Source organism: Sandaracinaceae bacterium (assembly GCA_020633055.1).
Taxonomy (GTDB): Bacteria; Myxococcota_A; Polyangia; order Polyangiales; family Houyiibacteriaceae; genus JADJJE01.
Genome location: JACKEJ010000004.1, coordinates 1 through 230,686 on the forward strand (window position 1 = coordinate 1; position 230,686 = coordinate 230,686).

General features: G+C 70.7%; 173 protein-coding genes and 1 pseudogene (1 of these 174 cut by a window edge). 84 read left to right on the plus strand and 90 right to left on the minus strand.

All coding sequences use genetic code 11. The features are described from left to right. The 4 genes from H6726_00035 to H6726_00050 all read right to left on the minus strand — a co-directional run. Positions 1-1,060: IS21 family transposase (locus tag H6726_00035; protein MCB9656005.1), on the minus strand; the 1,060-nt coding region annotated here is incomplete at its 3' end. Beyond that, a complete protein-coding gene (locus H6726_00040; GenBank protein ID MCB9656006.1) occupies positions 1,057-1,443 on the minus strand; it encodes a hypothetical protein in 387 nt (128 codons plus the stop codon). The genes H6726_00035 and H6726_00040, both read right to left, overlap by 4 nt. 568 nt (positions 1,444-2,011) lie before the next feature. Further along, on the minus strand, positions 2,012-2,245 hold the full coding sequence (locus H6726_00045; protein MCB9656007.1) for a hypothetical protein: 234 nt from the start codon (positions 2,243-2,245) through the stop codon (positions 2,012-2,014). Positions 2,246-2,505: 260 nt separating this feature from the next. Continuing rightward, positions 2,506-3,123 (minus strand): hypothetical protein, encoded by a 618-nt coding sequence (locus H6726_00050; GenBank protein MCB9656008.1) that lies wholly within the window; start codon positions 3,121-3,123, stop codon positions 2,506-2,508. Positions 3,124-3,480: 357 nt separating this feature from the next. Between H6726_00050 and H6726_00055 the strand changes: the two genes are divergently transcribed. Beyond that, positions 3,481-3,978, plus strand: a complete 498-nt coding sequence (locus H6726_00055) for a hypothetical protein (GenBank protein MCB9656009.1) — start codon at positions 3,481-3,483, stop codon at positions 3,976-3,978. On the opposite strand, the gene H6726_00060 is transcribed toward H6726_00055, so the two are convergent. The 5 genes from H6726_00060 to H6726_00080 form a co-directional block, all read right to left on the minus strand. Continuing rightward, entirely contained in the window at positions 3,975-6,278 is a 2,304-nt protein-coding gene (locus H6726_00060; GenBank protein MCB9656010.1) for a 2OG-Fe(II) oxygenase, read from the minus strand. The genes H6726_00055 and H6726_00060 overlap by 4 nt on opposite strands. Positions 6,279-6,349: 71 nt before the next feature. Beyond that, a complete protein-coding gene (locus tag H6726_00065; GenBank protein ID MCB9656011.1) occupies positions 6,350-6,925 on the minus strand; it encodes a hypothetical protein in 576 nt (191 codons plus the stop codon). Further along, a complete protein-coding gene (locus H6726_00070; GenBank protein MCB9656012.1) occupies positions 6,922-7,179 on the minus strand; it encodes a hypothetical protein in 258 nt (85 codons plus the stop codon). Before H6726_00070 ends, H6726_00065 begins: the two co-directional genes overlap by 4 nt. 158 nt (positions 7,180-7,337) lie before the next feature. After that, positions 7,338-8,288 (minus strand): tetratricopeptide repeat protein, encoded by a 951-nt coding sequence (locus H6726_00075; GenBank protein MCB9656013.1) that lies wholly within the window; start codon positions 8,286-8,288, stop codon positions 7,338-7,340. 146 nt (positions 8,289-8,434) lie between these two features. After that, positions 8,435-9,478, minus strand: a complete 1,044-nt coding sequence (locus tag H6726_00080; protein MCB9656014.1) for an AraC family transcriptional regulator ligand-binding domain-containing protein — start codon at positions 9,476-9,478, stop codon at positions 8,435-8,437. 170 nt (positions 9,479-9,648) lie between these two features. Between H6726_00080 and H6726_00085 the strand changes: the two genes are divergently transcribed. Both H6726_00085 and H6726_00090 read left to right on the plus strand, forming a co-directional pair. Beyond that, entirely contained in the window at positions 9,649-10,488 is an 840-nt protein-coding gene (locus H6726_00085; protein ID MCB9656015.1) for a metal-dependent hydrolase, read from the plus strand. Positions 10,489-10,587: 99 nt separating this feature from the next. Further along, a complete protein-coding gene (locus H6726_00090) occupies positions 10,588-11,220 on the plus strand; it encodes a hypothetical protein (GenBank protein ID MCB9656016.1) in 633 nt (210 codons plus the stop codon). Here the strand turns inward: H6726_00090 and H6726_00095 are convergent, their stop codons facing one another. Then, positions 11,221-11,664, minus strand: a complete 444-nt coding sequence (locus tag H6726_00095; protein ID MCB9656017.1) for a hypothetical protein — start codon at positions 11,662-11,664, stop codon at positions 11,221-11,223. It lies immediately after the preceding gene. A gap of 252 nt (positions 11,665-11,916) precedes the next feature. On the opposite strand from H6726_00095, the gene H6726_00100 reads away from it, so the two are divergent. Further along, the gene (locus H6726_00100) at positions 11,917-12,918 is read left to right on the plus strand and encodes a GGDEF domain-containing protein (protein MCB9656018.1); all 1,002 of its coding nucleotides are present in this window, start codon (positions 11,917-11,919) and stop codon (positions 12,916-12,918) included. A 72-nt stretch (positions 12,919-12,990) separates the two neighbouring features. Here the strand turns inward: H6726_00100 and H6726_00105 are convergent, their stop codons facing one another. The 7 genes from H6726_00105 to H6726_00135 form a co-directional block, all read right to left on the minus strand. Beyond that, positions 12,991-14,412 carry a sulfatase gene (locus H6726_00105; protein ID MCB9656019.1) on the minus strand — a complete coding sequence of 474 codons (1,422 nt, stop codon included), beginning with the start codon at positions 14,410-14,412 and terminating at the stop codon, positions 12,991-12,993. 285 nt (positions 14,413-14,697) lie between these two features. Beyond that, the gene (locus H6726_00110) at positions 14,698-15,084 is read right to left on the minus strand and encodes a type II toxin-antitoxin system VapC family toxin (GenBank protein ID MCB9656020.1); all 387 of its coding nucleotides are present in this window, start codon (positions 15,082-15,084) and stop codon (positions 14,698-14,700) included. 385 nt (positions 15,085-15,469) lie between these two features. After that, entirely contained in the window at positions 15,470-17,071 is a 1,602-nt protein-coding gene (locus tag H6726_00115; protein MCB9656021.1) for a serine/threonine protein kinase, read from the minus strand. Between the two features lie 151 nt (positions 17,072-17,222). Further along, positions 17,223-17,651 (minus strand): hypothetical protein, encoded by a 429-nt coding sequence (locus tag H6726_00120; GenBank protein MCB9656022.1) that lies wholly within the window; start codon positions 17,649-17,651, stop codon positions 17,223-17,225. Continuing rightward, entirely contained in the window at positions 17,644-21,219 is a 3,576-nt protein-coding gene (locus H6726_00125; protein MCB9656023.1) for a DEAD/DEAH box helicase family protein, read from the minus strand. Before H6726_00125 ends, H6726_00120 begins: the two co-directional genes overlap by 8 nt. After that, entirely contained in the window at positions 21,216-23,285 is a 2,070-nt protein-coding gene (locus H6726_00130) for a hypothetical protein (GenBank protein MCB9656024.1), read from the minus strand. The genes H6726_00125 and H6726_00130 overlap by 4 nt, the downstream gene beginning before the upstream one ends. Next, the gene (locus tag H6726_00135) at positions 23,282-24,589 is read right to left on the minus strand and encodes a hypothetical protein (protein ID MCB9656025.1); all 1,308 of its coding nucleotides are present in this window, start codon (positions 24,587-24,589) and stop codon (positions 23,282-23,284) included. Before H6726_00135 ends, H6726_00130 begins: the two co-directional genes overlap by 4 nt. Positions 24,590-24,865: 276 nt before the next feature. Between H6726_00135 and H6726_00140 the strand changes: the two genes are divergently transcribed. Continuing rightward, a complete protein-coding gene (locus H6726_00140) occupies positions 24,866-25,438 on the plus strand; it encodes a hypothetical protein (protein ID MCB9656026.1) in 573 nt (190 codons plus the stop codon). 569 nt (positions 25,439-26,007) lie between these two features. Beyond that, positions 26,008-26,541: a hypothetical protein gene (locus H6726_00145; protein MCB9656027.1), complete on the plus strand. Its 534-nt coding sequence runs from the start codon at positions 26,008-26,010 to the stop codon at positions 26,539-26,541. 63 nt (positions 26,542-26,604) lie between these two features. Here the strand turns inward: H6726_00145 and H6726_00150 are convergent, their stop codons facing one another. Then, the gene (locus H6726_00150; GenBank protein ID MCB9656028.1) at positions 26,605-27,693 is read right to left on the minus strand and encodes a DUF2786 domain-containing protein; all 1,089 of its coding nucleotides are present in this window, start codon (positions 27,691-27,693) and stop codon (positions 26,605-26,607) included. A 99-nt stretch (positions 27,694-27,792) separates the two neighbouring features. On the opposite strand from H6726_00150, the gene H6726_00155 reads away from it, so the two are divergent. Then, complete coding sequence (locus H6726_00155) at positions 27,793-28,365, plus strand: suppressor of fused domain protein (protein ID MCB9656029.1); 573 nt, start codon at positions 27,793-27,795, stop codon at positions 28,363-28,365. A gap of 113 nt (positions 28,366-28,478) precedes the next feature. On the opposite strand, the gene H6726_00160 is transcribed toward H6726_00155, so the two are convergent. The 3 genes from H6726_00160 to H6726_00170 form a co-directional block, all read right to left on the minus strand. After that, entirely contained in the window at positions 28,479-29,042 is a 564-nt protein-coding gene (locus tag H6726_00160; protein ID MCB9656030.1) for a hypothetical protein, read from the minus strand. After that, the gene (locus H6726_00165; protein MCB9656031.1) at positions 29,039-29,296 is read right to left on the minus strand and encodes a hypothetical protein; all 258 of its coding nucleotides are present in this window, start codon (positions 29,294-29,296) and stop codon (positions 29,039-29,041) included. The genes H6726_00160 and H6726_00165 overlap by 4 nt, the downstream gene beginning before the upstream one ends. Before the next feature lie 244 nt (positions 29,297-29,540). Then, on the minus strand, positions 29,541-30,725 hold the full coding sequence (locus H6726_00170) for an FAD-dependent oxidoreductase (GenBank protein ID MCB9656032.1): 1,185 nt from the start codon (positions 30,723-30,725) through the stop codon (positions 29,541-29,543). Between the two features lie 174 nt (positions 30,726-30,899). Between H6726_00170 and H6726_00175 the strand changes: the two genes are divergently transcribed. Next, on the plus strand, positions 30,900-31,469 hold the full coding sequence (locus H6726_00175; protein ID MCB9656033.1) for a TetR family transcriptional regulator: 570 nt from the start codon (positions 30,900-30,902) through the stop codon (positions 31,467-31,469). Between the two features lie 72 nt (positions 31,470-31,541). On the opposite strand, the gene H6726_00180 is transcribed toward H6726_00175, so the two are convergent. The 6 genes from H6726_00180 to H6726_00205 form a co-directional block, all read right to left on the minus strand. After that, entirely contained in the window at positions 31,542-32,465 is a 924-nt protein-coding gene (locus H6726_00180; protein ID MCB9656034.1) for a hypothetical protein, read from the minus strand. Continuing rightward, positions 32,456-33,202: an NADAR family protein gene (locus H6726_00185; protein MCB9656035.1), complete on the minus strand. Its 747-nt coding sequence runs from the start codon at positions 33,200-33,202 to the stop codon at positions 32,456-32,458. The genes H6726_00180 and H6726_00185 overlap by 10 nt, the downstream gene beginning before the upstream one ends. 63 nt (positions 33,203-33,265) lie before the next feature. Further along, on the minus strand, positions 33,266-33,979 hold the full coding sequence (locus tag H6726_00190; GenBank protein ID MCB9656036.1) for an alpha/beta fold hydrolase: 714 nt from the start codon (positions 33,977-33,979) through the stop codon (positions 33,266-33,268). Between the two features lie 147 nt (positions 33,980-34,126). Next, on the minus strand, positions 34,127-35,203 hold the full coding sequence (gene ada / locus H6726_00195) for a bifunctional DNA-binding transcriptional regulator/O6-methylguanine-DNA methyltransferase Ada (GenBank protein MCB9656037.1): 1,077 nt from the start codon (positions 35,201-35,203) through the stop codon (positions 34,127-34,129). Between the two features lie 63 nt (positions 35,204-35,266). Next, the gene (locus tag H6726_00200) at positions 35,267-36,562 is read right to left on the minus strand and encodes a DUF2236 domain-containing protein (protein MCB9656038.1); all 1,296 of its coding nucleotides are present in this window, start codon (positions 36,560-36,562) and stop codon (positions 35,267-35,269) included. 111 nt (positions 36,563-36,673) lie between these two features. Continuing rightward, positions 36,674-37,351 (minus strand): TetR/AcrR family transcriptional regulator, encoded by a 678-nt coding sequence (locus H6726_00205; protein MCB9656039.1) that lies wholly within the window; start codon positions 37,349-37,351, stop codon positions 36,674-36,676. Positions 37,352-37,602: 251 nt separating this feature from the next. Between H6726_00205 and H6726_00210 the strand changes: the two genes are divergently transcribed. Then, positions 37,603-40,035 carry a hypothetical protein gene (locus H6726_00210; protein ID MCB9656040.1) on the plus strand — a complete coding sequence of 811 codons (2,433 nt, stop codon included), beginning with the start codon at positions 37,603-37,605 and terminating at the stop codon, positions 40,033-40,035. Between the two features lie 54 nt (positions 40,036-40,089). On the opposite strand, the gene H6726_00215 is transcribed toward H6726_00210, so the two are convergent. The 4 genes from H6726_00215 to H6726_00230 all read right to left on the minus strand — a co-directional run bounded on the left by H6726_00215 (position 40,090) and on the right by H6726_00230 (position 43,054). After that, positions 40,090-40,830, minus strand: a complete 741-nt coding sequence (locus H6726_00215) for a DUF1905 domain-containing protein (GenBank protein MCB9656041.1) — start codon at positions 40,828-40,830, stop codon at positions 40,090-40,092. A gap of 149 nt (positions 40,831-40,979) precedes the next feature. Then, complete coding sequence (locus H6726_00220; protein MCB9656042.1) at positions 40,980-41,423, minus strand: VOC family protein; 444 nt, start codon at positions 41,421-41,423, stop codon at positions 40,980-40,982. Between the two features lie 105 nt (positions 41,424-41,528). After that, a complete protein-coding gene (locus H6726_00225; protein ID MCB9656043.1) occupies positions 41,529-42,395 on the minus strand; it encodes an AraC family transcriptional regulator in 867 nt (288 codons plus the stop codon). Positions 42,396-42,442: 47 nt separating this feature from the next. Further along, entirely contained in the window at positions 42,443-43,054 is a 612-nt protein-coding gene (locus H6726_00230; protein ID MCB9656044.1) for a TetR/AcrR family transcriptional regulator, read from the minus strand. A gap of 100 nt (positions 43,055-43,154) precedes the next feature. Between H6726_00230 and H6726_00235 the strand changes: the two genes are divergently transcribed. The 3 genes from H6726_00235 to H6726_00245 all read left to right on the plus strand — a co-directional run bounded on the left by H6726_00235 (position 43,155) and on the right by H6726_00245 (position 45,370). Beyond that, the gene (locus H6726_00235; protein MCB9656045.1) at positions 43,155-43,943 is read left to right on the plus strand and encodes a sterol desaturase family protein; all 789 of its coding nucleotides are present in this window, start codon (positions 43,155-43,157) and stop codon (positions 43,941-43,943) included. 129 nt (positions 43,944-44,072) lie between these two features. Then, entirely contained in the window at positions 44,073-44,594 is a 522-nt protein-coding gene (locus H6726_00240; protein MCB9656046.1) for a hypothetical protein, read from the plus strand. Beyond that, positions 44,591-45,370: a DUF1275 domain-containing protein gene (locus H6726_00245; GenBank protein MCB9656047.1), complete on the plus strand. Its 780-nt coding sequence runs from the start codon at positions 44,591-44,593 to the stop codon at positions 45,368-45,370. Before H6726_00240 ends, H6726_00245 begins: the two co-directional genes overlap by 4 nt. A gap of 76 nt (positions 45,371-45,446) precedes the next feature. Here the strand turns inward: H6726_00245 and H6726_00250 are convergent, their stop codons facing one another. Then, complete coding sequence (locus H6726_00250; GenBank protein MCB9656048.1) at positions 45,447-46,895, minus strand: sigma-54-dependent Fis family transcriptional regulator; 1,449 nt, start codon at positions 46,893-46,895, stop codon at positions 45,447-45,449. Between the two features lie 11 nt (positions 46,896-46,906). Continuing rightward, positions 46,907-48,499, minus strand: coding sequence for a HAMP domain-containing histidine kinase (locus tag H6726_00255; protein ID MCB9656049.1), 1,593 nt, complete (start codon positions 48,497-48,499; stop codon positions 46,907-46,909). A 185-nt stretch (positions 48,500-48,684) separates the two neighbouring features. Here H6726_00255 and H6726_00260 point away from each other — a divergent pair, with 185 nt between their 5' ends. Beyond that, positions 48,685-49,077: a hypothetical protein gene (locus H6726_00260; GenBank protein ID MCB9656050.1), complete on the plus strand. Its 393-nt coding sequence runs from the start codon at positions 48,685-48,687 to the stop codon at positions 49,075-49,077. 22 nt (positions 49,078-49,099) lie between these two features. Here the strand turns inward: H6726_00260 and H6726_00265 are convergent, their stop codons facing one another. From H6726_00265 to H6726_00285, 5 genes are all read right to left on the minus strand, one after another. Next, complete coding sequence (locus H6726_00265; GenBank protein ID MCB9656051.1) at positions 49,100-50,938, minus strand: hypothetical protein; 1,839 nt, start codon at positions 50,936-50,938, stop codon at positions 49,100-49,102. A gap of 74 nt (positions 50,939-51,012) precedes the next feature. Continuing rightward, positions 51,013-52,455, minus strand: coding sequence for a putative porin (locus H6726_00270; GenBank protein MCB9656052.1), 1,443 nt, complete (start codon positions 52,453-52,455; stop codon positions 51,013-51,015). A 114-nt stretch (positions 52,456-52,569) separates the two neighbouring features. Beyond that, positions 52,570-55,782 carry a VCBS repeat-containing protein gene (locus tag H6726_00275; GenBank protein MCB9656053.1) on the minus strand — a complete coding sequence of 1,071 codons (3,213 nt, stop codon included), beginning with the start codon at positions 55,780-55,782 and terminating at the stop codon, positions 52,570-52,572. After that, entirely contained in the window at positions 55,779-56,843 is a 1,065-nt protein-coding gene (locus H6726_00280; protein ID MCB9656054.1) for a tetratricopeptide repeat protein, read from the minus strand. The genes H6726_00275 and H6726_00280 overlap by 4 nt, the downstream gene beginning before the upstream one ends. A gap of 109 nt (positions 56,844-56,952) precedes the next feature. Beyond that, complete coding sequence (locus H6726_00285; GenBank protein ID MCB9656055.1) at positions 56,953-59,358, minus strand: hypothetical protein; 2,406 nt, start codon at positions 59,356-59,358, stop codon at positions 56,953-56,955. A 134-nt stretch (positions 59,359-59,492) separates the two neighbouring features. Between H6726_00285 and H6726_00290 the strand changes: the two genes are divergently transcribed. From H6726_00290 to H6726_00300, 3 genes are all read left to right on the plus strand, one after another. Further along, positions 59,493-60,077: a hypothetical protein gene (locus tag H6726_00290; protein ID MCB9656056.1), complete on the plus strand. Its 585-nt coding sequence runs from the start codon at positions 59,493-59,495 to the stop codon at positions 60,075-60,077. A gap of 12 nt (positions 60,078-60,089) precedes the next feature. Then, positions 60,090-62,567 carry a tetratricopeptide repeat protein gene (locus tag H6726_00295; GenBank protein MCB9656057.1) on the plus strand — a complete coding sequence of 826 codons (2,478 nt, stop codon included), beginning with the start codon at positions 60,090-60,092 and terminating at the stop codon, positions 62,565-62,567. Between the two features lie 99 nt (positions 62,568-62,666). Then, positions 62,667-64,307 carry an alpha-D-glucose phosphate-specific phosphoglucomutase gene (locus H6726_00300; GenBank protein MCB9656058.1) on the plus strand — a complete coding sequence of 547 codons (1,641 nt, stop codon included), beginning with the start codon at positions 62,667-62,669 and terminating at the stop codon, positions 64,305-64,307. 93 nt (positions 64,308-64,400) lie between these two features. On the opposite strand, the gene H6726_00305 is transcribed toward H6726_00300, so the two are convergent. Both H6726_00305 and H6726_00310 read right to left on the minus strand, forming a co-directional pair. Continuing rightward, positions 64,401-64,991 (minus strand): response regulator transcription factor, encoded by a 591-nt coding sequence (locus H6726_00305; GenBank protein MCB9656059.1) that lies wholly within the window; start codon positions 64,989-64,991, stop codon positions 64,401-64,403. Then, positions 64,988-66,352, minus strand: coding sequence for a sensor histidine kinase (locus tag H6726_00310; protein MCB9656060.1), 1,365 nt, complete (start codon positions 66,350-66,352; stop codon positions 64,988-64,990). Before H6726_00310 ends, H6726_00305 begins: the two co-directional genes overlap by 4 nt. Before the next feature lie 340 nt (positions 66,353-66,692). On the opposite strand from H6726_00310, the gene H6726_00315 reads away from it, so the two are divergent. The 12 genes from H6726_00315 to H6726_00370 all read left to right on the plus strand — a co-directional run bounded on the left by H6726_00315 (position 66,693) and on the right by H6726_00370 (position 96,579). Then, a complete protein-coding gene (locus H6726_00315; protein MCB9656061.1) occupies positions 66,693-72,368 on the plus strand; it encodes a hypothetical protein in 5,676 nt (1,891 codons plus the stop codon). Between the two features lies 1 nt (position 72,369). Further along, a complete protein-coding gene (locus tag H6726_00320) occupies positions 72,370-76,011 on the plus strand; it encodes a hypothetical protein (protein ID MCB9656062.1) in 3,642 nt (1,213 codons plus the stop codon). Continuing rightward, positions 76,005-81,080, plus strand: coding sequence for a hypothetical protein (locus H6726_00325; GenBank protein MCB9656063.1), 5,076 nt, complete (start codon positions 76,005-76,007; stop codon positions 81,078-81,080). Before H6726_00320 ends, H6726_00325 begins: the two co-directional genes overlap by 7 nt. A 71-nt stretch (positions 81,081-81,151) precedes the next feature. Next, on the plus strand, positions 81,152-81,634 hold the full coding sequence (locus H6726_00330; protein ID MCB9656064.1) for a hypothetical protein: 483 nt from the start codon (positions 81,152-81,154) through the stop codon (positions 81,632-81,634). 12 nt (positions 81,635-81,646) lie between these two features. Further along, the gene (locus H6726_00335; protein MCB9656065.1) at positions 81,647-87,724 is read left to right on the plus strand and encodes a VCBS repeat-containing protein; all 6,078 of its coding nucleotides are present in this window, start codon (positions 81,647-81,649) and stop codon (positions 87,722-87,724) included. 98 nt (positions 87,725-87,822) lie between these two features. Further along, positions 87,823-88,065, plus strand: coding sequence for a TIGR02647 family protein (locus H6726_00340; GenBank protein MCB9656066.1), 243 nt, complete (start codon positions 87,823-87,825; stop codon positions 88,063-88,065). A 400-nt stretch (positions 88,066-88,465) separates the two neighbouring features. Further along, positions 88,466-90,433: a hypothetical protein gene (locus H6726_00345; protein ID MCB9656067.1), complete on the plus strand. Its 1,968-nt coding sequence runs from the start codon at positions 88,466-88,468 to the stop codon at positions 90,431-90,433. Between the two features lie 76 nt (positions 90,434-90,509). After that, positions 90,510-90,848 carry a hypothetical protein gene (locus H6726_00350; protein ID MCB9656068.1) on the plus strand — a complete coding sequence of 113 codons (339 nt, stop codon included), beginning with the start codon at positions 90,510-90,512 and terminating at the stop codon, positions 90,846-90,848. Between the two features lie 111 nt (positions 90,849-90,959). Next, positions 90,960-92,324, plus strand: a complete 1,365-nt coding sequence (locus tag H6726_00355; GenBank protein MCB9656069.1) for a TolC family protein — start codon at positions 90,960-90,962, stop codon at positions 92,322-92,324. Next, entirely contained in the window at positions 92,321-93,478 is a 1,158-nt protein-coding gene (locus H6726_00360; protein ID MCB9656070.1) for an efflux RND transporter periplasmic adaptor subunit, read from the plus strand. The genes H6726_00355 and H6726_00360 overlap by 4 nt, the downstream gene beginning before the upstream one ends. 13 nt (positions 93,479-93,491) lie before the next feature. Continuing rightward, complete coding sequence (locus H6726_00365) at positions 93,492-95,297, plus strand: efflux RND transporter permease subunit (protein MCB9656071.1); 1,806 nt, start codon at positions 93,492-93,494, stop codon at positions 95,295-95,297. A 757-nt stretch (positions 95,298-96,054) separates the two neighbouring features. Then, positions 96,055-96,579: an efflux RND transporter permease subunit gene (locus H6726_00370; GenBank protein ID MCB9656072.1), complete on the plus strand. Its 525-nt coding sequence runs from the start codon at positions 96,055-96,057 to the stop codon at positions 96,577-96,579. Between the two features lie 95 nt (positions 96,580-96,674). Here H6726_00370 and H6726_00375 read toward each other — a convergent pair whose 3' ends face one another. Beyond that, positions 96,675-96,992 carry a type II toxin-antitoxin system RelE/ParE family toxin gene (locus H6726_00375; protein MCB9656073.1) on the minus strand — a complete coding sequence of 106 codons (318 nt, stop codon included), beginning with the start codon at positions 96,990-96,992 and terminating at the stop codon, positions 96,675-96,677. After that, on the minus strand, positions 96,989-97,270 hold the full coding sequence (locus H6726_00380) for a prevent-host-death protein (protein MCB9656074.1): 282 nt from the start codon (positions 97,268-97,270) through the stop codon (positions 96,989-96,991). The genes H6726_00375 and H6726_00380 overlap by 4 nt, the downstream gene beginning before the upstream one ends. 604 nt (positions 97,271-97,874) lie before the next feature. On the opposite strand from H6726_00380, the gene H6726_00385 reads away from it, so the two are divergent. Together H6726_00385 and H6726_00390 are read left to right on the plus strand one after the other, a co-directional pair. Then, positions 97,875-98,957 (plus strand): VCBS repeat-containing protein, encoded by a 1,083-nt coding sequence (locus tag H6726_00385; protein MCB9656075.1) that lies wholly within the window; start codon positions 97,875-97,877, stop codon positions 98,955-98,957. A 187-nt stretch (positions 98,958-99,144) separates the two neighbouring features. Next, positions 99,145-99,321 (plus strand): hypothetical protein, encoded by a 177-nt coding sequence (locus H6726_00390; GenBank protein ID MCB9656076.1) that lies wholly within the window; start codon positions 99,145-99,147, stop codon positions 99,319-99,321. Positions 99,322-99,413: 92 nt separating this feature from the next. Here the strand turns inward: H6726_00390 and H6726_00395 are convergent, their stop codons facing one another. Beyond that, positions 99,414-101,309: a putative metal-binding motif-containing protein gene (locus tag H6726_00395; GenBank protein ID MCB9656077.1), complete on the minus strand. Its 1,896-nt coding sequence runs from the start codon at positions 101,307-101,309 to the stop codon at positions 99,414-99,416. Between the two features lie 133 nt (positions 101,310-101,442). Continuing rightward, on the minus strand, positions 101,443-102,630 hold the full coding sequence (locus H6726_00400; GenBank protein ID MCB9656078.1) for a hypothetical protein: 1,188 nt from the start codon (positions 102,628-102,630) through the stop codon (positions 101,443-101,445). A gap of 164 nt (positions 102,631-102,794) precedes the next feature. Here H6726_00400 and H6726_00405 point away from each other — a divergent pair, with 164 nt between their 5' ends. Together H6726_00405 and H6726_00410 are read left to right on the plus strand one after the other, a co-directional pair. Further along, entirely contained in the window at positions 102,795-103,241 is a 447-nt protein-coding gene (locus H6726_00405; protein MCB9656079.1) for a hypothetical protein, read from the plus strand. A gap of 128 nt (positions 103,242-103,369) precedes the next feature. Beyond that, positions 103,370-104,206 carry a 2,3,4,5-tetrahydropyridine-2,6-dicarboxylate N-succinyltransferase gene (locus tag H6726_00410; GenBank protein ID MCB9656080.1) on the plus strand — a complete coding sequence of 279 codons (837 nt, stop codon included), beginning with the start codon at positions 103,370-103,372 and terminating at the stop codon, positions 104,204-104,206. A 424-nt stretch (positions 104,207-104,630) separates the two neighbouring features. Here the strand turns inward: H6726_00410 and H6726_00415 are convergent, their stop codons facing one another. Together H6726_00415 and H6726_00420 are read right to left on the minus strand one after the other, a co-directional pair. Then, complete coding sequence (locus H6726_00415) at positions 104,631-107,372, minus strand: vanadium-dependent haloperoxidase (GenBank protein MCB9656081.1); 2,742 nt, start codon at positions 107,370-107,372, stop codon at positions 104,631-104,633. Positions 107,373-107,532: 160 nt separating this feature from the next. After that, complete coding sequence (locus tag H6726_00420) at positions 107,533-109,563, minus strand: NADPH-dependent 2,4-dienoyl-CoA reductase (GenBank protein MCB9656082.1); 2,031 nt, start codon at positions 109,561-109,563, stop codon at positions 107,533-107,535. An 88-nt stretch (positions 109,564-109,651) separates the two neighbouring features. Here H6726_00420 and H6726_00425 point away from each other — a divergent pair, with 88 nt between their 5' ends. After that, on the plus strand, positions 109,652-110,254 hold the full coding sequence (locus H6726_00425; GenBank protein ID MCB9656083.1) for a TetR/AcrR family transcriptional regulator: 603 nt from the start codon (positions 109,652-109,654) through the stop codon (positions 110,252-110,254). 22 nt (positions 110,255-110,276) lie between these two features. Here the strand turns inward: H6726_00425 and H6726_00430 are convergent, their stop codons facing one another. The 3 genes from H6726_00430 to glgB are packed head-to-tail and all read right to left on the minus strand — an operon-like array spanning position 110,277 to position 116,995. Then, entirely contained in the window at positions 110,277-111,932 is a 1,656-nt protein-coding gene (locus H6726_00430; protein MCB9656084.1) for a putative metal-binding motif-containing protein, read from the minus strand. A gap of 48 nt (positions 111,933-111,980) precedes the next feature. After that, on the minus strand, positions 111,981-113,171 hold the full coding sequence (locus H6726_00435) for an ROK family protein (GenBank protein ID MCB9656085.1): 1,191 nt from the start codon (positions 113,169-113,171) through the stop codon (positions 111,981-111,983). Then, positions 113,168-116,995, minus strand: coding sequence for a 1,4-alpha-glucan branching protein GlgB (glgB, locus tag H6726_00440; protein ID MCB9656086.1), 3,828 nt, complete (start codon positions 116,993-116,995; stop codon positions 113,168-113,170). Before glgB ends, H6726_00435 begins: the two co-directional genes overlap by 4 nt. A 74-nt stretch (positions 116,996-117,069) precedes the next feature. On the opposite strand from glgB, the gene glgX reads away from it, so the two are divergent. Further along, the gene (gene glgX, locus H6726_00445; GenBank protein MCB9656087.1) at positions 117,070-119,166 is read left to right on the plus strand and encodes a glycogen debranching protein GlgX; all 2,097 of its coding nucleotides are present in this window, start codon (positions 117,070-117,072) and stop codon (positions 119,164-119,166) included. 622 nt (positions 119,167-119,788) lie between these two features. On the opposite strand, the gene H6726_00450 is transcribed toward glgX, so the two are convergent. Then, entirely contained in the window at positions 119,789-120,322 is a 534-nt protein-coding gene (locus H6726_00450; protein MCB9656088.1) for a hypothetical protein, read from the minus strand. A gap of 68 nt (positions 120,323-120,390) precedes the next feature. Beyond that, a complete protein-coding gene (locus tag H6726_00455; GenBank protein ID MCB9656089.1) occupies positions 120,391-122,901 on the minus strand; it encodes a glycogen/starch/alpha-glucan phosphorylase in 2,511 nt (836 codons plus the stop codon). A gap of 122 nt (positions 122,902-123,023) precedes the next feature. Between H6726_00455 and glgC the strand changes: the two genes are divergently transcribed. The 4 genes from glgC (at position 123,024) to H6726_00475 (ending at position 129,645) form a co-directional block, all read left to right on the plus strand. Continuing rightward, positions 123,024-124,286, plus strand: coding sequence for a glucose-1-phosphate adenylyltransferase (glgC, locus tag H6726_00460; protein ID MCB9656090.1), 1,263 nt, complete (start codon positions 123,024-123,026; stop codon positions 124,284-124,286). A 172-nt stretch (positions 124,287-124,458) separates the two neighbouring features. Further along, positions 124,459-126,039: a CehA/McbA family metallohydrolase gene (locus H6726_00465; protein MCB9656091.1), complete on the plus strand. Its 1,581-nt coding sequence runs from the start codon at positions 124,459-124,461 to the stop codon at positions 126,037-126,039. Between the two features lie 4 nt (positions 126,040-126,043). Next, positions 126,044-127,546 carry a glycogen synthase GlgA gene (glgA, locus tag H6726_00470; GenBank protein ID MCB9656092.1) on the plus strand — a complete coding sequence of 501 codons (1,503 nt, stop codon included), beginning with the start codon at positions 126,044-126,046 and terminating at the stop codon, positions 127,544-127,546. Continuing rightward, entirely contained in the window at positions 127,543-129,645 is a 2,103-nt protein-coding gene (locus tag H6726_00475; GenBank protein ID MCB9656093.1) for a molybdopterin-dependent oxidoreductase, read from the plus strand. The genes glgA and H6726_00475 overlap by 4 nt, the downstream gene beginning before the upstream one ends. A gap of 76 nt (positions 129,646-129,721) precedes the next feature. Here the strand turns inward: H6726_00475 and H6726_00480 are convergent, their stop codons facing one another. The 7 genes from H6726_00480 to H6726_00510 all read right to left on the minus strand — a co-directional run bounded on the left by H6726_00480 (position 129,722) and on the right by H6726_00510 (position 137,006). Continuing rightward, positions 129,722-130,339: a TetR/AcrR family transcriptional regulator gene (locus tag H6726_00480; GenBank protein MCB9656094.1), complete on the minus strand. Its 618-nt coding sequence runs from the start codon at positions 130,337-130,339 to the stop codon at positions 129,722-129,724. Between the two features lie 115 nt (positions 130,340-130,454). Beyond that, positions 130,455-131,318, minus strand: coding sequence for a hypothetical protein (locus tag H6726_00485; protein MCB9656095.1), 864 nt, complete (start codon positions 131,316-131,318; stop codon positions 130,455-130,457). After that, positions 131,315-132,361 (minus strand): hypothetical protein, encoded by a 1,047-nt coding sequence (locus H6726_00490; protein MCB9656096.1) that lies wholly within the window; start codon positions 132,359-132,361, stop codon positions 131,315-131,317. The genes H6726_00485 and H6726_00490 overlap by 4 nt, the downstream gene beginning before the upstream one ends. Positions 132,362-132,406: 45 nt before the next feature. Then, positions 132,407-133,294, minus strand: coding sequence for a hypothetical protein (locus H6726_00495; protein MCB9656097.1), 888 nt, complete (start codon positions 133,292-133,294; stop codon positions 132,407-132,409). Beyond that, positions 133,291-135,927, minus strand: a complete 2,637-nt coding sequence (locus H6726_00500; protein ID MCB9656098.1) for a TonB family protein — start codon at positions 135,925-135,927, stop codon at positions 133,291-133,293. Before H6726_00500 ends, H6726_00495 begins: the two co-directional genes overlap by 4 nt. A gap of 241 nt (positions 135,928-136,168) precedes the next feature. Beyond that, the gene (locus H6726_00505; GenBank protein MCB9656099.1) at positions 136,169-136,702 is read right to left on the minus strand and encodes a hypothetical protein; all 534 of its coding nucleotides are present in this window, start codon (positions 136,700-136,702) and stop codon (positions 136,169-136,171) included. Positions 136,703-136,763: 61 nt separating this feature from the next. Continuing rightward, the gene (locus H6726_00510; protein ID MCB9656100.1) at positions 136,764-137,006 is read right to left on the minus strand and encodes a hypothetical protein; all 243 of its coding nucleotides are present in this window, start codon (positions 137,004-137,006) and stop codon (positions 136,764-136,766) included. 107 nt (positions 137,007-137,113) lie between these two features. On the opposite strand from H6726_00510, the gene H6726_00515 reads away from it, so the two are divergent. Both H6726_00515 and H6726_00520 read left to right on the plus strand, forming a co-directional pair. Continuing rightward, positions 137,114-138,547 carry a radical SAM protein gene (locus H6726_00515; GenBank protein MCB9656101.1) on the plus strand — a complete coding sequence of 478 codons (1,434 nt, stop codon included), beginning with the start codon at positions 137,114-137,116 and terminating at the stop codon, positions 138,545-138,547. Then, positions 138,544-139,242: a prolipoprotein diacylglyceryl transferase gene (locus H6726_00520; GenBank protein MCB9656102.1), complete on the plus strand. Its 699-nt coding sequence runs from the start codon at positions 138,544-138,546 to the stop codon at positions 139,240-139,242. The genes H6726_00515 and H6726_00520 overlap by 4 nt, the downstream gene beginning before the upstream one ends. 369 nt (positions 139,243-139,611) lie before the next feature. On the opposite strand, the gene H6726_00525 is transcribed toward H6726_00520, so the two are convergent. Beyond that, positions 139,612-140,733 (minus strand): hypothetical protein, encoded by a 1,122-nt coding sequence (locus H6726_00525; protein MCB9656103.1) that lies wholly within the window; start codon positions 140,731-140,733, stop codon positions 139,612-139,614. Between the two features lie 43 nt (positions 140,734-140,776). Continuing rightward, positions 140,777-142,954 carry a hypothetical protein gene (locus H6726_00530; protein MCB9656104.1) on the minus strand — a complete coding sequence of 726 codons (2,178 nt, stop codon included), beginning with the start codon at positions 142,952-142,954 and terminating at the stop codon, positions 140,777-140,779. 332 nt (positions 142,955-143,286) lie between these two features. Here H6726_00530 and H6726_00535 point away from each other — a divergent pair, with 332 nt between their 5' ends. Continuing rightward, a complete protein-coding gene (locus H6726_00535; protein MCB9656105.1) occupies positions 143,287-144,528 on the plus strand; it encodes a hypothetical protein in 1,242 nt (413 codons plus the stop codon). An 89-nt stretch (positions 144,529-144,617) separates the two neighbouring features. Here H6726_00535 and H6726_00540 read toward each other — a convergent pair whose 3' ends face one another. From H6726_00540 to H6726_00560, 5 genes are all read right to left on the minus strand, one after another. Beyond that, positions 144,618-145,970, minus strand: a complete 1,353-nt coding sequence (locus tag H6726_00540; GenBank protein MCB9656106.1) for a HAMP domain-containing histidine kinase — start codon at positions 145,968-145,970, stop codon at positions 144,618-144,620. After that, the gene (locus H6726_00545) at positions 145,967-146,656 is read right to left on the minus strand and encodes a response regulator transcription factor (protein MCB9656107.1); all 690 of its coding nucleotides are present in this window, start codon (positions 146,654-146,656) and stop codon (positions 145,967-145,969) included. The genes H6726_00540 and H6726_00545 overlap by 4 nt, the downstream gene beginning before the upstream one ends. Positions 146,657-146,688: 32 nt before the next feature. Further along, a complete protein-coding gene (locus tag H6726_00550; protein MCB9656108.1) occupies positions 146,689-149,790 on the minus strand; it encodes an efflux RND transporter permease subunit in 3,102 nt (1,033 codons plus the stop codon). Then, the gene (locus H6726_00555) at positions 149,787-150,695 is read right to left on the minus strand and encodes an efflux RND transporter periplasmic adaptor subunit (GenBank protein MCB9656109.1); all 909 of its coding nucleotides are present in this window, start codon (positions 150,693-150,695) and stop codon (positions 149,787-149,789) included. Before H6726_00555 ends, H6726_00550 begins: the two co-directional genes overlap by 4 nt. Positions 150,696-150,844: 149 nt before the next feature. Next, on the minus strand, positions 150,845-152,188 hold the full coding sequence (locus H6726_00560; protein MCB9656110.1) for a hypothetical protein: 1,344 nt from the start codon (positions 152,186-152,188) through the stop codon (positions 150,845-150,847). A 92-nt stretch (positions 152,189-152,280) separates the two neighbouring features. Here H6726_00560 and H6726_00565 point away from each other — a divergent pair, with 92 nt between their 5' ends. The 11 genes from H6726_00565 to H6726_00615 all read left to right on the plus strand — a co-directional run bounded on the left by H6726_00565 (position 152,281) and on the right by H6726_00615 (position 165,155). Next, on the plus strand, positions 152,281-153,045 hold the full coding sequence (locus tag H6726_00565; GenBank protein MCB9656111.1) for a crotonase/enoyl-CoA hydratase family protein: 765 nt from the start codon (positions 152,281-152,283) through the stop codon (positions 153,043-153,045). Continuing rightward, a complete protein-coding gene (locus H6726_00570; GenBank protein MCB9656112.1) occupies positions 153,042-153,374 on the plus strand; it encodes a thioredoxin in 333 nt (110 codons plus the stop codon). The genes H6726_00565 and H6726_00570 overlap by 4 nt, the downstream gene beginning before the upstream one ends. A 236-nt stretch (positions 153,375-153,610) precedes the next feature. Next, positions 153,611-154,180, plus strand: coding sequence for a hypothetical protein (locus H6726_00575; GenBank protein MCB9656113.1), 570 nt, complete (start codon positions 153,611-153,613; stop codon positions 154,178-154,180). Positions 154,181-154,228: 48 nt separating this feature from the next. Further along, positions 154,229-155,197: a hypothetical protein gene (locus H6726_00580; protein MCB9656114.1), complete on the plus strand. Its 969-nt coding sequence runs from the start codon at positions 154,229-154,231 to the stop codon at positions 155,195-155,197. A gap of 81 nt (positions 155,198-155,278) precedes the next feature. Next, positions 155,279-157,726, plus strand: a complete 2,448-nt coding sequence (locus H6726_00585) for a hypothetical protein (protein ID MCB9656115.1) — start codon at positions 155,279-155,281, stop codon at positions 157,724-157,726. A 468-nt stretch (positions 157,727-158,194) separates the two neighbouring features. Continuing rightward, positions 158,195-159,058: a bifunctional DNA-formamidopyrimidine glycosylase/DNA-(apurinic or apyrimidinic site) lyase gene (mutM, locus tag H6726_00590; protein MCB9656116.1), complete on the plus strand. Its 864-nt coding sequence runs from the start codon at positions 158,195-158,197 to the stop codon at positions 159,056-159,058. Further along, positions 159,055-159,720 carry a TVP38/TMEM64 family protein gene (locus H6726_00595; protein MCB9656117.1) on the plus strand — a complete coding sequence of 222 codons (666 nt, stop codon included), beginning with the start codon at positions 159,055-159,057 and terminating at the stop codon, positions 159,718-159,720. Before mutM ends, H6726_00595 begins: the two co-directional genes overlap by 4 nt. A 326-nt stretch (positions 159,721-160,046) precedes the next feature. Further along, entirely contained in the window at positions 160,047-160,916 is an 870-nt protein-coding gene (locus H6726_00600; protein MCB9656118.1) for a hypothetical protein, read from the plus strand. Next, entirely contained in the window at positions 160,913-162,565 is a 1,653-nt protein-coding gene (locus H6726_00605; protein MCB9656119.1) for a GH3 auxin-responsive promoter family protein, read from the plus strand. The genes H6726_00600 and H6726_00605 overlap by 4 nt, the downstream gene beginning before the upstream one ends. Further along, on the plus strand, positions 162,556-163,737 hold the full coding sequence (locus H6726_00610; protein MCB9656120.1) for a hypothetical protein: 1,182 nt from the start codon (positions 162,556-162,558) through the stop codon (positions 163,735-163,737). The genes H6726_00605 and H6726_00610 overlap by 10 nt, the downstream gene beginning before the upstream one ends. Further along, complete coding sequence (locus H6726_00615) at positions 163,725-165,155, plus strand: hypothetical protein (protein MCB9656121.1); 1,431 nt, start codon at positions 163,725-163,727, stop codon at positions 165,153-165,155. Before H6726_00610 ends, H6726_00615 begins: the two co-directional genes overlap by 13 nt. Positions 165,156-165,257: 102 nt before the next feature. On the opposite strand, the gene H6726_00620 is transcribed toward H6726_00615, so the two are convergent. Next, positions 165,258-165,923 carry a DUF615 domain-containing protein gene (locus H6726_00620; protein MCB9656122.1) on the minus strand — a complete coding sequence of 222 codons (666 nt, stop codon included), beginning with the start codon at positions 165,921-165,923 and terminating at the stop codon, positions 165,258-165,260. A gap of 74 nt (positions 165,924-165,997) precedes the next feature. Between H6726_00620 and H6726_00625 the strand changes: the two genes are divergently transcribed. Continuing rightward, positions 165,998-167,008 carry an LLM class flavin-dependent oxidoreductase gene (locus H6726_00625; protein MCB9656123.1) on the plus strand — a complete coding sequence of 337 codons (1,011 nt, stop codon included), beginning with the start codon at positions 165,998-166,000 and terminating at the stop codon, positions 167,006-167,008. A 914-nt stretch (positions 167,009-167,922) separates the two neighbouring features. Further along, entirely contained in the window at positions 167,923-168,294 is a 372-nt protein-coding gene (locus tag H6726_00630) for a hypothetical protein (protein ID MCB9656124.1), read from the plus strand. Positions 168,295-168,343: 49 nt separating this feature from the next. Here the strand turns inward: H6726_00630 and H6726_00635 are convergent, their stop codons facing one another. Continuing rightward, positions 168,344-169,543: a patatin-like phospholipase family protein gene (locus tag H6726_00635; protein MCB9656125.1), complete on the minus strand. Its 1,200-nt coding sequence runs from the start codon at positions 169,541-169,543 to the stop codon at positions 168,344-168,346. A 293-nt stretch (positions 169,544-169,836) separates the two neighbouring features. Here H6726_00635 and rpsD point away from each other — a divergent pair, with 293 nt between their 5' ends. After that, entirely contained in the window at positions 169,837-170,457 is a 621-nt protein-coding gene (gene rpsD, locus H6726_00640) for a 30S ribosomal protein S4 (protein MCB9656126.1), read from the plus strand. A 113-nt stretch (positions 170,458-170,570) separates the two neighbouring features. Here the strand turns inward: rpsD and H6726_00645 are convergent, their stop codons facing one another. Next, positions 170,571-171,506: a mechanosensitive ion channel gene (locus tag H6726_00645; protein MCB9656127.1), complete on the minus strand. Its 936-nt coding sequence runs from the start codon at positions 171,504-171,506 to the stop codon at positions 170,571-170,573. After that, positions 171,506-174,961, minus strand: coding sequence for an ATP-binding protein (locus H6726_00650; protein ID MCB9656128.1), 3,456 nt, complete (start codon positions 174,959-174,961; stop codon positions 171,506-171,508). The genes H6726_00645 and H6726_00650 overlap by 1 nt, the downstream gene beginning before the upstream one ends. A gap of 370 nt (positions 174,962-175,331) precedes the next feature. On the opposite strand from H6726_00650, the gene rlmKL reads away from it, so the two are divergent. Then, positions 175,332-177,752 (plus strand): bifunctional 23S rRNA (guanine(2069)-N(7))-methyltransferase RlmK/23S rRNA (guanine(2445)-N(2))-methyltransferase RlmL, encoded by a 2,421-nt coding sequence (gene rlmKL / locus H6726_00655; protein ID MCB9656129.1) that lies wholly within the window; start codon positions 175,332-175,334, stop codon positions 177,750-177,752. Positions 177,753-177,832: 80 nt separating this feature from the next. Here rlmKL and H6726_00660 read toward each other — a convergent pair whose 3' ends face one another. After that, complete coding sequence (locus tag H6726_00660; GenBank protein ID MCB9656130.1) at positions 177,833-178,042, minus strand: hypothetical protein; 210 nt, start codon at positions 178,040-178,042, stop codon at positions 177,833-177,835. Further along, a complete protein-coding gene (locus tag H6726_00665; GenBank protein ID MCB9656131.1) occupies positions 178,042-178,749 on the minus strand; it encodes a sulfite oxidase-like oxidoreductase in 708 nt (235 codons plus the stop codon). The genes H6726_00660 and H6726_00665 overlap by 1 nt, the downstream gene beginning before the upstream one ends. A 149-nt stretch (positions 178,750-178,898) precedes the next feature. Here H6726_00665 and H6726_00670 point away from each other — a divergent pair, with 149 nt between their 5' ends. The 3 genes from H6726_00670 to H6726_00680 all read left to right on the plus strand — a co-directional run bounded on the left by H6726_00670 (position 178,899) and on the right by H6726_00680 (position 182,823). Then, on the plus strand, positions 178,899-179,768 hold the full coding sequence (locus H6726_00670; GenBank protein MCB9656132.1) for a DUF4010 domain-containing protein: 870 nt from the start codon (positions 178,899-178,901) through the stop codon (positions 179,766-179,768). A gap of 158 nt (positions 179,769-179,926) precedes the next feature. Further along, positions 179,927-180,541, plus strand: coding sequence for a TetR/AcrR family transcriptional regulator (locus tag H6726_00675; protein ID MCB9656133.1), 615 nt, complete (start codon positions 179,927-179,929; stop codon positions 180,539-180,541). Beyond that, complete coding sequence (locus H6726_00680; GenBank protein ID MCB9656134.1) at positions 180,538-182,823, plus strand: molybdopterin-dependent oxidoreductase; 2,286 nt, start codon at positions 180,538-180,540, stop codon at positions 182,821-182,823. The genes H6726_00675 and H6726_00680 overlap by 4 nt, the downstream gene beginning before the upstream one ends. On the opposite strand, the gene H6726_00685 is transcribed toward H6726_00680, so the two are convergent. Then, entirely contained in the window at positions 182,813-183,208 is a 396-nt protein-coding gene (locus H6726_00685) for an MmcQ/YjbR family DNA-binding protein (protein ID MCB9656135.1), read from the minus strand. The two genes, H6726_00680 and H6726_00685, sit on opposite strands and share 11 nt — an antisense overlap. A gap of 67 nt (positions 183,209-183,275) precedes the next feature. On the opposite strand from H6726_00685, the gene H6726_00690 reads away from it, so the two are divergent. From H6726_00690 to H6726_00705, 4 genes and pseudogenes are all read left to right on the plus strand, one after another. After that, positions 183,276-183,980, plus strand: coding sequence for a hypothetical protein (locus tag H6726_00690; protein ID MCB9656136.1), 705 nt, complete (start codon positions 183,276-183,278; stop codon positions 183,978-183,980). Between the two features lie 120 nt (positions 183,981-184,100). Beyond that, positions 184,101-186,827, plus strand: a complete 2,727-nt coding sequence (locus tag H6726_00695; GenBank protein ID MCB9656137.1) for a TonB-dependent receptor — start codon at positions 184,101-184,103, stop codon at positions 186,825-186,827. A 60-nt stretch (positions 186,828-186,887) separates the two neighbouring features. Further along, entirely contained in the window at positions 186,888-187,703 is an 816-nt protein-coding gene (locus H6726_00700; GenBank protein ID MCB9656138.1) for an NAD-dependent protein deacetylase, read from the plus strand. A 43-nt stretch (positions 187,704-187,746) separates the two neighbouring features. Beyond that, positions 187,747-188,657 (plus strand): annotated as a pseudogene (locus H6726_00705) (alpha/beta hydrolase). Between the two features lie 32 nt (positions 188,658-188,689). On the opposite strand, the gene H6726_00710 reads toward H6726_00705, so the two are convergent. Further along, positions 188,690-189,190, minus strand: coding sequence for a hypothetical protein (locus H6726_00710; GenBank protein ID MCB9656139.1), 501 nt, complete (start codon positions 189,188-189,190; stop codon positions 188,690-188,692). A gap of 103 nt (positions 189,191-189,293) precedes the next feature. Between H6726_00710 and H6726_00715 the strand changes: the two genes are divergently transcribed. Then, positions 189,294-190,454 (plus strand): rhomboid family intramembrane serine protease, encoded by a 1,161-nt coding sequence (locus tag H6726_00715; GenBank protein ID MCB9656140.1) that lies wholly within the window; start codon positions 189,294-189,296, stop codon positions 190,452-190,454. Positions 190,455-190,577: 123 nt separating this feature from the next. Continuing rightward, on the plus strand, positions 190,578-191,132 hold the full coding sequence (locus tag H6726_00720) for a hypothetical protein (protein MCB9656141.1): 555 nt from the start codon (positions 190,578-190,580) through the stop codon (positions 191,130-191,132). Between the two features lie 50 nt (positions 191,133-191,182). Here the strand turns inward: H6726_00720 and H6726_00725 are convergent, their stop codons facing one another. The 4 genes from H6726_00725 to H6726_00740 form a co-directional block, all read right to left on the minus strand. After that, positions 191,183-192,052 carry a hypothetical protein gene (locus tag H6726_00725; GenBank protein ID MCB9656142.1) on the minus strand — a complete coding sequence of 290 codons (870 nt, stop codon included), beginning with the start codon at positions 192,050-192,052 and terminating at the stop codon, positions 191,183-191,185. Positions 192,053-192,171: 119 nt separating this feature from the next. Then, positions 192,172-192,561 (minus strand): hypothetical protein, encoded by a 390-nt coding sequence (locus tag H6726_00730; protein MCB9656143.1) that lies wholly within the window; start codon positions 192,559-192,561, stop codon positions 192,172-192,174. 91 nt (positions 192,562-192,652) lie between these two features. Beyond that, entirely contained in the window at positions 192,653-193,291 is a 639-nt protein-coding gene (locus H6726_00735) for a response regulator transcription factor (GenBank protein MCB9656144.1), read from the minus strand. After that, the gene (locus tag H6726_00740) at positions 193,288-195,042 is read right to left on the minus strand and encodes a hypothetical protein (GenBank protein MCB9656145.1); all 1,755 of its coding nucleotides are present in this window, start codon (positions 195,040-195,042) and stop codon (positions 193,288-193,290) included. Before H6726_00740 ends, H6726_00735 begins: the two co-directional genes overlap by 4 nt. 126 nt (positions 195,043-195,168) lie before the next feature. On the opposite strand from H6726_00740, the gene H6726_00745 reads away from it, so the two are divergent. Next, a complete protein-coding gene (locus tag H6726_00745; protein MCB9656146.1) occupies positions 195,169-196,689 on the plus strand; it encodes an SUMF1/EgtB/PvdO family nonheme iron enzyme in 1,521 nt (506 codons plus the stop codon). Between the two features lie 77 nt (positions 196,690-196,766). Here H6726_00745 and H6726_00750 read toward each other — a convergent pair whose 3' ends face one another. Next, positions 196,767-198,050: a hypothetical protein gene (locus tag H6726_00750; GenBank protein ID MCB9656147.1), complete on the minus strand. Its 1,284-nt coding sequence runs from the start codon at positions 198,048-198,050 to the stop codon at positions 196,767-196,769. A gap of 54 nt (positions 198,051-198,104) precedes the next feature. On the opposite strand from H6726_00750, the gene ccsA reads away from it, so the two are divergent. The 4 genes from ccsA to H6726_00770 all read left to right on the plus strand — a co-directional run bounded on the left by ccsA (position 198,105) and on the right by H6726_00770 (position 200,310). Further along, entirely contained in the window at positions 198,105-198,836 is a 732-nt protein-coding gene (gene ccsA / locus H6726_00755; protein MCB9656148.1) for a cytochrome c biogenesis protein CcsA, read from the plus strand. Continuing rightward, positions 198,833-199,228: a hypothetical protein gene (locus H6726_00760; protein MCB9656149.1), complete on the plus strand. Its 396-nt coding sequence runs from the start codon at positions 198,833-198,835 to the stop codon at positions 199,226-199,228. Before ccsA ends, H6726_00760 begins: the two co-directional genes overlap by 4 nt. Next, positions 199,225-199,365 (plus strand): hypothetical protein, encoded by a 141-nt coding sequence (locus H6726_00765; protein ID MCB9656150.1) that lies wholly within the window; start codon positions 199,225-199,227, stop codon positions 199,363-199,365. Before H6726_00760 ends, H6726_00765 begins: the two co-directional genes overlap by 4 nt. A gap of 75 nt (positions 199,366-199,440) precedes the next feature. Next, on the plus strand, positions 199,441-200,310 hold the full coding sequence (locus H6726_00770; protein ID MCB9656151.1) for a decaprenyl-phosphate phosphoribosyltransferase: 870 nt from the start codon (positions 199,441-199,443) through the stop codon (positions 200,308-200,310). Between the two features lie 68 nt (positions 200,311-200,378). Here H6726_00770 and H6726_00775 read toward each other — a convergent pair whose 3' ends face one another. Continuing rightward, the gene (locus H6726_00775) at positions 200,379-201,401 is read right to left on the minus strand and encodes a hypothetical protein (GenBank protein MCB9656152.1); all 1,023 of its coding nucleotides are present in this window, start codon (positions 201,399-201,401) and stop codon (positions 200,379-200,381) included. Between the two features lie 275 nt (positions 201,402-201,676). Between H6726_00775 and H6726_00780 the strand changes: the two genes are divergently transcribed. Next, positions 201,677-201,904 carry a hypothetical protein gene (locus H6726_00780; GenBank protein ID MCB9656153.1) on the plus strand — a complete coding sequence of 76 codons (228 nt, stop codon included), beginning with the start codon at positions 201,677-201,679 and terminating at the stop codon, positions 201,902-201,904. Between the two features lie 42 nt (positions 201,905-201,946). Here H6726_00780 and H6726_00785 read toward each other — a convergent pair whose 3' ends face one another. Beyond that, complete coding sequence (locus H6726_00785) at positions 201,947-202,219, minus strand: hypothetical protein (GenBank protein MCB9656154.1); 273 nt, start codon at positions 202,217-202,219, stop codon at positions 201,947-201,949. Positions 202,220-202,510: 291 nt separating this feature from the next. Further along, positions 202,511-203,902, minus strand: coding sequence for a hypothetical protein (locus tag H6726_00790; GenBank protein ID MCB9656155.1), 1,392 nt, complete (start codon positions 203,900-203,902; stop codon positions 202,511-202,513). A gap of 106 nt (positions 203,903-204,008) precedes the next feature. Here H6726_00790 and H6726_00795 point away from each other — a divergent pair, with 106 nt between their 5' ends. The 3 genes from H6726_00795 to H6726_00805 all read left to right on the plus strand — a co-directional run bounded on the left by H6726_00795 (position 204,009) and on the right by H6726_00805 (position 212,843). Beyond that, the gene (locus H6726_00795; protein ID MCB9656156.1) at positions 204,009-205,073 is read left to right on the plus strand and encodes a prolipoprotein diacylglyceryl transferase; all 1,065 of its coding nucleotides are present in this window, start codon (positions 204,009-204,011) and stop codon (positions 205,071-205,073) included. Positions 205,074-205,257: 184 nt separating this feature from the next. Then, complete coding sequence (locus H6726_00800) at positions 205,258-208,998, plus strand: DUF3857 domain-containing protein (protein MCB9656157.1); 3,741 nt, start codon at positions 205,258-205,260, stop codon at positions 208,996-208,998. After that, a complete protein-coding gene (locus H6726_00805; protein ID MCB9656158.1) occupies positions 208,995-212,843 on the plus strand; it encodes a DUF3857 domain-containing protein in 3,849 nt (1,282 codons plus the stop codon). Before H6726_00800 ends, H6726_00805 begins: the two co-directional genes overlap by 4 nt. 216 nt (positions 212,844-213,059) lie before the next feature. Here the strand turns inward: H6726_00805 and H6726_00810 are convergent, their stop codons facing one another. Next, a complete protein-coding gene (locus tag H6726_00810; protein ID MCB9656159.1) occupies positions 213,060-213,311 on the minus strand; it encodes a hypothetical protein in 252 nt (83 codons plus the stop codon). Positions 213,312-213,346: 35 nt separating this feature from the next. Then, positions 213,347-214,864, minus strand: a complete 1,518-nt coding sequence (locus tag H6726_00815; GenBank protein MCB9656160.1) for a YdiU family protein — start codon at positions 214,862-214,864, stop codon at positions 213,347-213,349. Positions 214,865-215,043: 179 nt separating this feature from the next. On the opposite strand from H6726_00815, the gene H6726_00820 reads away from it, so the two are divergent. Beyond that, the gene (locus H6726_00820) at positions 215,044-215,883 is read left to right on the plus strand and encodes an alpha/beta fold hydrolase (GenBank protein ID MCB9656161.1); all 840 of its coding nucleotides are present in this window, start codon (positions 215,044-215,046) and stop codon (positions 215,881-215,883) included. 14 nt (positions 215,884-215,897) lie between these two features. Here H6726_00820 and H6726_00825 read toward each other — a convergent pair whose 3' ends face one another. Further along, complete coding sequence (locus H6726_00825; GenBank protein ID MCB9656162.1) at positions 215,898-216,497, minus strand: TetR/AcrR family transcriptional regulator; 600 nt, start codon at positions 216,495-216,497, stop codon at positions 215,898-215,900. Between the two features lie 60 nt (positions 216,498-216,557). Between H6726_00825 and H6726_00830 the strand changes: the two genes are divergently transcribed. Both H6726_00830 and H6726_00835 read left to right on the plus strand, forming a co-directional pair. Beyond that, positions 216,558-217,985, plus strand: a complete 1,428-nt coding sequence (locus tag H6726_00830) for a cytochrome P450 (GenBank protein ID MCB9656163.1) — start codon at positions 216,558-216,560, stop codon at positions 217,983-217,985. 168 nt (positions 217,986-218,153) lie between these two features. Beyond that, positions 218,154-218,804 (plus strand): DUF1361 domain-containing protein, encoded by a 651-nt coding sequence (locus H6726_00835; protein ID MCB9656164.1) that lies wholly within the window; start codon positions 218,154-218,156, stop codon positions 218,802-218,804. A 66-nt stretch (positions 218,805-218,870) separates the two neighbouring features. On the opposite strand, the gene H6726_00840 is transcribed toward H6726_00835, so the two are convergent. From H6726_00840 to H6726_00850, 3 genes are all read right to left on the minus strand, one after another. After that, positions 218,871-219,977, minus strand: a complete 1,107-nt coding sequence (locus H6726_00840) for an NAD-dependent epimerase/dehydratase family protein (protein MCB9656165.1) — start codon at positions 219,975-219,977, stop codon at positions 218,871-218,873. Positions 219,978-220,122: 145 nt separating this feature from the next. Beyond that, on the minus strand, positions 220,123-220,704 hold the full coding sequence (locus H6726_00845) for a hypothetical protein (GenBank protein MCB9656166.1): 582 nt from the start codon (positions 220,702-220,704) through the stop codon (positions 220,123-220,125). 3 nt (positions 220,705-220,707) lie between these two features. Next, positions 220,708-221,391 carry a hypothetical protein gene (locus tag H6726_00850; GenBank protein MCB9656167.1) on the minus strand — a complete coding sequence of 228 codons (684 nt, stop codon included), beginning with the start codon at positions 221,389-221,391 and terminating at the stop codon, positions 220,708-220,710. Positions 221,392-221,470: 79 nt separating this feature from the next. Here H6726_00850 and H6726_00855 point away from each other — a divergent pair, with 79 nt between their 5' ends. From H6726_00855 to H6726_00875, 5 genes are all read left to right on the plus strand, one after another. Next, positions 221,471-222,610: a pyridoxal-phosphate dependent enzyme gene (locus H6726_00855; GenBank protein ID MCB9656168.1), complete on the plus strand. Its 1,140-nt coding sequence runs from the start codon at positions 221,471-221,473 to the stop codon at positions 222,608-222,610. Between the two features lie 55 nt (positions 222,611-222,665). Further along, on the plus strand, positions 222,666-223,064 hold the full coding sequence (locus H6726_00860) for a hypothetical protein (protein ID MCB9656169.1): 399 nt from the start codon (positions 222,666-222,668) through the stop codon (positions 223,062-223,064). Positions 223,065-223,136: 72 nt separating this feature from the next. After that, entirely contained in the window at positions 223,137-224,072 is a 936-nt protein-coding gene (locus H6726_00865; GenBank protein MCB9656170.1) for a hypothetical protein, read from the plus strand. Positions 224,073-224,110: 38 nt separating this feature from the next. Further along, the gene (locus H6726_00870) at positions 224,111-225,046 is read left to right on the plus strand and encodes a hypothetical protein (protein MCB9656171.1); all 936 of its coding nucleotides are present in this window, start codon (positions 224,111-224,113) and stop codon (positions 225,044-225,046) included. 59 nt (positions 225,047-225,105) lie between these two features. Further along, a complete protein-coding gene (locus tag H6726_00875; GenBank protein ID MCB9656172.1) occupies positions 225,106-225,843 on the plus strand; it encodes a hypothetical protein in 738 nt (245 codons plus the stop codon). Here the strand turns inward: H6726_00875 and H6726_00880 are convergent. The 3 genes from H6726_00880 to H6726_00890 all read right to left on the minus strand — a co-directional run bounded on the left by H6726_00880 (position 225,800) and on the right by H6726_00890 (position 228,683). After that, positions 225,800-227,335: an NAD(P)/FAD-dependent oxidoreductase gene (locus H6726_00880; GenBank protein MCB9656173.1), complete on the minus strand. Its 1,536-nt coding sequence runs from the start codon at positions 227,333-227,335 to the stop codon at positions 225,800-225,802. The two genes, H6726_00875 and H6726_00880, sit on opposite strands and share 44 nt — an antisense overlap. A 114-nt stretch (positions 227,336-227,449) precedes the next feature. Beyond that, a complete protein-coding gene (locus H6726_00885) occupies positions 227,450-227,848 on the minus strand; it encodes a hypothetical protein (protein ID MCB9656174.1) in 399 nt (132 codons plus the stop codon). Positions 227,849-227,954: 106 nt separating this feature from the next. Next, positions 227,955-228,683 carry an RHS repeat protein gene (locus tag H6726_00890; protein MCB9656175.1) on the minus strand — a complete coding sequence of 243 codons (729 nt, stop codon included), beginning with the start codon at positions 228,681-228,683 and terminating at the stop codon, positions 227,955-227,957. A gap of 304 nt (positions 228,684-228,987) precedes the next feature. On the opposite strand from H6726_00890, the gene H6726_00895 reads away from it, so the two are divergent. Together H6726_00895 and fghA are read left to right on the plus strand one after the other, a co-directional pair. Further along, positions 228,988-230,106, plus strand: a complete 1,119-nt coding sequence (locus tag H6726_00895; protein ID MCB9656176.1) for an S-(hydroxymethyl)glutathione dehydrogenase/class III alcohol dehydrogenase — start codon at positions 228,988-228,990, stop codon at positions 230,104-230,106. A gap of 22 nt (positions 230,107-230,128) precedes the next feature. Beyond that, on the plus strand, positions 230,129-230,686 hold the 5' portion of the coding sequence (fghA, locus tag H6726_00900; GenBank protein ID MCB9656177.1) for an S-formylglutathione hydrolase. The gene runs 273 nt beyond the window's last position; the window shows 558 of its 831 coding nt (coding positions 1-558); its start codon is at positions 230,129-230,131; the stop codon falls past the right edge of the window.

The following is a 230,686-nucleotide window of genomic DNA, read 5'->3' on the forward strand; positions in this document are numbered from 1 at the left end:
CGACGACGCTGACTCCGTCGAGCACGCGGACGCGCGTGTCACTCGCGGCGAGCGTGAGCGGCACGCGGACGAGCGTGTGGGGGATCGAGTAGTCGTTCCCGTCGAAGCGGACGTAGGGCTGCTTTCCGCTCCGGATGGGCTGGACGCGGTCCGTCGTGGGCTGGTGCGCCGGAAGCGGGAGCAGGCGCGCGCGCTCCTCCTCGAAGACCTCGCGGACCGTGCGTCGTTCTTCGTCGGTAGGGTGCACGCGTGCCATGGCATGCGTGTCGAGCCACTCACGGAACTGCGCGTTGAGGTCGTCGAGGCTGCTGAACTTGCGCCCCTCGAAGAAGCTTCCGCGGATGTACTGGATGGCGCGCTCGACCGTGCCCTTCTCCTCGGGGCAGTACGGGCGACACGGCCGCGGCATGTAGTGGTAGTGCCCCGCGAACTCGAGCAGGTCGTCGTGGAAGCGCACGTGGTCGCCGATACGTTCGAGGACGACGCTCTTGAGATTGTCGTACAGCATCACCCGGGGTGCCCCCTCGAACTCCTCGAAGGCGTGACCGTGGCCCCGCAGGAAGGCGTCCATCCGCTGGTCGTAGGTGAACTCGCCAGCGAGCGCCCGGCTGTACGGGAGCGCCATCAGGAAGAGCGAGAGCGACCGCTCGCCACCGCGGACGGAGACCTTGCCGAAGCTGCCCCAGTCGACCTGCCCGAACTCGCCCGGCATCGTGCGCGTACGCAAGTACGCCTTGCGACCACGTGGCGGGCGCACCTTGCTGACGTAGCGACGGACCTGCCGCACGCTGCCGAGGAACCCGCGTGCCACCAGCATGTCGTAGAGCCGCGTCGCCCGGAGACGCGGGTATTGCTCGAGCGTCATCGCCACCATGGGCTTGTACGGGTCCAACAAGGTGCTTCGGGCGTTGGCTCCATTGGAGACGAACGCGTCGGTGAGGATGGCGCGCTTGACGGTGTCGGCAGCGAGCTCCATCTCGGCGGCGATCGTGCCGACCTTCCAGTGCTCGGCGTAGAAGAGGCGACGGATCGTGGCGCGTTGTTCGGAAGAGATCGTCATCGCACACCTCCCCCGAGGCTCGCGTGCACGGCCGCTCGCGCAAGGTCGTCGTAGCCGCCCACGTCGGGCAATAGGTCACTGAGTGCGGGCCCCCCTGGGGGCTCGCGGCCCGCGAGATCCAGGCTGTACAGCACCCCGCCGTGGTCCATCCCGACCGCGTCCCAGAAAGCCCTCGCGTAGGTGGCGTCCGCGCCGCCCGCACACACGACACCGCGGACCGGGACCCCCTCCCACAGTGCGATTGCCTCCATCATCCACTGCACCGCGCGTGGGTGCGAGGGCGCCCGAGACAGACGTCCCTTCATCACGATCTCGTCGCCCACCGTCACGAGCATCCTCGTGTCCAGAGGCCCCAGAGACCACATCACCAAAGGCTGATTCATCGACTTGCTCCTGCGCCGCGGTCGCCTCGGACACTGCGTCCGAGCGCGCTGCGCGCGCGAGAGCGATGGGTCGCCCAGGGGTCAACTTAGTGGGACCTACATCCGTCACGCGGGCTCGCTGCCGCGCTCGATACGCGCGGTTGCGATCACGATGGTCATCCCGGCCCTCGGGGCTCAGCTGGTGCCGGCGCCCAGCCTCGCGACGCTGCCGCTGGGCTCGCGCGCTGCGGCACTCCGGGCTGCATACACGCTGCCCGCGGTCGCACCGACGACACACCTCAGCGCGCGCTCCACAGTGCGCGCACAGGTACATGCGGAAGCTTTCTGTAGGCGATGTCGACAGGGAACTTGGCCCCGCGCCACGCTCATGCCATCACTCTCTCGCAGGGTCCGCCTTGCCGCTGGCGTGTACCAGCCGGCGCGGGTCCTGATGGGCACACGCGCAAACGTGTGCCCGCTTCTATGTCGCGGGGGTGTCGAGCCTAGAACTCGATGCCCCCGCTTGTCCGGAAACCGGACCCAAACGGGAGGCCGGTCAGAAACCTTCAGATCCTCGCGGTCACCGACATCAGCGCTCGAGAATCGCCCGGATGCGCTGCTCGACGTGCTCATCGGAGTGTAGGACGGCGGTGCCATCCTGAACGCTCCTCACACGCCGGGCGATCTCGTCGTCCCACTCGCGGTCCACGTCCTCTCTGGCGACGTCCTCGTCGAGGCTGTCTAGCTCGGCGCGGACCAACGCGCGCTGCTCCTTGGGCAGCTTGTAGATCTCGTCGAGAATCTTTCGGACTGGCGAGGTCATGTTCGAAACGTACGTCCAGCTTTGGACAATGGCCAGAGGAAGGCACGCAGGACTACCTCTCGGGAAAGCTCGCTCAGATGCGGAACGAGCGGCTCTCGCGGCTGGTGCTCTGCATCGACGAGTCTCTGCAGGTCTCGGACAGCGATCTTCCACGCCACGCCCAGGTAGTTCGCTTTAAGAAGCGGGTCTCGGTGATGGAGGTCATCCAGGCGATCGAGCGGCTCTCGGAACACGACGCGACCGGGCAGCGCGGTCCTCGTTCATAGGGCGCACTCCGCTTCGAGGGGAGCGGCGAGCTTCGCCAGCAAGCCTTCGTGCGCTTGTTGCAGCTCGGCCACAGACACGCGCTCCTCCGGCGGAAGAATGCTGGTGGACAGCGACTGAGGCGCCCACGCTGCCATGTGCCGAGCACCCGCCATGGCACACTCGAGCGCCTTGCCTGCCATGAAGCGGCGCAGAGCGTCGGACTCGAGCCACAACGCTCCGAGCACGGCCGCGTAGAAGGATTGGTGGTGTACCACCCACACGGCGAGCTTGGGGTGGAGACCGGGATGGCCCACGAGCTGGCGAAGGGCGGCATGGCGCTCTTCAGGGGGCCGCGCCAGCAGCTCTTCGGCCCCGCGCGCACCGTGTTGCATGCGCGCAGCGTTGACCATGCCCGCTTCTACGGCTTGGTTGACGGCGAAGGCCCGCCGCAGGTCTCTGCGCACGTCCGGCAACGCGCTGACCATGACCAGTTCCAGCAAGAGCACCTGTGGGAGATGCGGTGCAGGCAGCTGGGCGGCAAGCTCGGCTACCTCCGCGGCGCGCTCGAACGCCTGCGTAGACACCGCGACCCAAGCAGACTCCATGTCGTAGTCGTCGTCAACGAGCGACATCGGGTGGAGGATGTCCAGCACTACCGCGCGGAGACGAGTCGCGATCGGATCCGCTGCCGCCACATCCGCGGTCGCGGCGGGCGGCACTGGCCAAGCCCACTCTGCAGTCTGCGCGTACATCATGAGGAGTATGTCGCTCGAAGCTCGACGTGGTCAACCGAGCGGCCGCTACACGGACTCGGAGTACGGCGCGCCTAGCGGGCAAGATGTAAGACCGCTCGCGTCGGAACGCAAGTGAGACGGCGCTGGTGCCCTGCGCCGGCGCGAACTCGAGACCCGCGGACGCTCTGCGTGGTCGACCCGAGCCCCTCATGGTCGTAGGTGACGTTGCGCGGGGTTCTCTTCTAGAGTCGAGTCATGAGCCGTCCTGACAAGCGCCCATTCGTGGCCTCTCCCGACCAAGTCCGCATCACCAGGGAGCCCGGTGGAGCCGTCATCGAGTACGCCGACTCGGCCGTGGGGTCCGTGAGCTTCCGCCTGGGCGACGAAACACCTGGGATGACCGACCAACAGATTCTCGACCGGTGGAACGACACGGTAGAGGCGATGGAGGCCAGTCGTCGAACCTACGAGCACGTCTGCCGCGAGATCCCGGTGGGGCGACCCCAGCTCAACTTCCACGAACGGTCTGGGGAGTGGTCACCGCGGGGCGACGTGGTGCGTGGCGTGATCAGTGAGAGCGCGGAGACCCCGCGTGAGCCGACCGTCTGGATCGACGGACGAGAGATGAACTGGCGCGACTTCGGCGCCGCTCTCCTCACGTTCGCCGGCTGGGGCTTTCGCCTGTACATGGTGCCCGACGACGCCATCTGCGACGAGCCGGTGGTGAAGGTGGAGGACTCCGAGGACGACTAGGCGCGGGCCAGACCGACAGCCTGCAGGGCACTCAACACGGCGCCTTGCCGTGCGCGGTGCGCCTTCTCGCGCTTGCGAATGGCGCCCGCGTCCTTCGTGAGCTGAAGCTTGTGGGGGCTTCCCTGCCTCAGGGTCACATGCGAGACGGGTAGCGCCCGTGAGTCGATGACACCATGGATGTGCTGACGTCGCGCCTTGGCCAGCGGCCAGTCGAGGCGTGCGTCCGTGGCCGACAAGAAGGCGTGCAGTTGCTTGCAGTCCGCGCAGGAGCAGCGGAGCATGACCTCGAGGGAGCAGTCGTCGGCCCTTCGCTCCGGCCCCCGACTCCCCGCGCGGGCCACGGACACCGCTCGCTTGACCAGGTCGCTCCCTTTGAGCGCCTTCCTGAGCGACGGGGCACGTGAATGCAAGAGCGCGCGCTCGATGATGGCCAGGTGAGCGAGCTCGGACAGCGCTGCGGCCTGCTCGAGCAGAGCTCGCTGAGTGTCGCGCCCCTCCAGCATCCCCGACGCCGCAAGCAAGCTCGCGAAGACCGCTGCGTGCTGCTGGTGCGCCTTGGGGGACAGCCACGCTTCGGGCGCCTGACGCGCCCGCTCGGACCACGCCGAGGCCTCTCGCGCGACCAGCTGCGTCGCGAAGGCCCGCACAGGACCGTCCGTCTCGGTCATGCTCGCCGTGAAGTCGTCGATGCCGAGGCACCACTCCGCCCGTGCGTGTTTCGGCACCCACCGTGTGTACAGCGCGAGCCCCCACCCGGCGCCGCGTTGCTCGACCAACGCCCGAAGCCCAGGGAACAGCGCCTTGTCGGTGAGCCCAGACACACCGATGCGCGCCAGCAAGTCCAGCGCGATGGCCGGGTCGTCGACCCGCTGCGCGACCTCCATCAGCCGCGCGCAGGACGCGGACGACAGCGCGCAGCTCCCGGTGTCGGGCACCGTCGGCCACCAGGCCAGCAGCGCGCGAGCCCTCCGGTTCAGCAAGTCTCCGTCCGAGCTGGGCAGCGCGGCGAGCATCTCCACAGCCCACGCGTGGTTCTCCTCCGCTCGCAGATCGAAGTCGTGCTCGGCCGGCCACAGCACGAGGGCGGCCCGGTGGTACCAACGCTCGACCGTGTTGCCGTAGTTGCCTTGCCACCCCTCGTGGTCGACATGAAACGGCGTCAGCTCGTCCGACGCCTTGTTGAAGCAGAGCTCATGCGAGCGAACGTGCCCTCCGCGCGCGTCACATGCGCGACCGTCTCGACCCAGCCAGCTGCGCAGCTCGACCGAGTCGTCGATGAGATCCGTCAGGGTGTACTCGTCGGCGGCCATCGCCGGCGGCGCGCGGCGGTAGCCATAGTCGTATCCATAGTCCTCGGGTTCGCACTGCCATGTCTCTTGGACGTGCGCGAGCGCCAGGCTGCAGTGGGCGCCCAGCTCGTCGGCCACCTGCATGACGGCGGTGGCAGCCCGGCGGTCAGCGGCCTTGAGACGTGACCACGACAAGCTGCGAGAGGAGTACTCGTGGTCCAGGAGGTACACCAGACGGCGTGGCGCCTCTTCGCGGCGGGAGACGGGCAGGCGGGTCTCGGTGGCGAAGTGCTGTCGGGCCAGACCGACGAGCTTCCTCAGGGATGCTTTGGGCACAGGCGTCGCTCCCAGCTCGGGCTCCCCCCGCAGCTCCAGATGGAACGTGACTGAGACGCGGTGTCCGGACTTCACGACGTCGATCTCGTGCTGGCAGTCCGCGTAGAAGGCGAGGAGCGCGAGCTCAGCGTCCTGCCGCTTCGACCGCTTGAAGGTGTGTGTCTCTCCCTTGTGGCTGACGCTGAGCGCGCCGCCGGTGTACTGCGACGGCAGCAACACCACCAGGGACGCCACCATGTCGTCACTGCGCTCCGAGTCCTGGTGCGCCCGGAAGAACTGCCCCCGCTCGTAGAGCAGCACCTTGTCGAGCGTGGGGACCAACTCGCACCCGGCGGGCAGACCGAGGCTCTCGCGAATCCGTGCGAGCGGCTCGCGCAGCGCCAGCTTCCATTGTCGCAGTGGGAGCTTCACGCGGCTTCGGGCGACCTCCCAGGTGTGGCGCACGCTGTCGTCATGGAGCGTTTGGTCGCGCCAACCAAACGGTGCGGGAACCGACACCTTCCGGATGGCTTCGGCGGTTGCCTCTGACACAGGCATGGTGATGGGACCCACACCGCGAATCTCGAGGGACAGCGAACCAGGCGACAGCCACTCGCGGGTCGCGAACTGCTCCCTGGCCACCTCGCCCGAAGCGGCAGCCAACACCTTCGCGAACCGTTCTCGCACGTCGTTCATGACCGGCTTGTAGCAGAGGGGTGCGACACTCGTCCCAGGGCGGACCCGCTCTCCCTGCGCCACGCCCAACGCTATCGCCGCGCGGCCTCGAGCGCCTGCGCGAGGCGGTCCTCGAGCTCCCACTCGCCCACCCACCTCTGGACGTAGGCCATGTCGGCTGGCGCACGGCCGAAGCGGATCAGCCTGTCAACGTCAGCGAGGTCCTGCGGGCGCGCCGCGATGAGCTTGTAGATGAGCAGGTCGTCGGCGCTCACGAGCCATGCGTCGACTCCAAGGACCTGTGCACGCTCCCGCCGAGCGAGCGCAGACCGCTCGAAGTCCGTGCCTCCGCAGAGCAGGTCGACCACCAGCCGTGGCTGGCCCTCGGGATGATACTGCCCGCGCACGACGCCCCCTTGGCGGGCGGTGGCCAGCTCGCCGCGAGCGATGCGTACACCTGCATCGCGCAGCAGCGTCTCGACAGCCCGCGCATCTTCGGGCAACAGAAGCGCGAGGTCGCAGTCTTTCGTTCCGCGTGGCTCCGTCCAAGCGCTGACCGCAAGGCCACCCACGACCATCCAAGGGACGTTGGCCTCGTCGAATCCCCGACCCAGGGTGCGCAGCAGCCCGCTGAATGCGGCCTCGAGCTCCGCGGCCGAGAGCTTCACTCGGACGCTCGCGCTGCGCGACGCGCCTGTAGCTCGCGCCAGCGGTGCGTGGGGCAACCCGGCGGGTCGCGGTCGAGCCTCGCCATGTAGTCGTCGGCATCTGCGGACCTGCGCGCGATGTCGACCAGCGAGAGGATGAACATCGCCGCCGCCTCATCGCAGCGCTCGTTCATCGTCAAGCGCTCCGCCCGCTGCCGAGCTTCGTCGAGCTCGGCGTTCTCCTCAAAGCTGTAGGGGAAGGCGCGGGGACTCATGGGGTCATCGTAACCTGGGCAGTATGGAAGTCGAGAGGCCAGGGACGGCGAAACTGTGTGTGCGGGCCCGCACCTCGACGCGGACACGGAGGATGCTTACCGATGCGTCGAGACGCCTCGAAGCGACGCCGAGCGGATGAGGGCTCGAGGCCGACACGTCAATCACCCAACAGCCGCGCCACGAACGGGCTCGGTCGTCGCATGTCCTCGGGCAGCGTGTCGTTGTCGTAGATGCACGTCTGCAGGTTCCTGCGAGTGACCGGATCGTACGGAGCGTACGTCAGCGCCTTCTCCCAGGCGCCTTTGGCGTCGCGGTGGCGATCCAGCCTGTAGTAGACGTTCGCGAGGTTGTTCCACGTCTCGTTGAGGTGATACTTGTCGGTGGCCGGATAGCACGCGATGGCCCGCTGGTATGCGACCACGGCAGCCTCGAGGCGCTCGTGCTCGGCGTGGTCGAGCCCCAGCAAATAGTGGGAGCGCGGGTGGTTCGGGTTCTTCTGGAGCGCGCGCTCGATGTACTCGTGGAACTTGGCGTCCGAGTCGTAGCTGTGAACGATCGCATAGCGACACAGGAGCTCGGCGGTGTCACCGACCTTGCTGCGTGCCTTGTCGAGCCACTTGAGCGCCACGGCGGGACGCCCCTCCTCTGCCGCGCACATGGCCTCGATGATGTGCTCGAAGATCGGCTTGCAGCAGAACTTGAACTTCTTGCCCGACGCACAGGTACATGGGTCGTAGCTGTCGGGCACCATCGAGCGCGCTTCCTGCTCCTCGGAAGCGGTTCGTGACGGAGCTGCGGTGCCCTGCGACCGGAAGGAGTCGTAGCTCGCTTGGAGCGGACGAACGAACTCCTCGAGGTACGTCACGGGGACGACCTCCATGGGGAACCCTCCCGCGTCGGCCTGTTCCTGGAAGGCCGGCAGCGCGGGGTCGAGCTTCGGCGCGATCAGCTTGGTCGGCCACTCACCCTTGGCGGAATACGCCTTCGCGAAGAGGGCCTGCGTCTCGTCAGGGGACGGCACCTCATCGAGGACCAAGAGATGGCCGAAGATGTAGGACGACGCCGCGTCGATGAGCACGTAGAGATCCACGGGGGCGGAAGCGACCATGTCGAAGGACTGAAGGCGACAGGCTATCCACGCCTCGTTGACTCGAAACTGACTGTGTTGAAGTTTCATGCGCTACTGCCCGACCTCTACGTGACGCGCCTGCGCCGACGTGTACTCGCCGGTCGTGCGCCCGTCGAGGTGGCGCGTCAACGCGAGGCGCGATGGGCCGTCGGGGTCCTTCCGGTCCACCGCTTGAAGGCCCGGGTGAAGTTCGCAGGGTTCTCGTAGCCGAGGAGCTCGGCCACGTCGCGAACCGACAGCGCCGGGTTGTCGAGCAAGCGCAGCGCGTCCCTCCGTCGCGCCGCTTCCATCAGCGCCGCGTAGCTCGTGCCCTCGCCCTCGAGACGCCTCCGGAGCGTTCGCGGCGACATGTGCGAGCGTCTCGCGATCTGCGGGAAGCTGGGATAGCCGTTCGCTTCGAGCCGGAGCTCGCTCTCTACCCGCGCGACGAGGTGCGTGCTCTCGAGGCCACGCTCTTTCTCCTCACGCGCACACCACTCGACCGCCTTCCGAAACCCAACCGGGTTCGCCATGATCAACGGCGTCGAGAGGCTCGCGGCCGGCATCATCGCCTTCGTGGTGGGCATGCCGTAGCGGACGACGCCGAGCCGCTCGCGAACGATCGCCGCGTGATCCGGCTCGTCGAAGTCGAACCACAGCTCGGTCTGACGCGTGTCGAGAGACCCGGGCGCCAGCGCCGTGACCCCACGCACGATGCTCGTCATCGTGCTCTCGAGCGCGCTCTTGCGCAGGCGCTCCGTGATGAACAAGCTCGCCCTCAGCTCGAGGTGCACGAGCCCGTCGTGGACGTCCGCCGTGAGGACCAACCCCTGACCCACGAGGTGCCAGAACCGCTGCAGGGTCGTGAGCGCGTCCCCCAGGGTCGGACTCGACAGGAGCGCATAGCCCAGGGTCCCGAGCGCGGTCGGAGGGAGGCGCCACCCCAGCTCGACCCCGACCGCCGCCTCCCCGAGCAAGTCCGCGACGCGCGTGAGGAGCGGCAGATGGGTGCCCAGCGTGAGCCCCGTCTCCGCGATCTCACGGGCGCTCACGCGGACGCCCGCCTGTCGCAGCAAGGCCTCCGGCTGGAGACCGCCGTCCTCCGCGATCTGCAGCAGCGTCATGGGATACACGGGCGGGACGAACCAACGCTCCCAGTCGCGCAGTACATCGTCGGCGTGGATGTTCATGTGCAGGGAACCGTAGCCACGGTGGCTCCGGATGACAAAGGGCCCGCGCCTACGCGTCGCTCGCTGGGCCGCCAATGGCGGGCGTCCCCGAGGCGCCGTGGCCGCGGATGACAAGCCATTTGTCCCCACCGCAACTCACGGGGCGCGCTGGAGTTCCCCAGGATCGAGAGATGAGACACGCAGAAGCTCACGCCACGCCCGAGCGCGCCCCCATCGCGAGTCGCCGGGTCGAGTTCGACTTCGACCGCATCGACGGCCCCTATTGGTACCGCGAGAACGTCGTCGCGACGGCGTTCCTCGGCGCGCTCTCGGCGGTCTTCCCGCCGGGCGAGAAGGAGTTCGTCCGGAGCGTGATGCACTACCGCGATCGCATCACCGACGACGCGCTGCGGTCGGACATCCGAGGCTTCGCGGCGCAGGAGGGCTCACACTCGAATCAGCATCGGCGGGCGAACGAATGGCTCGACCGCAACGGCTACGGCGCGTCGGCGATCACGGCGAAGGTCGAGGCGTTCAACGCGGACTTCGCGGAGCGCTTCCCCCCGCAGGTTCACCTCGCGGTGACGGTGGTGATGGAGCACATCACGGCGATCCTGGCGGAGTACGTGCTCACCCATCCGGAGCGCATGGCCGAGATGCCCCCGGCAGTGCGCGCGATGTTCGAGTGGCACGCGGCGGAAGAGATCGAGCACAAGGCGGTGGCCTTCGATGTCTACGACCAGGTTGTCGGAGACCGCGACCTGCTGCGGCTGGTCTGCCTCGTCGGGACGGCGTCGTTCGTCTACTACTCGCTGATGGACACGCGCACGGCGCTCCGAGGCGCCCCACGCGCCCCGACCCTGCGCGACCTGGTCGAGACCGGAGAGCTCCTGTTCGCGAGGAGAGGCATCTTGGCGAGCATCGGACGACGCTACCTCGACTTCTACCGGAGGGACTTCCATCCATGGATGCACGACAATCAGCACCTCGTTGCGCGATGGGCCGAAGGTGGGCACCCCGCCGCGGCGTGAGCCCCGTGAGCCCCGAGGTCCCATGAGGGCGACCATCGAGTCCCTGGGCGGCTGGCGTGCGCCGGTGTCTTCGGCCGCTGCGTGACAAGCAGGGCCTCGATGGGCATCATCCCGGCGACGTCATCGGACCACGTCCGGCCCAACTGGTCGAGCATCACGCGGTCCCATGGGGGTGCAAACCGGCATTGTTTCAGGAGAGACACCATGGTTCAGCGCTATGCCTTTCCGTTTTGGGGCGCCGGGTTCGACGGCGGCGAACGGGTACACACGTACGAAGTGCGCTTCGCCTCGTTCGAGCCCGGAGCGGACCCGCTTTCGTTGGCGCGCGCATTCGAGCAGGCCCTCGTCGACAGCTACGACGCCGACGTTGAGTGTGGGCTCGCGGCGCTCGAGTCGGCCTGGTGCGCTGACTGGATGGTGATTCGCTTGAAGCGAACCTCGAAGGGGACCGGGGAGGAATACCCCTTCAGCACCTGCGTGGAGAACCTGCTGCTCACGTTGCACAACGAAGCACCGCTGCGCGAGGCGGTCTCGCTCGACGCTCCGGCAGGATGGGCCTGGCCATGGCACGACGAAACGGTGGCCGCCCAAGCGCTCCCCTCCGACGCACCGACGTGGGACGGCCTCGCTCGATTGACGGGTGCATACGTGAACCGCCCTCGCTTCACGGCGCCCGTGTTGACGAGCGAGGCGTTCGACGCCGAACGCAAACGTCTCCGACCATTCCTCTGATCAGAGCGACGTGAAGAAGACGACGTCGAGCCCGTCCTCCTCCGCTTCGCTGGCAAGCGCGCAAAGGCCGCCGAGCACTTCGACGTGCGTGGCGGCCGTCCAGCCCAGCTCGGCGGCCGTCAGCTCCGCGAGCCGCTCCGCGAGCGCCACGCGCGCCGCCTCGTCGAGCGCCGCGAGCCGTGGGACCAGGTCGTCGGGCACCGTGAAGGCCCAACAGTCTGCGTCCTGCGACGAGGCGAGCTCGAACTCGCAGGACGCGTCGAGCACCTCGCCGCCGCCGCGCAGCGCGACGAGCAGCGCGCCCATCTGGAGTGTCGTCCAGCGCTTCAGGAACACCCGCTCCTCGCTCGGGAGATCGTCCACGCACGTCCCGCCGGACGCGCCGAACGCCTCCAGGAATTCCTCGGAGTCCTCCACCAGGCACAGCTCGCTGAACACACCCATCGTCACCTCCGTGGCGTCACCTGCGTCGAGGAGCGCCCGCGGGATCGTCGCACCACTCGAGGAGCGCGGGTAGCGCGATTTCTGGGGACGGGCGCACCGCACGAAGCAGATGCGATATACATGGCCCGTTGTCCGCGCCAGTGAACTCCCCCACGCCAGCTGCAGCGGCCCCCCCCAACCGTCGCTGCGGAGTACCCCGAGTGGTGCCTCGAGCGCCTGCGGCCTGCGCTGCTCGGCACGACCCTGGTGCTCATGGCGATGGTGGCGCTGTTCGCGGCGCGCGATTGGTTGGTGACCCCGCAGGTGGCTCCGCAGGTCGCGCCGTTCCGCGGGCTTGGCCTCGCCATCACGGTCGTCCTCTACGTGTATCTGCGGAACGCGTCGCCTTGGAAGAAGGTGTTCGCGACGGGTTTGGTCTGCTTGGTGCTCTTCGTGGCCTCGCAGTGTGTCGTGCTCATGCTCATCCCCTACGGGTTTCGCTATGGTCCGACGACGCTGCTGCTGGTGCCCCTGTGCATGTCCGTGCTCGTCACCCGCTTGCGCGAGCTCGTGGTGTGCCAAGTGGCCATCTTCGCCATGGTGCAGTCCGTGTACCTCTACCACCGCCCCGAGCCGAGCGACTGGGGCGGGGCCGAGGCGTGCCTGCTGTCGGTGTCGTTCGTGACCACCTACCTCGGGTGGTCTGCGTGTCGGGCCCGCCGAGAGCAGTTTCGGCTGGAGACGCAGCTCCGCGACGACGCCCACCGTGACGCGCTCACTCAGCTCGCCAACCGCAGGCAGCTCTTCGCCCAGGGCACTCTCGAGGTGCAGCGCGCGCGGCGCTACCACCGCCCGCTGAGCGTCATCCTGTTCGACATCGACCACTTCAAGCGCGTCAACGACGAGCACAGCCATGCCGTCGGCGACCTCGTCATTCAAGCCACCGCGGAGGCACTCGCCGCGGGCGTGCGAGACACCGACGTCCCAGCGCGCTTGGGCGGTGAGGAGTTCGTCGTGCTGCTGCCCGAGACCACCGGCGACGCGGCGACGACCTTGGCCGAGCGGCTGCGCGTGCAGATCTCGGAGACCCACGTCGTCGGCGTGGCCGGCGAGCTGCGCTGGACCGTGAGCGCCGGCGTCGCGTCGCTGTCCGCCGATGACGCGGACCTCGCCGACATCTTGAAGCGCGCCGACGCAGGGCTGTACGAGTCCAAGCGCGGCGGCCGCAACCGCGTGACTTCGGTTGGCGCCGACGTAGCGACACAGCGCACGTGAACGTCTGGGAATTGGTTGGCATGAGCCACGCTCTCCCCGCGCCACGGTTCCGCGCCACGGAAGACGTGGCGGCTACGTCACCACCTCGAACGGCTGGCCGAGGTAGGGGTCCGCAGTCGCCGTCATGTGCGCGTCCAAGCGCGCGCGCAGGTCCTCCAGCGCATCCGCGTGGGCCGCGTCGTCGACGAGGTTCGTCTGCTCCTGCGGGTCGGCGAGGACGTCATAGAGCTCCTCGGGCACGCGGGGCTGGCCCCAGGGGTACTCCGGCAGGTTCATGGCGCGGACCTCTTGCATCCACGCCATGTCGCTCGAGTCGTAGGAGTGGGGCCGGTCGTTGTAGTTGCGGATGTAGCGATAGCGGTCGGTGCGCACGCTGCGCGCGGGCACGGGGGCGCCCGAGTGGGCCGTCATCTCGGCGAAGATGGCGTCGCGCTCCCAGGTCGCGGCCGGGTCGAGCAGGAGCGCGCGGAGCGAGCTGCCCTGCACGTCGTCGGGGATGAGGACACCCGCAATGTCGAGGATGGTGGGCATGAGGTCCACCGAGCAGACGAGCTCGTCGCGCACGACGCCAGCCGGGAGACCAGCGGGCCAATGGAAGAAGAGCGGCGTCCCGGTGCCGCGGTCGTGCACCGTCTGTTTGTTGTGCGGAAAGGCAATGCCGTTGTCGCTGATGAACACGAAGAGCGTGTCGTCGAACACGCCCTGCGCCTCGACCGCCGCGATGAGCTCGCCGATCATCACGTCCATGCGGTCGACCTGGCTGTAGTAGGCGGCCAGTTCCTCTCGAAAGCCGGGGACGTCGGGCAGGTGGTAGTAGTCGGGGATGACGAGGGAGCCCGGGTCGACCGGGTGGTCTTCGTGCTGGTTGAAAGCGCCGAAGTAGTCCCGATGCGGGTTCATGTAGTTGATCTCGAAGTAGAACGGCTCGGCGCCGGACCCTTCGATGAACCGCTGCGTGCGCGAGGAGTCGAAGATCCACTGCAGGATGTAGCTGCGCAGCGACAGGTCGTACCCGTAGGGGATGGGCGACTCGGGGTACGCCACGTGCCACTTGCCCTCGATGACCGTGTGGTAGCCGGCGCCGCGCAGGTGTGTGGCCATCGTCGGCTGCTCGACGGGGAGCGACAGCTCGGGGTTGCGGTGGACCAGCGCGGTGACCCCGTGCGTGTGCGGATACTGGCCCGTCACGTAGGTGGTGCGGCTGGACGCACAGGTGGACGTCACGTCGAACGCTCGGCTGAACGAGACGCCGCCCCGCATGAGGCGGTCGAGGTTGGGCGTGGACACGTTGGGGTTGCCGAGGCCGGACGTGTCGCGCCACCCGAGGTCATCCCCCGTGATGAGGACGATGTTCCGCGGGCGCCTGGGCGCTGCGCTTCCCGAGCAGCTCACGCCAGTTCCGAAGAGGGCGGCGCTGGCTGCGCCGGCGGTGGCCTGCAGAAAGCCTCGGCGGCCGAGCGGAAGGAGCGGGGAGCTTGGGCGTCGCTTGGTCATCGGAAGCTCACAGTACCGTATTCCCAGCCACTAACGTTCGCACCCCGCTCGGGCGGGCCGTTCACGTACTCGATGCTCAAACGGTGGTTCCAGGAGGTACCACAGCGGCGGGTGTCCGTCGGCGTCCAGGGCGCTGGCATCGTGGCCCGCTTTCAGGAGGTCGAAGACCGCGTTCGCATCCCCGCGGCGAACCGCATCATGAAGGCTCGCCATCGTCGGCGGATCCTACCACGCGGTGCTCCGGACGCGCGCGCCGAGCAAGCGGATGACAGTCGCGGCGAGGGACTACGCGTCGTGCCAGTTCTGCACGCGAAGACCCGGCACGCGGGCGAACTCGCGCACGTTCCGAGTGACCAACTCGGACTGGTGCCGCAGCGCCGTCGCGGCGATCAACACGTCATGCGGACCGATGGGTGTGCCTGCGCTCTCGAGGTCGGCGCGGATGCGGGCCGCATGCTCCGCGCATTGCTCGTCGAAGGGCAGCCGGTGCATGGGGTGCAGCAGCTCTGTGAGCGCGGTCATGCGCGGCTGCATCGCATCGCGTGGTAGACGCAGCAGGCCGTAGCGCAGCTCGTACTCGACAATGGCTGGCACGCCGAGCTCCGCAGGACGCAGCGCGTGAAAACGTAGCGCCACGGCCGGGCTGATGGTGTTGCTGTCAAGGACCAGCACGAGGGCGTCTCAGAACCCCACGCGCGGTACGTCCGCCGACCCAGGTGCCGTGTCTACGTGCAGGGGGAAGTCGCCGAAGCGCCCGGCGAGCTCCACACAGCTCGTGGGCCACTCATTGGCTGCATGCGCGCGGACGGCCTCCGCAAGCCAGCAGCTCTTGGACAGACCACGGGCACGGGCGGCACGTTCCACAATCGCGTGTGTCTCGGGGTCTATGTCGAGCGTGCGTTGGGACATGGTTGGCGGTTCTCCGTGAAGCGAGCATACGTTGTCCGAGGGGAAGCGCGTCAATCCGGGAAGGCCAGCGTTCGCGACCGATCGGACAACGGACAACGTGCGGAAATCGACGACGGTGCGCGGCATGGACGCACCCAGCGCGCGTGGCCTACCGCCGGCGCATGTCGACGGTCACCTTGCCGCCCTCCAGCGTGGTGGTGTCGTACACCCTCGCCCGGTACTCACGCCGGCGCTCCGCGAACGCTTCCCACCAGACGGCGGCCAGCGCGTCGGTCCAGCTCGGAGCGGCCTCGATAGCATCCAGCGCCTCGCCCAGCGCCGCTGCGCTCTCGTAGCGCTCGGCCGGGTACTTCGCGAGGCAGCGCAGCAGCACGCGGTCGAAGGCCTCGGGCACGGGTTGGCTCGCGTGCTCGCTGGGGACGGGCGGATCTTTGTGCAGGTGCTGGGCGCAGACCTCGCGCACGGTGGTGCCCGTGAAGAGCTGCTTGCCAGTGACCAGGAAGTACCCCAGCGCGCCGAGCGAGTAGATGTCGGTCGGCGGCCCCAGCTGGTCGGGTTGGATGATGGCCTCCGGCGACAGATACGCCGGGGTCCCCTCGAGCACCACGTCCTCGGCCTGTGACGCGTCCCCTCCGGTGAACTCCCTCACCAGTCCGAAGTCCACGACCTTGGCGACGTCGCACCGATTCCCGATCTTGTTCACGATGACGTTGGCCGGCTTGATGTCGCGGTGGATGAGCCCGCGGTGGTGCGCGTCGTCGAGGGCAGCGCAGATCTGCTTCATGATGGGGATGACGCGCCCGACGGGCATGGGGCCATCGACGGTGACGAGGGTCTGCAGGTCCACCCCGGGCAGGTACTCCATGGCGTAGTAGAACTCGCCCTCGGGGCTGTGGCCGAAGTCGTAGATGGCCACGATGTTGGGGTGCGCCAGCTCGCTGGTGAGCTGCACCTCCTTCTCGAAGCGGGCCAAGTCTGCGGCGTGACTGGAGCCGCTGGTCAGCAGCTTGATGGCGGTGGGCCGGCGCAGCAGCGCGTGGCTGGCCTTGTAGACCACGCCCATCCCGCCCTGGCCCAGCTTCTCGCCCAGGGTGTACTGCCCCAGCTGCTTGGCCTTCTCTTGTTCGAGCTCGCGCTCCTGGTCGGCGATGACGCGCCGCAGGACGAAGTCGCGCGGCGTGGCGCTCTCGAACATGTACGTCGCCGACGCCATGATGCCGACCATGCCGATGGCGAACGCGCCCTGCAGCGGCGCGAGCGTCACGTCGGGGCTCGTCGCCATGAAGTACCCGCAGAGCAAGCAGTATGGGGTCACGGCGATGACGGCCATCACGAAGGGCAGGTTCGCCATGGTGAAGGCGAAGAGCACGACGAACATGGCGGCCAGGAGCCCGACCGACGAGAACACCCCGGCGTCCCACACGATGAGCTGCGCGGCCAAGCCGGCGGTGGTGTTGGACGCCGCCACGATGAGCTGCACCTGCCGAGCCGTGCGCGTGAAGCGCGACACCCACAGCGACGCCAGCAGGTAGCCGCACATCCCAATGGAGGCGAGCATGGTGGTGCGGCCCGACGACGAGACCAACGAGAGCAGCGGTCCGAGCCCCAGCCAGAGCGCGACCGAGCTCAGCAGAGAAGCACGCAGCTGACGCAACGCGCGCGGCCGGAACTTGGTCTGGAACTCGGCCTCGAGCGCAGGGTCACGGAAACGGAGCGTGACCGGGCCCTGCGACTCGTTGCTGGTGGTCATCTGCCGAGCCTACCCCAGACGAGCCCTGTCTCTACTCCTCTGCCGGGGCGCGCGTCCGAGTCCTCTTCCGACAGCGCACGACGTCCGTCAGCGCAGACGCGGCGTCGTCGCGGACAGGGAGCTCGCCGAGGCGCTGCGACCTGTCGCCCGCCTACCAGCGGTCGTGATCCGTCAAGAAGGACTCGAAGCGGTCCGACTCACGCGCAAGGGTGGCAGCGTAGTACAGCACGTCGTCGTCGAGCAGGGTGGACAGACGCGCCGTCGCGACGGCCTCCAAACGGTCGCGTTCGGTCAGGCGGAAGCACAGACTCTCCGTGTGTTGGTTCTGGACCAAGATGTCGTCACATAGACGGGCACGGAAGCTCGCGTAGGGCTGTGGCTGGGCGGCGGCGAGCTTCTCCAGCTGCCTCCGTGTGGCGATGGTCGTGCGCAGCACGATGTGCTCGCCGACGACGCGGTAGCGGACGAAGTGACGTCGGCCATACGGCAGAGACACGGTGAGCTTGCCTGACTCCCAGCTGATGCGGAGGTCCTCGAAGGCTCGGGACCGAGCACCGAGCAGCCGCCGAACCTCAGTCATGACGGGACCTCTTCAGAAGGTAGCTGCGAAAGCCGTCCAGCGGCGCGTCTTGGTCGACGAAGAGCTGCTGCTCGACGTCGTCGGCGACGACGGAAACGCGACGCACGAGGTCCAGCAGCTCGTCCAGCTGCGCGCTCTCTGAGTGAAAGTGCATGTCACTCTCCACCCCGACGACGAAGCGCCCGCGCTCGCCGGACGGTCGCTGACAGATGCGCGCCGCTTGGAACTCGAGCGGCAGCCGCGTCTGGATACCCACCAGCTCCTCTGCCCTGCCCATCTCCCTCGTCAAGAACCCCACCGGGCTGATCGCGTGGACGAGCATGGCCTGCGAAGTGCGCGAGCTGCGCAGGTGCAACGAGAAGGGCTGCTGGCGGGCTCGGTCTCGCAGCTCTGGGGGAGCGAGCTCGCCCGCGGACGTGACGAACACCGTGCCGAAGCGGGCGGTCAGCGGTTGACTCCCGTCCCACACGACGCGCACCCGCTCCCCGAGGCGGCGTGTGAGGCGCTCGAACTGACGGAGAGTGACCTCCGCCCGCCGCACGTGCACCGTCGTGTCGGCCGGCTCGCCCTCGAGATACTCGGGTCGGACCGGGAAGGCCGTCTCCAGCTCCCGGTCTGTAGGGATGCTCGATCCAGACGCAAGCATGGCCGTGGGCATATGGACGCTGGGGGAGTCCATCTCGGGCGCGAAGCCCCGGTGGGTGATCGCGACGAACCGATTCATGCGATCGAAGAGGCGCTCGACCTGCAGCTTCTCGACGGTGTCCGCCAGGTACGGGAACTGTACCTGCAACAAGTCCTCGCGCCCTGGCAGCGTGGTCATACCTGCCAACCGGCGGTGCACGAGGGAGTTGATGCGGTCGATGCGCCCGGTGCGCTGTTCCGTGGCCGACGGTGTCCACGCGATGCCATAGTGGACCACCCGCGAGCAGAACGTGTGCAGGTCCTCGCCCTCCTGCAACACGTCCGTGGTGATGAGCGCCAGCGGATAGCCTGGCATCCGAAACTGGCGAACCAAGCGGGGCGCCACACCTCCGTGCATGGCCGCCACTGGCGTCTGCTGGGCGAGTGCTTGACCGAAGTGACGCGCCAGCAGGTCCAGCGGCGCCTCCCGCTCGTCTGCGAAGTTCACCGTCATCAACAGATCGTGTTGCTCGCCCACGTAGGCGAGCTCGTGGAAGGCACCGAACGAGCCGCACGCCTCACGCTGCGACTCCAACAAGTCCAGGAAGTCGTGGATGAGATCCTCGGCGCGCGTCTCGGTGCGGTCCTGCGCACCCAGGTCCATTGTGCCAAGCCGGGTAACGACGAGGGCCCAGAGGTCGATGTAGGCGTGCCCCAGGCGCGCCACCGCCGACAGCATGGCCCGCCTCGTGTCGCGGTCGCGGAAATAGGCTTGGAAGTCGGTGTCTTCCCCACCGCGAGATGGCCAGAGCGTGTCTCGCAGACGGCCCCGACTGCGCAGCTCGGTGAAGAAGGTCCGCGTCTGGAGGTAGTCTCCCACCACAGGGAGCTCCTCGCCGCCTTGGTAGGGTTGCAGTTCGCCACGACCGAACAGGAGCTGTAGAACGGCCGCCGCCTTGCTGGAGAGCTCGGACGGGGACATGGCCAGCAAGTAGAGCGCCGCCTCCTGGTAGGCGCGATACACCCTGCGACGCGGCGGACGCTTGGCGTGCTGCTGAAACACGCGAAAGGCCGCCAGCGACCGCAGCGTGTCCGCGACATCGCGTGGTTCTCGCCCCAGGACCGCAGCCAGCGAGGCGAGCACGTCGTCCGGCTGGCCGAGGAGGTCCCACACGTAGTTGTCGTCGAAGAACGTGGAGTACGCCGAATTCTCGCTGCCGAGGCGGTTGCGCTGCAGGGCCGCGCCCGAGAGCACGCCCCCCGGACCCGCGCCGCGGAAGAACCACGCAAAGAAGCTGTCGTTGCCACCTTGGTCGTCCGCCTCAACATCCTCTCGTCCGTGAGCGACGCGTGCCTTGGGGGACGTCGCAACCTGCGAACGCCGCCGACGTGTCCGCTCACGCTCGTAGGCCGCCCACTGAGCGTCAAGCTGCGCCGCGAGCTCCGGGTGTTCCGCGAACATCCCGGCCAGCCTCGTCCGCAAGCGCGCGTCGTACTGTCGCAGGAGCTTGTCCGTCATCTCCATGACGGACCGCACCCGGCGCACGAACACCAGGGTCTTTCGCCCGGCGTCGAAGTCGCTCGCGACGCTCTCCACCACGTGGTCCATCTTGGGGTGAGGCATGGGCGTGCCAAACGTCCGTTGATAGGAGGCCGCGATGTCGTTGACTGCCGCGCTGTCGATGCCCTGCTTGGCGAGGACGTCGTCTGTCTGGTCACGACTGAAGAACGCCGGCTCGTGTCCCTGCGTACCGTCCTCGTCGTCGCCCGCTAGCGCGTCGTCGCTGGGAGTGGGCGCCCCGGCGACCTTGGCGGTCTCCATGAAGCTCTCGAAGGACGAGAGCATGCCCATCTGAAAGTTGGCGCCGAAGCGAGGATCGTGAAGCACCTCGGACACCTTCTTTTGGACGAGCGCCACGACCAGACGCTGACGGTCGGTCGGGATCTCGAGCGGCTGACCGTAGGCCACGACCCCCCCGCTGCGCCACTCGCTGCGGTACATGTTCTTGGTGAAGGTCGCCCCCGCGACGCGCAGCTGCGTCACGCGCCGCACGAGGACGCGCTGTGCCGCCTCTCGCTTGACTGCCTCCTCGCGATGTTCCCGCAGCGCGAGGAACGGCTGCCCATGACCCAAGAGATCCAGCTGGTGCCAGAGGTCGACGTAGTCGTACTCGATCGGGGTCGCAGAGAGCAGGAGCACTCGGTCCACCCGGCGTACAAGACCAGGTTCACCGCTCGTGCCCAACACGGTCGCCAGGATCTTGTTGCGCGCCGAAGCGCTCGCCCTCCCGTGCCTGAGGCAGTGCGCCTCGTCGATGACCACGAGGTCGTAGTGCGGGATGACGCGGTTGAGCGCCATCGCGTAGTCGGCCTTGAAACGCTCCTTGTCGCGATGCGTGAGCGGGATGTCCGCCTTTCCGAGCCGCGGGGAGACGTCGATGAGCGCGTCGCGTCGCGCGGCCCGGTCGGAGCTACTCGCGCTCAGCCCGAGGCTGAAGCAGCTCATGCGCAGGAAGGTGTCGGAGGAGCCGTCCCGCGACGACTTGACCGCCCACTCCAGCAAGCTGTCCGCCGAGACGGGGGCCCGCGTGGGTCGGTCGTCGAGACCGCGCACGCGTTGATCGCGGTGGCGCCAGTTGTTGGCCGTGAAGTTGCGCAGCTCCTTGACCCATTTGCGCTGGATGTTCTCGCGAGGCGCGACGAACAGGACGCGCATGGACGGGTTCACGAAGCGCATCAGCCCAATCGCGCCGAGCGCCACGTAGGTCTTCCCCATCCCGACCTCGTCTGCCAAGTACGCCACGCCGTCACGCGAAAGGATGTTGTGGATGGCGACAGCCCCCTCCAACTGCAGCTCGGGCATGCTCCCAGCCACGTGACCGTCCCCCGAGAAGTCGATCAGGGCGCGCGCGGTCGCGAGGTCGAGCGGACGGATGGTCTTCATGGTGCTCCGACCTTGCTCGCCGGACGCATGAACCACGTCTCGAACCACCTGACGAAGACGTCTGCGTCAGGTCCCAAGTCGAGCTCCCGGGCGAGCGAACGGCCCAGCGCGAAGCGCTCCTTCAGCTCCTTGTGCGCCGCCCTGTGCTGCTCGAACAGGTGCGCGGCGGCGGGTTCTCGAGCGAGCCGACACACGAGCGACTCGGCGCTCAGGACCGTCACATAGTCCATCAGAGGGTCACGCTTCACATCGGCCTCTGCCGCCTCGCCTGCTGCATTGCGTGGAGCGACCGCCTTCGAAAGCAACCCCGGGAGCGAGTCGTACTTCTGCCCGAACAGACGGTACACCACCTCGCGCGTCCGGCCCTCGGCCAACGCACGCCGCACGTGTCCCTCGAGGTGCTCGAACGCGTGGAAGACGCCCGCGAATCGATCGAACATGCTGACCTGAACCCTGGCGTCGGCCTCGTCTCTGGGCGGGGCGAGACCGCGCGCGACAAGCTCCTGGTTCAGCTTGCCCTCCAGGAACGCTTCGCGCTGCTCCATGGAGAGGAGCGACCAGTAGCGCAGGATCTCCTCCATCGTCATGCTGAACATGATGGAGGGCTTGTGGGCCATCCCGACCTCGGTGACGAGGATCGTCCCGCGCGGTTCGCCACCGACGCGCACGTCCAGGCTGGACGTGGAACGGAGGGTCTCGCTCAGTCGCTCCGCGCAGCTGCCCGACAAGCACAGCCACTGACTCGCTCGAGGCGCCTTGACCTCGGCAAGGAGCTCCCCCGCGGACCACAGCGCGAACGGCTCGGGGCGTTCATCCTCGCAAAAATACGAAGCCTCCTTGGTGGTCCAGTCGAATCGGATGGACAAGGGCGGTGGTGTCTCGCCGGAGCCCTCTCCGCTCTCGCCCGCCTCGCGAAACGCAACGGCGCCCGTGTCCACGGGGGTGAGCCACCAGTCCAGCTTTTTGGGCTGACTGACCTCGAACACCGCGGTGGCCTCGAAGTTCCTCCGAGTGGCGCCGGAATGCCCCGGCGTGGTCATGTTCGCGGAGCCCATGGCGAGGAACTCGCGACCCTCGGCCTTGCTCCACAGCCGATAGACCTTGGCGTGTACGCGCCTGAGCAAGTGCTTCTCCTCACCGCTCTTCCCGCGCTGACGCACGGCCCCCGTGAACGCGCTCCAGCTCAGGTCCGGCAGGCTGGCGATGCCTCGATACACGTCTGGGTCGCACTCCGTGCTGCCGTCGTCCGCTCTCGGCTCGTAGATGCGCGTGGCCTTCGGCTCGAGCTGCTCGATGAGCGCCGCGACCGCCTGCCCGTCGCCGTGCGCATCGAAGTAGGGCGACACCACCTCGAGATTGTAGACGCCTGCCGGGAGCGCGAGGGTATCCCGCAAGAACTCGTGAAACGGCGCTTGAGAGACCCATACACGTGGGTTGAGCGCGCGGTTGGTCGTCCGTTGCGGGTTGTCCGTCACTTCGTAGCGGAGGAACCTCCGGATGAGTTCGAGCGCGGGCTGTTCGGCGCCCGTCGCGTCGGCTCGACGGAGCCCACTGAGCAGGTCCATGAGGTCTCGCCGGATGCTGCTCCTGGACCCGGCCACGATGTCCTCGAACCAGGCGCACTCGACGTTCTCCCACCACCCCGCGCGCGTCAGATTGGCGGAGAGGACCCCCACGATCAAGCGCATTGGCGCCGCGACGGAGTCGTCGTCGGACCCTGTCGCGTCCTTTGCGAGGACCAGCACCAGCTTGGGGTGAAAGAGGCCGCGCGCGTGAGTGACCGCCACGCGCTGGATGTCGAGCGCCGCGGAGTCGCTCCCCGCCACGAGCCCACGGCGGTCGAAGTAGATGGCGAGGGGCCCGACGTCACGCAGTGTCTCCTCGAGCTGAACGAGTCGCACGCGTGGCGCCTGCGAGAAGCTCTGCTCGAACAGCGTTGGGACGATCTCCTGCTCGAAGAAGCCAGGCTCGAAGCTGAACGTCGTGAACACTGCGGCCTGCACCACGCGGCCCGCCACGCGCCGGTGGAGCACCTCGGAGAGCACGGCGGTCGGAGCGTTCGTCATCGGCGCCCCATGACCTCGGCGCCAAGCGCCTTCAGCGAGTTCAGGAAGTAGGTGTTCTCCCAGAGGTGCGGCAACTGGCTGACGCTCGGGAGCGCGACACGCTCCGAGCGAAGGCGCACGTGGAGCCTGCCCTTGCGGATCTCGACCCACGCTGCACCGCCTCTCGCGGCCATGACGAGCGCGTTCAGCCGCAGCGTCCGCTCCACGAAGCCCACGTAGTCACCTTGCGCGAGATCCAACGCCATCTGTGCCAAGAGATCCGCCGCGGAGCCGGACGATGCCCGGGCGATCTCGGTCCGCATCCCGAGCACACCCTCGTGGTCGACGACCGACAGACGGTCGCCCAGTGTGCGGGCGACAGCCTCCGCGACGTCCGCGACGCGGCCATCGACGTGCACCAAGACGAAGCCGAAGATGCGCGCGGCCAACACCAGCAGTGGCTCCATCACCGCGATGTGGGTGAGCGGGCGAAGGAGAGCGTCGTCTCCCTGCTGAGCACACACATCGCGGAGACGATCGAGTTCGTGCGCGGAGAACGGCGCGCCCCAGTCGCACCTCCCGGCCGCGTTGAGCGCGTCGATGCGTCCCCAGAGGCGTTCCTGACGCCCGCGGGTCGGGTCGTCGCCCCCTGCGCCCAGCACGAGGTGCCGAGCATAGAACGTACGCTCGAAACGCTGGAGGGTTGGCCCGAGGACCACGCCCAGCGCCCGTCCGAGACCGTCTCTCGGTCTGAACGTGCCACCCTTCACGACGTACCTGCGTATCTCGGCGAGCGCTGGTGAGTGCTCGGCGCGCAACGCGGGCAAGAGCCTGCCTTCGATGTGTTCGCGGCACGCCTGCGTGACACCGCGCGTCGTTGGGTCGAGCAGCCCGCTGGACATCCCCGCGCGTGAGTACAGGCCCCACAAGCCATAGACCTTCTGGTTGCTCATGATCTGCTCGTCGCCGCCAACGCCGATCGGAACGCCCTTGCCCGGGTGCAGCGCTCTCCGCACACGGGTGATCCCGAGGATCCGACCAGCCTCCTCGCCGTTGCTCCCCTGCGCGCGACTGTACGCCGCCAGTTGCTCGAAGCGCAGGAACGCGGACACCCGCTCCGCCTCGGGCACCCCCCCCGCGGCGACGAGCTCGTCTGCGAAGTAGAGGCCCAAGATGAGGGTGGTGAACCCTCGAACGGACGTGGTGACCGTAGTGAGGTTGCCGACGACCTCGCGCCCGAGCGCGCTCCAGATTGGCTGGAGGCCGAGGGGGTCTCGCGACCCCGCCACGGCCGCCCGCGGGTCGATCTCGGTCAGGAAATGCATGTCGGGCTCTCGCTCCCTCGCACCGCAGCTCGCATGGGCGGGATGGTACACGCGGAGTGTGTCGCTTGGGCGCCGTTCGGGACTCCCGGGTCCGAGCCCTGATAGCGAAGCGTTTCACGTGGGGCGTGTCGTCCGCTACGGTGCGGTGGGGACATCCATCTCGTGGTCCCCAGGGAGCCCCGCCTGGCGTCGACAGATCACAGCCCGAACGCCCACTCGACCCGCCGTGTTGCGGGGGCGCGGTGCTACGCGAGGCGGTGGATCCTCCTCGCGCTCGTGGGGCTTGCGCTCGGGTGTCGGCAGACCCCCGACACGCCGACAGCCTCGACGGTGAAGGCCGCGCTGAGGCCGGTCGCGTTGGTGCCTGCCGCACAGGGCGACCACGGCGCAGAGGACGCCATGCCCGCGCTTCCTTTGGGTGAAGCCCCACCGCCCCCAGGAACACACTTCGTGGATGTCGCGCATGCCACCACCCGCCTCCAGGCCACCTACTCGCCGAGCCAGTACCGCCTGCCGGTAGCCGCGTGGCCGCCCATGGCGTATCGGCACGAGCGCGAGATGCGGGTGCGTTGGTGGGCGCTGGCCTGGTGCAGCCACGATGAGTCCGCGCACGTTCGGCTGCACGAGGGCGTCATCTCGTTCGTGCGGCACATGGGGCCACCCATGCACTGCCCACCGCACCTCACGGCCTACGAGACGACGTTCCCGCCAGGCAACGACGCGGTGCGTGGGCTGCGTGGCCCCAGCGGCGGTGTTCAAGCGCTGCCGAGTGTGCTGCCCGCCGAAGCGCCGCGTCGTGCGCCACGGCGAGACTCCAGCTTGGCTGTGCCCGACATCTATTCCGAGTAGTACGGCAAGGACGTTGTCGATCGAGCAACTGGGGTGGTAGGACGGCTCGACATGTTCGCGAGGGTAGGAGAGGCAATACGGGGCGCGCACATCATCGCGACGGCGTCGCTCGTCGTCCTCATGGGGTCGGCCTCGGTCTCGGCTCAGACGCTCGAAGCAGACGTCCCGGTCCGCTTGGTGCGATGGGAAGCCGACATCGCGTGCGTCCCCGCGCGCCGACACGCTCTGCAGTGCAGCGGATGGAGCCGGTGGGTGCTCACCGCGGCGACCGACCGCGCGGGGACGTTGAGCGTGCGGGTGCCACGCGGACAGACGGGCTCGATCATGTTGGATCTCGTGTTTGGCGACATCGTGGACGCTCCTCCGACCATGCGCGTCAAGGTCGATGGCCGGTCTCTTCCTCCGGGCACCCGGCACGTGGACGTGCCCATCGAGCCGGGCGCGACGCATACGCTGGAGTCGTCCGTGACCGTTTGGGAGGAGGAGCGTCACGCATGTCACGATGCGCCGCGCGGTCGATGCACCGGCGGTGCCGTCCGACATTGGGTGACCGGGAACGGACACTACCGATGGTCCTACGCCTACTCGATCCCGCGTCTCCCGTCCGTCGCTGGCGCTACGCGCCGGTGCTCACCGTACGCTTGCCCGCAACCTACGAGCACGAGCCGTCCCGATCGCAACTGGATGAGCGCATCGACGGATACTTCGTGGCGCGCGAACGCCGCAGCGTGGAGCACGGGCCGTTCGTGGCGGTGGGCGGCATCGTCGGGCAGGGAGCGTTGGTCCAAGCCGGGTACGACATCTCATGGCCCCACGGCCGGGGGTCCTGGTCGACTGGCCTGGCTTTCGACGTGGCCCCGCAGGAGCGCGTGACGATCACGCCCGTGTTCGAGTTCGTAGCTCCGTTCAAGACCGGAATGTTCACCCCACCGTCGATCACAGCCGGGCTCGGCGTTCCGGTGGACGTGTGGCCGAGTCCGACCCCCGGCGTGCGGGTGCAGGTGTCCCTGTACGTGCCGTTCTTCAGCCTCGCGGCGTACGTCGACCTCATGCCCCTCACGCGTGACGCGCGCATCGCGGTCTTGGCGCGCCTCTCACTGTGAGCGCCCGAGACGCGACAAGGCTCTCGCGCGCGGCACGCTTCACGTCGGGGTCGCACGGCCGCGCTAGCCGCCAGACGGCAAGAGCCCACCGCCGCCGCTGCGGCCTGCCTCGACGGGGCGATGAAGCACCAGCTCCTGCCCCGCGGCCTGCCCGTGCGCGAACGCCGCGTCGCGCTCTCGACCGGCGCGGCGAATGGTGCGCGCCCGTGGGTAGCGCCGCTGGAAGTAGTCGGAGACGCCTGCGTCGCCCGTCCACACCAGGCCCTGAGCGGTGGACGCCCGCCGCTCACGCTCGAGCTTGTCGCGGAAGCCGCGCATCACGCCAACCAAGAACGAGCGGCGGTCGCGGTTGCCTGCGATGCCGTGCTCTGTGCGGTGGCGCTTCCACGCGGCCTCGCCTGCGTGCAGGAGGAAGCCGTGCACGTAGTCGGCCATGCGCACGTTCGCGGGTGTCCCGCAGATCTCGAGCACCGAGCCGCGGCGCCCCTCGAGCGGACGGAACGAGTTGACCCAGATGGCCTCGACGAAGAAGTGCCCCGTCAGGATCGACGCGAGCACGCGCTCGTGCTCGTCATGGCGCGCCTTGACGGGGCCGACGTGCGCGAAGGTGAAGTCCCGCTCGTCGGCGCGCGTGTCGCGCTCGCGGATGTTGTGCTCGAGCATGAGCCGCCGCGCCTGTTGCATCGCCGCGTCTGCCTCGTGCGGGTTGTCGCTCCCGGCCAGCGCCAAGAGGCGCCTTACCTTGTCGATGACCCTGCCCGCCGCCGTCGTGGCCACGTCGTCTCCGGGCGTGACGACGACGCCCGCCGCCCGAGCGTCGATGCCCCGCGCCTGACACACCCCGCGAAACACGGGCCCATGTGCAGACTCGGACACGCGGAGCACCTCCGCGACGAACTGGTGCGCCATCTCGTGCTTGAGGACCTCGAGGACTTCCATCCACGGGTGGTCGATCACGAGCTGCCGGGCGACCTCGATCGTCCGCGTCGCGGGCACGAAGCGCGCGAGGAACGACGTCGCGTCGCTGAGCGCCAGCACCGGCGGACGCATCCGCTCGCCGAAAAGCGCCCAGTTGTCGGCCTTCCAGCGCTCGCGCAGCTCCTCGAGGATCAACCGCTCGAGCTCGTCGTTCAGCGCGTCGGGGGCCGCCATGCCCGGGAGCTTTGCTGATGCGGGCCGGGATTCAAGGCTGGCGCGAGCGCGAGGACGTCGACCTGCGCGACGGTGGTGAACTGCAGTACGGTTCCGCGGATGCCCCACACCAGCGACCTGGAAACGGCCCTGCGCGAGCACCTCGGCGCGACGTTTGCGGGACACACGATCACCGCCCACGACCTCGACGACGTTGGGCGCCTGCGTGCGAGCGTGCCTGGGTTCCGCGTACTCGAGGTGCACCCGGGTCCAAAGGCGTCGACCTGGGCGTACGTCACCTGCGGCGCAGCGGGTATCGCGCACCCGAACTCCCCAACCATGGAGTTCCTGACGACATCAGGGGAGCGCTCGAAGCGGGTCGCGCACCTGCTTACGATGGTCGCGTCCTACCACGCGACCGAAGGCCTCGGGCTGCAGCACACCTTCGGCCTCGGCGAGCCCTGGGTCGACGGATGCAATCTGACGGCCGGCTACGTCTCGCTGCCATACCCATGGGGGCCGGCGCTGGAGCTCTTCGAGCACGACGGCCAGGTCACGCACATCTACTGGCTCATGCCCATCAGCGCCGCCGAGCGCGAGCTGGCAAGACGCGCTGGAACTGACGCACTCGAGGAGCGCTTCGAGGACGCGGACGTCGCCTACTGGGACCTTCGCCGGAGATCGGTGGTCTAGCCGAAGGGCGTGTCCTGAAGAACGTTCACGCACGCATGGGGCTCCGAGACGACCGCGTCTCGACCGCGCGGAGGGCGCTTGGCCGCAGCGCGCGTTCGTCGCTGCGGCACAGCTCATCCGTGTGCGTTCAAGGCGCGCCACTCATCCTCGAGCCGCAGCGCCTCCACCCACGTCTCGATGTACGTACGGTCCAGCTGGGGTCCGACCGCGGCGACGACGCCGGCCACGTCGTCCAACTGCCGCTGCGAGCCACCCGACTTCTGGCACCACTCGAGCTTGCTCACGATGACGTCCTCGGGCGTGGCGACGAACACCGACAGACCCAGCCAGTCCGCGCGCATGCGGCGCTCGAACTCGGCCACGCTGAAGGGTCGGGCCTTGCGAACGATCAGGTCCGCCTTCCACCCGGAGTCCATGTCGATGAGGTTGAACATGTCCCTGCTGAGGAGCGCCGCACGCGCCGTGAGTGCGTCGACGTAGACGTGCTCGGTGGGGACGCCAGCGAGGAACGCTCGCAGCGTCGCGTCCGTCGGGTCGATCACGATGTCGACATCCTGCGTCGAGCGCGGGCGGCCGTGCAGCGTGCTGGCGAACGAGCCCGCCACCATGTACGGGACGGCTGCGGCGTCCAGCCAGCTGGTCAAGGAGGCCATGAACGCGCGCAAGCTGTCGCTCACGCGTCCCACCTCGGCGCGTTGGGATATGCCTTCGTGTACAGCTCGTCACCGAGGCGCAGCCGGATCTCGGCCAGGCGCACCGCGTCTTCGTCGTACTCCGGGTGCCGCGCGCGGATACCCGCGCGGGTCAGGCTGACCAGCTCCTCGCTCATCGCAATCGCAGTCGCCAGCCGCCGCTCTGGCCCCATACGTCGCCACACCTCGAGCTGCACTGCCCAAGCTTCGGGGGTCGTATCGGCCGGTCGCGATGACATCGGCGAAGGTTAGCAGACTCCGACTCGCGGACCCGCAGCAGCTGGCGCGCGGGTCCGTGATTCGGCCACTCCGGTCGACGGGGGTGTTGTCGCTGGACCTGGACGCCGAGCGCCATGCGGCGTCGGTCGGTCGCGAGCTGCCCCGCGCCGCGCATGGGCGACCACAGGGCAGCCAGAAAGAGGCTGACTGCGGCGAGCCTCACCGCGCGGTCGGTCCAGCCGCCGCAACGTCGCCTGGAGCGCGTCATCGATAGACGAGCCCCGAGAGCCGAAGCGCAAAGCGGCGGCGGAACGCAGGGAGCTTGGCGACGCACCACAGCACCACGTTGCGCAGCCACCGCAGCCGCGGCCGCGTGGTGGCGAGCCGCGTGAGCACGTCGGCCATACGCACGATCTGGGCTGCGATGGGGCGCCGCTCCTCGCTGTAGCGGTCGAGCGCCACGTCGTCGCCCGCGAGGGAGCGCGCGAGGGCGTCGGCCAGGCTCATCGCGTCGAGGATGCCAGCGTTCATGCCCTGACCCCCGGCGGGGCTGTGCACGTGCGCCGCATCGCCCGCGAGCACGAGGCGCCCGGAACGATAGTGGTCGGCCACACGATGGTGGATGTGGAAGCGCGAGCTCCACACCAGCTCCTTCACCACGGCGCGCTTGCCTTCGGGTCCGCGCGTGTCGAGCAGCTGCTGCACCAGCGCCACGTCCGGGTTCTCGGGCGCTTCGTCGAGCGTCGCGACCACGCGGTGGTAGCCACCGGGCAAGGGCGCGACCACGACCATGCCGGCGGGCGAGAAGTACAGGATCACCTCGTCGCGCACGACCCCGCCTTCGAGGCGCACGTCGGCCAGCACGAAGGACTCGGCGTAGGCCCCGCCGGTGAACGGGATCTGCGCCTGCTCGCGCACCGTGCTGTGCATGCCATCGGCGCCCACCAGGTAGCGCGCGCGCACGCGGGACCCGTCGTCGAGCAGCGCGTCCACGCCGCCGGAGTCCTGCGTGACGCCCACGAGCATGCGGGGCCGCAGGACCTGGCCTCCGAGCGCCACGAGGCGGTCGTGCAGCACGCGCTCGGTGACGGCCTGCGAGACCATCAAAGAGTACGGGTAGCGCGTGGGCAGGTCGTCGAAGCGCAGGTCGACCAGCACGCGATCGCGGTCGCGGATGGTGAAGCGCGGGGCGGCGATGCCCAGCTCGTCGAGGCGCTCGGCGGCGCCGATGGTCTCGAGCACCTCCAGCGTGCGGGCGTGCACCACGGCGGCGCGCGACGTGTTGGAACCCTGCGGCTGTCGGTCGATGACGGTCACGGCCACGCCGCGCAGGCGGAGGGCAGCGGCGAGCGTGAGGCCGGTGGGGCCGGCCCCGACGATCAGCACGTCCGTGTGGGACGGGGGGACGGGGGACGACTTGGGGGCGGACGGGATGGATTGGCGGGTCATGGGGGAGCTCCTTCGGGGTCGAGCCTCTCGGCTTTTGTCAACACGCGTTGACTTTCGTTACCGATCACTAGCGCCGCCCGGCGCATATGTCAACGACTGTTGGCCAACATTCGTTGACTTTTGTAAGTAGCTGAATCCGTTGCATGCCAACGAACGTTGACTCATGCTCTGGGCATGGCCCCGCGCAACGCCCCCGCCCGACGTTCCGACGCCACCAAAGCCGCCATTCTCGAGGCGGCCCGGGAGCAGTTCGCCGCCAACGGCTACGGCGGCGCCACCATTCGCGCCATCGCCGCCGCCGCCGAGATCGACCCCGCCATGGTGATGCGCTACTTCGGCAACAAGGAGAAGCTGTTCGCGGCCGCCGCCGACTTCGACCTGCGCTTCCCCGACTTCGCCGACGTTCCCCGCGAGGCGGTCGGGGCCGCCGTGGTGGAACACTTCCTGTCCATCTGGGAGGGGGACGAGAGCTTCGTCGCCCTGCTCCGTACCTCCGTCACGCACGACGAGGTCGCGGACCGCATGCGCGGCATCTTCGCGAGCCAGGTGGTGCCCGCCATCGCGCGCCTGCGCGGCGAGCCACCTGCCGCCGTGGCGCTGCGCACGGGCCTGCTCACATCACAGATGCTGGGGCTGGCGCTGTGCCGCTACGTCCTGCGTGTACCCTCGGTCGCTGCTGCGGATCGCGCGGAACTGATCGAGCGCGTGGGCGCGAACGTGCAGGCGCTTCTGTTCGACAGGTGAGGCCCGCTCGCGGCCAGGGCGTTGGGAGCAGCCACCCGGCCTGCGCGCGAGACTGAAGTCGGGCACGGTCGGTCAGCTCATCCAAGTGACGTAGCCATCTACATAGCGCCATCGACCACGGACCCGCACGAGGACGTGCTCCTGTCCGTCGCCACAGAGAGATCCACAGAAGAACGCAGTAGCCACGACCGCGACAGCGTCATAGGGGAGTCGGACTCGGTCCAGGGCGCAACGGTCGTGCGCAGGGTCCGGCGCTCCCCACGTGGCCAGGCTCGACGGATCGACGTCCACGTCCACAGCAGCCTCACAACCCTGGGGTGTGCGGTCCTCTACCCAAGCCTCCAGCGTGGGAACACGTCGACCCTGTGTCGGCGGGTCGCGTAGGATCTCGAACGACCAACCGCGCGTCTGGAAGCGCTGGCACACCAAAGGCCCGTCCACGTACACGCGACGCCCCGTGTCACGCTGCGGACCATAGACGCGCCACATCACCGCCTCCAGGCGTTCGTCGCGCGCGACAGCGTCACACGACGTCGGCCAAGGGTCGTTCGTCATGGCGTGGGCGCGCACGTAGTCGAGCGGCGCCGGGTCTTCGACCCGTAGCTCCAGAGCCTGTATGGTCGCATCGAGCGCAGCTAGGAGCTCGGCTCGAGCGCGTCCTGCCGGGGTGTCGTCAGCGCAGCGCCCGGACTCGGCCTCCATGCGTTCGAGCTCGGCGAACCAGCGCACGGCCGAGCGGGCCAGCGCCATCCCGGTCGCGAGGTCGAGGAGCTCATCGCTCGTGGAAAGGAACCACCGGCGCTCTCGGATGGCTTCCATGGAGACGTCTGCGTCCAACGTGCTCGCCAGGTCGGGGTAGCGCGACGGTCCGTCCTCAGGTGGCGCTTCCAGGCAGCTCCGCGAGGTACGGCGCCCCGTGATGGGGTTGTGAGCGCAGCCGTCCACACCTGCCGCGAGGCCCACGACGAGCAGTACCGTCCATGGCCTCAGTACCACCCCGACCACCCACCCGTCGCTGGATGCACCAGCTCGATCTCGACGCGCTGCGCCGGTGTGAGCGCGCTCCAGCTCTCGCTGAGCGCGCGCATGTAGTCCTCCCCCGCGCCCATCCGCCAGAACGCCGAGTAGCGGTGTTCCTCGGGAAACCGAACCCACGGCGGGGGCAGTGCGCCGACCGGCATGCGCGGCGCTGGGAACTGTCGCAACCTGGCGCGCGCCTCGCCCAGCGCGAACCCGAGCAAGTTCTGCCCGCGCCACGTCTTCGGGCTGTGCGCTGCCGGGTCGTCCGCGCCGAGGCCAATGCCCCAGATGGCGTCACGTGGGCTGGCCTCGACCAGCACGACGTCGCCCGTGGTGTCGAGCCACGCGCCCAGCTCCGGGTTCTGCCGAAACTTGAGCACGTTGCCGGTCACGACGATGGCGTAGCGCGCGGCCTCCCAGGTCTCGTCGTCGAAGTCCTTCACGGCACGCCCGAGCGCCTTCGCCTTCCCGGGGCTGTCCGCCGCGAGGATGGCGGCTGCGCTCGCCGCGTCGTCGAACAGGAGCGCCTTCTGCGCCATCATCCAGTGCTCGGCCGTGCGATAGGTCATGCCCTCGAAGGTGAACGGCGCCGGATACCACTGGCTGAGCGCCCACGGTCCTGGGCCCGTCCCGGTGTGTCCCCAGAAGTACTTGAACTTCACCTTCTGGCCGTCGTCGATGCGACGGTTGAGCGCGTCGATGTGTGCGTTCACGTGACGTGCGTACCACGAACACGACCCACGCGGCTCGGTCTCGCGACGGGGGCGACGAGCGTGTCATCGGTCCACGGAGAGGATCGCGTCCACCAGCGCGTCGGGCTGCGAGAAGTATGCGGAGTGGCTCGCCTCGAGGCTCTCCACGCGCTCCACGCGCGCTGCGTCGATGAGGCGGTCTTGCAGTGCGGGTGACACGGCGCGGTCCTGGGTGAGGCGGATGTACGCGCGCGGCACGCGGCCATAGCGCGCATCCGTGAGCGCCAGGCGGGCGAGCGCGGGCAGGCTCGGCTCACGACACAGGAGCGACGACGCGAGCGCCACGTCGTCCGCCGCGCAGTCTGCGTAGAGCCCCTCGACGTAGGCCTCGGGGTCGAGCCAGTCGCACACCCCGGCCTTGCTCACGTGGACGTAGGGGCGCAGGTAGCAGCCCTCGTCCTTCGCGAAGTAGTCCGCCACACGCGCGTGGCTCGGCAGCATGTACGACGCCAGGTAGACTACGCGCCGGACGCGCTCCGGGTGGGCCTGGGCGAGCGCGCTGGCGAGGATGCCGTAGCGGCTGTGCGCAACGATGGTGGTCTGCACTTGATCGCTGAGCAGGGGCGCGGTGGCGCGCACCAAGTGCCCCAACGTCACGCGCGGAGCCCAGGCGGGGTCACGCCCACGCCCGGGCAAGTTGGGGACGAGCACCTCGCCGTGCTGGCGCAGACGCGGCGCGACCTTGTACCAGCACCACGCGCCGTGCCAGCTCCCATGGATGAGCAGAAAGCGTTTCATGCATGGAGCGTGACTCGCTCGCACACACGTCGCGCTCCGGTTCTTGTCGCGGAACTGAAGACGGCGCGCACCCGCCGCACGTGATGCGCACCCGCGTGCAACCGCGACACGCTGCGGCACACCCGCGCACCGCCGCTCCTCCGCGCCTCAGCGCAAACCCTCGCGCGCGATGAGCTCACGCTTGCGCTCGACGCCCCAGCGGTAGCCCGAGAGCGAGCCGTCCCGCCGCACCACGCGATGACAGGGGATGGCCACCGCGAGCGTGTTGGCCGCGCACGCACCCGCCACCGCCCGCGTGGCAGCCGGCGCGCCGAGCCGCTGCGCGATCTCCGAGTACGTCACGGTCTGCCCCGCGGGGACCTCGCGCAACGCACGCCACACGCGCTGCTGGAACGCCGTGCCGCGCACGTCGAGGGGCAGGCTGAGCCCCAGCCGCGGCGCCTCCACGAAGCCCACTACCGTAGCGACCACACGCTCGTACGCAGCGTCCCCGCCCACCAGCGTGGCGCGCGGGAAGCGGTCCTGCAGCTCGCGCACCAGCGCGTCCGGGTCGTCCCCCAGCGAGATGGCCGCGACGCCGCGCTCGCTGGACGCCACCAGCACGGCGCCCAGCGAGCACTGCCCCACCGCGAAGCGCAGCGTCTCTTGCGCGCCGCCGGCGCGATAGCGCCCCGGGGTCATGCCGAGCATGGCCGACGACTGCTCGTAGAAGCGGCCCTGCGAGCCGAAGCCCGCGGCGTAGAGCGCCTCGGTCACGGGCGCCCCACCCTCCAGCTCGTCGCGCACGCGCCGCGCCCGCTGCGCCGCCGCGTACTGCTTGGGTGTGAGCCCGGTGTGCGCCTTGAAGAGCCGGTGGAAGTAGCCCGGGCTCAGTTGCACGGCGTCGGCCAGCTGCGCCAGCGAGGGGCACGCCTCACGCTCCTCGAGGAGGCGGCAAGCCTGCTCCACCAGCGCCGTGTTCTCGGCCTCGGGCGAGGACCCGTCGGGGCTGCAGCGCTTGCACGGCCGGCAGCCCGTCGCGCGCGCGCTCGCGAGCGTGTCGTGCAGCGTGACGTTGGCCGGGTTGGCCGTGCGCGAAGGGCACGACGGTCGGCAGTAGATGCCCGTCGTGGCCACCGAGTACCAGAACGCACCGTCGGCGGTCTTGTCCCGTGCCAGCACGCGCGCCCAGCGGGGGTCGTGCAGCGTGTTCGTTCGGCGGGCGTGGGGTGAGATCTTGGTCATGACGGCTGGCTAGCGTGCCCCGCCATCATGCGCGCTCTGGTTCTTGCTTTCGAATCGGCACGCTCAGGCGGCCTTGGTCTTGTAGTTCGCCTCGTTGGTGCGGTACTCGGCTGCCCCGTCGACCCTCAGCTGGCGCTTCACCGTCCGCGTCGCGAAGCGGTCCACGGCGCGGCGCACGCCCGGCGCGCGCTTGGCCAGGGTGAGCGCCCCGAACCCGAGGCCCACGGGCGCGAACACGGAGGCGAAGGCCAGCGCGTCTGCCAGCTCTCGTTGGACACCCATGTCGTGGGCGGTCTTCTCCCCCACCAGCTGCGTGTAGAGGAAGCGCGTCGCGCCCTGGTCCATGCCGTGCAGCACGCGGTCGTGCCACTGCGCGGAGGTGCGGCGGTAGGCCTCGAGCGTCGCGCGGTTGAGGTCGCGCCCGCGCTCGTCGAACTTGTGGCGCAGCGTGGCCTGACACATCTGCCACGTCTCGACGATCTGCTGCGGGTCGTCGCTGAGGAACTGGTCGTGCATGCCCAGCAGCGAGGCCAGGTAGCGTCCCTGCTCCACCACGCCGCGCTCGGCCGTGGAGAACCCCCGCCCACGCGCGAGCGCACGCTGCGCGAGGCGGTAGTTGATGGTCAGCGCGGCGCCCATCTGGTCCACCTGCGGGATGGGCGTGCCGTAGACGCCGAAGTCCCACACCGTGGGGCGCCGCAAGAGGCTCGTGCGCACCATGGCGTGCATCACGCGCACCTTCACGGCCGACTGGTACGCCTCGCCCCCGCGCCGCAGCGCACCGGGCAACGTGGCGAGCTTGAACGTGCTGGTGGTCTCCTTCATGCGCTTCGCGGCGGAGTCGCTGGTGAGCGCGCCGGTGATGACCATCGGCAGGCCCTGGTAGCCGTTGACGTAGGTCATCATGAAGGCCACGCGCGTGAGCGCCTCACCGCCCAGCGCCGAGAACAGCCGGGCGTGCTCCGAGGCGCGCTCGATGGCGTCCCAGTCCACCCACGCGGGCACCGCCTCCATGGCGCGCAGCAGCGCCACCAGCTCGGGCGGTGCGTCGGGCACGCTGTCGATGCCGTGCGCGGCGGCCTGGTCCACCATCGCGCGCGCCTTCGGGTAGCCCAGCTCCGGGATGCGAGCGGCGAACGCGTCGGTCAGCGGGTCGCCCATCAGCGTGAGCTGCCGGAAGAACTCCACCTGCTCGGCGTCGTCCAGCAGCGCCTGCACGCGGGGCTTCCGACGCAGGATGCTGTTCTCGCCCAGGGCGGTGCGAAAGCGCTCGGGGGTGATGCCGAGGTCGAGGCCGCCATACACGGCGGGCGCGAGGGTCTGCTGCAGCTCGGTGACGTTGCGGGTGCTGTAGGTCATGGTCGTTTCGTTTTGGTGTGGGACCGCGGGTGGCGGCCTGGACGCGGGGTGCTCCGAGGCGGGTGACGCTCATGCCCGCGCACGCGCTGCGTCGTGTTCTTGCAAGACACGTCAGAGCCCCCTCGCCGTCAGCGCCGCGTCGATGGCGGCCGGCGTGTGCGGCACGGCGAGGTATGTGAGCAGCGAGCGCAGCAGCTCGCGCAGGAAGGCGCGCTCGTCGATGGCGTCGACCTCGAGCCGGGCCGCCTCGTGCCGCGCCGCGAGCATGGCCATGGCCTGGCTGAGCGCGAAGTCGATGGCGAGGGGCGGGTTGGGGTGCCCGATCTCCGTCGCGTGCTGCAGAAACTGGTCGCGGAGCATGGCGCGGATGTGCTGACGCAAGCGGCGCAGGCCCGTGGCGAACTCGTCGTCCGAGAGAGCGCGCACGTACGCAGACTGCAGCAGCGCCTGGTTCGCGCGGTAGAAGCTCATGACCACGACGGTCACCTCGGCGCTGAGGCCCACCATGTGCTTCCCGCGCGTGGGGGGTACCCGCAGGGGCGCCGCGCTCTCGAGCATCGCCAAGGTCTCGTCGACGAACACGCGGAACGCCTCGCTCACGAGCGTGCTCTTGTCGCCAAACCGCCGATTCACCGTGGCGGGCGCGACGCCAGCAGCGGCCGCGATGTCGGTCGTGGTGACGGCGTCCACCCCACGCTCGCGGAACAGGCGGAGCGCCGAGCGGATGAGCGCTTCCTCCGTGCGGCGGCTGCGGGCCTGAGTCGGGGTCGGTCGGGCGGCGGTGTTCATATGTAAAACGGAATTGCTTTTTACATAAGACGACACACGCGTCAATCCCTAGCGTGCAGCTGGGGGACCCTCGCGTTCCCGCGAACGACCCGCCAAGGCCAGTACGTTGCTCGTAGGATTCGGGAATGAACGACCCCAAGCGATCATTCTCGCGGCGTGGTGTTGCCGCAGGCGGGAAGCGGAGCGTGTGTTCACATGGTGTCGTCACACGCTGCTCGACGATGCCTGACGCGTCGGATGGGAGGGTCGCCATGAACGGTCGCAAGGACGCTGCGCTCGGTCTGCTGGGGCTCGTGCTGATGACGGGCTGCGGCGCCCCCAGCCAACACGAGCAGGTGGTGACCAGCGCACCCACAGCGGCCGCGAACGACGGCGCAGACCTCACCGACCTGCCTCCGGCTTGGGCCGACGCCGTCCACGCCGCGCGCGCCTACGTCGCTACGCCGCGCGACAGCCTTCAGGGGTTCATCGAGAGCGTGATGTCGGCCGGGTGGGCCACGGAGAGCGCTTCATCCGCACCCTCCGCGCCACCCGACGGAGGGGCTGAGACGGCGCTGACCCTGGCGCGACGGGCCTTGTCCGCCGGACCTCCGCCCGCGTCCATGAGCGACGTGGTCACGCTCGTGCTCGCCCTCGAGGCGCGCTGCACGACGGTTCCGCGCGACGCCGTGTGCCTCGGCCCCGAGGTGGGCACCATGCAGCTCGGCGTGCTCGTGGGCCTCGCGTCGTTCGGGGCTGACGTACGACTGGTGGTGCCCCGCGTGCCGCCCCTCGCGTGGTTCGACGGCGACGGCGACGACGACACCGCACCACCGCACGGCTACGCGGTCCCCGTGCCCCCTGGGTTCGAGGCGCTGCCGTGGGACCCGCGCCATGACGGCGTGCTGGCCCGTCGCTTCAGGGGCTCCGCCGGAAGCCCGTACGAGGGCGCGCAGGCGATGGCGCGCGCTCCCGAGGCGCTCCTCGGGGCGCGGGTGGAGGCTTCCGAGCGCCCGCTCGCGTGTGAGGCGCTCGACGCCTTGCTGGCCGGCCGCGCGGAGGACGAGCCGCTCGCGACGGAGCGCACCGGCGATGGCGCGGCCTCCTGCACGCGCGCCGGGGCGCGTCACCTGGCGTGGGTCGAGAGCAGCGAGCAGCCGCTCCTGTGGACGTTGGTCGTCACTGACCCAGCCCAGCTCCCTCGCGCGCGCATGGCGGCGGAGCTCGCATCGACGCGGGCGTGGCCGTGGTTCCAGGGACACCCATCTACCGGCGCGCAGCGCGGCACGGAGGAGACGGTCCGCGCGTTGGAGCACGGAGACCTGCTCCCTTCACTGCCCGAAGCGGACGGTTGGCACGAGGAGCACTGGGACACGGGACGACCGGGCGGCGAGCACACGGTGTTCGAGCGCACCGAGTGGATGGCGAGCGAACGCCCTGGCTGGGAGCTGAGCAGGGTGCGGACCGCGTTTCGACGTCCGAGCGGCGTGCTCGTCGGCGGCGGCGACCCCAATCCAAGAGGGCGCCCCGTGACGGTCATTCCCCAAGCGCAATACTTCGAGGAGCCCTCCCCGGGGGCATACGCTCGAGCCGTGGCGAGCATGCTCGAACGCTGCCCGCAGCTAGCCGCGCTGTCGGCACACACCATCTTGCCTTCACCAGCGTGCGACGAGGACGAAGACATCGACTGCCGCGTCAACGACTGGGGCACGGTGCGTGTGTTCGAACGGGGCTGGTCCGGGTCTGGCATGGATGGGGTCGGCGAGTGGACGCAGACTGCGGTGGACCTCGGGAGCTGCGAAGCGCGCGTGCTGCGTGCAAGCTATCAGCACCTCGACCCGTACTCCGGCTACGCCACCTGGGCGACCTCGGAGCGCGCCCCCCACCCGGCGCACTTTGCCGACTTCGACGCCATCCCATGGCCCGCCCACGCGAGGATACCGTTCCCCGGGGGACCGACGTTCACGGGGCGCCCGCGCGAGCAAGACGGGGCGCGCGTCTGTCGCCCCGAGCTCACGTTCACGCGGCAACGACTGCAGGCGGGCCCTTGGATCGACGGTGTCCCCGACCGTGTCCCCGCACGGCGCGTCCAGCGCGGTCGCGTGGGGGCTGTCCCCCGTGAGCTCGGGGGCACCGCCCGCGAGAACGGCACGCTCCACGTGCGCCTGCGCTTCGAGCCGCGGCTGCGGCACGGCGAGCTGGTGTTCTACACCTCGGCGCGGCACCGGTACGGGGGTGAGCGCCTGGCGGTGTACGACGCCGGACGCAACCAGCACCGCATGCTGCTCGACAGCACGGTGCCTGGCGTGCGCGGCAACATCCAGGTGCACGACGTGGTCGGCGACGAGCTGATCCTCAGCGTCACCCCCGACCCACGCCCCGACTTCGTCCAGCTCCCGGTCTACATCGTGCTCAACCTCGAGAGCGGTGTCGGTAGGACGCTGGACGCCACGTATCTCCGCAGCACGCCGTCCCCCGAAGCCGCGCCCAACGCGTCGTCCGCCCCTGACGACGACGCCTTCGTCGAGTCGATGGATGAAGCACAGCCCGGCGAGTACGAGGCTCCCTGGCTGGGCGACTCGTTTGTGAGGACCACCGACGGAACCCCAGAGGTCGTCGTGAGCGAAGACCTGTACGACGCCGAAGACCACCGTCGCGCGTGCATCCGCGGCACACCGCTCGCAACGCTCGTGTCCCGCCGCTAGAGCTGCTAGCGCCCGAGTCAAAGTCGCGCTCCCGCCGAGCCGCGCGGCGATCGCTCAGCGCAGCGCCAGCTTGCCGCTCTTGGCCAGCTCCGGGTCCGTGCACGACGCCAGATTGAAGCAGCAGGGCCGGCGCTTGCCCTTGCGGAGCTTGTCGATGCTCACCTCCACGCGCTTCTGCCGGGTCCCAGCGTTCTTGGTCTCGTTGACCCAGCGCACCCACTCCCAGCGGGCCATGGGGGTGATCACGCGCCACAGGTCCTGGATGTCGGCGGAGGCGTCGGTCAGCGCATCCCGCAAGTCACCAGGCACGTCGGGCTCGGGCCATTCGCCGCTGGGCACCACCTCGACCGCCACCGTGTCACCCGGCGCCAGACCCGTCGCCCTTCGCAGCGCGTCGTCGACGTTCATGAAGTGACCGAAGTCTCCGTCGGGCTCGAGCACGGTCTGGAATGCGTGCCCCTTCACGGTGGCGTCGACGGCGACCTGCCCACGCGAAGGGAGCTGCTTGCTAGCGGCGTCGGGCAGCCGGACGATGACGCGTCCGAGCTCGTTCGCCAGCAGGGGCCCCGCAAAGCTCACCGGCGTGCCCTTGGCCGCCTTCGCGGGCTTCGGCTTCGCCGCGGTCACCTTCGACGCGGCCTTGTTCGCGGCGGACCCCTTGGCTGCGCTCGTCTTTGGAGCCGCCTTCGACGTAGGCTTCTTGGCAGCGGTCGACTTCGGAGCGCTGGCCTTCGACGCCAGCTTCGCCTTCTTGGCGGTGGGCTGCTGAGCGCTGGTCTTCTTCTTGGCGGCCATGCGGCGTCCTCCGTACGTCGGAGGCGGAGGGCCGACGTCGCCTCGGGATACGAGCCCACCTCACGCTTGTCAACGACGGCTGCGGGCCGGTTGCGCTGCGAGGGCACCCGAGCGACACGAACCGTGTCCGCTCCCCTGCCCGCGCCGCGTCAGTCGAAGAGCGCCGTGTATCGGCGCTGCATCTCCTCCGGCGTGACCTCCTCGAGCGCGTGCCCGATGAGCCACTCGTGCCCGAACGGGCAACGCACGGCGCCGGAGCGCTCGCCGTAGAACTGGTCCTGCGCCGCGCGCAGCAGCGTCGCGCCCTCGGCGAGCGCCTTGGCGATGACGGCGTCGGCGTCCTCCACGTGGAGGTGGATGGAGAGCGGCGCGCGCGTCTCGGGGGCCGTGGGTGGTGCCAAGAGCCCCATCTCGGGGAAGGGGTCCGACAGCATCAGCACGGTGCCATCGAAGTCGAGCTCGGCGTGACCGACGCGGCCGCTGGGCTCCACCAACCGGTAGAGCTCCCGCGCGCCGAACACGCGGGAGTAGAAGTCGATGGCGGCGACGCAGTCGCGGACGCGCATGTAGGGGTACAGGGCTTGAGTGCTCATGCGGTCACTGTGCCGCGGGCCCCCACATCGCGTCTTGAACGAAATTGAACTCCGCTCCGCAGGCCCGCACAGCGCCCGGTCAGACCCCGTGTGCAGCGCGCACGTTCAAGGCGCGGGGAGCGGCAGGTGGTACAGCTGGTGCGGCTCGGCCAGCTGATAGCGCGCGGGCGTGATGCCCGTGTGCGCGCGGAACTCGCGCGTGAGGTGCGCTTGGTCGGCATAGCCCAGCTGAGAAGCCAGCGCGGCGAGGCGCACCCCTTCCTTCTCCACGCGCCCCAGGCCCGCGCCGCCCGCACCCCGCTGCAGCGCCGCCAGCGTGGCGCGGAAGCGGACCACCCGCGCGAAGCGCTTGGGCGTCACCCCCGTGCTCTCCTCGAACAGGTCGAGGAAGCGCCGGTGGCTGTAGCCCGACTCGCTCACCAGCGCCTGGACGCTCACCGCGGCGAGCGGGTCCGACAGGCGCGCAATCCCGTGCTGCACCACCGCGTGCGGCGCGTGGTCCGACAGGCGCTCCGTCAGCAGCGCCTGGAAGCGCAGGAGGCGCGCCCGGGCGGAGGGCAGCGCGTGCAGCTCGTCGCACCACGACTCGCTCACGGGCCCGAGCACCTCGTCGAGAGGCACGTGCACGCCGGCCAGCGCGCGCCCGGGCACACCGAGCAGCGCACGCGTGGCGCCCACGCTCAGCTGAGCCCCCACGGTCTCGGCCCCCCGCGCCGCCTCCTTGGCATAGGCCGACGTGCGCGGCCCGCCCACGACCGCGCGGCGGATGACCTGCGGCGAACGCGACGTGTCCGCCGCGAGCAGCCGCAGCGACGGCCCCGTCAGGCGAAGCACCACGTGGGCGCGTCCGCTCGGCAGCATGCGTTCCCAGGGCAGCGCGCCACCCTGCGCAGCGGGCCCCACGCTCGGCTCACTCGCCCACAGCACGTGGACGAAGGGGCGCAGCGCAGGGCTCGGTCCGCGGACCAACATGGACGACAGCGTGCCCTGCGCGCGCCCTCGGCACCACCCCGCGGACCTCAAGCGGCGGGGAGGTGCGCCTCGAAGACCTCCACGGCGTGGGCCACCAGCGCCTTCTGACGCGCGCGGTGGTCGCGCGGGACCACGCCCAGCAGCGCCCGCTCGTGGTGCAGGCCGCGCACCATGCCCAAGAACAGCTCCGCGTCGAGCGCGGGCTCGCGGGCGCCGAGCGCGGCCAGCTCCCGCGTGACCACGTCGCGCGCGGCGTCCGTGAAGCACGTGGCGAAGCGCGCCCCGAGGCCCCGGTCTTGGTCCGCGAACGCGATGCGCTGGAGCGCGAGCGACGCGGGCTCCAGCAAGCCGCCCAGGTAGTTGTGCGCCAGGCGCTCGAGGCGCGCGCGCCGCGTGTCGGTCGTGTCCAGCCCCTCCAGCAGCAGCGGCCCCACACGCTGCCCCACGTGCTCGAGCGCGGCGGCCAGCAGCCCGGACTTGTCGCCGAAGTGCCGGTAGAGCGTCTCCTTCGACGCCTGCGCGGAGCGCGCGACGGAGGACATGCTGAAGCCCTCGAGGCCGTCGCGCAGCAGCACGCCGAGCGTGTGGGTGAGCAGGTGGTCGCGCAGGTCTTCGCGGGGCGGGCGCCCACGTGGGCGGGTGGGGTCTTGACGGGCCATCGGATTAACCGTACCGTACGGTTCGGTTCGCTACAAGCGCGAACTGCACGGCACCACGCGCACCGCGAACACCCACGCATCGAAGGAGCTCAGCACACCCATGTTCGACGACCCGACGCTCACCCAGCCCCTGTGGGACGCGCTGCTGCACACGCTCGGCCCGCGCTTCCTCAGCTCCCCCGCCTTCATCCTCTCGGCGGTCATCGCTGGCGTGTACGTGCCCGGCGTCGTGTTCTCGTTCGTGGACGTGTTCGTCTCGAAGCGCCTCACGCTGCGCGAGGCCCTCGCCGTGCACAACCGCGCGATGAAGGTCTACGCCCCCACGTATGTGGTCGTCATGGTCGCGCTCGCGCTGGTCGACCTCCCCGCCGCGCTCCAGCTCACCCTCCCCGCCCGCACACCGACGCTGGCGGAGCTGCTGCGCGACCTGCTGCTCTACTTCCTCATCGGCGACGTCGCGTCCTACGCGTGGCATCGCATCGAGCACGCGCACGGCGTCTACGCGCGCAAGGTGCACTACGTGCACCACACCGACCGCCCTCCGCTCAGCATCTGGACGGCCATGGTGGTGCACCCGGTCGAGGGCGTGACGGTGTTCGCGTGCTTCCACCTCTACGGCCTGCTCGCGCCCATCCACCCGCTCACCTTCGCCATCGCGGCGTTCTCGATGACGGCCGTCACCATGGTCACGCACTGCGGCTACCGCCTCCCGGGCTACGACCTCTTCTTCGCGACGTCGCGCGGACACGACCTGCACCACTCGCAGCGCGAGCCCGTGAACGTGTCGGTGGTACTCACGCTGTGCGACCGCCTGTGCGGGACATACCGGCGCCCCCCTACCCCGCTCGGGGTGTCGGGGATCCCCGACAGTGGCGTCGGAGCGGGCTGACACGCCGCGTCCACGCGCGACGAACACGGCGGGCGATCCGCGTTATCGCTCGCGTTTTCGAGGCTCTGGGCTCCTGGGCACGGAGCTTGCTGTCGAACCCCGTGAATGCGTACCCCCACCCATCGCGTCATGGCGCTCCTCGCCCTGGTGCCCCTGTCCCTGCTGACCGCCGGCTGCGGTGAGCACCCTGAAGAGGCCCTGCTCGGCTGCTGGGCCGAGACCCGGTGGACCTACGAGCGCGCGGACGAGCTGCTGCGCGAGACGCAGCCCGAAGGCGCTCCCCGCTGGAACGACGGAATCCGCTCGCGCGAGTACCCAGAGGCCCGCTGGCCACGCCACGAGGCCGAGCTGTGGTGGTTCCACTCACGCGGCGAGCTGGCCATCGCGGGGATGGATGGCACGCTCGCGGGCGCACGGTGGCGCCTGAAGGGTCGCGGCCACGTGCTGACGATCCGCAGCGGTGAAGATGGCCACGAGCACTTCGAGGCGTACGACATCAAGGAGCTACGCGACGACCTGCTGGTGCTGAACGTCGACGTCGGCATGGAAGTGCGCGGCATCGCGCGGCTGGAGTTCGAGCGCACGGACTGTGTCGGCGCACTCCGCGAGGGCCGCATCAAGGAGCTGCGGGCGACCGGGGGTGCCTCGTGATCGCGCTGAGTCGTCCGCATCGGCGCACGCCACGCCACGACCTCTGGCTCGGTGGTCTCACGGCCGGGGTGGCCGGGCTCGTCAATGTCTGCTGCGTCATCGCGTTCTTCGCGTTCGCCTCCAACGTCACGGGCCACGTGGCTGTCTTCGTCGAGGAGCTCGTCAAGGGGCACTGGCACCAGGTGGGCATCGTCGGCGTGTGGTTCGGCATGTTCGTGTTGGGCGCGTTCCATGCGCACTCGAGCGTCAGCCTGTTGGAGCGTCGCGCACCGCTCGTGGGCCGCGCCATCCCGCTGTTGACGGTCACGTTCCTGCTGGCGTCCGTCGGCTACTACGGCGATGCGCACTACGCCGAGACGCTGTCGGAGACCGAGAGACTGGTGGCCATCCTGCTGTTCTCGATGGGCACCCTCAACAGCCTCGTGGCCACGGTGTCGGGTGGAGCCGTGAAGACCACGCACCTGACTGGGCTGTCCACGGACCTCGGCATGGAGCTCTCGATGCTGGTGCAAGGGCAGCTCCGCGGGAACCGAGCGCTGCAACACAAGCTGGTCCTGCACCTGCTCATCCTCGGGTCGTACGTGGTGGGCGGCGCCGCAGGTGGGGTCGTGTTCCTGCAGACGGGCTTTGCGGCCTTCTACCTGGGCAGCGTGGGGCTCATCCTCATCCTCGTGCACGACCTGAGCGTAGCCTACAGCGAGCGCGCCGGGCTCGGCGAGACCGAGAGCAGCGCCACACCCGACACCGGCTCGCGCGCCCAAAGCTCACACGGGTAACCCCCCCCGTGGGTCCGTGTGCGGCGGAAGCCCGGCGCCACCCGAGGGCGGCGCACGCGCGGAAAATGTGTCCTGATCACCCGCGGAAGGCCGCTACGTCCACGTCGTAGCGGCGGAGCAGCTCGTAGAAATCCGTGCGGTTGCGGCCAGCGATGCGCGCCGCCGCCGTGACGTTTCCGTCCGCGCGACGAAGGGCCTCCTCGAGGTAGGCGCGGTCGAAGGCCTCACGGGCCTCACGCAGAGGCGGGAGCTCCTCGTCCGGCGCGAGCCCACGCAGAGCGTGCCCGACGAGCGCGCTCGGAGCGGCCTCCTCCACGCCAGGCGTGGCGTGATCACGACGCGGTAGAACCGCGAGCACGTGCGCCGCGCGCAGCACACCGTCCGCCGCGAACAGCGCCGCCCCCTCCACCACGTTCGCCAACTCGCGCACGTTGCCCGGCCAGTCGTGTTGTTTCAGGACCTGCAGGGCATCGCGTCCCAGGTGCGCCCCCTCGAGCCCGTGCCGCGCTGCCGCGCGCGTGAGGAACACCTCCGCCAACAGGGGGATGTCCTCCGCACGCTCACGCAGCGGAGGCATGGACAGGGGCACGACGTGCAAGCGGTAGAAGAGGTCTTCACGGAAGCGCCCAGCCTGCATGTCGGTTCGTAGGTCGCGGTTGGTCGCCGCCACGATGCGCACGTCGGCCCCCACCGGTTCGGTTCCGCCCACGGGCTGGTAGACACGCTCTTGCAGCACGCGCAGGAGCTTGATCTGCACCGGCAACGGGGCGTCCCCGATCTCGTCCAAGAACAACGTACCTCCAGCCGCGGCCGCGAACAGACCCGGCTTGTCCTTGACCGCCCCCGTGAACGCGCCTCGCTTGTGCCCGAACAGCTCACTCTCGAGCAGCTCCGATGGCAGCGCACCGCAGTTGATGGCGACGAACGGCCCCGAGGCGCGCGGCGAGAGCGCATGGATGGAGCGCGCGGCCAGCTCCTTGCCCGTGCCCGACTCCCCGAGGATGAGCACGCTCGCGTCAGCGCCGGCGACCCGCGGGAGGAGGTCGCGCACCGCGCTGATGGCCGCGCTGGTGCCCAGCAGGCGATCCGCTTCGGTCGGGTCACCCACCACCCGGCGCAGCCCCGCCACCTCGCGACGCAGACGTACCCGCTCGACCGCCTGGCGCAGCTTCTGGACGAGCTCGCGGTCGTCGAAGGGCTTGGTGAGGAAGCCGTAGGCGCCGCGCTCCATCGCCAGAACGGCCGTGTCGATGGTGCCGTGCGCCGTCAGGATGATGACCGGCAGGTCCAGCGAACGCTTCTGGACCTCGTCCAGCAGGTCGAGGCCGTTCTCATTCTCGAGGCGCAGGTCGAGCAGCACGGCGTCCACCACCTCGCGCTCCAGGATCTCGAGCCCGCCGCGGCAGGTCTGCTCCGAGCTCACGCGGAAGCCGTGGTGTTCGAGACGTAGCGCGATGAGCTCACACAGGTCTTCCTCGTCGTCGATGACCGCTACGTGGGGTCGATAGTGCGTCGGCTCGTTCATGTCCGTCGACCCTAGCTCGTCGCTGGCGAGAAACCGAGCAGACCATGGGGAGGGTTTGGCTCGGGGGGTGTCCCTTCATCCAAGGGAAGCCACAGGGCAAAGCAGGCACCCACCTGACGCTCGGACGCCCCCTCGTCCCCCGCCTCGGTGAGCGTGAGTGTGCCACCGTGCGCCTGCACGACCTCGCGGGCGAGCGCGAGCCCGATACCCACCCCGATGGCCTTCCCGGAGGATGGCACCTCGTGAGTGACGAAGACGTCGAAGATGGTGGCCCGGATGGCTGGCGGCACACCGGGCCCCTCGTCGGCGACCGTCACGCACAGTCCGTCGCGGCCCTCGTGCCCGGCGGCACGGACCACTCGCACGTCCACGCGCTGGCCACGACGGGACACCGACACCGCGTTCCGCACCAGGTTCGCCACGGCGCGCTCCATCAGGACGGGGTCGAGGCGGCAGCGGTCACTGTCCGCCGCGACGGTCAGCTCGATGTGGACTCCGCGCGCCGTCGCCTCGGCGCCCTCGTCGGCCACGGCGCTCTGCACCACCGCGATGAGCGAACCCCCGTTGGCCAGCCTCAAGGGGCTCCCCGCGCGCAGACGCGACAGGTCCAGCAGCGTGGTCACCATGCGGATCTCGCGCTCGCACGCCGTGCGCGCGATCTGCACCACCCGCACCTGCCGCGGCTCGAGCTCGCCCACCGCGCCGTCCGAGAGCAGCGCGAGGGCCTCGCGGATCTTGGACAGCGGCGTGCGCAGCTCGTGCGAGACCGACGCGAGGAAACCCTGCTTCAGCATCTCCAGCTGCTGGAGCTGCGCCCGCATCCGTTCGAGCTCATCGGCGAGGGCCACGAGCTCGGGCGGCCCCTCCACGCTGACCGGGCTCCCGAAGTCGCCACGGCCGACGCGCCGCGCCATGCCGGACAACGTCGCGAGGGGGCGCTTGAAGTCCCTCGCCAGATGCGCAGCCAGCAGCATGGCGAGCGCGAACGAGAGCGCCGCCAGCGGGATGCCGATCCAGATGGCCGTCACCGCGTCCTGTCGGGCCTGCTCGTCCTTCTGACCCATCGCCGTGTGCAGCTCGGCCAACCGCAGCACCCACACGTCCGTCATCTGCTCGTCCAACGCCCAGCGTCGGCGCTGGATGGAGCGCGTCACGAACGCCTGGCATGCATCCCCCGCGATCATCTCGTCGGCGATGGCGAGATACCCCCGTGCCACCTCGCGCATGGTCTGGCTGACGGCCGCCGCCTCGCTCAGCCGCGCCTCGAGCGTATCCGCGCTGCGACTGATGCGTGGCTCCACCTGCGAGGCGCCCTCGCCCTGGGCACACGCGGACTCTGCGCGGCGCAGCTGCACGTCCAGCTCCCAAGCCGCGCGGTGGACCGTGCCCTCGTCCCGGAGCGTCAGCAGCTCGGTCGTGCTGAGCGTGGTGAGGACGGTGCGGATGCGCACGACGGCGACCAGCACCAGGCTGAACGCGAGCGTGACGACGAGCACGGGAGCGGCGTGCGAGAGGAGGAGGCGGGTGAGCAGGCGCATGGTCTTGGTCGATCGCGAAGTGCGGCCATGCACGTCGCGTTCCGAGTCGCTGGGTCCTGTCGCCATGCGCCCAGGGTAGCGTCTCCAAAGAGCGACGGGTGTCCGTCAGGCTGCGCTGACGTCGGAGCACGCCGACGGACCGCGTCGTCGAGCGTCGGGGCCGACCGACACCAGTTGCCACAGGCGCGATGAATCGTCGGAGAATGCCGGCGTCGGCGCTGCTGGCACGGCCCGTGAAACGCCGCTCGTGCATGTCGGACGAGACAGGGTCGATCGGTGAGGCTCCACCCGGGGAGGCCTCACGCGACGAGGTTCCACCCGGGGAGGCGCTCAGCGCGTACGTCGAGGCCCTCGCCGGGACCGATGACGCGGTGGCCACCACGCAGCAGTTCCTGGTGAGGTGCGCCTGCGCCACGCTACTGCTGGTTGCTGGCGCGGCGCTGCTGCACCGCAACAGCGCGAGTGGCGACGTGTGGACGGGACTGGGTGCGTGGGCGCTGGTCGTCCTCAGCGTCGGCGTGTTCGTCCACGCGCGCGTGACCGGGCTGCGCCAGCTGACCGCCAGCTACGCCGCAGCCGGGCTCCCTCTCGCCGTGGCGCAGCGGTGCGCGGCGCGCACGCTCGTGGGCGCACTGCCGAAGTAGCGCACTCGCGCGGGAGCCCTCGTCAGAGCGCCATCAGGAAGCGCACCACCGCGCGCTGCTGGGCGTCCGTCAGCGCGTGCCACTTCTCCATCACGTTGCGCGCCTCCGAGCGAAACGCGCTGTCTCGCGAGCACACGTCACGCGCGTCTGGCACGGGGGGGCAGACGTCGTAGTCAGGGACGCCGTTCAGGTCGAAGTCGGGCGGCTGCGGGAGATCATGCAGCTCGATGGCCGCCTGGAATGCTTGCTCCAGCGTGACGATGGGCACCCGCCGGTCCACGAGCGCGATGCCCGCTTCGTCGGCGGTGCGGCTCCCATAGTAGAAGAACGCGGGCTCGTCGGGGTTGAGGAACACGCGCCCGTCGTGCAGGAAGGGTGGCCCGATGCGGCCGATCCCCATCATGGGCGCCGTGCGCCACTCGGGACCTTGGGCGAGACCCTGTCCGGGGAGCGCGAAGTCCGCGAGGTTGCGGTCGATGCCCTCGAACGCGGGCGTCCACGCGGCGAGCTCGTCGGCGCCGAGGTCTGCGGGCACACGCCCCATGTCATGGATGAGCAGATCCGAGAAGACTGGTGCCCAGCGATGGCTCAGCTCGTCGGCACCGATGCTCGCAGGCGAGGCCCCGGTGCGCTGCACGGGCGTGTGGCAGCTGACGCAGCCGAGCCCGCGGTCGGCGGCGATGCCGTGCTCCGCGTCCTCGCTCAGCCCAGCCGGGGCCATGCCGGGTGTCATGCGGGTACGGAACGCGTCCAGGTCCAGCCCGAACAGCCGCGCGCCCTCGCGCACTTCCAGGGCGCGCGGGTCACTGTCGGGAGAGGCCAGCAGCGCGGGGTCGAAGTCGGGCACGCCGATCAGCCGGATCATGGCGCGCAGGGCGAGGATCCGCGGGACCGTCAGCTCGGGGTCGGGCGACGTATCGCAGCGCAACCCGACGTTGACCGGGTTGGACGGCTCCTGCGGGCTGAGCGGGCTGGTCATGCCGAGCTCCCCCTGTGAGCCACCCACCATGAACTGCACCAGGGTCGGGCCTGCCGCGCGTAGCCCGAAGCGTGAGAGGCGGGTGACGGTGTCGCCCCCTTGAATGGCATTGCTGGCTCGGTTCTGGTTGATGCGGCCCGTGATGCAGTCGCCGCGGCAGTCGGGACCCGGCGGGGGGGCGAGCGAGGACGCGAAGGTGTCCGCGTCCTCGGCATCCTGTAGCGCGCGGATGTCCTCCTCGTAGATCGCCTCGATCACGCCGCGACCCAGGTAGGGCGGGCCCGCGCGCTCGGCCACGGCGCGCACGCGATTCGGAGACGCCAGGAAGGGGTCCGCCGACTCGGGCAGGATGCCGTCGATCTGACACTCGCCCGTGGCCTGGACGTGACGCACGGGCCCGCCGAACGCCTGCAGCCCGAAGAACTCGCCCGTGGCCGTGTCGAAGTCGCCAAAGAGCGTGAACGCAGCCGTGGGCGGCGGGTTGGAGACGGACACCGCGTCGTGGTCCGTGACCCCCGTGCGGCCCGCACGCGACGCGGGCGTGCTCACCGTCGTGACACCCGTCGAGTCGCCCAGCGCGTCGGCCAGGTCGTCCGAGTTCTGATGGCAGCCCAGGCAGCGAGCCTGGTTGAAGACGGGCCCGAGTCCGTCGCGGGGCGTCTGCTCGGTGTTGAAGAACGAGAGCGGGCTGCCGCGGTCATCCATGTCGAACAGCGCGCGCCCCTCGCGTCCCAGCGTCGAGAACGTGAGCGCGTCGGCCGTGTTGGCGCTGCCGAAGACGTCGCGCGGGATGCGCTCGAGGGGCTGCAGGCGACTGGGATCCGAGGGCCCCGCGATGCCCGAGAGGTCGCGGACCGAAGCGCTCTCGAGGGTGTCGGTCACGGGAGCGTTCCAGCACCCGAGGGCGCCGAGCGCGAGGCAGAGAGCTGCTGCGCGGGAGGGATGGGGGTGCCGCATCAGTAGCTCCAGATGAGGTCGAAGAAGACACGCTGCACGCGCTCCACCATGCCGGGAGCGCGTCTGAAGTCGAAGTACGAAGCCAGCAAGCGCACCTGCTCGTGGGCGTACATCGCGACGCCCAGCTCCACGCCGTGATAGTCCGTCCCGCCCCCGAGGTCCGCGTCGGCGAACATGGCCAGCGTGGCGTCAGCCTGGACGCGGCGGTAGGTGGCCCACACGTCGAGCGGAGGCATCGTGCCGGCGCGAAAGGCGCCGAGGCGCGCGCCCATGGTGGCGGACACGGCGGTGTGCTCGCGCTCGGTGGTCAGGTTCCGCACGTACTCCAGCATCGCGTAGAAGCGCATGGGGCCAACCAGCGGGCGCCCCTCGAAGTCGAGCTGGAGCTGCGCCAGCAGGTGCACCACGTCCCAGTCATCGTCGATGAAGCCATCCGCGTTCGGGCCGTAGTTGACCCGGTTGTTGGTGCTCTGGAGACCGCCGCCACGCAGCAGGAACGCGTTCGTGCCCGGCATGAAGTCGGCGCCGTCACCCGGAACCACCCCGGGCGCGTGCAGGCCCGCGTTGAGGTTGCTGTAGCGGTAGTAGCTGGCAGCCGCGGCGACGAAGGGCAGTTCCAGCAGCAGCTGACTGGTGGTGAGCGCGATCGTCCCCGTCTTGCCGCTGAAGCGGACGTTCTCGATGTCCTGGACCACGAAGTAGCCGGACGTGCTCGTGAGACGTAGCCCTTCACGATCGACGAGGCGGGCGGACAACGCGAGGCCGGACGGCATGATGTCCTGGTCGAACACCACCTCGCTGCGGAAGCCCACGTCGGTCCAGCCCGTGAAGAACGGGTTGGGCATCTTGCCGGCCGTCAGCGTCACGCGCTGCCGGTCGCGCAGTGGTCGAACGGACACGTAGTATTGGTCGAGGCCGATGCCCGTGGTGCGCGCCACGTCCCCGATGGGAACGAAGGAGGCCGCCGGGTTCGGGTTCTCGCCCACCACGAGGCGGACGCCGCCATGCACGGGGCTGTCGGCGGGGTCGTACACGGCGCCGAGGCGCACGCGCGTGCGGAAGCCGCCCACGTAGTCAGGGCCTCCCACGAAGTCGAGCGGATCGCCGAGGATGAACGAGTCGTAGCGCAGCGTGACGCTGGCGGTGACGCGCAGCGGGATGCGGGGAGGCTCGGGCGCAGGGGTAGTGGCAGGCTCGGACGGTGCGCCAGCCGGCTCGGCGGGGGCAGCGACGAGGCCCTCCGCAGCACTCGACGCGGGCGGCGCGATGGGTGTCCCTCCGGGCGCGGGCGCGATGGGTGTCCCTCCGGGCGCGGGCGCGATGGGCTGTGGAGTGAGCGCGTCCTGGGCGCGCGCCGGCGCGACGACGCACGCCGACATGGCCACGAGCGCCGGCAGCGCGACGGCCAGCGCGCGAGAGGGGTTTCTTCGAGTGGACAGCATGGAGAACACCGTGGGGGCGGCAAAGACAAGATGTGCGCAGGTCGAACACCCACGCGTGTGGCGGCGACGAGCCCCGAGCGGCACGTGGTGTGTCCAGGTGCCGCCCGAGGTCGCTCAGTGCCCCCACCATGGGTTGGGGCTCGAGCGGTATGCGATGACGTTCCGCTGCTCGGCGTACGACACGGCGAAGTCCTGATAGCGGTCACCGGACACGTCGAGCGGAACGAGCGCGACGGCCCGACCGCTCACGGATGCTTGGATGACCCCTGGCACGAAGCGCAGCGGGTCCAGCGTGAGGAGCTGGAGGTAGATCAGCGGGCTCCCGGTCGCGAGCCCCGCGACGATCAGGTCGAGGTCTCCGTCAGCGTCTAGGTCCGTCCCCGTCACGAGCGCGCCCGACGGCGACTGGACGTCGGCGGGGACGAGCGTGGGTGGATCGCCGAACGACCCACCACGGGAGAGGTCGACGCGCACCGACGCGAGATCGGCGCGGTAGGACACCACATCCGCCGCGCCGTCGCGATCCATGTCGAAGAGCGCCACCGAGGACGCGTTCGCGCCACCGGATCCGTCGAAGACGGGTACCACCTCGAAGGCCCCACCCATCTGTCCGGGGTTACGCAGCACCACGACACCGTCCGTGCCGCAGGAGAGCGCCACGTCGAGGTCGCCGTCGTCGTCCACGTCGCCCAGCGCGATGGCGGTGCACGCGGCGGTGGTGGTGTCCACCACGGTACGCGAGAAGCTCGCCCCCCCCGACTCGCGCGCGTACACCGCCAGCCGCCCCTCGCTGCCACCGTTGGCGGCGACCAGGATCTCGTCGAGACCATCGCCGTCGAGGTCCCCCATGGCCACGGCCCGCGCACCGTCGAACGGCGCCAGCGCCTGCCGTGGCGCGTAGGTCAGGTCGCCAATGCCGCGAATGTAGCCGACCAGTCCGGCGCCCTCGGAGACGACCGCGAAGTCCGCGCGCTCGTCACCCGTGACGTCTCCGGCAGCCAGCCCCGAGATGACCTCGCCACCGTCCGCGCGTCCGACCACCAGCTCTTCGAGCATGGAGAAATCGCGCGAGCGCGCCCGCCACAGGACGATCTCGCCCCCCGCGAGGCTGGAGGCGCCGATCAGGTCTGTGGCGCCGTCGGCGTCCACGTCGTAGGCCACGGTCGACCCCACGTCCACCGAGCGGTCGACGAAGCGGCTGCTCGAGAAGCCCATGTTCGAGACGAAGTAGGACTGATAGCGCACCACCTGCTGGAAGGTCGGCGAGTAGGCCGCGACGTCGACGTCGACGTCGCCGTCGAAGTCACCGGCCGCGACGTTGGTCACGCCCGCGAGGTCCGCGACGAAGACGTGCTGCGCGAACAATCCGCTGCCGATCTCGTCGATGTAGCCCACCGAGTCACGGTCGGTCACGGCGTAGACGATCTCCGCAGAGCCATCGCTGCCCATGTCCCGGACGTCGATGTCGCTCGCGACGATGTCCCCCAGCGCCAGGCTCTCGCCGTTGGGCAGCACGCCGACCGGCATCCCCACGTAGGCGCCATCGCGGCGCGCCAACAGCCCGAGCCCCATGGAGCCAGACACGACGATGTCCATGTCTCCATCGCCGCCGCCCTCGACGTCGCCCACGGCGACCTCACGCGGGTTGCCCACACCAGGCAGCAGCGCAGCCAGATCCAGGTTCTGGCGCATCCCGAAGCCTCCAGTCGCGGTGCCCGGGTAGATGCGCAGCGTCGCCGAGCTCGCGCCGTAGGCCAGCAGGTCGGGACGCGTATCGCCATCGACGTCGGTCAGCAGGAGCCCTGTCAGCCCAGCCCCGGCAGCGTCCACGGTCGTGGCGCTCCCCGCCACGGCGTCGGCGTCGAGCGGACGGGAGACGAGCGCGCCTCCCTCGACCGCGATCACCACCGGCGCAGCTGCACCAGCGAGCTCACCGACGGCCAGCGCCGTGCCGCCCACGGTGATGCCCATGGGCTGCTTGACGGTGAGCGTGGGGTTCGAACCGGGTCCCACGTCGTAGGCCATGACAGCGCCCGCGCCGCTGAGCGTGACCACCTCGAGCTCGGGGTCGTCGTCGGCTTGCGCCGCGAAGATGGCTACCGTCCCGCCGACGGCGTCACAGGTGTTGACCTGCCCGTTGAGCGAGCTGTTGAGGCTCTGGAACGAGTGATACAGGTAGATCCTCCCGCCCATGGCGCAGCCCACGTCGTCCCGCACGAACACCAGCTCCTCGAAGCCGTTGCCGTTGAAGTCGGCGGACACCATCGCTCCCAGTGACACGACCGAGGACGCCACCTGCGCTTCCGAGCTGGGCAAGCAGAACGTGCTGAAGCGGTCAAAGGCCGCGTTGATGCACTCGATGTCCACCACGGGGTTCACGCAGCTCGCGTTGCCCGCATACTTGCCGTCACCGTCCGGGTCCTCGACGGGGCGCATGAAGGCCCCGTTGCGCCGCTCGTTGCAGTTGTTGATGAGTCCGTCGCAGGTCTCCTGCGCAGCCGGGTATGTGTTGGGGTCGAGGTCGTCGCAGTCCGAGTTGGGCAGGCCGCCCGGGAGGTCGGGGTCGCAGGACAGGCTCGAGGGGGACGCGAAGCCATCACCGTCGACGTCCTCGCCCAGGTCGGGTCCCACACCCGTGGGGCTCTCGCAGTCGTTGTGGCGTCCGTCGCAGACGTCGGGCGCGCCCGGATACACGTTCGGGTCGAGGTCGTCGCAGTCCGTGTGCGGGATCGAGAGCAGCTCTCCGTCGTCGCTCATCACGTCCACGCAGACGCTCGGGTCCAGGTCGATGGGCGCGAAGCGATCGCCGTCGAAGTCCTCGACGGTGCGGCGCAGCGGCGGGGTCGCGTCGGTGCAGGTGGAGACCACGCCGTCGCAGGCCTCCACGGTGGCGCCGGGATAGGCCGTGGCGCGGGTGTCGTCGCAGTCCTCCGGCAGGCCGTCGCCGCAGCCGCGCGCGACGAAGCCGTCGCCGTCGAGGTCCGCGTTCGGATACGCGCTCGCATCGGCGTCGTCGCAGTCCACGCCGAAGGGAGCGAACTCGGGGCGCACGCCTGCACACGCCGTGTCGCGGTAGCCGTCGCCGTCCGAGTCTCGCGCCTGCAGGTCCACGACGCAGCGCTCGGCGCTCACGTCGCACGAGCGCACCGCCACCAAGCAGGGGTCGTTGCGCAGCGAGGGGTCCACCGTGAAGCGCACGGAGGCGCAGTCGGCGTCCACGCGACACGAGCGCTCCTCGATCTCGACCTGGGGGGCGTCCCACAGGCCGGCGAGGGTGCAACCGGGCAGGAGCGAGAGCCCCGCGACGATCAGGATCGCGCGCTTCATCGGGTCCACCTCGCCGACACGAGGGCGCCGCCCTGCAGTGGGGAGATGCCCGCGGTGACCAGTGGCTCGGAGGGAGGCTCGTCGTCCGCCCCGGACCCACGCCAATTGGTCAGCAAGCCGATGACGACGGTGGTGACGAGCAGGCCACCCGTCACGCCCAGCGCCACGTTGGAGCGTGAGGCGACGTCGCGGGCATCGTCGCGGTCGAAGTTGGTGCGGCCAGGCGTGTCGTTGTACCGCCGCGCCCGGACGAGGGTGGTGGTGGCCATGGCGCCCCACACGACGGCGCCGGCGCCGGTGAGCCCGACCGCCGTGTAGAACACGGGTCGTGGGAAGCGGAAGGGCTCGTGCGCGACATGCACCGCCGCCACGGGCGCGGGCTCGAGCTCGAACGTCACGGTGCGCTCCGTGCCACCCGCGATCGTGATGGTGGCCGTCTGCGGCTGGTAGCCGTCGGCGCGCACCTCCATCACGTGCCGACCAGTGGACAGACGGAAGTCCCCGGGCGCCGAGCCTTGTGGCTCACCGTCCACGCTCACGACGGCCTCGACGTTCACGTCCACGTGCACGATCGCGAGGAGCCCCCGCAGCTCTTCGATGCGCAGCTCGGCGTCTTCGCGCCGCAGGTCCCCCTCGGGCGCTGCGTCGATGTAGCGCTGGTAGGTCTCGATCGCGCGGTTGACCTCCGACAGCCCTTCGTAGGCCTGTCCCAGCGCGTACAGGATGGTGGGGTTGGGCCAGAGGGAGTAGGCCTCGCTGAACTCGGCGATGGCCTCGGCATAGCGCGCGCGGCGGTAGAACTCGGACCCCTGGGCGTACCTGCGCCGCGCCTCGGTCACGGCAGCCTCGGAGGGCTCGCTCGGGTCACCGCTGGAGTCCTCGGCGGCGGAGGCTCCCTCACCGTCCGCGGCGCCTTCGGCGGGGCCGGCCGCTCCCGGGTCGACGGGTTCACCCGCTGGGGAGTCGGTTTGTTCGGGTTGGGCGTGCGCACGCCCGACAGCCAAGAGGCAAACGCACAGTGAGAGCGCAACACGGAGGGCGCAGACGGGTCCTTGCGACATGCGCGGACCATACACGACGAAGCGCGCGCTACGGAAGTCCCGCGGCGCGCGCTCATCGGTGTCTCGGCGCGCGCCGACGCATGGCGTCGGCGCAGCGCGTCCTCGGCCGTCAGGGGATGGGCGGGACCACCCCCTCGGGGCAGAAGCGCTGGTCGGCGGGCACGGCGATGGTCGGCGTGCTGTCGTCGATGGAGCGCAGGAAGGCCGCCAGGTTGGCGATGTCCGTGGCGCTGGGCGTGAAGACCTGATTGCCCGCGCGCAGGTGGGTGGCGAACTCGCCGTTGGGGTCGAGCAGCTCCTCGAGGGTCTCGGCGCCGCCGTTGTGCAGATAGGGCGCGCCCAGGCCGATGTTGAGCAGCGAGGGCACGTTGAAGCCGTCCACGCCCTGCGCCGCCCCGCCGTTCTGGCGCACCTCGGCCGCGCCGCGACCGCTCGCGCCCGCGTCGAAGGTGCCCACGTCGCGGACCACGCAGGTGTGCCGCTGAGGCGCGCCGTTCGCGTCGTTCTGCAGCACGTTCATAGCGGACGTGTCGGTCGTCACGACCTGGTCCGCGCGGACGGCGCCGATGGAAGCCACACCAGCGGCGGCGAGCGTCAGCGTGCGCAGGTCCCCATTGAAGACGGGCTGGAAGTAGCGCTCGCTGAGCGTCCACAGGGCGCCACCGTGACAGTTCTGGCAGTTGGCCGCCATGAACACGGCGCGGCCCGCGACGACGTCACCGCCACGCGAGTCGGCCACGGGCGTGCGCAGCGTGCGGATGTAGGCCTCGATTGCGTCCCAGTCGTCCGGGGTCGCGCCCGTCGCCGCGACGGCCGCCGCCGAGCCCACGTTGAAGCCGTTGGCCGGGTTGGGGATGCCGCCTGGGCCCACGAAGTCGATGCGGTTGGCCACGTCGAGCGCCGCGTCACTGACGATGGCGCCCACGCCGCCCGCCACGGCCCGCGTGTTGAGCTCGAAGTCGTGCACCTCGTCGAAGATGGCGGTCCAGTTGAGGATGCGCTGGATGCCACCCGTCGTGTCGAACGTGGCGCTGGTGTCCACCGTCTGGCGGGGGCCGGCCGGGAACACCCAGGTCACGTTGTCGGTGGTGCCGCCCGGGTGGCAGGATACGCAGGACACCCACCCGTTCGAGGACCAGCGGCCGAGACCCGTCGTGAAGAAGCGCTGCCCACGCAGCTCCTCCTGCTCGGCGGGCGTCACGGGCTGCGGCGCCGACGCGATCGACATGTCGGGCGTGGTCTGCGACGCGAGGTCGATGCGCGAGAACGAGCGACTGACCTCGTTGTACACGAACGCCGTGGCACCCGAGATGGCGATGCCCGTGGGCATCTGGGCGGTGGGCAGGAAGGTCGCGCCCGAGGGCGAACCCGCGCGCGGGGGGCTCTGTCCGTAGTCCACGCGGATGACCGCGTCCGACGTCATCGAAGCGATGTACGCGAACTCGGTGCCGGCCACGAACTCGATGCTGACCGGGACGGGCGCGAAGCGCTTGGGCGCGGCGAGCGCCGTGACCAGCTCGCTCAGGTTGATGGTGCGCGAGGTGACCTCGGTGTTGGTGCTGAGCGACACCGCGTGGACCAGACCGTGCACGTTCTGATGGAAGTCGGTCCCGCCCTCGAACGCCGCAGGCGAGGCGCCCACGGCCGTGACGTACAGGTGCTGACCCGAGATGGCACACGCGTAGAGCTGGTTCGGGAACGCCTGCGTGTTGGCAGCGTCCACGGCGGGCAGCACGCCCGTCACCGCGACGGGCGAGAGGGTCACCTCGCCGAGGCTGTTGCCGTCCGCGTCCAGGCGGAAGACGCGTCCCGTGCGCGAGCCATCCGTACCCTCGCGACCGGTGCCCGGCTGTGAGTAGAAGTCGGTCACGTAGACGGTCTCGTCGACGTCCTCTTGGTCTCCGTCATTGGTCACGCACACCGCATAGGGGGCACCGCCGAGGTCGACGCTCGTCACGTCGCGCGTGGTGGTGTCGAGGATGTGCAGCGCGCCACCCGTCCAGCTGGACACGTAGAGGAAACGTCCCGTGGGGGAGAGGGCCGCGCCCATCGGCTCGGGGCCCACGTCGTGGGTGCGGACCACGCGCGCGCCGGCGGTACGAGCCCCTGTGATCTCGCTGACGGTGCCGTCCGCCGCGTTGAGCACGAACACGCGGTTCCCATCGGGATGGAAGACGAGCGCGTTGGGCTCGTCGCCGACCGCCACGCGGGCTCGCTCGGTCCGCGTGCTCATGTCGAAGAAGGTCACGTCGTCCGTGCCACGGTTGGCGACGGCGATGGTGGTCGCGCCGTCGTCGACGGCGATGGAGGCGCTGCGTCCGGGCCGCTGGGCGACGGTGACCGGGGTCATGCCTGCGTCGTCGTCGTTGCCGAGGTCGGTGGTGCCCATGTCGTCGACCACGCCTTGGTCGCCGAGGCCCATGTCCGGGTCGGGTGGGGGGCCGTTCCCTCCGCCGCAGGCCGGCAGCAAGAAGGCGAGAGAGCAAGCTAGGGACTTGAGTGTGGCGCGCGTCATGGAGAGCATCATGCGCAGCCCCGCACGACGCGACGGTTATTTGGCGCTTAACTGGGTCTTAATGCGCGCCGAGAGGGGCCCCCACGAGGCCGTGGCTGTTGCGGGTCCCGACGCGGCTGAGTACGTTCCATCCCATGCTTCACTTGCGGATTCGTGCCTCTCTCCTGTTGCTCGCCGCGCTGCTGTCCGCGTGTGCCAGCGAACCCAACGCCAGCCAGTCTGTGTTCGTCGGGAGCACCAGCGACGGCGACGTGCTGGTCGCCTCGGTGTGGGAAGAAGACCGCGTCATCGTCTACTCGTGCGGCGTGGGCGACACCCTCGACACGGACACCGCGTGGCTGGTCACGACGCCCGTGAACCGCAGCATCGAGGCCACCGAAGGCAGCTTCTCGGTCGTGGCCACGCGCGAGGCGAACATGGTGCGAGGGACGTTCGAGAGCCAGACGGGAACGGGCGCGTTGGATCTGCGCGCAGTCACGTCCCTCGAGGACGCGGGCTTCTTCGTGACCAACGAGGGCAGCTGCCGCACGGCCGCGGTCGCCTTTCGCCGTGATGGCGTGATGTTGGTGCAGGGCGCGCACTTCTGCGACGCCGAGGGGCCTTTCTCGCAGGTCACGCCCGTCCTCCCCCCCGAGCTTCTGGGGAATAGCCTGTTGGTGCAATTCGACACTGGCAGCGGCCTGCGCCAGCTAGCGCTCGAACGCGTGAATGGAATCTGAGACACTCCCGGCGTGAGTCCAAGTCACGCCAGCTTCGTCGGCCGCAAGCAAGAGCTCGCTCAGGTCGAGACGTGGTTGAACGAGCGACGCATCACGACCATCGTGGGCCCCGCTGGCATCGGCAAGAGCCGCCTCGCCGACCAGGCCTCTGCGGGCTGGCGTGGTGAGCGCTACCACGTGGATCTCAGCCACGAGGTGGACTCCGAGAGCTGCGCGGCCGCCGTCGCCCGCGCGCTGGGGCTGCCGGCCACCGCGACGGCCCCCGACGTGGGACGCGCGCTGGCGGCGCGTGCCGAGCCGCTGCTGCTGCTGGACGACGCGGACCGCGTCCTGGACCCGATCGCCACGCTGCTGGGCGAGTGGCTGACGGCTGCGCCGGAGACGCGCGTGTTGATCACCAGCCGCGAGCGCCTTCGGATCCGCTCCGAGGGCACGATCGAGCTCGGTCCGCTGTCCCTTGTGGGGGGTAGCGCGAGCGAGGCCACCCAGCTCTTCGTGGAACGCATGAAGCAAGCCTGGCCCAGCGCCACCATCGAGCCCGAGGAGCTGGTCACGTGGTGCGACTGGCTCGAAGGCACCCCGCTCGCCATCGAGCTCGCGGCGGCCCGCGCGCCGTTCTTCGGCGAAGTGGACGGGCAGCGGCGGCTGGACCTGCTGCGCGGGGGCTTCCGCGACGGCCACGAGCGCCACTCGACGCTCAGCCGGGCCATTGCGTGGTCCTGGGCCATGTTGGACGAGGCCGAGCAGCGCTGCTTGGCCGAGGCGGCCGTGTTCACGGGCGCCTTCCACGTGGGCGCCACGGCGCGCGTGCTGAGCCAGCCCGACGGGGAGCGCAGCGCCCTCGACCTGCTGCGCTCCCTGGCCGACAAGTCGTTCCTGCGGCTGCTGCCGGACGGTCGACTGCGGCTCTATGACGCCGTGCGCGAGTACGCGAGCGAGGAACGCAAGGGCGTGTACGACGCCGCCGCGGGCCGCCTCGACACGTACCTGGCAGCGCAAGCGGAGCGCGACGGGGCCGGCGTGGACCTGCTGCGCAACGACGTGATCGCCGCCGCCGAGCGCGTGGTGCAGCGGGCGTCGTCGCTCGACACGAACGCGGGGGCTTGGGTGGTCATCCAAGCGGGCCGCCTGTTGCTGTCGGAGGGCCCCGCGTCACGCGTTCAGGAGCTGATGGAGGCTGCCCTGCGCGTGCTGGCAGAGGCCGACGTGGAGCTGCGCACGCACCTGCGACTGGCCCTGGCTGGCGGCCTTCGCATGCAGGGGCGCTTGGACGAAGCCGAGGACGCCGCCAGCGCAGGCCTGAGTGACGAGCACCGGCTCTCGGGTGAGCTGCGTGTGCAGCTGTTGACCGAAGTCGGCCTCGCCCGCCACGCGCGGCGCAACCTGGAGGGCGCCGCCGAGTGCTATGCGCGGGCGCTCACGCTCTCCCCCTCGCGACGCGCCGAGGGACGCCTGCAGGCCAACCTCGGGGCCATCGCCCACGACCGCGGCGACCTGGACACCGCCGAGGGGGCGTACCGTGACGCGCTGGTGGCGCTGGGGATCACCCAGGACCGCCGGCTGCTGGGCGTGGTGCGCAGCAACTTGGGGCTCCTGTACCAAGAGCGCGGTGACCTGGTGCTGGCCCGTGAGACCCTGGAGCTGGCGCTGCGCGATCTGGACGAGGGGAGCGAGCAATACCTGGGCGCCATCCATCGGGGCAACCTGGGGCAGCTGTTCCTCGAGCTCGCCGACCCCACGCGCGCCGTCACGCTGCACGAGGAGGCGCTGTCGCTGCTGCGGCGCATCGGTGACGAGCGCTCGACCGTCATCTCGCTGTGTCGCCTCGCCGCCGCCCGAGCGCTGACGGGCGACATCGTGCGCGCCGCGCGCGAGCTGGAGGAGGCGTCCAGTCGGGCGCACGGCCTTCGCGACCCTCTGCTCGGCGCGGTGATCGGGCTGCACCAGGCGTTCGTGCCGCTGGCGCGCGCGGAAAACAGCGCGGAACCAGAGCGCGGCCAGCGACTGATCGAGTGCCAGCGCCAGCTGCACGCCGTGACGCAGGCCGACGACGCGAGCTGGCGCCTCTCGGACGACGCGCGCTCGGCGCGGCGCATCCTCGAGGCACGCCTTGGAGCGCTGGGAGCACAAGACGTCGCGCTCCCGACGGACGGCCTGGTGGTCTGCATCGAGTCGCGCTTCTTCCGCCTGTACGAAGACGAATGGCAGGACCTGCGACGCGATACCCCCGCACGACGCATCCTCGAGTGTCTGGTGGAGAACCGAGAGGGCATGACGCTGCCCGATCTCCAGGCTGCCGCCTGGCCTGGAGAGCGTATCCGCAAGGACGCCGCGAAGAACCGCGTCCACGTCGCCCTCTCGCGTCTGCGCAGCCGAGGGCTGAAGGCGTTCATCTTGCGTGTGGACGAGCGCTACCTGCTCTCGCAGGACCTGCCGGTCGTACGCCTCGCGCGCATCGACCCGCCCAACTCGGAGGTCGCCGCCGACTGACGCGCCGAGACGCAGATGTCTCGGCGTGTCTCGGCGCGAACGCGATGATCCAGAGCGCGTCGCGCGTGACGGTACGACGTGGAGTGCCATGCTACGCGCATGTCGAACCCACCCGCCGTTCAGGTCGCACCCGCGTCGGTGGACGTCCCGCGCCTGGTCTCTTCCTATTACACGACCCGCCCAGACGCGGAGGATCCGGCACAGCGCGTGTCGTTCGGGACCTCCGGGCATCGAGGCTCGGCGCTGCGTGGGTCGTTCAACGAGGCGCACATCGTCGCGATCGCGGCGGCCATCGTCGAGCACCGCGCGGCCGAAGGCATCGACGGGCCACTCTTCCTGGGGATGGACACGCACGCGCTGTCGACACCGGCGACACACACCGCGCTGGAGGTGTTCGCGGCCGCGGGAGTCCAGGTGTGCGTGGACGCGGCGGGCGGCTACACACCGACGCCCGCCGTGTCGTTCGCCATCCTCGAGCACAACCGCGTCCACGGTGGGCGGGGACTGGCGGACGGCGTGGTGGTGACGCCGTCGCACAACCCTCCGGACGATGGGGGCTTCAAGTACAATCCGCCCGACGGCGGACCAGCCGGGGGCGAGATCACCAAGCGCATCGAGCAACGCGCGAACGAGCTGTTGTGTGAAGGGGTCGCGCGCGTGCCACGGGTGAGCGTCGCGCGGGCCATCGTGGCCGAGACGACCACGCCGCACGACTACGTGACGCCCTACGTGGACGCGCTGGGCGAGATCCTCGACATGCGGGCCATCGCGGCCAGCGGCCTGCGCATCGGCGTGGACCCGATGGGCGGCTCGGGCATCGCGTACTGGGAGCCCATCGCTGCGCGCTACGGGCTGGACGTGACGGTGGTGAACCCGCGCGTCGACCCGACCTTCGCGTTCATGCCGCCGGACAAGGACGGCAAGATCCGCATGGACTGCTCCTCGCCCTACGCCATGGCCAACCTGGTGGCGCTCAAGGATCAGTACGACGTCGCGTTCGGCAACGACACGGACTACGACCGGCACGGCATCGTCACACCCAGCGCGGGCCTGATGAACCCGAACCACTATCTGTCGGTGGCCATCGACTACCTGTTCCAGCACCGCCCGGCGTGGCGCAGCGCTCAGAAACGCGTGGGGAAGACGCTGGTGTCCAGCGGCATGATCGACCGCGTGGCGGTGTCGCTGGGCGTCGGGCTGTACGAGGTGCCCGTGGGCTTCAAGTGGTTCGTGGCGGGGCTGCGCTCGGGCGAGCTGGGCTTCGGCGGGGAGGAGAGCGCGGGGGCGTCGTTCGCGCGCCACGACGGGAGCGTGTGGACCACGGACAAGGACGGCATCATCCTTGGCCTGCTCGCGGCCGAGATCACGGCCAAGACGGGCCGCGACCCCGGGCTGCACTACCGCGACCTCGAGGCGCGGCACGGCGCGCCGGTGTACGAGCGTCTGGATGCCCCCGCCGACCGCGAACAGCGGGCGAAGCTGGGGCGGCTGTCGGCCGAGCAGGTCCGCGCCGAGGAGCTCGCGGGGGAAACCATCGTCGCCAAGCTGACGCACGCGCCGGGCAACGGTGCGGCCATCGGAGGGCTGAAGGTGGTCACCGAGAACGGCTGGTTCGCGGCGCGCCCCTCGGGCACCGAGGACGTCTACAAGATCTACGCCGAGAGCTTTCGTGGTCGAGAGCACCTGCGGGTGATCCAGGAAGAGGCGCAAGCCTTGGTCGACGCGGCGCTGCGCGGGTAGTCACGGCCATACCGCGCAGCAGTCGCGACCGTGGGCGCGCTGCGCGCTCGATGCCAAGTGCCTCGGCACGCTTCGCCGCGCGTGCCTCTCGGTTCAGCCCTCGTCGAGGCCCACGCGGGCTGCGAAGCGGACGATGTCCGGGATGGTCTCGACGCCGAGCTTCATCCGAATGCGGCGAGCGTAGGTGTGAACCGTGCTGCTCGAGAGCCCGAGCTCGATGGCGATCACCTTGAGAGGCTTGCCGGCGACGATGCCCCGAAAGATCTCGCGCTCGCGCTGGCTGAAGCCCAGTGAGCCGCGGGTCGGCGCGGCGCTGGTGAACGTGCCGCCCGCCGCGACGGATCGGATGGCCTCCGCCAAGCTGGCGAGGTCCTGCGACTTCCCGACCACGGCGCGCGCCCCGGCCCCTGCGAGCTCCCCCAGCACGCTAGTCTCGGAGTACAGCGTGAAGACGACGATCGGGATACCGCGCGCCGCGAGCTCGGTGATGGTGCGTATGCCGTCGACCCCGGGCATGCGCAGGTCCAGCACCAGCACGTCCGCGCGCGACGCTGCGTAGACCTCGGCCAAGCCGTCGGCGCTGGTCGCGCGTCCGGCCACCTCGAGGCCGTCCTCGCTGGCGAGGTAGCGCGCGACGCCCTCGATCACGACGGGGTGATCGTCCGCGAGGAAGACCCGGATCATGCGCTCACCTCCGGCGCTTCCGCAGGGGGCGCGCTCTGCCGCGGAAGGACGGCCACCACGCGCGTGCCACCACCGGGCGCCCCCTCGACCAGGAGCGTCCCGCCCTGCTCTTCCACGCGCTCCCGCATCCCCGCGAGCCCGAAGCCTCGTTGCCCACCGTCGGCGGGGATGCCCCGACCGTCGTCCTGGATGACGGCCGTGAGCGTGGTCAGCTCGCGGCGGACCGACACCCGCGCGGTGCGCGCCTCGGCGTGCTTCATGATGTTGGTGAGGCTCTCCTGCACGACGCGCAGACACATCTCGCGCACGGCGAGGGGCGGCTCCCAGCCTCGCATGTCGAGCTCGATCTCGATCTCGACGCGCCCGAGGGAGCGGAACATCTCGACCAGATCCTCAACGGCCACCTCGAACGGGAGATCGCTCTCGCGCAGGGCGCCGACCACGCTACGCGCCGAGCGCTCGATGTCCTCGACGATGAAGCGCAGGCTGGCGAGGTCGCGGATGTCGACCGAGGAGCCGACGGTGCGCTCCAGGTTCTGGAGCCCGGCGCGCGCCGAGACGATGAGCTGACCCATGTCGTCGTGCAGCATGCGCGCGAGCTGACGACGCTCTTCGGCGCGCACCGACTCGGCGCGGTCGATCACCGCCACCACGCTCTCGGCCTGCAGCTTGACCTCCTGCGCGAGGCCCGCGTTGTCGCGCGAGAGCAGCTCGCTCTGAGCCTGTGCCTCGCTGCGCAGCACGAAGAGCTCACGCGAGGCGCGCTGCAGGCGGTCCCCGAAGTACGTGAGCACGACCGTTACGAGGATGAGATGAAGGATGCCGATGTAGGCGTACTGGAACCCGAGGTGGCTCGGGTGGAAGCCGAAGAACATCACGAGGAACGGCAGCAGCAGACAGAGCGTGAAGGCGACGCGGTCACGCAGCGACGCGGGCAGGCCGAGGCCGACGCAGGGCGCCAGGTACGTGATGTAGAAGAAGGGGCCGTCCATGCCGCCCAGGAAGCCGAGGGAGTAGCCCACCAACCCCATCAGGGCCCCCCCCATCAGACAACAGACCAGATGCGGATGACGTTTGGCCGGAGCCCAGTAGGCCAAGAGCAGCGCCCCAGACGCGCAGGTCACGATCTGCAGTGGGAGCGCGAAGCGCACGCGGGCGTAGGACTCGGTGTGACCGATGAACCACGTGTCCAGCACCAGGCCCACCATCATCGCGACGGTCAACACGGCCCCGATGCCGACCAGCATGCGCCGCGCCTCCTCGCGCATGTGTTCTTCCCACGGCGCCTGCATCGCGATGGGGAGCTCGCGCGTAGGCTGTTGGGAGGCCCCGCTTAGCCAATGGGGTCTGCCGTGAGTCACCGGGCGATGGTGCGTGGGGCGTCACCGAAAATGAAGCGCAAAGGGCGCGTGAGCACACAATTTCGTACCCCGTCGTGGGACACGCGAGACACTCGCCAGGGCTACGACCGCCCGCTGAGTGGGGTCGTGTGGGTGTAAAGCTTCCTCCACATGTCGGTGGATGTCGCTTCCGATACCCTTGGTGCTGTAGAAATATTCCCGCGTGACGCGATGACTTCGGTCATGTGTCGCACATCACCGCCGCGTCGTCGGACCTCACGTCCCGGCGCAGCACGGCGCTTCTCCCGATGCAGCTTCACAGGCTGCACGGGGTCTCGTATTCGGCCTGGAGCCAGCGACCATGACGCGTTCCCGTTCCCCCTTCGTGTTCGTTCTGACCGTGGCCGTTGGCCTGACCGTGGCGGCGCTGGGCTGCGACTCCGGCTCCATGATGGACGGCGAGGGCGACCCTTCGTGCCCCACCGGGACCCTCGAGTGTCCCTGCTCGTCGACGGGAGGCTGCGGCCTCGACGCGGAGGGCGAGCTGCTCCAGTGCGTCGCGGGGGTGTGCCTCTTGCCGACCTGTCCCGTGGGAACCATCGGATGCGAGTGTACGCTGGCCGGGCGCTGCACCTCCTCCGGGGCGCAGTGCAGCGACGGGCTGTGCGTGAACGCCAACTGCACGCCCGGTGAGGAGGGCTGCGCCTGCGCCAATGGCATCTCGTGCGGCGTAGGGCTCTTCTGCCGCGCGGGCACCGTGTGCGTGGACCAGACGGGCTTCGAGGGCGGGGAGTGCTTGGCCAACATGACGTGCAACCCGGGCGCGCGCTGCGATCCCGCGCAAGAGCGCTGCATCTACTGCGACCGGGGCACGGAGGGCTGCCACTGCACGGAGCTGGGCGTGTGCGACGCGGGGCTCTCCTGCGCGGCTGGTATGTGCGTCTCGCGCAACAACCTGCCGCCCGCCGACCCCGCCTGCTACACGCCCTGCCGTCGTGATCTGGGCGAGGGGGCGAGCCGGCGCGTGTGCGACGCGGACGGTCTCCTCGCAGGTTGCATCGACGACCAGACGTGTGACCGCGGCAGCTGCGTCCAGCCTGGGCAGACGAAGCCCACCTGCACCAGCGACGTGGACTGCCCCTTCTTCCAGGCGTGCCTGGGTGGCGGCTGCTACTCCAACTGCGAGACCAACCTCGACTGCCCCGGCGGGCGCGCGTGTTACCAGCGCGTCTGCCGCGTGCCCTGCTCGCTCACGACGGGCAGCGCGCGGTGCCCGCTGAACGAGAGCTGCGACTCGCGCGACGGACAGACGGGCTACTGCGTGCCGGTGGCCCCGCCCCCCGACGAACCGATCGAGCTTCCGTCCGGGGGCGCGCTCTCGATCGACATCGGCCGGGGCACCGAGTTCACCAGCCTGCGGACCTCGGGGAACGTGGTGCTGCGCAACGCGGGCGAGGCGCAGACCGTCACCATCCGCAAGCTCAGCCACACCATCACCATGCCCAACGGCGCGACCGAGACCGTCGAGCTCGCGCCCGACCGGGCGACGGGCGCACCCCTGCCGTGCGGGGGAGCCTCGGTGGATTGCCCGCTCTGGTGGCTCGAGCTGGGCACGGGGAGCTCGACCACGCGCATGGGCAGCTTCGACGTCGAGGTGCCGGGCAACTGCGACAACGACTGCCCGAGCATCAGCATCGGCAACACTCAGGGCTCGCCGGGCGTGCGCTACGAAGGGCGCATCCTCGTCTCGGGTCCAGGCGGCTCGCAGGAGTTCACGCTGCGCTACGCGGAGGACGCCTCGGGGCGCTGGGAGGGGCAGGTGCACTACTTCACCGACTTCCACGACGAGGGGCTCGACGAGTGGCTCGAGCGCGACGACCGCAGCGACGTGACCGACGTGGAGAACGCGCTCATCCAACGCTGGGGCGCGTTCCGGCGCGGCAACCTCGAGAGCTGGGACGAGTTCCAGGCGGTCCTGACCGCGACCCGCACGGGCTCGTGGCAACAGCCTCGTGTGCAGGAGCTGTGCGACGCCGTCACGGGCGGGAGCGCCAACGCGGTGTGCTACCCCTACTCCAACCGCGCGGGCGTGCGCGTGTACGTGCAGGACGCGAACGCGGCGCGCGTCCCCAGCGCCACGACGGAGCTGCCCATGGCGCTCCACCTGCGCAGTGGCGGCACGACGTCCACCATCCTGTCGGGACGCGTGGACTCGGAGACCGCGCTGCACTACCCGAACAACCCGGCCGTCTCGATCCGCCTCACCACGGATCCGGCGGGCGTAGGCGCCTGTGACCCCGCGGTCCCCGGGGCATGTGTGGTCTACGTGCAGGACCTGAACATTGCGGCCACGGTCGGTGGACGGTACGTGTCGGACGACGGGTCCTGCGCGGCGGGCTATCTGGCCAAGACGGTACCGTGGCTGATCCCTGGCTTCACCACCGGGGTGAGCCTGGGCGGCCCGTCGCCGCGGCGCACGGAGTGCCGTGAGAGCACCCTGCCGTTCTTGGACGACATGGCGGCCAACGTCGACTTTGCCGGGGCCAACCCGGTGCCGGACGGGCTCACGCGTCAGCGGCGCGTGGAGTTCCTGGACGGAGCGCTGGTCAATCAGCGCGACCTGTTCCTGCTCATCCGCGAGACCTTCGACGGCTTCCTCCCGAGCGAGCCACCGGTCTCCACTTACGCGTTCGCCGTGCTGCGCCGCGCTCCGCAGGCGCTCGATGAAGAGGACTACGTCGGGAACGAGGTGACCGTGCCGACCCGTAACCCTCCCGCCGCCGGCTTCACGTGCAGCGCGGACCTCACCGCCGGGTGGCCCCCCTCGGTCGTCAACGACCCCGACAGGTTCGTGAGGACGCTGATCGAAGGCTCCGCCGCCGCTTCGACCGAGTTCGGACTGCAGGAGATCCCGCAGGCAGACACGCCAGCGCAGATTCACTACCTGTGCGACGGGCTCTTCGACGGTGGCGGCGCACTCGAGGTGGTGAGCGAGAACCCGAACGGCCCGACCGCCCCGGACGGGAACGGCTACTTCGCGATCAACGGCGGCGCGGGAGGCTACAACCAGCACCTGCCCGTCGCCTGCTCCCCGGGCGCCGAGGTGACCTTCTTCTACACGGGCACGGCCATGTCGGAGTTCGCGGTCATCAACCACGGCTGCCAGGCGACCGCCTCGTGTGACGAAACGCTCGCCGCTTGGACCGGCACCGTCGCGCGGGAGCTGGACCCCACGTTCTTGTGCATCAACCCGAACCAGGTGCGCTGCGACGACGACATCACCGACCTGCGCGATGGGAAGCGCTTCTTCCGGCGCACCGCGTCCTCGACGGGGGGCTTCTCGCTGCAGAGCCTGGCCTCCGTGGTGAACGAGGCCTTCCGCTACAAGACGCGCTTCCAGAGCGACCTGAACGTGGGGACCGAGGTGGGGTTCGCGCCGGCAGTCTGCGGGCCGAACGCCAACCAGACGCCCTACTGCTACGACCCCGCGGAGATCGAGCACGCCCGCGCGCGCATCGACTGCCTGCTGAGCATCTACACGAACCGCATCGGAGAGCTCTCCCCCACGGTGCGCACGCAGCTCGAGCGGTTCCTACGCGCGAACCACGCGCAGAGTGCCAGCGGAGACGACGGCTTCGAGCGCCTCTACGCCGAGCTGTTGGTCATGTTGGGCGACGAGGAGCTGACACAGGCGTTCGCGTCGCGCTTCGACCTCGCCGCGGTCAACACGCGGGACTTCGAGGGGGCCGAGTTCGAGACCGACGGAATCAACCTGTCCGGCGTGGCGGGCGCGGAGATGTCCCGGCTCTACGCCGCGGTCCAGTACTACCAGTTCGCGCTCGACCGCCTGTACGAGTCGGGCCCGCACCTGGACGTCGCGCTGCGACGGGCGAACACCGCGACGGAGACCAACTTCGTGTCGCCCCAGACCGTGACGCTGTACCTCAGCCGTCTGGTGCGCGCGAGCGCGCAGAAGGCGCTGGCCTGGAGCGAGATCGCGAAGCGCTACCGCGACTTCAACAACCCCACCCTGGCGCGACGCGTCCTCGAGCGCGCGTACGCTCAGACGTACCTGGAGTCGGCGCTGCTCTCGCGACTGATGCTCGCCATCGCGGAGCAGACCGGGCTCTCGTTCGTCGGGCAGATCCAGGCGGAGCTGCAGCAGGTGCAGCGCACGTATCGCATCGCCATGCTCGACATGCGCGAAGTGTTCGAGGACATCGTCCGCGGCGCCACGTTCTTCGGCTATCCCCCCGAGTACGTGCCATTCCCGGCGCTGGACCCCAACTCCAGCGAGAACGGCTTCGAGTCGCTCCTCAACATCGCGCGGCAGCGCCTCCAGATCGCGAAGGAGCGCGAGGTCATCGCCTTCGAGTCGCTGCTGAGCGGGGCGGTGGACTCGGCGCAATTCCAGTCCGAGCTGACGCGGGTGCGCAACACGTACGAGGACCAACTGGCCACGGCGTGCGGCACCTTCCGCGGCAGCGACGGCGTCACCTACCCTGCGATCGCCCGCTACGCGGACCGCAACGAGCTCGCGGTGATCACGGGTGACCCATGCGGCACGTTCCCGAACGGCACCATCTACGAACAGATGCTGGAGGTGGACGCCGCGTCGGCGGCACTCGAGGCCGTGACCACGCGGTACCGCAACACCGTCGCCGAGATCGAAGACGAGATCACGAGGGTGTCGGCGCAGTGCGGCTTGATCCGGGAACAGGCCGAGTTCGAATACAACGCCGGCCAGCAGACCCGCACCCTGACCCGCGACCTCGAGACGGCCCGCGTCGTGATGGGCGGGGTGGTGCGCGCGCTCAACACCGTCAAGGACGCCCTCGACTCGTACTCGGGCTGCCTCGCCGCCACGTTGCCCGACGGCAAGATCAGCTGCGGCGCGCTCGCCACCGTGGCGGGCGTGCTCGGAGGTGTCGCGGCCGCGACCGAGACCGGCGCTGAGATCGCCGCGGCGGCCGTCGAGGACGAGATCGCCGGGAAGCGGCTGGAGACGGCGCGCGTGCTCTCCGAGCGGGCGTGCGAGGTGCAGGAGATCGACTCCGCGCCGCGCACGGCGAACCTGGTGCGCAGCCTGGACGAGATCACCCTCGAGGCGCTGCGCGCGCAGGTGCAGCTCGAGCTGCAGATCGCCCAGGTGCAGCGTTCCTACAGCGAGGCCCAGCGCCTCCAGGAGCGTCAGCGCGAGGCTACGCAGCAGCTCATCGACGTGGAGGCGGCGCGGAACGACCCGAACGTCCGCATCTTCCGCAACGAGTCGATCATCAACGCGGACATCGCGTTCGACGACGCCATGCGAGCGGCGTACCGCGCGACGCGCATGTTCGAGTACTACACCAGCACGAGCTACGCGCGGCTCGACGAGCTGTTCCTCATCCGCCTCGCGGCGCGCGGGCGCCCGAACCTCGAGAACTACCTGACCGACCTCGAGAACGCCTTCCAAGACTTCGAGGAGGACCTGGGCCTACCCGACAACCGCGTTGCGGTCCTCTCGTTGCTGGACGACATTCTCCAGATCCCGTTCGCGGACGAGGCTGGCGATCCCATCGCACAGAACGAGCGCATTCGGATGATGCAGGACATCCTCGCCGACCCCGGCAGGCTGGACGCGAACGGCTACATCACCATCCCGTTCGGGACCGACTTCAGCCAGCTGTCCCCGCTCACACGCAACCACAAGATCCGCTACATCGAGGCCAACGTGGTGGCCACGGACGTCGGGGACCAGCTCGGCCGCATCTATCTGCGGCAGCGCGGCACGTCGATCATCCGGACGATCGACGACCAGACCTCGTACTTCGTGTTCCCGGTCCGAACGGCCGTAGTGGACGCGATCTTCAATGGGAGCCGCGTGTTCGCCGCCGACGTCTACCCGAACTACCGCCACAGAGACCGCCCCTACGCCCACACGATGTGGGAGCTGGTGATCAACCAGCGCGACGAGCAGGTGAACCGCGACATCAACCTGCGGTCGCTCTCCGACATTCAGCTCTTCATCCACTACACGGACTTCACGGTGTTCTGAGATGGCCCACACGCGCTTCAACTCAATCTGGGCCGCCGTCACGTGCGTCGGTCTCCTGGTCGCAACGGCGGCGTTCGCGACGGGCTGTGACGGCGGAGGACCCCGCCTCGACGCCGGCACCGGCGACGGAGCGTGCTCCGCCGCCCAGCTGGGCTGTGAGTGCGGCCGCGACGCGCGCTGCGACCGTGGTCAGTGCGTCGCGGGCACTTGCCGCCTGTGCACGCGGGGCGAGGAGGAGTGCCTGTGCCGCGTGGACGGCTCCTGCCAAGAAGAGCTGCTGTGCGACGGAGACGTGTGCCGGGCGTGCCCGGACGGGCAAGAGGGCTGCGCCTGTCGCGGTGACCAGTGCGACGAAGGTCTCACGTGCGAGAGCGGCACGTGCGCGCCCATCGCGTGCCCGCCTGGCACCGTGGACTGCGCGTGCCGCCGCCAGTCTTCGCCGGAGTGCGACTACTCCACCTGCCTCGGTGACGGCTTCTGCCGCGAGTGCGACGCCGACCGTGCTGGCTGTCCATGCGTGGACGACACATGTGCCACCGGGCTGCTGTGTGAAGCCGGCGCATGCCGCACCCCGCGCACCTGCGAGGACATGCTGGTGGAGGGGTTCTGTGTCGAACACCAGCGCTGCACGGAGACGGGCGACGTGGACGCGCAGTGCGAGGCCGAGAGCTGCGAAGACGGCTATGTCTGGGAGCGCGGGCGCTGCGTGCCCGGGTTGCCGAACTGCTCGCCCAACACCCCGGGGAGCCTGCTGGCCCCATGCACGGGGCAGCTACGTCAGTGCGTGGAGGGCGCTGGCACGGCCAGCTGCGGCGAGTGCCTCGGAGGCAGCCTCGAGCTGCAGGGCGTATGCGTGGGGCGGCTGGCCTGCGGCGACACGAGCTGCCTCGATGGCGAATACTGCGACTCGTCCGAGGCGACCCCTGTGTGCCGGCCGCTGCCCTGCCCCGCGGGACAAGCCAAGCCACTGGGCGGCAGCTGCAGCCCGTGCTCGTTCTCGTGCGCCGGGGTCGGGCTGACGGGGCGCGTGTGGCCCTTCCGCACCGTCACCGACACCTGCGTGTGCGAGACGCTGCCCGGCTACTTCATGCCCCCCGGTGGCGACACGCAGGCCGAGGTCTGCGACCAGGACAACGACGGCTGGGTGCGTGAGGAGGTCCGGGACAGCTCGCTGACCATCGACCCCACGCTGGTCCAGAACGCGCGCTGCGGCCTGTTCGACGTGACCAGCGTCGTGCTGCGCGACGAGCACGGCCAGGACGCGGAGGTCGCCTCGTGCATCGAAGGCCTGATCCTGAACCCGGGGCCGACGGACTGCTCGGCCCGCATCCCGCTGCCGCTGGTGGAGTCGCTGCGCAACGACACGCCCGGCGAGCTGCTCGACGTGGCCACGCCCCCGTACGGCAGCGCTGGTCGACGGCTGCGCGCGCAGGAGGTCAACGGGCTCAGCAAGGCCTGCGTATCCGCGCTGGGCGACTTCGACGACAACGGCGTGGAGGACTACCTGCAGGTACAGCAGGCTCCCGCGACGCTCACGGACGACCCCGCCGAGCGCCTACGCAGCTTCGCGTACTTCATGGAGACGCACCGCGCCTACGTGGAGGTGCGCACCGGGCAGCCGCGGCTGGTGATCGAAGAGCGCTTCCGCTGCGACCCGCGTGACTTTCCGCTCCGCTACGACCCGTCGGTCAACCCCGCCGCGCCCACGGACGGCTACGTGGACGGCGTGGGGGCGCGCTACTGGCGCTCGTGCCAGCGCGGCGTGCGACCAGGCTTCGACCCCACCGCCGACCCCCCCTTGCCCGGCTACGACTTCGCTCAGTGGTCCTGCCCGAACGGGACCGCGAACTGTGACGGCATCCCCGTGGCGGCCCCGCACCCCACGCGTGACCTGCGGACCCCGATCGCGTTCGGGACGGCGTTCCCGACGAACGCGACGCTGTGCGAAATGAACGCGCGCTTCCCGGCCGACGGGGTCTGGCGAGGCATGAACCACCACAGCCAGTTCCGCTGCGTAGGAGTAGGCTCCGGACCGGGACAGCAGGACGCGGCCGAGTTCGGACCGGGCGGAGGCTTCGTCATGAACCGCTGCGAGGCCGTGAGCTGCGCCCCGTCGGATCCCGACTGCGTCGAGGCGCGCGGGGTGGTCGCGAGCTCGCAGGCCGAGGAGCCCGAGCTGCACTGCCGAGCGCTGTCGTCGGTCACCGCGGCCGACTTCGGCTTCGCGGCGCAGCGCTACGTCCCGTATGGCATTGGCTTCGCCGAGCCGGAGTACCAGGGAGGCTGTGTGAGCGAGGACGAGGAGTACCACCCGAACGTGTGCCCCACGCCCGTGTTCTCGGTCATGCCCACCGACACCGCGTTCGGCGCGCAGACCTGTTACTTGGCGGACTGCCCCATCGGCCAGGCCAACTGCGATGGCAACGACCTGAACGGGTGCGAGCTGGTCGCGCGAGACAACGTCAACTGCAGCGGCTGCGGCACGGCCTGCGCGCCGAACCACGCGACGGGCAACTGCAGCACGGGCTTCTGCGTCGTCAGCCAGTGTGACCCGGGCTGGGGCAACTGCGACGGGAACATGGCCAACGGCTGCGAGCAGCGCCTCAACACGCTCAACCACTGTGGCGGCTGCAACGTGCTGTGCGACATCCCGAGCAGCGGAGAGTCGTGCGTCACGGGCACCTGTCAGGCGGGCGCCTGCGCTCCGGGCACGGGCAACTGCGACGGGAACCCGGGGAACGGGTGCGAGACGACCACCAACACCAACACGCACTGCGGCGGCTGCAACTCACCGTGCAACCCGACCAACGGCACGGGCCAGTGCAACTCCTCGGGGGTGTGCATCATCACGGGTTGCGCACCCGGCTGGGGCAACTGCGACAACAACTCCGCCAACGGGTGCGAGACGCGCACGGACACCACCAGCAACTGTGGTGCGTGTGGCGCCAGCTGCAGCCTGCCGAACGCCGCGCCCGAGTGCACTGGCGGGGCGGTGTGCACTGTGGACACGTGTAGCGCGGGCTGGGATGACTGCACGGCCGCACCCGGGTGCGAGACGAACATCCGGACGAACTCCAACTGCGGCGACTGCGGAGTCGCGTGCGCTCCGGCCAACGCGTCGGGGACCTGCTCCACGGGCTCGTGCCGCGTGACCGCGTGCAACTCGGGCTACGCCAACTGTGACGGGGACCACTCGACGGGGTGCAACGTCCGCCTGAACAGCAACCCCAGCTGCGGCGCGGCCATGTCGATGGGTGAAAAGGCCGCCGACTCGGAGTGCGGCGCGTTCTGCACCGTGACGACGGCATGGTCCCAGTTCAACTCCACCAGCGGGAGCGGCGAAGCGTACTTCCGTGCGCGAGCCGTGGATGCGCTCGGCGTGTGCAGCGAGGACCTGATCCACCGCGTGACCATGACCGTGCCGGCCGGGATGGACTACGACCTCTACGTCTACGACGCGTGTGGCGGCAACCTGCTGGGTTCCTCCACGAATGGCGTAAGCGCGAGCGAGACCGTCACCATTCGCCGTGAGGACGGAACGACCAACGACCGCTCATTCGACTACTGGGTCGAGGTCCGGTGGTTCAGCGGGTCGAGCTGCGCGGAGTGGACCCTCAAGTTCGAAGGACGCCAGACATGCTGACCACGCGACGAACGCACGGACGCGGGCCCCTCTGGTCCACGCTCATGACCACGGTGCTCACGGTCCACTCGGCTGGCTGCGCAACCTCGCACCCGAGCGCTGGCCAGGAGCCGACCGCGCGCCGCGACGCGGCCACTGCAGAAGCTCCCACCCCGGAGGGGTGGCGCGCTGCAGGCGTCGCGCTGGAGCGAAGTGCGGTCCACCCTTCACTGGGCGGCCGGACCACGTTGCGAGCCTATGACCGAGGCCTCGAGGTGGTCGCGCGCGAGTTCCGCGTGCACGTCGGGCTGCGCAGCCTGGGACGCTCAGGGACGGCGGCCGACGGGAGCTCTGCGTCGACGTCCGTCGAGGCCTCGGCGACGGCTCCGTCGATCGCTTCGGTGCCCAGCGTAGGTGCGGACGCCGTGGTGTACGCCCGTGGCGCGCACGACGAGTTCTTCCGCGTGGCCGCAGGCGGCATCGAGCACGGCGTCGTGGTGCACGCCGCCCCTGCGGGCGAGGGATTCCTGCGTGCCGAGGTCGGCTTCGACGGCTTGCGCCCGACGTTGCGAGAGGGGCGCGTATGGCTCCTCGACGAGGCTGGCGTCGAGCGCGCCGCCTATGACGGCCTGCACGCGTTCGACGCATCCGGTGCTGCGCTTGGAACGCTCTTGTCGGTCACCGACGACGGCTTGGTCGCCCTCGACGTGGACGACGTGGGCGCCCGCTACCCGATCACCATCGATCCCATCCTGTGGGGAACCGAGACCATCACCGGGTCCGTGGCGGGCTGCTCCGCCGCGTCCAGCGGCTTCGGCGCAGCGGTGACGGTGGTCGGTGCACAGCTAGCCGTCGGGGCCCCGAGCGCCTGCGCGGACGGCGCAAGCACCGGCGCGGTGGTGGTGTTCGACCGCCCTGGTTCGACGTGGTTGGAGAGCGCCGTGCTCTTCCGTCCCGGCTCCGCGGGCGGGGATGCGTTCGGCGCGCGGATCACGCTGACGACGGACGCGCTGATCGCCAGCGCGCCCGGAGCCAACGCGGGTGCTGGGGCCATCGAGGTCTTCGTGCGCCTCGGCCGTCGCTTTCACGCCGTAACCACGCTCGCGCTGCCGCCCGCACTCGACACTACGCCGGGTGCCGCGCTGGGCATGGCCCTGGCCGCAGACGAGGAGACGATCATCGCGGGAGCGCCGGGAGCGAACGGTGGCGCGGGCGGCGTCGCCATCTACCAGCGCGACCAGGCAGGCAGCTGGTCCACGCTGCAGACCCTTTCGGTCGAAGGCACCACGGGTTTCGGCCAGGCGCTGGCGTTGGCTCCCTCGTTCCTCTTGGTGGTCGCGGACGATAGCGTCGAGGTGTTCGACAGGCGCGGCCCCCGCGACCCGTTCGGGTCCAGCACGTCGCTCGCACTCGACGGCGTGGCGGACGTCGCGGCGAGCGAGCAGGGCTTCGTCGCCGCGCGCGGCTCCTCGCTGCGCTTCATCGACTACGACCCCACCCTCGCGACGTGGGGCCTGGGCGCCACCGTCGCCGTGGCCGACGCCAGCGACACGCAGTTCGTCGCCACACAGGACAGCGGGCTGGCCGTCGCGGGCAGCGCCGGGGCCGCGTTCTACCTCGGCGCGATGGACACCTACGAGACGGACGGGACCATCGCGGGGTCCACCACCGACAGCGTCGCGCTCGCGCTCGACGGTCAGAGTCTCTACGTGGGCGACGCGGGCGACCGCGTGCTGGTCCACCGGCGCGTGGCATCCAACGGTGAGGCCTGCACCGCGGGCGCTCAGTGCGATAGCGGGTTCTGCGTCGATGGCGTGTGCTGCAACGCGGCCTGCGGACTGGGCGAGGTCGACTGCCTCGCGTGCAGCGTGAGCGCGGGCAGCGCGGCGGACGGGCAGTGCATGACGGCACGCGCAGGATCCGTCTGCAGGCCTGCCGTGGGCAACTGCGACGCGGCCGAGCTCTGCGATGGGTCGAGCACGCAGTGCCGGACCGACCGCTTGCTCCCGTCGGGCACGACATGCCGGGAGAGCGCCGGTCCTTGTGACGTGGCGGAGTCGTGCGGCGGGCAGAGCCCGTTCTGTCCCACGGACGAATTCCGCAGCGTCGGAGCCGTCTGCCGCGCGAAGGCCGGGGACTGCGACGTCGCCGAGGCGTGCAACGGCTTCGAGGCCGAGTGCCCGAGCGACCGTGTCGCTTTGGCGGGCCGCGTCTGCCGCCCGCGCGACGGTGCGTGCGACGTGGAGGAGGCCTGCGATGGCGTGGAGCCAGCCTGCCCGCGCGACGGCTACAAGCGCTTCGGCAGCGTGTGCCGCCCGCCCTCGAACAGCTGCGACGCGCCCGAGCGCTGCACGGGCACCAGCAACGCATGCCCGGTGAACGAGGCCCAGCCCGATGGAACGGCCTGCGCGGACGGGGACGCGTGCACCGAGGGTGACATGTGCATGGCGGGTCAGTGCATCTCGGGGCCGCGCATGTGCATGGCGCCGACGCCGACGCCACCCATGCGGAGCTCGTCCGGCTGCGCCGTGGCCCAGGGCGACTCGGGCGCGCCCGGCGTGTGGGGTGCCCTGCTGTTGGCGCTGGTCGCACTCGGACGCCGCCGGGGGAAGCCGCTGCGCGCGACCCGTCGGCGGCAGGCAGCCGCGTGCGCGGCGCTGACCATCGCCTTGCTGGCGAGCTCCGGTGCGCGGGCGCAGGACTCCGACAACGACGGCGTGCCCGATGCGATGGACGTGTGCCCGGGGGGCGATGACCGGATCGACTTCGACGTGGACGGAACGCCAGCGTTCTGCGACTGCGACGACGGACGCGCGAGCACGCGTCCGGGGGCCCCCGAGCTGTGCAACGGCCAGGACAACGACTGCGACGGCTACGTCGACGCCACGTTCCTGTCCGGGGGTACGCCCGCGGAGCTGGTCGCCAACGTCGGGACGCGTGCGGTGAGCAGCGCGACGACGATGATAGGCAGCGAAGTGCGCTGGACCACCAACTACTTCCAGTCCGGCGTGGTGCGCTACAGCGAGATGCTCGAGCACGCGCCCCCGGGCACGGCGCAGTCGCTCTCGCTGATCGTGCAGCCCAGCGTGCTGCCCACGGCGAGCCTGTACGGGTTCTTCGGCGGGGGCCGCTTCATCGGGGTCATCGTGCTGTTCACGCCAGGGCAGCCCACGGCGGTGGCCATCGCCCAGGGATCGGCCACGGACGCGCCGTCGGGAGGCATCTTCGGTTACCCGCTAGGACGCTTTCAGGGCTCGATCCCGGCCTACAGCCACTTCCTCCCCACGGGTCCCATTCGCCTCACGCTGCACGTGGCAGCGGATGGAACACAGTCGCTCTCCCTGACGGGCGCGAACGGCAATGGCGTCGACGTCCCGCTCCCTGCGACGTCGTATCTGAGCGTCGCGGCGAGCTGGCGGCTTTGGATCGCCTCCTCCACTGGAGCGAGTGCGGTGCAGAGCGCGGGGGTCGCCGTGCACGCCACCCTGGACGACGAAGACCACGACACCGTCTGCGATGCGCGCGATGTGTGTGCGGACGGCAGCGACCTCATGGACGGAGACGGCGACGGAATACCCGACACGTGCGACGCCTGCGTCGGCGCGGACGGCGCAGACAACGACAGCGACGGTTACCCGTCCCCGTGCGACTGCGACGACAGCGACCCGGCGATCCATCCGGGCGCCGCCGACGTGTGTGACGGCGTCGACAACGACTGCGACGGCACCTCCGACGTCGGCACGCTCATGTCGGCCGTGGGCAACGACCTGCTCTACCGCCTGGCCTCGGGTCAGGCGTCGGGCATCGCGGTGAGCGGCACGCTGCCCACCTTCACCAGCTTCGACGGCGGCGGCGCAGTGCGTGCCGCGTTCCCGTCGGCGGCCGGCGCCTGGACGGTCTACTACCGCGAGGACCTCACGCGGAACCCGACCGCGGGGGACCCTAACCGCGTGCGCGTCGTCGTGGACCGCGACACCCGCACCGGTGACCACGACTTCATCGTGGGCCTGAGCGACGGCAACCGCGTCTTCGGGCTGCAGCTGGGGGACGTCGGGGGCAACGGGATCAGCTACACGGCAGCGCCCTTCGTGGGCGTCGACGGAGACACGAACATCACCACACCGACGTTCCCGGACGCAGAGCGCGTGGACTCACGCTTCGCGTTCAGCGACGCCTCGCCCTACACGCTGGACTTCGTGTTCGGCGCGGACCCGCGCATCGAGATCCGCACCGCCGACGGCGCGCGCGGCCTCGTGCGGATGACGGCGGGCGAGGTGGGGGCCGTGAACCTCGACAACCTCTCCCTCTTCCTGTCCGCCAACCAGACCAACGAGACCTTCGTCATCCGCAGCATCCACGCCTCGCAAGCGCACGTGGACAGCGACGAGGACACGGTGTGTGACGCCCTCGACCGCTGCCCTGGGCTGGACGACACCGGGCCCGACCAGGACTCGGACGGCATCCCCGACGCGTGTGACATCTGCACGGGGGGGCCGGACGGCCTCGACGACGACGGGGACGGGGTGCCGAACGCCTGCGACGCGTGCCCGAGCTTCCCGGACCAGCAGGACCGCGACGACGACGGTCTCCCCGACGGCTGCGACGTGTGCCCAGACGACGCGGCGAACGACTTCGACCGCGACGGCGTGTGCGACATGTCCGACCTGTGCCTGCTCGGTCCGGACAGCGCCGACGCGGATGGCGATGGGATCCCCGACGCCTGCGACCCGTGCCCCGTGGACGGGATGGGCGACAGCGACGAAGACGGAACGTGCGACGCAGGGGACGTGTGCCTCGGCGACGACCGCCGCGGCGACCGCGACGGCGACGGCTTCTGCGCCGACATCGACTGCGACGACACCCGCGCCAGCATCCACCCGGGTGCCGACGAGGTGTGCGACGGATACGACTCGAACTGCGACGGGGTGCTGCCGCAGCGCGAGCTCGACAACAACGGCAACCAGCGCATCGACTGCCGCGAGGGCTCGGGCTGCGTCGCCGACCCGACTGGGGCGAGCACCACGCCGTGGTGGTTCGTCGCGCTCTTCGCGACGCTCACCCTGGGGCGCCGCCGCCGCGCTCCCCGCTGAACGCACCTCACCGAATTCTCCACGCGCTTTGAACCCACGGCGCGTCCCCAACCTCACGAGGCCTGTACGTCATGCTCTTCAAGTCTTCCTCCATGTTCAGTGGGGTCCTGTTGGCCCTGCTCCTGGCCCCCGGGTGCGGGGGCGGCAACGACCGTCCCCCCACGTGCGCTGGCGACCCTGGGACCCTGGGCTGCGCCTGCGTCGACGGAACCACCTGCGACGACGGCCTGGTGTGCAGCGAGAGCCTGTGCGCGTCACCCGACCTGCGTGAGCTGAGCGTCGGCTCGCCCGAGGTGCGTGGCTGCGAGGTCCTCGTGACCGAGAGCGACGGCGTCGTGGCGAACGTCACCTTCGCGAGCAGCCTCGAGGGCACGTTCATTCGCCAGGCGCCGCGCGCCGCGATCAGCTTCGTCACCCAAGCGGACTCGGCCGTCCCGGGAGGCGCCATCCAGGTCGCCGTCACGGGCGCGAGCTCTGGTGTCGTGCTCACCACCGCCAACTGCGTGGACGCCGCGGGCGCCCCCGTCACCAACGCCAACGTTTCCCTGCGCTGAATGGAGATGACCATGAAGACCTTCTTCTCGACATGGCGACCGGCCCTCGGCGCGGCGCTGCTCCTCCAGCTGGCGCACGGCGCCCTCCCCCACGCGGCCACGGCGCAGACTGGCGTGTCCGACGAGCGCGTCTCTCTCCCTGACGGCCCCGGGAGCATCGGCGGCGTCGGTGAGAACGCCGACGTGGACCCCAACATGGGGTCCATGTCCTACAGCGTTCCGATCGAGGTCCCCGAGGGCGAGACCACGGCGATGACGCCGTCGCTGTCGCTCCAGTACAGCTCGAACTCCGGCATGGGGCTGCTCGGCATCGGCTGGACGCTGCTGACTCCGAGCATCGAGCGCACCACGTCCCGTGGCCTACCCACGTACACGACGTCGGACATCTTCGCCGCGGACGGTGGGTCCCAGCTGGTCTACGTCGGTGACGAGGGGGGCGCGCGCGTCTACCGGGCCCGCTACGAGGGCGCGTTCGTGCGCTACAAGTGGTTCAACGCGGGCAACGCGGGGTATTGGGTGGCCGAGCTCCCCGACGGGCGCGTCGCCACCTACGGCGCCACGGCCGCGGGGGTGATCGTGCCGACCGCGCGCATCCAGAACGGCAGCGGCGACACCTTCCGCTACGAGCTGGTGGAGATGGTCGACCCGTCGGGTCGCCGGATGGTGCAGACGTGGACCAAGGACGCCTCGGGCATGCCGCTCTTGGACGAGGTGCGCTACGCGTTCGGCACGGGCGCCACGCCGCGCTTCTCGGTGCGGCTCGGATACGAGGCGCGTCCCGACACGGTCAGTGACGCGGTGTCCGGCGAGGAGGTGCTCATGAACCGCCGTGTGAGCGAGGTGCGCGTGCTCTCCAACACGACCACCATCCGTCGCTACGTGCTCACGTACGAGAACGTGACCACGAGCGGCGGCGCGTCACGGCTCGCGGGCGTCACACAGTTCGGTCGCGACGGGGGGCAGCACGGGATCGCGTTCAGCTTCGAGTACTCCCGGACGTTGGGCGGGACGTGCGCCTCGGGCTGCGAGCAGCCCTTCATGGTGGACATGGGCAGCATCGGCGTCGACCTGGCCACCGGCAACGCGACGCTGATCGACATCAACGGCGACTCGCTACCCGACGTGCTCACGACGGACCCCGGCGACGGTTCGCACCGCTTCTTCATCGCACGCCTGGACGTGAACGGTCGCCCCACGTTCAGCGCAGGCTCGGTGACGAGCAACGGGCTGGGCGGCAACAGCACCATGATCCTGAGCGCGCCCGGCGTGCAGGTCCTCGACGTGAACGGCGACGGCTTCGCCGACCTGGTCAACGCGGCCAACGAGTCGCTGCTGTGCAACGACGGCTCGGGAGACTGGAACGGGACCGCCTGCTCCGGCACGGACGACGGCTTCCCGGCGCTGACCGCGGACGCCGACCCCGAGGTGGAGCCCAACCCGCTCAACGTGCGCTTCTTCGACTACGACAACGACAAGCGCATCGACATGATCCGCACGGTCGACGGGTCCACCGTGCAGGTGCACCGCAACACGGGCAACGGCTTCAACACCATCCTCCTGTCGAGCGGGCTGGACGGAGTGTTCGACCCGGTGTCCGGTCAGGGCCTGGAGCTCGCGGACATGAACGGGGACGGACTGCAGGACGTGGTGCAGCTCCTGCCGAGCACGCAGCAGCTGCGCTACCGCATCCACCTGGGCTTCGGCGTGTTCGCCGACTGGATCACGGTGAACCTCGACGCGACGCAGGCCCAGCTCACCGGCGCCGACCTCGAGGACATCGACGGCGACGGCCTGACGGACATCGTCAGCGTCCAGGGCAGCACCCTGCAGTACTGGTTGAATCGCAACGGCGGCGCGTTCGACGCGCGAGCCACCGTGACCTCGGCGGACGTGGACGGGACGATCCCGGACGTGACCAACCAGACGGTGCTCTTCGCGGACATGAACGGCAACGGGACGCACGACATCGTGTGGGTCAACAGCTCCGGTCTGGTGCGCTTCCTGGAGCTCTTCCCGGTGCGCCCGAACCTGCTCAGCCGCATCGAGAACGGCATCGGCTCCGTGCAGGTGATCGCGTACGGCACCAGCGCGGCCGAGCGCGCTCGTGACGAGGCGACGGCGCCGTGGCTCTACACGCAGCCGAACGCGATGAACGTGGTCACGCGCACGGACACGTGGGTCACGCTGACCGGCGACGAGAACGGCGTGGGCCTGCACCAGGTGCGCACGCTGGAGTACCGCGACGGCTACTACGACGGTGACGAGAAGGACTTCCGCGGGTTCGAGACGGTCCGCAGGCGCCTGCTGGCCGACGCGGCGACCGACTCGCAGGAGCCCGCGCTCGAGGTGCTGCGCTACGACGTGGGCCAGACCGACGACTACATGCAGGGCAAGCTGCTGGTGACGCAGGTCTTCGGTGGGCCGGACACGGACGTCCCCCTGCGCGAGGTCCGCAACACGTACACCACCTGCGCGGTCGACGAGGTGGGCACGCCCGACCCCGAGTTCCCCGTGCGCTTCGTGTGCCCGGAGACGGTCACCACCATCCTGCAAGAGGGCGCCGCTTCGACCGCGTGGGTGACCACGCAGACGAGCTACGAGCACGACGGCTACGGTAACGTCTCCCTCGAGACCCAGGCCGGCGTGGTGCACCGGGGCCCGCCCGAGGCGCCGACGGCGTGCGCCGCCTGCGGCGCGAACGTGTACGGCGCGTGTGGCGCCCAGTGCATCGGTGACGAGCTGATGACCGAGACCACGTACGCGGTGCACGGCGCGGACACGAGCGGCGCGTGGATCGTGAGCGCACCCGTGCGCGTGGAGAGCTACGGCTCGGCCACGGGCCCGCGCTCGGAGCAGGTGACCTACTACGACGGCGCCGACTTCATGGGGCTCCCCGAGGGGCAGCTCACGAGCGGGCTGGTGAGCCGCGTCACGGACCGCGTGTCCGCGACCGAGGTCGTCGCCACGCAGCGCAACCGCTACGACGCGAACGGAAACGTGATCGAGGCGCTCGACCCGTTATCGGCGGGCGGCGGCGCGGGGCCGCACCGCCGGACGTACACGATGGACGCCCTGGGCATCCGGGTCGCGCGGGTGGACATCCACCTCGAGGACAACGCGGGGACCGCCTACACGCTGACGCAGTCCGTGCTGTACGAGGCGGACTTCCTGGAGCCCTCGGACTCCACCTCCTACCAGGTGATGCGCGGGAGCACCGAGCTGACCCCACGCAACTCGTCGCAGTACCGGTACGACGAGTTCGGTCGCGTGAACCAGATCATCCGCCCGGGCGACAGCGCGGCCACGCCGACGGAGACCTTCACGTACGAGCTGGCCGATCCCGTCACGCGCATCGCAGTGCGCTCGCGCCGGACGGTGGGCGGTGCGCTCGACACCGAGAACTACGTCTGCCTCGACGGCCTCGGGCGCACGGTCCAGACGCGCACGCGGGTGGCCGCCGGTCGCTACCTGGTGGACGGCTTCGTGGCGCACAACGCGCAGGGCACGGTGGTCCGCGAGTACCAGCCCTACGAGTCCACGAGCGCAAACTGCGAAGAGACCCCTCCGAGCGGGGTCGCCTTCACGGCCTACCGCTTCGACGCTATCGCGCGCGAGGTGGCTAGCACGGAGCCCGACACGGGGCTCTACGGTAGCGCGTCGTCCTACACCACGGTGTACGGGCCGCTCACCACGACGCTGCGCGACCCGCTCGACAACGACGCGACGCACCCCCACGCCAACACACCCGTCGTCCAGACGACCGACGGCCTGGGGCGCATCGTCAGCATCGAGCGCGTCCTCGCGGCGGGCACGGCGGGCCCGCGCTACGGGCTGCGCTACGACTCGCTCGGGCGTGTGGTCTCGGTCTTCGACCCCGAGGGCAACGAACAGCAGCAGACCTTCGACCTCCTCAACCGTCCGGTGACGTCCACCAACCCCAACTCGGGCACGAGCACCTTCACCTACGACGCGGGCAGCAACGTCGTGCGTCTCGAGGACGGGCGCGGCAGGGTGACGGAGCGCACCTACGACGGCCTGAACCGCGTCCTCGCCGAGTGGGATTCGGCCGACCGAAGCGGCACGGAGACGACGCGCGCATACGACTACCTGGCCGACTGCAGCAGCTGCACCAACGGCGCGGGCAACATCGTCCGCTCGACGTTCCCCATCCCTGGAGACACCAGCGGGGGTGCGGAGGAGAACGGCTACGACGCCCGCGGTCGTCGTGTCCACCTCGGGCGCACGCTGGAGGGCGTGAGCTTCGTCACGAGCTTCCAGTTCGATGGTGCAGGGTCGCTCGTCGGCGCCCAGTTCCCCGATGGGCAGACCCTCGCCTTCACGCTCGACGACGCTGGCCGCCCGACGGGCATCGACGGGTTGGTGACGAGCGCCAGCTACGACGCGCGCGGCACGCTCAGCACCGTCCAGTTCGAGAACGGCGTCTCGTCGACGTTCGAGTACGACGCCCTCGAGCGCCTCTCGCGCATCCAACACGGCGCGTCGGGCGCCCGCTTCTTCGACGTGACGCTCACCCGCGACCGCGACAACAACGTCACGGCGCTCGCGGACGGCGCGACCGAGAGCGCCATCTCCCGCGACGAGACCTACGCCTACGACGCGTGGCGCCGCGTGGTCGAGGCGCAGCTGGGCGGGATGGACGCTGGGGCGGAGACGCTCACCTTCGCGTACGACGACCTCGACAACCTCACCTCGCGTACCTCGAGCCTCGGCAGCAGCAGCCTGGCGCACGTGGGTGCGCTGGCCTACGCCAGCAGTCGTCCGAACGCGGTGACTCAAGTGGGCGGCATGACGCTGAGCTACGACGCGGCGGGGCAGGTGTCCCAGCGTGGCGGCGCGGCGATGATCTGGAGCCACGTCGGGCGACTGCTCTCGTCCGACGTGGCCACCGACACACGCGAAGCGACCGAGTTCGTGTACAGCGCGCTGGGCGACCGCGTGATGAAGTTCGAGGAGGGGGGCGTGGTGTACTACCCCGCGCCCGACTTCGAGGTGCGCGACGGTGTCTCGCAGCTGTACGCGCGGCTCGACAGCAAGCGCGTGGCGCGCCTGCGCGGGACCACGCTCGGCACGGAGGTGCTGGCCGACGCGAACGGCGACAGTCGCATCGACATCGCGGACGCGACGCTCAGCGCCGGGGGCGAGGGCGCGAGCAACCGCATGCGACTCTTGCGGGCCAGCGCACGCCGCCTGTTGGCGGGCGCTGTGGACGACGTCACCTACCTGCACACGGACGCCGTGGGCAGCATCGTGGCGGCGACCGACAGCAGCGGCGACTTGGTGGCGGAGCGGGCCTACTACCCGTTCGGCATGCTGCGCACGAGCACCGGCTACGTGGACGAGCACGGCTTCACGGGCCAGGAGGAGGACGCGACCACCGGGCTCTTGTACTTCCGCGAGCGCTATCTGGACCCGTTTGCGGGCCGTTGGACGGCGGTGGACCCGCTCTTCGGCGTGCTCGATGGGTCGAACGTCGCGCGCCTCGGTGAGAGCACCACGGGCTACGCCTACGTGGCCAACAACCCCGTCAACACGGTGGACCCCGATGGCCTCGCCGGTCGCTCGCTGGTCAAGCGCGCGAAGGCAGCACGCCGGAAGGCGCACAAGGCGAGGCGCAGGGCCGTCGCGCGTGGCGAGCAGCGCGGCGTGACCTTCGGCGAGGGGACGGTCAACAACGCGCGCACGGGCTCGACGCCGAACGTCACGCGGGTGGCACCGCCCAACCCGAAGCGCACGTACCTGAGGCGGGAGACCCGTGATCCCCGCATCCGAGACAACCCCAACCACATCCCTCCGCGGCCCATCTTCGACGGGCGCAACCCCCAGACGCAGCGCAGCGAGCGCTCGGGGGGCGGCGGGCTCGACAGGTTGATCTTCCCACATCGCCGCCGTGGCAGGGACGGCAAGGGCGGTGGTACGGGCATCTTGACGATCGTGACCGGGATCGTCTTCTTGGCCGTGACGGTTGGCGGCGGCATCGCAGGAGGGTTCGCCGTGGGCGCGAGCAGCGAAGAGGAAGAGGAAGGGGACTCGGGCGGCGGCGGTGGCCTGAGCGGCATCTTCGGGGGCTGACCGCAGTCCAGACGAGACGCATGGCGCGCCGGGTTCCTTCGTGGGGCTCGGCGCGCAAGCCTATGGACAGCGCGGCCCAACCCATTTATCGGTGAAGGATGTCCTTCACCAGCGAGCACATGCACGAGCTGAACCTGTTGGCGCAGTTCCAGGCGGGGGATCCCACCATCGGGATCAAGGTCCACTCCACGGCGTCCAGCGACTCCATCTCGGCGGCCGCGCGGCTGCACAAGAAGGGCCTCACCACGCAGGTGGACGGCGGCTACCTGACCCCGCTGGGCCAGGACGCCGCGCAGCAAGCGCAGACGCTGCTGCGGGTGCTGAGCTACGAAGACCACTGAGCGCGGCGGCTCGTCCCAGCGACGACGCGGGACTCGGCGCGTGGACAGACGGCGGACCCTCGGCGCCCTCGTGCCCCGGCGTCGCCGTGCGGCGCGGCGGAAACGTAGTCGCCGACGTGTCGCTTTCTGCGACGACGGCCGTCCACGACGATTGCGCCCGCACCGCCAACCGTGATAGCCAGGGGCAATGCAGGGAATACGGAACAGGGACTGGTTCTGACGCTGGCGAAGGCAGGCCGCAGCGTGACGCCGGGAATCCGCCCGGGAACGGCACCACCCCGTGCGCGACGGCCGGGTTGAAGTCCAGCGCGCTCACGGTTCGTGTCAGCCCCCTGAGGAGGACATGGCGATGAAGCCCAACGCGACAGGCAGGAGAGGACTTTGGGGGATCGTCGCGGCGTTGACGTTGGCCGCGGTGCCTGGCTGTCACTGCGGGAGCCGTCATGGTGGCGGCGATGGTGGGCCATCGGACGCGGCCGCGCTCGACCAGTCCGACCGACCCGACCAGCCCCGCGATGACGGCGGCGTCGACCCCGACCCCTGCACCCTCAGCGGCCGCAACTTCGTGGTCAGGCTCGACCAGGTGGACGACATCGACCTGCTGTTCATGATGGACGACTCGCCGTCGATGCGGCAGGAGCAGGCCGCGATCGTGCAGGAGATCCCGCGGTTGGTGGAGGTGCTCGCCAGCGGTGACCGGGACGGTGACGGGACCGAGGACTTCCGTCCTCTCGCCACCATCCAGCTGGGCGTGATCACGAGCAACATGGGGGTCGGAGGCGTTCGGTTGCCGGCCACCGCACGGTGCGCCTCCGCGCTGGGTGATGACGGGGTCCTGCTGACCAGGCCCCGCGGCACCGACAGCTCGTGCGCCGACAGCTACCCGCCGTTCTTGTCGTTCGCGAGCGAGACCGACGACCCCGCGGAGTTCGCCGCAGCGGCTGGATGCTTGGCGGTGACGGGCCAGGAGGGGTGCGCGTTCGAGCAGCAGCTCGAGGCTGTCCTCAAGGCTCTGACCCCCGCCGAGTCGACGGTGCGCTTCGAGCACGAACGAGGCGGCGTGCTCGTGCGCTCGACTCAGGGGCACGGTGGCTCGGGGCTGAACCACGGCTTCCTGCGTGACACCTCTCTCCTCGCAGTCGTGATGATCACGGACGAGGATGACTGCTCGAGCCGCGATCTGGATCTGTACGACCTGACCCCACCCTCCCAGGGCACGGCCCAATACCCCGTGCCGACCGACGCGAACGGGAACATCGCGCCCAACCTGCAGTGTTCCACGTATCGCAACGTGCAGTACGACGTCCTCAAGCGGCACGTCGCGGGGCTGCTGGCCCTGCGTCCCGACGCAGCCGACCTCCTCGTGTTCGCCGTCATCGCGGGTGTCGACCCCGACGCGCTGGCGGCGCACACGAGCATCGTCGATGCGGACGGGCACGTCGAGCGGAGCGTCGATTTCGCCGCGCTGTTGAGCGATCCGACCATGCAGGAGGTCGTCAACGTGGCGCAGAGGGATATTCTGCCGGGCTGCACCCGTCCAGACCCGGACGCGCCCGACGATCCGCTGCTGACCAACATCGCCAGTCCGCCCCGTCGCCTGGTCAGCGTCGCAGCCGGGCTCGACCAGCAGGGCGCGCACGGCGTCGTGGCCTCCATCTGCCAATCACGCGACCCGCTGGCTGGAGACCACACCGCAGATTTCACGCCAGCCTTCGACGACATCCTCCTGGCCGTCGCGAATGCGCTGCCGCCGGGGTGCATCGACGAGGAGCTGGCGCGGAGTCCGACCGGCGAGGTGAGCTGCGTGGTCCTCGAGACCCTGCCTCCGGGGCTCACGTGCGCCTCTCAGCAGGGTCGCGGGCGGGAGCCGACTCCGGTTCGAGTCGAGGGCAACGGGGCGGGCGCGCGCGAGACGTGCCGTGTCGCACAGGTCGCCCCCACTCCGGCGGATGTGGCCGAGGGTCGGGATCCCAGCGGCACGGGATGGTTCTACGACGACTACACGACCCAACGGGCAACGCGTTGCTCGCCCGGCCGACAAGCGGTCGTGTTCAGCGCCGGAGCGGGCCCCACGGTGGACGCAGAGGTCGTAATGGAGTGCTATGGCGCTGCTCCCGCCACCGACGGGCGAGCCGACGTGGGGACGGGCTGCGTGGTCGATCCCACGGCATGCGACCTGAGCGGTACGGACCTGGCCAGCTTGCGGGCGCAGTACCGTCGTCCCGACGCCACGCTCGTGTGCGCAGGGGAGGGCAACTGCCACCTGTCTTGCGCGACCGACGGCGACTGTCCAGGCCTGCAGGTGTGCACCGAGGAGGACGGGGGGAGCGTGTGTCGGGACGCCTCCTGCTCGCTGTCCGGCCCTTGAGGCTCGGACCATCGGGATGGCGGCGGCCTCCAAGGCTTGCAGGGAACCCCTACCGCGCGCTAGCGTGGTGACGCTCATGAGGCTGTTGCTGCGCTACCTCCTGCTGCTGCTCGTGACCGTGTCCCTGTCTCCGGGGCTCGGCGAGGCGCTGCACGACGGGGCACATCAGCTGCTCGAGGCAGGGCAGCCGGAGGGCGCCGAGGCCGCCCACGCGGACGAGGACTGCCCCGAGCACGGCTGCACACCCATGGCCCACCGCTGCAGCTGCTGCGCGTCCATGCACGCCATGCAGAGCGCCACCCAGCCGCAGCCCGCGTGGCACGCGCTCGCCCGTACGCTCGTCCACGGCGATGGCGCGAACACGCGCTACGCCGAGGGCATCGACTGCGAGCTGCAGCGGCCTCCTCGCGCCTGAGGGAGCGGCGCGCCGGGAGTAGTCCGTCCGCATCACGGGAGGACGCGCGCCGCCAACGTGGGCCCCGAGCCGGGGTCCATCCGTCTGGCCCTTCCTGCGTGAGGTACCCCCATGAAGACTGCTCTCGCGGTGCTCGGCACCGTCTCCTGCCTGTGCGTGGCGCATCCGGTCGCCGCGCAGCCCAGCGTCCCCGACGTTCCCCCAGACCGTGCGCGTGAGGCCGCGGCCGCCATCCACGCGCCCCTCGCGCGGCCCACCGTCTCGATAGGCGGGGTCCCCACCGCCCTCGACGCGCTCCTGCGGCGCGCCGACGAGCATGGCCCCGCAGTGCGCGTCGCCAGCGCCGAGGTGGAGCTCGCGCGCGCCGAGCAGGGCGCCGCCACGCCCCTGCTGCCCGACAACGCCACCCTGCAGCTCGGCCTGGGCCAGCGCCGCGCCACTTCGGGGGGCACCGCCGTCGACGCCGAGGTGCAGCTGCTGCAGCCCATCGAGATCGGGGGTCAGCGCCGCCTGCGTCGCGAGGTGGCCGCGGCCGCGCGGCTGTCCCGAGAGCGCTCCCTCGAGCGCGTGCGGTGGGAGCTGCACCAGCGCGTGCACGCCACCTACCGCCTGGCCATCGCGACGCGCGAGCGCGCCGCGCTGACGCAGCAGCTGGCGCAGGTGGCGGAGCAGCTGCTCGACATCGCGCGCAGGCGCGCCCGGGCGAACGACGTGGCGCCACTCGTGGTGCGCATCGCCGAGGCCGAGGCCGCGCAGGCGCGCCAGCGCGCGGTGGCGGCGCTCCAGGACTACCGCAGCGTATGCCTGCAGCTCGCCGAGCTCTCTGGGTGGGAGGGAGTCCAGCCGCCCGAGCCCGTGGGCGACCTGCCCTCCCCCCAGCACGCGCCATCGCTGCAGCAGCTGATGGACGTCGCCCTCGAGCACAACGTCGACCTGCGCCAGCTGCGCGCGGAGAACGACGAGGCTCTCTCTCGCGCGCGCCTGGCCGCCCGCGACGCCTACCCCGACCCGGCCATCGGCGTGCAGTACGGCTACGAGGGGGCCACCCAGGCCGGCGGCGCGCAGCACATCGTCATGGGCGTGCTGCAGCTCCCCATCCCGTCGTTCGCGCTGAACCAAGAGGGGCGCGCTCGGGCTGACGCGCAGCAGGGCGTCGCCGAAGCCCAGCGGGACGCGCGCGCGGCGGTGCTGGTGGCGCGCATCGAGCGGCTCCGCACGAGCGTGGACGCGGCGGCCGAGCGGGTGGAGGCCTTCGGCTCCGACGTGCTGCCGCGCTTCTCCGAGAACCTCAGCATGGTGCGCGAGGCGTTCGCGCTGGGGGAGTACGACATCCTGCGCGTTTCGGTGGCGCTGGAGCGCTTCCTGGCCGTGCAGCAGCAGGCCCTCGACGCGTACGTGGACTACTTCAACGCCGTGGCCGAGCTGGAGCTGCAGCTAGGACGCGAGATCTGGCCCGACGAGGAGGTGGCGTCGTGATCCGCTCACTCACGCTGCTGTCGCTGCTGCTGCTCCTCGGCTGTGATGGGTTCACGTCGCGCGGCGAGCCCGCCGAGTCGGAGCACGAGGGCGAAGACGAGCATGGGCACGCCGACGGCGAGTCCGACGAGCGCGTGGTCCACCTGAGCCCCGCGGCCATCACCACCAACGACATCGAGGTGGGGGCCGTGGAGGAGCGCGCCCTGAGCGGCGGCGCGGGGCTGCCCGCCGAGCTGAGCTTCGACCCGCTCAGCGTGGCGCACGTGTCGCCGCTCGCGAGCGGGCGCTTCATCAGCGTGGAGGTCGAGCTGGGGCAGCGGGTCACGCCGGGAATGTTGCTGGCCGTGGTGGCCTCCGAGACCGCGTCCGAGGCCAGCTCACGACTCACGGAGGCACGCGCGCAGCTCACCGCGGCGGAGACCGCGCTGGCGCGCCAGCGGCAGCTGGTGGGTGAGGGCATCGGCGCGCACTCGGCGCTCGTGGACGCGGAGGCTGTGGTGGCGGGCCTGCGCGCGCGCAGCACGGGTCTGTCGCGTCAGCTCGGCGTGCTGGGCTCGGGCCGCTCGGGGCAGCTGCGCTTGGTGGCCCCCATCGAGGGCGTCGTCATTCAGCTGCACGCGACGCCCGGCGAGACGTCCAGCACCGACGAGCCCGCCTTCACCATCGCCAACCCGGACGCCATCAGCGTCTACGTGCAGGTGCCGGAGCTGGCCATCGGCACGGTACGACTCGGGCAGCGCGCCCTGTTCCGTCCGCACGCTTTCCCGGACCTCGCGCTGCCAGGGGTGGTCAACTACATCGCGCCCACCATCGACCCCGACACACGCAGCCTCAGCATGCGCGTCGCGCTGGACGCGATGACGCCCAACCTGCTGAGCGGCATGTACGGCAGCCTCGAGATCGTGGGCGACCAGCGCCGCTCGCTCGCCGTGCCCTGCAACGCGGTGGTCACGCTGGGCGGCGCGACCCAGGCGTTCGTGCCCGGCGACGCGGAGGGCGAGTTCAGGCCCGTCGCCGTGCGCGTCGGACGGCGCGCGGGCGCGTACTGCGAGCTCCTCGAGGGGCTCGAGACCGGCGACCCCGTGGTCACCCGTGGGGCCTTCACGCTCAAGAGCGCGCTCTCCCAGGGCGAGCTCGCCGAGCACGAGCACTGAGCAAGAGGACCTCATGAAAGCCATCCTCGAGCTCTGCCTCAAGTGGCGTGTGCTGGTCTTCTCGTTCGTGGCCATGGTCGTGGCCCTCGGCGTGAGGAGCGCGCTCGTCCTGCCCATCGACGCCGTCCCGGACATCACCAACGTCCAGGTCCAGGTCCTGACCAACGCGCCCTCGCTCGGCCCGGTCGACATCGAGCGCACCGTGACCTTCCCCATCGAGTCCGCCATGAGCGGCCTGCCCGACGTCGAGGAGATCCGCAGCGTGTCGCGCTTCGGGCTCTCGGCCGTGACCATCGTGTTCGACGAGGGCACCGACCTCCTGCGCGCGCGGCAGCTGGTGGGCGAGCGCCTGTCGAGCGTCACCGAGGCGCTGCCCGCGGGCGTGCGGCCAGAGCTGGGCCCGCTGAGCTCGGGCCTCGGCGAGGTGCTCCAGTTCGAGGTGCGCAGCGAGCGGCACACGCCCATGGAGCTGCGCGCGCTGCTGGACTGGTTCATCGCGGTGGAGCTGCGCGGGGTGCCCGGCGTGGTGGAGGTGAACAGCTTCGGCGGGGAGCTGAAGACCTACGAGGTGGAGGTCATCCCCGACCGCCTGCGCGCGCTGAACGTGTCGCTGTCGCAGCTGTACCAGGCCCTCGAGGAGAACAACGGGACCGTCGGGGGCGGCTACCTCGTGCGCGCGGGCGAGCAGCTGGTGGTGCGGGGCGAGGGGCGCGCGCAGAGCCTCGACGACATCGCCGAGACGGTCATCGACACGCGCGACGAGACCGGTGTGCCCGTGCGCGTCCGCGACGTGGCGCGCGTGCACTTCGCGCCGATGCTGCGGCAGGGCGCCGTCACCCGCGACGCGCGCGGCGAGGTGGTGACGGGCGTGGTGATGATGCTGATCGGCGCGAACGGCCGGGAGGTGGTCGAGGCCGCCAAGGAGCGCCTGGCGCGCCTCGCTCCGGCGCTCCCCGAGGGCGTCAGCGTGGACATCTTCTACGACCGCTCGGAGCTGGTGGACCGCACCATCCGCACGGTCGCGACCAACCTCGCGGAGGGCGCGCTGATCGTCGTGGCCGTGCTGTTCCTCTTGCTGGGGAGCTTGCGCGGCGGGCTCATCGTGGCGGCCGCGATCCCCTTCGCCATGCTGGTGGCCTTCACCGCCATGGAGCTGGCCGGGCTGAGCGGCAACTTGATGAGCCTCGGGGCCATCGACTTCGGCATCGTGGTGGACGGCTCCATCATCGTGGTGGAGAACGCGGTGGTGCACCTGGCCGCCGCTGCGCGCGGCAAGGAGCGCCCGCTGACCTACGCCGAGGCGTCCGAGGTGGTGCTGGGCTCGACGCTCAGCGTGCGGCGCGCGGCCCTGTTCGGCGAGGCCATCATCGTGCTGGTGTACGTGCCGCTGCTCACGCTCGGTGGGGTCGAGGGCAAGATGTTCAAGCCCATGGCGCTGACGGTGCTGTTCGCGCTGGGCGGCGCCTTCATCGCGTCGCTGACTTTCGTGCCCGTGCTCGTGGCCACGTTCATGCGCACCCACACGGAGGAGCGGGAGCCCTTCTTGGTGCGACTGCTGCACCGCGTGTACCCCGCGCTTCTCGGGCGCGCGCTGCGTCACCCACGGATCATCGCCACGCTCTGTCTCGTCACGCTCGTCGGGACGGCGGTCGGCGCGAGCCAGATGGGCGCCGAGTTCATCCCGCGCCTGGACGAGGGAGCGCTGGCCGTCCAGGTGATGCGCCTGCCCAGCGTGTCGCTGGAGGAGAGCGTCGAGGGCAGCCGCCGCGTGGAGAGCGTGCTGCGCGAGTTCGACGAGGTGCGCTCGGTCAATCTCTGAAGACGGGCGCGCTGAGGTCGCGACCGACCTGATGGGCGTCGAGATCTCGGAGTCATCGTCACCCTGCACCCGCGCGCGAGCGCTGGACCTGACGCACCCGCGACGAGCTGGTCGCGGCGTGATGTCGGCGCAGCTCGAGAGCGCTTCCGCCCGGGATGGGCTTCGTTCTCGCAGCCGATCGAGCCGCGGCTGCCGAGCTTCATTAGCGCGGCAGCTGCCCGACGTGGGCCATATCACAGCTCTATGGCGGAGACCCCTGACGAGCTGGAGCGGCTGAGCGGTGCCGTGCAGGCCGCCGTGCGGACGCGTGCCCGGGGCCAGCGACGTACGCGGGTGAGCAGCTGGCCGACTGCCGATGGAGGTCACCGTCGACTGTGGCGGCCGCACGCTACGGCGGGTGGCGCGCGACGCGCTGACGCCATCGAGGCGATCGGTGGACGCGCCGTGGGCGAGGGGTGTACGAGGGCAGGTGCGTTTACTGGATGCAGGTGCCTGCCGGCGACGCTGCGGGACGACTCTGGAGCAGCTGCGGCTCGTTCGTCAGCGGCGCAGCGCGGCGCCTGGTCCCGCTCGGGCAGGGCGGCGAGCCTCGAGCTGGTCGACTCCCGGCGAGCATCAGCCGCGAGGCCGTGCAATGGCGACCATCGTCGAGGTGGCCAACGTGCGCGGCCGTGACCTGGCCAGCTCGTGCGCGAGGCGCAGGGCGCGCGGAGCGGAGTAATAGCGCACCCTGGCACTATCATCGCGTAAGGCTAGCATGAGAACCCGCTGCCGCCACTGGCGCCTGCTGGTCGCGGTGCTGTCGGCGCTGCTGATTCGTGTTGCTCTACGTCGCCTTCTCATGATGCGAAGACGGGCCGCGCTGATCTACCTCAACGCCCTTCTGCGGCGGTCGGCGGCGGTGCTGCTGGCGCTGCGTGAGGCCTGCCCTTTTCTCCATCAGGCGCGGCCGTGGGGCTTCATCGCCCTGTTCGGCATCGCGGTGCTGAACGGGGTGGTGCTGCCGGACCACCATCAAGAACTCATGCGTCACGGCGAGCGTAAGGAGGCGGCCCGTGCCGGGGCCGAGAGCCGCCTGCGCGCGGTGGTCATGACCGGGGCGGTGGCGGCGCTGGGCTTCCTCCCCATGGCGCTGTCGAACGGCGCAGGCGCGGAGGTGCAGCGCCCGCTCGCGACCGTGGTGATCGGGGGGCTCGTGAGCGCCACGTTCCTCACGCTGTTCGTGCTGCCCAGCCTGTACGCGTGGCTGTTCGCGGATGGGTCAAAGGAGGCTCCTTCCTGAGGTCACGCCGATGTGTTCGGGGCGACCAGCCTCGATGCTCACGTGCGGCTGCAGCACATCCGTTCACATAGCCATCGAGCGTGCACCCCGCTGCGTCAGTGGTAATCGTCTTCGAGCTGGTGGCGGACGGCGACGACCACCACCTCCGTCACCGACTCGATGTCGATCAGCGCGACGTAGCCCGTTCGCCCAAAGGGGATGATCAGCTCGCGCAGGAACGGACTCTGTCCGGCCTTGCGGCACGTGAACGGCGATGTTTTGAGGGTCACGAAGCCGGCGCGGATCGCAGCCACAGCCTGCTCCGCCAGCATCAGATCACCTCCATCCCGCTCCAGCTCGCGTTGCAGGACGAAATCGAAGAGGCGGTCGAGGTCGGCCTCCGCACCGCGGGTCAGTCGAACCCTGAAGGTCACTTGCGGGTCTTGGCGAGGCGAGCACGCGCGGTGTCGAGCTTGCCTTGTAGCGCAGCGACAACATCGTCGGCGTCGACGTAGTCACCGGTGCGCTTGGCCTCGTCGCGCGAGCGCAGGCCACGGGCAACGAACTCGGCTTGGAGGAGTCGCCGCTGGACGCTGGCGCGCACGGAAGCCTCGACGAACTCCGAGAGGGTCTCGCCCTCGGCCAGGACCGACTCCACTTCGGCCCGGAACTCGGGCTCGACGCGCACGGAAGGGATGGTGGCCGACTTCATGGGCACAATGTATCGCAATTGCACCACACAGCCCAGCATGGCCGTGCGCCATCGCAGCCACGCTCTACCACGCGTGCCGAAGCGGTGGCGTTGCCGAGTGCGGCCTTTACGCGAGCGAGGGTGAGGACGCGGACGTGACTGGTGGAGACAAGGCCGGCGTGACGCAACAGGTCCTGCTCCATTCGGTCTCGTACTTCGCCCATCGCTCGCCTCCATGACTTGGCCACGTCCCCGATGGACGGGCTCAATCCACAGCGTCGTTCCGATGAAGCAGCCATGCCCCTGAACGTCGCGATGTCCCTCACCCACGCGACATCAAGCCTGCCGCAGAGCCGCTTCGTTCGATGAATTGTCTGCGAAGTAAGCCGTAGGTCAGCCAGCCCAGCGCCACCCCGCGTCAGCCCCGCAGCCACCAAAGCGGTGCGGCCTAGAAGGACGACCAGGTCGCCGACATCTCTGCCAGCTGCCCGCGTTCAGCAGACTTGAGGGACACCCGCGGAGTCTGCCGGCACAGCTCCCTGTGTGGTACTCTCGTGGCATGCGTACGTGGCCGTCGATGGTGGTTCTCATCCTCATCGGCTGTGGTGAGAACTCCGCGGTCCCCGTGATTCCGTTCTCGGGTCCCGCACAAGCCGACCTACCTCCCGGCTACGTGATTGCGCTTGGCGATGTGGACGGGGACGGCGACCTCGACCTGCTGCTTCATGGTTGGGAATCGGGTCTGCCCGGGAACCTGCCCACCGGGGTGACCACGCTTCTCTCGTGGGATGCACAGGCTGGGCGATACGAGCCGTCTGCATTCCCTTCCGGGGAAGACGAAGGCATCGAGGCCGAGGCCGAGTGGGCGCAGTTCGGGGATGTGGACGGTGACGGCGATCTCGACCTGGTGACGGACGATCGGTTTCGGCCAGTGTGGATCAACGATGGCACGGGGGTCTTCAGCGCCGTCGTGGACAGCGCTCTGGCTGGCCCTGATGATGGCCCCTCTGTCGTGCGGGCACGGGCGATGTCGGACTTGGACGACGACGGTGATCTCGACGTGGTCTACGTGGGCAGCGGGCCCGGTCACGTGTGGTTGAACGACGGCGCCGGGCACTTCACCGACTCTGGTCAGGCACTGAGTGGCGACCGCGGTCAGTCGGTGGCGCTCGGGGATGTTGACGGTGACGGTGACACGGACATGCTCGTGTTCAATTTCGCGTCCAGGTCGGGACAAGGCGCCGAGCCAGATCGCGTGTGGCTCAACGACGGGACGGGCCACTTCGACGACTCGGGACAGCGGCTGAGTGGCAGTGTCCTCAGCACCCACGGCGCCCTCGGCGATGTCGACGGTGACGGAGACCTGGACGCTGTTGTCGGCGGCTTTGGCGGCGGTCTCGTCTGGCTCAACGACGGGGCGGGCACTTTTCGGGATAGCGGGCAGCGCCTAGACATCCTCGATGCGCGCGCGCTCAGCCTGGGTGACCTCGACGGAGACGGCGACATCGATGTGTTTATGACCGGTTTCGGCGAGGGGGTGCGGCTTTGGGCCAACGATAGCCGTGGCCGCTTCATCTCGGTGGATGGCATTCCTGACGCGTGGGAGCAGTTCGGTGTCGGGGCACAAGCGGATATTGACGGCGATGGCATCGCTGATCTGATCTTGGCGTTCTACCACCACACAGAGTTGTGGCTGGGGGGTGAGTAGTTGCTACTGGGGCTGAGGGGGCTGCGCACGGAACTGAATCGAAGCCGCCCACGCCAAGACCGCTGCGCTCGAGGTCGCGTTCTCGGCGGCCCTAGCAGGCCCTGCGCCCGAGGCCGCGCCAGCCTCACCCCTCCCGACGGGCAGTCCGTCGTCCATCGAGAGCGAGCGATAGCTCCGCCTGCGCATCATGGAGCTCGAGCGGGAGATCGCGACGCGCTTGGAACTTGAACGTGAGGAGGCGCTCGCCAAGGTGCGTGGGGAGCGCGACCTCGCCCTCCAGGCCGCGGGTCTCGCCCAGCTGCGGGCCGACAACCTCCGGCTCGAGGAGAAGCTCAGAGAGGAGCGCCGCAGGCGAGAGTCCTGACGGCGCGACGACGTGCCCGCGACGCGGGTGGCGCGCGGCGATCGCAGCGCCGTTGAGGAACGGATGCCCACGTCGATGGGCTCAGGCCGAGTTCAGCCTCCTGTGTGACAGGCGCCTGATGTGAAGCCTGAATACAAGAAGAAGCGCTGCTCGCATTCGTCGCATCGGCACGCGTCACACGCGGCCCCAGGGCTGGCACATGCAGCCGCGCAGGCGCCCGTCGAGCGCACGACGTCGCGTCGGCAGAGCACGAAGCTGGCGTAGCCAATCACACACGCTTCGGACACCGGGACCGCTGTGGCCGCATCCGCACAGGCGCCACCGCACATGCGCAGGCAGTCGAGGTCGCTCAACCCGCAGGTGTCGAAGCACCCATCCAAGCAGTCCTCGATGGGGGGGCCAGTAGGACTCTGCAAGGCCGATGCCTCGGCCGCAGTACAATCCGGGGTCCGCGCCGCGAGAGGTTCGGAGCCACTACACGCATCAAAGGCGGGCACGCAGTTGGTCTGCAAACAGGCGTCACACTCGAACGCGCCGTGGTCCGCGCAAGCGGCTGCGCAGGACAGCAACTCGCACGCCTGGAGTTCCGACACGCAGTCCTTGCACCACGACTCCGTGGGAGCGGCGCACATGGGGACGCAGGCTGCGTCCGAGCACGTGGTGTCTGCACAGTAGGGATAGCGAAAGTACGCGTGACCGCATGAAGGAGTTGTACAGCCCGGCGCCACTATCCCCGTGCAGCGGAGCAGGTCCGACCCACACAGGCATTCGCCGCTGGTGGGATCCGTGAGGCAGTCGTCATTGCCCAACAACCCGCCATAGAGAACCTCGGCACAGACCGCGCACTGCGTCGACACCGCCCCCGCATAGGCAGCTTGAACGCAGGCCTGCATGCACGTGTCGCTCTGGTCCGCACAGGCGGAGGCGCACCCATCCAAGGTCTCTGACAGAAACACCGAGTCAACGATGGTGCCGTCGGTCACTGGGTCGCAGTGGCCCGAGCATTCCTCGTCAATGCGGCTGTCGCAATCGTTGTCGCGCCCGTCGCACGCTTCGCGGATGAACGCCGGAGACACGAAGGGCGTGAAGTCATCGCAGTCGGTCTGCGGCACCCCCGCGGTGCACTCGGCACCCATCGCGGCGAAGCCGTCCCCGTCGCGGTCGTCCCCCGGCGGCAGCACTCCGTTGCAGTCATTGTCACGTCCGTCGCACAGCTCGGGGGCGCCTGGGTATACGGTGGGCACCTGGTCATCGCAGTCCCGCAGCGCCACGGGAAGGTCCATGCAGTCCGCGTAGCCGTCATCGTCATCGTCCTCACCGGGGAAGCTGAGCGACCCGGAGCAGTTGTTGTCCAGACCGTCGCAGATCTCCGGCGCGCCAGGCGCGACGTTGGGGTTCTGGTCGTCGCAGTCGGTGCCGCACAGGAGCGTCCCGCTCGACTGGAGGTTGCAGCAGCCCTCGAGGATGTCCCCATCGTTGTCCATGTCGGGCCCCAGGGTGGTAGGGTCGCAATCTTCATCGACCCCCTCGGCGTCGCAGACCTCGGCGGCGCCCGGAAAGCGTCGCGCGTCTCCGTCGTCGCAGTCGTCGCCACCACAAGCGATCGAGTCTGCCCCGTCGCTGTCGTTGTCCCGTGTTCCGGAGCAGGTACACATGCGCGTGTCCTCGTTGCAGATGTCGGCACCCGTGCAGGGCGCGCCGCCTGTGACGCAACCTCGGGCGTCCGCGCGCGCGTCGCTCGGGAGACAACGTTCGACCCCAGTGCAATAGCGCCCGTCGTCGCACACCCCGTCGGTCTCACACACAGCGACGCTCCCTGCGTCGTTGGACCCCGAGTTCCCGCCGCCGCAGCCGAGCGCGCCGGCGCACGCGCTGACCGCAAAGAAGAACACGAGGCACCTGTTGCGTCCCGTGACGGATTCACTCACCTGTCGTATGTGCATCGAAACCCCAGCCACGATGCTGCCACAGGCGGACGCGACAGGCATCAGCCACGTGCGAAGCGATTCGAGGTTCGCCGCATGCGCTTCCGCCGACCTGATGGAAGCGATCGCTACATGCGTCGAACGCCTCGCCGAGCACGGCGACAACGCGCTGGCGGAGGGTGCCTCCGGCGTCGAGTCAGCGCTCGTGTTGGTAGATCTCGAGCCACGCTGTGCGTGGGTTCGAGGTGTATTGGCTGATCACGACGAAGCGGCCGTCGTGCGACCACAGGGGCTCGTGGGGGGTCTTGCCTCGACGGTCGTGCCATGCATTCCCGTAGCGCACGACCTCACCGTCGGTGAGACGGCGGACGTAGGCGTGGCGGTACTCGCCCTCGAACGTGAGCGCGAACGCTCCGTCCGGTGAGAGGGCGAGGCCGATGCAGTAGTCGCGCAGCGGAATCAGCCGCGGCGGCGCGTCGCTCGTCGTGTCCCACACTTCGAGAGCTCGGTCGCCGCTCGCGACGAGCACGCGGCCGTCGGCGCTCAGCCGCGGGAAGTCACACACGGGTAGCTCGCGAAGGACCATGCCCGCGCCGTCCGTCAATGCGACGGTCTCGCCGGAGCCGAAGACGACGCGACGTGCTCCGTCGAGGCTCGCCGTCGTCCAGAGGTGGCCCTCGAGCTCGCGCTGGGGCTTCCACTCGCCGAGCGCGACGGCGCGGTCGAGGGGCTCGCCCGTGCGCGCGTCGATCGCACGCTCGCCTGCGGAGGAGACGAGGTACGTGGTCGCGGGCACGAAGCGCACGTCCGATGCGCGCTCGAGCTCGCGGAGCTCGCGGACCTTCTCCCAAGACGTAGTATCGAAGACCGTCACTGAGGGCCCGTCGCCGAGCACCGCGAGCAGCCTGCCGTCGAAGCACACGTCGAGAGCGAGAACCTCGGGCGTGTCGAGGTCGAGGCGGAGGTAGCGGCGAAGCTGCGGGATGCGCGCGTTCTCCTCCTCCGTGACCTCGTCCGGCCACGTGCTGTAGTCGGCGGTGTCGAACGCCATTCCGGGCGCGAGCCCGTCGAGCCACGCAGGATCGGTGACGGTGACCTCGTACTCGCGATCGTCGCCCGTCTCGCCCGGCACCTCGGTATAGCCCGCGATGAAGCGCCACGTGCTCGTGTCGATGAAGGCATCGTCGAGCTCCTTGCCCTCGAGCGCCGCATCGATCGCACTGCTCCCGCCGATCTCGAGCGCGAGCGAAGCGAACATGCGCACGAAGAAGCTGCGGTTCAGCGGGAGGTTCGCGTCCTCGTGGCAGCGCCTGACCCGAACGCGCAGTCGACGCGAGCTCGCGTCGACCCCCAAGACCTTCACGCTGACCGTAGACGTGCCCATGTCGGCGCATGGTCCCAGTAGGGGCGCATGATGTCACCCCGCCGAAACGGGTACGTTCCTCAGCTCGCCGTTCGACGTGTGGGTGGGATTGGGAACGTCAACGACGTGATTGTCCAGCTCCTCCGCCTCTTGCCAGGGCGCGCACCGCGGACGACGCTGTAGCCATGCACGCCGTCCGCCAACTGCTGCTTTCCCTCATGCTGTCCACCGTCGCGCTCACGGGCATCGTGCTGCTGGCGCCGTCCGTGGCCGACGCGTGCTCCTGCGCGTGGTACGACGTGCCGAGCGCGCGCCAGCAGGCCACGCACGTGTTCGAGGGGGTCCTGGTGCGCGTCCTGCCGGCGAGCGGCAACACCCCCGAGCGCGCCGAGTTCCACGTCGACCGCGTGTGGAAGGGCACGGTCACGCGGGTGTTCGCCGTGCAGGCCACGGTCGGGCTGACCATGTGCCCACCGCACCTCGAGGTGGGTCAGCGCTACATCCTGTACACCTCGGGGCCGGCCGACGCGCCCCAAGTGGCCCGGTGTTCGCGCTTCGCGGCCGGACCATCCCTCGTCACCGAACGGCGCGAGCTGGGCGCCCCCCTGCAGACCCTGACGCCGCGCCCGTGAACCTCATGCCGCGCTGAAGCGCCCCCGTGCGGCCCAGCTGCGCCTGCCCCTGAACGTGCACGGGCGGCGCACAAGGGGGGCCAGCACCGGCGTTCGCGTGCCTATCCCATCGCTGCTATAGGCGACCGATGAGCGATCAGACCTCCGTGCTGCAGCCCCTCGTCGAGGCTGCTTTCCAGGACCGTAAGCTGCTCGTGGACGCGGCGCACCGTGACGCCGTGCTGGCCACCGTGGAGCTCGTCGACAAGGGCAAGCTGCGCGTCGCCACGCCCCCCACCACCGAGGGCGGCGAGTGGACCGTGAACGCGTGGATCAAGCAGTCCATCCTGCTGTACTTCGGCGTGCGGGCCATGGAGACGATGGAGGTCGGCCCCTTCGAGTTCCACGACAAGATCCCGCTCAAGACCGACCTCGCGTCCCAGGGCGTGCGCGTCGTCCCGCCGGGCACTGTGCGCTACGGCGCCCACATGGAGCCCACCTCCATCCTCATGCCGGGGTACGTCAACATCGGCGCCTACGTGGGGGCCGGCACCATGGTGGACACCTGGGCCACCGTCGGCAGCTGCGCGCAGATCGGCAAGCACGTGCACCTCTCGGGCGGCGTCGGCATCGGCGGCGTGCTCGAGCCCCCCGGCGCCACCCCCGTCATCATCGAGGACGGCGCGTTCATCGGCTCGCGCGCCATCGTGGTCGAGGGCTGCCGCATCGGCGCCGAGGCCGTTCTGGGCGCCAACGTGGTCATCACCTCGAGCACCAAGATCATCGACGTGACCGGGCCCGAGCCCGTCGAGCACCACAAGTTCGTCCCGCCCCGCTCGGTGGTCATCCCCGGCACGCGCGTGAAGAAGTTCCCCGCCGGCGAGTTCGGCGTGCCCTGCGCGCTCATCATCGGTCAGCGCAAGGCCAGCACCGACACCAAGGTCTCGCTCAACGACGCGTTGCGCGACTTCGGCGTGAGCGTCTGACGAGGCGCAGGCGACTGAAGGTCTGAGACAGGAGCTGATCGGCGCTCGGCGGAGGCGGCACCCCCGACCGTGGACGCTGTCTCGAGGAGGGGCTAGCTCTCGGTGGTGATGGGGGGCACCAGGCTGAAGCCTGGTGCCCGAAGGCTGCAGTGTGACCTGCAAGTCCGCCCCACTGCGGGGGCGGACTACCTGATCGCGAGCGATGCAGGGTCGGACACGCGGTGGGCCGACCCCGAGTACGCCTAACAGGTCCGTGGACTCGACACCGGGGCCAGGGATGGGATGCGGCGACCATCGCTGGGCGACGACCACCTAGTCCGCCCCCGCAGTGGGGCGGACTTTCAGCGCGATTGCGGCTCCGAGGCACCAGGCTTCAGCCTGGTGCCTCCCATCATCGCCATCTGCATCGCACCACCCCGCTCCGTCAGGGGATGGTGCCCTCGAGGTACTGCTGCACCTTCGCGCTAGTAGTCATGCCCACCGCCGCGCCGTTGATCCGTCCCACGTAGTCGTCCGCGAAGATGTGGATGCCCCCGTAGAGGCGCGACTGGCCGGCCTGGTCCGCCGCGTCCGCGTAGCGCGCCCACTGCAGGTGCACGTCCACGCTGGGCCCGTCCTCGAACACCAAGTACTGGTTGGCGCGCGCCACGTACTCGTGGATGCCGTTGGGGAAGTACGGGCTGTTGGTGTAGGCCGTGAGCGCCTCGGCGGCGGCGCGGCTGAACGTGCTGTGCCCCGACACGTACCCCGGGAACGCGGGCGTGACGAACGTGCGCCGCTGATAGGGAATCCACTCGAGCGCGCGCATCCACCCCACGGGGGTGTAGCCGTTGGCCCGGTCACCCGGCTCGCCGCGCCACGCGCGCACGGCCAGCTCGCCCTGGTACCAGCGGAGGTGGTAGTGACGCTCCCCCGGCGCGGAGCTCTCGGGCGTGATGAGCTCGATCAGGTCGTCGATCAGCGGCAGGCCGCCTTCGTTGTAGCTGGGCAGGCTCATGTCGGTGCGCTGCCCGAGCTGCGCCATGTAGCGAATGAGCGTGATGGGGCGCGGCCCGAGGCTGTCGCGCTTCATGGCCCACGCCACGACCGCCGCGTCATGCGTGGCCGCGGTCACGGCGAGGTAGATGCCCACGTCCCACGCCAGCCGGTCCGCCGGGGCAGCCGCGCCGAAGGGCCGCAGGTCGGCCGGGGCCATGTCGTCACTGACCTCGTTGGCCAGCACCATCCAGTGTCCGGGCGGGGTCTCGGAGGACGGACCGTCCGCCCAGAACTCGGCCAGCACGCGCGCGAAGTCGCCGCGCGGCACCACGTTCGGCGCGTAGGTCCCGCCCGTGACCGGGTTGGTCGGATAGCCCGTGCCGTCGTCCGCGCCCAGGGAGTTGTTGCCCAGCGAGCCGGGTCCGATGTCGATCATGACGCCATCGTCGATGTCCAGCTGCGCGGTGCGCCGGATGACCTGCACCACCCAGTCCACCATGTCGGGGTGGTCGATGGTCGGGTACCCGCTCACGGGATCACCATAGCGCCCGGTCATCGCGTCGGGCTCCACAGCGAAGGGCTCCACATCGCGCCAGTGCGCGCCGATGTAGGGCTGCACGCTGGTCTCGAGGACAATGCCGTTCTGCGTCTCCGCAGTGGCCAAGTTGAGCTGCTGCCACACGTCGATGTTGGTCACGTTGGTGCCGAGGCGGTCGACGATCATCGGCGGGTTCTCGGGAGTCCAGCTCGTGGTGTCGGCGTAGTTGTTCGCCTCGTTCGCGCCGTCGTCCGCGAAGCGCGCGACGACCGCGTTGCCGATGCGGTTGCCGATGGCGATCGGCGTGTCGCCGACCGCGGTCTCGTCGTCCGGGTCGAGCCCGAGCACGTCCATGAAGCGCGCGTAGCAGTCCAGCGACATGGCGCCGCCCACCGCGGTCGTGTAGCGGTGCTGCAGCACGCGCAGGGCCGCGTACGAGATGGCCGTGTCCACGTCGGAGGGCATGGTGGCCGTGTGCGTCTCGTCGACCACCACGCCCACGGCGGTGGCGTCGAACGCGGCCCACGCGTCGTACATGGCGATGCTCACGTGCAGCAGGTTGCGCGCGTGCTTGGGCGGGTGCGGGATGTCGCGACGGATGGAGTTGAGCAGCTGCTCGCTCCAGCGGCGCGCGATGGTGCCGCTCGGGAACACGTCCACGGCCGCGGCGGGGCAGGTGGTGCTGGGCGGGGTCACGGGCTCGGGCGCCCACACCTCGGGCACCGTCGCCGAGGTGCGCACGACGCCCTGGTTCAGCGCCGGTGTGAGCACGCTGCCGCCCACCGCCCACACGGGGCCGTCCGTCGCGCCGAAGAGCGCGTGCACCGACTCGGGCGGCGTCGCACCGAAGCCGAGGTCCACGTCCTCCCAGCGACCCACACGGCGGCTGCGCGCGGCGTACCCGCCCTCGCCGGCCACCCACAGCGTTCCATCGGCCACGAAGGTGACGGCCTGCAGCAAGGGCGCGGTCGCGGGCGCGTCGTCCGTGAACCCGTCGAGCCCGCCGCGCAGCACCACGCCCTGGCTGCGCCCGCCGACGATGACCACCTCACGCGCGTTGCCCGTCACGGTGAAGAGGGACGCCGTGGTGCCTGAGGGGACCACCGAGAGCGCGTCGCCGTCCCAGTGCAGGACGGTGCCTTCGCTGCCGACCATCCATACGTCGTCGGCCGCGCGGCCCCACACCTTGAAGAGCGCGGGCAGCTCGCCGGTCGCCGTGCGCGGCACGTCGGCGGGCAGCGGCACCTCGGAGAACGTGGTGCCATTGAAGCGCCATACGAAGCCGTCGCGGCCCGCGAAGCCGCCCACGGCCCACACGTCGGTCGGGCTGGCGCCCCACACACCGAACACGGTGTTGCCGAAGAACGGGGGCGTGGGCAGCCGCTCGGCCACGCCGTCCACCACGCGCAGCACGCTGGCGCCGCCGCCCGAGAGGAACACGGGGCCGCCAGGGAACGCGTGCACCCACCAGAGGTCGTGGCGGATGCCGGTGTCCACGGTGGTCCACTCGCTGCCGTCGAAGCGCAGCGCCACGGGCGGGAGGCCCGGCGCGGGCTGGGCGCCGACGACCCACACGTCGTCCGTGGCGGTCGCGGCCACCGAGAGGAAGGCGGCGTTGTCGTGCGCGGCGGCGGCGTTGAAGGTCGGCACGGGATCGACCCCACCTCCGCCACCGCAGCCCGCCGAGGCCAGGACCCCGAGACACGCCAACGCAATTATCCCCCGCTGGGGCGACCAAGCTACACGTCCAATCATCGGGGCATGGTGCCAGGGGGTTCCGCCGCGTCAATGGTCCCGGCGCGGCAGACTCTCAAAGGCTCGCCGCCAGCTCCGCCCCTTGTGCGATCGCACGCTTCGCGTCCAGCTCGGCGGCCACGTCGGCCCCGCCGATGACGTGCACCCCGCCGCGCTTCGGCTTGCCACGCTTCCCCGCCGCCTCGGGCACCAGGTCACGCACGGAGACCTGCCCCGCGCACAGGATGATGTGGTCCACCTCGAGCAGCTCGGCCTTGCCCTCACGCCGGATGTGCAGCCCCTGATCGTCGATGCGCTCGTAGGTCACCCCGTCCAGCATGCGGACCCCGCCGCGCTGGAGCGCCAGCTTGTGCACCCAGCCCGTGGTCCGGCCGGGGCCCGTGCCCATCTTCTTCGCGCCCTCACTGCGCTGCAGCATCGTGATGGTGCGCCGCGGCCGCTCGACGTGCGGCTCGCGCAAGCCCCCGGCCGAGGTGCCGCTCGGGTCCACGCCCCACTCGGCACACCAGGCCTCGAGGCTCATGTCCGGGTCCTGCAGGAGGTACTCGCACACGTCCACGCCGATGCCGCCCGAGCCGATGACGGCCACGCGCTGCCCGACGGGCTTCTTGTCGCGCAGTACGTCCGTGTAGCGCAGCACCTTCGGGTGCTCGATGCCCGGGATGCTGGGCACGCGCGGCACCACGCCCGTCGCGACGATGACGTCGTCGTAGCCGGCGAGCTCGCCCTGGCTCACGCGCGTGCCGAGGCGCAGCGTGACGCCGGTGCGCGCGACCTCGTTCTCGAAGTAGCGCAGGGTCTCGCGGAACTCTTCCTTGCCGGGTACGGCCGCAGCCATGCGGAACTGCCCACCGATGGCGTCGGCCGCCTCGAAGAGCGTGACCTGGTGTCCGCGCTCGGCCGCGACGGTGGCCGCCGAGAGCCCCGCCATGCCCGCGCCCACGACAGCGACGCGGCGCGGTGAAGTGACGCGCGTGTACTTCAGCTCGGTCTCGCGCGCGGCGCGTGGGTTGACCATGCACGTGGCCCGCTTGAGCGAGAACGTGTGGTCCAGGCAGGCCTGGTTGCACGCGATGCACGTGTTGATGGCCTCGGGGCGACCGGCCGCGGCCTTGTGCACGAAGTCCGGGTCGGCCAGCAACGGGCGCGCCATGGACACCAGGTCGGCGTCCCCGGCGGCGAGGATGGACTCGGCCACGTCCGGCGTGTTGATGCGGTTGGACGCGATGACCGGCACCGGCACAGCGCGCTTGAGCCGCGCGGTGACCTCGCGGAAGGCCGCGCGCGGCACGGAGGTGACGATGGTGGGCACGCGCGCCTCGTGCCAGCCGATGCCCGTGTTGAGCAGCGTGATGCCCGCCTCCGCGAGGGCGAGCGCCATGGTCTCGACCTCTTCGTAGGTGTTGCCGCCCTCGACCAGGTCCAGGATGGAGAGGCGATACATGACGATGAAGTCGGGCCCCACCTCGCGCCGCACGGCGCGCACGATCTCCACCGGGAAGCGCATGCGGCCGTGGATGTCGCCGCCCCAGCGGTCCGTGCGCTCGTTCACGCGCCGGCACGCGAACTGGTTCAGCAGGTAGCCCTCGCTGCCCATGATCTCGACCCCGTCGTAGCCCGCGCGGCGCGCGATGGCGGCGCTGCGCGCGAAGTCGTCGATGGTGGAGAGGATCTGCGCCTCGCTCATGGCGCGCGGCTTGAACGGGTTGATGGGCGACTTCTTGGCGCTGGCCGAGACCGACCAGGGGTGGTGCGCGTAGCGCCCCGTGTGGATGAGCTGGAGTGCGATCTTGCCGCCGTGCTCGTGCACCGCGCGTGTCACTTGCTGGTGCGGCAGCACGTCGCCCGGGCTGTTGACCACGCCGGAGCCCGGGTAGAACCACGCGCGCCGGTTGACGCTGAGGCCGCCCGTGACCATCAGGCCCACGCCGCCCTTGGCGCGCTCCGCGAAGTAGGCCGCGAGCTTGGGGTAGTTCCAGAAGCGGTCCTCGAGGCCGGTGTGCATGGAGCCCATGACGACGCGGTTGCGCAGCGTGGTGAAGCCCAGCGGGAGCGGCGAGAGCAGGTGCGGGAAAGGCTGTTCCATGATGGTTCTCCTGTGCCCAGGCGCTCGGCCCGGAATCTGTACACCGTTCAGATGACATCAAGTCTGAACGCTGTCAAGATTCCCCGCGATGCCGCGCAAGGTCCCCCGCCCCTACCACCACGGCGATCTCCGCCCCACGCTGCTGCGCGAGGCACAGGCCATGGTGCGCGAGGTGGGCCTCGAGGGGCTCTCGCTGCGGCAGCTCGGTCTGCGCGCGGGGGTCAGCGCGTCGGCCCTGTACCACCACTTCGACAACAAGAACGCGCTGCTGTGCGCGCTGGCCGAGGAGGGCTTCGCCACGCTCGACCAGGTGCTCCAGGAAGCCGCGAGCGACGTGTCCGGCAACCTGCGCGAGCAGACCCTGCGCTTCGTGCGGGCCTACGTGGGCTACGCCGCCGCGCACCCCGAGATCTACGACCTCATGTTCGGGCGCGCGCTGTGGAAGGCGGGCGAGCCCACCGAGAGCCTGCGCACCTTCGCGTTCTCCACGTTCCGCCGCTACGTGGACTACGTCAGCGCCACCGACCCACGCGTGGGCGGCGGGAAGGCGGGGCTGCGGCACGCGCAGGCGCGCTGGGCGACGGTCCACGGGCTGTGCCGGCTGGTGATCGACGGCGTGTACACGGACGGCGCGGACCTTTTGGGGATGACGGCGGCGGCGGCGGACCTGCTGGTGGGCCGCAGCGACTGAGCGGGCAGACGGCCGCCGACGCTCAGCGGCATAGAAGCGTGTCGAACATGCTGCCCTGCACCGTGCAGCCCGTCGTCCCGAGGCACCGGCAGCTGTAGAACACCACCTCCATGCCGCAGTTGGCGGGCTTCGCGTCGAAGGGGCGCGGGCCGAGGTCCTCGGCGCAGGTGGTGGTGCACATGGCCCCCGGGTTCACGCAACCGGTCCCGGCAGGCACCGGCTCGGTCACGCCGTTGCAGTCGAAGTCCGCGATGCGCTCGGACGGGGCGCAGCCCGGCATGGACTCTGGGCAGAAGGTGTAGTCGTAGTAGGCGGTCTGCCCGGGGTGCACATCCTCCGCCCCGTCGTGGCAGTCGTCCTTGGGCAGCGGACCGCCGGAGCACCCGGCGAACCCCATCCGCGTGTGGCCGTCGTCGTCCGCGTCCTCGGCCACCACCACGCCGCCGCCGCTCGAGCAGTTGTTGTCGCGCCGGTCGCACAGCTCGGGGGCGCCTGGGTAGAAGTCCTCCCCGTCGCCCACGAGGTCGTTGCAGTCGATCATGCCCCCCACGGGCTGCTGGTCGGTGTAGCCGGGCGGGCACGCGGCGCAGGTCTCGATCTCCGGCGCCCCGGCCAGAGCGAAGCCGTCGTGATCGCTGTCGAGCCAGCAGGTGCGGCCGCCGAGGCCCTCGTCCACCATGCCGTTGCAGTTGTCGTCGCTGCCATTGCAGACCTCCATCGAGGGAGTCACCGAGCACGTCCCCCACACGCCCGTGAGCGCGTTGCAGGTCTCGATGCCGCCGGCGCACACGCCGAGCGCCGGGCAGCCGCGCGTCTCCGAGCCGGTACACGAGCACTCCGTCTGGACCACGCCGTCGCAGTTCTCGTCCACACAACCGGTCCCGTCGGGCATGCAGCCGGGGTCGCAGATCTCCGAGCGCAGGGGGCCCACGTCGGCCGTGCTGTCGTCGCAGTCGAGCGCGTTCTCGACGGAGTCGGGCGGAGGCGTGCAGGCCGTGATGGGCGTGGCGTTCATGTCGCCCGCCAGGTCGTGGTCCAGGTCGGGATAGAACGTGCGCAGCACCTCCTCGTCGATGAGCTCGTCGCAGTCGTTGTCGCGACCGTCGCAGCTCTCGGCCTCGTCCGGGTGCACGGAGGGGTTCAGGTCGTTGCAGTCGGTGCCGCAGACGTCCCCGTTGCAGCAGGCCACGTCTGGGTAGTTGTCCATGTCCTGGTCGCGGAAGCCGAACGTGCGGGGGTCGCAGTCCTCGTCGTGGTTGGCCACGTCGCACACCTCGACGTTGGACGGGAAGCGGTTGGGGTCGGCGTCGTCGCAGTCGTCACCGCCGCACGCGACGTCGCGGTGTCCGTCGAAGTCGGCGTCCACGCACGTGCTCTGGCAGATGCCGCTGGCCTCGACGCACGTCCCGCCCGTGCAGGGTGGCTCTCCGGCTTCGCACCCCATGGCGCCGCACACCTCGACCCCGTTGCAGAACACACCGTCGTCGCAGTCGGACGCCATCTGACACGGCCGCCCAGCGTCGTCGGAGGGCGTGGGACTGGTCTGGCCGGCACAGCCGAAGACGCACGCGCTCGCCAGCAGCGCGACGAGTGCGCTCGCGGCGCCCTGCGCAGCAGCGGGGGATGAAGTGTGCGCACGAGAGCGCGGGTGAGCCGGAGAGCGGCGCAGCGAGGCCATGCGCGACGCTACATCGCGAGCAGCGCGTGGACAATCGGGGCCGGAGAATTAGGTCGAGCCGTGGCCCGCCACGCTGCGCGCCACTTCCAGGGCTCCGCGCAGGCCGGTGTCGGGGGCGAGCGCGACGGCGAGCCAGAGGGGCTCGAGGGCTGGGCGCAGGCGACCCTTGTCGAGGAAAGCGGGCAGGAAGTGCTCGCGCAGCGCGGGCACCAGCGCGGCCGTCACGCCCCCGGTGATGTACACGCCACCCGTGGGCAGGAGCGCGAGCGCGGCGTCGCCCGTGTGCGCCCCATAGAGCGAGGCAAAGCGCTGCACGGCCAGCACGCAGGCCGGGTCTCCGTCGCGCGCAGCAGCCCGCGTGCCGATGGCTCGGGCTCCTTCGCGCGCTACCGCCGCGTGCACCGAGTCGCTGGTGACCGCGTGGCCCGACTCGACGAGGTAAGTGTAGAGGTCCACCAGGCCCGGTCCAGAGAGCACACGCTCGACGCTCACGCGTCCATGGCGCGCGCGCAGCCAAACCAGCAGGCCGTCCTCGAGCCCGTCGCGCGGCGCGAAGCTCTTGTGCCCGCCCTCGGAGGCGAAGACGCGCAGCGGGTGCGCGGAGCTGCTCGGGTGTGTTGCGGTGGCCCCGTCAGCGACGGATCTCGGCGCGGACACACCTGCGGGAACCAACCAGGCGTGCCCCAGCCCCGTGCCCGCGCCGATCACCAGGCACGCACCGCTCGGGTCTCGTCGCCCGGCTTGCAACACCTCGAGCTCGTCGTCGCGCAGAACCTGCGTGCCGCGCGCCATGGCCTCGAAGTCGTTGATCACGCGAACGTGCGCTGCGCCGGTCGCCCGACTCAGTGTGTCCTCGCGGATGACCCACGGCAGGTTCGTGATGCGGCACTCGCCGTCGCGTACCGGGCCGGCGCAGGCCAACGCCACCGCGGCGGGCGCCCCGCACCCGCTGTGCGCCAAGAACAACGCCACCGCGTCCTCCAGCGTGCCCTGCGCCGCCAGGCGCGGGCTCTCGAGATCCACGTGCGCCACGCGCGCGCCCGCGCCGTCGAAGAGCGCCAGGCGTGTGTGCGTCCCGCCGATGTCTCCGGCCAGCAACGTTCTACCCTCGGGCGACGCGCCGACCGTGCCCCAACCATCGCGCGCGCCCGCGCTGGCGCCCGGTGCGGCGCCCCCAGCCTCGTCGTTCCCCGCGCCCGTCACGCCACCCGCGCCCCCGTCGTGCCCCGCGCCCGTCATGCTGGGGACCTCAGGTAGAGCGCACCCAGCGGCGGCAGACGCAGCGCGAGCGAGTGCGGGCGCTCCTGCGCGCCCTGGGAGTCGCTGTGCACCGCCCCTTCGTTGCCCACCCCGGATCCGGCGAACACGTCGGCGTCGGTGTTCAGCAGCTCGCGCCACAGCCCGGGCTGACGCACGCCCACGCGGTACCCCTCGCGCGGCACGGGCGTGAAGTTGAACACGCACAGCACACGCGCGCCGTCGCGGGCCACGCGCTCGAAGGCCAGCACGCTCCACTCGGGGTTGCGCGTCTCCACCCACTCGAAGCCCTCGGGCACGAAGTCCAGCTCGTGCAGCGCCGGCTCCGCGCGGTACAGCGCGTTGAGCGCCCCCAGCAGCTCGAACACCCCACGATGCGTCGCGTACCCGAGAAGCCCCAGGTCGAGCGCGCCGTCGTGCGCCCACTCGGTGTAGGGCGCCAGCTCCGCGCCCTGGAACAGCAGCTTGTGCCCCGGCTGCGCGAACATGAACGCGTACAGCAGGCGCAGGTTCGCGAACTGCTGCCACGTGTCGCCGGGCATCTTGGCCAGCAGCGAGCCCTTCCCGTGCACCACCTCGTCGTGCGAGAGGGGCAGCACGAAGTTCTCGCTGCACGCGTACATGGAGCGGAACGTCAGCTGCTCTTGGTGGAAGCGGCGGTGCACCGGGTCGCGCCCGAAGTAGCGCAGCACGTCGTTCATCCAGCCGAGGTCCCACTTGAAGCCGAAGCCGAGGCCCCCGACCCACACGGGGCGCGAGACCATCGGCCACGAGGTGGACTCCTCGGCCGTGGTCTGCGCGTCCGGGAAGCGCTTGTAGACGGCCTCGTTCAGCCGCCGCAGGAAGGCGATGGCCTCGAGGTTCTCGCGCCCGCCGTGCTCGTTGGGCAGCCACTCGCCCGCGCGCCGCGAGTAGTCGAGGTAGAGCATGGACGCGACGCCATCCACGCGCAGTCCGTCGGCGTGGAACTGCTCCAGCCAGAAGACCGCGCTGGACACCAAGAACGCCTGCACCTCGCGCCGGCCGTAGTTGAAGATCAGGCTCTTCCAGTCGGGGTGCACGCCACGCCGCGGGTCCTCGTGTTCGTACAGGCAGGTTCCGTCGAAGCGCGCGAGCGCGAACGCGTCGGACGGGAAGTGGCCCGGCACCCAGTCGAGGATCACGCCGATGCCCGCGCGGTGCAGCGCGTCGATCAGCCCCATCAGCTCTTCGGGCGCGCCGTAGCGCGCGGAGGCCGCGAAGAAGCCCGTCACCTGGTAGCCCCACGAGGGATAGAAGGGGTGCTCCATGACGGGCAGCAGCTCCACGTGCGTGAAGCCGAGGCGCGTGACGTGCTCCACCAGGCGCGGGGCCAGCTCGGTGTAGCTCAGCCAGCTCCCGTCGGGGCGGCGCGCGAACGAGCCCAGGTGCAGCTCGTAGATGGACACCGGCTGGCCCACGCGCTGGCGCTCACCGCGCGCGCGCATCCACGCGTCGTCGCCCCACGCGAACCCGTGCGCGTGCACGATCGAAGCCGTCTGCGGAGGTGCCTCCGAGCGCCGCGCGAAGGGGTCCGCCTTGTCGAGGTGCGCGCCGCTCTCCGTGACGATGCGGTACTTGTAGAGGTCCCCCGCCTGCGCACCCGGGACGAAGCCGGACCACACGCCCGAGCTCTGCAGCGGGAAGAGCGGCTGGTGCTCGGGGTTCCAGCCGTTGAAGCTGGAGATCACGGCGACGGAACGCGCGTTGGGCGCCCAGACGGCGAAGTACACGCCGGACTCTCCCTCGTGCTCGCCGGGGTGCGCACCGAGGAAGTCGAACAGGCGCTCGTGGGTGCCCTCGTTGAACAGGTAGAGGTCCTGCTCGCTGGCGCGCGCGGCGGGGCGCGAGCGGCCTACCACGGCGTCGGGACGCCGCCCCACGGGAGCACCTGCACGGGCGAGCGCGCGCACCCCCGCGAGCACGCGCGCATCCTGCTCGAGCGTGGGCAGGTCGAGGGCAAAGCGCGCGCGCCAATTGGGCGCCTCGGGCCCCGTGCCCGGGACGTTCTGCGGGCGCGTCTCGAACCACAGGTCTTCGAGCGTCACCAGCACGCGCCGCGCGGCCGAGGCCCCCAGCCCGCGCAGCTGCGCGCGGAGCGCGGCGTCGAGCCCGCTGTGGCTGCCTCCGCTGGCCAGGTAGTGCGCCGCAAAGGGCGGCATGTCGTGGGTGTTCAGGCTGGCCACGCAGTTCTCGGGCAGGGACCCGCTGCGCGCCGTGCCCGCCTCGTACTGCGCCACGTGCAGCCGCCCGATGCCGTGCCGGGCCATGGCCGCGCGCACCTCGTCGGGCACCGTGCCGAGATCCTCGCCCACGACGTAGGTGCGGTGCCGGTGCGACTCGATGGTGAGCACGGCGTACAGCTCCTCGGCGGGCTGCCGCACGTAGACGCCCTCGCGCGCGCCGAGACCGTGCGGGACGCAGTAGCTTCGGTGGAGCCCCATCACGTGGTCCACGCGCAGCACCTCGGCGTGCTGCATCAGGCGCCCCACGGAGGCACGGAAATAGGCGTGCGCCGTGTGACGCGAGCGCTGCGGGTGAAGCGGCGCGAAGCCCCAGTCCTGGCCGCCGTCGAAGAGCGTGTCGGGGGGCGCGCCCTGAGAGCAGCCCGTCAGCAAGGCGTCAGCGAAGCGGTACGCGTCGTAGCCAAGCGGGTGCGCGCCGAGCGGCATGTCGAGGTACAGACCGACCCCGTCGCCACGCGCGCGCTCGGCCAGCTGGTCGAGCTGCTCGTGCAGACGCCACTGCACGTACAGCTCGTGCCGCACGCGGGGGTCGTCTGCGGGCAGCCAGTCGGCCTCGTCCACGCGCTGCGCGAACGAGCGTCCTGGGGCCTCGTGTGTTGCGACGAAGCGGGCATAGTCCACCTCGCCCGGGTGCTCCGCGGCCCAGGTGGAGAGCGCCTCGCGCGTGGGCTCGTGCTGCTCGGCCACCGCGTGCAGGCGCTCCGTCAGCGCGCGCTTGCGCTGCGCTACCCGCGCGTAGTCCACCTGCTGGGGGTCATCCTCCGCCGCCTCACGCTGCGCATCCGCGAGCACCTCGCGTAACTCGGCCGGCGCGAGCGGCACCTCCGGCAACGCGTCCACGGCCAGGAACACCGCGGAGAGGTGCAGCCTGCTGATGGGCGCGTAGGGGCTGGGGTCGAAGGGCTCGCGCAAGAATGTGGCGGTCAGCGGCAGCGTCGCGACCGTGGCCCCACCCTGCCGGCCCACCCAGGCCGCGAGCCGAGACAGATCCTCCACGTCGCCGATGCCCAGGCTGCGCTGGGAGCGCAGCGCGTACGTCGGCGCGAACACCCCCCAGGTGCGCTCCTCGCGCCCCTGCCACACCTCGCGCGGCGCGGCGAAGAGGGCGCCGTGGTGCACGTCGGGCCCGTCGTGCAGGGCGACGGCGTGGTAGCCGAAGGGCAGCGTGTGGGGGAGCAGCCAGCGCCGCGCGCCTCCCGGCGCGTCCGGGTCCACGGGTGGCAACGAGCTGACGCGCCGCGTCTCCTCGAACCCCTCGCCGCTCTCCAGCGTGACGTGCAGGGTGAGGGCGCGGTCCTCCGCCAACGCGTCGGCGTCGAGCGCGACGTGCAGCACACCCACGCCGTCCCAGAAGACGGTCACGGGTGGGATCACAGGAGCCCCATCCCCCGCAGGCCGACCCGGAGCAGCGCCCTCGAGCGCGGTCACGACCGCGTGAAGCGCGTCCTCAGACGCTTCGTGCAACGTGCCGTCGATGTCGTAGTAGCTCGTCTCGACGCCGAGCACGCTCGCTCTCTCACGTAGGGCCTTGATGTCTGACATGCGTCCTCGGCGGGGCGCGGCGAGCCTTGCGACCGCGCGGGGTGCACTGTAGCCTCCCGCACAGGCGGTTCGACATGATTGTGAGGCCTGGAGTCCCCTATCCGCTCGGCGCGTGCTTCGACGGCTCGGGGACCAACTTCGCGGTCTTCTCGGAGGTGGCGAGCACCATCGAGCTGTGCCTCTTCGACGAGGCGGGCGCGGAGCAGCGCGTCCCGCTGACGCAACGCAGCGGCCCCGTGTTCCACGGCTATCTCGAAGGGGTCGCGCCAGGGCAGCGCTACGGCTTCCGCGCGCACGCACCGTACGACCCCACGCGCGGGCTGCGCGGGGACCCCAGCAAGCTCCTGCTGGACCCGTACGCCCGGGCCATCGAGGGCCGCGTCCAGTGGAGCGAGAGCGTCTTCTCCCAACCGCTGAGCGTGGGGCGCACCAGCGGGGACAGCGCGCCCTTCGTCCCCCGCTCGCTGGTGGTGGACCCGTCGTTCGACTGGGGCGACGACCGTCCCCCGCGCACCCGCTGGGACGACACGGTCCTGTACGAAGCCCACGTGCGCGGCCTGACCAAGCTGCATCCGGACGTGCCGGAGGCCCTGCGCGGCACCTACGCCGGGCTCGCGCACCCCGCCATGCTGGCGCACTACGCGGCGCTGGGCGTGACCGCCATCGAGCTACTGCCGGTGCACCACTTCGTGCACGACCACCGGCTGGTGCAGCTCGGGCTGCGCAACTACTGGGGCTACAACACGGTGGGCTACTTCGCGCCCCACGGCGAGTACAGCAGCGCCGGCGACGGGGGCGCGCAGGTGCACGAGTTCAAGGCCATGGTGCGCAACCTGCACGCGGCGGGCATCGAGGTCATCCTCGACGTGGTCTACAACCACACGGGGGAGAGCGACGACCTGGGCCCCACCTTGTGCTTTCGCGGCCTCGACAACGCGGCCTACTACCGTCTGGCCGCGACCCCCGAGCGCTACGCGGACTACACGGGCTGCGGCAACAGCCTGAACACGCGGCACTCCTACGCGCTGCAGCTGGTGATGGACTCGCTGCGCTACTGGGTGGAGGAGATGCACGTGGACGGCTTCCGCTTCGACCTCGCGTCCACACTGGCCCGCGGACAGCACGAGGTGGAGCCACACGCGGCGTTCTTCGCGCTGGTCCAGCAGGACCCGGTGCTGCGCCACGTGAAGCTCATCGCGGAGCCGTGGGACGTGGGCGAGGGCGGGTACCAAGTGGGCAACTTCCCCGCCATCTGGTCCGAGTGGAACGGCCCCTACCGCGACGCGGTGCGCGACTTCTGGCGCGGGGCCGAGCAGACGCTTGGGGAGTTCGCCTTCCGCTTCACGGGCAGCAGCGACCTCTACGCGCGGAGCGGCCGACGCCCGAGCGCCAGCATCAACTTCGTCACGTGCCATGACGGCTTCACGCTGCGCGACCTGGTGAGCTACCAAGAGAAGCACAACCTCGCGAACCGGGAGCACAACCGCGACGGCGAGTCCCACAACCGCTCGTGGCACTGCGGCGTGGAGGGGGAGACCGACGACCCGCAGGTGCTCGCGCTGCGCGCGCAGCAAGTGCGCAACCTGCTGACCACGTTGCTGCTCTCCCAGGGTGTGCCGATGCTGCTGGCGGGCGACGAGCTGGGGCGGACGCAGCTGGGCAACAACAACGCCTACTGTCAGGACAACGAGGTCTCGTGGGTGAGCTGGGCGGCCCCCGACGAGGGGCTATCGGCCTTCTGCCGCGACCTGCTGCGCCTACGTCGGCAGCACCCCGTGTTCCGCCGCGGCGACTGGTTCGAGGGCGCCAAGGAGCACGAAGCGCACCTCTCCGACATCGGCTGGTTCAAGCTCGACGGTGAGCCGATGAGCGACCACGACTGGCACGTGCCCTTCGCGCGCTCGCTGGGCGTGTTCCTCAACGGCGAGGCCCTCCCTACGGCGGAGCCCTACGCCGACCCGGCACGCGACGACAGCTTCTACCTGTTCTTCAACGCAGGCGACGCGCCCGTCAACTACGTCATCCCGGCGGAGCTGGGCGAGGTGCCGTGGCAGCTGCGCATTGACACGGAGCGGGGCTTCGTCGAGGGTTCGACGACGACCGTCGGTGTACCGCTGACCATCGCCGCCCACACGCTGCATGTGCACCAGCGGCCCGTGGCGAAGCCGTAGGACTCGGAGGGGGTCTCGAGAGAGCTCCGGGCCTGCCGCCGGGCACCTCGGCGTTCGTGAGGCCATCGCAAGTAGGGCTAGCATCTCGGTGATGCTGGGGGGCACCAGGCTGAAGCCAGGTGCCCCGAGGCTGCAGCGTGGCCTGCAAGTCCGCCCCACTGCGGGGGCGGACTGCCTAGCCGTGAGCCATGGAAGGCCAGAGACATGGTGGCGCAGCCTCGACTGTGCCGGAAGGAACGTGGACTCGACCGTGGGGCCACGGTTGCGACACGGCGACCATCGCCTGGGTCCTGCCAACCCATCGAGCTCCCACTCCGCCTAGAGCGCAGATCAGGATCGCCGCAAGATGCTGGCGCCGGACGAAGGTTCGCAGGCAAGGCGCGACGACGAGTCGATGCGTGCATCGGCGAGGAGGAGCAACGCCGCCTGCGGGCCTTCGGACAAGCCAGGGCTTGCGCCGAACCTGCATCGCGCTCTAGATCGGAGGCCAACGACCACGTAGTCCGCCCCCGCAGTGGGGCGGACTTTCGACGCGGACTGCAGCTCCGAGGCACCTGGCTTCAGCCTGGTGCCTCCCATCATCACCATCCGCCTCGCCCCTCGCCATGACAGGCCAAGCCCACTACCGCAGCGCGGCCGGGATGGACGAGCGCGAGCGACGGTGCGCCGACGCGATCAGCGCCTCGAACGCGGCGCCCAAGACCGGGGCGTCCTCCAGCGGCCTGCCGGCCCGCTCGAGCACCCAGGGGAGCGAGGCGGCGGGAGAGTCGAACACGGCGCGTGGGTGCAGCGGCGTGCTCACCAGCTCGATGGTGTGCAGCACCGCGCGCGCCATGCGGGCCCACATGGGGTGACCGCTCACGATGATGCACTCCCCTCGCAAGCGGGACGTGGCCTCGCGCCCGATCTTGGCCGCGTAGGCCCGCGCGTCCGAGCGAGGCATGGGCGCGCCCGCCCTCAGCACCCCCAACGTGACGGTGCCCGCGGGGTATTCCTCCAGCAGCGCCATGTTGGCGCCGTGCACCGCGGCCAGCGCGCGCACCGAGACCCGCTCGGGGAAGTACGACAGCAGAATGTTGTGCCACGCGCTCACGGCGTGTTCGTCCGAGACGCTGAACAGCCGGTGGTTGGTAGGGTCGTCGAAGGGCGCGAGCACGCCCTCGTTGTAAGCCCTGCGAAGCGCCGCTGTCGAATGGACGCCACCGAATTGCCGGTGACAGCCTGTCAGCCAGGGTCCGCGCCCAGGCGCACGTGCACGGGCGACACCCCCCAGATCTCGTTGGCGTAGCGTCGGATGGTCTCGTCGCTGGAGAAGCCTCCCATGCGCGCGATGTTCGCGAGGCACATGGCCTGCCAGCGCGACGTGTCGCGGTACACCTGTGTCACCTCGTCGTGGCAGCGCAGGTAGTCGTCGAAGTCGGCGCACACCATGTACTCGTCGTGGTGGCGGAGGTCCCCAACGATGTCCAGGTAGCGCTCGGGGTCCTCGGGCGAGAAGCAGCCCCCCTCCAGCAGCCCGATGGCCGCCGCCAGCGCGGGGCTACGATCGATGAAGTGCTGAGGCGCGTAGCCGGCGGCGCGGCGACGCTCCACCGCGTCCGTGTCCATGCCGAAGAGGAAGAAGTTCTCGGCGCCCACCGCGTCGCGGATCTCGATGTTGGCGCCGTCGAGCGTGCCCACCGTCAGGGCCCCGTTCATCGCCAGCTTCATGTTGCCCGTGCCTGAAGCTTCGGTGCCCGCCAGCGAGATCTGCAGCGACACGTCGGAGGCCGGGATGATGTGCTCGGCCAGCGTGACCGAGTAGTTGGGCGCGAACACCACGCGCAGGCGGTCCCGCGTGACCGGGTCCTCGTTCACGATGGAGGCGATGTCGTGGATGAGGTGGATCAGGTGCTTGGCGCGCAGGTACCCGGGGGCGGCCTTGCCTGCGACGAGGAAGGTGCGCGCAGGATGATCGCCGTCGGGGTCCGCCTTGAGGCGCTGATACAGCGCGATGATGTGGAGGGCGTTCAGCAGCTGACGCTTGTACTCGTGGATGCGCTTGATCTGCGCCACCAGCATGGCCTCGGGGTCGAAGGTCAGCCCCACCGTGCGCTCCAGGTACTCCGCCAGGGCGCGCTTGTGGCCCAGCTTGATGGCGGCCAGCTCCGCGAGCAGCCCCTCCCGGTCGGGCAGGCCCTCGAGCTCGCGCAGGCGGTGCAGGTCGGCGGACCACGCTGGGCCGACCCGCTCGTCGAAGAGGGCACACAGGGCTGGGTTGGGCACCATCAGCCAGCGCCGGGGGGACACGCCGTTGGTCTTGTTGTTGAAGCGCTCGGGCCACAGCCGCGCGAAATCGGGCAGCAAGCGCGTGCGCACCAGCTCCGAGTGCAGCGCCGCGACGCCGTTCACGCTGTGGCTCCCGACGACGGCCAGGTGGGCCATGCGCACCTGCCGCTCCGGGTGCTCTTCGATGAGCGACATGCGCGCACGCAGCGCCCCGTCCGTGGGGTCGTGCAGGTGCACACGCCGCAGCATGCGCTGGTTGATCTCGTAGATGATCTCGAGGTGCCGGGGCAGCAGCCGCTCGAACATCGCCACGGGCCACTTCTCGAGCGCCTCCGGCATGAGCGTGTGGTTGGTGTAGGCGAACGTGCGCTCGGTGATGTCCCACGCCACGTCCCAGTCCAGGTGCTCGCGGTCGATCAAGAGGCGCATCAGCTCCGCGATGGCGATCGACGGGTGCGTGTCGTTCAGCTGGATGGCGGCCTTGTCCGGCAGGCCGCGCAGGTCGCTGTGGACCTCCTTGTAGCGCCGCAGGATGTCGTGGATGGCGCAGGCGCAGAAGAAGTACTGCTGCTTGAGGCGCAGCTCGCGCCCCTCGGGTGAGCGGTCGGCCGGGTAGAGCACGCGGCTGATGGCCTCGGACAGGGCCTTCTCCTCGACGGCCCGCCGGAAGTCACCCGCGTTGAAGACCTCGAGGTTGAACTCGTTCGAGGCGCGCGCCGACCACAAGCGAAGCGTGTTCACCGTGTCGTTGCCGTAGCCCGCGATGGGCAGGTCGTAGGGCACCCCCACCACGGTCTGCGTGTCCACCCAGCGGCGCTGGTCGCGCCCCTCGTCGTCACGATGATGCTCCACGCGCCCGTAGAAGTTCACGGCCAGCGCCAGCTCGTGACGGGGCACCTCCCACGGGTTCCCCTCGCGCAGCCAGGAGTCGGCGCGCTCCACCTGCCGTCCGCCCACGATGCGCTGCTCGAAGATGCCGTACTCGTAGCGGATGCCGTAGCCGAAGCCGGGCAGCTCGAGCGCCGCCAGCGAGTCCAGGAAGCAGGCCGCGAGCCGCCCCAGACCCCCGTTGCCGAGCCCGGGGTCGGGCTCCTCCTCGAGGATGTCGGCCAGCGACACACCAACGTCACTCAGCATGCGCTCGGCCGTGTCGTATAGCCCCAGGTTGAGCAGGTTCTGGGCCATCGCGCGGCCCAGCAGGAACTCCGCCGAGAGGTAGTAGGCGCGCTTCGCGTCCTGGGCGCGGTAAGTGTGCCGGGTAGCCAGCCAGCGGTGCAGCAGGCGGTCGCGCATGGCGTGCGCCATCGCCATGTAGAGGTCGTGGTCGGTGGCCGAGGCACGGTCCTTGGCGCAGGTGTAGTAGAGGTGGTCCAGCACCGCCCGCTGCAGGGCGTCGGGCTCCATCCCGGTGCGCGAGGTTTCGGCGGCGTCGAGGGGAGCGACGGAGGAGCGCAGACGAGGCGTCATGGCGGGACTCTCCAAAGGGTGGCGAAGGACGGTCGAAGGGGACTATATCTGCGCCGAGACCAAAGTCCCCCCGAAACCCCCGAGCCGCCCCCTCGGACCCACGCCGCAGAAGGACCCGCTGGATGACACAGAACGCAGAACACCGCCGCCTCGCGTCACGTTCGGTCGCGCTCGTGCTCGCGGGGGGCCGCGGCTCGCGCCTGAAGCAGCTCACGGACCGGCGCGCCAAGCCCGCGGTGCACTTCGGAGGCAAGTACCGCATCGTCGACTTCGCGCTGTCCAACTGCCTCAACTCGGGGCTGCGCCGCATCTACGTCCTGACGCAGTACAAGTCGCACAGCCTCTTGCGACACATCCAGCGCGGGTGGTCTTTCTTGCGGGCAGACGTGAACGAGTTCGTCGACCTGCTGCCCGCGCAGCAGCGCGTGGACGAGTCCATGTGGTACCGCGGCACGGCCGACGCCGTGTGGCAGAACCTCGACATCCTGCGCGCGGAGGGCCCGGAGTACGTGGTCATCCTCGCGGGCGACCACATCTACAAGATGGACTACGCGGCCATGCTGGAGGAGCACGTGGCGCGCGGCGCCGACTGCTCGGTGGCCTGTGTGGAGGTGCCGCGGGACCAGGCGCGCGAGTTCGGCGTGATGGACACGGACGCGAGCGGCCGCATCATCAGCTTCCTCGAGAAGCCCGCCGAGCCACCGTGCGTGCCAGGCAAGCCCGAGGTGTCCCTGGCCAGCATGGGCATCTACGTTTGCAACGCCGAGTTCCTGTACGACTCGCTGGTGCGCGACGCCAAGGACGAGGGCTCCACGCACGACTTCGGGCGCGACTTCATCCCCTCGTTCGTGAGCAGCGCGAAGCTGTACGCGCACGACTTCTCGAAGAGCTGCCAGCGCAGCGGCAACGAGCACGGCAACTACTGGCGCGACGTGGGGACGCTCGACGCGTACTGGGAGGCCAGCCTGGACCTCACCAGCGTCACCCCCGAGCTGGACCTCTACGACCCCAACTGGCGCATCTTCACGCACAGCTCGCAGCTGGCGCCCGCCAAGTTCGTGTTCGACGACGCCGGCCGGCGCGGGACGGCCATGGACAGCGTCGTGTCCGAGGGGGTCATCGTGTCGGGCGCGGAGGTGCGGCGGTCGCTGCTGTCCACGCAGGCGCGCGTCAACTCGTACGCGTCGCTGCAGCAGGCCGTCATCCTGCCCGAGGTCAACATCGGCCGGCACGCGCGCCTGAACAAGGTCATCGTCGACCGGGGCGTGAACATCCCCGAGGGCCTGGTGGTGGGCGAGGACCCGGTGTTGGACGCGCAGCGCTTCGAACGCACGCCAGGCGGGGTGTGCCTGATCAGCGCGGAGATGATCGCCGCGCTGGGCTGAGCCGCGCGGCCAGGCCAGGCGCGGCGAGGCGAGGCGAGCTCGAGTCGGGACGGGGCGCAGCTCGTGCGAGCCCGGCGCGGCCGAGTCCTCGGAGCCAGGGTCATCCGAGCCGCGAGCCCAGGTCATCAGACCGTCGCTCGACGGGCGTGGAGCGCGCATGCACGATGGGGGCGTGCACACGACTCGCCTGCTCTCCCCCGTCGCGCTCGGGCTGCTGCTCGCGCTCCCCCAGACCGCCCGCGCGGAGACCGTCTTGGACCTGGACGGGACGGCCCCCGACGGCGACGAGACGCACTTCTTCGTGACCTTCGAGGTGCCCGCGGACATCGCCGAGATCGAGGTGCGCCACAGCTCGGTGGCGAGCGACAACATCCTCGACTTCGGCCTCGAGGACCCGAACGGCTTCCGTGGCTGGGGCGGGGGCAACACCGAGCCCGCCGTGGTGGGGCTCGACCGCGCGTCGCGCAGCTACGTGCCGGGGCCCATCCCGGCGGGCACCTGGCGCGTGGTGGTGGGCAAGGCGCAGGTGAACGTGCTGCCCGCGCAGTACACCCTGCAGGTCATCCTGCGCACCGCGGCGGAGACCACGCTCGCCGCGCAGCCCGAGCGCGCTCCCTATGAAGACCCGGGCGCCCTCGCGGTGGGCCGGCGCTTCTACGCGGGGGACTTCCACGTGCACTCGCGCGAGAGCGGCGACGCGCACCCCACCCTCGACGAGATCGCCACCGTGGCGCGCGCGAACGGGCTCGATTTCGTGGTCATCACCGACCACAACACACACACGGCCCTCGACTTCCTGAACGACGCGCAGGCGCGACACCCGGACCTGCTGTTCATCCCGGGCGTGGAGTTCACCACCTACGCCGGGCACGCCAACGCCATCGGCGCGACCACCTGGGTCAACCACCGCGTCGGCGTGGACACCACCATCGACGACGCGGCCGCGGCCTACCGAGCCCAGGGCGCGCTGTTCTCCATCAACCACCCCGCGCTCAGCCTGGGCGACCTGTGCATCGGCTGCGCCTGGAACCACGATCTGCCGGACGAGGCCATCGACGGTATCGAGATCATGACCGGCGCGACCACCGTCGCCCAGATGGCGTTCCTTCGGCCCAGCGTCGCGCTGTGGGATGGGCTGTGCGCCCGCGGACGCCACGTGGCCGCGCTGGGGGGCAGTGACGACCACCGCGCCGGCGAGGGGACCGGCACGCTCGATTCACCGATCGGGTCCCCCACGACCATGGTGGAGGCGGACGAGCTCTCCGTGGCCGCGATCCTCGAGGGCATCCGGCAGAGACGCACCGTGGTGCGCATCACGGGCATGGCGGCCCCGATGGTCGAGCTCGGCGCGCGGGAAGGGCTGGTGGGTGACACCGTCACGGCGCGGCGCGCGCACCTCGAGGTGCGCGTCACGGGAGGCCAGGGCCGCACGCTCCAGCTGCTGAAGAACGGCGAGCCGCAAGGCGACGCCGTGGCGGTCGACGCCGACCCCTTCACGTTGTCGCTCGAGGTGCTGGCGCCTGCGGAAGGCGAGGACCGCTACCGCGCCGAGGTGGTGGAGTCCCGCCGGCAGGTCACGCTCACCAGCCACGTGTACGTGCGCGCCCCCGTCGGCGGAGGGGGCTGCAGCGTGGGTATGAACCAGAGCGAGCCAGCCCACGGCGCGCTGCGCTGGGCGGCGCTCGCGCTCGCTGCGGCCTTGGCGCTCCGCGTTCGCCGTCGCCGCACCGGAGCTCGAGGCCCGCACACGTAGGGGCCTGCTGGCCTCTAGGCGGCGCCCGCGCTATCCGCCTCATGCCGTGCGCGTCCTCCACGTCCTCTCGGAGCTCTATCCCCTGGTCAAGACGGGCGGCCTCGCCGACGTCGGCGGCGCGCTGACGCTGGCCCTGCTCGACCGAGGCGTCGCGGTCCACGTGCTGCTGCCGGGCTATCCGGCGGTGATGCGCGCCCTGGGCGCGAGCCGCGTGCTGTTCGAGGACCAGAACTTCTTCGGGGGTGGCCCCGCCCGCATCTTGTGCGGCGAGCTGGTCCCGCCGCACCTGCCCGCGTACGTGCTGGACTGTCCGGGGCTCTACCTGCGTGACGGGGGGCCCTACGCCGATCCGCAGGGGCGCGACTGGCCCGACAACCACCGACGCTTCGCGGCCCTGTCGTGGGCCGGGCGCATGCTGGCCGAGGGGCTCGACCGCGGCGACCGACCCGACGTGGTGCACACCCACGACTGGCAGACGGGGCTGGTGCCGGCCTACCTGCACTTCTCGGACGTTCGCGGGCCGCGTCCCCGCACGGTGCACACCATCCACAACCTCGCGTACAGCGGCAGCTTCGACGCCTCGCTGCTGCCCGAGCTGGCGCTGCCGAGCGAGGCCTACACGCTCGAAGGGGTGGAGTTCTACGGGCGTGTGTCGGTGATGAAGGCAGGCCTCGTGTACGCCGACCGCATCACGACGGTGAGTCGCACCTACGCGCAGGAGATCCAAGCGAGCGAGCACGGGTGTGGCTTCGAGGGCCTGCTCCGCGTACGCGCCGAGGTCCTCCAAGGCATCGTGAACGGCATCGACGAGCGCGAGTGGGACCCCGCCCGCGACCCGCACCTGCCGGCGAACTACGCGCGGGTCGACATGAGCGGCAAGGCCGCGTGCAAGGCCGCGCTCCAGCGGCGCATGGGGCTCACGGTGGACCCGGACGCGCCGCTGCTCGGCGTGGTCAGCCGCCTGGCCTGGCTGAAGGGCCTCGACCTGCTGCCGGAGGCCGTGCTGCCCGCGCTTGCACAAGGCGCCCAGCTGCTCGTGCTGGGCACGGGCGACCCCGAGCTCGAGGCCGCGTTCCGCGCGCTCGCCGCCGCCCACCCCGGACGCGTCGCGGTGCGCATCGGCTTCGACGAGTCGCTGGCGCACCTGATCGAGGCGGGTAGCGACGCGCTGTTGGTGCCTTCGCGGGTGGAGCCCTGCGGGCTGACGCAGCTGTACGCGCTGCGCTACGGGACGGTCCCGGTGGTGCGTCGTACGGGAGGCCTGGCGGACACGGTGACCGACGCGACACCTGCCGCGCTGGCGGACGGTACGGCCACGGGCGTGGTGTTCGACGAGGCGAGCGTGCCGGCCCTCACGCAGGCTCTCGCGCGCACCCTCGCGCTCTACGCCGACGCCGAGGCGTTCCAAGCGCTGCGCGAGAACGGGATGCAGCGCGCGCTGGGCTGGGACACCGTCGCGGTCGAGTACGAGGCGCTGTACCAGGCCCTCCTTCGGAGCCCGTCATGACCACCCCCATCCCGACCTTCTGCCGTGTCTGCGAACCCTCGTGCGGTCTGCGCGCCGAGGTCGTGGACGGACGCGTGGAGCGCCTCCTGCCGGACGCCTCGCACCCCGTCTCCGCGGGCTTCGCGTGCCAGAAGGGCATGAACTACGTCGGGATCCACCGCGACCCCGACCGCCTGGACACGCCACTGCGACGCGCGCCCGATGGGTCCTTCGAGGCGACCACGTGGGACGCGGCCATTGCCGACATCGCGGGCACCCTCGCGCGCATCCGCGACGAGCACGGCAGCGACGCCATCGCGGGCTACATCGGCAACCCGACGGCTTTCAACGCGCTCGCCTCGCAGGCCATCACGGAGTTCTTCGGGGGGCTCGGGACCCGCAGCGTGTTCAGCTCGGGCACGCAGGACTGCTCCAACAAGTTCGCGGGGGCCGAGGCCGTCTTCGGCACCAGCACCCTGCACCCGCTGCCGGACATCGCGCGCACCGACTGCCTGCTCGTCTTCGGAGAGAACCCGCGCGTCTCGCACATGAGCTTCATCTCCATCGCGGACCCCATGGCCAAGCTCCGCGCGGCCTGCGAGCGCGGCGCGCGCGTGGTGTACATCAACCCGCGGCACATCGAGTCGGCCAGCCCGACCTCGGGCGAGGTGCTGCAGATCCTCCCGGACACCGACCTCTACCTGATGGCCGCGCTGCTGCACGAGATCGACGCGCAGGGCGGGTTCCGTGAGGGCGTCATCGCGGCGCACGGCAAGCACATCGAGGGCCTGCGCGCGTTCATCGCGCCCTACTCCGCTGCCGCCGTGGCCGACGTCGTGGGCGTGCCCGCCGAGACCATCCGCGAGCTGGCACACGCCTTCAGCTCGGCCGAACGCGCCGCGGTGCACATGTCCACCGGGGTGAACATGGGGCGGCAGGGCACGCTCTGTTACTGGCTGCTGCAGATGCTCAGCTTCGTCACGGGCAACCTCGACGCGCCAGGCGGCAACTTCTACGGCGAGGGCTTCTACCCGGCCGCGAAGGCTGGACGCGTGCAGCAGGAGCAGCCGTTCTTCGACTCGCCGTTCGGAGAGCTGCGCCACGTGCGCGGCGCCCTGCCCGGCAACTTGTTCCCCGACATGGTGCTGGACGCGGAGCGCCCGCTGCGCGCGCTGATCGTCCTGGCCGGGAACCCCGTGCTCAGCGCGGGTGGTGAGCCGCGTTGGCGTGAAGCCCTGTCTCAGCTGGAGCTGCTGGTGGTGATCGACCTGGTGCGCAACGCGACCGGCGAGCACGCGCACTACCTGCTGCCGTCCACCGACATGCTGGAGCGCGCGGACATCAACATCTGCGGCCTGGGCATGCAGTACGAGCCCTACGTGCAGTACACACCCGCCGTGGTACCCCCTGCGGGTGAGCGCCGTGAGGAGTGGTGGATCCTCGCGCGCCTCCAGCACGCCATGGGGATGCCATCCCTGCTCGACGCCGAGCCGCCCGCGCCGTTCGCGCGCCTCGACCGCATGCTCGCGCGCAGCGGGCTCTCCATCGCCGAGCTCGCCGCGCGGCCCGACGGAGTGGCCGTGCTGCCGCCCCCAGCGCAGGGGCGCTTCTACACGGAGCTCGTGCAGACCCCCGACCGGCGCGTCGACTGCTGCCCACCGCTCTTCGCCGAGGCCCTCTCGCAGGCGCGCGCGATCTTCGACGAGCTGCGGGCGGCGCCACCTCGCTTTCGTCTCATCAACTTGCGCACGCCGTTCATGCAGAACAGCTGGTACCACAACATCCCGAAGCTCAAGCGCGGCCGGCACGCGCACAACCCGCTGCACTTGAGCCCCGAAGACATGGCGGCGCTGGGGCTCGCCGAAGGAGACCCCGTGCATGTAGAGAGCGCCCACGGTCGGCTGCTGGCTTCGGCGCACGGGGACCGCAGCCTGCGGCCCGGCGTAGTGGCCATGACGCACGGCTGGGGCAACGCCGGGAGCACTGGACTACGCGTGGCGCGCGCGCACCCCGGGGTGAACGTCAACGCGCTCTTGCCGACGGGGCCGGGCAGCTACGAGAAGCTGAGCAACCAGGCGTTCATGACGGGCGTGCCCGTGTCGGTTTCGGCAGCGAACTGAACGTTCGGCGCGGGCGCAACCATGCGTGGAAGGCCCGCGGTGACGACTGGCGCCCTGACGTACGGCGGGGTCGAGATCAGGCGGGCGGCGCGTCCCAGAGCACCATCGGGACCAGGTGCCGGCGCGCGAAGGCGCGGGCCTCCTCGTCATCCTCGACGGGCAGCGACGTGCGCGGCGTGAGCAGCATGGACAGCGACATGCGCGCGAAGATCTCCGCGACCGGGTCCAGGTTGACGTCGGGCAGGCCCATCTCGGCGCGCCCCTCGCGCAGCTTGTTGGCAACGTAGGTGCGCGCGAACGCCAGGCCCAAGCTGGCCTTGACGGTGAGCAGCGGCAGGATGGTCTCGGGCTCGGTGCGCAGCAGCGCCAGCAGCAGCGGGTGCGAGCGCACCTCCTGCATGGCGGCCACGAAGGACTCCGCCATGCGGTCCTCTACCTTGGCCGGCTGCGACGTGCGCTCGTCCACGCGGGCCACCGCGCGCTGCGTCTCACGCAGCAGCAGCGTCTGCACCAGGCGGTCCTTGTTCTCGAAGCGCCGGTAGATGGTCACGCGCCCCACGCCCGCGCGCTTGGCGATGTCGTCCATCGAGCTACGACGGATGCCGAGCAGGCGAAACTGCTCGTACGCGGCGTCCAAGATCTTCTCGGCCAGTGGGTCGGGGCCGTCCTCGGGGGTGCTCCCGCCGAACAGCATCGCCAAGGGGGCCAGCGGGGCTGGGGTCATGCTCCTGCCTCGATACCACGCGCGGCCCTGCTGTCAAAACTCGTGACGCGCAGGAGCGTGGCGTAGAGCGTGGGTCCGAAGCGGTTCAACGCTCGAAGTGCACGCGGACGAGGGCGGTCGCGCGGACTGGCTGACCAGCGCCGTCGCGCGCGGGGTGGAAGCGCTCGCGGCGGGCGCAGGCGGCCGCGGCGGGGCCGAAGCCGAAGCCGGGGTCGCGGGCCGTGGCGCGCTCGACGGCCCCGTCCGCGCCGACCTGAACGCGCACCGTGACGTTCTGCTGGTAGAGGTCGGCCGCGATGGCGGCGCCCGGCCAGGGGCAGCTCCAGTCGCTGTTCACGGCGCGCGGCGCCTGCGCCGGCTGGGCGTTCACGGCAGCGCCGCCCGTCCCCGTGGCGCCCGCAGGACCGCTGCCCGCGCCCGTGCCCCCCGCGACACCGCTGCCTGCGTGGCCACGACCGAGAGCCCCGGAGACCGCGCCCACCACCGCGCGGCTGGACGCCATGGCGTACGACGTCGCGCCCTGGAACGCGCCCGCGAGGCTGGTGAAGTCGGCGGGCTCGGTAGGCGCGCTGGGTGCCGGCGTGGGCTGTGGCGCGGGGCTCGGCGAAGGGGCCGCCGCGCGCGCCGTCGCGATCCGCGGGGCAGCGGCCGGCGCGTCTGGCTCGGGCTCGGGGGCTGCCGGCTCGGGCAGCGTCTCGAGTGGGATGACCACGGCGGCCGGGTCCAACTCGGCCCGCAGCCGAGGCCCGTGGGAGAAGCCGCAGGGCAGGCCGCTCGTGGCCAGGAACGCGAGGCCGTGCAGCCCCAGCGCCAGCCCGAGCGCGACAGCGGTGCGCGCGGCCGACGACCACGGGCGCACGCCCCCCACACGCTGTGCAGGCTCCGCCCGTCCGACCGGGGTGGTCCCGACGGGGGTGTCGTGTGTCAGCGCTGCGTGCGTCGAGGTCATCCGTCGTGCGTGTGGCCCACCCCGTCGACGGGGCACTCGCCCTCGCCCTGGAAGTGGCCCTGGGTCTTCAGCTGGGCGCGGAAGTACGTGTACATAGACATAGTGTCCAGCGGCGTGATGGGCGAGCCGCCGAGCTGGAAGCGTTCGTCGATCTCCGGTAGCTGGGCCGGCATGATGGCCTGAAGCTCCGCTGCCGTGACCGTTCCGTCAAGATCGAGGTCACAGTCGGCGAGCCACTGCGCGAGCCGCGTGACCCCGCCCTCGGACCCCTCGGGGAAGCCGTTGAAGAAGATGTGGTCGCCGTGCAGCGTCATCGCCACCGTCGTCGTGCCGTTGGCCGTCACCGCGAAGCCCGGCACCTCGTCCACCTTGCAGGGGCCGTAGTGGGTGTCCGCGTTGGCGCCCACCACGAAGCTCACGGCGGGGGCGTCGTAGCAGGGGTTGCCGCCCGACAGGTTGCCGTTGGGCGTGGCCGCGCCGGGCGTCGCGAGGGCTGCGGGCGGGCACGACTGGCCGGACGCGCTCTCGAGCGTGCCCTCGATGAGGTACGTCCAGTCGTTGGCCACCATCTCGTCGAAGTCCGCCTGGCTCACCGACGCGTGGCGCTGGGCACCCTCGGCGGCGCTCTCGGTCGCGTAGTTGAACTCCCAGCGGCCTGCGCGCAGGTCGTCCAGCTGCCACAGGGCGAGGCCCGCGGCGGGCACCTGCACCAGGTCCACCGCGAACGAGTCGGGGGCCTCGGCGTCGACGGACGCGTTGGACGAGCGGTGCAGGTCGAGCGCGCCGACCACGGCGATGTAGCGGCTGAACGAGACCGACCACCCATCGCGGATGTTCTCCGGCCCCTGCCCGGCCTCGATGCCGTCCGTGATGACGTCCTCGGCCTCGATCAGCGCCGTGAGCGAGCCCGTGCCGGTCTCACCGCCGCAGCCCAGCGTGAGCAGGCCCGCGCACGCACAGGTGCAGGTGCAAAGCAGGCCAGCGCGAGCGTGGGGGCGAGAGGGGGACGCGGGGTTCCGGGGGCGTTCGAAGGTCTGTGTCATGGGGTTCTCGTGGAGGTCCTAGAGGCGCACCAGCTGTGGCCAGCCTCAGTCGTTCTCGATGAAGGTGAACGTAGGGCGCTGCCCCGCGACCAGGGCGTTGCGCAGCGCGCGGAAGGGCTCGCTGCCGGGCGCGAGCTCCACCTGGTCCACGCAGCCCGCGCCGGGCGCGCACACCTGGCCGAGCGCGCCGCAGTCGCGGCTCGTGTTCGTGCCGGCGTCGCAGGTCCACTCCACGACCCCGTCGCAGCGCAGCGCGGTCTCGTCCGGCGCGCAGGTCTCGAAGGTCACGAGCGAGCGGAGGTCCACGCCTGCCAGCCACGCGGCCGGATCGAAGCGCACCTGCAGCGCGCGCTCCGCGCCGTCGACGTCCTCGCGGAACACGTCGCTGCTGCTCTTGCGCACCACGGGCACGCCCAGCTCGGTGGCGTCGGTCTGCTGCACGGGCACGCGCGCGACGAAGGGCACGGTGATGCCGCTCACCTCGGCGCTGCCCTCGAGCACCAGCGAGGCCCCGTCGAGGGCCTCGGCGGCGTCCAGCACGAAGGGCTCGTCGCGCGTGAGCTGGGCGCTGATGCCCAGGTCGAACATCCACGACTGCACCACGCCCGACACCCCGTAGAGCGTGCCGGCCTCCTGGGCGGTCGGGTCGAGCGCGTCCACCACCACCGTGTCGAGCCACTCGAGGCGCGCGGTCTCGCACAGCTCGCCAGCCTGAGCACCTGCGCAGAGGTAGAGCGGACCGAAAGCCAGATCCGCCCGGGTGAGCGTCACGGGCACCGCGCCCAGCGCCATGCGGGGACCGGCGGATGCCGTGCCTTGCACCTCGAGCGGCACCTGCACACGCGTCTGGCTGCTCTCGGCGCAGCCCAACACGAGCAGCACGCAGAAAGGCGCGAGGGCCGTGAGCACACGGGTGAGCGTGGACGAGCTCACAGCGTCACCCCCAGCGTCACCATGAACGAGAGCGGCGCGCCCGCGGCGATGTGCCGTGCCGGGGTGCGCGAGCGGACGCCGTCGTCGGGGTCCCAGTCGGACGCGAAGTTGTACTCCACCGCGGCGTAGCGCGCGTTGAGCGCGTTGTTCAGCTGCAGCCCCAGGTCGAGGGCGCGCCACTTCAGGTTGGCGCCCACGTCGAGCAGCGTGAAAGGCGCGGCGGACTCGTCGAACGGCAGCGGACGCGCGGACAGATACGAGAGCCCGACCCCCGCGCGCCCCATCAGCGGGTGTCCCCCGAGGCGCGCCAGCTCGTGGCTGGCCCCCAGCTCGGCGCGCACCACCACGGGAGGCACGAACGGCAGGCGCTGGCCGCGCGCGTACGGCGGGAAGGGCTCCTCCGCGCTGGCCGGTGGTGGCGAGCGCAGCGTCGCGCCGACGACCGTCACCGAGAGCGACGCCACCAACCACTCGAGCGGCCGGGCCACCGCGTTGAGCACGGCACCCACGCGCTGAGTCGCGCCGATGCGCTCGAGGCGCCCCTCGGAGGCCGCAAACGCGACGTCGTCGGACAGGCGCGTGAAGTAGCCGCCGAGGCTCAGCTCGAGCAGGTCGTCATGCGTGATGCGCACCCCCAGGTCGGCCGAGCGCACCTTCGAAAAGGGCGCGGGCTCGCCGTCGGCCAGCAGGCGCGCCTGGGGCGAGCGGTAGCCCTCCCCGTAGGCCGCGAGGATCTCGAGGAACGACGTCGCCCGCACACGCAGGCTCGCGCGGGGGCCGAAGGTGCTCCCCAATGCGCTACGCCGGAAGCCCTCGATGAACGCGTCGTCCGGGCGCACCACCGGCACGAAGTTGCCGAGGCGGTCGTCGATCTCGTACGACAGCACCGCCCCGCGCACACCGGCGCGCACGTCGACGCGCTCGCCCAGGTGCCAGTCGAGGTCGGCCCAGAAGCCCACGTCCACGCCGCGCACGCTCGCGTCCACGCGCTGGTCCCAGGTCTGGTTGCGCACGGCCGCGTCGAGCAGGTTCTGCGCCTGGGTGATGCCGTCCATGCGGCCCTCGACGCCGAGCTCGAGCGTGCCGCGCGCCCACGTGGCGGGGCGCAGCGGCGCGGTGCGGTAGCGGCCCACCAGCCCCACGGAGCGCGTGCGGTTCTGCTGCTCGATCAGGTCGCCGCGGCCGGCCACGCGCTCGAGCGTCTGCGAGCGCTGGATGAAGCCCGTGAAGTTCTCCTGGATGCGGAAGCTGTCGTAGCCGAGCCACACGCCCAGCTGCCCGCTGTCGCCGCGCTCGCCGCGATAGTCCGCGAACAGACCCAGCATGACGCGGCTGGCGAGCGCGTTCTGCCCGCGTGCGGTGGGCTCGTCGTACACACAGGTGAAGCACACGCGCCCCGCGTCGATGTCTTCGCGCCGCAAGACGCCCGCGAGGTCGGAGCGGGCGGTGTGCAGCACGCCGACGGCGCGCAGCGTGAACGCGCCCACCTCGAAGCCGTGCTGCAGGATGGCGCTCGCGGCCTGCCCGGCGCGGTTCTGGCCGAAGCCGTCCGTGCGCGTGTACTGCAGCGCACCGAAGCTCTGGTCGGAGAGCCCGCGCGGCGCGAACAGCAGCAGCTGCCGCGACGTGCGGAACGAGCCGTAGCTCGACGCCACGCGTACGCCACGCTCGTCGCCCTCGACCCCGAGCGAGATGTCGATCGAGCCCGCCACGGCGAAGTCCCCCTGACGAGGATCGGACACGCCAGCGCTGACGTGCATGCCGCTCACCACCTCGGCGATGAGGAAGCCGAGGTCGGCGTAGCCCTGCCCGTGGATGTGCGAGGGGAGGTTGATGGGCAGCCCGCCCACCCGGAACGCGATGTCTTGTCCGTGCTCGGCGTCGAAGCCGCGCAGCATGTAGTTGTGGGCCACCGCCGGCCCCTCGGAGCGGCCAATGTAGAGCCCCGGCGCCGAGCGCAGCACCTCGGCCCCTTCGGAGCGCGGGGCGGCGCGCAGCTGCTGGCGGTCGAGCTGGAAGTCGCTCACCGAGCGGTCCTCGGCGCGCAGCTCGCGCTCACCGCGCACGGTCACGTCGATGATCTCGTCTTCGGCGAATTCGTCATCGGCACCCAACGAGTCGTCCGTGTCTGGCGGCGGCGTGGCGCCGCCCAGAGCCGGCGCACCGCTGGGCCGAGCGGGCGTGGGCGCGTCAGTCCCGCTGCCTGGTCCCGGAGCGGCGTCGTGGGTCGCCGGCCGGGTCGTGCCCTCCCCGGTCGGCGCGACGCCATCGGGTGCGGGGGATGGCGCATTCGGAGGAGTCGGTGTGGTTGGCGTGGTCGGCGTGGTTGGCGTGCCCGACGCATCGGCGGGCTCTGGCTCAGGCTCGGGCAAGAGGAAGTCGAACGGCACACGGATGCGAGCCGGGATAGGCACACCGTCGCGCGTGGCGGGTTCGAAGCGCCACGCGCGCACCGCCGCGAGCGCCGCGGCGTCGAAGTCCTCCGCGGCGGAGACGAGCACCCGCGCGTCCTCGACGCGTCCGTCCGCCCCCACCAGCACGCCGAGCTCCACGTGGCCCTCCCGACCGGCCTCGAGCGCGGCCGTCGGGTACGCGGCTGGGGGTCCATCCAGCACGCGCGGTGGCTGGAGCACCGGCTCGGTGGGCGCTGGCTGCGCGTGAACCACATGCGCACAGGCACACACCGCGCACAAGAGCGCCACGCCGCGCGCCCTCGCGAGACTCCCGCACGCACCCGGAGCGGCACTGAAGGCGCCGCGAGACTGTATGGAGGGCTGCGTGGGGAGCATGGCCCCGAGATATCACACTCAGCTACTTATGCAAACGATTTGCAACTAAGTGCGAGTCGCAAGTGCAGAGGGCTTGCGACGGGGCTCAGCGCCGCACCTCGAGGCGCCCCTCGATGTGGAAGACGCGCTCGGTGTTGTTCAGCTGGGTCGGCGACGCATCGAACGCAAAGTGCATCACGATGCGGTCGGCGGTGACGGTGGACACGGTCAACGACGCCCCGGGCCGCTCCCGCAGCGAGAAGGCCTCGTTGCCCGCGCTGTCGGAGAAGCCGTGCACGACCAGGTTGATGTCGAACCCGTCTTGGTCGACCGCGCCGGCGCCGTCGAGGCGCACCGTCATCGTCATGACACCGAGCTCGTAGCCCCCCTGCGCACTCGGGATCCCGAGCCCATTGCCGGCCAGCAGGGTGATGTCGTCCGAGACGAACTCCGAGACCGACTCGGTGGTGCCCTCGAAGCGCAGGGGGCTCGTGAGCACGTCGCCGCTGAGCTCGAGGGAGACGAAGGTCTCCCCCTCGGCCAGCGCGGGCGTCGCGTCCTCTTCGCAGCCGAGCAGGACGCACGCGACGAGGAACACGGACAAGGGGAAGGTGATGGGAAGGCGGTGGTGATGGTGCATGCCGCTTCGTTAGCGACACGACGCCGCACGCACTACCTCCCGCGGGGGGTAGTGCGCTGGGTCAGTGCATCGGCGCGGCCATACCGGCGCAGTACACCGCGCCGAGGCTGAGCACGAGACAGGCGCACCCCAGCAACCCTGCGCAGCCTCCCATCAGCCCGAGGCCGCCTGTCACGACGGCGCTCTTCTGCTCCCCTTGCGAGTTGCGCACGGCGGCGGTGAAAAACGCGGCCGCAGCGGCGAACAGGCCCAGGCCCGCGACGACCGGCACGAGCACCACGACGACGATGGAGAGTTCGTCCACGCGGTGAGTGTCACCCAGAAGGGACACGCCGAGCAACCGTCGCGCTCACCCGACGGTCCTTCGAACACGAGGCGCATTTCCCGCGCGGATGACCTACCTTCCGCGCTGTGGACCGCCGCACCCGCCCGTACTTGTTCTACTCCGCCACGCGCGCCCTGTGCGACGTGTGCCTGGCCGTCGTCGACGCCAAGGAGCTGATCGAAGGCGACCGGGTGGTGCTCGTCAAGCGCTGCCCCGAGCACGGTGTGCGGCGCGTGCTGCTCAGCGACGACGCCGCGTACTTCCGTCGCGGTCGCGAGGCGTTCCTGAAGCCCGGCGAGCAGGTGCTGCGCCACAACACGGGGCACTACTGGGGCTGTCCGTACGACTGCGGCATCTGCCCGGACCACGAGCAGCACGGCTGCGTGTCCATCCTCGAGGTGACCGACCGCTGCAACCTCCAGTGCCCCACGTGCTACGCGGGCAGCGGGCCGCAGGTGGGCGACCACCGGTCGCTCGCGCAGCTGGAGCGCATGCTGGACCGCATCGTGGCCAACGAGGGGCACCCCGACGTGCTGCAGGTGTCGGGTGGTGAGCCCACCATCCACCCCGAGTTCTTCGCCATCCTGGACGCGTGTCGGCAGAGGCCCATCCGGCACCTGATGGTGAACACCAACGGCCTGCGCATCGCGCGCGAGCCGGGCTTCGCGGAGCGCCTCGCCGAGTACATGCCGCGCTTCGAGCTGTACCTGCAGTTCGACTCGCTGCAGCGAGACGCGCTGCTGACCCTGCGCGGCGCCGACCTGCGCGCGGTGCGCGAGGAGGCCCTCGACCGCCTGGATGCGCTCGACGTCTCGACTACCCTCGTGGTGACGCTGCGCAAGGGCGTGAACGACCACGAGGTGGGCGACATCCTCGCGTACGCGGCGCGGCGTAAGTGCGTGCGGGGGGTGACCTTTCAGCCGGAGCAGCATGCGGGGCGCAACGAGGGCTTCGACCCCGAGCATCACCGCCTGACGCTGAGCGAGGTGCGGCGCCGCATCTACGAGCAGTTCCCGACGTTCACGCCCGACGACCTGCTGCCCGTGCCGTGTCACCCGGACAACCTCGCGATGGCCTACGCGCTCAAGCCGCGTGACGGGGGCCCGCTCGTCCCACTCAGCCGCCACATCGACCCCGCGCAGCTCATCGCGGGCACCAGCAACACCATTGTGTTCGAGGGCGACCCCGGCATGCAGGCAGCCTTCCGCGCCAAGCTCGGCTCGGCCCTCAGCACGGGGCACGGTCCAGAGGGCGCGGCCGAGTCGCTGCGCGACCTGCTCTGCTGCCTGCCGCGCGTCGAGGGCGCGCTCGACCTGCACTACCGCGACGTGTTCCGCGTGGTGATCATGCAGTTCCTCGACCGGCACAGCATGGACCTGCGCAGCGTGCGCAAGAGCTGCGTGCACATCGCCCACCCGGACGGCGAGCGCGTGATGCCCTTCGACACCTACAACCTCTTCTACCGTGGCGCGCTCGAGGAGACGGTGCTCACGCCGCTGCGCCGCCGCGTGCGCGCGTGATCTACACAGCGTTCGTCGCGCTGGGCGTCGTGCTGGGGTTCGGCATCACGCGGAACCTGGGGCCCGAGGTCGCGCTGCGTTCACCCGCGAAGGTCACGTATGCGGCGCTCGGCGGTGCGGTCGTGGGCGCGTTCCTGCTGCAGCTCCCGGCGGACGCGCTGGGGTGGTCGCCCGAAGCAGAGACGGTGACCCGCTGGGGCGGCCGCACGGTGCTCGGCGGCCTGCTCGGCGGGTGGCTGAGCGTCGAGCTGATGAAGCGACACATCGGGCACGTGGCGCCCACCGGCGACGCGTTCGCGGTGGGGCTCCCGCTCTCGCTCGGCATGGGTCGACTGGGCTGCGTGTTCGCGGGCTGCTGTCCGGGCGTGCCGCTCGACGCGAGCAGCCCCTGGGCGCGCGTGTCCCTCGCGCTGCACGACGAGCCGCGCTTCCCCGCGACGCTGCTCGAGGCCTACTTCCACATCGCGGCCGCGGTGGTGCTGTTTGCGCTCACGCGCCGCGACGTTGGCGCGGGGTTGCGTCTGGTGGGCTACTTCGCCGCTTACGGCGCGTTCCGCTTCGCGGTCGAGTTCGGGCGCGACGTGCCGCGGCCGCTGCTCGGGCTGAGCTACTATCAGGTGTTGGCTGGGGTGCTGGGTGTCGCGGGGATTGTCACACTCGTTCGCCGGACGAAGGACCATTGGTCCCAAATCTAGGCCACTGCGGACGAGAGAGGCTGTCTCAGAATTATCCGCGAATAGGGGCACCCCGGACTAAAGTCCGGGGCAGCGATCTCAGGTGATCGCGCGCTCGAAGTCCGCCCCCTGCGGAGGCGGACTGCGCCTCGTGGACTGGTGTCGGGTGTTCGGCGGGTCGGTCGCACTCTTGTGTCCGCGGTGGCGCCGAGCAAGACAGTCCTCCCCCTTGTGGGGAGGACTTTGGAGAGTGCCCGGCGGCAGCCGGGGACTCGGAAGGATGCTGCCCCGGACTTCAGTCCGGGGTGCCCCTAATTCGGGACGACGGGCCCTTCTGAGACAGTCCCTTTCAGTCCGCGGTGCTGTTAGAGCGGGATAGCAAGCCCTTCCTCAGTACCCCAGCCGCCGCGTGATCGTGTCGAGGTCCACGCGCAGCCCGCTCTGGCTGGTGGACACGTGCCAGCGCGCCGGCGGGGTGGCTGGCGCGCCGCGCTCGAGGAACGGCGTGGCGGCGCCGAGACCGCTGGCCGAGCGCTCGGGCGACGCGAGACACTGCTCGAGGCAGTAGAGCGCACCGGCGGGGGTGTTGGCCTGGTCTGCGCGGTCGCAGCGCGCGCCCGTGTCGTTGGCCTCCGCGCGGGCGCTCATGCGCACCAGCACGTCCACGCGGCGTGAGCTCGCGCAGCGACCGATGCTGGGGTCGTCGCGCTCGGGGTTGCTGGGCGAGGGGCACTCGCCGGGGACCTCCAGCTCGGGGTCGGGCGCGCGGTAGCGCGGCGTCATCCAGCTGGTGGCCGCGCCGGCCGCGACCAGGCGCACGCTGCCGTCGCGGCGCCCGATGCCGGTGGCGATGGCGCTCGCTGCGCGCGCCGCGCGGCACCAGGCCAGGCGGTCGTTGGCGGCGTCGCGGGCCGCCTCGCCACGCAGCGCGGGGCGGTCGGTCCAGGGGGGCTGACCCCAGCCTTCGCGCACGAGGTCCGGGCAGTCCAGGCGCGCCGAGGGCCGCGTGAAGTCCACGTGCCCCACCGTCGCGATGTCCACGTTCTCGGCGTGCGGCAGCATGGCGCGCAAGGCGAGCCCCAAGCACTCGAAGCCGTTCTGGCCGCGCGCGCCGCCCACCGTGCACGGCGTGGTCGACGCCAGCGTATGCTCGCCCGACGCGAAGAAGTCGTCGCTGCCGCAGCTGACGCGCCACTGGAGCGGCGAGTTGCCCACCAGCTCGATGGTGCACAGCTGGCCGATGGCCACCTGCGCCACGGTCAGCGCGTTGGCCGCTTGCTGGAAGGTCTCTGCGGAGAAGCGCTGGCGGCACTGCGCCTCGAGCGCGCGCACCGCAGCGACGTCCACCTCGCTCTCGGGCAGCGTGGCGGGCACGAGCACGGGCGCCTCGGGGCTCTCTACGCCGGTCGCGTGCGTGGACGCGCACCCCACGAACGCGAGCGCGAGCAGCGCGTGAGGGAGCATGCGCATGACTGGGCGGACGTGGCGCGAGAGCGGGGAGACGTGGCGCACGGCCGGAACGTGGCGCCCGCCGAGCCTGATGGAGCCCGGCACGTCAGCGCCCCCCGATGAGCTCGTAGAGCCCACCCAGGTTGAGTCCGAAGAAGAAGCTGTACGCCTGGTCGTCGGGGTGCGGCCAGTTGGGGTGCACCAAGAAGCCCACGGTGAACAGGTTCTGCGCGCGGCTGGGCAGGCCCCAGTCGAGCCCGACCATGAACGCTGGCCCGATGCGGCTGGCGTGACCGTCGGCCGCGATGCTCGCGATGAAGGGCACCGAGAACTCGAGATCGAAGCCGTGGTTGAACTGCATGTCGAAGTGCACCAGCGGCACCACCAGACCCACGGCCCACGGGTCGGGCTTGCTGAAGAACACGCCGAGCCGCGGGTCACCGAGGATGCCGAGGCGCCCGTGCCAGCGCTCGCTGCCCACCGCGTGCGCGACGACGCGCGCCTGCCACACGCGCAGCGCTGCGCGCGCCACGCACCGGGAGCGGCCCGCCTCACGCAAGACGAGGTGGGCGTAGATCTTCTGGTCCACCCGCAGCTCGGCCGCAGACTCGATCAGCGCGCCCGAGCGCACCTGCCCCTCCTCGTCGACGGGGCAACGCCCACCCGAGGTCACCGCGACCGCGAAGGCCGAGACCCCGGCGTGCCCGTAGTCGCCCGTCTCGACCCCCACCAGCGGCGCCTGGTCGGAGAGCACGCTCTGACGTCCGCTGCGCGGGTCGTTCCACGAGCTGGCGATGCCCTCGGGGACGGCGATACGGAAGCGCAGGTCGTCCTCGTGGTGGCGGAACGCGAACGTGGCTGGGTCGTCGCGCCGCACGCCGCGCCAGCCGGGCACGGCGTCACCGGTCTCGCCGTCTGGGTCACGCGTGAGCCCCACCGGCGCCCAGTCCTGCGCGGGGTCGAGCACCGCGATGCGCCCTGCGGACAGCCCGCTCGCGCCGCGGCATCCCCCGCTGGACGCCAGGCGCAGCTCGTAGAAGCCGCGCTGGAGCGTGATGGGCGCGGGGCCCTGCGAGTCCTCGCCATGGCAGAGCAGCACCTCCGCGGGCAGCTCGGACAGGGTCGCACCCGCGAGGGTGACCAGGGTCGCGCCGTCCCCCGTGGTGAAGCACTGCGAGCTGCGGTCCAGCTCCTGCACGCCGTCCGGCCGCAGGCTCACGCGCGGCTCGTCCACGCACACCCGCGCGGCCGGCGTGGCGCGCGCGATCAGCTCGAGCGCCGTGAGCGAACCCAGGGCCTTGGCGTGCATGGTGGCGCGGTGCACGCCGTGCGAGGACACCATGCAGACGCTCACGTCGCCGAGCAGCGCCATCCACTCCGTCGCGGCAGGCACCAGGCTCGCGCCCTCCTGCCCGTAGCGCTCGGTCATGAAGCGGGCCATCGGCCCCGAGTCGAGCTCGATGCGGTCGGTCAGGGCCGTCGCGCCGATGCGCTGCCCCACCTCGCACACGTTGGGGCCGCTGCCCCGCACGAAGCGCAGCGAGCCCGCCGCCACCGCGAGCTGCAGCTCGGCCCACAGCTCGTCCTCGGCGTCCGCGCCGCGCCGCAGCGACAGCCCGCGCTCACTGCGCGAGAAGTCGGGCACCAGCAGCTCGCGCTGGGCCGCGTCACTGGCGAAGTAGTCCAGCAGCGCCGTGGGGCGACCCGAGCGGACGTCGCCCAGGGGGTAGCTGGTGGTCCCCTCCACGCGCGCCACCACGTTCCACACGCCAGCACACTCGGGCAGGGTGACGCTGGACTGGCTGCGTGAGAGCGCCTGCCGGTCGCCACCTGCGCTGCACGCAAACTCGAGCTCCATCTGCGGAGCCCCACAGGCGCTGGACGCGCGCCGCACGGACAGGCGCCGCGCGTTGGGGTCGGGCTGCACCGCGAAGGCGCCCTGCGCCTCCATCACGAAGTCGGTGCAGTGCGCGAGGATCAGCGACGAGGCCGGTGTCGCCGTCTGGTCGCGCGGCCGCCCATACAGGACGGGCAGCTGCGGGGTGCGCCAGCCGAGGCGACCGAGCGCCGCGAGGAACGTGGTGGCCCCGCCACTCAGGGCGCGGAAACCGCTGCTCCGGTTCAGGCTGTACTCGCAGGTCTCGCGCGGCGTGAAGGTGGTCCCGAGGAACGCCGCGGCGCTGCCGCTCGCGGCCGAGCCGAAGCACTCGGGCAGGTTGCTCTCCTGGGCGTACGCGGAGCTCGGGCCGAAGCCGACGGCGGACGCGGCCAGGAGCGCCCCCACGAGCACGGTCGAGCGCGCCCCTGGGTGTGCGGACCGCGCGGAGCGCGCGTGGGGGAGACGGGCAGACGAACGATGGGACACAGAGACACTCCTCTCGAGGGATCGGGGTCGAAGGCGAACGAGCCGGGGCCCGTTGCGCTTCCCGGCGCATACTCGCACCCTCGCGCCCGAATCGCACGCCTCACGCGGGCCTGGGGCGGAGCGCGTCGTCGCGGCGTCGCCGCCGTGGTGCCATGGCGAGTTCGCAGACGGTCCCGCTCCGACCATCACCGTCCGAGACGCCGTGGACGCACCCCTTGAGTGCTCCCCGCCTGTGGTGGATAGTGCGCGACATGATCAGGGCATCGTGGTCGGGGTCGGTCACTTCGTGGCTGTTGGTGGTAGCGCTCGCGGGTTGTTCCGGGGGCGACGACGGCGGAGGCCAGGCGGGCGCGGGGGCGCAGGCGGGCGCGGGCGGCGGGGCTCCCGCGGCGGAGCCAGCGAGCGCGGGCCAAGGGGAGCCTGCTGCTGCTCCCGAACCCACGCCCGAGCCCGAAGCGCCAGCCGAGGCCGCTCCGACCGTGACGGAGCTGTCGGCGCAGAACGCGCCCGCCGATCACGGGAGCTGGGTGGACCTGCTCCACACGGTGCGCACCACGGTCGCGGGCACGGCGTTCCGCGACGACCCCGCCCAGCTCGCGCACATGTACGATGGCGATCTGCTGACGGCGTGGAACTCCGCCACGCTGCCTGCTGGGGACGACGCCCCGCGCAGCCTGGGGGTGCGACTGCCCGCGGGCGTGCGGGTGCACGCGATCGACCTGACTGCGGGCTTCACGAAGCTGCGTCCACAGGGCGATCTCTTCACGCAGAACCTGCGCATCCGCCGGCTGCGCGTGCGGCACCCGGGGGGCGAGGTGTTGGTCACGCTGGACCCGGAGTCGCGCGAGCTGCAGCGCATCCCCGTAGAGGGCGCGGGCGGCGACTGGCAGCTGGAGCTCTTGGAGTGGGTGCCGGGCAGCAACGCCAACTGGCGAGAGCTGTGCATCTCGGAGCTCCGCGTGTGGGGCGAAGCCGATGCCGCCGCACCCCGAGCGAGCGCGCCGATCGCGGTGGTGGGCACGCTACCGAGCGAGGCCGTGACGCAGGCGCTGGCAGCCGCGGATGCCGCCGGAGGAGACAACGCGGACGACCTCGGCGGGGAGGACGACTCGGACGCGCTCGCGCCTGCTCCAGCCGCCGTACTGACGCAGCGCGAGGGGCTCCACGCGACGCGCATGGAGCTGGCCCCCGAGATGGATGGTCGCACCCCCCTCGACCCGCGCACCACCTACTCGAGGACGGCCGACCACCAAGTGTACTGCTACTTCGAGCTGGCCAACCCGGAGCAGACGCCCACGACGGTCACGCTCGCCTGGGAGGACGTGAACGGTCAGGGCCGCGGGGCGCCGACGCAGATCCAGGTGCCCGGCAACCGCCGCTTCATCAACTACCGCTACACGTCGGTCGAGTGGCGACGCCCTGGGACCTACTTCTGCGTCGTGCGCCACGAGGACACGGAGCTGGCGCGCATCGCCATGACCGTGACGCCCTGAGCACCCCGCGCGCGATTCATGTGTACGCGGTGTGGCCAGCAGCCCTGAACGCTCTCGCGAGATGGGTCGTGTCCCGCGGCTCGGCGTGTTCACGCGAGCGGCACGACGATCTCCAGGCAGGCGCCCTCGTCCGAGGGCACGACGCGCGCCTCACCACCGTGCCTCTCGGCGATGGCCCGCACGAGGGCGAGGCCGAGGCCCGCACCCTCTCCCGCACGGGCCTCGCGATGGAAGGGCACGAAGACGCTCTCCTCGGCGCCTGCCGGGATGCCGCGTCCCTGGTCCTGGACGCGCACGCTGGCGCGGCCTTCGCTGGCGACCAGCGACACGAGCACACGGGTGCCACGTGGCGTGTGCTGTAGCGCGTTGCGCAGCAGGTTGTCGACGGCGCGCCCCAGCATCTCGGGCTCGACCTCGGCGCGCACGGCGTCGGGCGCACGCAGCACGAGCGTCACCTCGGCGAGCGTGGCGACGTCCGTGAAACGACGGATGGAGTCCCGCACGAGCTCGCGCAGGTCGGTCGGCAGGGGCGCGCGCGGCGCGGCTCGAGCGGCGCCCATCCCGAGCAACTCCTGCGCCATCGTCTCCAGGCGCGTCACCTCCGCCCCAACCTCTTCGAGCGCCTCGCGCAGCTCCGCATCGCCGCGCGGTCGGCGCAGCGTGACGTCCACCGTGGCGCGCAGCGTCGCCAGGGGGGTGCGCAGCTCGTGGGCGGCCCCGGCCAACATCCGCTCGCGCGCTGCTCGGTCTTCGCGCATGCGCACCGTGGCGCGGCTGACCGCAGCGCGCAGCTCGCCCACGACGTCGGGCAGGTCGTCCCCGGGAGGGTCCTGGTCGAGCTGCCCCTCACCCAACGCCTGCACATGCTGCGCGATGCCCTCGATGCGCCGCGCCAGCCACCCGGCGTGTCGCCGCTGCGCCACGAACAGCGCGAGCGCCACCAGCAACAACCCGAAGCCGCTCGAGCGCCAGTAGGTCGCGATGGCGCGCTCCGTGGGCTCGAGGCTGGTGGAGAGCCACAGCGCGTGCGGACGTCCGTCGGGGCTGGGGACGCGCAGCACGAGCACTCGGGCACCCTGCTCCGTGCGCAGCTGCGGCTCGTCGCCCGCGGGTGGTGGCAGGCGCTCCGGCATGCGCGGGGAGACGCGGGTGGCGAGCAGCCGCGCGCCATCGGGCCCGTAGATGGCCGCGGCCGCAGCGTCGAGCGACCCCGTGCTCAAGAGAGCCTCGCGCACCGGAGAGTCGTCGGCGTGGAGATGTGGAAACGCCCCGGGGCGGTCGAACAGGCTCACCGACTCGGCGGCCGCCTGCGCGCGCAGAGACTGGTCCACCGCGGAGAGCAGCGAGCGCTCGAACACGAGCCCGACGCCCACCCCCGCCAGCGCCATCAACGTCAGGGGCAACGCAACCCCATACGCGAGCAAGCGCCGGTCGAGCCTCATGCGCCGTCTCCCTCCGAGGGTCGCAGCATGCGGAAGCCGACACCCCGCACCGCGGTGATGCGCGGTCCGCCGGGCCCGAGGGCGTCCAGCTTGCGGCGCAGGTAACCGACGTAGACGTCGAGGATGTTGGGGTCGCCCTCGAAGCCCCAGCCCCACACCGCGTTGAGCAAGTGACTGCGCGTCAACACGTCACCCGCGTGAGCGAAGAACTCGACGGCCAGCGAGAGCTCGCGCGGCGACAACGACACCTCCAGCTCGCCGCGACGGAGGTGGTGGCGCCGGGCATCGAGCTCCACGTCGCCGAGGCGGAGCGTGCTGCTGGCGCCGACGGCCCGCCGCTGCAGCGCCTCCAGGCGCGCGACCAGCTCAGCAAACGCAAATGGCTTCACCAGGTAGTCGTCAGCCCCAGCCCGCAGACCCGTGACGCGCTCCCCGATCTCGCCACGTGCGGTGAGCATCAGCACTGGGATGCGCAGCCCCTCGGCGCGCCAGCCGCGCAGCACGCTCGGTCCATCCACGTCGGGCAGCATCCAGTCGAGCACCACCACGTCGTAGACCACGTCGAGGACCTGCCGACGCGCGTCGGCGGCGGTACCGCACACATCGACGAGGTGTCCCTCTTCGCGCAGACCGCGGGCCACCTTGGTGGCGAGCTTGGCTTCGTCTTCGACCAGCAACACGCGCATGGGTACGTCCTACTCCGTTGGCGGACGGGCGGCTAGAGCGCGTCGGAGGTGGGCGGGGAGGCAGCGCGCGCCCCGACGCGGACGCGGCCGAACCACCGCACCAGGGTCGGGTAGAGCACGGGCAGCAGCAGCAAGCTGACGGCGGTCGATGTGACCAGCCCCCCGACGACGACCGTCGCGAGTGGACGTTGCACCTCGGCCCCAGCCCCCGTCGCCAGCATCATGGGCACGAACCCGAGCGACGCGACGAGCGCCGTGGTGGAGACCGGTCGGAGGCGTGCCTTGGCCGCATCGAGAGCCGCCTGCGCTGGGGACTTCCCGTCCGCGACCTCCACTTCGATGCGGGCCATGAGCACGACGCCGTTGAGCACTGCGATGCCGGAGAGCGCGATGAAGCCGATGGCCGCCGAGATGGAGATGGGGAGGTCGCGCAGCACGAGCATCACCACGCCTCCGACGGCGGCGAAGGGGATGTGCATGGCGATGATGAGCACGGGCTGCAGGCGCCGGAAGAGCAACGTCAGGACCGCGAGGATACCCACCAGGACGAGCGGCACCACCCACGTGAGGCGTCGCTTGGCGGCCTCGAAGGCCTCGTACTGACCGCCCCAGTCGAGGCGGTAGCCCGCCGGCACGTGCAAGCCGACGAGCCGTCGTTGAGCCTCCGCGGCGACGGTCCCCAGGTCGCGCCCGCGGACGTTGAAGCCCACTGCGATGCGTCGCTCCGAGCGTGCGTGGTGGATCACGCTCGGAGTCTCGAGCCGCCGCACGCGGGCGACGTCGGCGAGCGCGACCAGCCCCTCGCTCGTCGGGACCAGCGCGCTCTCGAGCCCTTGCGCGGTGGGAGAGGAGAGGCGCACGCGGATAGGGATGCGCAGCACGTCTTCGTACGTTGCGCCCGCGCCGAGCCCCACCTGGAACGCCTGCACCGCGTCGAGCACGTCGCCCACACGCAGCCCGTGGCGCGCCGCTCGGAGGGGGTCGGGCACGACGTCCATCAACGGCACGCCGGGGGGCGCGAGGAGGCGCAGGTCTTCGGCCCCTTCGAGACCGGTAAGTCGCTGCTCGATGTCCTCGGCCACGGCGCGCGCTGCGCCGAGGTCCACTCCCACCACGCTCACGCTCACGTCGGTGACGTCGCCTCCCAAGAGCTCGTTGAAGCGCATCTGGATAGGCTGCGTGAAGGCGACTTCGTCCCCTGGCGAGGTCGCCTCGATGCGCTCCCCCAGCTCCTCCAGCAGCCGGTCGCGCGTCACCCCCGGGCGCCACTCGGTCGTTGGGCGCAGGCGCAGGAACACGTCGGACTGCTCGAGGCCCATGACGTCGGTGGCCACCGCCGGGCTCCCGATGCGGGAGTACACCGCCGCGACCTCTGGCACGTCCAACGCGGCGACCTCGAGCGCCGACCCCAGCTGTGCGGCCCCCTCGATGGCGATGTCCGGGCGGCGCGTGACCTGGACCACCAGATCGCCCTCGTCGAGCTGTGGCACGAAGGCGGTCCCAGCGCGCCCAAAGAGCACCGCGCCCGCCGCCAACGTCGCGACCGCGACCCCGCCCACGACGAAGGGGTGCCGACTGGCCGCCGCGAGGAGAGGCGTGTGCAAACGCTCGAGCGCGCGCACGAGGCGCGGCGAGTTGGTTGGCATGTGCTCGCGTCGAACCGCGAGGGCCGTCATCGCCGGCGTGAAGGTGAACGTCAGCAGCAGCGCCGCCGCCAGCGCCAGCACGACGGTGATCGCCATGGGACGGAACATCTTACCGTCCACCCCCTGGAGCGCGAGGATGGGCACGTAGACCATCAGGATGACGGCCACCGAGTAGGCGACCGGGCGGGCCACCTCGGTCACGGCACGCTGCAGGCCTACCGACGAGTCCTCGTCCGGATGCGACGCCCAGCGATGGAAGATGGCCTCCACCAACACCACCGCGCCATCCACGAGCAGGCCGAAGTCGATGGCGCCAAGGCTCATCAGGTTTCCAGGCACGTCGAGCGCCACCATGCCCACCAGCGCCCCGAGCATCGCCAGCGGGATGGTCGCCGCGACGACGAGCGCCGCCCGGGCGCTGCCGAGCATGACGAACAGCACCAAGGCCACGAGCAACCCGCCTTCGAGCAGGTTCTTGCCTACCGTGCGCAGCGTCGCCGCCACGAGCTCGCTGCGGTCGTAGATGGTCTCGACGTGGACCCCCGCGGGCAAGGCCGCGAGCACTTCGGGCATGCGCGCGTGGATGCCGTCCAGCACCATCAGCGCGTTCTCGCCGCGCAGCATCTGCACCATGACGTACACACCCTCGCCGCGGCCCTGCGATGTCGCGGTACCCAACCGGGGTTCCGCACCGGGGCGCACGGTGGCGACGTCGCCCACGCGTAGCGTCGCGCCTCCCTCCGAGGTGCGCAGCACGGCGCGCGCCAGGTCTGCCGGTTCGGCGGGGAGCGCGCGGCCCCGCAGCAGCTGGCGCTGGGCGTCCGCCCTCAGCGAGTCTCCCGCGACCGCGCCGCTTGCCCGCGCTACGGCATCCTGAAGCGCCGCGAGCGTGACGCCGTGTGCGGCCATCGCGACGGGGTCGCCTACGACGTCGAGGGTGCGCCGCGTACCACCCCACGTGTTGACCTCCACCACGCCCGGCACCGCGCGCAGGATGGGGGCGATGCGCAGCTCCACCAGCTCGAGGATCTGCGTCGCATCGTAGCCCTCTCCCTCGACGGCGAAATGGTAGATCTCGCCAAGCCCCCCCGTCATGGGGCCCAGCTCGGGCGCCTCGACCCCCGCCGGGAGCTCTGGGAGCGTCATCAGGCGCTCGGCGACCAGCTGGCGCGCGCGCACGAGGTCGACGTCGTCGTGGAACACGGCCGTCACGGCGCTGAGGCCATAGCGTGAGAGGGAGCGCTGCGTGTCCAGTCCCGGTAGCCCGCCGAGCGCGATCTCGACGGGTCGTGTCACCAGGCGCTCCACCTCCTCGGGCGTGTAGCCGGGCGCGCGCGTCAACAGCACCACCTGCTGGCCCGTCACGTCGGGCAGCGCGTCCAGGCGCAGGTTGCGCGCCGTCAGGAGAGCCGCTCCGGACAACGCCACCACCAGCGCCAGGACCAGCTTGCGGTTCGCGATGGACCAGAGCAGCAAGCGCTCGATCATGGTTGCTCCCGTCCGAAGCGGACCGTCACCCAGGCGCCGTGCGGGAGCGGCGAGGTGACGGGGTAGAAGGTGTGGAACATGCCCGTGGAGGGGTCGAGCACGGGCGCCTGGGTGGGCGTCGCGGGGAGCTCGTGCCCATCGACCACGAGGGTGACGGGGCCGTCGGGAGCGCGCTGTGCGGTCGTGACTTGAACGACGGCGTCACTGGGGCTGACCACGCGGGCGAGCGGCATCTCGCGCCCCACGGACGCCCCCTCGCGCACCAACAGCGCGACGACGACGCCGGCCCGGGGCGTGCGGACTCGGAGCACTCCGTGACGCGCGAGGTAGCGACGATCGGCGGCGCGGACGTCCGCAGCCCGCAATGTCGCGGCGGCCATGTCGGCGCGGGTGCGTAGCTGAACCAGCGCCACCTCTGCCGCGTCGAGCGTCGCGCGTGGCTCGAGGGACTCGGCGACCAACTGCGCGACCCGCTCGCGCTGCTCGGACAGCAGGCGTGACTGCGCGGCGAGCCCGACCACTTCGACGGCCGCGAGCGCGAGCTCGGGGGACTCCACCTCCGCGACCACGTCGCCCTCCTCCAGCGCGTCACCCACGTGCGCCACCAACCGTCGGACACGCCCATCGAAGACCAACCCGACGTCGCTGACGCCCGACGTGGTGACCACGCGCCCGAGCGCCTCCCGCAACGGAACGGCGACCCCCTCGGGGGAGGAGCCATCCGACGGGTCGTGGGCGGCGCCCGGCAGAGCGCCTGAGTCCCCTGGCGTCGCCTCCCGGGGCGACCCCAGGGCAGACGCGGCGCGCACGTCGGTGGGCGCGTCTTGACGTGCATCTTGGCGTATCGCTGCGCGCGTGTCCCCTGACGCGTCGGTCTCCGCGCTGGGTGGGCCACCGCACGCCATGCAGACGGCGATCGCGCACGTGATCGCAACGCCCGATCGCGAAACGCGCGACACGGCGCCAGGTGACCCCTGCGCGCCTGAACTCCCATCCGATGCCATCGGAGCGCGCGACGTGGGTCGGGCCCGACGCGAGAGATGAACGATGACGCTCATGGTGCCTCCGTGCCAGCCACGAACCGTTCTGCGGACGCGTCCTCCGACCCCGCCGCGTCGAGCAACAGCCGCAGCCGCAGGCGTGCGCGCGCCGCGGCCTCGTCGAGGCGCCCCTGCGTGATGCGGCCCTGGGCGAGCGCCAAGTCTGCCCGCAGGACCTCGGCGCGGGTGCCGGCCCCCAGCGCCAGCCTCCGCGCGAGCTGCTGCGCGCGCGCCTCGAGCGCGGTGATCACCTCGGCGGCATGCGTGAGACGCGCGCGCTCCGTGAGCTCCACGGCATCGATCGCCGCCTGGAACATGCCGTGCGCCTCGTGCTGCGCGCGCACCGCCTGGACCTCGGCGCGCGCCACACGCTCTGCCGCCTCCGCGCGCCCCCTGCCGTTGCGGTCCACGAACCCGAACGTCGCTTGGAATACGCCCGCCAGCACGATGCCGCGCGGAGAGTCGCGCTCGACGTAGACACCGAGCGCGCCCACGCCGCGCGTCGCGCGTTCCACTTCGCGTGCCCGCGCCACCTCGGCCGCCACCAGCGCCTCGTGCAGCGCGAGCGTCGGGAAGCCCGCGAAGCGCGCGGGGTCACCGAGGAGCTCGTCGACCGGGGGGACGGCGACGTCGGGTGGCGCCCCCAGAGTCGCGGCGTGCAGACCTTGGTCGTGCTGCGCCGTCGCATGCAGCAGCGCGAGGGACGCCGCGCGTCGCTCGTCGTCCGCCTGCGTCACCTCGAGGCGCAGCGCACCGAGCGCTCCTGTCGCCTCCGAGACGTCGACGTCGGTCGCGAGGCGCAGCACCTGGGCACGGGAGACGACGGCGAGGTGCTGCTCGCCGAGCGCGACGCAGGCGTGGGCGACCTCGAGGCGCTGTTCGGCGGCGTGGAGCGCGAGCCAGGCGTCACCGCCCTCCAGCGCGGCCCACATCCGCTCCACGCGCTGCTCCACGTCGAGCGCACGCAGCTCGCTCGCCAACGCGGCCAGGCGAGCGGCTCCGAGTCGGCCGAGCGGGAACCCTTGCACGATGGTGGCCTGGACCTCCGGGCCCACATCTGCGCGCGGGACTCGGCGGCGGCCCACCTGCACCTGCACCGAGGGATTGCCCGCCAGGCGATGGACGTCACCATCGGCCACGGCTCGGGCCGCGCGCACCCGGCTCGGGCCGCGCGCCTCGGGCCTCTCGAGCGCGAGCTCGAGCGCCTCGACGAACGTGAGGCGCGCGACGCCTGCGTGCGCATGCTCCGAGGGAGCACCGTGGGACGCCTGGGCCGCGGCCTGCTCTGCGACGAGCTGGGTGCTCAGCACGACGGAGAGGCCGAGGAGATGCGCGCGACGTAGGAGGGTTCGGTCCATGGGCGACAGACGTACATGGCGCGGCATGACGCCTCCTGAGATCACCCTGAGAGAACTCTCAGCGTCGCCGAGCGGTCCGCTACACTGCCGCGATGAGCGTTCACTACGAGCTGCGCGACACCGTCGCGCTCATCACCCTGGATCGCCCCGGGGTGCGCAATGCGGTCGACAGCCTGACGGCCGGCGCGCTGCACGACGCCTTTCTGCGCTTCGACGCCGACGAAGCCGCGCACGTCGCCGTGTTCACGGGCAGCGGCGGGACCTTCTGCGCCGGAGCCGACCTGAAGGCGCTCGCAGGCGGGGATACACGCGACCTCGCGCCCGAGGCCCGCGGGCCGATGGGTCCGACACGCATGGAGCTCGACAAGCCCGTCATCGCGGCCATCGAGGGACATGCCGTGGCGGGCGGCCTCGAGCTGGCGCTGTGGTGTGACCTACGTGTCGTGGCGGACGACGCCGTGATGGGCGTCTTCTGCCGTCGCTTCGGGGTACCGCTGATCGACCTCGGGACCGTGCGGCTGCCGCGCCTGGTCGGGCACGGACGCGCCATGGACCTGATCCTCACGGGCCGCCCCGTCGCTGCAGACGAAGCGCTGCGCATCGGCCTGTGCGACCGCGTGGTCGCGAAGGGGCACGCGCTCGAGGCGGCGTTGGCGCTCGCGCGGCAGATCGCGGCCTTCCCGCAACGCTGTCTGCGCGGCGACCGACGCGCGGCCATCGACCAGTGGTCGCTCGACTGGGACGCCGCCATGCGCCGCGAGCTCGAGCTGGGCCAGAGAACACTCGCGTCGGGTGAGACCCTCGCGGGTGCCTCCGCCTTCGCGGGGGGCCAGGGCCGTCACGGCGAGTTCTCGTGATCCCCGTCCACCACGCCACCCCGGAGACGTTCGACACGCTGGTGCTCGAACCACGCGACACCCTTGTGATCGTCTACTTCTGGGGCCCGGACTGCCCGAACTGCGAGTTCTTCGCGTCGCGCCTTCCCCATCTGCTCGAGCTCCTCGGGGAAGTCCCCGCGCGGCTGGTCAAGGTGAACGCCTACGAGCACGACGCGCTCGCCACGCGCTTCGCGCTGTTCGGCATCCCGCAGTTCTTCCTGTATCGCAACGGAGCACGCCTCGGCAAGATGAGCGAGTTCCGCGGCGACGCGTTCTTCGTGCAGGTGGTCCGCGACCACCTCGCGTGACCTCACACGCGCGGGACCTCACACGCCACGGTCGACGCGCCCTGTCGAGCGTGGCTTGGACGGTCCCGTCACGCGCAGACGCGACCGGCGTGGAGCCGGATCCAGATGAACGGACAACACCGGAAGACGCTGGGTCATGGCGCCGGGGCGGGGCGGGGTGCCAGGGTGATTCCCATGTGCAGCGCTGCTCCCGCACCAACAGGTTGACCGTGGACGCTCCCGGTACGAGTCTCCGCGTGGCAGCGCTAGCGAAGGGAGCTGGGTTCAACGCGTGCGCGCAGTTCATGAAGGCCCGCGTCGGTGACGCGCGCTACGCCGCCATGATCGCGCGCGCCCCCGTGTCGGCGCGCGACGTCCTCGAGAACGCCATGTCGGCGTCGTGGTACCCGATCGCCGCGTTGGACACGCTCTTGAACCTCTACTCCCGAGAGCGAGGCTTCCGCGGCACGATGGACGCTCGAGACGAGTTCGAGGCGCTGGGGCGGTACGTGGCCGAAGACAACCTCACCGGCATCTACCGCGCGCTGCTCCGGGTCCTCTCGGCGCACGGCGCCGTGCCGATGATGCCTCGCATGTGGTCGCAGTACTTCAAGGAGCAGCGCTGCCAGCTGGAATGGGACCGCACGCGCACCGAAGCCCGGCTCACGGTGGCCGGTTTGCCCATCGCGCACCTGGGTGCGGTGGCCGCGGGGTGGCAACAGGCGGCGCTGCGCCTCTCGACCCACCCGGGCGCTACGGTCGTCGAAGAGCGCTATGCCCGCGGGCAGATGACCTCGGACCCCATGGTGTTCCGCATCGTCTGGTAGAGAGCGACGCCCGCGTGCGTCGTCGCCCACGGCCGGTATAGGAAGGACATGTCCGACCGCCGCCGCTCTGCCGCCCCGCTCGCCCTCCTCTGGCTGGTCTCCTCGTCGCTGGGTGGCTGCGACCCTGCGCCACGCGCCGAGCAGACGAACGCTGGCGCGACACCCGCCGCCCCCCCCCTGCGACCCACACCCGAGCCAGCGACCGCGGACGAGGTCGGACCACGCCCTGCCGCCTGGGTCGAGGCGCGCGTGGACGAGGCTCGGGCGCGCATGCAGGCCGACCCGGCGGGTGCCCTCGTGTGGGCGACCATCGAAGCGCACGGCGGTCTCGCGACGTGGCTCGCGCGTAGCACCGTGTCGTTCGAGTTCGACTACAAGCCGCTGGCCCAGCCCGAGCGCCGCATGCACACACGCAACCAGGTGGACCACTGGAGCGCGCACGCCCGTCAGACCGAGCTCGACGGGGGGGCCGGCGCCGAGGCCACGCTCGGGTGGGACGGTCGGCGCGCCTGGATCACCCCTGAAGCCGACGCGTTCCCCAGCAGCGCGCGCTTCTGGTCGCTGACGCCCTACTACTTCGTCGGCATGCCCTTCGTCGCCGCGGACCCGGGCACGCGCTACGAGCGGCTGACCGACGCCTCGCTCGACGGAACGGTCTACCAGCTGGTCAAGCTCACCTACGGCGAAGGCGTGGGCGACGCGCCCGACGACTACTACATCCTCTACTTGCACCCGGAGACGCACCACCTCGCAGCCCTCCGCTACGTGGTCAGCTTCCCCGGCTTCTTCCCCGAGGGCGGTCACACCCCCGAGAAGCTCATGCGGTACACGGACCCCACCGAGGTGGACGGTCTGCGCTTCGCGCAGCGCCTGGACACCTCCAGCTGGGATCTCGAGGCCGGCATGCCCGGCGAGATCGTGACCGAGATCTACGTGTCCGACATTGCGCTGGGACAGAAGTGGCCGGCGGCCCTCTTTGCGCCCCCGGAGGGCGCCGTCGTCACTGAAGACTTGTGAGCGGACTGAACCTGCTCTTTCCGTGATCCACGGGTGGCGCTTGCTGGTAGCTTGTCGCGCAACTTCACGGGGGTTTCGGTCATGAACGTCGACTTCAACGAGCAGGACACGCGCATCAACATCGAGGGCGCGACCAAGGCCATGCAGGTCAGCGACCTGAGCACGGCGCTCTTCCACGCAAGCTCCGTCCTCTCGGTCGAACCCGAGAACGCGGCCATGCGCGCGGTGCTCGACCAGATCGTGCAGCGCGTAGGGGCCGAGGCGCTGACGCTGGTGCGCACCAACCAGGCCAAGTTCGACTACATCACGGTCGCGACGCGCGCGTACGTGCAGGCCAAGCTGGGCAACGCCACGGAGGCCTTCCGCGAGCTCTGCTATGTCGTGAACCTGCGCCCCGACGTGCCCTTCTTCGTGTGGGGCGCCGAGTGGGCCGCCGAGGGCAAGCTCAGCGGCATGAGCGCGGAGGACACCGTCAAGCTGGTGGTCATCCCCACGCTGCGCTGGCTGTCCGAGTGCCCGGCGCCCATCGCCGACGATGACTACCGCAAGCCGAACGTGTTGGCGGCCGTGCGCGTGATGACCATCCTGCGCCAGATCCACCCGCAGGAGCCGATGGTCCTCATGGCCGGCTCGTCCGCGCTGCGCCGCGCGGGAGACTTCGTGCCTGCCATTCAGCTGGCCGAGCAGTGCCACCAGCTCGACAAGAAGTGGAGCACCGCCATCATGGTGGCCACGGCGCACCGCGACGCCGGCGGCATCGACCGCGCGGTGGAGTGGTACCGCTACTCGCTCTCGCTGGAGGGCGCCGACCCCATCTCCACGCAGCTGGACATCGGCGACACGCTGCTCAACGCCGAGCGCTGGGACGACGCCATCGCCGCCTATCGCGAAGTCCTGCAGCAGAACCCGAAGCACCGGCACGCCGAGTCGTCCATCACCTACGCCGAGTTCAAGAAGACCAAGAACCCCGAGCTCAAGTTCGCGCTCTACGACCAGGCCGAGCACTCGGGCCGCGCCTGGCAGCTGCTGTGCGACATGGAGCCGCAGCGCGACTACATCCACTTCCTGCCCGGCCCCGGAGACGCCAGCGCCAACGCGCTGCGCAACGTTGTGCGCGACCTGACGCAGCACCCAGAGCGCGCCCAAGGCGGCAGCTTGACGATGAACGTCACGCACCCGGAGTCGCCCAGCGTGCTCCTGGCCTTCGAGCGCTGGGCCGCGGACAAGCAGTATCGCATCGGGGTCAAGCTGGCCTACCAGAAGTCCGTCTCGCCCGACCCGCGGAGTCCGCGCGGCCAGGTGGCGTTTTCCCTCTGGCGCTTCGACGCCGAGCGCGGCTACCCGAACGTCCCCGCGCCCGATCCGCGCGTGGTCGATGCCGTGGCGTCCATCGCGCGCGAGACCTTCCTGCTCGAGCGCTGGGACGCGGAGGCCAAGGCGCTCGGCCCTCAGATGGGCGTGGCCTGGCTTGAGCAGTTGCTCTCGCTGATGGTGCACCCGGCCCCCATCCCCGAGGGCATGGACCCGTTCACGTGGGTGCTGCGCCTGCAGATCGCCACGGCGCTGGTGATCGCGCGCACGGACGGCAGCTGGAGCGACGGGGGGGGGCGCAAGTTCGCGCTGTTCAACGTGGCGCGCGGTCCGGTGGACTGGACCTCCCTCGCCGCCATCGTCGTGCTTGCCTGGATCGCGCAGCAGGAGCCTGCCACGCGCCCCGACATCGAGGCGCTCTTCACCGAGCTGCGCGCCAGCATCCCGCGTGAGGGCTTCACCACCTACGAGCGCCCGCTCGCGCTGGCGTGGCTCAACATGGGCGGGCACGACGAGGCCAAGCTCAAGTCCTTCTCCGACTGGCTCTACGACTACGACGACCGGCACAGCGAGAAGCAGCAGGAGGAGACGCACGAGGGGCTCACCATCGCCCAGTACGCGGAGCTGTCCGCGCGCCGCGACGCCATCACCACCAAGCACGCGCACCACGCGGGCGGGCGCATGGCGTTCGTGGGCAACGCGCTCGGCAACGAGCAGTGGCGCGAGCTGGAGAAGCTGTGCCGCGAGTACGGCCTCCCCGCGAACAACGCGGCCGCCAGCGGGCGCATCGAGGGCTGGGAGACGCGCCTGCGCAACGACAAGCGCCTGCGCGCGTTCTTCGAGCAGCAGGTGAACCTGACCAAGCTCAAGCTGGAAGGCATCGACCCGAACAGCCACGAGGGGCGCATCGCGGAGCAGATCCGTGGCGGACACTTCGACGTCGAGGGCGCGCGCGTCAACGCGCAGGCCGTGGCGCAGGCGGCCGCAGCGGGCGAGGACATGGGCGACCCGGACCCCGTGGTGTTCCCCGGGCAGCCCGTCGCGAAGCTGTCGGACTACGTGAAGATGATGAAGCACATGCAGACCGGCGACATGAACGGCGCGCTGAAGATGTACGGCCTGAACATGGCCAGCTACGGCGGCGTGGCGCAGGCCTGGGGCGTGAAGCTGGCGTCCGACCCCGTCCTGACCGCCAAGTTCAGCAAGATGATGGCGTAAGGCCCGCGGCCTGCCGGGTCACTCTCGCGCCACGAGCGAAGCACCACTTACTCGAGGCGGTCCCTGCTTTTTTCCGGCCCTCGACCGTCCGCCCCTCGCGGTCGTCGCGACCGTCCCTCGTGTTCGTGTTCGTGTTCGTGCGCGTGCGCGTGCGCGTGCGCGTGCGCGTGCTCGTGCGTGTGCTCGTGCTCATGCGCGTGCGCGTACTCGCCTGAAGCCCGCCGAGTACGGCATCTGCCCTACGTCGCCGCGAGCTCACGACAGCCACCGGAAGCACCTCCACGCGTACGCGTACGCGCACGAAGACGAAGACGAGAACGAGAACGAACACGAGGACGAACACGACCACACTCACGAGGACGCGCACGCGCACGCGCACGGCGACAATGACGAGGACGAGGGCGACGATGCGCACGAACACGAACAGGGGCTCCCGGGGCTCGTGAGTTGTGCTCTAGTCTCGCGACCATGCCGGAGCTCCCCGAAGTCGAGACCGTCGCGCGGCTGATCAGGCCGCGCGTCTTGGGCCGCACCATCACCTCCTCCCAGGCTTCATGGGTGCGCTCGCTCGGGGGCCCCACGGCCGCGACGTTCGAGCGCCTGGTGCGAGGGGCCACCGTCACCCACGTAGGACGCCGGGCCAAGTACATCGTGCTGACGCTGCGACGGGGCGGCACGGGCGATGCGGGGGCAGACGCGGGCGCGCTGCTGGTGCACCTGCGCATGACCGGGCGGCTGCACGTCGAGCCCAGCGCGGCGCCCCTCGGCCCCTACACCCGCGTCGCGCTCGGGCTCGACGACGGGCACACGCTGCGCTTCGACGACGTGCGCAAGTTCGGGCGCTTCACGCACGTGGCGGACCCGCTCGCCACGCTCGCGCACCTGGGTCCGGAGCCGCTCGAGCCAGCCTTCACGGGTGCGTGGCTGCACGCGGCGCTGCGCGCCCGACGGCGAGCGCTGAAGCCCCTGCTGCTGGACCAAGAGTTCGTGGCGGGGCTCGGCAACATCTACGTCGACGAGGCGCTGCACGAGGCGCAGCTGCACCCGCTGCAGTCCTCGGAGCGCGTGACCAAGCCGCAGGCTGCGCGGCTCGCGGAGGCCATCCGCGCCATCCTCGACGAAGCCATCGCGCGCGAGGGGTCCAGCTTCGACACGTTCTACCGCACGCCCGAGGGACAGCCCGGCAGCTACCAGCACCAGTTCCGCGTGTACGGCCGCGACGGGAAGCCCTGCCGGCGCTGCGAAGCCACCGTGCAGAAGCTGGTGGTGGGGCAGCGCGGGACGCACGTGTGCCCCCGCTGCCAACGCGCGCCCCGAGGACCGAGACCATGAGCGAGTCCAGCGAGTCCCCTCCCGCCCGGGCTTCCTGGCTGCGGACCGCCGTGTGGCTCGGGTTCCTCCTCCTCGTGCCCGCGACGCTGTGGTTCAGCGGCGCGCTCGACTACCTGCGCGACACGGAGCGTGTGCGCGCCGACGTGAGCACTCTCGGCCCGCTCGCGCCGTTCGCGTGGGTCCTGCTGCACGCCACGCTCGAGGGCTTCGGTGTGCCCGCGACGTTCATCGTCATCGCCGCCATGGTGCTGTTCAGCAAGCCCGTCGCGTTGCTGGTGTGCGTGCTGGGGAGCGCCGGCGGGATGGCGGTGGGCTTCTACCTCGCGCGCTCCATCGCGCGCGAGTGGGTCGCGGCACGCCTGCCGCCCCGCTTCCGTGCCTGGGAAGCCCACGTCAGCGAGAACGCGTTCTTGGTCTCGCTCGGCATGCGCTCCGTGCTCTTCCTGGCGCCGGGTCCGGCATACGTCATGGGCCTCTCGCGTGCGCGCTTTCTGCCTTGTTTGCTGGGCGCTGCGCTGGGCTGCGTACCGGGCTTGTGGCTGATGGTCTACTGGGGTGGCGAAGCGGCGACGCTCATGACGCGTATCCCGATCTGGGCGTGGCTCGTACTGGGCGCCTTCGTGGTCGGCGGTCTGGTGTGGCGCCGCGTCCGTCGAAAATAATTTCAACACTCAGTGCCACTACGTGGCCTCCAAAGCCAATCTCACGCGCCACCTGCGTCGCTTACATTTTGTATACATTATGTCCAGAAGCGGTCCGCGAGGGGCTCGGTATCGCTACTAGAACGGCCGTTTTGCCGAAGCAAGCGCGTAATCGTGGGCCTTGTGGCACTCCGAGACACGCTGGGAGACGCCCGTGTACAAAAACTTACCAACTAGTAAGTTATGCTTTTGACATTTTGTTCGGTCAATTTTCTCGCAAATAAAGCAATCGCAATTCGAAAGTTGCTGGTGTACACGGTGCAGAGATTGGAAGGAACCAGGTGCCCGTGACCCACGAACTCCCCCCCCTCAGCGCGCGCTTCCGGCGCGTCGACTCCATCTCCCCGAGCGAGCTGCAGCAGATGCACGCCCTCTTCTCGCGCTTCTACGAGAACGCCGACCTGAAGAAGTTCATCGAGGACCTCTCGGAGAAGTCGGGCGTGATCATGGTGCGCGAGAAGACCGAGGCAGCGACGCTGCGCGGCTTCAGCACGATCAAGCAGGTCGAGCTGGACGACCAGGGCCGCAAGGCCATCGGCGTCTTCAGCGGCGACACCATCCTGCACCCCGACTACTGGGGCGACCGGGCCCTCAAGGACGGGTTCGTGCGCTACATGCTGTCGGTCAAGGCCCGCATGCCCCGCACGCCCATCTACTGGCTGCTCATCTCCAAGGGCTACAAGACCTACCTGCTGCTGGCGAACAACTTCGTCACGTTCTACCCGCGGCACGACTCACCCAACGACCCGCGCCTCGCGTCCATCGTGGACCAGTACTGCCGGGCGCTGTTCCCGCGCGCCTACAACGCGACCACCCGCGTGCTGGACTTCGGCGACGGCTCGCAGTGCCTCAAGGAGGTGGTCGCGCCCATCACCGACGAGCTGCGCGCCCTGAACCCGGCCATTGCCTACTTCGAGCAGTGCAACCCCGAGTGGCAGCGCGGCGTGGAGCTCCCCTGCGTGGGCGAGGTCTCGCTCAACCTGCTGTGGCCGTACCTCGCGAAGGAGTCGGCGCGCTTCCGCAGCTCGGCGCCGCCGCCCGGCCCCCTCACCACCGAGATCGCGGGCGACCGCATGCCCTCGCTGGCCGACCTCGCCCGTCAGCTGACCGAGAGCAGCAACACGCCGCTCTCGACCAGCGCCGAGGAGCGGGCATGAAGCAGCGCCTGCGTCCGCTCGCGCACCAAGCGGCGCGGGCTGTCTGCACCTTCGGGGCGCGCCGCTTCGAGGCCGCCCTGGGCGACGTGGAGGGCACGCAGCGCGCGGTGCTCGCGGCCCAGCTCCTGCGCTACGCCGGCTCGGAGCAGGCGGGCGCCCTCGGGCTGCGTCCAGGCCTGCGTGCCGAGGAGTTCCGTGACCGCGTGCCCGAGCACGCTTGGTCCGATGTGGCGGACATGGTGCGTCGGCAGCGCGCGGGCCAAACCCGCGTGCTCACCCACGAGCCGTGCGCGCGCTACCAGCCCACCAGCGGCTCCAGCTCGCGCGTGAAGTGGGTCCCCTACACGCCCGGGTTCCTGAGCGACCTCGACGCGGCGGTTACGCCGTGGGTCGCCGACCTGTACCAGAGCGTGCCGGGTGTGCGCACCGGGCAGCACTACTGGTCCCTCTCGTGGATCCCCACCGACCTGCGCGCCGACACGCCGGACAACATCAACGACGACACGCAGCTGCTGTCCTGGGAGAAGCGCGCCGCCGCTGCGCTGATGGCCCCCGTGCCGCGCTGGGTCGCGTACGCGCAATCGTCGGAGGACTCGCTCTTCGCGACGCTCGCGTGGCTGCTTGCCGCCGACGACCTGTCGCTGGTCTCCGTGTGGAGCCCCACCTTCGCGCTCAACCTGTTCGAAGGCCTCTCACTGCACCGTGACGAGCTCGCCACGACGCTCGAGCGCGGGCGCTGGCAGCGTCCGGGCATGCCCGGCGCCGCCCCCAAGGCCCTGCGGGCCGCGCACATCCTGCGCCGCTCGAGCGGGCCGGCCGACCCCGCGCTGATGAAGGCCTTGTGGCCGCGCCTCTCGCTGGTGAGCGCCTGGGACACCTCGTCCTCCGCGCGCTGGGCCGAGCGCCTGCAGCAGCTCATCCCGCACGCGCGCTTCCAGGGCAAAGGCCTGTGGGCCACCGAGGGCGTGGTCACCATCCCCTACCGCGGCGTGCACATGCTGGCGTCGCGCAGCCACTTCTACGAGTTCGTGGACCTCGACACCGAGCGCACGCACTTCGCCTGGGAGCTGCGCGAGGGGCAGGAGGTGCGCCCGCTGCTCACCACCGGCGCGGGGCTCCTGCGCTACGCGCTGCGCGACCGCCTCCGCGTGGGCCAGCGGCTGGGGAACACGCCCAGCCTGGTGTTCGTGGGGCGCATGGACGACACCGACATGGTGGGCGAGAAGCTCAGCCCGGACGCCGCGCAGCGGGTGCTGGGCATGCTGGAGAGCCCCGGCGACTGTCAGCCCGTGTCGCTCATCCCCTTGCCCAACGGCCTCGACGAGTCCCGCGAGCGCCCCTGCTACGTCGCGCTGTGCGAGGGTGAGAGTAACCCCAACCAGGACAGCCTGCGCGCCGAGGCGCTCGAGCGCGGCCTGCGCGAGTTCTTCCACTACGAGCTGGCGCGCGACCTGGGGCAGCTGGCCGAGGCCCGCGTCGTCACCACCCCGAACGCCCGCGCGCTCTACGAAGAGCTCGGGGTCCTGCGCGGGATGGTCCAGGGAAACATCAAGGTCGAGCCCCTCTCGGCCTGCATCGAGGGAGCCGCCGCCGCGCACCTGCGCCACGTCGCGCGTCCCGTCGCACGAGGAGATCAGTCATGGACGTAAACGCATTCGTCGCTCAGTTCCCCGATGTTCGGGTCGCGACCGAGAAGGACAACGCCACGATCCTCGAGCTGTACAGGCGGCTCAGCATGCAGGGCGGGGTGTTCAACATCCAGTTCGTGAAGGACCCGGACTACTTCCGCTTCCTGCGCTACGAAGGCCCCGAGCACTTCGTGCTGCTGATCGAGAACTCCGAGGGCGTGGCGGAGGGCATGGCCACGCTCGTGATGCGTCCCGGCTACGTGGGCGACGACGTGGAGTGGGTCGGCCACTGGTCGGACCTGCGCTTCATCCGTGGGCGTGACCGGCGCTCGCGCTTCGACTGGAAGGCCTTCATGGCCGCCGTCTGCGAGCACGGACACGAGGTCGAGGGCTGGCACGGCTGCAAGCACTGGCTGGGCTCCTTCGTGATGGCGAACGAGCGCGCGCGCGCCGCGTTCACCGCGCAGGACACGCCGTTCGACATCACGAACGTGGCCTCGTACCAGATGGTCAACCTGCTGGCGCACCGCCCCTTCGGCCGCAGCAAGCTGCGGCAGCTGCGACGTGGCAGCGCGGTGCACGTGCGCAAGGCCAACACACGCGATATCGAGGCGCTGCGCAGCTTCCTCGACACGCAGAGCCGCAAGCGCGCCCTGGGCTACGTGTACGAGGGCGAGTACGACGAGCTGTCGCGGCGCCTCCAGAGCTGGGACGACTTCAGCATCGAGAGCTTCTACCTGGCCGAGGACGACCGCGGGAAGCTGCTCGGGTGCTTCGCCCCGTGGGACCTCTCGCCGGGTCGGCGCATCGTGGTGGACGACTTCCCCACCTCCGTGCGCATGGCGGCGGGCGTGGCGCGCGGCCTGGGCAAGGCCGTCCCGAAGCCGGGCGACGAGCTGCGCATCCTGTATCTGACCACGCAGGAGATCGACCACACGCTCAGCCCCAGCGACCGTCGCGCCGTGTTCGCGGCCTTGCTCGAGGGCCTGTACGGTGACCCGCGCGTCGGCGCCTACCACATGGTGGCGCTGACCGACTACGACCGCGAGACGCTGCTCGACGTAGTGGACCCGGCCTACTTCACGCAGAAGACCCCGACCCTGCTCTACGCCATGACCGCCCCCGGCGCGGCCATCCCCGTCAACGAAGCGCACCTCCGCGTTCACGCAGGGCATGAGATGTGTCTCACCTGATCCCCCTCAACCGCTCGGAGCGCGCCTACGCGGCCCTCGAAGGGCTGGCGGGGTCGGTCACGCAGGTCTACGAGATGAGCTTCGAGCGCCCCCTCGACGCTCAGCGGGTGCGGCGCGCGTTCCGCGAGCTGGTGTCCGCCTATCCGCGCACCCGCATGCGGCTCGCCGTGGGTGCCTTCAGCACGCGCCTCGGCCTGCTGGGTGACGACGACCCCATGCTGGTGCCCCTCTTCGACGAGGCCTTCCGCGTGGTCGAGGGCGTGGCAGGCGACGACGAGCGCCTCGCGGCCTACCGTGATGCGCTGCTGTCGGAGAGCTTCTCGCTGGGCCGCAGCCTGCCCGTGCGCGTGCGCTTCGCCAACCACCCGACGCGCCCCACGCTGTTCTTCATCGTGCACCACCTCGTGTGCGACGGGCGCGGGATGATCCAGATGATCGACGCGCTGCTGGGCGCGCTGGCCGGCCAGCCCATCACGCCCGTGCCGCTCACGCTGCACGAGATGCGCAGGGCGCTCTGGCCCAAGGGCTTCGTCCGACGCGTGCGCGCGGCGTGGCTGGACTTCCGGCGTCGTCGCGCAGCCCGACGTGAGGCGCGCGGGGTGACGTTGGTCGACCCGCTCGCGCCGCTGCCCGCGTTCACCGCCCCGCGCGTGGTGCGGCACACCCTGTCCATCCCGGTGGCCCAGCTGGTCAAGACGGCGCGCGCGCACGGCACCAGCCTCACCGCGCTGACGCTGGCCGCCCTCACCGCCGTGCTGGCGCGCCGCTCGCAGGCCGCGAGCGACGGGTCGCGCGAAGTGGCGCTGCGCCTCTCGGTGGACCTGCGCCCCTACTTCGACCCGCCGCAGCCCGACGCCTTCGGCAACCTGGTGGCCACCTTCATGGTGCGCTGCACGCGCTTCGCCGAGCGCGCGCCGCTCATCGCCGACATCGCGGCCCAGCTGAAGGAAGGCACGCGCCGCTTCAAGGACCACGAGCGCGGGTGGGGCCTCCTGCTGGACGAGCTGGGCACCCTCATCGGGCTGCGCCTGTACTCACTCGCCGCGCGGCGCCTGAAGGCCCGCAACCGCCTGACGCCCATGAGCGCGCACTACTCCACCGTCGGCAGCGTCGACCATCTGTTGCGGCACGACGTGGGCCTGGTGGACATCGCGGGCTACGCGCCCAACACCGGGCTGTTCGTGACGAGCATGGGCTTCCGCGACCAGCTGCGCATGGCCGTCATCTACCCGACGGGCGCGCTCGACCGCGAGCAGGCCCTCTGGCTGGCGCAGGAGCTGGAGACCACGCTCGCGCGGATGAGCGAGCCCGAACAGGCGAGCGACGAGACCGAGGAGCCCTGGGAGGACAGCGCCGCGCGTCGGATGGTGCGGGCACCGTCGGAGCAGGCTCAGTCGCGGTCGGCAGGGTCCGTCTGAGCGGGTGTTGGGAACGGCTAGGGTCGAGTCAGCATCCCGCTGGCCAGTGAGGCGGGCGATGCTTGGGGGCACCTGGCTTCAGCCTGGTGCCCCCCATCATCCTCAGTCCTCGTCGCCCTCGTGCTCGTCGTCCCAGTCGTCGTCCCCATCCGCGTCCAGCTCGCCCTTCGGGCGGGGCGCAGCCGGGCGAGGGTCGGCCTCGGCGATGCGCTCGCGCAGGTATTGGTACAACGCGCGGCGCTTGGCGGTGGCGCTCTTGCCCTTCTCGGCGCGTGAGGTCTCGGTGTCCCCTGCGCCCTCCTTGCCGGCCGCGCGCACCATCTGTCGCAGCGTCTGCCGCTCCGTCGTGGGGTACGCGGTCAGGAACTCTTCGCAGGCCGCGTCGCCCTGGGCATCGTCCGTCACCCGGTCGCGCCAGCGCTCGATCAGCCGCGCGCGCGCGAGCGAGATGGGGCTCGACGGGTCCAGCAGCCCGACCGCGTGCATGAGCGCCTTGGCGTCGTAGGAGCGGAGCTGTCGCGCGACGAAGCGCCGCTGCCGCACCTTGGCGCCCCGGCTGGTGTTGGACAGCTCGAGGATGGCCTGCTCGAGCCCCTCCGGCAGCTCCAGCTTGGCCCGCACGGCCGGGCTCAGGGCGGCCAGCGCGAGGCCCAGCTCGGCCAGCTCGGCGGTGACCTCGTGCTGCTTGTTGCGCTTCTTGCTGCGCGAGGGGACGCCCTCGTACGGGTCCGGCGCCTCGGGGTCGGTGGAGTGCATGCGGCGCGCCATGGGCCGCAGTGTCCCTCAGTCCTGGCGCATGTCCAGCTTGGAAGGTCCGGGGATCGGGCCTATACCCACCCCCCATGCAGCAACGCACAGGCCTCATCGCCTTCTGGAAGGGCTACGACCGCAAGCTCTACCTGAAGGCCGCCATCCTCGCCGACCGCCTCGGCTACGACTCCTTCTGGCTCCCGGAGGTGTGGGGCTACGAGAGCTTCCAGCTCCTGACGGAGATCGCCATCCACACCAAGCGCATCAAGCTGGGGACCGGCATCATCAACGTCTTCAGCCGCTCGCCCGCGTTGATCGGCATGAGCGTCGCCACGCTGGACGAGATCTCGGAGGGGCGCGTCATCCTCGGCATCGGCACCAGCGGCAAGCGCGTCATCGAGGGCTTCCACGCGCGCGAGTTCAAGAAGCCGCTGACGCAGACGCGCGACGTCATCCGCGTCACCCGCGCCCTGCTGGACGGCACGCCGCTGGACCAGGCCGGCGCGAAGCTCGGCGAGTACCGCAAGTTCACGCTGGACAACAAGCCCACGCGCCGCCGCGTGCCCATCTACGTGGCCGCGCTCAAGGAGCAGGCCATCCGCAGCATCGGCGAGCTGGCCGACGGCTGGATGCCCATCTTCTGGCCCTACACGGAGCTCTCCCGCGGGCACGAGTGGATCGCGCAGGGCGCGCTGGCCGCAGGCCGCAACCCGAGCGAGATCGTCACGGCCCCCTTCACCACGGCCATCCCGCTCACGGGGCGCATGGCCTCCGAGAAGGCGCGCGACATCATCTCCTTCTACATCGGCGGCATGGGCGAGTACTACAAGGAGATGCTCACCGGCATGGGCTACGCCGACGAGTGCGAGCGCATCGACCGCCTGTACAAGGACCCGGCCACCCGCTCCCAGGCCAAGGACGCGGTCACGCCCGAGCTGGTGGACGCGCTGACCGTCAGCGGCAACCCGCTGCACTGCATCCGCGAGCTGCGCCGCCGCCGCGACTTCGGGCAGGACCTGCCCATCATCAACCTGCCGCCCAACATGCCGTGGCCGGCGCTGGCAGCGTTCATCACGACGATGGCTCCGCGCCGCTTCCCCTGAGCGTCAGGGGGCGCCTCAGCGCTCCCCCGCTGACAACACCTGGGTCGAATGTCTCAACGACGTGAACTGCGGGGGTCGTCGCAGTAGAGCGCGAACGAGTGCAGACCTGGCGCCCGAGACGAGAACTCACCGAGGTACGGTGCTTCGGTCGCAGCATTGCTACGCATAGAGCACTGCTTCGACCGAAGCACTCTGGGGTCACTGCGGCGGATGCTCAGCCAAGCAGAGGCGCTCGGCAAAGGCCTCTCAGATCCGGCCACTGGGTCCTTTTCGGTTCGACCGTGCGACCTTGTTGGTATGCTTCCCGTCAGGTCGACCAGAGTCGAATTGGGGCCGATGCCGGAAGGACGATTTCGCCTGTGAAGCAACGCACTCATCGCTGGGAGAGGGCAGCATGGCAAGGCTTGGTCGTCGTCGGGTTCGCCCTGGCAAGCCAGTCGCTTTCGGCGTCCGCGCAGCGGTTCTCACTGCCGCTGCGAGAACACCTCGTCGTGACTACCTCTGATTCTGCGGCCGCTCCAGCGGGAGCCTTCTGTGTGCTCAGCATCGTCACCGTACCCCATCGGTCCTACAACTGCCGGGTGCGGATCGAGTGTGGCGGGAACGTCACCTATGGGGACGGGACTTCGGGCCTCAACACGTGTCGCGCCGAGCAAGATGGAGTGCTCACCGTGCACGACCCGAGAGATGATGATGGCGATCCAGCGCTGTCGCTCCTAGTCAGGGGCAATGGTGCCAGCGTGATTGCAAACGTGTGGTCGGGGACCTGGCGCGTTGCTTTCGCCGGTCCAGTCCTCCCGCCGACACCGTGGCCTCGCGCCGCGCCTGGAGCCACCGCTCCGGCGACTCAACGGATCCGCTCGACGAACTGGCGCTCTCTCCAAGACGTTCCGTTGGACGATTCGCGCCCCTCGGTGACGTACGTCGACCTCAACGGCGACGGGTACGAAGAGGCCGTTTGGACCGACGCTCAAGGCATCGAGGGCTCGGCGTCGGGTTGGTACTCAAGTGTTGTGGTGTACAGCATGCTGCCCGGCGACACCGTGCCCCGTCTCGTCCAGACCATTGCTTCGCAGGTGGATGACAACAGCAATGGGCAGGTCAGTCTGGTGAGCGCCAGTAGAGGCGGCGTGGTTGTCGCACGAGCGGAGTTCAGCGAGGACGACGCCATGTGCTGCCCGCACGCTGACCGCATCGAACAATGGCGGTGGAATGGCCAGTGGTTGGCGGAGGACGTTGCCCGCCGGCGTGTTTTACCGAGACGTGAGCCCGCCCCGGTTCGCTGACACGCTCCGCTATCCAGCAATCCTCCCCAACTCTCAGCAGGCCGCGGGTTCACGCGTCGAAGAAGCGATGGATCGCCGCCGCGCGGGCGTGCGCGTCACGACGCCCCAGCGCCACCAAGCGGCTGGCGAACTCGCCGTCGAAGAGCACGAACGACAGCAGGTCGGCCTGGAAGCCCGGCTCCAGCTTCAGGTCGCCCGAGAAGATGTGTGGCGAGAGATGCGTGGTGCGCAGCTCGTGCGCGCGCGCCGCGGCCAGCCGACCGATGTCCTCCGAGGGGTAGAACACCAGGCGGTTGACCTTCTTGTAGGGCGCCCCCCGCGACTCCTTGATGACCTTCTGCACCCGCGTCATCTCGGTCTCGCCGAGCACGTCCTCGAGGGTGGCGATCATGCGGTTGAAGCGGTCCATCACCTGCAAGTCGTAGTTGACCGGGTCCAGCAGCAGGGCGTTCAGGATCTTGCCGATGAGGAAGACCGGGTTGGGGTAGGCCTGCAGCGCCTGCTGGCGGGCCTCGGCGTCCGGCCGGGCCTCACTGCGCAGGGAGATGACCACCAGGCGCTCGGCACCGCAGCGCAGCGCTGGCGCGATCGGCGTGTTGAAGCGCAGGCCCCCGTCGCAGAAGTAGCGCCCGTCGATCTCGCGCGCCGGGTAGATGAGCGGGATGGCCGAGCTGGCCAACACGTGCCGCGCGTCGATGCGGGATGGCAGCACCCGGCGGCGGGGATCCTTGGAGCGCGCGAACTCGGCCCCGGGCGCGATCTCCGAGAACATGGTGGTGACGCCGTCCTCCACACCCAGGGACGCCACCACCAGCGAGCGGACGATGCCGCTGTCCACGTTGCGGTGCAGCTGTTTGAACGGGATGGCGCGCCCCACCAGCTCTTCGAGCGCACGCGGGTCCAGAAACGAGCGGCCGACGCGGCCCACGTCGTCCCGACGCAGCTTGCTCAGGAGCGGGCGCAGCCGCCGCCCCGCGAGCAACCCCATGGGGTCGAAGCGCAGGTGCTTGCTGAGCCTCAGCCCCTCCCACTCGCCCACCAGCCCGGAGATGTCCATGTCGGGACGGTGCGCGTGGGACGCAAGCCAAGCGCTGTTGATGGCCCCCACGGACGTCCCCGTGAAGATCTCGAAGGGGGCACGGGAGAGGCGACGCGGCTGGAGCACGTCCATGATGCCCGCCACGACGCCCACTTCGTAGGCGCCGCGGGCGCCGCCACCGGAGAGCACGATGCCTGTCCGTGAGTGCATGGGCGTACCTTCACCCGAAAGGGACCATCAAAGGAAGCGCGACGCTCACCGGGCTGGAACCGAGGGGCTAGGCGGTCGCTAACCCGGCGAAACCGCTACGGGAAAGCGCCGAGCGGCGATCTCTTTCTCGGGCCCGATCGTGAATTTCCTGGCCATCGGCGCGGTTAGAGGTCACATTTCCGCCCCCCGAGCTGGGTGATGGCACGTGTTTCTGCGCGTTTCGCCTTGATCCCAAGCCGGTCGCTCAGTAATAAGCCGCTCCCCCGCCCGTCTTGGCGGGCTTTGGAGGAAGAATGTCCCGCTACACCGGACCGCGCGTGAAGAAGATGCGCGCCCTGAACCTCGACCTTCCCGGTCTCACCCGCAAGAGCATGTGGGACCGCCCCTTCCCGCCCGGCGTGCACGGCGCGAAGAACGTCCGTCGTCGCAAGATGAGCGACTACAAGAAGCAGCTCCTCGAGAAGCAGAAGCTGCGCTTGAACTACGGGCTCACGGAGCGTCAGTTCCGCCGCCTCTACAAGGAGGCCGTGTCCAGCCGTGATCCGAGCGGTGACAAGCTGCTCGAGCTGCTCGAGCGTCGCCTGGACAACGCGGTGTTCCGCGCGGGCTTCGCGCCGACCATTCCGGCCGCGCGTCAGCTCATCAACCACGGGCACTTCCAGATCAACGGCAAGCGCGTGGACATCCCCAGCTACCGCGTGAAGCCCGGCGAGGTCATCTCGCTCCGCCCACGCAGCCAGGAGCTGGTCACTGTGGCGGCCGCCCTCGGCGACCTGCGCCTCACGCGCCCCGAGTGGCTCGAGTACCAAGACGACAAGAAGACGGCGTCCATCAAGGAGCTGCCCAAGGCCGACTCCGTGCCCTTCCCCGTCGAGGTCAACCTGGTCATCGAGTACTACTCGAAGCGCCTGTGACAGCCTGGCCGGCCGGTGTGTCTCGTCACGGGGCGCGCCAGGCTGGCCTTTCGCTCGGGACACCCAAGGACCCCACCCTGCTCCGGCGCGGTGGGGTTTTGGCGTTCCGGCCTTCAGACCGACCGGTGCAAGATGGCCGGCGGCAGGATCTGCGCGTCGCGGAAGGCGTGCAGGACACGCAGGTTGATGTCCGTCTCGAAGGCCTTCTCGTAGCGCGTGTCGTTGACGTAGGCCTTGAGCCGCAGGTGGATGGCGACGTAGTTGTCGTGCAGGACCTGCTGCACCAGCACCACGACGGGCTTGGGCAGGTAGATGTGGCGGCTGCTGACGGCGGCCTCCGTGATGATCTGCCGCGCCTTCTCCACGTCCTGGTCGAGCCCGATGTAGAAGCTCATGCCGACCTGCATGTCGAGCGCGCCGTAGTTGCCGGACGAGGTGACGTCGGTGAGGAACTTGTTGTTGGGGATGGTGACGGTGTTGTCGTCCAGCGTCTGCATGCGCACGGAGCGCAGCCCGATGGCGGTGATGTCCCCGTACTGTCCGCCGAACTCGACGCGGTCGCCCACCTGGAAGGGGCGGTCGATCATCACCATGATGCCGGCGATGAACGAGGCCACCAGGTCCTTGATGGAGAGGCCCACGGCGACGGCCACCGTGCCGCCGATGACGGCGACGATGCGCTGGTCGAGGCGCAGGCTGAGCGTGATGACCAGCACGGACGTGACCACGTAGACGATGAACTGGAAGAAGGTCTCGACCTTCTGGAAGACGAGGCGGCGCGTGGTGAACTGGTGGCTCAGGCGCTCGACCGAGTTGCGCACGAAGCGCAGCGCGACGTAGGCCGCGAACACGACGAACAGCGACGAGAGCACGCCCGTCCAGCGGATGAGCTTGGCGATGTCCTGGAGCAGCTCGGCGTCGGCGGCGCCGGGCAGCTGCTGGGCCACCGCACGGGCAGGTGGTGCGCAGACCAGGCCGAGGGCGAGCGCACCGAGCGTGCGCGTTGGGCGCTCGAGGAGACGTGGAGGATGGCGGTGTCGATCGGTCATCATTCCACCAAGAGGTGCTTGCGGCGCAGCACGCTGGTCAGAGGGCGAAACCAGTGGAAGTCCACGCGCACGGCGTTCTCCTCGGGCACTGACTCGATGTATCCGCGGGAGAGCCCGAGCCGCAGCGCATCGGCGACGTCGGACGCAGGGAGCGCCGTGCACTGCACGATGTCGTCCGGGCGCGCGAGCTCCAGCTGCAGGACGGCGCGCAGGACGTACAGCATGGGCCCCGGCAGCAGCTCGAGGGGTTCGGCGGCAGGCTCCCGGAACAGCCGGACCAGGGGTTCGTTGGCCTCCTCCGGGTTCTCGAAGAGCGACTCCCGGAAGCAGTGCAGCGCGACCGCGGGGTTGCCCCCCGCGAAGTCCCACACGACACCGTAGAAGCCCTCCGCCTTCTGCGTGACCTCCTCGTCGACGCTCCCGTCCGGGTGCCGCGGCACGACCACGCCGTCGAAGCAGGGCTCCACGCCGGCCTCGGCGCTGCGGGCGCGGATGAGCCGCCCGATGTCTCCCACCGACCACTTCGGCAGCTGGATCACGCGGTCGAAGAAGATGTGCTCCCCACGCGCGCGCTCGACGTACTGCCAGGCCGGCCCCTCCACGGCGAACACCCACGCGGCGTCGCCCCCCATCTCGCGCGCGTAGGTCACGAGCTGGTCGAGCTCCGCCAGTCCGCCGATGGCCGGCATGATCATGCGGTGGAGGTCGTCGATGCAGATCGCGATGGGCCCCGCGGCGCGCACGTGGAGAGCGACGGCCGCTGGGCTGTCTTCCACGCCGAACTGCTCCGCGAGCAGGGTCACGAGCTCTGCGAAGGTGTCGGGCGAGGAGAGGCGGTACACGCGCGTGTCGCCCAGCTGGTCGGCCAGCCGGCGCAAGAACGTGGTCTTGCCCATGCCACGCTCGCCCACGACGACGCTCAGGCTGGTCTGCTTCGCGCGCAGGAGCTCCCGCAGGGCGTCGAGCTCGGCTGGCGCGATGCCCTCGAGAGACTCGGTCGGCGCGTGAAACGGCTCGAAGCGTGCGTACACGGCACGGTCGACGGGCGTCCGCGGCGAGGTCGGGTCTTCGTCGGAGCGCAGCGCCCGCCGACGGAACAGCTGGGCGCGCAGCCGCTGGGTCAGGTCCGCGCGACCGGCGAGCGCGAGGGTCACGCGGGCGATGGACATCGCCAGCAGGTACGCTCCGCCCACGGCCGCAGCGGGATAGCCAAAGAGCTTCTTCTCACGCTCACGAGCCCAGCGTACCAAGCGGTTGGGATCGCCCTCGAGCCGCAGCGAGCGGAAGATGGAGCGCTTCCACCAGCGCAGGATGACGGCCAGCAACGGCACGGCCAGCAACCAGCAGAGGCGGATGACCCATGCGTAGATGGCGCCTCGACCCACGGCTTGTTGGGTGAGATCCAGCACGAGACCGACGCCTACCACCGCGCGCCCGATGAGGCGCAGCGACCGGAGACGCAGCTCCGCGGTGCGGCTGCGTTGGCCGAGGCCGAGGTGGTAGCGCTGGGCGAACGCGTCCAGGAGCAGGATGGCGGTCGCGCCCCCCATGGTCCAGCTCAGCACGGTCGTCAGTGTGGCCACGCCCGGCACCTCGCCCGCGCCCGTCGCGTAGACGATGGCGGCGTAGAGCAGGAGCCACTCCACCGGGCCGCGGACGCGACGCAGGTAGAACATCATGCCCTCTTCGCCGAGCCCCTGCAGCACCGCCTCCCCGTGCTTGCGCCACCACCGGAAGCCCAAGAAGAGGAGCAGGACCTTGAACACCAAGAGCCCCGCGTGGAGCGCCGAACTCTCCACCGCGTCCCGTGCGCCCGAGACGATGCTGGGCCACGCGAGGGAGGTGTGACGCGCCCGAAGCCCGATCTGTTCGGCCTCGCTGCGCGTCTCCGCGACCCCCGCCGCGCCGAAGCCCGTGAACGTGTCGCGCACCTCGGGGTGGACGAGGTCGAGCAGCCGCAGGCGCGCGTGATTGAGCGCGACCGAGTCTGCGTGCAGCCCGCGCTCCATCTCCGCCTCGGCGCGTCGCACGCGGTCCTGCAGTCCCTCCCCCTCCTCGACCAGCTCGGCCCGCAAGCTGACCAGCTCGTCCGCGGCGTCGCCGAGCTCGTCGGGCAGCTCCCCGGGCAGCGGGACGCGCAGGTCGCCGCCCGTCATTCGGCTCTGCTGTTCGTGCCAGAGCTGCCGCGTGCTGCTCCAGCGCGCGTGGACGCGAGCAAGCAGCGTGCGCGCATCAGCCGCCTTGTCACCTTCCAGCAGAGAGCGGCGCTCCAGGGAAGTGACCTCGTCCAGCAGAGAGGTGACCTGCCCGTGGCGCGCCTCGTCAGCGGCCAGCTCTTCGTCGAGGTCGACCAGACGCCGGGCCTGTCGCTCGCGAACGCCTAGCAAGCCAGCGCGGGCCTCGGCCACGCGACGGAGCGCAGCCGAGCGCGCACGGCGGGCCTCCTCCAGCGCTGCCTCGCGCGCGTCCACGGCGTCATGCACCTCGGTGGCCGCGGCGCTCCGCCGCGCGGCGGCGGCCTCGGCCTCGGCGCGGGCCCGCTCGGCCTCTCGGTGAGCTTGCTGCCGAGCGCGATGCACGCTCGCGAGCTCTGCCTTGCGCGCAGACGACAGCTCCAAGTACGCGCGCCGGGCGCGATCGAACCCCAGCTCCGCCCGCGCGAGCGGGTCCGTGAGCGCGCTCGCGTCGTGATCGGCAGCGTCCGAGCCATCGCGCGCGAGGTGGGCGGCGCGGACATGCGATCCGCCGAGCTCATCGTTCGCGCTGAGGTCCAGCGTCAGCAGCGGCGCGGGGTCTACCTCGGGGTCGAGCTCGAGGCGCATGTAGGCCGTCAGCTGCTGTGCCTGCCGCTGCAGCTCCTCCACCCTGGGGCGCACGGCCGCTTCACGTGCCCGCGCCGCCTCACGCCGCGCCTCGTGTCGCGCCACGACGGCAGCGCGCTCCGACTCGGGGAGCAGGAGGAACCGCGCGAGGGCGTCCAACAGCCCATCGGCGGCTCGCACGACGGGATCCGGCTCACGAGCGACCGCGCGCGCCCGCGCCTGCTCCGCGCGCCTCCGGGCAGCATCGGCGAGCCCGGCCTCGGCCCGCAGGCGCTCGAGGAGCGCGAAGAAGCGCTGCCCGCCCTCGCCCACCAGATCCACGTCGTCGAGGGGCACGCGCAGCACGTCCGCCGCGGCGAATTGGGTGTCCAGCGTCCCGTCGAGGAGCGCGAGCACGCGCGCCCTGCGTGCCGTGAGCGCGGCCACCCTGGCTTCCGCGGCGGAGCTCGCGCCCTGATCCATCGCGAGCGCGGTCGCCGGCGCGGTCGTCGCGGGGTTCGTACCCGAGGGGGCACCCAGCGCGCCAGACGCTTGCGCGGACGCTTGGTCGGGCAAGGCCTGTGGCGCGCCGACGCCGCCATCGTCCGCCACCGCCGACGACGCGCCGAACCACGCCAGCCAGAAGAAACACAAGCTCCGGTTCAGCCACACCGCCTTCCGCGTGCTTAGCCCAGGGTCCTCGGCCCGCACGCACGACCTACCGCGTGTCGAACTTGTCCGAGGGGTAGTCGTCGAGTCGTGGTTCATGGTGAGCCTGATGGGGTCACGCAACGGTCGCCCTCTTGCAGTCGATTCGGCGCGCTGTCAGCGGCCCGTAGAAGCCGATGGTGCGTGCCGCGGACCACGGTCGCAAGCACGAGTTCCGGCGCCCGTCGCGCGGCCCGGCAGGCCACGGATGGCGCCGCGTGCGGGCGTTCGAACGAGCGAGGGCTTCCGCCGATCCCAGATCGTGCTCTTTGGTTGGGGGGCGTGTCCGAGCGCGCCGTTGCTGCTAGGGAGCGCCATGGACTTCATCGCCACGTGCGCCCGCGGCACCGAAGACGTCTTGGCGCAGGAGCTGCGCCAAGAGCGCGTGCGCGGCGTCGCGCCGGGCGCCGGCGTGGTGCGCTTCACGGGGACCCTCGAGGACGCGTACACGGCGTGTGTGTGGTCGCGCGTGGCGAGCAAGGTGCTGCTGCCCATCGCCGAGTTCGCCGCGCCCGACGCGAACCCGGACGCGCTCTACGAGGGCGTGTCACGCATCGCGTGGCTGGACCACCTGGGCCCCGAGCAGACGCTCGCCGTGGACTGCGTCGTGTCGGGCGACCGCAAAGCGCACACGCGCTACCTGGCGCTGCGCACCAAGGACGCCATCGTCGACCAGCTGCGGGCGAGGACGGGCTCGCGTCCCGACGTGGACACCGACGCGCCGGACGTGCGCGTGCACGTCCACTTGGGGGATGGCGTGGCGTCGGTGTCCATCGACCTGGCGGGGGAGCCGCTGCACCGGCGGCACTACCGGCCGCGTGGCGCGCGGGCGCCGTTGAAGGAGAACCTCGCCGCCGCGCTGCTGCTGATGGCGGGTTGGTCGCGCGCGCGACGGGTGCTGGTGGACCCCATGTGCGGCAGCGGCACCTGGCTGATCGAGGCGGCGCGCATCGCGACCGACATGGCCCCCGCGCTGGACCGCACGCGCTTCGGCTTCACGGGCTGGCGGGGGCACGAGCCGGAGACGTTTCGTCGCGTCCAGGCCGAGGCCCAGGCGCGCGCGCGTCGGGGCCGCGAAGACGGCCACACGCCCGTCATCGTGGGCAGCGACGTGGACGACGACGCCGTCGCGCTCGCCCGCAAGGGTGCTTCGCTCGCGGGCGTCGGGCAGCTGGTGCGCGTCGAGCGGCGCGCGCTGCGTGACGCGCGTCCTCCGCGCGAGTGGCGCGAACACCTCGCGTCGCTCGGCCAGGACGCAGGCGACCCGAGCGGAGACGCGCGCGGGCTGATCGTGGTGAACCCGCCCTACGGCGAGCGCCTGGGCGAGGGCGTGGCGCTGTATCAGGTCTACGAAGAGCTGGGAGACACGTTCAAGCAGCACTTCGGCGGGTTCGACGCGTGGGTGCTGGCGGGCAACGCGCAGCTGGTGAAGCGCGTGGGCTTGCGCGCCGCGCGCCGCATCCCGGTGTGGAACGGGCCGATCGAGTGCCGGCTGCTGCACTACCCGCTCACCGCCCGACGCACGCCGCAGCCCGAGCCTGCCGACGCGCGGAGCGCCCAGCGTGACAGCGCCGCCGACGCGCGCCGCACCGGGCGTGACCACGACGTCGACGAGCGACCGACTCCGACCAACGTGGGCGGTGAGAGGCGACCGACCGGCGATGCACCCGCGAGCGCGGAGATCGACGCTGCACCAACGACCCCCGCCGACGCTGCCCCGCGAACGAGCCCCACGGACGGAACACCCGCTTGGCGCAAGCCCAGCGCCGAGGCGGTCATGTTCGAGAACCGCCTGCGCAAGAACCTCCGGACCATCCCCAAGTGGGCCGAGAAGCAGAGGCTCGGGTGCTACCGCGTGTACGACGCGGACATCCCCGAGTACAACGTGGCGGTGGACGTGTTCCGCACCGAGCGCGGCCCCGCGGCACTGGTGCACGAGTACGGCGCGCCACGCCACGTGTCCGAGGCGGACGCGGAGCGGCGCCTGCGCGACGCGATGCTGGTGGTGCCCAAGGAGCTCGACATCGACCCCGAGCGCGTGCACCTGCGCGTGCGTCAGCGCAGCCGCGCGGACCAAGCGCGCCGCGGCGCCCCTGGCCAGTACGAGCGCCGCGCGCCCGCCCGTGAGATCATCGAGGTGGTGGAGGAGCAGGGGCTGCGCTTCGAGATCAACTTCGGGCAGTACCTGGACTGCGGTCTGTTCATGGACCTGCGCGCGCTGCGCAACACGTTGCGGGAGGAGTGCCGCGACCAGTACGTGCTCAACTTGTTCGCCTACACGTGCACGGCCAGCGTCTACGCCGCAGCGGGCGGCGCGCGCGAGGTGGTGAGCGTGGACCTGAACGCCAACTACCTCGACTGGGGCGTGCGCAACTTCGAGCTCAATCGGCTGCCCACGCGGCCGCACCTCTTCGAGCGAGCCGACTGCCTGCGCTGGCTGAGCAGCGGGCGCGGGCGCTTCGACCGCATCCTGCTGAACCCCCCGAGCTACTCGCGCAGCAAGTCCATGCGCGGCGACTTCGACGTCACGCGCGACTACCCGGGGCTGATCGCGGACGCCGCGGCGCGCCTGTCCCCGGACGGCGTGCTGTACTTCGTGACCCACGCGCGCGGCTTCCGCATCGACAGCGAGAAGCTGCCGGGGCTCGACGTGCAGGACATCGTGAAGACCACCCTGCCGCGCGACTTCGCGCGCAGCCCGCACCACGCCTTCCGCATCACGCGGCGCGCACCCTGAGCCCGCCGTTCGACCGTCCGCCGGCGCCACGCGTCACCTGACCGAGCGCGCGACCCCGTTCACGGCGCTGACGCCGCATGTCAGCTCGGCGTGCCGTGCTCACGACACGGGAACTTGCCGACCACCAGCGTGTCCCCCGAGACGGTCTGCTGGATGCGGTCGGCCGCCATGTCGCGCGTCACCACGCAGCCGCAGCCGAGCTCGATGGTCGCGCGCACGCGCTCCGTTCCGTCACTCGCGGGCGGCAGCGGGGCACAAGCGAGCAGGCGCAGCGCGCGCTGGGTGGCCATCAGCTGTAGCGGTCCTCGCGCCACGGATGGGCGCTGTTCGAGTAGCCGCGCTCCTCCCAGAAGCCCGGGCGGTCGTGCACGCGGAACTCGATCTTACGGATCCACTTGGCGCCCTTCCACGCGTACAGCTGCGGCGTGATCATGCGCACCGGGCCGCCGTGCTCACGCGGCAGCGGCTGGCCGTCCACCTCGAACGCCAGGAGCACGTCCCCCTTGAGCGCCTCCACCAGAGGTACGTTGGTGGTGTAGTGGTCGTAGGCGTGACACAGCACGTGCTCGGCGTCGTCGTGCACCCCCGCCAGCGCCGCCAGGTCGGCGAAGCGCACGCCACGCCAGCGCATGTCGTAGCGCGACCAGGTGGTGACGCAGTGGAAGTCGCTGGTGTCCTCGACGATAGGCAGCGCCATGAAGGTGGACCAGTCGAGCTCCTGTGGGTGCGCGCACGCGCCGCTCAGCTCGAGCCGCCACACGTCCTTCGACACCACGGGCTTGGTCCCGAGGTCCAGCACGGGCCAGTTGGTCACCTCGTGCTGCCCGGGAGGGAGCCGCGGCATGCCGTGGCGGTTGGGCGCCCCGGTGCCCATGGGAGCCGTGTCGGCCTGCGCGGGCGTCGCGGCCTGGCGCGCCTCGAAGCGCTCGCGGAGGCGCATGCGGGCCGCGACGATGCGGGCTTCTTTCTGCGCGGCTTGGTCGTCGGTGGAGGACATCGGAGCGAGTGTATCGCGCCAGCCGCAGGTCACCACGCGTTCGCACGTTCGGGCTGGGCGTCCGTCGAGTCGATCACGGGGCCTAGCGGCGCGCGCGTGTGGGCTGCTCGCACCCTAGTGGCGCTCTGCTACATCCGCGGGACGCCAGCATGACCGGTCGAGAACAGCCACGCCCCGCGCTCGACGGCGCGACCCGCGTCGAGTGGGTCGCCGTCGCGCTCTTGGCGGGCGTCGCTCTGCCGCTCGCCCCGGACACGGGCCTCGGCCCGTACGGCGCGATCAACCTCCAGAGCATGACGCGCGTGGTGCTCGTCGTGCTTTGCATCGGCGCGGCGGGCTTCTACGCGCAGCGCTTCCTGGGGGAGCGCTACGGGCTCCTGGTCGCGGGGTTCGCGGCGGGATTCGTCTCCAGCTCGGCCACCATCGCGTCCATGGGTCTGCGCGCCAAGGCCGACCCGAGCACCCGCAATTCGGCCGTGGCGGGAGGGCTGGCGTCGAGCATCGCCACGGTGGTGTTCTACGTGCTGATCGTGGCGGCGGTGGATCCGCTGCTCGTCCGGCACCTGGCGCTTCCGCTCGGGTTCGCGGGGGTCGCTGCCGTGGCGGTCACGCTCGTGTATGCGCGCGCGGCAGGGCGGGTGCCTCACGAGGAGTCCCCTGGGCGCGCGTTCCAGTGGCTGCCCGCGCTGGCGGTCGGAGGCGCGAGCGCTGCGCTTGCCATGGTGGGCGCCGCGCTGCGCGAGCGGACGGGCGAAGCGAGCATGGTCGTGGTCTCCGCCGTGGCGGGCTTGGTGGACGCGCACGCGACGTCCGCCTCCGTCGCCACACTCCACCATGAAGGACAGCTGGACGCCCCGACGGCGACGCTCGCGGTGGTGGTGGCGCTCTCCGTGAACACCGTCACGAAGATGGTCATGGCCTTCGTGTCGCGGGAGCGTGACTTCGCGCTGCGCCTCTCGGCGGGGGTCCTGGCCATCGCGCTGGCCGCGTGGCTGGGCATGGCCGCCTCGCTGCGCTGAGCGCGCCGGTCCGCCCGCCATCGGTCGACGACAACGACGTACGCGTGTGAGCGTGGTGCCCAACGGCGCGCGACGCTGGCCGAGCGCAGCGGGTGACGCACGGTGAAGCGCGACAGCGCCGTCTTGCGTTGATAGGATTACGATCATAATATTCTCACATGCGCTGGAAAGACGGACAGAAAGACGAGACACGCGCAGCCATTGTGGCGGCGGCGGCCGAGCTCTTCCGCGAGCGCGGGTTCGGCAGCACGAGCGTGGCCGACGTCATGGCGCGAGCGGGCCGCACGGTGGGCGGCTTCTACGCGCACTTCGCCTCCAAGGAGGAGCTGCTCACGGCCGTGCTGGACGAGTCGTTCGGGAGCCTCGAGCGCACGCTCCTGCGCGGCCTCGAGCGCACGGACGGTGCCGCCTTCGTGGAGAAGGTCACGCGCCGCTACTTGAGCCCCGCTCACCGCGACGACCCAGCACACGGCTGCCCGCTGCCCGCGCTGGCGCTCGAAGTGGCGCGCCTCGGCACCGCGCCGCAGGCCGCCCTCGAGGAGTACTTGAAGCAGGTGACGGGGCTGCTGGCCGAGCGCTCGCCGCAGACGCGCTCCGGGCTGAGTGAGACGCAGCTGGCGCTCGGACTCACCGCGCTGTCGGTCGGCGGGCTGCTGCTCGCGCGCGCCGTGGCGGACCCTCAGCTTTCGAACGACATCTTGGAGGCGTGCGCATGCCTCGCAGCGGCCGAAGTGCAGCCGGACCACCCTCACCCACTGGAGCCCTCGACATGACCGCCCACAAGACCGCCTGCATCCTCTGTTCGCGCAACTGCGGCCTGTCGGTGGAGACCGCCGAGCGCACGTTCGTGCGCATCCACGGCGACGAGGACCACCCCGTGTCGCGCGGCTACATGTGCCAGAAGGGCGCGCGCCTGGCCTACTACCAGGACCACGACGACCGGCTGACGCACCCGCTCCGGCGCACGCCCGACGGGACGTACGTGAAGGTCGGCTGGGACGAGGCGCTGAGCGACATCGCCGCGCGGTTGCTCGCCATCCGCGAGCGTCACGGCGGGCGCGCCTTCGCGTTCTACGGCGGGGGCGGCCAGGGCAACCACCTGGGTGGGGCCTACGGGCGACAGCTGCAGAAGGCGATGCGCAGCCGCTACCTGTACAACTCGCTGGCGCAGGAGAAGACCGGCGACTTCTGGGTCAACGGGCGCGTCTTCGGCAAGCAGACGTGCCACACCACGGAGGACATCGAGCACGCGGACTTCGCGCTGGTGATCGGCGCGAACCCCTGGCAGGCGCACGGCATCCCCAACGCGCGCGACACGCTGCGCGAGTACAAGAAGGACCCGGCGCGCACGCTGGTGGTGATCGACCCGCGCCGCACGGAGACGGCCAAGGACGCCACCATCCACCTGCAGCTGCGGCCCGGCACGGACGCCTACCTGATGGCCGCCATGCTCAGCCTGATCGTGCGCGAGGGCCTGCACGACAGCGCGTTCCTCGCGCAGCACACGCGGGGCTGGGCCGCGCTCGAGCGCGCGCTGCTGGCCGTGCCGGTGGAGGAGTACGTGCGGCGCGCCGACGTGCCGCTCGAGGACGTGCAGCGCGTAGCGCGGGGCTTTGCGCGGGCCGAGCGCGCGTGCGTGCGCGTGGACTTGGGCATCCAACAGAGCCCCAACACCACGCTCAACGGCTACCTCGAGAAGATGCTGTTTTTGGTGACGGGGCAGTTCGGCAAGCGCGGCGGCAACAACCTGCACACGTTCCTGCTGCCGGTCATCGGGCACACGGACGAGCGCAACCCAAAGTACTGGCGCACCGTCCACCACGGCATGCACCCCATCTCGGGCATCTACCCGCCCAACATCCTGCCGGACGAGATCGAGCACCCGGGGGAGGACCGCGTGCGCGCCATGTTCGTGGACAGCGCGAACCCCGCTGTCACGGCGGCGGACAGCCAGGCCTACGCGCGCGCCTTCGCGAAGCTGGAGCTGCTGGTGGTGGTGGACGTGGCCTTCACCGAGACGGCGCGCCTCGCGCACTACGTGCTGCCCGCCGCGTCGCAGTTCGAGAAGTGGGAGTGCACGGGGTTCAACCTGGAGTTCCCGGCCAACTTCTTCCAGCTGCGCGCGCCGCTGTTCGCGCCCCTGGGGGACGCGTTGCCCGAGCCCGAGATCTACACGCGCCTGCTGGAGCACATGGGCGAGCTGCCGCGACGCTTCGCGGCGCTCGAGCGTGTGGCGGAGCGTGAGCCGGAGGGGGCGCTGCACCTCGGGTTCCTGGGCGCGCTCGCCGCCACGCTCGCGGCCAAGCCCAAGCTACGCCCCTACGCGGCGTCCGTCCTGTATCGGTCGCTCGGGCGCGTGCTGCCGGATGGGTCCGGGGCGGCGGCCTTCCTGCTGCCGCTCAGCATCCTTTACGCGCAGCGGCACTACACCGCGGTCAAGCGCGCGGGGCACGCGGGCAATCGCGTCACCGTCGGCGCGCACCTGTTCCGGGCCATCCTCGGCGGGCGCTCTGGCGTGGTGCTGAGCCGGCACCACTACGACGAGGTGTGGGAGCTGCTCGGACACAAGGACCAGCGCGCGGAGCTGGACGTGCCCGAGATGCTCGGCGCGCTGCGCGATCTACAGCACGCGGAGGTCACCAGCGAGGCCTTCCCGCTGGTGCTCATGGCGGGCGAGCGGCGCACCTACAACGCGAACGCCATCTTCCGGAACCCGGCGTGGCGCAAGCAGGACAAGGACGGCGCGCTGCGCATGCACCCCGAGGATGCGCAGTCCCTGGCGCTGACGAACGGGGAGCGAGCGCGCGTGACCTCGGCGCGCGGCAGCATCGAGGTCACCGTGCAAGCGGACGACAGCGTGCGGCGCGGGATGGTGACGCTGCCGCACGGCCACGGCCTGCGCTACGGCGACAGCGGGCCGCACGGGCCTGCGCTGAACCAGCTCACGTCGGGCGACCACTGCGAGCCGTTCACGCGCACGCCCTATCACAAGCACGTGCCGGTGCGCGTGGAGCCGCTGCAGCCGGCCGCGACGGCATCTGCGGTCAGCGCGTAGTCGCCCCGTCGCGCGCCGTGAGCGCCTTGCGGAGCTTCTGCGTGGCCACGTGCACGTAGGCGTCGCGCACCAGTGCGTCCACCTGCGACCAGTCCGTGGTGGCGTCGAGCACCACCCCCACCCAGCCGCGCGGGCCCACGTACGGAGGCTTGAAGAAGCGCGCCGGGTCCAGCTCGATGAGGCCGAGCTGGGCGTCCGGTGTCTGCGGCAGCCACACGGCGAGGTGCGGGCTGCCGTGGTGATGGTTGGCGAGCATGGCGAAGACCTTGCCCTTTCCCGCGAACCAGGTGGGCTCGCCGTGCGACACGCGCTCGTTGGCCTCGGGGAACCCCATGCAGAGGGTGCGCAGCTTCTCGATGGCGGCACGCTCTCGCTTCGCGTCCATGGCCCACGATCGAACGTTCGGGACGGAAGTTCAACCATGCACGAGGGTTCGGCGTAAGCTCCGCGCCGTGACCGCCAACCGTACGCGCCTCCTACGCCCCCAGCGCCGCCAGCGCTGGGCCGCGCTGGCGTGCGCGGTCTGGGTGCTGGGCTTCGAGGCCGGCCCGCTGCTGCACACGGCGCTGCACGACCTGCTCGGGGAGCACTCGCACGCGGGCGCGCTCGAGCACGCGGGACACGGGCACGCCGCGCCGGGCTTCCTGACGCAGCGCGAACGCGTCCCGCTCGCTCACACCGCCGCGACGCACGCTCACACGCACGGTCACGTGACCCACGCGCATGGCGCGGGTGCCGCTGGCGGCGACCCCATGGGTGAGGGCACGCGCGTGGTGCACTTCGCCGCGCGCCATCAGCGTCCCTCCTTTGCGGGTTGGCGCTCGCACGGCGACGTCGAGAGCGCGCGGGACACCGCACGCAAAGTCGCGCCCCCGCGAGACCTCTACGCACAGCGCGACGCAAGCGACCGCGCCGACGACGACGGCGTGGGGCTTCGCGCTCAGGCGGACGAGAGCCCGCTCGAGCATGGTCAGGGTAGCCTCGCGCACCGCGATCTCGCCGCGCTGCACACGCTCCCCACGCTGCCACCCGTGCCGGAAGCCCCGTTCGCGGGGTACGTGGCGAGGACCACGCACCGCGGGCGCTGGCTCGGGCAGAGCCCCACCGACACACGCGCGCGCGCACCGCCCACCGAGACGGCTCCCCACCTCACCTGAGGTCCCGCGAGGCCCTGCGCCTGCTGCGGCCTCTTCGTCTTGGTCCTCGCGGCCCGCGTCGTCTCGCCGTGACCCCTCGGTCGCGAGGCGCCGCGTTCCGTCTTCTCGAAAGTCATGTTCATGCGTATCCATCCTGCGGCCGCTCGGTCGCTGGGCGTGCTCGCTGGGTTCCTCCTGGCCCACGCCTCGTTCGCTCAAACGCCTGCTGGGGACACTCCCTCAGCCGACGACACGGCCCCTCCATCCCCTCCCTCTGACCGCCCCACGGCCGATGGCCCCGGCGCGCCCGCTGCAGCAGCGGACAGCCCGACCACGCCCGACGACACCGTCACCCCTCCGCGCCTGCCGGTCGCGCAGCACGGCCACCCGCCCTACCCCGCCGAAGGCGACGGTCGACCCGCGCGCGTGCTCCTGCAGATCACCATCGACCGTGATGGGTCGGTGGTGGAGTCCAACGTGCTCGAGTCCGACCGCGAGGGGGAGCAGGCCGCCCTGTTCCACGATGCCGCAGAGCGCTTCGTGCGTGGCCTGACGTTCGAGCCCGCCACGCGGTCAGGCAGCGCGGTCGCTTCCCGGGTGCGCTTCGAGGTCCTCTTCCAGAGCCCGGAGCACCGTCACAGCGCAACGGATCACACCCACCCGGCGCCCGAGCACACCCACCCGGCGACGGCGCACACCCACCACGCCGCCGAGGGTACGCACCCCACGGACGCGCGCACACCCGGCGCGGACGACAGCCTAGAGGATCCCGGCGAGCCTCAGGACGACGACGACGCGGGCTTCGGCGCGACGGGCGAGGTGGAGCAGCCCTTCCAGGCCACCTCGTCAGCGAACCTCCGAGGCGCGGAGCTACGGCTGCGACCCTTCGGCTCGGCGGGCGATCTGCTCAACGCGGGGAGCGGCTTCTATGTCATCCAGCACGCGGGTGGGGGCAAGGCCAACCAGTACTTCCTGCGTGGGTTCGACGCCGACCACGGCACGGACGTCGCGCTGCACGTGGACGGCATTCCCGTCAACAACGTGAGCCACGGCCACGGTCAGGGCTACTCGGACCTGCAGTGGGTCATCCCCGAGCTCATCTCACGCATGGAGATCCGGAAGGGCCCGTATTTCGCGGAGTACGGCGACTTCGCCACGGCGGGCGCGGTCAACCTGGTGTTGGATCAGGACGTGCGACGCAGCTCGTTCACGCTGGGCGGTGGTACGTACGGGAGCTTCCGCAGCGTCGCGGTGCTGAGCCCCGAGGTGCGCGGCGTGGTGCCGACGCTGGCCGTCGAGGTCTACGGCACCGATGGCCCCTTCGAGAACCCGGAAGACCTGCGGCGCGTGAACGTCTTCGGGCGCATCACCCGCCCCTTCGACAACGGGGGCAGCCTGTCGCTCACCGTCACGGGCCATCTCAGCGACTGGACCGCGAACGGGCAGCTGCCCCTGCGCGAGGTGCGGGCCGGGCGCCTCGACCGCTTCGGGACGCTGGACCCGAACGAGGGCGGCGCCACGCAACGCCACAGTGTGTACGCCTCGCTGCGCCTGCCGACCGGCGGAGCACGGCACGCTGCACGCGACGGGGATGCGGCACACGCCGACGACCAGACGGCCGATCCGACCACGCGCGGCGCGTTCGAGCTGACCGGCTGGCTGACCTACTACCGCTTCGCGCTGTACTCGAACTTCACCTACTTCAGCGCCAACCCGGTGGACGGCGACATGATCCGCCAGGGCGACCAACGTCTGACGGGTGGTCTCCGCGGCGCCTACGAGTTCCGCGAGTCGCTCGGACCCGTGCAGCTGCGCACGCGCGCGGGCGCCCAGCTGCGGCTGGACGACATCCGCAACAGCCTGTTCGAGGCCCCGCGTCGCGAGCGCAGCGTGGAGCTGGTGAACGCGGGCATCAGCGAAGGCAGCCTTTCGTTCTTCGTGGAGGAGGACGTGCGCTATCGCTTCTTGCGACTGGTCGTGGGGGCGCGCGCGGACTACTTCGCGTTCAACGTGCAGGACCGCCTGGAGGACGTGGCCACCCTCGGCACGCGCACCAGCGGCGAGGCGCACGACTTCCTGCTGAGCCCCAAGGCGACGCTGGTGGTCACGCCCATCGAGCAGCTCTCGCTGTTCGCGAACTTCGGCTACGGCTTCCACTCGAATGACGCCCGCGGCGTGGTGACCGACGTGGACCCCGCCACCCCGCTCACCCGCGCGCGCGGCTACGAGCTCGGGGCGCGGCTGCAGCTGCGTGACCGCTTGGAGGTCTCGGCGGCCGCGTTCCTGCTGGACCTCGACAGCGAGATCGTGTGGATTGGGGATGCGGGCACGACCGAGCCGCGCGGGGCCACCCGACGCATGGGCGTGGAGGCCAACGCGCGCGTGCAGGCGCTCCCCTGGCTGTCGCTCGATCTCGACCTGACGTGGACCAACTCGGTCTTCGTCGACAACCCCGGCAACGCGGACTCCGTCGCGCTGGCGCCGCGCTTCATGCTGGACAGCGGCGTCCTGGTGCAGCACGCGGCGACCGGCCTCTCGGGGCGCGTGGGACTCGTCTACATCGCGGACCGCCCCGCGACGGAGGACGACTTCCTGCAGGCGGCGGGCTTCTACCGCATCGACGCCAGCGTGCGCTGGGAGACGCAGCGCTTCGCCCTCGGCCTGACGGTGCAGAACCTCACCAACACGCGCTGGCGCCAGGCGCAGTTCGCGACCGTCTCACGCGTCGCGGGTGAGGTCGACGCTTCCAGCTGCCCCGCAGGGACGCGCGCGGTCGACGAAGGCGGCGGCTTCGCGGGCTGCGAGGACATCAACTTCACGCCCGGCTGGCCGTTCCACCTGATGGCGTCGGGGAGCGTGTTCTTCTAGCCGCGTCGCCGCGTCGTTCGGCCTACTTGGCAGCGTGGCGTTCCGGCACCACGCTGCCGAGTGGTGACCGAGGCGCTCATCCATTTCCTGCAGGGCCGCACCACGGCGGTGCTGACCGGCGCCGGCATCAGCACGGAGAGCGGTATCCCCGACTATCGCGGGCCCGAGACGCGCCGGCGCGCCCGCGAGCCGATGCGCTTCGCCGCCTTCATGGGCAGCCCCGAGGCGCGAGCGCGGTACTGGGCGCGCAGCACGGTCGGCTGGGAGCGCTTTCGTCTCGCCCGCCCGAACGCAGGCCATGACGCGTTGGTGCGCCTCGAGAGGGCGGGCTTCACCAGCCCCGTCATCACACAGAACGTCGACCGGCTGCACCACGCGGCGGGCAGCCAGCAGGTGGTGGAGCTGCACGGCGCCCTCGCGGAGGTGCGCTGCCTGGACTGCGACGCGCGCGAAGATCGGGACGCGCTGCAGGCTCGCATCCGAGCGCTGAACCCCGCGTTCGATCCGCAGGTCGAGGCCTGGGCCCCCGATGGGGACGCAGACGTCGCGTGGGTCGCCGACTTCGTGTCACCCGTGTGTGTGCGCTGCGCGGGGACCCTCAAGCCCGACGTGGTGTTCTTTGGCGAGAACGTCCCCCGCGAGCGCGTGGACGAGGCCTACGCGCGCATCGACCGCGCCGACGCGCTGCTGGTGGTCGGGAGCTCCCTCGCGGTGTTCAGCGGCTTCCGCTTCGTGCGACACGCCCACACGCACGGGAAGCCGGTCGCCATCCTCAACCTGGGCGAGAGCCGCGGGGACCCCTACGCGATGTTGCGGATCGAGCAGCCCGCCGGGGAGGTACTCTCCAACGTGGCCCGCGCGCTGCTCTCGCGCTGACGCGGCCGAGTCCGTGGGCCGACAGGACCGAGAGGCAACACGCATGACGACGAACTCACGCGCGGCGCGCGACGACATCCAGACGATCGAAGGCTGGGAGCGCGGCGGCGTGTACACCACGTTCCGGGAGCACCGCGTGTTCTATCGGCGGGAGGGGAGCGGCCCGCCGCTGCTCTGCATCCACGGGTACCCGACGTCCAGCTGGGACTACTACAAGGTCTGGCCGGAGCTGGTGACCCGCTTCGATGTCATGGCCCCCGACATGCTCGGCTTCGGGTTCAGCGACAAGCCCGCGGGCCATGCGTACCGAGTCGTCGAGCAGGCCGAGCTGCACCTCGCGCTGCTCGCGTCCCTCGGCGTCGAAGAGGCACACGTGCTGTGCCACGACTACGGCGTGAGTGTGGGGCAGGAGCTGCTCGCGAGGCACGCGGAGGGCCACGGCCCGAAGCTCCTCTCCATCACGTTCCTGAACGGTGGGCTGCTTCCCGAGATGCACCGACCCCGCCCCATCCAGCGGCTGCTCGCCTCGGGCCGTTCGCGTCGCAGCTCGTGGGCCGGCGCCGCTTTCAGCGCTCGCTTGCAGCCGTCTTTGGGCCCCGGTCGCAGCCCAGCCGTGAGGAGCTCGACCAGCATTACGCGCTCGTCACGCGCGCAGGGGGCAAGCGCGCGCTCGCCGACCTCATCGCCTACATGGCGGAGCGTCGCGCACAGGCAGCCCGCTGGGTCCCTGCCTTCTTCGACACCAGCGTACCCAAGCGGGTCATCAACGGCGTGCACGACCCCGTCAGCGGTGGTCACCTGGCGGACGAGCTGGAGCGCCGTCAGCCGGGGATCGACATCGTGCGCTTGGACGTCGGGCACTACCCGCAGATGGAAGCCCCCGCGGCCGTGCTGGACGCGTTCCTGGAGCTCGCGGCGCGCGTGGATGCGCGCCTCGTTCGCAACAGCATGTAGCCCGGACAGCACGCACGGCGCCCCGGTGAGCGCTAGCCCGCGTGACGCTCGGTCGTCACTCGGCCATCCGCGTTCAGCGAGAGCCAGTGCGTCGCGTCGCGCAGATGCCAGAGGCACGAGTCCTCTCTGAGCGCTTCCCCAGGCCATGGCTCGACGGTGAGCTCGGAGCCCAAGTCGAAGGTCAGGGTGAGCACACGGTCTTGCAGCCCAACCGCACTCAGCGCCTGCCCGTCGAGGTGATCACGGAGCGCGACTTGAAGCTCGGGTCGTGGGCTGTCCGCCGAAGTCATCCGCGCAGCGTCGCGCGAGAGCGTCCAGAACGCCTGCTCGATCCAGCAGTAGTACGCCCCCTCGACGTGCACAGCACGGCGCGGCTTTGCGCCCAAGAGGGAGCGCACGTCGCCGACGACCAGGGACGGCGCGCCGAAGTTGAGCGCGAGGAAGCTGCCATGTGTGTTCTCCACGCCCCAGCTGGGCAGCCCCAGCAGCCGCTCGAAGGCGGCGCGCACCATCCTCGCCTCGAGCTCGTTCACGCGCCGCAGGCTACCACGGGCTCGTTCTGATAGAGTCGCCCCGCATCGACACGACCGAGGGCTGCAGAAGTTCTTCTTGTTTCCGATTGGCCATGACCGGAGTGTGTTCGGCCTACCGCGCCTGACGCTCGGCATCATCGCGATCTGCTCGCTGCTCCACGTCGTCGCGTGGGGATTCGAGCACCGGGCGGTCGCGGGCGCGGACGCTGCACAGGAGCAGATGATGCGGGTGCTGACCCAACACCCCGAGGCCTGCGTCGACTTCGCGATCAGCGGCATTCAGGAGGAGCTGCTGGACGCGATCCAGCCGCCGCAGTGCGACGCCACGCACGTCCTGACCGAAGCGGACCACGAGCTCGTCGCCGCGTCACGCGAGCTCCTCGCGAACCTCAACCGCATCCCCATCCTGCGCCTGGGCTACCGCCCCGGCCGCCCCACGCTCGGCACGTTGTTCGCCAGCATGTGGATGCACGGCGACTTCTTCCACCTGCTGGGCAACATGGTGTTCCTCCTGCTGGCGGGGAGCGTCATCGAGAGCTTCTGGGGACCAGCCCGCTTCGCGGCCCTCTACCTCGCCGCGGGCCTCGCCGGGACCCTGGCTCACCACGCCATGAACGTGGGAGATCTGGCGCCGATGGTGGGCGCCTCGGGTGCGATCTCGGGGCTGCTGGGGGCGTTCGTGGTGTCGTACCCGCGCACGCGCATCAAGATGGGCTACCTGGTGTGGCTGCTCGTCTTCTTCCGACGCGGGACGTTCATGATGCCGGCTTGGGCGGCCATCCCCCTGTGGGGCGCGCAGCAGCTGTTCGGCGCGCTGTACGACCCGGAAGGTGGCGTCGCCTACGGAGCCCACATCGGCGGGCTGGGCATCGGGCTGCTGGCGGGAGTGCTCGCGTTCGTGATGGGCATGGACTCCGTACCGGAGCGTGAGCCCCAGGTCGCCGAGCCGCCGCCTCCTGCGGCCCCGCGCCCGAGCGTGCCCCGGGCGCCCTCGGTGGTCGCGCCGATCGAGCTCGAGCCCATCGACCTCGGCCCGCTGCAGCCCGCGGGCGACCCGCTCGTCGCGCCTGACCTGTTGGCACCCGATGATCTGCAGCCTCCCGCCGCGCTGGAGTCCCCCTTCGTGCCCCCTGCCATGGTTGGTCCGCTACCCTCGTCTAGACCTCCGCCCGCCGCTCGTCGTGTGAGCGCCTACCCGGATGGCATCCCGCTGGACTTCGACCTGCCGGCCTTCGAGCCGCAGGACCCGCCCGTCACCGATTGACCTGGATGCGCCGCCAGCGCTCGTCACGCTCACGACGCGCGGTCTCCGCGTTCCGTTCGGCTTCGCGCCGGCGGGCATCGCGGGTCAAGCGACGGGGCGCGCGGCTTTGCGTATGCTGAGCGCATGACTGACGGTCCGCGCAAGCCTGGGGGCGGGTCCGACGAGAGGGACGTCGTCGTGTCTCTCGTCGACTGGCGGCGAGCACACGGCCCCGTGTTTCGGCCGGTTCGCCCCGCGCGCGCCATGTCAGTGGGCGGCGGAGCCACGGACCGCTTCACCAACGGCTCGGACCTCGCGGACCTCGTCGCCGCGCTCCTCCCCGTGGTAGGCGCGGGTGAGCCGCTGGGATGGCTGGTCGTCGACGGGCTCGGACGTCTGATCGCGGCGGACGTCCCGGCTGACCTGGACGTCGCGTCGTCGAGAGCGACCGACGCTGCGCTGACGGCGCTCGAGGAACACGGGATGGCGCGATGCGACGGGGAACACGTGTCGGCGGAGCTCCTCGTGTTGGCGGGCGCGCTCCTGGCGTGCCGCTTCATCCCCCCTGGCTGCCGGTTCGACATCGCCATCGTCGTCGCACGCCGAGAGCCCCGCATCGCCGATGTCGTGGCCGAGCTCCGCGCAAAGGACCCTGCCGCGCTCCCGCCGCTCGGCCTCCACGCCTTGTTTTCGGACTAGCGGCAGGGCCGCGATGGGTCACGCGCGCACTCGGCCGCAGCGAGACGGACTCAGGGATGCGCGGACGGGGGCGCCACAGGCTGGGGCGCCACGGGCTGAGGAGCGACGGGCTGGGGCCGCACGGCTCCGCTGCGCGCGTCGGCCAGCTGGACCAGCTCGCGCGCCAGGGCAGCACGCTGTGGGGCTCGGCTGTCGAGCGAGGCACGCGGACGGCCGCCGTGCTCGACGTACAGCCGGGCGATGTCGGGCATGTCGTAGATGACGCAGTTGTCGACCGCCGTGAGGTTGTGCGACTGGGCCCACGGGCTCATCTCCGTTGGGTCCAGCCCGGCGTCCACCAGCATGCGCGCGATGGCCAACCGCTGCTCGAGGCGACCGGGCCAGTCGGTGCCGTTGCCCTGACACACGGAGTACAGGAGCGTCGTCTCGCCCACGTTGGCGGGCACGCGCACGTCGCCGCCGCGCTCGATGAGCAGGCTCAGCATCTCGGGCCACGGGTACGCCACGGCGGCTTCCATGGCGGTCGTGCCTCCCCCGTCGCGCACGTTCGGGTCGGCACCCCGGTCGAGCAGCATGCGCGCGATCTCCATGTGCGCGGCCGTGGGTGGTCCGGTGGCGATGAGCGTCCACGTGAGCGGCGTCGTGCCCGACGTCGTGTCGATGTCGTTGATCTGTTCGCGCCGCGGCAGCCTCCGGCGCACCTCGGCGACGCGGTCGTTGGCGATGGCCTCGAACAGCATGTAGAAGCGCCGCTGCCGCTGACGGGGGGCCGACCTCGCCGCGGCCGAGGTAGCGGGCTGCGCCAAGACGTCGTGCGGCGCCGGCTGAGAGCCGACGAGGGCCGCGCTGAGCCCCAACCCGAGCGCGAAGCCGCGGGCCAAGTGGGTGGGCGTGGGTGCTGCGGTGCGGCGAGTGGACATGGTCGGCTCCTTCCCGTGTGCAGGATCGTACCGCAGGCGAGCCCCATGGCTTCCCGCTTTGTGCGCGAGCACGTGAAGGCGGGGAGCCAATGCCAGGCCGCCGCAGGGACGCGCTGGTCTCAGGGCGCCACGTACGCGTCGATGAACGCGAGCGCTTCGTCGCGCGTCGCGAAGGTCTTCCACTCGTACCGAGGATTGGCGACCCAGCGGACTGCGGTGACCATCCCGCGCAGCAACGGCGACGGGGTCACCACGAGCGCCCCACGGATGCTGCGGTGGGTCCGCGTCTGCTCTCGCCCGAGCCACTCGCCGATGACGCGACGTTGTCCGGCCGTCACGATGGGGAACCCGCCCGAGGCCTCGTGCACGGCCCAGTACGGCCTTGGGATGTGGTCTCGCAGCAACGCATCGTGGCCGCGGATGCTCTCCTCGAGCGCGCCGTTGTCGATGACGCTGGGCCAGCGACACAGCAGCACACCGTCACGGAGCCAGCGGGTCTCGAACGACATACGCGCGCACCGTAGCGCACGGCAGCGTGCCACGCCCCTCGGACGCTGGTCGGCCTCGCACCTCGCGCTCGCGAGGGGTGTCGTGTCGCGCTCAGATCAGCCCGCGCCGTCGAGCCTCCGCGAGAGCTTGGCGCTTGCCGCTCGCCTGCAGCGCCGCGTAGATGTTCTTGATGTGCGTGTGCACCGTGTGCGGGCTGATGTGCAGTGTCGCCGCCACCTCGGCGTACGTGCGGCCCGCGTCGATGGCACGCAGCACCTCGCGCTCGCGGGGACTGAGTGGGTCCGGCTCGTCCGCCTCGGCTGGCGCGCGCAGGGCCTCCACCAGCTGGCGCGCGATGGAGGGGGACATTGGGGCACCGCCCTCGTGGAGCTGCACCACGGCGTCGATCAGCTCCTCGGGTGCGCAGCCCTTGAGCACGTAGCTGCTGGCGCCGGCCTTGAGCGCGGACAGCACCGTCCCCCGCTCGTCGAACACCGTGTGCGCCATGATGTCCAGCGAGGCACGGGTGTCCTTGAAGGCGCGGATCACGTCGACGCCCGATCCATCGGGCAGCCCGAGGTCCACCACGGCCACGTCCGCCACCAAGGTGTCCGGCAGGGCGAGGGCGTCGCGCGCGGTCCCCACGTCGCCTACGACGTGCAGGCGTGGATCACTGTCCAACAACAGGCGCAGGGAACGCCGCAAGCGCGCATCGTCCTCCACCAACAAGACCCGGATCGGGGCGCTCACGTCCATGGAACCTCCAGCCGCACGAGCGTCCCGCGCGTCTTCTCGATGGTCAGCGTCCCTCGCAGCGCCTGCGCGCGCGCGCGCATCGACTCCATGCCGACACCGCCCGAGAGCCAGCCGGGCGCGGCGACTTCGGCGTCTCCGTCGGCGTTCATCTCGCTGCCCTTGCCCTCGTCCTCGACCTCGAGCGTGAGCCGCTGCGCGTCCACCACGAGTCGCACGTCGATGCGCCCCGCGGGCGTGTGCTTCACCGCGTTCATCACGGCCTCGCGGGCCACGCGAGTCACGTGCAACAGGGTGACGCTGGTCGGCAGCGGCGCGTCGGGCAGGACGCGCGCGTCCACCTCGAACGCGCGCCCGTGCGGCGAGACGAGCGAGCTGGTGGCGTGCCGCAGGTCGGCCACCGTCGCATCCCACGTGCTGGCCTCCTCGCGGGTGGCATGCGTGAACGCGCGCAGCTCGTAGAGCGCCTCCTCGGCCAGCCCGCCGATGGCGCCATACTGCGACGTGTCGGGCACGCGCTCGCCGACGCCCACCAGCATGCGGATGTTGGTGACCAACGAGCCCAGGCCATCGTGCAGCTCGTGCACCAGCGCGTCCCGCTCCTGGCTGCGCCGCTGGAGGTCTGCGGCGTGCGCCTCCACCGCTCGGTTGAGAGCGGCGAAGCGCGCCCCGAACGAGGCTACCAGCGCCACGCCCAGCCCCAGCGCCCCCCAGGCCACGTCGCTGGTCCAGCGGTGCTTCGCGCCCGCGGCGTAGAGCCCCACGTCGATGGCGGTCGACGTCCCGAGCGCACCCACGCCCAAGAGCACGAAGAGCGCGCTGCGGTCGCGTCGGGCGACGGAGGCCACCGCCGGCACGACCACCGCGACCGTGGCGGCGACGGCCAGGCGGACCGTCACGTCGAGGGGGATGAGGATCGCGTAGTACGGGCGCGCCACCGACGCGGGCAGCACGGAGAGGAGCAGCTGCCCGCCGACCGCGACCAGCGTGTAGAGCCCCGCGACGACCACCAACGCGCGCTCCGAGCGGCCGAGCGCGCGCGCGGAGCGCCCCTCCGCCGGGAGCGCGACGAGCTCACGTGTGAGCACGACCACGCCCCACGCGGCCCACGGGATGCCGAGACCCCAGGCGATGGTGAAGGCGCGCGGCGCGTGCACCACGAGGTCACGGACCTGCGTGTAGTTGGCGACGTACGCCGAGAGCGACAGCAGCGTCACGCCGAGGGCCACGCGCGGTCGTCGCTCGCGCTCCGCCGCGATGAGGGTCGAGAGCACCAGCAGGCCGGCGATGGCGAGCAGTCCCGCCACGGCGAGCGGCCCCAGATCGCGCGCCACGATCGCGCCCACCACGTCGCTCCGCGCGCCGAGATGCAGCGGCGCCATCGGCCCGATGTGGAGGTGGCGCGAGGCGATGCTCAGCGTGAGCGGCCGCCCCAGTTGCGACCGGCGCAGCGGCACCAACACGGTGGCCACCCCCGGCACGCCCGCGGTGCCCGTGGGCCGCTCCCAGCGCGCGACGACCTCGTCGTCCACCCGTGCCTCCCACGTCTCCACCACGGGGGGCACCTCCAGCACCAGGTCGTCGGCGTCCCCGGGGAGGAATGGCAGGCGCGCCCGGAGCGTCAGGTGACGCTCGCCGTCGTGTGTCTCACCCGGCTCGAGGCGCACGTCGTCCAGCTCACGCAGCGGCGCCCGTCCGCAACCGACGAGGAGCCCACACGCCACCGCGAGCGGCACGACGCGTGGCATGCGTGACGACCACCACACCAGGCCGTGAAGGTAGGCCACGGGTGGAGACACCCGCAACCGGGTAGAGATGGGGTATTTCCCGGGGCGCCTCGATCTGGGGCGGAGAGGGGCTCGTAGAGTGCCATCATGAGGCTCTACCCCACACGCACCCTCCCTCTGCTGCTCACCCTCTCCCTCGTCGCGGGCTGCGGCGACGACGGCCCAGCAGGCGACGCCGTCGTCTACACCGTCCCGACGGGCGGCGGCTCGGTGAGCGTCCCGGTCGGCGACACCGCCATCGAGCTCACCTTCCCCGCGAGCGCGGCCGGCCGCACGGTGACGCTGACCCCGACCACGGCCGCGAGCATCGGCTACCCCGCGGAGGACGTGGAGGCCGCGCTGGCCCTGGCCCCCGCGGGCATGACCTTCGACGACCCGATCCTCGTACGCCCCGCGAGTGGCGAGCCGTTGGTGGCCCACGTGCCGACCGCACCCGGGCCGCAGGTGCCGGAGCTGCTCGCGCTCTCGGACGATGGGAGCGCCCTCTTGCTGAGCCACTTCTCCACCATCGCGGTGATGCGCCTGTCCCGCTTTCCGGGCTGGGCGGCGGGGACGGGCACGTGCACCAGCGGCAGCCCGCGCGCGTTCCTCCAGCCAGCGCCGCTGCTGTGCAACACGGTGTCCGTGGACTGCTGCGCCAGCAGCGCGAGCGCCACGTGCCGCCTGGGCGCGGCGTCGCTGCGCCTGTCGTTCGCCCGGCTGACCACAGGGGCAGGCGCGCACTGCGGCGGCGGCATGACGGACGCGGGCATGATGGACATGGGCGGCATCGACGCAGGCGTCGCGGACGCGGGTCCCGCCGTCGACGCGGGTCCCCCTGCGGACGCCGGCGCAGACGACATGGGCTCCCAAGCCGACGCGGGCGCCCCCACCGACGCGGGCCCCGTGGGCGACGCGGGCACGGCCTGCCCAGGCACCGCCGGGCCCAGCATGGTGCGTGTCCCCGCGGGCTTCTGCGTGGACTCCACCGAGGTCACGAGCGCGCAGTACGACGCGTTCCTGACGGCGCGCGGCAGCGACGTCAGCGGCCAGCCGGCCTCGTGCACCGCCAACACCACGTTCGCGCCCAACACGGCGGACTTCGCGGGCGAGGTCACGCAGCGCCCCAACCACCCCGTCGGCTGGGTCGACTGGTGCGACGCGTACGCCTACTGCGAGTGGGCCGGCAAGCGCCTGTGCGGGCGCATCGGCGGCGGCGCCAACGCGCAGGCCGACTTCATCGATGCGACGCGCAGCCAGTGGTACTACGCGTGCTCCCAGGGAGGCGGCATCTCGTACCCGTACAGCGGCGTGTTCGACCTGATGGCGTGCAACACCCGCGGCAGCGACGGCTCGGGCGCACCCGACGGAACCACCGGGACCGTGCGTGGCCGCCTGCCCGTGGGCTCGCTCGCGACCTGCCAGGGAGGCTATCCCGGGCTGTACGACATGAGCGGCAACACCCTCGAGTGGACCGACGAGTGCGCAGGCGCGACGTTCAGCAGCTTCTGCCAGACGCGCGGCGGCAACTCCTACGCGAGCGACCAGAACGCGCAGTGCTGGTGGAACACCTCGAGCCAGCGCAGCTACACCTACGAGCACCTCGGCTTCCGCTGCTGCGCGGACTGACGACGGCAGCCCCGACCGCCTGCCAGGACGTCGGCGAAGCGGCGGGCGCTCGGCGCGCCATCACGCGGGCGGACGCTTCAGCCCCGCGGACCCTGCTCGGCATAGAACCAGCCGGGCAGGGGCGTGTCAGCCCGCACGCGGGCGTCGCTCATGGGTCGCGACGCGGTGTCCAGCACCGGGAGGCGCACCAGGTCGCCGCGCTGGGCGCGCTCGAAGCCCGCGTTGACGTCGCTCTGGTGCCGGTCGAGGCGTGTGACGCGCACGCGACCGTGCTCCCCACACGCGAACCACTCGCGTTTGCCCTTGGTGGGGAGCGGCTGGCTCACCACGCGCAGCGCCTGCCCTTCGCCCTCAGGGACCAGCGCGCTCACGTTCTCGTCGGCGCGCCGCAGCGTGAGGAACGCGTACGTCAGCCGCTCGAAGCGCAGGCCGGCGTCGCGCGCCACCGTGACGAGCTCGTCAGGCAGCGTCGCGGGGACGTCCTCGTGACACCAGTCTTTCGGCCCCCGCAGCATCGGGCAGGGCCCAGCGTGCACGCAGGGACCGAAGATGCGCACGTGCGGGTGCGCGGTCAGCGCGTCGCGCGCTTCGTGGAGTGCCCGTGTGGGCTCGCGCAGCGCCGGCTCGAGCACGATCAGGCTGCCGCCCGGAGCCAGCTGCTGGACCAGGCCCGCCAAGCGCGCGGCGGCCTGCAGCGCGGGCTCCCCGAGAAGCTCGTTGAGCACCAGCCCAGCCACGATGAGGTCGTAGGGCCCCTCCAGTGCGTGTTGCCGGAGGTCCACCGCGAGGGGGCGCACGCTCACGCGCGGCAGACCAGATGCCTCCGCGTGGCGCGCCAGCTGCGAGAAGTGACGCAGCGCGCCTGGGTCCTTCTCCACCGCGTCCACGTGCAGCTCGCGCACGAGGGCGTCCTCGCCAGGCGCCGCCAGCAGCGAGAGCGTCGCCGCCACCCCGAGCGACGTGCTGCCGAGGCCGGCCCCTAGGTCCAGCACCCGCCAGCGCGGGCCGGGCGGGAGGGCGCCCGCGGCCCACAGCTCCAGCAGCGGCTTGACCACCTTGGCCCCGTCGCGCGGCAAGAAGAAGCGCCGGCGGGCCCGGTAGGCGGCCTCACCCGTGGCCCCCTGGTCGATGGCGTGCCGCTCGCGCGTGTAGGCCTGGCTCACGGCCGTCACGTCCGCGGCCAGCGCCCGCTGCGCCTCACGCAGCGCCGGGCCGTCGGTGGGCCACGGGTCAGCCTGGGACACCAGACCGAGCAGCGCCCGCATCACGCGGTCTTCGGGGCCTCTTGCGTCCCCGTGCTCGGTGGCGCGGGCCCCGGCAGGGGCGCTCCCAGCTGCGTGACGGTCGGTTTCCCGGCTCATCCCGCACGCTTCCACTTGCAGCGGACGGCCCGAACCTGAATGCTGCCCGGCGACGTGAACGCCGCCTCCCCCACGCCCTCCGTGACGAAGCACGACCGCCTCTGGCAAGCCCTGTGGGTGGTCACGCTGCTGCTCCTTCCGTCATCGCTCTACGCCATCTTCGTGCACGCGCCCGTGGAAGCGCGCATGGGCATCTCGCAGAAGATCTTCTACTTCCACGTGCCGGCCGCCTACGCCATGTACGTCGGCTTCGCCACGGCCGCCATCGGGAGCATCGGCTACCTGTGGCGCCGCAGCCAGCGCTTCGACGCCCTGGCCGTGGCCGGCGCCGAGGTGGGCATGCTGTTCGCGGCGATGGTGCTCACCAGCGGGCCGCTCTGGGCGCGCAAGGCTTGGGGCGTGTACTGGACCTGGGACCCGCGCCTGACCACGGTCATGCTGGCCTCGATGGTGTTCGCCGCCTACCTCGCGCTGCGCAGCTTCGGTGAGGCGGGTGAGGCCGAGAAGCGCTTCGCCGCGGGTCTGTCCCTGCTGGCCCTGCCGCTGCTGCCCATCATTCACTACAGCGTGCAGCGCTGGCGGGGCGTCCACCCCACAGTCATCACGGGCCGCGGCGCCGGGCTGCACCCGGACATGCGCCCCGCGCTGGTGCTGGGCTTCCTGCTGTTCACGGGCCTGGTGGCCCTGCTGATCGCCTCGCGCGCTCGCCTCGAGCGCCTGCGCGAGGAGCTCCGCGCCCTGCACGTAGAGGCCGCCCGTCTGGGCCTGACCGAGGACGACCGATGACCCTGCCGAGCCTGTCCACCCTGCTGCGCACGGGCGCCGCCCTGCTGTTCGCGCTGCTGGTCGCCTTCGCGGTGGCGTTGCGGGCTGGCGCCCAGGCCCCCGATGGCGCCCAGGACGAGCCGCCTCCCGGCGCCACCCACGACAACGCCCAGGACGCAGGCGAGGACGCCGCCGAGAGCCGCGCCACCAGCTTCCGCGCGGTGGACGGTGCCATCCGCGAGGACGTCCCCGGCGGCATGCTGGTGGTGGGCGCCTACGGGGCCATCGCGGCGCTCTTGCTGCTCTTCCTGCTGCGCCAGCAGTCCCAGCTCCGGGAGCTGGACGCGCGCATCGTGGCCCTGCGCGGCGAGATCGACCGGGGCGCCAGCCAGAAGGGCAACGAGCGCGCATGAACTTCGCGGACATGCCCGTGGAGCACATGCTCTACATCCCCGGCGTGCTGCTGGTGGGGCTGGCGCTGGGCTTCCGCTTGGGCGCCAAGTCCGCACGTGAAGAGCTGGCCCGCCGCGAGCGCGAACGCCGCCGCTGAGCAGCTTCGAGTCGTCATCAGCGTGTCACTGCCACGAACATGCCGCCGCCGGATCGTGCTGCTATGGTGCGCGCCGTGTTGCTAGGGCTCCTGCGAACCATGCGCCCACATCAGTGGGTCAAGAACCTCTTCGTGGTGGCGCCCATCTTCTTTGCGCGCGAGCTGTTCGACACGCAGCGCGCGTACCTGACCGCGGCCGCGTTCGGGCTGTTCTGCATGATCTCGAGCAGCGTCTACGTGCTCAACGACCTGGCCGACCTCGAGGCCGACCGGGCGCACCCCGTGAAGTGCAAGCGCCCCTTGGCCAGCGGGCGCGTCTCCCCGCGCGCGGCCCAGCTCACCGGGGTGGGGCTGATGGTCTTCGGTCTGGTGGGCGCCCTCCTCATCGGGCTGCCGTTCGCTGCCACGCTGCTGGCCTACCTGGTCCTGAACGTGGCCTACACGTTCAAGCTCAAGCGCGTGGCCTACCTGGACGTGCTCTGCATCGCCAGCGGCTTCGAGCTGCGCGTCATCGCGGGCACGCTCGCGGCGCGCGTGCCCCCCACCACGTACCTCTTGGTGGTCACGTTCCTGCTGGCGGCGTTCCTCGCGTTCGGCAAGCGCATGCACGAGCTCGCCCAGGGCGACGGCGCCGTCAAGCAGCGCGCCGTGCTGCAGCGCTACCAGCCCCGCACCGTCATCGCGCTGCTGTACGTCACCGCGCTCTCCACCGTCGCGGTCTACACCATGTACACGCTCGACCCGGCCACCGCGCAGCACTTCGGCACCACGCGCCTGATCTTCAGCGTGCCCTTCACGCTCTTCGGCGTGCTGCGCTTCCTGCGCCTGGTGAGCAACCGCGGCGACGCCGACAGCCCCACCGAACAGATGCTGCGCGACATCCCCTTCCTGGTGAACCTCGCCCTGTGGGCCGTGGCGGTCACGGCCATCCTGTACTTCGGGTGAGGCACGGGACACGGCGCTCGCGATGGTCGCTCACGCCGCGCTCCAAGCGTCCGAACGGGGCTGAAACCTCAGGGCGCGGTTGGGCGAACGATGTCGAGCACGTACACGCCGTCTCGGCCCGCCGCGAGGACACGTCGGTCTCCGTCGAGGACGATGTCCTCTCCGTTCTCCGTAGCTGCCTGCGCGATCATCGCGCGCCGCTCGAGGTCGAAGAGGGCGACCCCGCGGTTGAACCCGATGCCGGCCATGAGCGGACCCGCGAGGGAGAACGCCACGAAGTCGTCCGAGAAGCCCTCTGCGGTGACGGGGCCCAACTCGGCCTCCGCGCCTTGGAACAGGCGCGCCCCCGCGCCGTTCGCGACCACCAGCCGTCCGTCGTCCGCGCCGGCGAAGCCTTCGTTGGCGGCGGGGAGCGTGCGCCGACGCGCGAGCGTTTCGGGGTCGAGCTCGACGATGCGGTAGTCGCCCTCCTCGACCGCGAGGGCGTAGAGGGCGCTGGCCGTCGCGTGCAGCGCGCGCACGTCGTCGAAGGGGGCGCTCAGGCCTACCGTGCCATCGGCGGCGACGAGCTCGACCGCGCCGAAGCCCCGCGTCCGCGCGAAGCCCTCGCCGTGAGCGACCACGGCGGGCGTGCGCCCGGCGACCTCGACCACACCCGAGCCGTCTTCGGCGACGAGGAACAGTGACGAGTAGGTCCCGACCGCGACGCGTCCGTGCGCCCACGCGATGGCCTCCTCCTCGAACAGGTCGCCGGCACCGATGGTGTGCAGCGCGCGCGCCGGGGCTCCATCGAGCGGGAGCACGACCACGCGCTTGCCCCACCCGGTCGCAGCCACGGCCGAGCCGTCCGGCGCGAGCGCGAGGGACACCACCTGAGCGGGCTCGTCGGCCGCGAACGTCAGCGTCACGGGCACCCCGAGCGAAGGAGACGCGGGCTGCGCCGGAGCAGGCGCCGGTTCGACGGGTGGCGCCGCCGGGGGCGTGGGCGGCGCGGCGGCAGGCGCGTCAGGCTCACCGCCGCAGCCGGGAAGCCCGAAGAGCGCGGCGACGAGGTAGACGAGAGGGTGGTGGGTATGGGGGGAAGTACGCATGCGGCCGTATAGGTCGCGCGCCGCGTCGAGGCCAGGCCGTTCCTGACCCGATGCCCGACGGTGCCGTGCGCCGGCTCGTCTCGCCCTTTGCTGCGCGCTCCGATACGATGGTGCGTGTTCTTCGAGCAGGCGATCGTAGCGAAGTGTCGCGCCGTGGGACGCCTCACCGTTCCGCTCGTGTCCATCGCCGACTTGGTCGCCATGAAGCGCCGCGCGGGCCGCGCGCAGGATCTCGCCGACGTCGCCCATCTGGAGCTGCTGCTGGAGCCCGCGCCATGAGCGACGAAGAACGGGCACCTCCGAAGGGCTACACGTACCACGTGAGCACCGAGCAGCTGCGCGTGTTTGCCGGGCTTTCCTACGAGCAACGCTTCGCGTGGCTGGAGTCCACGCGCGCCTTCCTGGTGGCCGCGGCCACCCCCGAGACCATCGAGCGCGTCCGGCGCCTTCGTCGTGGCGAGACGGTGGTGGAGCCGCACGCTGGATCCCCTCCGACTTCCTGACTCTCGTCGCAAGGCGCGCCACGCAGCGGTCGACGGCGCAGGTCACGCGGAGAAAGGCGCGCCACCGCGCCTCAGGTAGAACCCCACCTCACCGTACTCCTCTGGCGCGACCACGTTCACCTCACTGATGCTCCCGTCGGGGTTGAACAGGTGGTAGCCATCGCCCAGCCCGGTCACGAGGAAGGAGCAAGCGAGCGCCGTGGACAAGGATGTCAGCAACGACCACTCGGCGATGCGACGAACGAGGCGACCACCACCCAACATGACATGCGCCTCGAGCACGTAGTCTCCGAGCGCGTATTGGTGAAGGAGCACGATCGTTCGATCGCGGACGTCGTCTAGCGCATCGCCGCAGTCACCCTCCGGGGCACATACGATCGACGCCGCGTCCACGCCCGACACCTCGGCCAACCGAGCGACCAAGTCAGCCACTGCCACCCGTTTCGGAAGCAGGAGCGTGAGGTCGTCCATTCTGAGCTCGTCCAAGCCGCGGGCACTACCGACTTCGCATGCCGCCGTGCGCGGTGCGACGCACGTCCCTGGCGCGAACCTAGGGGGCGCTCCCGACACCGTCAAGCACTTGAAGGAAAGGTCGGTGAGCCCGCCTCACGCCGCGCCGGCGACGACGTAGGCCAACGTGGCCGCCGCGCCCGCAGCTAGCGCATACGGCAGCTGGGTGACCACGTGCTCCACATGGTCACAGCCCGACGCAGTCGACGCGATGATGGTGGTGTCCGAGATGGGCGAGCAGTGGTCGCCGAACACGCCGCCGCTCAGGGCCGCGCCGACGTACACCGCGAGCGACGCGTCCGGAGTCGCAGACGCGAGCGCCACGGCGATGGGCACGATGAGCGCGAAGGTGCCCCACGAGGTGCCCGTGGCGAACGCGGTCAGCGCGCCCAGCAGGAACACCAGGGCAGGCGCGAGCACGGCGGGGACCGCAGCCTGCGAGAGCGACGCGACGAAGCGGCCCGTCTCGAGGTCGCGGCAGATGGCGCCGATGGCGAAGGCCAGCACCATCAGGGCGGCGAGGGGCACCAGCTCGCCCACACCCGCGAACGCCGCTTGGGTCACCTCGGACAGCGTGGCCTGGCGCGACGCGAGCAGCAGCAGCGCGCTGGTGGCGATGGCGGACAGCACGGCCCACAAGACGGCCGTCGAGCCCGAGCCCGCGGCGAGCGACCCGCGCCCCGTGACCAAGAGCCCGACGGGCATCATCACGACCATCACCAGCACGGGCAGAACGAAGTCCCGCGCTCGGGCGCGGCTCCCGGGGAAGCGCTCCGCGCCAGGGTCCACCGCGGCCTCCAGCACGGGCTCGGTGACCCCCACCGTCACCGCCTGCTCCACCCGGCGCATGGGCCCCAGGTCCCAGCCCGTCCACGCCACGTAGAGCGCGAGCGCCACCGCGAACAGCGGATAGAACGAGAACGCCACCGACCCGAACAGCGCCGACACCGGGTCGGCCACGCCCTCCGCCGCGAGCAGCTGCGTCACGTACGCCCCCCACGCGTTCAGCGGGATCAACAAACACACGGGGGCCGACGTCGCGTCCGCCAAGTAGGCCAGCTTGGCCCGCGACACCCGCTGCCGCTCGAACAGGGGCCGACACACCGCGCCGTTGACCAGCACGGTGATGGACGACTCCACGAACACCAGCACGCCGAGCCCCCACGAGAGCATCCGCGCGCGCCGGGGCGTGTCCACCAAGCGGCGCTCCGTCACCCAGCGCACGAAGCCGTCCACCCCACCGGCGCGTCGACCCAGCGTGATGACCGCACCCACCAGGGCCGTGAACAGCACCACGCGCGTGTTCCCCGCGTCCGCAAACACGGCCACGCAGCGCTCGAGCGCGTCGGCCAGCCCCCGCAGCGGGTGGCCCCCCGCCAGCAGCGACGCGCCCAACCACAGGCCCGCGAACAGGCTCAGGTGCACCTGCCGGGTAAGCATCGAGAGGCCGATGGCCAGCGCGGGAGGGACGATCGACCAGAAGCCCATGCGCGCACGGTAGAACGCGCCCCGAGCGAGTCACAACAACGGCGCCACCCCCCGATCTGGACCTCCGTCCTTGACGCGCGTGCCCACACCGCGAAGATACCGGCCCATGCATCCCATTCTGTTCGAGATCCCCACGCCCTGGGGCGCGCTGCCCATCTACTCCTACGGGATGATGCTGGGCTTCAGCTTGATCGTCGCCTGGTACTTCGTGATGCACCAAGGCCAGAAGCTCGAGGGCCTGCACCCCGACCTGATGGCGCACAGTTTCATCATTACCGCCGTGTGCGCCATCGCCGCGGCGCGCGTGCTGTACATCGCCACCAACCTGGACTCGTACCACACGCTCGGCGACCTGTTCTCGTTCCAGAAGGGTGGCCTGGTGGCCTACGGTGGGTTCATCGGCGGCTTCCTCGCCTGCTGGGGGTACTCCCGGTACCGAGGCGTGCCGCTGCTGCCCTGGGCCGACATCATCACGCCCACGCTCGGCACCGGTCTGCTCTTCACGCGCATGGGCTGCTGGCTCTACGGCTGTGACTTCGGCCGGCCCCTCGAAGAGGGCGCGCCTTCCTTCCTGACGCGCCTCGGCACGTTCCCGCACTGGGACTACAGCAGCGCCCACTACGTATGGGGCTCCACGCTCAACGGCTCCCCGGCCTACAGCCACCACATCACCACCTACCCGGAGCGCATGGTGGGGCTGGACCACTCGCTGCCGGTACACCCCACGCAGCTCTACGAGTCGCTGGCCGGCCTGATCATCTTCGGCATCACCTACTACACGCTGCGGCACCGCTCCTTCAAAGGGCAGGTCTTCTTCGTCGGGAGCATCGTCTACGCGCTGTGGCGCTTCGGCATCGAGTTCGTCCGCGACGACCCGGAGCGCGGCGCGGCCTTCGGCTTCAGCACCAGCCAGCTGCTCTCCCTGGCCATCGTGCCCGTGGTGGTGCTGGCGTGGATCCAGACCAAGCGGAACCTCGCCCTGAACGGCGAGCCCAGCATCCCGGACAGCGCCCGCTCCGACGAGTGGCTGGCCGAGCACCGCGGGATCAAGCCCGACGGGGACGACGAGCAGGGCGGCGCCTCCGACAAGGGAGCCTCCGCCAAGGGCCCCAAGGCCACCTCGAGCCCGAAGGGCACGGGCAGCAAGGACAAGGGCAAGAAGAAGCGCTGACGACCACGGGGTGGTCCACGGGTCGCCCCGATCGGGTACGCGCGGAGCGCTCGGTACGCCCACAGCGGAACGTTCTCGAACGGAGAAAAAGGTCCCACCCAGGAACATCTGGGCGGGTTCGCTTGTCGCTTCAGTTCTTGTACGGGTAACGTCCGCGTTCCTGCTGGAGGTCTCCGCGTTGTTCATGCACCGACTGCCCCCCGCGCCCCTTCGGCGCCTCTCCCCTCTCTCCCTGCTCGCCGCGCTCGCGCTGCCCGCCGCGTCCTTGGCCTCGTTGGCCGCCAGCCCCGCTGCCGCCCAGAACCCCTACGACGGCGAGCAACGTGACCTCGCGCGCGAAGCCCGCACGCTGGGTCGCGAGCCCGGGGGAATGATCCCCCTGCTCCAGATGATGGGCAGCTGGGACGACGCCACACCAACGCGCACCCAAGCGCTGCTGGAGTCTCTCGCGCGCGACCGCGGATTGTCGCCCGCCCGGCGTGCATACGTGAACTACCTGGTCGCGCGCGGGCAGCTGAGGCTGGGACGACTCGAAGCGTCGGAGCGCACGATCCGCGACACGGGCTTCGTCACCGACTGGCAGGTCATCGGCCCCTTTGACAACGAAGGGCGCGCAGGCTTTGCAGCCGAGCAACCGCCCGAGGCGGCGCGCACGGCGCCCTTCGACGCAAGCGCCAGGTACCGCGGCCGCGAGCGCGAGGTGGGCTGGCGCACGTATCCCAACGTGAGCGAGGCGGGCTACGTGAACTTCGACGCCGTCTTCCGACCATACGAGAACACCTGCGGCTTCGCGGTCACCACGGTGCACGCCGACCGCGCGCGCCCGGTGTCGCTGAACTTCGGCGCTGGCGGAGCCATCAAGGTCTACTGGAACGGCACCGAGGTGTACGCGGACCCGGTCACGCGCGACCCCTACCCCGAGCGCAGCGCGGTGGTGGTGGGCGCACACGCCGGCCCCAACCGGCTGATGGTGAAGGTGTGCATCACCGCGCAGAGCTGGGGTTTCCTCATGCGCCTCGGAGACGCCGAGGGGGGTGTCACCACGGGCCTGCGGGTGGACGCCAGCGAGTTGCCGGTCACGCCCGCGGGTCACGCGCCGGGCGTCACGCTGCCGGCCCTGCAGGGACCGCTCGAGGCCCTGATGGGCGCCCTGCCCGAGCGCGGCGCACACGAGGGTGACGCCGCGCTGACCGAAGAGGAGCGCGAGACACGCGCCAAGGCCCTCTTCGACGCGGCTCGCTTCCTCTCGTTCGCCGCCGCGGACGACCCGGCCGAGCACACGGCCCGGCAGCTGGCAGCGCGCGCCGCAGAGCTGGCTCCGAGCGTGCCGCGCCTGCGCCTGGCAGCCGAGCTGACCGACCAGCGCGGGGAGGCCATGCGCTTCACCCAGCGCGCGGCCGAGCTCTTCCCCACCGACCCGGAGTCGCTGCTGCTGCAGGCCATCGTGCGCCGCACCGGCCTGACACCAGAGGACGCCCTGCCCATCCTGGACCGGCTCGACGCGGCGCGCGCACGCGGCATCATCCCCATCGAGGCGAAGATGCTGCGCGCAGCCATCTTGCTGCACCTCGACATGGCCGAGAGCGCACGCGAGCTGCTGCTCTCCATGAACCGGGCGCTGCGCGGCTCGCCCAGCTACGAGGTGGACCTGGCGAGCCTGGCCGTAGCCACCGCGCGCGCCGACGAGGTGCTGGCGCGGCAGCGCGCCGCCGTGCAGCTGCGCTACGACAACCTGGACGCGCGCCGCGCGCTCATCGCGGACGCGCTGCGACGTGACGAGCGCGCCGAGGTGCTGGCGCAGCTCGAGGTGGTGCGCACACTCACCGACGACTCCGGCAACGGCCTGCAGTACGTCGCGGGCGTGCACGAGTCCCTGGGCGACGCGGACGCCGCCATCGAAGCTCTCATGGCGGCGCGCGAGCTGTGCCCCGACGACGCCGCAGCCGTGGTGGCCCACGGGCGCCTGCTGCTGCGCCAGAACCAGCGTGACGCGGCGGTCGCGGCGCTGCGTGAGGCGCTGGCGCTTCGGCCCCAGGACGCGGCCACGCGCGAGCTCATCGAGCAGATCCAGCCCGAGGAGCGCGCCGACGAGGCCTACGCGGTGGACGCCGAGACGCTGCTGGCCCGCCGTGGCCGGGCGGACGGCTACCCGCTCACCATGCTCGAGGAGCTGACGGTCAACACGGTCTACGAGAACGGCCTCGGCTCCAGCTTCACGCAGGTGGCCGCGCAGCTCCACACGCGCGACGGGGCCGACGACTTCCGCGAGTACGGCATCCAATTCGACCCGGGCAGCCAGCGCGTGGACGTGCGCCTGGCCCGCGTGTATCGCGCGAACGGTCAGGTGCTGGAGGCGACGCGCTTGTACCAGCAGGCCCTCGGCGAGCCCTGGTACCGCATCTACTACGACACGCGCGCGCTGGTGGTGGTGTTCCCCACGCTCGAGCCCGGCGACGTGGTGGAGCTGCGCTACCGCGTGGACGACGTGGCCCACCGCAACCTCTTCGCCGACTACTACGGCGACATGCACTTCCTGCAAGGTGGCGCGCCGACGCGGCGCATGGACTACATCCTGCGCACGCCGACCTCGCGCGAGTTCTACTTCAACGAGCCCGCCATGCCCTCGCTCCAGCACACGCGCAACGTCGAGGGCGACGTGCGCGTGGACCACTTCTTCGCGGAGAACGTGGCGCCCCTCTACGGCGAGCCCATGATGCCCGGCGCGACCGAGGTGCGCCCCTACCTGCACGTCTCCACCTACCGCACGTGGGAGGACGTGGGGCGCTGGTACTGGGGCCTCATCCAGGACCAGCTCACGCCCGACGACGAGCTGCGCCGCACCGTGCGCGAGCTGGTGGCCGGCGCGCCCGACCTGGCCACCAAGGTGCGCCGCATCCACGACTGGGTCATCGACAACACCCGCTACGTCGGGCTCGAGTTCGGCATCCACGGCTTCAAGCCCTACCGCGTGACGCAGATCGTCCGGCGCGGGTTCGGCGACTGCAAGGACAAGGCTTCGCTGCTCTACGCCATGTTCCGCGAGGCGGGCATCGACGCGCACATCGTGCTGGTGCGCACCCGCCGCAACGGCGACATCCGCGACCTGCCTGCGTCCCTCTCGGTGTTCGACCACGCCATCGCCTACGTGCCCGGCCTGGACACCTACATCGACGGCACGGCCGAGTACAGCGGCGTGAACGAGCTGCCGCAGATGGACCAGGGCGTGACCGTGCTGCACGTGTGGCCCGAGGGCGCGTCGCTGCGGCACACGCCCGTGCACCCCGCCGCGCAGAACGCCCACCAGCGCACGCTCGACGTGCGGCTGGCGGCCGACGCGAGCGCCGCCATCACCGCCGAGGAGACCGTGCGTGGCGTGGACGCGGCGGGCTACCGCGCCCGCTACCGCGCGGAGGGCACGCGACAGGAGCGCATCGAGCGTCAGCTGCGCGACCTTTTCCCGGGCCTCGAGCTTTCGGCCCACCAGTTCGACGACCTCGACGACGTGGAGCACCCCGTGCGCTTCACCTACAGCGGGCGCGCGCCCCAGTTCGCGCTGCGCGACGGAAACACCCTGCGCGTGATGCCGAGCTCGCTCGGCAGCCTGAGCCGCGCGCTGGCCCGTACGCAGACGCGGCGGCACACGCTGGACCTCGGGTCCACCACCCGCTACGCAGAGCGGCGCGTCATCACGCTGCCCGCGGGCGCGCGCGCCACCGCCCTGCCCACAGCGGGCGAGGTGCAGAGCCCGTTCGGGGTGGCCCGCATGCGCGTCACGAACGCCAACGGCGTGGTCACCATCGAGAGCGAGTTCGAGCTCACGCGCGACCGCGTGCCGGCCAGCGACTACGCCGCGTTCCGCGCGTGGATGGAGCGCGCCGACCAGCTCTTCGAGCAGCGCCTGCTGGTGGAAGGGGGCACGCCATGAACGCCGTGATCGCCCGCCCCACGCGCCCCTCCCACGTCCTCACCGAGAGTGCTCCCCGCATGCGTCCATCGCTCCTGCGCCTCCGTTCTTCGTCCACCGTCGCGCTCGCGGCGCTGCTGCTGGTCGCTGGCTGCGGCGGGTCCGGCGGCGGCCGCAGCACCCTCCCCGAAGCGCAGCCCCCGGCACCCCTCCCCATCGAGGCGGTCCGCGCCGCGGCCGCGGCAGCCCCGGACGACCCTGCGCGTCAGCTTGCGCTACTGGACGCCGAGCTGCACGACGAGGGCGGCGACCCGGCCACCTGGGACGCGCTCGCCGAGCGCGTGCTCTTGCTGTCCGAAGGCGACCCCCGCGCGCACCTGATGATCGCGCGCGTCGGCTACCTGCACGCGGCGCCCGCGAACGCCGCCGAGCACTACCTGCGTGCCATCGAAGCTGCGCAGCGCACGCCGGGCGCGTCGGCCATCGCCGAGGTGGCCGCCAGCGGCCTGGGAGATCTGGGCGGCCTCGCGCCGAACATGTCCACCACGGTGGCCGAGCGTGTGCGCACCATCCTGGAGAACCCGGGACACATCGGCGGAGCGGCCGTGTCCTCGCTGACGGGCATCCTGCTCACCTTCGCGTACCGGACGGGTGACGTGGCGCTCGTGCGCAGCCTGGCCACGCGCCTCGGCTGCATCACGTCGTACCGGGTGGCCGGACCGTTCGGGCCGGAGGCCATGACGGGCTTCGACCGCACGTACCCTGCGGCTGGGGTTGGGCCCATGGCCGACCGCTACGACTTGGGCGCCCGCCGCGGGGAGCAGCCCACGCGCACCCTCGAGACACGTGGCTGCGTCGCGTCGCTGGCGGAGGGCGCGGGTCGGAGCGGGCCGGGGACCACCTACGCCGAGGCGGTCGTGGAGATCCCCCGCAGCGGCGACTACTGGCTGCTGACCGACATCGGCGCCGCCTACGAGGTGTCGGTCGACGGGCGACGCGTGGCACGCGTCGATCGCCGCAGCGAGATGAGCGCGCGCCTACGCTTCGAGCGCGTGCGCTTGGATGCAGGCCGCCACGAGGTCGAGGTGCGCGTCACCGCGCGCGGCACGAACCCCGCCATCATGGTGGCGCTCATGGGCGACGACGGCCTCGCGCCTGCCGCGGAAGCGCCAGCGACCACGTACGAGCCTGCGCTCCCCAGCGGTACGGCCGCGTCGGAGCTCAGCGGCCTCTCGCTGTGGGTGGCCGTGCGCCAGGCGCTGGACCGCGGTGATGGCGTAGGCGCGCGTGAGTACGCGGCGCGCATGGGACAGCGACCGGGCGCCGCCATGCAGGCCCTCGCCATCCAAGTGGCCCAGAACGACCCGTTCCTGGCAGACCAGCAGCGCCAGACGCGCGTGCTCGGGCTCGTGCGCGCGCTCGCTGCGCGTGACGCGGCCATGTGGAACGCGGCGCTCCAAGACGCACGGCAGGCGGCCGGCGAGGGGCGTGACCAGGAGGCGCTCGCCACGGCGCGCCAGATGCACGAACGCTGGCCCAACATCGCACCCGTCACCATGTTTCTGATCGAGCTGGTCGTGCAGCGCGGCTGGGACGGAGAGGCGGACGGGCTCATCCAGGAGGCCATCGCGGCCATCCCGGGTGCGTGCAGCCCGCTCTATCAGGTGCTGTCGGGCGCCGAGCGCCGCGGTGTGGCGCGCGAGATCGACGCCGCGGTCGAGGCCATCGTCGCGTGCGACGCCACGTCGAGCGCGCGCTACCAGCGGCGCATGGCTCAGCGGCGCTGGGCCGAGGCGCGCACGGAGGTGGAGCGCCTGAGCGCGTTCGAGCCACCGCAAGCGCGCGGACTGCTGATCGGGTACCACCTCGAGCTCGCGCGCGCGACCAGCGACGAACGCCGCACCAACGAGTTGCTGCAGGAGCTGCGGGCGCTGACCCCGCGCGACGTCACCGTCGTGCAAGAGCTGGGCGACCGGCAATACGCGAGCGGGCACCGCGCCGACGCGCTGCGTACCTTCGAGGACGCACTCGAGCACGACCGTCCCGCCATGTTCTCGCTGGTGTACCCGCGGCGCGCGCTCTTCGCGCGTGACGAGCTGGCCGAGTTCCGCATCGACGGGGCACAGACGCTGCGCGACTTCGAGGCCAGCGGGCGCACCTACAGCGACCCCTCTGTGTTGGTGCTCGACTACATGGCCGTGCGCGCGTTCGAGGACGGCTCGCGCCTGTCGCTCACGCACAACATCTGGAAGATGCAGAGCGAGGAGGCCGTGGACGAGTTCGGCGAATTCGAGCCCCCCAACGGCGCGTACCTGCTGCGGCTGCAGACCGTGAAGGCCGACGGCACGCGCCTCGAGCCCGACCTGATCGAGGGCAAGGACACCATCTCCATGCCGAACCTCCAGGTGGGCGACTACGTGGAGTTCGAGTACATCCAGTATGTCCCGCCCTCGGGCGCCTACCCCAACGGCATGGTGGGCGGACGCTTCATGTTCCAGGGCTTCGAGAAGCCCTACGACCGGAGCGAGCTGGTGGTGGTGGTGCCCACCAGCATGGGCGAGCTGGTGGTGGACCCGCGCGGCCCCGCACCCCAGACGCAACGCGAGGTGCGCGGCGACGTCCAGGTGTACCGCTGGCGCGTGAACGAGAGCCGGCCGCTGGTGGCCGAGAACCACTCCATCTCGGCCTACGAGTTCCTGCCGTCCATCGGCTGGGGCATCGGCGCCAGCTGGGAGGAGCTGTTCGCGATGATGAACGACGAGCTCTCCGACAAGGACATCGTGGACCCCGCCGCGCGACGCCTGGCGCGGCGCATCGTGCAGGGCCAAGAGACGGTGCGCGGGCGGGCCATGGCCGTCTACCACTGGGTGACCGAGAACGTGGAGAGCACGCAGGGCGGCCTGTTCGACCAGGCGGCCATGATGCTGGCCGGACGGCGCGGCAACCGCACGCGGGTGATGCGCTACCTGCTTCGCCTGGCCGACGTGCCTGCCGACGTGGTGCTGGTGCGCGGCTTCGGTGGCGACCAGACACGCTCGCCGCTGCCCGACACGGACACCTACGACGACGTGCTGCTCCGCATCGGGAGCGGCGCGGAGACGATCTACACCACCGCGGTCGCGCGCGGGCTGTCCTTCGGCTACATCCCGCCGCACCTCGGAGGCCAGGACGCGGTCGTGCTCACCGCGACCGCGGAGCGCGTGACCGTTCCGCGCGCGCCACTCGAGCAAGACCGAAGCGCCGTTGACGCCGTCGTGCAGCTGATGCCGACGGGCGGCGCCACCATCCAGGTGCGCGAGACCTACGTCGCTGCCTCGGCGGCCAGCTGGCGCGAGAACCTGCGCGCCGTCCCTGCAGCCGAGCTGCGTGAGCGCTTCGAAGAGGGCTACGTGGCCCACATCGTTCCAGGCGCACGCATCACGGCGCTGCGCATCACCGGCCGTGAGGACCCCGAGGCGCCCCTGGTGCTGGAGTACACGTTCGAGGTGCCCGCGCTGGGCCGCATCCAGGGCGACCAGTGGCGCCTGCCGCCGCTCTTCGGCATCCGCCTCGCGAGCCGCTTCGCGGAGACGCCCACGCGCCAGACCACGCAGATCATCGGGCCCATCGCGACCGACGTGCGCATGCGTGTGATCGCGCCCCGCGGCGCGCCCGCCCCTACCCCTGGAGCAGACGCGAACCTCACTGGCGCAGGCGGCTCCGAGGTGCGTGTGGCCAGCACGGTCGAGGGCAACGCCACCACCGTCACCACCCGTGTGCGCGTGCCTCTCTCCCGCGTGGCCCCGGGCGACTACACGGCGTTCGCGGACTTCTGCCGCCGCGCCGACGACGCGCTCTCCCGGGAGCTGAGCATCCCGCTGCGCTGAGCGGGGACAGATGGGGGGCACCAGGCTGAAGCCAGGTGCCCCGGAGCTGCAGCGCCCTCTGAAAGTCCGCCCCGCGGGGCGGACTACGTCGTGGTTGGCTCCTGGGCCCGCGCGGGGTGATCGTGGGTTCCGTGCGACTCAGGTGCACCCACGATGACGAACTCGACCCCCGCCACCTGCAGTTCGTGGAGGACGTCGACGAAGTCCTCGTTCAGCTCAGGCCGCATCGCCCGAGGTCGTCGCGCGAAGTCGTAGCATTCGCCCCGGCGTCTCCGCCCGCGCGTAGTCGGGTATGGATTCGCCGCTCGAAGCCCACGCGTCCAGCGTCAGCTCCCACACCATCGCCACGCGCTCGCTCGCCGAGAGATGGCTGAGGTCGGGCGAGGCTTCATCGACGAGGTCGACACGCCGAATCGGTATGCTGCTGCGCGCAGCGGCACGGGCTCGGCGGGCATCGTCGCGTGACATCGAGAGCAGCGTAGCATGGCAAGGCAGAGAAGCGCTCAGGTGCCGCAGAAGGTCTGGTAGTCCTCCGTGAACGCCACGGGCGCCGGCGCGGCGTACTCACCGAGCCCGCGGCGCGCTTCGAACGGGCGCGCGAGCACGTCCAGCAGGCGCTCCGTGGGCCCGAGGTCCCCGCGCACCGCCGCCGTGAGGGCCTCCTCCACCTTGTGGTTGCGCGGGATGTAGAGGGGGTTGGCGCGGTCCATGCTGGCCGCACGTGCGGCCCGTGCGCCCGCGTCGACGGCGCCGTCACGCGTGACGCGTGCGAGCCAGCCCGCGCACCACGCGTCGAAGGCTTCGACGTCCGTGTAGAGGTGGCTGGCCTCGTGGGCCTCACCGCACAGCACGGTGGACAGCGCCCGGAAGCCGTTGGTGAAGTCCACGCGCTGCTGGGCGAGCAGCTCCAAGAACGACTGCGCCAGGAGGCCATCCTCCTCGTCGGAGCCCTTCGCGGAGGCCGTCTCGTCGGACAGCAGCCCCAGCTTGCGGCGCATCCCGTGCAGCCAGGCGCGCGTGTAGATCTCCGGGTACGCGGCCAGCTCCTCCTGGGCCAGCTCGATGGCGCGCGGCTCGTCCGCGTGCAGCAGCGGCAGCAGCGCCTCGGCCAGGCGCGCCAGGTTCCACTGGCCGATGCCCGGCTGGTTCCCGTAGGCGTAGCGACCGTGCTGGTCGATGGAGCTGAACACCGTCCCGGGGTGATACGCGTCCATGAACGCGCACGGGCCGTAGTCGATGGTCTCGCCGGACAGCGTCATGTTGTCCGTGTTCATCACCCCGTGGATGAAGCCTACCAGCATCCACTGCGCGATGAGCCGCGCCTGCGTCTCGATGGCCGCGCGCAACAGGACGAGCGCGGGCTGCGCGTCGTCCACCAGGTGCGGGTAGTGGCGCGCGAGGGTGTAGCGGACCAGTTCGCGCAGCTTGGCCTCGTCGTCGCGGATGGCGAAGAACTGGAACGTCCCGACGCGGATGTGGCTGGACGCGACGCGCGCCAGCACCGCACCCGGTAGGAGCCCTTCGCGCCGGACCATCGCGCCGGTGCGTACCGCCGCAAGCGCGCGCGTGGTGGGGATGCCCAGGTGGTGCATGGCCTCGCCCAGGATGTACTCGCGCAGCACCGGCCCGAGCGTGGCCAAGCCGTCCCCACGGCGCGAGAAGGGCGTGCGGCCCGAGCCTTTGAGGTGGATGTCCCGGCGCCGACCGTGCACGTCCAGCACCTCGCCCAGCAAGAGCGCGCGCCCGTCGCCCAGCTGTGGGGAGAGCCCTCCGAACTGGTGCCCAGCGTACGCCTGCGCGAGCGCGTCGGCGCCATCCGGCATGCGGCTGCCGCTGAGCCACGCGGCCCCCTCCGCGCGCAGCGCGCCCACGTCGAGGCCGAGCTCCGTGGCCAGCGGTTCGTTGAGCAAGACCAGCTGCGGGTCCGGGAACGGCGCTGGTGAGACGCGCACGTAGAACCCCTCGAGCTCCCGGGCGTACGTGTTGTCGAAGGGGAATACAGGTGCGTCGGCCGTGGTCATCGCCCCATGCTAGCAGTCCGTTGAAGAACCCTCCCTTCCTCTCGCTGGCAGCCCGAGGCCCACTTGCCCCCCGCTTCGGTCGCAGAACCATCGAGGTTCTGCTCCCTCACCGTGCGGCAATTGAACCTCGGTTGCTGGCGCGATAGAAAGGGCGGTTCTTCAACGGACTGCTAGCGCGAATGACCGCCCCTTCCCCCCGACGACGCCGCGTGTGGCGTGTGCTGGCCGTGCTCCTCGGGCTGTACGCGGTCTACTGCGGGGTGCTCTACCGCGCGCAGCCGCTGCTCTTCTTTCCGGGCGCAGGCGCGGTCGCGACCCTGCCGCCACCCGCGGGCACGCGCACGCTCCGCCTGGTGCACCCCGACGGCGTCGAGACGGACCTCTGGCTGCGCACGCCGCGCGAGGACACCCACGGGCCGGGGCCGCACCCGCTCGTCGTGGTGCTGCACGGCAACGGCGACCGCATCGACCGTGGCGCGGACGGGGTCATGAGGTGGCTCAACGAGCTTGGCTTCGCGGTGGCGTTGCCGGAGTACCGCGGCTACGGGGCCTCACAGGGAGAGCCCGGCGAAGAAGCCGTCACGGCGGACTTGGTGCGCGCCGTGGACCAGCTCGTCGCGCTGCCCGAGATCGACCGCGAGCGCGTCGTGTACTTCGGCACGTCGCTCGGCACCTGCTTCGGAGGTCAGCTCGCGGCGCGGCGGCCACCCGCGGGGCTCATCCTGCGTACACCGTTCCTGCGCACGGACCTCATGGCGCTGCGCCGCTTTGCGCCGCCTTTCCTGGTCTCGCACCCGTTCCGCAACGACCGGGCCCTCGCGGGCTTTCCCGCACCGACGCTCATCCTGCAGCACACGCGCGACGAGGTGGCTCCGCCCGACGACTCGACCGCGCTCGCCGCACTGCTACCGAACGCGACGCTGGTGGCCATCGACGCGCTGCACAACGGCCCCGGGGACCCAGCGGAGCGCGCCCGCGAGGACGACGCGATCGTCGCGTTTCTGGCGCGCTTCCGCTGAAGCGCCGTCGGGCGCTACGCGGCGCAGTAGCGCGCGAACATGCGGCTCGACTCGCGCGCGATGCGTGCCGCGTCGTCCGCGCGCGTCAGGTTCAGGACGATGCCCTCGCTCGCGTTCACCACCATCCGTGCGCGGACGGCCGCCTCGTCGGCGTCCAGCGCGGACTCGGACCCCGCGAGCAGCGCGCTCACCAGCTCGATGGCGTGGAGCCGAAAGACCGTGAGGCGCGCCTCGAACGCGGTCCCGGTCGCGCCCGCGAGCTGCCGCAGCACGGTGGGGTATGGCGCGATGACCTTGAACGCGGCCTCGAGCGCGCGCTCCACGCGGTCCTCCACGTCTCCGCCCGGCTCGGCGACCACGGGCGCGGCGGCCAGCAACAGCCGCTCGATGAGCTCGGCCGTGAGCGCGTCGAACACGGACTCCTTGGTGCCGAAGTACTGATACAGCGAGCCCACGCTCACGCCGGCCCTCTCGGCGATGCGCGCGGTGGTCGCGCCCTCGAAGCCGTGGACCTCGAGAACGTGAGCGGAGGCCTCCAACACGGCCGCGACCAGCGCGCGAGCACGCTCCTGATGGGGCACTCTTCGTCGGCGTTTTTCGGGTGGGAGCGTCATGGCGAGTGGCGTCCGAAACGCGAGTGGAGGGCGCGCGACACGGCGCCTAGATCTAATGGCATGACGAACAGCGAATGTGAACCCATCCCGAGCGTCCCGACCTGGCCCGTGCTGGGCGCGCTCCCGTACGTCATCACCCGCGAGGGGGTCGTCCCTGGACTCTCGCGCATGGCGAACCGCTTTCGGCGGGAGGGCATCTTCCGCGTCCCGCTGCCAGGCGGCACCGACCTGACGTTCGTGTGCAACGCAGACCTGGCCGCCGAGGTGGTCGACGACGCGCGCTGGGAGAAGGTGCTCGACCCGTTCATGCTGCGCGTTCGCTTGCTCTCGGGCGACGGGCTGTTCACCGCACACTCGGACGAAGAGGCCTGGAGCGTCGCGCACAGGGTGCTCGCGCCGGCCTTCTCGGGCAGCGCGATGGCCGACTACTTCGACGCGAAGCTCGACGTGCTGAACGTGCTGCTCGACTGCTGGCGGCGCGCAGACGCTCCCGTCGACGTCGTAGGCGACACCATCAAGCTGACGCTCGAGACCATCTCGCTCGCGGGCTTCGATCACCGCTTCGGGACGTTCGAGCGCCCACAGCTCGACCCCTTCCTCGTAGCGCTGGCGCGCGGCGGGCAGGAGATCGTGGACGGCGCGTTCCGACCGCGGCTGAGCACGTGGTACGAGAGTCGCAAGCAGCGCGCGTTCGAGCGCGACGTCGCCGAGCTCCACGGGCTGGTGGACCCCGTGGTCGCCGCGCGACGCGCCACGCCCCGGGCGGCGTGGCCGAACGACCTGCTCTCGCGGATGCTGAGCAGCCCGGACCCGAAGACGGGCGAGATGCTGAGCGACGCGAACGTCCGCTACCAGATCCTCACCTTCCTCATCGCAGGGCACGAGACCACCGCCGGGCTGCTCGCGCTGGCGCTGCACTACGTGGCACGGGACCCAGCGCTGGCCGACTCCCTGCGCGCCGAGGCGGACGAGGTCGTGGGTCGTCGCGCTCCGCGGTTCGAGGACGTCCGCGCGCTCGCCCTCTCGCGACGCGTGCTGGACGAGACCCTGCGTCTCCACCCGACATTGCCCTTCATCTCGCGCGGCCCGAAGGAGGACGTGCGGCTGGGGGGCCGCTACGACGTCCGCCGCGGGCAGGCCGTGGCGCTGTTGCTCACCGCCATCCAGCAGGACCCCGCCGTCTGGGAAGACCCGCTGCGCTTCGACCCCGACCGCTTCCTGCCCGAGCGCGCCCGGAAGCGGCCCGCTCATGCGTACAAGCCGTTCGGCGTGGGCCGCCGCACGTGCCTCGGGCGCAGCTTCGCCCTCGTGGAGGCGACGCTGGCGCTGACGATGATCGCTCAGCAGTTCGAGTTCGGGGATCCGGGCCCCCTGCGGCTGGCACTCAGCCCGGTGCCCAGGCCGCGTGACTTTCGCCTGCGGCTGCGAGCGCGATCGGCGCGCGGGGCCGACGCCCGAGGGCAGGCACAGCACGCGAACCCCGCGTGAGCCGCATGAGCACGGTGCGGCTCGACCGTGCCTGGTGCATGGCCAGAGGGCGTGTCCAGGTGCGGGGGCCGCTGCCACGTGCACGCCCACGGATGGACGGGGAATATCGCCACGAAATCTCCTCGTTCGTGCCGCGTGCAGGCCACCACCACGCGCGACGCTCTCGGGATGCTCATCCGACGTCTCTTCCCCCTCGCGCTCTGCAGCGGTCTGGCCGTGGCGCTCCTCTTCGCGCGCATGGCCTTCACGGGAAGCACGCTGTTCTTCGTGCTCGGGTGGAACCTGTTCCTCGCCTGGGTGCCGCTCGGGCTCGCCCTGTGCCTCGAGAGGGCCTCGCGGCCCGGCGTCCGGCTCGGCCTCTTCGCCGCGTGGCTCGCGTTCTTCCCCAACGCCCCGTACTTGGTCACCGACTTCATACACCTGCACCACCGCGCGCCGGTGCCGCTCTGGTACGACGTGGCGTTCTTCGCGACGCTCGCCCTCGCGGGGCTGTTCGTGGGGCTCGCGTCCCTCGAGGTGGTCCACCGCGTGCTGCGCCGTCACACCAGCTCGAGGGTGTCGTGGGGTGTGCTGCTCATCATCTCCGCGCTAAGCGGCTACGCCATCTATCTCGGGCGCTTCTTGCGCTGGAACAGCTGGGACCTGCTGACGCGGCCGCTCGGCGTGCTGGGCAGCCTGGCCAGCGACGTCACGCAGGTGCGCCCATGGGGCGTGAGCGCGGTCTTCGGAGCCATGGTCTTCGTCAGCTACGTCGCCTACTGGAGCCGACAGGTGGTCTGGGTCCCGGGGGCCTCCAACTCCGAGCACAGCACCCCGTAGCGGGCGCGCAGGACCGCCTGCGATGGGGCACCCGTCGCCCATGAAACGGCCGGGTCGCGGGGCGAGCTACCAGATGGAGACCTCGCGGCGTGGCGCGCCGGTATCCAGGAGGCCGCGGTTGTTCAGGTCCTGGAAGTGGTCCCCGAACGTGCTCGCCGAGGGCCGCGGGGCGTAGCCCAACAGCGCGCGCGCCTTCGCCGACGAGTACGCGTTGTTGGCGAACATGAGCTTCACGATGGCGTTCGAGAGCGGGAACGTCACGGTCTTCAGCGCGTGCTGGTGCAGCCAGTCCATCACGTCGCCCACCGCGAGCATCGGGCGCCGCGAGAGCCCGTGCATACCCAGCGACACGCCCGCGCTCTCTCCGAGGTGCGCGACGAACTCCCGCTGCGTGAGCGGCTCGCTGAGCACCACGTGGTCGTGCACGTCGTTCATGTACGCCACCCAGTGCGCCTTCGCCGCGTCGCGCGCGTCCACGTACGAGATGCCCACACCGGTCGGGTAGACGTAGCGACGGAAGCGCAGGCTCATGCGGATGATGTTCAGCGTCAGCGCGTCCTCGCGGCTGTAGGGCCCCCACGGCGTGACCAGGTAGCTCACCATCACACGCGCGCCCTCGGCCTGCGCCGCGAGCAGCTCGCGCGTCACCTGCTTCTTGGCCAGCAGGTAGGGCACCTTGGCGTACACGTCTTCCTCCTGTGCGGGGTCCGAGACGGTGTCCTCCGTGATGCTCCCGCTACGCGGCGCGGCCAGGCCCGCCTGCGAGTGCGCCTTCTGCAGCGAGCAGCCCAGCTCGCGCGCCACGGCGAGCACGTTGAGCGGCCCGTCCAGGTTCGTGCCTACGATGGCTCCCGTTGGGTCCGTGTACGAGAGGTCGATGAAGGTGCTCGAGTCGAAGACGATGGAGTCTGCCGTGAACCCCTCGCACGCGCGACGCAGGCTCTCACGGTCGCGGATGTCGCCGGGGGCGCGCTTCACGGAGGCGGGGATCCCGTCTGCCGACCTGGGCGAGCGTGCGAGCACACGGAACTCCACGTCGCTGCCGTACATGGCGAGCCCCTGCTCCAGGAAGACGCGTCCGACGTGCCCGGTGCCACCGATGACGAGCACCTTGTCGGGTGTGCGCGTGGGCGTGAGCGGGACCTCGGGCGGAGTGAACTGAGCGAGCGTCATGCGGCAGTCTCGCACGTGCAGCGCGCCTGCGCCGTCCGCGCGCGCTGCGCGCTCGACGCCTCACGACCACTGCCGGCAGCGCGGCGCAGGCCGTAGACATGGCCGTGGACATGGCGCTCCCAGACCGCGGACTCGGGCGCCTTGGTCAGTCCACGCTCGAGAGCAGCCACTCGCGCATCGCGGGACGCACGCTGCTGGTGAAGCGCTTCGAGAGCCGCAGCTCGACGTACTGCTGCAGCAGCGCGTCCAGCATGGCCTCGAGCTCGCCCAGCAGGTAGAGCCGCTCCTCGAGGGCGGCCTCCTCTTCCTTCTTCAGCTCGGCGGGCAGGCGCACCCCGCTCATGGAGAGCGTGTCGCCGTCCAGCGAGCAGGCCCACTCGCGCTCGCCACGGATGATCTCCAGCTTGAGCTTGGCGGGCAGCTTGCCCTCGCGCAGCGCCGCGCGCGCCTCGTTGCTCTCGCTGGGCTCGGTGCCGGTGATGCTGACGCGCTCCACCACGTCGAAGCGCGACTCGAGCACGAGCGGGCTCGTGACGTACAGCGCGAAGGGGTCCACCCCGGGCGGCGTGAACAGCTCCTGCGGGGGCCGCACCAAGGGCACCGTCGCGTCCTCGCGCAGCGCCTCCACGTCCTCGGCGCCCATGCGCTCGCTCTCGTACCAGAGGTACAGCAGCCACTCGCGCCCCAGGAAGCGCACGCCCTCGATCTGATCGACCAGGTCCACCATGGATCAGCCCTCCGCCTTCTTCTTGCCGCGCGCGATGGGCATGACATCCGCCGACGCGTCGGACGGGTCGTCGCTGTGCAAGCGCGCCGGCAGCAACGCCGCGAGCTTGCCGAGGCGCGTGTCGTCGAAGCCCATGCGCTGCATGCCCAGCAGCACCCCGTGCTCGTCGAGCTCCAGCTTGAACGTCTTCTCGAAGTGCACCAGCGCGTGGGCGAGGACCGGCTTGCTGGTGCTGCCCACCCGCACGAGCCCAGTGCCCAGCTCCCACGACAGCTCCACGTGCCGCATGCTGGGGATGGTCTGCTTGCGCAGGTGGCGCATGACGAAGACCTTGAGGTCCTCCTTCTGCGACCGACTCAAGCGCGAGGTGCCCTGCTTGTCCATGAACTCGCGCTCGGCGATGGCGTACTGGGCCTTGAACAGGTTGCGGGGCACGCGCCAGCGATCGATGCGCAGCCCGATGTGCACGTGGTCGGCGAAGAGGAAGTCCTCACGACTCACGTCGATGACGAACGGGTCGCGGATGGAGCACCAGCCGACGCGCTCGTCCTCTTCTTCCTCCGGGGCGAGCGGCCGGAAGGACTCGTGCGCCACAGCCTTCTCGAAGCGCGACCGGAAGTTGCCGCTGGGCGCGTCACCGCGCACGTAGAACCTGGTGTATGAAGCGCTGCCGCCGAGGAGACCCATGGGGGCCGCAGCTTGAACCACGGCGCTCCCTCGTGCCCATGATTTCTGGCGGATGTGTGCGTGATAGCCTACGCGCCTGATGAGCGAGCGCGCGCTGCACACCCACTTCCCGGCGCTGACGCGGGCGGTGCCCATGGCGTCGCTCGGTCGGTTCCCCACACCCGTTCAGGCGCTCGCCCCCCTGCGCGCGCGCTTCGGCCCCGCGACCCCGGAGCTGTGGGTCAAGCGCGACGACCAGAGCGCGGAGGCCTACGGTGGAAACAAGGTGCGCACGCTCGAGGTCCTGTTCGCGGACGCGCTCGCGCAGGGGGCCACCCGCGTCGTCTCCACCGGAGCGTTCGGCAGCAATCACGCCGCTGCGACGGTGCTGCACGCGCGACGCGTGGGCCTCGAACCCGGTGCGCTGTTGTTCCCGCAGCCCCCGTCCGCGGCGGCACGCGAGAACCTCGAGGTCACGCTCACGCACGGCGCGTTCGTCGAGGAGCTCTCGCACTGGTCGTCCCTGCCGTACGGCCTCGCGCGCACGGCGCTGCGCGATCGGCGGGAGGGGCGTCGTTCATACGTCATGGTCCCCGGCGGGGCCACGCCCCTCGGCGCGCTGGGCTACGTCTCCGCGGCGTTCGAGCTGGCCGAGCAGGTGGCGCGCGGCGAGCTCCCCGCGCCAAGGCGCGTGGTGGTGGCGGTGGGCAGCACCTGCACCACGGCCGGGCTGTTGCTGGGCTTCACGCTCGCGGCGCGCATGGGCTTGGGGTTCCACACTCCGCCGCTCGTCCACGCCGTCCGTGTGACGCCGTGGCCCGTGACCAGCCACGCGCGCATCGTGCAGCTGGCGCTGCGCACGGCGGACCTACTGACGACGCACGGCGCGCTCGGCCACGGTGGCGCGGGCGCGGCGCCGGAGCGTGCGCAGCTGGACGCGCTGCTGCGCGTGGATGGGCGCTACCTGGGCCTCGGCTATGGTCGCGTGACGGCCGGCGGCCTGGACGCCATCGCCCGCTTCACACTCGCTGGGGGGCCGCCGCTGGACACGGGCTACAGCGGAAAGAGCGGCGCCGGCTTCTTGGACCTGGCGCGCGAGGCCACCGAGGGGCCGCTGTTGTTCTGGGCCACGAAGTCGAGCGCCCCCCTTCCGCCCGCCTTCGCGCCGGGCCCCAGCGGACACGGCCGCGGTCGCGAGGTGCTGCGGAGTCTGCCGCGCATGCGCGCGTTCCTGGCGTGACGGGCAGAAGCGCCCCGCCCGTTGTCGCGTCCGCGACGTTGACGTATCAACGGGCATGGAACTTCGTGTCGGGACACACCTCACCGAGCCGCTCGCGCTCCTGCAGTTCGCGGTGTATGCGGACGTGCTCGAGGGCGTCCCGGACCGCGCGATCAACGACGGGATCATCGCAGACGCGCTCGCGCTGGCGAAGCGCACCCACGGGCTCGACCCGGTGCTGATCACGCCTCGTGAGCGGCCGCTGGGGAGCCGCCCATCGCGCGTCTCCCTTCCGTCGATCTGCTGCGTGGGACGCTTCCGTAGCCCGCAGCCGGCGCGGGACCCGAGCGCAGAGCGCTCCGAAGTGTGCCTGGTGTGGTTCCAGGATCAGTTCGCGTTTCCCATCAACGCCGAGGTCGCCGCCGAGATCGCCACCTTGGTGTGGAGCGAGATAGCCACCGACGACTTCATGTGAGCCCACGCCGGGTCGGCCGCCGCCAGGCGGCGTCGGCTTGCGCACCGCAGTAGAACACGTTCTACTTTCGACATGAGCGCCAGCCGCGAAGCCCTCGACAACCTCGTAGTGGACGTCCGCAGCCGGCACCTCGGCCAGCATCCAGATGGCGCCGTCGCGCTCGAGGGACACATGCGCTTCGGCAAGGCGCTCGAGGGCCCGCCGGGGCGCCTGCACGGGGGCTATCACGCCCACGTCCGGACCCTGCCGCTGCTGGCGCGCTGCGACGAGCACGACAGCGCCGCGACGTACCCCTGCGCGCTGGACGTGCACATCCAGAAGCCGCTGCCGCTCGAGCAGGACGTGGCCTTCGACGCCGAGTACACACGCGGCGAGTGGGGCTGGGAGCTGGCCACTCGCTTCGAACACAGCGACCGGCTGCGCGCCACGTTGCGGTCGCTGCCCGCCGGGCCGCTGCTGAACGCCGACGAGCTGGAGCGCTATCGGCAGCAGTACGAGGCCTCACAGCCGGCCCAGGGCCGCTTCAAGATGTTCGGCGTGACCGTCCAGCTGGGCGCCGAGGTGGTGTTCGTGACGGGCCGTGACCCGTTGCACACCGAGCCCGACAGCCAGCTGGCGGATCTGTGCGACGCGCGCGGCGCGTTCGGCCCGGCGCTCATCGCAGCGCAGCTGGACGCCGTGGGGGCCGTGGCGCAGGGCACGCGCATGCGGCACCCGCACTTCACCAAGCGCATCGAGCTGGCCTTCGCGAGCGGCAGCGTGCCCGCCAGCACGGGCTTCGTGTTCTTGGCGGACCGCACGCGCATCGAGGAGGACACCGCCTCCACCACGGCCCCCGTCGAGATCAAGGGCCAGCTGTGGGGGACTGTGCGCGTGCCCGTCGCGCTGGTCGACGCGACCTTCGAGCGCGCGCTCGCCGTGGGGCACGTCACCGTGCACCCCGTGGACCCGGAGAAGTTCGCGGGGCTCACGGAGATGCGCAAGCTGCGTGACGACAGCGCGGCGTGACGGACGCCGCACCGGGCCACGGGTGATAGCCTCGGGGTGTGACGAGCTTCGACGGAGACGGTGCGGGTCCCGAACCCGGTGGTGGCGTTCCTTCGGGGGCTGGGCCCGCGGCCGCGCCGCCCCCCGGCGGGAGCACAGGTGGGCCCTTCGCCCTGAGCCCCAGCGACAGCGCCCCGGTGCGGACCATCGCGGACTTCAACGCCGCCATGGACGTGTTCAAGACCCTGCTGGGACAGCTGGTCCCGAGCGGGCTCCTGGGGGCGTTCGGGGTCCTGGCGGCGGCCTCGCTCGCGGCGAACAGCCCGCTGTGGGTGGCGCAGTACCTGGACCACCGAGTGCGTGCCCAGGTCTTCGCAGGAGACTTCGACGCGTTCGCGGGGACGGGACTGCTCTCGACCGCGCTGAAGGTGTTCGCGGCGCTGCTGTCGGTGCTGGTGTTCGCCGCGCGGCTCGGTCTGGCGCGCCCGATGCGCGCGCTCGTGCTCGGCGGCGACGCCCCAACGCGCGGCGTAGGCGACATCCTGCGCGTCTCGCTCGAGCGCTTCGCTCCCAACCTCGGCATGGTGCTGGCGTACGCCGTGGCCGTGTCGGTGGGGTTCGGCGCGTGCATCCTGCCAGGCTTCGCCGCGGCGATCATGCTCTACCCGGCGCTCTACCTCGTCGCCACGGGGCGGGAGTTCGGTGACGCCTTCAGCATGGGCGTGGACTGGATGTCACGACACACCGGGGCGCTGCTGGGCACGCTCGGCGTCCTCGTCGCCATCGGCGTGGTGCTGTTCTGTTGCAGCTGCGGAACGCTGGACATGTTCGGGTCGGCGCGCGACGTCGGGACCTCGCTGCTCCTGCTGCCGCTCGTGACGGTGGCCAACGAAGCCATCTCGGCGGTGACGCTGACCTTCCTGGCGAGTGGCTGCATCGCCGCGGACCAGGCAGAGTCGACCGTGGCGCCACGCGGCCCGACCGGACCGTTCTGACGCCATACGACGGCCCCGCATCGTGCCAGCGAGTGGCGCGCGGTGTACGCTGACGCCGCATGTCTCCGTCTCGCTCGCTGCTGCTCTGCGCTGCCCTGCTCCTCGCCCGTCCCACGCTCGCGGCGGCGGATGTCCCCAGCTCCGCGGCGCGCGAGGGAGCGACGCCCAGCCCGGCGCGAGCCACCGCGGGCAGCGAGGCGCGCCCACGCGACACGGGCGCGGGGACGACCGACCCGCAGGGGACGCCATCCACCGAGGACGCGAGCACGCCCCCCACGGTGACCGAGCGCATCTTGAGTGGCATCCGCCGCGTCGGGCCCCTCGTCGTGACCATCACGCGTGAGGCGCGCGACCTGGCGCTGGGGAACATCAACGTGTTCGCGCGCGCGGCACGCGTCGCGCCAGCCAACCTGGGTGACGGCATGCTCGGCTATCGCCTCACCGGCATCCGGCAGCACTCCGTGGTGGCCGCCCTCGGGCTGCGCAACGGGGACGTGCTGCGCAGCATCAACGGCCGGCCGACCACCACGCCCGGCGAGGTGCTGGCCGCCTATGGAGGGCTGCGGGGCGCGGGCGCGTGGTCCGTCGTGGTCCACCGCCGGGGCGCAGACGTGACGCTCGTGGTGCGCGTGGTAGACCCTGCGGCCGAGGCCCCCCCGGGGACGTCGAGCACGGCACGGAGCGCGACGACGCCCGCAGCGGGGACGTCGTCCGCCGGTGCCCGAGACGGCGCCGAGACGAGCCCCCCGTCCGTCAGCCGACGTTCAACGCGGGGCCCGTCTCGCGCGCGCGAGTAGCGGCCCGGGCGTCCTGACGGCCACGGGGTGCGCCCGCGCGGCTGAAGCGCAGGTGGGCGTCGTCGACCCTGTCGAAGCGCAGCGCGCGCAGGTCACGCCTGTAGCTCTGCGGCAGCTGCCAGGGTGACTCGTCGCCCTGGCGCGGCAGCACGTCCTTGGCGCGCGCGACGTAGCCCGAGGCCATCTCCAACATCGGCCTGACGCCCACGCGCGCCCCGGGGTGCCGCGCCACCACCTGGTTCACGCCTTGCGCGTCCATCCTCCCCAGCAGGCGGCACACGTACTCGGCTACCAGGTCGGCGCGCAGGGTCCACGACGCGTTGGTGTAGCCCACGGTGAGCGAGAGGTTCGGGACACCCGCGAACATCACGCCCTTGTACGTGAGCGCCTCGTTCATGGCCTGGGGCACGCCATCCACCTCGATATCCATGCCGCCGAACAGGCGCAGCTCGAGCCCGGTGGCCGTGATGATGATGTCCGCCTCGAGCTCCTGACCGGAGGCGAGGCGCAAGCCCGTCTCGGTGAACGTCTCGATGTGGTCCGTGACCACCGACACGCGCCCCTCGCGGATGGCCGTGAACATGTCGCCGTCGGGCACGGCGCACATGCGCTCGTCCCACGGCTTGTAGCGCGGCGTGAAGTGCCGCATGGAGGAGGCACCGGCGAGCTGCTTCTGCACACCCGCCAGCAGCGCCTTCCTGGCGATCCCGGGCGCGCGTTTGCTGCCCTGGTAGACCGCCGCCTGGGCGGAGAAGAAGGCCAGGCGCGCCGCCTGATGCACCACCTGGTCGGGGAGGAAGCGCCGCAGCCAGGGGGAGATGCGGTCCGCCCGCGGCACGCTGAGGAGATACGTCGGCGAGCGCTGCAGCATGGTCACGTGCGCGGCCTTGTCGGCCATCGAGGGGACCAGCGTGATGGCCGTGGCGCCCGAACCGATGACCACCACGCGTTTGCCCGTGTAGTCCAGGTCCTCGGGCCAGAATTGCGGGTGGACGATCTGCCCTTGGAAGCGGTCACGCCCCTCGAACTTCGGCGTGAAGCCTTGGTCGTAGCTGTAGTAGCCCGAGCACATCATCAGGAAGTTGCAGCGCAGCGTGACGTCACGCGTGCCTTGGTCGTCGGTGTGTGTCGCGCGCACCGTCCAGCGCGCGGTCTCGCTCGACCATGACGCGTGGGTGACCTTGTGGCCGAAGCGGATGTGCTGGTCGATGCCGGCCTCGCGCGCGGTCTCCTCGACATAGGACCGGATGAGGGACCCGTCGGCGATGGTCTGGGTGCTCTTCCAAGGCTTGAACTTGTACCCGAGCGTGTACATGTCCGTGTCCGAGCGCACCCCGGGGTAGCGGAACAGGTCCCAGGTGCCGCCCATGCGCTGCCGCCCCTCGAGCAACGCGAAGGTCTTGCCGGGGCACTTGTCACGCAGGTGCCAGGCGGCTCCCACGCCAGACAGGCCCGCACCCACGATCAGCACATCCACGTCGTCGTTGTTCATCAGCGTTCCTTTCGCTCCCGGTCAGCATGCCAAGGGCGGCCCGCGGAGGGCACGGCGTGAGCGGCCAAGTTCTGGTCGTTTCGGGCCAGCCCCGCCCCCAACCGCGCGCACCCCTCAGGCGGCGCTGCGCGAAAGCGAGCGCACCCAAGCCAGCCCCTCGGCCGGCGTGGCGCACACCAAGTGCGGCATCGGGAAGGGTCGCACCCACAGGATGGCCGTGAGCACCCCGCGCTGGAGCGCGTTGGACAGCACGATGGCCTGTCCGCTCACGGTCTCGGCGAGCAGCGCGCTGTGGTCCTCGAGGAACTGCGCCATGCGCCTGCGCTCCTTGGCCCCGGGGGGCTGTGAGTTGCGGCCGTCGACCACGATGCCGATCTTGACGCCCGACTGCTTCGCGCCACGCATCGAGCTCAGCAGCCGCTCGTGGTAGCGCTCGTACTCGTCCGCATCGACGTTACCCGTGATGGTGATCAGCACGTTGGGGTGGATGGAGTCGTCGAAGTAGATGGGCATACGTGTTCTGGCCAGGGCTCGCACCCCCGCGCACGCAGCCCCAGGATACCCGTTCTTGCGGCGTTCGTCTCGGGGCCAGACGGTCGCACGAGATGCGCTTGCCCGATCAGTTGCTCAGGCCGAACCAGGGGATGAGCATCAGCGCGGGGAACCCGGCCGGCGCAGGGGGCGCTGCTCCGCAGCGCGCGCCCGGTCCGAAGTCACCTTCGTAAGACAAGCGGATGTCGCTTCCCCTCGACCGGATGGAAGACACGCGTCCCTGGCCGTCGTGGACGACGTCGTCCGTCATGCGCTCCGCGCCGCTCTCGTCGCGAACGACGACGCTCGTCACGAGACCGGTAGGTGCGTAGCGGAACTCCTGTCGCATGGACCCCAGCTCGCCATGAGCCTTCTCGAGCATCACGACGCGACCGTCTTCGTCGTAGCTGACGCTGCCGGCCTCGTCGGGTACATCGTCGTTCGCGGCTTCGCAACGGTAGGTCTCGAACCGTCCCGCGGCGTCGTAACCAAGCGAACACGCCCTCTCGCCGACGTCAGCGAGTTGGCGTGCGGCACCCACCAAGCGCCCCATCGCATCGTAGGAGAACGTCCAGCTCTCCCGCTCGCGACCATCCTCGGCGCCGAGCATCGTCCGCGACACGAGGCGCCCGTCGTCACCGTACGTGAAGTGCTGCACCCACGCGGGGCTCCCCTGCAGAGTCCCGTCGATTCGGGCCAAGCGTCCCTCGGCGTCATAGGCGTACAGGAGTGTCGCGCCCATGGCCGACACCTCGCTGGACACCAAGCGCCCGCTCTCGTACGCGTAGACGAGGTCGTTACCCGATGGGTGGGCCACGACGCACCGTCCGTGCATGGGGTCTGCGTGGCCAGTCAACGCCGCGAGGGGCGCGACCAGCACCGCTTGCGCGCTCCGAGATCCCGAGGGGGAAGGTGCACATCCCGCCAACGCCGAGTGGAGTAGGATTGCGACGAAGAAACACGGACGAATTGGTGACCTAGTGTGCATGCGTGAAGGTTGTCCGTGTTCGCCGAGGCTGTCGAGAGCAACACGGCGGATGCGTCCGCGCGCTGTGCTAGTGTCCAACCCCCGCCGAGTGCAGCGTCGCGCTCGGCGGTTTTCTGAACCCACGAGGACCCCCATGAAGAGTCGCGCCGCTGTCGCCTTTGCCGCTGGCAAGCCCCTCGAGATCGTCGAGATCGACGTCGCCCCGCCCCAGAAGGGCGAGGTGCTGGTCAAGATCACGCACACCGGCGTGTGCCACACAGACGCCTTCACGCTCAGCGGGGACGACCCGGAGGGCATCTTCCCGGCCGTGCTCGGGCACGAGGGCGGCGGCGTGGTGGTCGAGGTCGGCGAGGGTGTGACCAGCCTGGCCAAGGGCGACCGCGTCATCCCGCTCTACACAGCCGAGTGTCGCGAGTGCAAGTTCTGCAAGAGCGGCAAGACCAACCTGTGTCAGGCGGTGCGCGCCACGCAGGGGAAGGGCCTCATGCCGGACGGGACGTCGCGCTTCTCGTACGAGGGCAAGCCCATCTTCCACTACATGGGCTGCAGCACGTTCAGCGAGTACACGGTCGTGCCGGAGATCTCGCTCGCCAAGGTCAACGACCAGGCCCCGCTCGAGAAGGTCTGCCTGCTGGGCTGCGGCGTCACCACTGGCATCGGCGCGGTGCACAACACCGCCAAGGTGAAGGCGGGAGACAGCGTCGCCGTGTTCGGCCTGGGCGGCATCGGGCTGGCCGTGATCGTGGGCGCCAAGCAGGCGCAGGCGGGGCGCATCGTCGCGGTGGACATCAACCCCAGCAAGTTCGAGCTGGCCAAGCAGCTGGGCGCCACCGACTGCATCAACCCGAAGGACTACGACGGGCGACCCATCCAGGAGGTGATCGTCGAGCTCACCGACGGCGGCGTCGACTTCAGCTTCGAGTGCATCGGCAACGTGGAGGTCATGCGCGCGGCGCTCGAGTGCTGCCACAAGGGCTGGGGCGAGAGCGTCATCATCGGCGTGGCGGGCGCGGGCCAGGAGATCAAGACGCGGCCGTTCCAGCTGGTGACCGGGCGCGTCTGGCGCGGCACCGCCTTCGGCGGCGTGCGCGGGCGCACCGAGCTGCCGGGCATGGTGGAGCAGGCCATGCGCGGAGAGTTGGACCTCGACCCGTTCATCACGCACACGCTGCCGCTCGAGCGCATCAACGAGGCCTTCGACCTGATGCACGCGGGCGAGTCCATCCGCACCGTCATCCACTTCGATCGCTGAGCGCGAGAGCCCACGGAGCCGCATGGAACGCATCGAGTCCCACAAGCAGTTCGGAGGCGTGCAGGAGGTCTACCAGCACACGTCCGAGTCCCTCGGCGGCGACGCGCGCGTGGGCGTCTACCTGCCGCCCCAGGCGGCGGCGGGCCCCTGCCCGGTGCTGTACTTCCTGGCCGGTCTGACCTGCACCGAGCAGAACTTCATCACCAAGGCGGGGGCACAGCGCTTCGCGGCCGAGCACGGCATCATCCTCGTGGCACCGGACACCAGCCCGCGCGGCAAGGGCGTGCCCGACGACGACGCCTACGACCTCGGGCAGGGCGCGGGTTTCTACCTGAACGCCACGCAGGAGCCGTGGGCCACGCACTTTCACATGTACGACTACGTCGCGCAGGAGCTGCCCGCGTGGGTGGCGGCGAACTTCCCGGTGAGCGACCGGCGCGCGATCATGGGGCACTCCATGGGCGGCCACGGCGCGCTCGTGGTCGCACTGAAGAACCCGGGCATGTTCCGGAGCGCATCGGCCTTTGCGCCCATCGTCGCGCCCACGCAGGTCCCGTGGGGCCACAAGGCCTTCACAGCG

Excerpts from the sequence above, each read along its gene's own strand:
- H6726_00040 (MCB9656006.1), bottom strand. The coding sequence starts at position 1,443 with ATGAATCAGCCTTTGGTGATGTGGTCTCTGGGGCCTCTGGACACGAGG.
- H6726_00045 (MCB9656007.1), bottom strand. The coding sequence starts at position 2,245 with ATGACCTCGCCAGTCCGAAAGATTCTCGACGAGATCTACAAGCTGCCC.
- H6726_00050 (MCB9656008.1), bottom strand. The coding sequence starts at position 3,123 with ATGTCGCTCGTTGACGACGACTACGACATGGAGTCTGCTTGGGTCGCG.
- H6726_00055 (MCB9656009.1), top strand. The coding sequence starts at position 3,481 with ATGAGCCGTCCTGACAAGCGCCCATTCGTGGCCTCTCCCGACCAAGTC.
- H6726_00060 (MCB9656010.1), bottom strand. The coding sequence starts at position 6,278 with ATGAACGACGTGCGAGAACGGTTCGCGAAGGTGTTGGCTGCCGCTTCG.
- H6726_00070 (MCB9656012.1), bottom strand. The coding sequence starts at position 7,179 with ATGAGTCCCCGCGCCTTCCCCTACAGCTTTGAGGAGAACGCCGAGCTC.
- H6726_00075 (MCB9656013.1), bottom strand. The coding sequence starts at position 8,288 with ATGGTCGCTTCCGCCCCCGTGGATCTCTACGTGCTCATCGACGCGGCG.
- H6726_00080 (MCB9656014.1), bottom strand. The coding sequence starts at position 9,478 with ATGAACATCCACGCCGACGATGTACTGCGCGACTGGGAGCGTTGGTTC.
- H6726_00085 (MCB9656015.1), top strand. The coding sequence starts at position 9,649 with ATGAGACACGCAGAAGCTCACGCCACGCCCGAGCGCGCCCCCATCGCG.
- H6726_00090 (MCB9656016.1), top strand. The coding sequence starts at position 10,588 with ATGGGCATCATCCCGGCGACGTCATCGGACCACGTCCGGCCCAACTGG.
- H6726_00095 (MCB9656017.1), bottom strand. The coding sequence starts at position 11,664 with ATGGGTGTGTTCAGCGAGCTGTGCCTGGTGGAGGACTCCGAGGAATTC.
- H6726_00100 (MCB9656018.1), top strand. The coding sequence starts at position 11,917 with ATGGCGATGGTGGCGCTGTTCGCGGCGCGCGATTGGTTGGTGACCCCG.
- H6726_00105 (MCB9656019.1), bottom strand. The coding sequence starts at position 14,412 with ATGACCAAGCGACGCCCAAGCTCCCCGCTCCTTCCGCTCGGCCGCCGA.
- H6726_00115 (MCB9656021.1), bottom strand. The coding sequence starts at position 17,071 with ATGACCACCAGCAACGAGTCGCAGGGCCCGGTCACGCTCCGTTTCCGT.
- H6726_00120 (MCB9656022.1), bottom strand. The coding sequence starts at position 17,651 with ATGACTGAGGTTCGGCGGCTGCTCGGTGCTCGGTCCCGAGCCTTCGAG.
- H6726_00125 (MCB9656023.1), bottom strand. The coding sequence starts at position 21,219 with ATGAAGACCATCCGTCCGCTCGACCTCGCGACCGCGCGCGCCCTGATC.
- H6726_00130 (MCB9656024.1), bottom strand. The coding sequence starts at position 23,285 with ATGACGAACGCTCCGACCGCCGTGCTCTCCGAGGTGCTCCACCGGCGC.
- H6726_00135 (MCB9656025.1), bottom strand. The coding sequence starts at position 24,589 with ATGCATTTCCTGACCGAGATCGACCCGCGGGCGGCCGTGGCGGGGTCG.
- H6726_00145 (MCB9656027.1), top strand. The coding sequence starts at position 26,008 with ATGGTCCTACGCCTACTCGATCCCGCGTCTCCCGTCCGTCGCTGGCGC.
- H6726_00150 (MCB9656028.1), bottom strand. The coding sequence starts at position 27,693 with ATGGCGGCCCCCGACGCGCTGAACGACGAGCTCGAGCGGTTGATCCTC.
- H6726_00155 (MCB9656029.1), top strand. The coding sequence starts at position 27,793 with ATGCCCCACACCAGCGACCTGGAAACGGCCCTGCGCGAGCACCTCGGC.
- H6726_00165 (MCB9656031.1), bottom strand. The coding sequence starts at position 29,296 with ATGTCATCGCGACCGGCCGATACGACCCCCGAAGCTTGGGCAGTGCAG.
- H6726_00170 (MCB9656032.1), bottom strand. The coding sequence starts at position 30,725 with ATGACCCGCCAATCCATCCCGTCCGCCCCCAAGTCGTCCCCCGTCCCC.
- H6726_00175 (MCB9656033.1), top strand. The coding sequence starts at position 30,900 with ATGGCCCCGCGCAACGCCCCCGCCCGACGTTCCGACGCCACCAAAGCC.
- H6726_00190 (MCB9656036.1), bottom strand. The coding sequence starts at position 33,979 with ATGAAACGCTTTCTGCTCATCCATGGGAGCTGGCACGGCGCGTGGTGC.
- ada (MCB9656037.1), bottom strand. The coding sequence starts at position 35,203 with ATGACCAAGATCTCACCCCACGCCCGCCGAACGAACACGCTGCACGAC.
- H6726_00200 (MCB9656038.1), bottom strand. The coding sequence starts at position 36,562 with ATGACCTACAGCACCCGCAACGTCACCGAGCTGCAGCAGACCCTCGCG.
- H6726_00205 (MCB9656039.1), bottom strand. The coding sequence starts at position 37,351 with ATGAACACCGCCGCCCGACCGACCCCGACTCAGGCCCGCAGCCGCCGC.
- H6726_00210 (MCB9656040.1), top strand. The coding sequence starts at position 37,603 with ATGAACGGTCGCAAGGACGCTGCGCTCGGTCTGCTGGGGCTCGTGCTG.
- H6726_00215 (MCB9656041.1), bottom strand. The coding sequence starts at position 40,830 with ATGGCCGCCAAGAAGAAGACCAGCGCTCAGCAGCCCACCGCCAAGAAG.
- H6726_00220 (MCB9656042.1), bottom strand. The coding sequence starts at position 41,423 with ATGAGCACTCAAGCCCTGTACCCCTACATGCGCGTCCGCGACTGCGTC.
- H6726_00225 (MCB9656043.1), bottom strand. The coding sequence starts at position 42,395 with ATGTTGGTCCGCGGACCGAGCCCTGCGCTGCGCCCCTTCGTCCACGTG.
- H6726_00230 (MCB9656044.1), bottom strand. The coding sequence starts at position 43,054 with ATGGCCCGTCAAGACCCCACCCGCCCACGTGGGCGCCCGCCCCGCGAA.
- H6726_00235 (MCB9656045.1), top strand. The coding sequence starts at position 43,155 with ATGTTCGACGACCCGACGCTCACCCAGCCCCTGTGGGACGCGCTGCTG.
- H6726_00240 (MCB9656046.1), top strand. The coding sequence starts at position 44,073 with ATGGCGCTCCTCGCCCTGGTGCCCCTGTCCCTGCTGACCGCCGGCTGC.
- H6726_00250 (MCB9656048.1), bottom strand. The coding sequence starts at position 46,895 with ATGAACGAGCCGACGCACTATCGACCCCACGTAGCGGTCATCGACGAC.
- H6726_00255 (MCB9656049.1), bottom strand. The coding sequence starts at position 48,499 with ATGGCGACAGGACCCAGCGACTCGGAACGCGACGTGCATGGCCGCACT.
- H6726_00260 (MCB9656050.1), top strand. The coding sequence starts at position 48,685 with ATGTCGGACGAGACAGGGTCGATCGGTGAGGCTCCACCCGGGGAGGCC.
- H6726_00270 (MCB9656052.1), bottom strand. The coding sequence starts at position 52,455 with ATGCTGTCCACTCGAAGAAACCCCTCTCGCGCGCTGGCCGTCGCGCTG.
- H6726_00275 (MCB9656053.1), bottom strand. The coding sequence starts at position 55,782 with ATGAAGCGCGCGATCCTGATCGTCGCGGGGCTCTCGCTCCTGCCCGGT.
- H6726_00280 (MCB9656054.1), bottom strand. The coding sequence starts at position 56,843 with ATGTCGCAAGGACCCGTCTGCGCCCTCCGTGTTGCGCTCTCACTGTGC.
- H6726_00285 (MCB9656055.1), bottom strand. The coding sequence starts at position 59,358 with ATGACGCGCGCCACACTCAAGTCCCTAGCTTGCTCTCTCGCCTTCTTG.
- H6726_00290 (MCB9656056.1), top strand. The coding sequence starts at position 59,493 with ATGCTTCACTTGCGGATTCGTGCCTCTCTCCTGTTGCTCGCCGCGCTG.
- H6726_00300 (MCB9656058.1), top strand. The coding sequence starts at position 62,667 with ATGTCGAACCCACCCGCCGTTCAGGTCGCACCCGCGTCGGTGGACGTC.
- H6726_00305 (MCB9656059.1), bottom strand. The coding sequence starts at position 64,991 with ATGATCCGGGTCTTCCTCGCGGACGATCACCCCGTCGTGATCGAGGGC.
- H6726_00315 (MCB9656061.1), top strand. The coding sequence starts at position 66,693 with ATGACGCGTTCCCGTTCCCCCTTCGTGTTCGTTCTGACCGTGGCCGTT.
- H6726_00320 (MCB9656062.1), top strand. The coding sequence starts at position 72,370 with ATGGCCCACACGCGCTTCAACTCAATCTGGGCCGCCGTCACGTGCGTC.
- H6726_00325 (MCB9656063.1), top strand. The coding sequence starts at position 76,005 with ATGCTGACCACGCGACGAACGCACGGACGCGGGCCCCTCTGGTCCACG.
- H6726_00330 (MCB9656064.1), top strand. The coding sequence starts at position 81,152 with ATGCTCTTCAAGTCTTCCTCCATGTTCAGTGGGGTCCTGTTGGCCCTG.
- H6726_00335 (MCB9656065.1), top strand. The coding sequence starts at position 81,647 with ATGAAGACCTTCTTCTCGACATGGCGACCGGCCCTCGGCGCGGCGCTG.
- H6726_00340 (MCB9656066.1), top strand. The coding sequence starts at position 87,823 with ATGTCCTTCACCAGCGAGCACATGCACGAGCTGAACCTGTTGGCGCAG.
- H6726_00350 (MCB9656068.1), top strand. The coding sequence starts at position 90,510 with ATGAGGCTGTTGCTGCGCTACCTCCTGCTGCTGCTCGTGACCGTGTCC.
- H6726_00355 (MCB9656069.1), top strand. The coding sequence starts at position 90,960 with ATGAAGACTGCTCTCGCGGTGCTCGGCACCGTCTCCTGCCTGTGCGTG.
- H6726_00365 (MCB9656071.1), top strand. The coding sequence starts at position 93,492 with ATGAAAGCCATCCTCGAGCTCTGCCTCAAGTGGCGTGTGCTGGTCTTC.
- H6726_00370 (MCB9656072.1), top strand. The coding sequence starts at position 96,055 with ATGAGAACCCGCTGCCGCCACTGGCGCCTGCTGGTCGCGGTGCTGTCG.
- H6726_00380 (MCB9656074.1), bottom strand. The coding sequence starts at position 97,270 with ATGAAGTCGGCCACCATCCCTTCCGTGCGCGTCGAGCCCGAGTTCCGG.
- H6726_00390 (MCB9656076.1), top strand. The coding sequence starts at position 99,145 with ATGGAGCTCGAGCGGGAGATCGCGACGCGCTTGGAACTTGAACGTGAG.
- H6726_00395 (MCB9656077.1), bottom strand. The coding sequence starts at position 101,309 with ATGCCTGTCGCGTCCGCCTGTGGCAGCATCGTGGCTGGGGTTTCGATG.
- H6726_00400 (MCB9656078.1), bottom strand. The coding sequence starts at position 102,630 with ATGGGCACGTCTACGGTCAGCGTGAAGGTCTTGGGGGTCGACGCGAGC.
- H6726_00405 (MCB9656079.1), top strand. The coding sequence starts at position 102,795 with ATGCACGCCGTCCGCCAACTGCTGCTTTCCCTCATGCTGTCCACCGTC.
- H6726_00410 (MCB9656080.1), top strand. The coding sequence starts at position 103,370 with ATGAGCGATCAGACCTCCGTGCTGCAGCCCCTCGTCGAGGCTGCTTTC.
- H6726_00420 (MCB9656082.1), bottom strand. The coding sequence starts at position 109,563 with ATGGAACAGCCTTTCCCGCACCTGCTCTCGCCGCTCCCGCTGGGCTTC.
- H6726_00425 (MCB9656083.1), top strand. The coding sequence starts at position 109,652 with ATGCCGCGCAAGGTCCCCCGCCCCTACCACCACGGCGATCTCCGCCCC.
- H6726_00430 (MCB9656084.1), bottom strand. The coding sequence starts at position 111,932 with ATGGCCTCGCTGCGCCGCTCTCCGGCTCACCCGCGCTCTCGTGCGCAC.
- H6726_00435 (MCB9656085.1), bottom strand. The coding sequence starts at position 113,171 with ATGACGGGCGCGGGGCACGACGGGGGCGCGGGTGGCGTGACGGGCGCG.
- glgB (MCB9656086.1), bottom strand. The coding sequence starts at position 116,995 with ATGTCAGACATCAAGGCCCTACGTGAGAGAGCGAGCGTGCTCGGCGTC.
- glgX (MCB9656087.1), top strand. The coding sequence starts at position 117,070 with ATGATTGTGAGGCCTGGAGTCCCCTATCCGCTCGGCGCGTGCTTCGAC.
- H6726_00455 (MCB9656089.1), bottom strand. The coding sequence starts at position 122,901 with ATGACGCCTCGTCTGCGCTCCTCCGTCGCTCCCCTCGACGCCGCCGAA.
- glgC (MCB9656090.1), top strand. The coding sequence starts at position 123,024 with ATGACACAGAACGCAGAACACCGCCGCCTCGCGTCACGTTCGGTCGCG.
- H6726_00475 (MCB9656093.1), top strand. The coding sequence starts at position 127,543 with ATGACCACCCCCATCCCGACCTTCTGCCGTGTCTGCGAACCCTCGTGC.
- H6726_00480 (MCB9656094.1), bottom strand. The coding sequence starts at position 130,339 with ATGCTGTTCGGCGGGAGCACCCCCGAGGACGGCCCCGACCCACTGGCC.
- H6726_00485 (MCB9656095.1), bottom strand. The coding sequence starts at position 131,318 with ATGACCTCGACGCACGCAGCGCTGACACACGACACCCCCGTCGGGACC.
- H6726_00490 (MCB9656096.1), bottom strand. The coding sequence starts at position 132,361 with ATGACACAGACCTTCGAACGCCCCCGGAACCCCGCGTCCCCCTCTCGC.
- H6726_00505 (MCB9656099.1), bottom strand. The coding sequence starts at position 136,702 with ATGCACCATCACCACCGCCTTCCCATCACCTTCCCCTTGTCCGTGTTC.
- H6726_00535 (MCB9656105.1), top strand. The coding sequence starts at position 143,287 with ATGATCAGGGCATCGTGGTCGGGGTCGGTCACTTCGTGGCTGTTGGTG.
- H6726_00540 (MCB9656106.1), bottom strand. The coding sequence starts at position 145,970 with ATGAGGCTCGACCGGCGCTTGCTCGCGTATGGGGTTGCGTTGCCCCTG.
- H6726_00545 (MCB9656107.1), bottom strand. The coding sequence starts at position 146,656 with ATGCGCGTGTTGCTGGTCGAAGACGAAGCCAAGCTCGCCACCAAGGTG.
- H6726_00550 (MCB9656108.1), bottom strand. The coding sequence starts at position 149,790 with ATGATCGAGCGCTTGCTGCTCTGGTCCATCGCGAACCGCAAGCTGGTC.
- H6726_00555 (MCB9656109.1), bottom strand. The coding sequence starts at position 150,695 with ATGGCGTGCGGTGGCCCACCCAGCGCGGAGACCGACGCGTCAGGGGAC.
- H6726_00560 (MCB9656110.1), bottom strand. The coding sequence starts at position 152,188 with ATGGACCGAACCCTCCTACGTCGCGCGCATCTCCTCGGCCTCTCCGTC.
- H6726_00565 (MCB9656111.1), top strand. The coding sequence starts at position 152,281 with ATGAGCGTTCACTACGAGCTGCGCGACACCGTCGCGCTCATCACCCTG.
- H6726_00580 (MCB9656114.1), top strand. The coding sequence starts at position 154,229 with ATGTCCGACCGCCGCCGCTCTGCCGCCCCGCTCGCCCTCCTCTGGCTG.
- H6726_00585 (MCB9656115.1), top strand. The coding sequence starts at position 155,279 with ATGAACGTCGACTTCAACGAGCAGGACACGCGCATCAACATCGAGGGC.
- mutM (MCB9656116.1), top strand. The coding sequence starts at position 158,195 with ATGCCGGAGCTCCCCGAAGTCGAGACCGTCGCGCGGCTGATCAGGCCG.
- H6726_00595 (MCB9656117.1), top strand. The coding sequence starts at position 159,055 with ATGAGCGAGTCCAGCGAGTCCCCTCCCGCCCGGGCTTCCTGGCTGCGG.
- H6726_00605 (MCB9656119.1), top strand. The coding sequence starts at position 160,913 with ATGAAGCAGCGCCTGCGTCCGCTCGCGCACCAAGCGGCGCGGGCTGTC.
- H6726_00610 (MCB9656120.1), top strand. The coding sequence starts at position 162,556 with ATGGACGTAAACGCATTCGTCGCTCAGTTCCCCGATGTTCGGGTCGCG.
- H6726_00620 (MCB9656122.1), bottom strand. The coding sequence starts at position 165,923 with ATGGCGCGCCGCATGCACTCCACCGACCCCGAGGCGCCGGACCCGTAC.
- H6726_00625 (MCB9656123.1), top strand. The coding sequence starts at position 165,998 with ATGCAGCAACGCACAGGCCTCATCGCCTTCTGGAAGGGCTACGACCGC.
- H6726_00635 (MCB9656125.1), bottom strand. The coding sequence starts at position 169,543 with ATGCACTCACGGACAGGCATCGTGCTCTCCGGTGGCGGCGCCCGCGGC.
- rpsD (MCB9656126.1), top strand. The coding sequence starts at position 169,837 with ATGTCCCGCTACACCGGACCGCGCGTGAAGAAGATGCGCGCCCTGAAC.
- H6726_00645 (MCB9656127.1), bottom strand. The coding sequence starts at position 171,506 with ATGACCGATCGACACCGCCATCCTCCACGTCTCCTCGAGCGCCCAACG.
- rlmKL (MCB9656129.1), top strand. The coding sequence starts at position 175,332 with ATGGACTTCATCGCCACGTGCGCCCGCGGCACCGAAGACGTCTTGGCG.
- H6726_00660 (MCB9656130.1), bottom strand. The coding sequence starts at position 178,042 with ATGGCCACCCAGCGCGCGCTGCGCCTGCTCGCTTGTGCCCCGCTGCCG.
- H6726_00665 (MCB9656131.1), bottom strand. The coding sequence starts at position 178,749 with ATGTCCTCCACCGACGACCAAGCCGCGCAGAAAGAAGCCCGCATCGTC.
- H6726_00670 (MCB9656132.1), top strand. The coding sequence starts at position 178,899 with ATGACCGGTCGAGAACAGCCACGCCCCGCGCTCGACGGCGCGACCCGC.
- H6726_00675 (MCB9656133.1), top strand. The coding sequence starts at position 179,927 with ATGCGCTGGAAAGACGGACAGAAAGACGAGACACGCGCAGCCATTGTG.
- H6726_00680 (MCB9656134.1), top strand. The coding sequence starts at position 180,538 with ATGACCGCCCACAAGACCGCCTGCATCCTCTGTTCGCGCAACTGCGGC.
- H6726_00685 (MCB9656135.1), bottom strand. The coding sequence starts at position 183,208 with ATGGACGCGAAGCGAGAGCGTGCCGCCATCGAGAAGCTGCGCACCCTC.
- H6726_00695 (MCB9656137.1), top strand. The coding sequence starts at position 184,101 with ATGCGTATCCATCCTGCGGCCGCTCGGTCGCTGGGCGTGCTCGCTGGG.
- H6726_00720 (MCB9656141.1), top strand. The coding sequence starts at position 190,578 with ATGACTGACGGTCCGCGCAAGCCTGGGGGCGGGTCCGACGAGAGGGAC.
- H6726_00725 (MCB9656142.1), bottom strand. The coding sequence starts at position 192,052 with ATGTCCACTCGCCGCACCGCAGCACCCACGCCCACCCACTTGGCCCGC.
- H6726_00730 (MCB9656143.1), bottom strand. The coding sequence starts at position 192,561 with ATGTCGTTCGAGACCCGCTGGCTCCGTGACGGTGTGCTGCTGTGTCGC.
- H6726_00740 (MCB9656145.1), bottom strand. The coding sequence starts at position 195,042 with ATGCCACGCGTCGTGCCGCTCGCGGTGGCGTGTGGGCTCCTCGTCGGT.
- H6726_00745 (MCB9656146.1), top strand. The coding sequence starts at position 195,169 with ATGAGGCTCTACCCCACACGCACCCTCCCTCTGCTGCTCACCCTCTCC.
- H6726_00750 (MCB9656147.1), bottom strand. The coding sequence starts at position 198,050 with ATGAGCCGGGAAACCGACCGTCACGCAGCTGGGAGCGCCCCTGCCGGG.
- H6726_00760 (MCB9656149.1), top strand. The coding sequence starts at position 198,833 with ATGACCCTGCCGAGCCTGTCCACCCTGCTGCGCACGGGCGCCGCCCTG.
- H6726_00765 (MCB9656150.1), top strand. The coding sequence starts at position 199,225 with ATGAACTTCGCGGACATGCCCGTGGAGCACATGCTCTACATCCCCGGC.
- H6726_00775 (MCB9656152.1), bottom strand. The coding sequence starts at position 201,401 with ATGCGTACTTCCCCCCATACCCACCACCCTCTCGTCTACCTCGTCGCC.
- H6726_00780 (MCB9656153.1), top strand. The coding sequence starts at position 201,677 with ATGAGCGACGAAGAACGGGCACCTCCGAAGGGCTACACGTACCACGTG.
- H6726_00790 (MCB9656155.1), bottom strand. The coding sequence starts at position 203,902 with ATGGGCTTCTGGTCGATCGTCCCTCCCGCGCTGGCCATCGGCCTCTCG.
- H6726_00795 (MCB9656156.1), top strand. The coding sequence starts at position 204,009 with ATGCATCCCATTCTGTTCGAGATCCCCACGCCCTGGGGCGCGCTGCCC.
- H6726_00800 (MCB9656157.1), top strand. The coding sequence starts at position 205,258 with ATGCACCGACTGCCCCCCGCGCCCCTTCGGCGCCTCTCCCCTCTCTCC.
- H6726_00805 (MCB9656158.1), top strand. The coding sequence starts at position 208,995 with ATGAACGCCGTGATCGCCCGCCCCACGCGCCCCTCCCACGTCCTCACC.
- H6726_00810 (MCB9656159.1), bottom strand. The coding sequence starts at position 213,311 with ATGTCACGCGACGATGCCCGCCGAGCCCGTGCCGCTGCGCGCAGCAGC.
- H6726_00815 (MCB9656160.1), bottom strand. The coding sequence starts at position 214,864 with ATGACCACGGCCGACGCACCTGTATTCCCCTTCGACAACACGTACGCC.
- H6726_00820 (MCB9656161.1), top strand. The coding sequence starts at position 215,044 with ATGACCGCCCCTTCCCCCCGACGACGCCGCGTGTGGCGTGTGCTGGCC.
- H6726_00825 (MCB9656162.1), bottom strand. The coding sequence starts at position 216,497 with ATGACGCTCCCACCCGAAAAACGCCGACGAAGAGTGCCCCATCAGGAG.
- H6726_00830 (MCB9656163.1), top strand. The coding sequence starts at position 216,558 with ATGACGAACAGCGAATGTGAACCCATCCCGAGCGTCCCGACCTGGCCC.
- H6726_00835 (MCB9656164.1), top strand. The coding sequence starts at position 218,154 with ATGCTCATCCGACGTCTCTTCCCCCTCGCGCTCTGCAGCGGTCTGGCC.
- H6726_00840 (MCB9656165.1), bottom strand. The coding sequence starts at position 219,977 with ATGACGCTCGCTCAGTTCACTCCGCCCGAGGTCCCGCTCACGCCCACG.
- H6726_00845 (MCB9656166.1), bottom strand. The coding sequence starts at position 220,704 with ATGGTGGACCTGGTCGATCAGATCGAGGGCGTGCGCTTCCTGGGGCGC.
- H6726_00850 (MCB9656167.1), bottom strand. The coding sequence starts at position 221,391 with ATGGGTCTCCTCGGCGGCAGCGCTTCATACACCAGGTTCTACGTGCGC.
- H6726_00855 (MCB9656168.1), top strand. The coding sequence starts at position 221,471 with ATGAGCGAGCGCGCGCTGCACACCCACTTCCCGGCGCTGACGCGGGCG.
- H6726_00860 (MCB9656169.1), top strand. The coding sequence starts at position 222,666 with ATGGAACTTCGTGTCGGGACACACCTCACCGAGCCGCTCGCGCTCCTG.
- H6726_00865 (MCB9656170.1), top strand. The coding sequence starts at position 223,137 with ATGAGCGCCAGCCGCGAAGCCCTCGACAACCTCGTAGTGGACGTCCGC.
- H6726_00875 (MCB9656172.1), top strand. The coding sequence starts at position 225,106 with ATGTCTCCGTCTCGCTCGCTGCTGCTCTGCGCTGCCCTGCTCCTCGCC.
- H6726_00880 (MCB9656173.1), bottom strand. The coding sequence starts at position 227,335 with ATGAACAACGACGACGTGGATGTGCTGATCGTGGGTGCGGGCCTGTCT.
- H6726_00885 (MCB9656174.1), bottom strand. The coding sequence starts at position 227,848 with ATGCCCATCTACTTCGACGACTCCATCCACCCCAACGTGCTGATCACC.
- H6726_00895 (MCB9656176.1), top strand. The coding sequence starts at position 228,988 with ATGAAGAGTCGCGCCGCTGTCGCCTTTGCCGCTGGCAAGCCCCTCGAG.